We start from the raw sequence: 223726 nt of genomic DNA, 5'->3' as shown, positions 1-223726 counted from the left end.
TTCTTCTCCGCATCCACCAGATCAAGGTTGCCCTCGTCGTCCCCCCTTATGAACTCCAGCTTCAGGCCGAGCTTTTCAGCAAGCCTCTGCCATGGCAGCAGGTCAGAGTGGTGCTCATAGGGAGTCGTTACAATCCTGTCCCCCTTCCTGAAGACCCCCTCAAGTCCCAAAGCAGCTAAGTTTAAGCTTTCGCTCGTGTTCTTCGTGAATACTATCTCTTCAAATTTGGCACCGATAAAATCCGCTACGATTTTCCTTGATTCCTCATACTTCTGGGTCGCCATCTGGGAAAGCCTGTGAACTCCTCTGTGCACATTTGCCCTGTATTTCAGGTAGTACTCATCCATGGCTTCAATGACGGGCCTTGGCGTCAGAGAAGTTGCGGTGTTGTCAAAGTATATAACCTCTCCGGTAAGAGGAATGTCCCTCCTGAGATCATCCGGAATTTTCATTTTGAACCACCCATAGGAACTCATCCGGAAGCCTATAAAGGATTTGCTCCTCAGATGTGTCCATCGTTTGTTCTATTTATGGAACAAAGATTTTTAAAAGATGGAACAAAATTTGGAGCGGTGATGAATATGAGGTCGAAGGAAGTTGCCCTGACAGGACTCATGCTCTCGCTCTCGCTGCTGCTCCAGATAATGCCCCTCAAGGTCAAAACTCCATGGGGGATGGACATTGACCTTGTGGCCGTTCCGATCATTGTGGTGGCACTCCTTTTAGGATTCACAAGCTCCCTCATCGCCCTCGCCCTCCTCTTCATAGGTATATCCATGATATCCTCAACATCGTGGCTCGGGGCGAGCATGAAGGTACCGGCGACGCTTTCAGTGGTTATCGGCATTGAGCTCGCCAGAAGGATAACCCGCTTTACCCCTCACAGCTATTCGCCCGGCAATCTGGCATCTTTTCTGATCCTGGCGTACCTCATCGGAACAGCCATAAGAATCCCGCTCATGGTTGCACTCAACTACTACTATGCCCTGCCCCTGTACCTCAACATCCCGAGGGAGCAGGTGATCCCGGAGGTGGAGAGGTGGTTCCACATGCCGTTCTGGCTTGTCATAGGAATCCCGAATGCCGTCCAGAGTGCGGTTGACATCGTCGGCGGGCTCCTCGCCGTTATCCCGGTCCTCCGGAGGTTTCCTCAGGCTTTCGACTGATTTCGATTTTCTCCGGCTTCAAACCTCTTTTTTCAAGGTAGCTGTTCCATTTTTCAGCATAGCTCAGGAATGTTCTATCCCCCGTCGTCTTATAGAGCCACACCAAAAGCTTTATGTGAAGTCTGTGGTAGAAGACGCTTGAGGAGTTGTATATGCTCGCATACCTGCTCCAGCTCCCTGTATCGAAGTAGGGCAGGGCATTTTTAACGCTCTCCGCACCCTTCAGGAAAAGCTCTCTCGCTGTTCTATCACCCGTAACCTCCCAGTAGTAGTAGAGACCCTGAAGGGTGATTATATGGCCGTTTAAAACGAGCTCCTTCGGGTAGTAGTTGTATTCGAGATACCACGGACCGTATTTCGTTTCAACGACGAAGCCATTTCTGGACAGGGGCAGGCTGAAGGAGTTTAAGAACTCCCGGGCCAGCTTCAGATAGCTTTCATCACCCGTAAGGTTATAGGCCTTGGCATACAGCCCAGCCGCGAGCCCCTGAGCATAGCCGGACACCCACGGGATGCTGGCGTTCTGGAACTGGAAGTAGTTTTTAAGGAGGGCGTATGTTTTATTGCCGTATTCCCCGTACTGGACGTAGGCCTTCAGCTCATTGAGAATTTCGAGCATCTCCCTGTAGTTACCTCTTTCATAATATATCTGGGCCCAGTGGAGTGCTGCCACAAAATAGAGGCTGAAGCCCCTCGCCCGGTAATAGACGAATGGGAGCCCGCTGTGAATTGAGGCGTTCTCCACCCTGATGGTGCCGTAGTAGGGAGAACTGTTGTCAAAGACCAGCGTAAGGTCTTTCCTGCCGGGTTTTTTGTGGGTGGAGTAGTAGAAGTCGTTGGCCATGAGGTTCATGAGGAGTATGCGCATCTCCACCGGCGTGAGGTTCCTCTCCTTCGCCAGCCTGCCGAAGCTCCTGACCGCATAGCCGAGATCCCTGTAGGCCTGGAGATAGCTCATGTTTCCCGTGTTTGCCCAGAGGTCGAGGTAGTGCTGCCCGAGCTTTCTGTTTTCCGCCAGCTCATCCTCTAGTTTTCTGGAAAGTCCTCCCCCGAGAAGACGGGCCTGCTTCAGGAGAATGGCCCCGCTATCCTCAAAGATGTCCTCAGGGACTTCCTTCCCGACTCTGCCCGATTCCTTTTTCTCCAGTGTCAGAATAAACCTGCCCGGGACATGACTGGGTTCCAGCACGAGTACATACTTTCCGGGAGAATGGATGGTATATTCAACAGTGCCGCTGAAGGGGAACTCCGTGCCCTTCCAGTTCCTGGCTCTGCCCTCAAGTGTAAAGTTTATCTTTATTCCCCTCTCAAACTCTTCCGGCATGTGTCTGGATTTCAGCAGGAGATACGGCTTTCCAAAAGCCCCTATACTTACCCCCATGGCATCCAGATGGAAGGTGGCGATTTCAAAGGCGGCGTTTTTCTCCTCTATTATGAGGTAAACCTCAAGATCCTCCGGTTTTTCAGCAGCAGGCCCCGATGATGTGCTTTCATTGGATATTTTGGTTACACAACCGGCAGCGAGAATAACAAGGAGTACAAGAACCATGGCCTTTATTTGCCTTTCCATACCACTCCCCATAGAAAAAAAAAGGGGAAGGAGAATATAAGCTTTTCTAAAGATTGGTGAGGATTTCCTCCTCTTCCATGGTTCTCTCGCAGTAGTGGCAGCGCACCTTCAGGGGCTCCCTTGAAATGACGTAGAACTTCGGTGTCGTGTACTCATGGTTGCTCACACAGTTCGGATTTGCGCACTTGAGTATGCCGCTTATTTCCCCGGGAATCTCCACCTTGAACTTCTCCGCGACTTTATAGTCCCTGACTATGTTAACGGTGGCGCTCGGCGCTATCAGTGCGATTTTGTTCACCTCTTCCTCGCTCAAAAAGCGCCCCTCTATTTTTACTATGTCCTTCTTCCCGAGCTTCTTGCTGTGGACGTTCGCCGCCAGCAGGAGCGCCCCGCCGTTCAGCCTGTCGAGTTTGAGTATCCGTATTACCTTGAGGCCCTTCCCCGCGGGAATGTGGTCTATCACCGTCCCCTCCCTAATGGCCGTCACTTTTAGCTCCGCCATTCATAACACCCCCAGAACAGTCCTCTGCTCCGCAAAGCGCTGGCGGAAACGATTGGGGGCCTTATCCACCAGCTCGGACCCAATTGCATCTCCTGAAGTCCTTTGAGTGGAATGCGCCCTTAAATCGGCACTCATTCACAGCACCCCCAGAGTTAATCCGAGCAGGGCCATCCTGACGGGAACCCCCGAGAACACCTGCTTGAAGTAGATGGCGTGTTTTGAGGAGTCAACGCTCGGGTGTATCTCGTCCACCCTCGGGAGCGGGTGCATGACTTTTAGGGTCTCTTTTGCCTTCCTCAGGACTTCGCAGTCAATTACATAGCTTCCTTTGACCTTTAGGTACTCCTGCTCATCCGGGAAGCGCTCCTTCTGAATCCTCGTTGCGTAGAGGACATCGAGCTCGCCAATCACGCCCTCCAGATCGCCCGTCTCGTGGACCCCTATGCCCCTCTCCCTGAGCTCCTCCACGATGTGCCTGGGCATCCTCAAGAGCTCCGGCGAAATTAAGTACAGCTCCACGTCGTAGTGGGTTAAAGCCTCGCTCAGGCTGTGCACAGTTCTGCCGTACTTTAAGTCCCCGAGAAGGCCTATCCTCAGGCCATCAATCTTTCCAAAGGCGCTCTTTATGGTGTATAGGTCGAGCAGGGTCTGCGTTGGGTGCTGGTTGCTCCCGTCGCCGGCATTTATAACCGGGATATCCGCCACCTCGGCTGCTAACCTCGCGGCCCCCTCCTTCGGGTGCCTGATGACTATGACGTCGCTGTACTGTTCGACCGTTTTTATGGTGTCCCTGAGGCTCTCTCCCTTTCTGACGCTCGTGCTCGATGCCTCCGAAAAGCCTATCACACTCCCGCCGAGGCGGTGCATTGCACTCTCAAAACTCAGCCTCGTCCTCGTTGAGGGTTCGAAGAAGAGCGTCGCCAGTATTTTTCCCGTCGCATAATCAAGATGCCCCTTTTCCTTCAGTTCCCGCTCAAGCCGTTCCGCGGTCTTTAAAACAAATTCAATATCCTCCCTAGAAAAATCCCTAATGCTTATAACATCCCTGTTCTTCCAGTCCATAGAAGCCCTTCTCATGTAAAACTGTGCCGGTATTTAAACCTTTTTTGACATTTTTATGTCCAAAGACAAAGCTTATAACCGGGTTCTGGGATTTTATTACGGGATGGATTATGAAGAGCCCCTGCACGTTCTGGTCTGAGGAGATAATGCCCGCCCTCAGGGCAGGGATAGCCCGAATTCTCTATGCGGAGGGATTCACGCAGGCAAAAATAGCCGAAATTCTTGACATAACACAGGCCATGGTGAGCAAATATCTTTCGGAAAAATACAAAAAGCCTGATCCCGAAGTTCAGGAGCTGATTGACAGAATGGCCGGCGAGATAGCGAATCTGATACTCTATGGGGCGGAAAAGGGAGATGTAATAAAATTCGTCACCCAGAAGTTCATGGAGTTTTTTGACAGCGAGACCGGGTGTCGGGCGTATCTTAAATATGCAGGACTTAAAGATGACACTTTCTGCAGGGAACTCTTCATTACAGCACCCTCACGTAGCGGAGTCCTTGAGATGCTAAACCTTGCAGTTGGGGAGCTGCTTAATGACCCCAAATTTGCTGAGCTCCTTCCGGAAATAAGGAGCAACTTTGTCTATGCACTTCCAAACCCCGGGGATTACAGGGATGTTGCGGCCGTCCCGGGAAGGATAACCCTTGTGAAGGGTAAGCTCTTCGCCCTTCCACCGGAATTCGGGGCCAGCAGGCATACCGCTGCCATCCTGATCAAGCTCTCAAAAATATCACCGGGGACGAGGAGCGTTCTGAACATCCGATTTGACGGGAGGGTTCTGAATGCCCTGAAGAAAGCGGGCCTGAGAACCACGGAGATAAAAGAGGACGGAAGGGACGAGGAGCAGACGGTAGAAATGATAGCGGAGAAGTTCCGTGGGAATGAATGGGATGCCGTGATAGATAGAGGTGCGTTCGGAATAGAACCGGTCGTCTATATTTTCGGGAGAAACCCAATAGAGGTTCTTGAAAAGCTCAAACGTGTGGAGGAATTCATATAATCAAATCCGCCGGGGGTGTCCCTGTGAAAACGGCAAATGTTGAGCTTCACTTCGCAACAAAGGGGGAGATTGACCTTATTGATATCACCTCCGAGGTTGAGAGCTTTGTCAGGGAAAGTGGCATCAAGAACGGGCAGGTTCTAGTCTTCGTTCCCGGTGCCACAGGAGCGATAGTTGCAATAGAGCATGAGTCAGGCCTCCTTGAAGATTTTAGGAGACTTTTAAAAGAGCTTGTCCCCAAGGGCAGGGGATACCTTCACGACAGGATTGACAACAATGCGCACTCTCACCTGAGGGCGACGCTGCTCGGGCCGAGCCTCGTTCTGCCGGTTGTGGACGGAAGGCTTGTCAGAGGGACGTGGCAGCAGATTTTCTTCGTGGAGCTTGATGTCCGGCCGAGGCACAGGAGGGTTGTGGTGCAGGTTATCGGAGAATAAAGGGGTAATAACCCGCCCAAGTTCATTGGCTCCGCCTTCGGCGGCACTCCCCGGGCATTCTCTTTTAAACCCCATAAGGATATAAAGGTTTCCCAGTTTTGTCTGATTCCACCGCCCGCACACTGCTGGTGTGTCCGGCAATTGCAAATTCTGGGGCATTATTGAGCTTATCCCAACCCAAAAACTTTTAAGGCATTGCAGGTCTCATTTAAATGGGCACGGGCCGGTAGCTCAGCCTGGTATGAGCGCCGCCCTCGCAAGGCGGAGGCCGCGGGTTCAAATCCCGCCCGGTCCACCAGCTTCCGGAAAGTCTTTAATCCTCCATGCAGAATCTCTTCTGGTGGTGTTATGTTTGAAAAAGGCTACATTGATGAGAACTACGTGAGGGTTTCAAGGGATGAGCTTTTCTCTTTTGTCGTAAGGGTTCTCACAAAGCTTGAGGTGCCCGAGAAGGATGCGGAGATAGTGGCGCACAACCTGATCATGGCTGATTTGAGGGGGATTGAAAGCCACGGTGTTCAGAGGCTCAAGCGCTATGTTGATGGAATTCTCAGCGGCGGCATAAACCTGAAGCCCAACATCAGAATCGTAAGAGAAGGGCCGTCCTATGCCCTGATAGACGGTGATGAAGGCCTGGGTCAGGTCGTTGGATACAGAGCAATGAAACTGGCAATTAAAAAAGCCAGAGAGGGCGGAATAGGGGTTGTTGCAGTGAGAAACAGCAATCACTATGGCATAGCGGGTTATTATGCTTTAATGGCGGCTGAGGAGGGGATGATAGGAATAAGCATGACCAACTCTCGCCCGCTGGTTGCCCCGACAGGCGGGGTGGAGAGATTCCTAGGGACGAATCCAATTGCTCTAGCAGCTCCAGCCAGAGACAGGCCGTTTCTGCTCGATATGGCAACCAGCGTGGTTCCAATAGGCAAGCTTGAGGTTTACCGCAGGAAGGGAAAGCCGATTCCGGAGGGCTGGGCTATTGACAGCGCGGGCAATATAACCACCGACGTGGAAAAGGTCTTCAGCGGCGGGGCACTGCTTCCGTTAGGAGGCTTCGGGGAGCTCTTCGGCGGACACAAGGGATACGGGCTCAGCTTGATGGTGGATATTCTGGCCGGAATTCTGGGCGGCGGAACCTGGAGCAGGCATGTCAAAAACACGAGCGAAAAGCACAGCGAGGTTGGCCACTTCTTCATGGCGATTAATATCGAGGATTTCCTCCCTCCCGAGGAGTTCAGGGAGAAGATGAGCAGGATGATTGATGAGCTGAAAAGCTCAAGGAGGCATCCCGATTTTGAGAGGATATGGATTCATGGCGAAAAGGGCTTCCTCACGATGCAAACAAGACTGAAGATTGGCATCCCAATTTACAGGAAGGTTCTGGAGGAGCTTAACAGTATAGCGGAGAGCATTGGGGTGGAAAAACTCAAAGCAGGTGGCGAAGATGGGAGGGCTTAGGGAGGAGGCTCTGGCCTTCCACAAAAACAACTTTCCGGGAAATGGCAAAATCGAAGTAATCCCCAAGGTTTCTCTAAAAACAAGACACGACCTCAGCCTGGCATATACGCCCGGGGTTGCAGAGCCCTGCAGGGAGATAGCCAGAAATCCTGATGAAGCATATGAGTACACGAGCAAAGGCAACCTCGTGGCCGTTGTGAGCGATGGAAGCAGGGTTCTGGGCCTTGGAAACATCGGTGCTCTGGCAGGCCTGCCTGTTATGGAGGGTAAAGCTCTGCTCTTCAAGCACTTCGGCGGTGTTGATGCGTTTCCTATAATGGTCAGCGAGCAGAACCCGGACAGGTTCATTGAGGTTGTCAGGGCGATAGCACCGACCTTTGGGGGTATAAACCTTGAGGACATAGCATCACCCAAGTGCTTCTACATCCTCGACAGACTCAGGGAGGAGCTTGACATTCCTGTCTTCCATGACGACCAGCAGGGGACAGCGGCCGTTGTTCTGGCGGGGCTTTTAAATGCCCTGAAGGTTGTTGGAAAGGAGATTGATGAGATTGCAGTGGCCATGTTTGGTGCCGGGGCTGCGGGGTTTGCGGTTCTCAGGATTCTAACAAAAGCAGGGGTGAAGCCCGGGAACGTCAGGGTCGTTGAGCTCGTTGACGGCAGGCCGGCTGTTTTAACGGGGGACATGGATCTGGAAAAATTGTTCCCCTACAGGGGCTGGCTTTTGAGCAGGACGAATGCCGAGGGCATAAGCGGAGGGCCCGAGGAGGCGGTGAAAGATGCTGACGTTTTGATATCCTTCACGAAGCCTGGTCCGGGGGTTATAAAGCCCGGATGGATAGCAAAGATGAGCGATGATGCCATCGTCTTCCCTCTGGCAAATCCCGTTCCGGAGATACTGCCCGACGAAGCCAGAAAGGCGGGAGCTAAAATAGTCGCAACAGGAAGGAGCGATTATCCAAACCAGGTCAACAACGTTCTCGGCTTTCCGGGGATTTTCAGAGGTGCCCTCGATGTGAGGGCGAAGACTATAACGGACACAATGATAATTGAGGCGGCAAAGGCCATCGCGGATGCCGTTGAGGAGCCCGTGGATGAACGCATAATGCCATCACCGCTGAACCCTGAGGTGCCGCCAAAAGTGGCGAGGGCCGTTGGGGAGCAGGCGATGAGGGAGGGGGTCGCACGAAGGAAGGTCGACGGGGAATGGATCGAGGAGCACACAAGGAAGCTTAGGGAGTTCTACGAAAGCGTCATAGCCCCGATAAACGAGAGGAGGTGTTTCAGGTGAAGGTTGTGGATGCCGAGAGAGCTGTGTTTGCTGTTCCTGACGATGCTGTAATAGCGGTCTCCGGTTTCAACCTGCTGGTGGCCCCGGAATACCTGCTCCTTAAACTTTTCGAAAGATATAAAGAGACCGGCCATCCAAAAAGGATTTTTCTCGAAGTGAATCCAATTCCAACGGCTCCCGACAGGATTTTGGATAAGATAATGGAAGAGATATACAGGGATGAGGGGCAGGACTTCCTGAGCGGAATTCTGGTGACGTATCCCGGCTGGTCGCCCTACCTCCAGAGGCTGATTCAGGAAAACAGGATTGAGGGATACACGTGGTCAATCGGAACTGCTTCATGGTTTTTCAGGGAGGTTTCGAGGGGCCTGCCCGGTGTTCTCACAAAGGTGGGTATCGGGACTTTCCTCGACCCAAGGGAGGATGGCGGCTACCTGAATGACCTCGCAGCGGAAAGGAGGCGCTGCAGGATAGACGTGGTCGAGATAGACGGTGAGGAATACCTCTTCTACCGCGCTCCTAAGCCAAATGTTGCATTCATCCGGGGAACAACAGCGGATGAGATTGGAAACATCACGACCGAGCATGAGGGAGCCTTCACCGAGATACTCAACTTAGCTCAGGCGGCCAAAGCAGAGCCGGGCAAGGGGATTGTTATAGCCCAGGTGAAAAGGATTGCAAGGTTTCCATCATTTCATCCGCAGGACGTGAAGGTTCCCGGCACCCTCGTCGACTACGTCGTCGTTTCTCCTGAGGAATACCACAGACAGAGTGCAAACATAGAATATGACCCTGCGATTTCGGGTGAGGTAATTCCGCCCCTGTCGCTCCGGAGCTTTCCCCTGAGCACACAGAAGGTTATAGCAAGGAGAATCCTCCTCGAAATGATTGAGCTTGCCAAAAAGCTCGGCAGGCCGATCCTCGTAAATCTCGGCATAGGGATACCCGACAGGGTGGCAGGTGTGGCGATGGAGGAGGGCGTCTCAGGGTGGGTATTCACAACTGTTGAGTCCGGCCCCTTTGGAGGCATAGCACTCGGCGGCCCGGACTTCGGGGCATCCATAGGACCCTTCGCGATAATCTCCCAGCCGGACCAGTTCGCCAACTACGAGGGGGGCATTATTGACGCCGCATCGCTGGGCTTCATGCAGGTGGACGAAAAGGGAAACGTGAACCCATCGCTCCTTCCCGGCAGACTCCCTGGCCCCGGAGGCTTTCCGGTGATTTCCTACGGCTCGCCGAGGATGTTCTTTGCCGGACACTTCACGGCCGGAAAGAAGGAACTCCGCGTTAGAAACGGCCGCCTGGAGATAGTAAGGGACGGAGACATCAGGAAGTTCGTGAGGCGGGCCCACAAGGTGGTCTACAATGCATCCCTCGGGCTGGAAAAGGGTCAGGAAGTGATTTACATCACGGAGAGGGCAGTTTTCAGGCTCACCCGCAGAGGCCTCGTGCTCGAAGAATATGCTCCCGGAGTGGACGTCGAGAGGGATATAATCGCCAACATGGAGTTCGAGCCCATGATCAGCCCGAGACTGAGGGAAATGGATGAGAGGCTGTTCGGAGAGGCACCAATGGGATTGAAGGATGAGCTTTAACGGTAGAGCGAGTTTCCGTGTGCGTCGATGGCAACGAGAAGCGGAAAATCCTCGACCTCAAGAACCCAGACCGCCTCCGGAATGCCCAGTTCATCAAGCCAGAACACATTGACAAGCCTTTTTATGCTTCTGGCAGCTAAGGCCCCTGCTCCCCCCGTGAAGGCAAAATAAACCGCCCTGTGCTCCCTGAAGGGCTCCGGATTCATGCCCCCTTTTCCTATTATTCCTTTAACACCCATGGAAAGGATTTCATCGAGATAGCGGTTCATCCTTGCGCTCGTCGTTGGGCCTGCTGAGACGATTTCATACCCTTCCCCGGTTTTTCTTACGACAGGCCCGCAGTGGTATAACACCGCCCCATTGAGGTTAGCCGGAGGGCCGAGCTCAACCATTCTCCGGTGGGCCATGTCCCTCGCCGTGTATATTATGCCGGAAAGATTGATGATATCGCCCGCCTTCAGCTTAAGAACGCTTTTATCGTTCAGAGGAGTACTCAGCCTCACGTCATCACCCTGATATCCTGCGGCACTCCTCTTAAATTCCTTTTGGGTTTGACAAAAATCATCAAACCCAGCCCCTAAGTACAACCTGCACGTATAACCCTTCAGGTGATTTCATGGATGCAAGAATGAGAATTGTGGGTTCTGCTGTGCTGGTACTCCTGCTTGTATCTTCAGCGGCTGCATACGCCGGTATTTTTGGCGGGAGTGGAAAGGGAAGGCTTGAGTACAAGGTTTACGCCAGGGAGCAGATAATTTCAGGGGCATACAAGGTCTACGGAAATCCCAAGCTCGGCTTCTGGGTGGCAAAGGTTGTTCTCCACAACTCGGGAAACGGTGCAATAGAGAACATAAAGATAACGTACTCGATTGATAACTACGCTCCCGGAACTGAAAAAAGCTATCCTCTCCTTGTGCCAAATGGAACGATAGTCGACCTTTACTATCCGATCCTCTCAAGCGAGGTCACAAAGCTGACGGCAGCGACACCTTCAAATTTGAGGATAAAGATAACCTATGAGGTCGACGGGAAAACCCGGGAAGAAACCATAACAAAGTCCCTCAGCATTCTCGGTGTCAACGACTTCGTGTTTTCCTTCCTCAGGCCCGAAGAGAGCACAGGAAGCTTTTATGATACATTCAGCAATGCTCCCCTGCTGGCGGCGTGGGTTACGCCGAGTGACCCCGTTGTCAGGGAATTCGCCGATATGGGAAACAAGCTTGCCGGAGGTGCAGGGGCAAGTTTAAGCGACGATGAGGCGATTAAAAGCCTCAGCGGCATGTGGGCATTAGCGGTTATGAACGGGTTCTCGTACAAGACAGAAGGCGAAGGGTACTGGACAGGGAAGTTTGCCGAACATATAATGTTCCCAAGGGACGTTATACGGGATAAGAGCGGAACGTGCATCGACTTGGCAATATGGTTTGCCTCCCTCGCCATGTCCCAGGGGCTTAAGGCGTATATCGTTCTGATACCCGGACACGCTTTCCCTCTAATACAGCTGCCAAGCGGGACTGTGATTCCCGTCGAGGCTACAGCAATCAACTCCGGCGTATCCTTTCAGGAAGCCGTGAAAATTGGAGTTGAAAAGAGCTGGCAGAAGGCCATGAGCGGCCCTCATGTAATAGTGGATATCGCCGAAGAGCACTCGAAAGGTATAGTTCCTCCGGAGCTTCCCCAGCTGCCGGCGGATATCCTGGGCAAGTGGGGGATAACCCTGCAGCACACCGGCGGAGGAGGCAACACAGGGAATACAGGCGGAGGCATGCAGGCTCAGTGGAAGACCTACATCGGAGAATACTTCTCCTTTGACTACCCAGCCAGCTGGAATGCCCCCGAAGATTACGGTGGCTACACATATCTGGTTAGTCCGGATGGTGACTTTGAATTCATGGTGATTTACTCTGAAGGCGCCGGCGTTCAGGACATGATAGGAGCATTCGAACAAAGTCTGGGCGGAACTGGTGCAACGATAAAGGACAGGCAGGAGACCCAGGCGAGCATAGCCGGACAGACGGTATACACAGTTATTTACACCATCAACACCGGTTATGGGGATTATTCCGCGGTGGCCAGGTACTTCACGGCCAACAACGTGGGTTTTGCAGTCGTCTATGACTTCCCTGCAGGGAGAAAAGAGTACAACCAGCTTGGGGAGCAGATCGTTAGCACGTTCAAGCTGAGGTGATAAAAGTGGGAAAGATGAAGATGAAGGTTCTGGTTTTGATTTTCCTCCTCCTGCTTCCCCTTGCTCTGGCCCAGGAGGTTAAGATAGTCGAGTACAAGATTGATGGCACTATGAAGGCCGTGATCGATGAAAGCGGGAACGCCCACGTAACTGAGGTCTGGAAGTTTACACCAAACCTCTACCTCCAGATGAAGCAGGCATATCCAACAGCATACATGCTCAAGAGGGAATTTGAGAACAGGAGAAGCGATGCGGAGTACAGAAACATGAAAATCGAGTGGGATGATACGAACAACAGGATAAAAGCAACATATACTATACTTGGAGCCGCTGTGAATAGAGGTTCCTACTGGGAGCTGAGGCTCGGTGAGGGAGATTTAACCCTCTCCTCCCAGACCGGAAACACAGTCGTCCTCACCTCCGTTCAGCCCCTCTTTGGCGGACAGGGAAGGCTGGTTGAGACGATAACGGTTGTCCTTCCCGGGAATGCAGGAAACATAAGGTTTGAGGACAGCAGCCTGAGGTATGTTCTGCCCACCGGAAAAAGCGGCAGGAATTCATTTTTCCTTGTGCTGGTGGGGATTTCCCTGCTGGGGCTGGTATTTCTCAACATCCCTCTGAAGAGGGGAGGGGGATGATACGGGAGATAAAACAGGAACTCGTGGAGTACATCAGCAGGAGCACCGGCCTTGACAGGGAGACTGTTGTTAAAGTCCTCCGGGCTGAGGAAGCCTATCTGATGGCGGAAATTCAAAAGGCTCTCAAAAAAGAGAGGTGGTGAGAAAGATGAAGAGGGAAAGGGAGGCTGCCCTTGCCCTTATGGTTCTTATATTTTTCTCCATGTTCTCCTATCCTTCCATTGCAAAACAGGGAAAGATGGAAACCCCTCAGCGTTCGCCCCCTGCCCCAGCTCAAAACCCTGACAAACCTGATATAGCCGTTACCTCCCTCGCATACGCATACATAAACAGCACCCACATGGAGGTGCACGCACACCTGATAAACAGGGGCTCGGATACCGGAGCATTCAACGTTAGCTTTAGAGCTGTTAGACCTCCCAACCCGCCCGATGTTCGGGAAATTCCCTTCAGCTGGGTGAATCTCAGCAGCTATTTAGTGCAGGCTCATGAAGTGTACTCCGGGGCATATATCACAAACGGGAGTGCCATTCTGAAAGCCGATGATGGCTATATTGTCTACAGGCTGCCATTCACCCTGAACTACTTTGGCAGATATATAGAGAACATCTCAATAAACACAAACGGGGTTATAGAGCTTCTTGAACGGTGGGAGCTGCCGCAGGTTAGGGACTACTACGGTCTTCATGCCGATGGGGATTACCGGAACAGTGACATCATCTTTGCCCTCGATGATGACCTTGAGACCGAAGATGGCTATCTTGCGGTTGTCGGATTCCTAGACAGGGTTGTTATTGAGTGGTTCGGCTCCACATATGACGATTACGATTCTTCAGGGCATCCAGTTCACTTTCAGGTGGTCATATTTGCAAATGGAACAATCAGGTGGAGCTACCTAAAGCTCAACTACTCCGGTTACAGCTATGACCTTTTTGCGGGATATCATTCAAAGGCTGCCATGGGTGGGAAAGGAGTCCCCAAGGGAGAAATGAAGAGCTTTGAGGTTGAACTTCCTGAAATTTCTCCCACAGTCCTGAAGGCTCCCGTGGCGGGACTTTCAGGAGGCTCGGAAACGGATGTTTCCGTCACGCTGCCGATTGGTGATATGTATATCGAGGCCGTTGCGGATGAGGAGGAGAAGCTGAATGATGAATACAGATACAACAACATTGGGAGTATAGGCATATGGCCGGGTGATTACTGGATAGAGAACGTCACAGTTGACGGCGATGTGAAAACTGATAGTTACATAAAGGTAGATGTGACTTTGAGAACAACATCAGAGCATCCCGAAAATGTTGCTGTGGAGCTTCTGATGGACAATGAGACGGCTATACGCAGTTATGTGCCCGGATACAGCTTTGCAGATGGAACAACCAATGTGAGCATGTACTGGCACGTTCAGGGAGGGAGCTACAGACTCGGGATTAAAATAGAAAGCAGGGGAGATACAGACCCCTCGAACAACTATCATCCAATAGGAGCATACAACTTGCCAATGCCCAATTTCAGAATAGCAAACTATTCCGTGGAGATTCCCAACTGCACCGGAGATTATGCCGCAATAGCCCTCAACATCACCAATGATGGAGACGCCAACTGGAGCAATTTTAACGTAAGGGCCCTTCTCTTCTATGCCAACGACACACCATCTGAGGATGGAAGGACTGTTTGGGGCCTGAAAACAGGGGAAGTCAGGGAAGTCGTTCTCCAGCCGGAGATAAAGCCCGGAAATATAACAGGAATAGCCATATTCCTTGATCCTGAGAATGGGGTAAGGGAAAAGAACGAAGACGATAACACCGTAAATCTCTCATACCAAAGGGAGATATATCCCCCTGATTTCATTGTTGAAGCGATTTACGCACCTCTGAACGCTACCACAGGAAACACATACACCGTGAACGTTACCATAGACAACCTCGGGGGCTGCTATGCCGGAACGGTTCTCGTGAAGCTTTATGAAAATGGCTGGAGCAGGGATTCGGAGTACATTTCAGATAGCGGCAGAAGAAACGTGAGCCTTTCATGGCGTCCCTCCCGCATCGGCCGGGTCAACCTGACGGCAGTAGTTGACCCCTATGATGACATTCCGGAGTCTAATGAAAACAACAACGAGCTCACGGAGGAGGTTTTCGTCAATGGGCCTGATATTGTGATAACCAACGTAACGCTGATCAGCTTTGACGGAATGGCGGGGAGCAGGGCGGCATTCAACGTTACCGTAAAGAACCTCGGAGAGGATTTCTCTGGCTACTTCAAGATAGCGACGGAGGGAGGCCTAAGAGACGACTACACCTACATTTACGGTGGTCTGGCCAGGGGAGAAGAAAGGTGGGTGATTCTCAGCCCTATGATTAACGGTGGAAGGCACAACATCACCTTTGTGGCCGATAGCAGGAATTATATACCTGAGACCAATGAAAGCAACAACGCCTATAACTACCCGCTTGATGTGCCGCTGCCCAACTTCGTCATAGATTCCGTTGAGTTTCCGGATAACACTGTGGGCGATGTTCGGATAAACATCACCCTGAAGAACATAGGAGCCCCCTTCAACGCCACATCATATCCCCTCAGGATAACGGTGATTCCAGCGGGCTACTCCTACAGGTCTGTGGACATAGGTGGAATAATAGGAACCAATGACACAGCCACCGGGACTCTGGAGATGAGGTTGCAGGCACCCGGAACGGCTTTTGAGTTTGTGGTCAACAAATATCACTACATAAACGAAACCTCCTACTCGGATAACACGTTTCAGGCGAATTACACCACAGGATACCCCGACTTAACCGTGGAGATAAGCGTCCCCGAATTTTCAGCCGGCGAATACAGGTATATCAACTTCACTGTGAAGAACGCTGGAAACGCAACCCTGAGCGTGAGGAACTCCTACTACCTCACAGACCTGTGGCTCAGGATAACCGTTGAGGATGAGAGGGGTTCGGTATTCTACCAGAACTATGAGCTTGCCCCCCTGACCCTGAAACCCAATGAAAGCATCCTGAAAAGTATTCGCATCTACCTCAACGGAGGGCTCAACGTAATAAACGCCACCATAGACCCCTCAGGGAGGTGGGTTGAATCCAATGAGAGCAACAATCTCGCCCAGGTTATCGCGCACGTGCCAAAGCCAGACTTCACAATAACCAGCTATTCGGTTCCGGAGGAGATTCTCAACGGAACCGCCTACCTCTGGGCAAGTTACAGGATAAAAGCAAACGTGACTAACCTTGGAGGGAACTTCTCGAATTATCTAAGCACCTACCTCTATGACAACGGGAGCGGTGAGAGCTCAGCCTCCATCTACAGGCTCTCAGGCGGTGAAACCAAAGAAATTACGCTCTATTACCACCCGAAACCGGGAATACACAACCTGACTCTCGCCGCCGACCCCACCGACGTATGGATTGAAGGCAACGAGCTCAACAACAACGTCACCATCTCGAACCTGACCTTCGGTCTGCCGGAGCTTGTTCCTCTCGGCGTGACATGGGAGCCCTACAACTTCACCTCAGGGGAGAGGGTAACCTTCAAGGCCTACGTCAGGAACACAGGCCAGAGCTTCTACCGCTCCTTCACGGTCAGATTTGAGGTCTGGAACGGGAGTGCAATGATTGCCTCAGGCTCCGGCTATCCCTCCAGCTGGTACTTCAACGAAAACGAAACCAAGGAATTCAGATGGACATGGTACAACGCGAAACCGGGCAACCTGACGCTCAGGGTGTTTGTGGACTACTACAGCCGCGTTCCCGAACTCGATGAGAGGAACAACAACCTAACCGCAGACCTTGGCTCGATTGGAACCCCTGACTTCGATCTTAGCAATCTGAGCGTTGGACCCTTAGCCTACGGGAAGTGGGTTGATGTAAATGTCACCCTCAGAAACCTTGGTGAGGCTATATACCGCCCGTTCTCCCTTCTCTTCAACATCAGCGGGGAACTGGGGTACCTGACGGTTTACGGCATGGGTGCCAACGAGAGCAGGACGATAAGGTACAGGTGGTACGTGGACAGGGTGGGTGAGGCAAACATCACAGTGGTTGCAGACCCCGGCAATGAGATAAGCGAGTCAAGGGAGGACAACAACGCCGTTTCTGGAAGCTACTGGATTGAAACGCCGGAGCTTGCGATATCGGGCTGGAGATGGGTGGAGGAGGACATATCGAGGGGATACCTCACATTCCTCGTCAACGTCACGAACCTCGGCGGGGACACCTACAGGGGCTTCCATATAGGGCTCTACGTCGACGGTGAGCTGAAGGGGAGCGTCTGGGTAAGCTCTTTAATGAGCGGAGAAACCGTTGAAAAGACCCTGAGATGGCGCTTTAACATCGGTGGCACGCACAACATTTCCATAGCGGTCGACCCCTACAACGCCGTTCCCGAGAGCAACGAGGATAACAATGAGGTGAGCACGGAGGTTAGCATAGAGCTGCCCGACATAACTGTTGAGAGCCTCTCAATCCCCGAGCTTAATGCCAACGGCCACTTCACCATAAACGCCACAATAAGAAACGCAGGGGGAATCGGGATAGGGAGAGGCTTTTTCATTGCCCTCTTCCAGGATGACAGATACCTCGGCGGAAGGTGGGTCGATTCCCTTGGAGCCGGCGAGAGTATAACCGTGGGGATAAAGATAAGACCATATCCCGGCGATTCAACACTCAGGCTGATAGCGGACTACTACTCTTCAATAACCGAGCTCAGGGAGGACAACAACGAGCTCAGCAGAACCGTCCACGTAAGGGCACCCAATTTGGTGCTCGTTTCACTGAGCCCCGGCAGGTTTGAGTATCCCGGTGACACCGCAGAGGCTACGATAAGGGTGAGGAACGACGGAGACTTCGAGAGCGGCATTTTCTATGCGGCCCTGAAAGCGGGGGACAGGATACTGGGAGGTGTATATGTTGAGAGCATATCTCCCGGAGGGGAGGCCAACGTTAGCCTGAACTGGACGGTGAAGGGAGGAACCTACAACCTGACCGCCATCCTTGACCCATACAACTCACTGAGGGAGTGGAACGAGGGGGACAACTCGGTTAGCATTTTGATGCACGTTCCTGTCCCGGACCTAAGGGTTGAGAACCTTACCTATTCAGGCGAAGCAAAGGCCGGCGGGTTCCTCAGCTTCACGGTTACGATAGCGAATGCAGGCAACACAACGAGGGAGGGGTTCTACGTTGGAATATACGCCAACTCATCGCTGGTCGCCCTGAAGAGGGTCTCCGGAATCTCCGCAGGGGAGAGAGTAACCCTCAACTTCCCGAAGGCCTGGAAGGCCCGCTACGGAAGGTACACGCTGAAAGCTGCGGTGGATGTATCGGATGAAGTGGAGGAGAGGGAGGAAGGAAACAACGAGAGGGCTATAGACGTGTTCATAACAGACGATGAGCCGCCGGAGCTCGTTCAGGCATATCCGGAGAACGGGAGCTTCACGAGAGAGGCCATCATAGGAGCGTTCCTGAGGGATGCTGGAGCAGGCCTCGATGTCACAAGAAGCGAGCTCCGCCTCTACCGCTCGGGAGTTGAGGTTGACGGCTCCACGACCTTCTCTTCGGGATGGCTGGTCTTCCAGAACTCCTCACCGCTGGAGGATGGGAACTACACCGCACTGGTTATTGCCTACGACAGGGCCGGTAACGGAGCAAACTACTCATTCAGCTTCGTTCTCGACAGGAAGCCGCCGGAGATATCAACGAACATCATAAACGGAACAGCTTACAACGGGAGCATCACCCCTGAGATAAACGTCTTTGACGAGAACCTCGCCAGCTACAGGGTCACAATCAACGGGATTCCCTTCACGGGAGGGAGCATTACAGCCGACGGGAGCTACTACCTCGTCGTTACTGCCGGGGACAGAGCCGGGAACACCGCACGGTACGGAGTATGGTTCACCGTGAACGGGATACCCTCACCGCCTTCTGACCTTACGGCCGTTGTCAACGGCAGCTACGTTGAACTGAGCTGGCTTCCAAGCGGAAGTGAGGATATAGCGGGGTATTATGTCTATAAAGACGGGGTGAGGGTGAATGAGGTCCCCATTGCCTTGACCCGCTTCAGGGGTGCATACACCGGAAGCCTGAATTACAGCGTCACAGCCGTGGACTTCGCGGGACAGGAGAGCGAGCCTGCCACTCTATTCCCTGTAAGGGCAATCCTGAAACCCGGGAAGCTCGTTGAAGGTTATCCAGCCAACATCACGGTGGTTCTTGAGAACCTCGATGGAAATGCCGAAGCCAGTCTGACCCTAGAATTCGTAAATGCCCTCGGAAACACGCTGGCAAGCGAGAGGAGGGAGGTAACGCTCGGAAGGGGCAACACCACCCTGAACTTCATCCTCACAGTCCCGGAGGGAACGGAGGCTATAGCGGCCGGGATAGAGGTCAACGGCTCCTCAAGCCGCTCTTACCTGCCGGTGGAAGTTGAAAAAGGTAAGGAACCCGAAATAACAGTCGGAAAGCTCTACACGGGGCTCCCCGGACTTGTGGAGGTTAGCCTCAGGAATCTCGGTTCCGCACCGCTCGATACATCGAGGGGAATACTGACCCTCGGCAATATTACCGGCGAACCCCTCGGAGAGACACCGGTTCTTATGCCCGACGAGAGCACAACGCTGAGGTACCGCATAGTTCCCGCCAGCAGGGGAGAGTGGAACATTACTTACTCCCTCGAAGGGCTTTACTCCGAGAAAAGCGTTGAGGTGCGCGACCCGGTGGTTAATCCCGTCATGGTCTTCACGGAGAACTTCGTCAGGGGGAGCAGGGCCAGGGTAACCGTGACCTTCAGGAACACGGGCTCGGCACCCCTCAGGGTGGGGATGTTTGAAGTTCTCGGAATGAGAAGGAGTGCCAACCTCATCGTCGAGCCAAACCTCTCGGCGAGCGCTTCCTTTGAGTACACCGTCCCGCTCGACGCTCCGGATGAGCTCCACTTCAACGCCACGGTATTCACGGACGTTGGAATTTTCAGGAGGAGTGCTGCGGTCGAGACGAAGGAGCCTCCCTACAATGCAGGGGTGGAGGTAGAACCTGTGTTTGAGGCCGGAGAGGAAATAGTCATCAGGGGCGAAGCACACAACGCCAGCGGTTTGCTTCCCAACGTTCCGGTTAAGGTCTCGATAGCCAGGGGCGGCTTCGTGAGGCAGTATCTCGTGGTTACCAACGAGAGCGGGAGGTTCAGGCTAACCTTCGAGCCCCTTCACGGTGAATCGGGACACTTTATCGTGAGCGCCACACATCCAGACGTTGAAGCTCTTGAATCCGATGCATCGTTCGATATAGTTGGTATTGACGTCTCCCCGCAGGTCTACCGCGTAACGGTTCCGAGGGAGTTCAACGGAACAGTGAGGATAAGGCTCAGAAACTACTGGAAGGAGTCCAACGTCAGCGTCTCGGTGGATGCGCCATCTGAATACAAAGTTACAGTCCCAGAAAAGCTTCAGATTCAGCCGGGAACTACATGGCTCGAAATAGGCCTCTCAAGTGAGAACGCAAGAAATGGAACGATAACCGTAACCTTCAGGACGGTTCAGCTCGGAAGGGTCGTCGAGAGGAACCTCACCATTGAGGTTAAAGTCCTCCCGCCCGCGCCGGTTCTTTTAGTGGAGCCACGCTCCCTGGATATCGGAATTCTGGCCAATGAAAGCGGGAGCGGGAGCATTGAGATCAGGAACGCCGGCTTCGAGACCCTGAGGAATGTTAGCGTTGCCTCCTCGATACCCTGGGTCAGGGTTGTGAGTAACTTCACGGAGCTTGAACCCGGAGGAACGGCAGCGATAGCCCTCTACATCGTTCCACCGGCCAACATCACCGGAGTTTTCAACGGAAAGATAGAGATAAGCTCCTCAAACTACAGAACCGTCGAGGTGCCGCTCAGGGTAACCGTTACCCCCGAGGGCAGGGGAAGCCTCACTGTCATTGTGGCAGATACCAACGGCACGCGCTTATCCGGTGCAAAGGTCATCCTGACGAACGAATATGCACAGTTCGAAGGCGAAACAGCCAACAACGGAACCATAACATTCACCGACGTGCCCGTTGGAGACTACACCCTCTTCGTATCAGAGGAGAGCCACTACACCTTCAGCGAGAAGGTTACCATCGAGGCAGGGGTGGAGAGAAATGTCAGGGCAGTGCTCATGCCCTCAATACTTCAGGTCGAGTGGGAAGTGGTTCCGGTTACGATACAGGACGTCTACCTGATAAAACACGAGATTGGCTACACCACCTATGTCCCCGCACCGGAGATTGTAAGTCAGGGAGGGGACCTTGAAATCCAGATCAACTACGAAAGGCTGGCCGAGGTGGGCGTTGCTGAGGTTTCTGGCCAGCTGGTGGTTACCAACACCCACCGCTATGTCTCCGTCTACAACATCACGTTTGAGACCGGTGGAAGTCACTATATAGACGTCGATTTTGCCGTGGATAAGATAGATGAGCTTAAGCCCGGAGAAACCGTCATCATACCCTATGTGATCAGGATATACCACCACCGCTCCCCTCCAATCAACCCGTGCCTCCATGAGACCAAGGTGTTCCAGCTCAAGGCAGGGATAATCTGCGTCGAGGAGGCCGGCAAGATAACCCTCAGGGCACAGAAGGTGCACCAGATAGTCGTCAAACCGACGTGCGAGGGCTGTTTTAAGGCCGGCATGCTCCTCGCCGGAAAGCTTGGCTTCATAGTCCTCGGTCAGAAGGTTGGAGATGCTCTGGGGAACCTTGATCCTTCCAGTGTTTCACCTGCCCTCGCGGGCGAAGCCCTTGGGAACCTCGAAGGGCTGTACGATGCACTCGGACAGGCATGGATGAATCCGAGCGATGAAAACCTCAAGAACCTTGCAAAGACCTTCAACGGAGCCAAGAACAACCTCGCCTCCCTCTTCATCGGCAATCCCGTCGCTTACCATGCCATCAGCTCAACCCAGCTCTCGGTGATTACAGACCGGAATGGAAGGGTTATTGGCTTCGCCACCAACCTCAACGGCCAGCCAACCTACGCCCTCGCAATGGGAGTTGTCAAAATAAACAACGGCAACGTTCAGGTGGACTGGAAGAAAGCCACGAACATAGGGACGAACATAGCCACCGGCCTCATCTCAAACCTCGGAGGGGCATTCAAGAGCATTGCCGGGGGACTCAACATACTTCAGCTCCTGATTAAGGCTGCGGAAGACCTGCCCCCTTACATTGCCCAGGCAGCCCTGAACTGCGGGATCTGCCTGCTCCACAACGAATGCACACCTCCCCGGAGCTCTGGGAGTTTGAATCCCCTGAGCGTGGGTGTGGCGGCATTCGGCGGAGGAGATTATCAGTACCTCGGTGGCGGAGGAAGCGGAGGAGGAAGCGTGAGCGTGGGCAAGTTCACCTGCGAGGGTCTTCCGACGGTAAAGAAAGCATCCTCTGGAACGGTAAGCTCAACAAAGTCCTGTTCATCGTGTGGAGGCTTTAAGCTCAGTAACGTCGGAAGCGTAGCCGGCGGGAGGGTGTGCAGGAGGATTCCGCTTTCGCCGCTTGAAGACGGGACAGCAGACGAAACAACCAACACACTTCACATGTGCATTGACCTCATCATAACCATAGAGCAGAGGCTAACCTTCGAGAGGCAGGCATTCAGAGCATCGCTCAAGTTCACGAACACCAACGCCAACTACTCGCTGGAGGACGTGAACGTTAGCATAGATTTCTTTGACTCAAACCTCAGCGGGGCAAACGACAGGTTCTTCGTGAGGCTGGACGAGAAGAGCGGGCTGGTTAACGGAGAGCTTCCGCCAAACGGGGAGGCAAGGATGAGGTGGCTTATAATCCCGAAGGTAGGTGCGGCCGGGGAGTTCAGGACACGCTACTACGTCATGGCGAGGATAACCGCAAAGGTTGGCAACACGACGCTCATTTACGATACATGGCCGGTCAGGATAGACGTCGAACCTGTTCCGCAGCTTGAACTCGACTACGTAATCCCGAGAAAGGTCTATGGGGATGACCCATACACTCCTGAGATCGAGCCTCCGGTGCCTTTCATCTTCGGAGTGAGGGTTAAAAACACAGGCTATGGGGAAGCAAGGAACCTGAGGATAGCCTCGGCCCAGCCGAAGATAGAGCGCTCCAGCTACCCCGGGGTTTACATAAACTTCAGGATAATCGGAACCCTCGTGGACGGGAAGAGGGTTCCCAACAGCCTGACCGTTGACTTCGGCGACCTGAAGCCGGGGGAGTCCTCAACGGCGGCATGGCTGATGACTGCAGAGGTTACGGGGGACTTCGTCTACTACAACGCCACATTCAGACACAGCGACGAGCTCGGCGGGAATGAAACGTCGCTGATAAGGACCGTCAGGACGCACTTCCTCGTAAGGGCATTCAACAACACAGCTGAGAACGACGGCATGATGGACTTCCTCGTTGACGATGACGGCGACGGTGAGCCGGACAAGATTATCGACTCCACCGGCGGGGATTACCCTGTTCTGGTGGGTGATTTCAGGGAGGAGATGCACGGCAGCGTCCTGAGGATAATCCCCGTGATAAAAACGAGGGGATGGATTTACCTGAAGGTTCCACACAGCGGGAGCATTCTCATAAGAAGCGATGGAAAGATGCCGATTGCCCAGTGGTCTGAGGATGATGGAATACACCTCCTTGACCTCAACACCCCTGAGTTTTACGTGCTCGTAGTCAACAGACCCCCTGTCCCCCTCATCAGGCACAGAGAGCCCGTTCTGGTCAATGAAACCGTAACCTTCGATGCCTCCCTCAGCTATGATCCCGACGGGAGGATAGTGAGGTACCTGTGGAGGATAGGAAACAGAAGCTTCGATGGTGCGGAGGTGAACTACACATTCACCGTTCCGGGAACTTATGAGGTTTCCCTGACAGTCTGGGACGATGAGGGCATGAACTCTACCACGGGCGAAAATATTACAGTTCTCCTCGGTCCGAGATTTGAGGAAGAACTTAACGTATCGCCGGAGTGGGGAATAGTTCCATTCAACGTCACGCTTTCCCTCAACGTCACGAACACCGGAGACGCACCCGGCATTTACAACGCAACGCTGAAGGTTGATGGAGAAGAGAGGGAGTGGAGGGCAGAGAGGATAGAGCCGGGCTCATGGAAGCTATTCAACTTCACGGTTGAACTCAACGAGCCAGGTTCCCACAGGATAGGGGTCAGCCGGCTCAATGCTACCGTATGGGCGTATCTAAACGTCACAGGGAGCGAAAGTGAAAACCTGAGCTTTTCAAAGGACTTTGGCTTTTATAACTCCCTCCACTGGAGGCCCTTCAGGGAGGACTTCGAGAGCTGGAGCCTCGAAACCCTGAAGGGAATCGGGGTTGATACTTCGAGGTTCGACGAGGTTATCGAATTGAACATCGGCAACTGGAGCCTCCTCAACAGGACGGAGAACCTCTCAATAACCTCTGAAACCGGCTGGATAAACGCAACCTACGAGAGGAACGCCACGATTGTGGGAATCGTCGGCTGGAACTACACCACCCTGAAACTGACCCAGCGGGCTATCCTCTTCGGAAACGCCACCCACAGGATTGACCGGGAGACGCCGGTTATAGAGGTCGAGCCGGGGAGCGGGATTTACCCTGAGATACCTCTCTTCAACGTCACAGTAACCGATGAGAGCAACGTTACAGTGTGGGCAACGTCGGGGAACGAGAGCATGAACTTCACGATGATTTCGAGGAGCGGGAATGTGAGCATCTGGAGAGGGATGTTACCATTAAACATCGGGAACAACACACTAACGGTATTCGCTGAGGACGAGTTCGGAAATAGGGCTAACGTCACCCTCTGGGTCTACCTCAACCCGAAGGCACCGGTGATACTAATCGAGAGCCCAGCTGGGAAGGTGTATAACAGCGGCACGGTGTGGGTCAACTATACGGTTGTGGATAACGACACCCTCGGAATCAGGGCGCACCTCGATGGCTCGCTGATATCGACGTCGGAGAATTTCTCCCGTCAGGTGAAGCTAAGCTATGGCTGGCACAACTTCACGGTCAGGGCATGGGACGTCTCGTACAACGTGAGCAGGAGCGTGCTGTTCAGAATAAATGAACCCCCACAGGTTGGCTTCACATGGAACGCAAGCTATCTAACCGTGGATTTTGTCTCCAACGCCAGCGATCCCGATGGCATCTCAAGATACCTGTGGGACTTCGGTGACGGATGCACCTCAACAGAGGCAACTCCAACGCACATCTACTCCCAAGGAGGAATTTACAACGTGACGCTCACCGTATGGGATGGATACAATCTGAGCTCCAGCGTTAGCAGGGCTGTGGAGGTCTTTGCAAACGTTAGCCTGACGAGAAACGAGAGCTACATCTTCAGCAGATACTTCGGATTCTACAACACAACCTCCTGGGAGCCTTTCAGGAGGGAGTTTGGGGAGTGGGTGAACGGAACCCTCGCCGGAATCACCATAAGCACGGACGAATTTGAGAGCATCTCAAGCCTCACAACCGGAAACTGGAGCCTCACGGGATATTCAGAAAACCTGACGGCCGGAAGTGAAACAGGGTGGATAAACGCAACCTACATGAGGAGCGTAATCATAACCGGAACGATAGACCACAACATCACAACTCTGCTCCTCATCCAGAGGGTTAACCTCTTCGGGAACGCAAGCCACGTTCCTGACGACAGGCCGCCAGCCGTGGAGATAATCTATCCGGCTAACAGGACATACGACCACAACATCACGGAGATAACCGTGAGGGTTGAGGATGAATCCCCGATAGCGTGGGTCAAAGCCGCGCTGGATGGAAGAAGGTATAACCTAACGTTCGAGAACGGAACATGGATTGCGGAGATAAACGCCGGCGATGGAAGGCATGAGCTGAGGGTGAGTGCGAGCGACGTCTGGGGCAACGTAGGGAATGCCACGGTCATCTTTGCAGTAAATACGAGCGTGAGGATAATTGAAGGCAACAACACGACTGTAACAATAATTCCGGGCGAGGCTGAGAGTGAGGTCAAGATAGGAAACGGGACTGTAAGCCTGACAATACACCTGAAGGGTGCGGTTCAGACCTTCATGCTGCCTCCAGGCAGAAGCATAACAGTGGACGAGAGAGTCAGAAGCACACCATGGCTGCTCGTGAGGAGCGGTGCGGAGATTGGAGAAATTGATGAAGACAATGAAATGGCAACGAGGGGTGGAACTGTCTACAAGATAAAGACAATCACCCTCGACCTGAAGGTTTCCAGAGGAGGATATGCAGTTCTGACGGTGCCCCTGCACGGCATGAGACCCACGAAAATCACAGCGGAAAAGAACGGAACCCGGTATGCTTTAACAGCAGAGGTTAACGCCCGTGGATACTTCAGAATATCCGGGGATGTCCTCTACATAGTGGTATTCGATGACCCGCTTATCAGAATAAACCTTGAGCAGAGGGACATGCAGAGAACCGTGGAGCTCCGCAGAGGGATATGGATGAGGCTCGGGATTATGTGGGAGGCCCGCTATCTCAGGATGAGCAAAAAATTCGAGGAGATTATTTCCGGCATTCCGAACACCACCACGATTGATGATGCCATGGCACTCCACAGAAAGGCTGAGGAATACTTCAACACCGCCAGCAACTACAATCCCATCCTAAACCCGGCGATGTATGCGATATACATGAGGAGGGCATATTTAACCGAGCTGAAGGCCCTAAGACTGCTTAAAAACTCCGGCCTCCATGATTAGTTTTCCCCGGTTTTATATTTTATTTTTCCGGTTCTGGCAGGCGTGTCTAAGAGGGTTGTTTCGTTTGATGCTTTACTGAAGTTTTTGCACCCTCAGGGAAAACCGCCTGAAGGGCTAACCGCATAACCTAATCAATAATTTCAGACACGCCCCAGTTCCGGTTCGATTGCCACACCAAAGCGATTAATATAAAAACATCAAGCTACATAAGTAAAGAAGAGGGCTGCCGATGGAGGTCACATCCATAATAAGAACGCTGTCCAATGAAACCAATCTGCAGATTCTGTCAATACTCAGGTCAGGGACGTTTAATCCCCGGGAGCTTGCGAGGATTCTGCAGAAGGACGAAAGCGACATATCCCGAAGGCTGAAGCTCCTTGAGAGACTGGGGATTGTCGAGGGGAGATGGATACGGGCGGGAAATAAAAACATAAAGGTTTACAGCCTCAAGGTGGAGGAAGTGAGGATAAGCTTTGAACCGGGGGAGGTCGTTATCCAGACCTCAAGGAATGGGAGATACGAAATACCGATTCCCGAAAGCAAAATACCGAAGGTCGAGAACTTCTTCGGGAGAGAGGACGAAATCAAACTGCTTTCTTCTCCTGAAAAGCGTGTAATTGTAATCTACGGAATCGCCGGGATAGGAAAGACCGCCCTCGCCGCCAGGGTCTTCGGGGATGCATTCTGGTATCAGGTGAATGAAGCGGACAGCTTTGACTATTTCATCTGGCAGATAGGTCTTTTTCTGAACAGTGCTGGTTACTCCACCCTTTTGGAGTACCTGCGGGGAGGAGGAAGGGAGGAGAGGGATATACTGGAGCTTGTTCTCGACGGCATTGAGAGCACAGGTATGAAACTCGTTGTTGATGACCTTCATAAGTGCACTGATGAGAAGATTCTGAGACTTCTTGCATTTATTGCCGGAAGGATGGAACATGGACTTCTGGTAATACTCTCCAGGGAAAAACCCCGTCTTGGAATTGTGGATGCAACCTACATCCGCCTTAAGGGGCTTGATTTAAAGTCCGCCTATTCCCTGATAAAGTCCAGAGGTGTTAAAATTGACCTCACCGACTTTGTAGATATCTACCAGCTGACAATGGGGCACCCTCTCGCCCTGAACCTTTTTGCAGAGGCATACATTGAGAAAAACGAGATCAGGCCGGAAAAATTTTTTGACTTCCTTTTCTGGGAGGTTTATCAGGCCCTGAACAGGGATGAAAGGCTGATGCTCCAGCTCCTCGGACTCTTCGATGAACCTGTTGAATACGGAGCAATCAAACACGTCTATCCCAAGAAAAATGCGTTTGTAGTCCTTTATTCCCTCCTGAACAAGGGACTCGTCGAGAAGAGGGGAGAGCTATATTTCCTCCATGATCTCCTCAGGAACATTGTGAAGGAAACCCCGGAGGTGGATGAAAGGGAGTACTGCTCCAGATATATCGACTATCTGATAGAGAAGAGGAACATCAAAGATTTCCTCAGGGCGTTGAGATATGCGGTCAGACTCAAGGACAGGGATAAGTTCAGAGAGCTTATTGAACTGAGGTTGAGGAGGTTCAAAAGAATCATTCAGGATTTTCCCGATGCCTATATGAAGGTGCTGCTCCAGCTGGAGAATGACCCATATGCCAGGAAGGAGCTTGGTCACATCTATTTCCAGAGGGGCTTCTTTGAGAAGGCGCTCAGGCTGTGGCTTGAGGTGGAGGACAGGCTCGAGGGAATACACAGGGCGGATGTGATGAGTTCTCTGGCGGATGTTTATATGGAGCTTGAAAACTTTGAGGAGGCTGAAAAATACCTTAGGGAGCTTGAAAAAATTGCCGATGAGAGTGAGGATTTGGAAATCAAGCTCTGGTACCATGTGGAGCTCACAAAGTTCAAATATTACATGGATGACCCCAAGGGGGCACTTGAGAGTGCATTTAAAGAGCTTGAGATTATAAGGAGGATGGAGCCCTATCCGGAGCTTGAGAGTCTCGTCCTCCTTCACATCGGGGATATATACCTGGGCATGGAGAAGCCGGAGGAGAGTCTGAAATATTATCATCACGCGCTTGAGATTGCCAGAGCATACAGCCTGCCCTTCATGGAGCACCTGGCACACGGGGAGCTCTCAAAGGCTCACTTCACTGTAGGAGACTACAAACAAGCCGTGGAACATGCGGGAAAAGCCGTGGAATACTATCTCAGGGTCAGGAACTACCGCAGAGCTGTTGATGCACTCGCATACAGATGCCTGTCATACATAGGTCTGAATCTCCCGGACAGGGGTGAAAAGGATGCGGAGGAGATGATAAAAATCGCCCAGAGCACGGATTACCCCCTCGGCTGGGCGGGTTACATCTTTCTCGGCGTGGCTAAATCGCTGAAAGGTGAGGATGGAGCCGAGTACCTGAGAAGAGGTAAAGAAAAGCTGAAAAAGCATCCTTGGCTGTATGATGCGGTCTTAAAAGAGCTGGCCCGGGTTTATAAGGCAGCAGAAGCCGGTGATTTGTTTGCAGAATGACGTATCCTTTCTGAGGTCACTCCTGAATGAGACGAATATCCAGATAATCTCACTTCTCGGAGGCACATCCCTAAACACGAGGGAGATAGCAAGGCTGCTCCAGAAGGACGAAACCCTGATTTCCAGAGGCCTGAGATCCCTTGAGAAGGCGGGCATCGTGGAAGGGAAGTGGATGAGGGTCAGGGGAAAGAACATCAAGGTGTATTCCCTCAAATCCGACGAGCTCAAAATAAGCTTCAGCCCGGAGGGGATGGACGTAAAAATAGGGGAGAAGAGCTTTAAGTATTCCCCGCCCCTGCTGGAGAGCAGGGTTCCCAAAACCGGAACCGGGAGCTTTGTGGGAAGGGAAAGGGAAGTTGAGCTGCTCAAGGGCAATCATCCCGTTGCCGTGATATTCGGCATGGCGGGGATAGGGAAATCGAGTCTCGGTGCTAGGGTTTTCGGTGATGCATTCTGGCACTCCATGACCGAGGAAGACACCGTGGAGTATATAGCATGGCAGCTGGCACTTTATCTGAACCTCCGTGGATTCCGGGCGATGATAGAGTACATGAGAGCCGGTGGAAAGGAGCTCTCCACAATCAGGGGGCTTGCTCTTGAAGGAATAACCAGAACAGAGGCCACGGTAGTGTTTGATGACCTCCATAAATGCAGGGATGACGATGTTAGCTCCATGATAAGATTTCTGGCCTCCCGGCTTGAGAGGGGGAAGCTAATCCTGATTTCACGGGAAAAGCCGGCGATAAGCTACGATGAACGGGTTCTCCTGATACATCTGAGGGGTTTGAGCAGTGAAGAGTCATACAGACTTCTGAACCTCAAGATGCCCGGCATAACCCCCGGGGAATTCAGCAGGATTTATCACTTTACCCTCGGCCATCCCCTGATGCTGGTTCTGGTATCGGAAGCATCAAAACCCATGGATTCCCCGTTTCTATTCGAGTACCTTCTCAGGGAGGTTTATCAGGGCCTGAGCAATGAGGAGAGAACTGTACTTCAGCTCCTTTCACTCTTTGATGAACCTGTCGAGCTGTCCGCACTGAGGGAAATACACGCACGGAATATTTTTCTCACCCTTTATTCCCTTCTGAATAAGGGCCTCGTGGAAAGGACAGGGGAAAGATATCACGTGCATGATCTGCTCAGGGGATTTTTAATCGGCATCAGGGATATACCGGCCGGAGAGTATTACCTCGGATACATTAGATATCTCTTGGAAAAGAACACGGCAAAGGACTTCCTCAGGGCATTTAAGTATGCAATCCGACTGGGGGACAGAGAGCTCATAGGAGAAATGACCGAAATCAGGATAAGGAGGTTCTGGAGGATTGCCCTCGACTTTCCCCTTGCATATCAAAAACTGCTCGAAAAAATCAGGGAAGTTCCCTATGCGAGGGAGGAGATAGCGAGACTTTATTTCAACAGGGGGTTTTTTTGAGAAGGCCCTCATGCTGTGGCTTGAGGTCAGAGAGGAGATTGAAGATGACTTTCACAGGTTTGATGTCCTCATGATGCTCACCGATGTTTACTGCGAAATCGGGGAGATTGAGAAAGCAGAGGAATGCCTCTCGGAGCTGGAAGGGCTCTTTTTCCTCCACAGGGACGACCCCTACATGAGGCTCGGCTACTACATCGAGGTTACGAAGGTGCACACGTTTAAGAGGGAGCGCAAAGAGGCCATAGAAAACGCATTCAAGGAGCTCGAAGCCATCCGGGAGTATCCGCTCGTTCATCCGGAGCTTGAGTCCCTCATCCTATACCACATAGGTTACCTCTACGTCGAGATGGGGGAGCTTGAGAAGGGAGGCAGGTACTACAGGGAGGGGCTGAAGGTTGCGGAGGCATACAGCCTGCCCTATATGGAGAACCTCGGATACATCCAGATCGGCATCGTCAGCTACTTCCTCAGGGATTTCAGGACATCATCCGAAAGCTCTGGAAAAGCCGCTGAATACTTCCTAAGGACTAAAAACTACCGTAGAGCAATAGATGCTCTCTTCAGGAGGGCGGTGGCGATGATCGGGGAGGGAAGGTTTGACGGAGCCAGAGAGGCTTCCGAAAAAATACTTGAGCTCGCCGAGGGCACAAACTACGCCATAGGATGGATGGGTTACGTACTCCTCGGGATACTGGATGAGCTCGGGGGAAAGAGCGGGAAGGAATATATCAGGGCAGGGCTGGAAAAGATAGAAGAAAACGAGTATCTGCGCTTGGGGATGCTCGAAGAGCTCCGGGTGCTATTTGATGAGGAGACCCTGCAGAGATGGCTGGGATAAGTTCAGGATCACTGCCAGATTCTGGTGCTTCCATCACTCTCAATCTCCAAAAAGGCCCTTCTGTGAGCCCAGCACTGAACGATTAGTCCAACAGGCAGGGAGGCCGGATGCCTGTGGGCATACTCAACCTTGACGTCCAGGGCTGTGGTCTTCCCGCCCATCCCCATCGGGCCGATCCCGAGTGAGTTGACACTCTCAAGGAGCTCCTCCTCAAGCCGGGCGATTTCTCCGTTCTCATGTCTCACTCCGAGAGGCCTCAGGAGGGCTTTTTTGGCGAGGAGTAGAGCCATGTCGGCACTGCCCCCGATGCCTATGCCGAGGATCACCGGAGGGCAGGGCTTTCCCCCGCATTCCCTGATTCTCTCCATAACAAAGCGTTTTATCCCATCCCGGCCTTCTCCCGGGGATAGCATCGCCAGAGCCGAGCAGTTCTCGCTTCCGCCTCCCTTGGGCAGGAGGGCAATCCTGAGCGAATCCCCTTCAACGGGCTCCCAGTGTATTACCGGGACAAAACGACCGGTGTTATCTCCTGAATTCCTGTTTGTGAGCAGGTCAACGGCATTCGGCCTGAGCGGAATCTCCATGGTTGCCCTCCTAACGGCCTCGACAATCCAGCCCTCAACCTCGCCGAGAAAAGGGCTTTCAACACCGGCCTCGACGAAGAATGTGAGCGTTCCGGTATCCTGACAGATTGGAATCCCATCTTTTCTTCCAATCTCAACGGTTTTCAGAATATTACGCAGGTTGAAGCGGGCTATCCTGTCGCTTTCCTCAGAATACGCCCTTTTAAGGGCTTCAACAACATCCTCAGGGAGCTCTGTGACCGCCAGACGGATGGCCTCGACGATTGAATCCACGATATCCTCATACAATCAGCGTTCACCAGTTAAAATTCGATGTTTGGATTAAAAAGCTTGAGATCACCTGTCAAAAAGCGAGAAAAGTTTGTCACCATACTGACAAACATTCCGGGTAAACATTACCACCATACTGACAGACTTTATGAAAAAAGTTTCGAATTATGCTGCAAATCTTGAAAGGAGAAGGGCATCAGCCCTTCAGGATTTCGACTATCTGCTCGGCGACCTGAACGCCCGCCCTCATCTGGGCCTCGACGGTTGAAGCACCGATGTGTGGCGTTAGAACCACGTTGTCAAGCTCCGTCAGCGGGTGCCCTTTCGGCAGGGGCTCCTCCTCAAAGACGTCAAGCGCAGCCCCTGCAATCCAGCCCTCCCTGAGCGCCTTAACCAGAGCATCCGTATCAACTATTGGGCCGCGGGCGGCGTTTATGAGGATTGCAGTCGGCTTCATGAGCTTCAGCCTCTCCTCGTTGATTAGGTGGTACGTTGAATCCAGCAGGGGAACGTGGAGCGTGATGACGTCGCTCTCCTTCAGGAGCTCCTCAAGCTCGACGAACTTTCCTCCCACCTCTCTGGCCCTCTCCTCGTTTGGATACGGGTCGTAGAGGAGAAGGTTCATGCCCATGGCTTTCGCTATCTTCGCTATCTGGTAGCCAATCCTTCCAAAACCAACTATTCCCAGAGTTTTGCCCTCAAGCTCCATTCCGAGGCACTGCTTCTTGGCCCAGACGCCTTCCCTCATCCTTCTGTCGGCAAAGGCTATTTTCCTTGCGACGTTGAACATTAGAGCTAAAGCGAGCTCGGCGACGCTCCTGCTTGAGGCACCGGGAGAGTTGACGACTTCAATGCCCCTCTCCTTGGCCGCCTCAAGGTCTATGTTGTCGAGACCAACGCCGGCCCTTCCGATGACCCTGAGCTTCGGGGCGGCCTCGATAACCTTCCGGGTCACCTTGGGCTTGCTCCTGACTATCACAGCCTCAACATCCCCAACAAGCTCAACGAGCCTCTCCTCATCCGGATACTCCTCGTAAAGAACCTCAAAACCTGCATTTCTCAAAACCTCAAAAGCCTTCTCATGCAAAGGTGCAGCAACCAAAACCCTCATATCAACCCCTCCTTTTTATTGCCATCAGCATCACCTGATCAGAGGCATCCTCAGCCCTGTCGGCTATGTCCCCTATCTTCGTCAGAATCTGGTTCCATATAAGCTTTGCATACGTGCTTATCGTCTCGCTTTCAAAGGCCTTCCTCTTTGCATCATACTCAAGCTCATCGGCCCTCTCCTCGGCATCCTCCGTCTTTTTGGCATACTCCAATGCTTTATTCACATCGACGTTGAGGTTCTTCACGCCCGCCATCAGGGTTTCATAGGTTTCGAGCGCAGCATCCACGAGAGCTATAATCTCATCCTTTATCTCAAGCGGCACCTTCGGCTTTGCAAGGATCAATGTATGGGCCGCGCTTTCGGCAGCATCCGCAACCTGGTCAATTTCCTCCGACAGCCTGACGTAATCTCCCCTGCTCGCAGGCAGAAAAGCCCCCTCATAGAGCATGGTCTCTATTTCCCTCCTCAGAGAATCGGCCTCACTCTCAAGCCTGCCCACCTGAACCTCCAGCTCTCTGGCTTTCTCCAGGTCTTCATCGAGATAAGCCGCCATCATCTCCCTGAATTTTTCCAGTGTGGCTCCCACAACCTCCATGTGCCTGTTGAGAGCACCAAAGACACTGTTTTCCTTTCCACCGAATATGGGCATTTCAATCCCCCCGGGTGAGATATAATCACTCCGCTTTATTTATCTTCCGCTCCCTTGCCTTTATAAGAGCCCACAGGAGAGCGTTCATCGGGGCTTTCAGCCCTATACCCTCAGCGTACTCGACGATTTTTCCGTTTATGTAGTCTATCTCCGTCTTTTTGCCCCTTCTGATGTCCTGAAGCATGGAATTGTAGTTGTCCCTCGTCTTTTCAAGGGTGCTCCAGAGGAGCTCAAGCGGATGAACCTCGAACTCCACCCCGTACTGCTGTGCCGTTATGCAGCCCTCCCTCGCTATTTCCACAGCAATCCCCTGAAGATAGTCATCCTCAAGGATAAAGCCGTTTTTAACCTCCAGCAGGGTTCCTATGGGATTTATAACGGAATTGACGATCACCTTGGCCCATTTCCAGCCTATGATGTTGTCGGTAACGTACGTCTCGATGCCTGCTTCACCGAATGTATCCGCCACCCTTTCGACGAAGCCGTGGGTGCCCTTTGGGTAGAGGCCGATGGTTGTTATGCCCCTCCCCGTCCACCTGACAGTCCCCCAATCGACCATCATCGCACCGTTTGTTGTGATTCCTCCGAGGACGTTTTTCGTGTGCTTTAGGACGAGATCCTCATTCCCAAGGCCGTTCTGGATGCTCAGAACCCATGTCCTCCTCCCGATGCAGCGTGCGGCACAGTCAAGGGCGTGCGAGGTCGAGTATGACTTCGTCGCGAGGATTATCAGATCAGGCTCCTCATCGGGGGCGTAGGTTAAAGCCTCCGGATATACCGTGAAATCTTCAGTACCAACGATTCTGAGCCCTCTTTCATTTATTACCCTGACATGCTCCTCCCTCCCTATAAGAACCACCCTGTTGCCGGCCCTCGCCAGCAGGGCCCCGAAGAGGGAGCCTATTGATCCAGCCCCGAGCACGCAGATCCTCATGATATCACCTCAGGAGCTTCCTCAGCGGGAGTAGGGAGTATGCAAGCAGAACCATCGAAAACCCCCAGAAAATCCTCCAGCTCGTCAGGTTCGAGGCATAGAGCGTGTATGCTGCCGAGCAGTAAAAGAACACCAGGAGAGGAATGCCACCACTCGACACAACCCTATTTCTGAAGAGAAGCAGCAGAACGCCCACAGACCCCATAAGAAACACCGGCAGCTTCAGTTCAGCGGGCCATGCAAAGCTCCATGCCCTGACCATGACCGCAACCGTGGCAGTGCTCAGAATGGCATTCGCTGTTCTCTCGTTCAGGCTAACCTGCTGCTTTTCCCTCGGGAATCCTGCTATGAGAGCGAGGAATGAAAGGGCGAGCCCTGCAAGGAACAGCGGCGACGCCGCAATATCAGCCCTCTGGAACAGCGCCAGGGAAAATGCTGAGAATAGTGAAAGGCCTGAGAAAAACCTCGCCTTCCTCCTGAAAAACAGAATTGAGAGGAGGGGCAGTACGAGTAAAGGCACCTCTAAGAGCATGGCATTACCGCTCGCGTTCCTGCCCAGAACAATCGCCTCCCCGGTTAAGAGCACCATTATAACCCCCACCACCATGTAAAGCGAGATTACAAAAGCTGAAGAGTATAGAAGCAGTCCGCGTTTCATTCTCCCACCGCAAGCATTTTAATCCCCCGCCTTAAATCTTTTCCGATAAAGATGAAGCCCGTGGTGATCCTTGTAGAACCGGAGTATCAGATGAACATCGGATTCGTCGCAAGGGCCATGAAAAACTTTGGTGTGGGGGAGCTTATACTCGTCAACCCTCCGGAAATCAGGGGTGAGGCATATAAGTTTGCAATGCACGCCCGGGACGTCCTTGAGGCGGCGAAAATCGTAGAGAGCCTTGAAGATGCTCTGGCGGCGGTCGACCTGGCCGTCGGCACCACAGCCATCGCCGGAAAGAAGTACATTGCAGAGAGGGCCCCGATTACCCCGAGAGAACTGAAACAAAAGCTTGAGGAATATCCCGGAAAGGTGGGACTTTTCTTCGGGAGGGAGAGCAGGGGGCTTGAGAATGAGGAGCTTGAACTTATGGATCTGACCGTTAGGATTCCGGCCAGTGAGGCATATCCCACCATGAACCTGAGCCATGCGGTGGCCGTTGTGCTCTATGAGCTGTATGAGGAGAAAACCTCCGAAGTCAGACGCTCTCTGGAGCCTGCCACATGGAGGGAGAAGGATGCCGTGGTGGCGATCTGGGGGGAGCTCCTTGAGGTCCTCGAATATCCAAAAGACCCTGTGAGGAGGAGATATTTTAAAACCATATTCAGACGGCTCATTGGAAGGTCGTTTCTCTACGGAAGGGAGGCCCATTCCATCGCAGGCCCTCTCAGAAAAGCTGTAGAAGAGCTGAGAAGGTGTAAAAATGCTGAGCGTGGAGAGGTTTGATATTTCCGGCAGGGCGATGTGGATTGCGGTCATTTCCGGGGACAGAATCAACGGAATAACATTTTCCCTGGATGGCAGGGGTTATCTGGAGGAGAGGATAACCTCGCTGGCAGGTTTTCTGGCTAAAAGAGGTATTAAGGTAAATCTGGAGGTGGAAAAGTCCCCGTTTACAAAACTCGTACATGACGTCACGGTTGGAAAACGGGACAACGAGGAGGCCATGAAATACCTCAGCTTCAGGGGAGTAACGCCTTTCGAGCGGAAAGTTTATGAAATACTCACAAAAAATGTTAAAAGAGGAAGCGTGATAACTTACGGTGAATTGGCCGGACTTGCCGGAACCTCACCGAGAGCCATAGGCGGGGCCATGAAGCGGAACCCGTATCCCATAGTGGTTCCGTGTCACAGGGTGGTTTCATCCGAAGGCATGGGGTTTTACACGCCGAAAATGGAGTACAAAAAATTCCTGCTTGAGTTGGAGGGGGTGGAAAAATGGACAGGATAAAGGCATACATCATCGGGTTTTTGATCATTGTCCTCGGGATAGCCGCTGCCATAATTTACAGATGGGGCTTTGGAATGCTCGTAAGGGTTGTTCTGAGCCTTGGATTTCTCGGTGTAACACTGATGCTGCTGTTCTTTACGGGGCTCACGCTCTATGCCGAGAGCTGGAAGTATGGAATTATACTTGCCGTATTCACCCTTATAAGCGGCTACGGAACGTATTTGAGCATAACGTGGCAGAACCTTCACTGCATCCTTGCGATAATAATTTTCTTTGTGGCCATTCTTGCCTTCGGCATCTGGTACATAAGCGAGCCCGACCTGAGCATAACCGACCGCTTCCGCTCGGCGGAAAGCCTTGAGAAGGCAGGAAAATACAAAGCCGCAGCCAGAAAGTACGAGAAGGCCGGAAACTACCTCAAAGCCGCAGAGATGTATGAAAAGCTCGGCTGGATGGAGAGTGCAGCATGGGCCTACGAGAAGGCCGAGAAGTACGAAAAGGCAGCCGAGATCTACGAGGCTCTCTATGAGAAGGAGAAGGACACCTACTACCTCAAGGAGGCCCACGAGTACTGGAAGAAGGCCGGAAACATGGAGAGGGCCGCTAAAGCTTTAGAGCGCTACGCCGAGGAGGAGCCCTGGTTCTGGGAGGATGTTGCGAAGCTTTATGCGGAGTTGGGCAACGAAGAGAAGGCGAAGGAAGCCTGGGAAAAAGCCCTGGAGTACTATCAGAAGGAAGCTGAAGAGGAAGGGGTATTCTGGGAGGACGTCGGCAACATAGCGCGCAAACTCGGCAGGGAGGAGCTCGCGAGGGAAGCTTACGGAAAGTTCCTCGAGTACTGCCTGAAGGAAGCTGAAGAAGACCCCATGTGGTGGAAGCATGTTGCCGAGGCATACGCCTATCTGGGCGAGAAAGAGAAGGCCGAAGAGGCCAGAAAGAAGTACGAGGAGTACAGGGCAAAGATAATGAAGACGAATGAGGAGACCTCGAAGTTCCTGGAGAAAGAGAATCAGTAAACATCTCCCATCTCTTCTTCCTCTTTTAGTTCCTCCCTGAGCTCCCTTTCCTTCCTGCGGATATATGCATCCATGAACCTGGCATAGACACGCATAGCACCGTAAAAAACAATCATCCCGATAATGGCCGCCAGCAGGCCTTTATCGCTCACATTCCCCTGGGGAACGAACGGCATCCTGCCACCCCATAAAATTCCAAGCTGCCTGAGTATTTAAGCTTAATCTCAGGTTTAAGTTTAGGCTTAGCCCTAAGCCCAATACTGGCCGGAGTGTGCCTGCCCCTTTTGACCCATTATTGAGCCTATCCCGACAGAGCCTTCCCAACATTTTTAAAATCCTGTCCTGAACTCCCTTGTGGTGATAGAAATGATGGGAATGAATCCGAGGCAGATGAAGAAGCTCATGCGCCAGATGGGAATAAAGATGGAGGAGCTTGATGGGGTTGAGGAGGTCATAATCCGGCTGGAAGACAGAGAGATAGTGATCAGAGAGCCTGCCGTTACGGTTATAACCGCACACGGGGAGAGGAGCTACCAGATAGTCGGCGAGGAGGAGATAAGGGAAGTGCTGAGGATACCTGAAGAGGACATCCGGCTCGTCATGGAGCAGACGGGTGCCGATTATGAGACCGCGAAAAAAAGCCTGGAAGAAACAAAAGGAGACATAGCGGAGGCAATTATCAAGCTTGGAGGGGCTTGATCTCCACCTTTACCTCATTCCCCATGCTCCTTCTCAAACGCCTCTATTGCCTTCATGAGGGGTATGAGATGCATCAGCGACGGGCCGCCTCCCATTAGAACTGCGACGAGCCCCGCTTCAACAAGCTCTTCCTTCGTCGCACCAGCCGCGAGGGCTTTCTGGGTATGGAGGTATATGCACCACTCACAGCCGGCGGCTATTCCCAGGGCAACCGCTATGAGCTCCTTCTCCCTCGTCGTTAGAGCCTTGTTGTCAAGGGTTTCCCGGAGGAATCTTGAGAAGGCAGATATCTCCTTCGGGTGCTGTTTTCCGAGCCTTTCAAGGAGCTCCTCAATTTCCCTAATTTTAACCTCAACTTCGTCATACTCCAAGGGAACCACCGATAGAAAGTTGCTCTCCGGGTTTAAAGCTCTATCCTAAACATCCGGTTGTCAACCATAAGGATATTAAAGGCAAACATTAATGCCCTCACGATGAAGGCCATAGGGATAATAAGACACCCTCCAAAAAGAAAGCTCAGCAGGGGGGAATTTGAGGAGCTGCTGAAGAGTGCGGGATATGAGGTTCTTGCTATCATTGAACAGGCCAGGGAAGAGCACCCGAAGTTCAACATAGGCCCTGGAAAGCTGGATGAGATTAGAAGGCTCGTACTGGAACTTCATCCTGATAAGCTAATATTCGCAAACAAGCTCACACCATCACAGGCATATAACCTGACGAAGGAACTGGGGATAGATGTAATCGATAAATGGCAGCTTGTGCTTGAGATTTTCGAGCAGAGGGCACATTCAAAAGAGGCAAAGCTTCAGGTGGAGCTGGCAAACCTCCAGTATCAGCTCCCCCATGTCAAGGAGGCCATCAGAAGGATAAAGATGGGAGACAGGGCAGGCTTTAAGGGGATGGGGGAGTATCAGACCCAGCAGTACCTCAAACACATCCGCTACAGAATGGGCCGCATAAGACGGGAGCTTGAAAGAGTAAGGGAGGACAGGGAGGTCAAGAGGAAGAGAAGGGAGGAGGTCGGATTCATCCTCATTGCCCTGGCAGGATACACAAATGCCGGGAAATCCACCCTGCTGAACGCCCTTGCAGGAGAGGAGATAGAGGTCAGAGACCAGATGTTCACGACGCTGGCCACGACGACGAGGAGGTTTAAGCTCGGCGGGAAGAAGGTTCTTCTGACCGATACCGTCGGATTCATAGACAACCTGCCGCCTTTTATAGTTGAAGCCTTCCACTCAACGCTTGAGGAGATAGTCAAAGCCGATGTAATCCTCCTTGTTCTGGATGCCAGCGAGCCGTGGAGCGAACTCAGAAGGAAGTTTCTGGCGTCTCTGAGGGTCCTCAGGGAGTTAAAAACCCTGGACAAGCCCCTTATAGCCGTGCTGAATAAGATGGATCTCACGGAAAGGGAGGATATCGAGGACAAAAGGAGGAGGGTGGCTGCTTTAGCAGACGAAAGGGGAATAAACCTTTTTGATACAGTCTCTATATCGGCCAGGCTTTCCCTGCTGGACGAGCTCCACTCCGCCCTTGAGAGGGTAATTTTAACACTTCCAAAATACAGGCTCTTTGAGATAGTAATCCCTGAAAAGGAGAAGATTCCCCAGGTAATGGCCCTCCTGAACTCCATCGGCGAAATCCTGGAAGTGGAGTACGGTGAGAGGACGAGGATTGAGGCCTTTGTGCAGACCGGAATGATAAAGGAGCTGACGAGGCTGGGGGTTGAGGTAGAGAGGATTTCAGCTGAGAATAGTTTCAAAATGGAGTTTGAGTAATTGTTTTTTACTTGTTGTTTTTGGTTTGTTTTGTGCTGGATGTGTGCATTTGTGTTTTGTTTGTAATGCTTGACTGTGACGATGGAAAGTATTATATATTGGGTTGTATATAGTGTTTTTGATGGTTCCTGCTTGGGGGTGGTGCTTTGCACCTGATGAATCAAAGTCTCAAAACTTTGTAGTATGTACAAGGAGCGAATATGGTAGCCAATGCGGTTGGAAGTGGATAATCAAATTCAGTTGGGGGGAGAAGTCATGAGTCGGAAGAAGATTTTAGTGGTTTTGCTTTTAGTTGCTTTGGTTTTGTATTTTTCTTTCAGAGGTGTTCTGATAGAAATGAATCCGGAAAAAACTGGTTATTCCAACAGTTCAGCAGTCTCATCATATCTTCCCCGCCATGAATGTCCTTTCAAAGTGCAGGTTACAAAGGGCTCTATAACTGTGACCTTCGATATAAGCGGTGTGAATAAGACCTTAAACTACACATTTTACGGTCAAAAAGCCTCATCCCTATGTTTTCCCAACGGAGGGCTCCTTTATGCCATGTATCCTGGGGATCCGGGAACAGACACTTATGCAGTCTTCATAACAAAAGATCTAAAAGAGCTCTGGAAAACCAAGTTTAAAGGCCTCTTGTCCCCCCTGTTCTATTCCAATGGCACTCTGCTATTCCTCAAGCAGGGGAATGAGGAATTAAATGTGAAACCCTGTCTTTACTGGGTTGATTTGAAGACTGGTGCGCTCAGTAGGAAAATCTGCCTTCAGGAGAAGCATGGGGCAACTGTGGGGGCTGTTAAATTCCTTGGTGGTAAAATATACCTAGCAACTTCAACGGGGCACGTTTATCTTGTTGAAGGGTCTGAGGTGAGGAGGGCTTACTTTGACAGCATCTGGGGCATAACGGTTGGAGCTAAACTCAAGCTGGATGTGAGTGAAAGATATGTTGCTGTTGCATACTCATTCGCCAACGTGGAGGGAAAGGAGAAAAACGGCTTATGCGTCCTCACCAGCAGCTTAAAGAAAATAGCCTGCAAAAGCCTGAAGGAAGAACCGCAGGCAGTTAGAATTTACGGGAACACTGTTTACTTACAGGTTGGTGGGAAGGTAAAAGCATACAGGATTTTAGGACTCTGACATGGGGACAGGGTTTACGTGGCCGTGAGGGGGAGTGTGGTGCTTTTTGAAGGGGGTAAGCTCGTTAGGAGGGTTGGGGTGAGTTTGAATGGGAGGGTTTTAATGCAGGCTAACGAGAATTACCTTGCCCTCGCTTATGATTCTAAAGCCTGCGTCTTCACTTCAACACTGAAATCTCACGAGTGCTTTAACCCCCACGAGGAAATCCAAACCCTCAAACTCAAAAACAACCAACTATACCTCAAAACCAAAAACAAAACCATAAAACTCAAAATAACCACAAAGAAAACCTGGAACTTAAAGATAAAACACCCAAACACCATACTCAAAAATCTGTATCTAAATTAAAAAGCACTTAAATCATCCCCACCAAAGAAAACCCCTTGAATATCACGAGGGATATAATTATGGCCGTCGTCGGCGTCGCAACCCATCCGAAGATAACATCCTTAATCACGGATTTATTCACGTGTTCGCCTGCGGCTATACCAACACCTATGACACCTCCGACAATGGCCTGACTTGAGCTAACAGGCAGGCCCAAAACATTTGCAAGGCTGACGGCCATTGCGGAGCCGAACTGGGCGGCGAAGGCAGATGTCGGGCCGAGGGCTGTTATTTTCTTCCCCACGGTGTGCATGACCGCATAGCTGAATGTCAGAGCCCCCACCGAGAGCGCCGTTGCCACGAATATCCCGGCAATTTTTGGCCCCACAAAGCCCGCTCCCACTAAGGGGCCGGAGGCATTTGCGACCTCGTTTGTTCCAAAGTTGAACGCCATGTAAGCTCCTCCCAGGACAGCCAGCCATTTATACAGGAGCTCGATCATGCTGATACTCCTCATTCTCCCGATTATGTAGCCATAGAACCGGTAGAGAAGCATGGCCAGAATACCGGCTATTATTGGAGAGAGAACCCATGCCCCGGCTATTTTTCCCAGAGTCCTCCAGTTTACAGGGGCATGTATTGCCAGACCAACACCAACCACACCGCCTATAATCGCCTGCGTCGTTGAAACTGGGAGACCTTTCACCGTGGCTATCGTTACCCAGATTCCAGCGGCCAGGAGGGCTATTATCGCCATCTCCAGCGTTAGATAACCCTCAGGGACGATTCCCCTTCCCACGGTCTTCATGACCTTGTAGCCCCTGAGGTATGCCCCCATGAGGACGAATATGGCTATGGTGAGGGTGGCCTGGCGGAAGCTCAGCACCCCTGCACCAACTGCCGTTCCCATGGCGTTTGCCGAATCATTGGAACCTATGTTCCATGCAATGTAGAATGCTATTGCCACCGCTGTTACCGCAAGAACCTCCATGCCACCACCTCTATAGATTATATAGAGCTATATAGGCGAGGATTCATTTAAAAATTTTCGGGAAAAATTTTCGAGAAATGATGTCCGGGTTTAAGCATCGAAAACTAATTGAGTCCATTCCTACCCAAAGACACCTGCCGAGACTTCCTTCACCTTATACCGAAAGGCAAATAAATGCATTTGGGGAACAATAACTGAAAAAGTTTGGGAGGCAGGAAAATGATAGAGATTCGTTTTCACGGTAGAGGTGGACAGGGTGCGGTTACCGCCGCAAACATACTGGCTTCAGCAGCATTCCTCGAAGGAAAATATGTTCAGGCATTCCCGTTTTTCGGGGTTGAAAGAAGAGGTGCTCCAGTTACAGCATTTACAAGGATAGATGAAAAACCCATCAGGATAAAGACCCAGATTTACGAGCCGGATGTCGTCGTTGTCCTCGACCCATCCCTGCTGGACACAGTGGATGTCACCGCGGGACTCAAGGACGGCGGAACTGTCATCGTCAACACAGAAAAGAGCAAGGATGAAGTCCTCGAAAAGCTCAAGAAGAAACCGGCCAAGCTGGCGCTCGTCGATGCCACAACGATAGCCCTCGAAGTTCTCGGACTGCCGATCACAAACACAGCTATTCTCGGGGCAGTTGCCAAGGCCACGGGCGTTGTAACCCTTGAGCACGTCCAGAAGGCCATCCAGGGGGTCTTCTCCGGAGCTCTCGGTGAAAAGAACGCCAAGGCAGCAGCAGAAGCCTTTGAGAAGACAGAGACCTATGAGCTTTGATTCTCTTTCCTTTAACTTGCTTAAAAGCCGCTGAGGTGAGAAATTTGAACACACTATTTGGAGAAAGGAAAAGCGCCGCCAAGAAAATAGCCTTTAAATCCGTTGAGGAGTATCCTGAAGCCCCCATAAGCCTCGGGACGACGCTTATCAACTTCACCGGAGACTGGAGGACATTCATACCGGTCGTTGATGACGAAAAGTGCGTCAAGTGCTACATCTGCTGGAAGTTCTGCCCCGAGCCGGCGATATTCATCAGGGATGATGGCTACGTTGGCATAGACTATGACTACTGTAAGGGCTGCGGAATCTGTGCAAACGAGTGTCCAACGAAGGCAATAACCATGGAAAAGGAGGAGAAGTGAGATGGTGGGGTATAAGCCGATTAAAAAGGTTATAAGCGGTAATTATGCCGCTGCATACGCCGCAAGGGACGCCCGTGTTGAGGTTGTTGCCGCTTATCCAATCACGCCGCAGACGAGCATAATCGAGAAGATATCCGAGTTTCTGGCCAACGGAGAGGTTGAAAACCTCCAGTACGTCCCCGTCGAAAGCGAGCACTCCGCTATGGCCGCCTGTATAGGAGCGAGCGCGGCCGGAGCAAGGACTTTCACCGCCACCTCTGCTCAGGGATTAGCTTTGATGCACGAGATGCTCCACTGGGCGAGCGGTGCAAGGCTTCCTGTGGTCATGGTGGATGTCAACAGGGCTATGGCTCCCCCGTGGAGCGTATGGGACGACCAGACCGACAGCCTCGCCCAGAGGGACACCGGATGGATGCAGTTCTATGCCGAGAACAACCAGGAGGTCTACGACGGCGTCCTTATGGCGTTCAAGGTGGCGGAGACCGTCAATCTGCCGGCCATGATTATTGAGAGCGCCTTCATCCTGAGTCACACCTACGATGTCGTTGAGATGATTCCGCAGGAGCTCGTTGACGAGTTCCTCCCGCCGAGGAAGCCCCTCTACACGCTGACCGACTTCGACAACCCGATAGCGGTTGGCGCCCTCGGAACCCCCAACGACTACTACGAGTTCCGCTACAAGATACAGAAGGCCATGGAAGACGCCAAGAAGGTCATCCATGAGGTTGGCAGGGAGTTCGAGGAGCGCTTTGGAAGGGACTACAGCCGGATGATTGAGCTCTACCGCACGGAAGATGCTGACTTCGTCTTCATGGGGCTCGGTTCCCTGATGGGGACGGTAAAGCAGGCCGTCGATGTTCTGAGGAGCGAGGGTTACAGGGTCGGCGCTGCAAAGGTCAGGTGGTTCAGACCATTCCCGAAGGAAGAACTGTATGAGCTGGCAAAGCATGTGGAGGGCATAGCCGTCCTCGACAGAAACTACTCCTTCGGTCAGGAGGGCATACTCTTCAACGAGGCCAAAGGAGTTCTCTACAACACAGATGCCCATCCGGTTATGAAGAACTACATAGTCGGCCTTGGAGGAAGGGACTTCACGGTGAGCGACGTCAGGAAGATAGCGGAGGACATGAAGGCAATCATAGAGGCCGGGAAGCTGGACAGGGAAGTTGAGTGGTATCATTTGAAGAGGTGAGAGAAATGGAGAACATCAGGAGAAGGTTATCCCTGCCATTTGAGGAAAACTTTTATGCCGGCCACACCGCCTGCCAGGGCTGTGCTGCTGCACTTGGGCTCAGATATGTCCTGAAGGCATACGGCAAAAAAGCCATCTTTGCAATCCCAGCATGCTGTTCCACAATCATAGCAGGCCCATGGCCGTACTCAGCTTTCAACGCCCCTCTGTTCCATACGGCCTTTGAGACAACCGGTGCGGTTATAGGCGGCATCGAGGCCGCACTCAAGGCCAAGGGGTATAAGGTCAAGGGCGAGGATGGCATAATGGTCATCGGCTGGGCAGGTGACGGCGGCACAGCCGATATAGGCCTTCAGGCCTTAAGCGGATTCCTTGAGAGGGGACACGACGGCCTCTACATAATGTACGACAACGAGGCATACATGAACACCGGAATCCAGAGGTCAAGCTCAACACCCTACGGTGCCTGGACAACCAATACACCCGGAGGAAAGAAGCACTTCCTTGAGAGGAGGCACAAGAAGAAGGTCATCGACATCGTCATTGCCCACAAGATACCCTACGCAGCAACGGCAAGCGTGGCCTTCCCCGAGGACTTCATGAGAAAGCTTAAGAAGGCCCAGAGGATAGAAGGCCCGAGCTTCATACAGCTCTTCGCTCCATGCCCGACCGGCTGGCGCTCACCAACGGACAAGTCAATAGAGCTCGCAAGGCTTGCCGTCCAGACGGCTTACTTCCCGCTCTTTGAATACGAAAACGGTAAATACAAGATAAACATGCCGTCAACCAAGAAGGAGCCGAAGCCGCTCGAAGAGTTCCTCAAGCTGCAGGGAAGGTTTAAGTACATGACGAAGGAGGACATAGAGGTGCTTCAGGAGTGGGTGCTCAGGGAGTGGGAAGAGCTCAAAAAGAAGGCCGAGGTCTTCGGCTGATTTAATTTTACCTTGATTGAATCCATATGATGAGGTGGTAGAAATGGCCGAAAGCCCGTTCAAAATGGAGATTGAGAGAGTTGAGAAGGAATATAGTGAAAAAATGACCCCCGGAGCAGTGGTCTACATTCCGGGAAGCAGCGTTGTGAACAAGACGGGTTCATGGAGAGTCTTCATGCCGGAGTTCAGCAGGGATAAGTGCGTCAGGTGCTACCTGTGCTACATTTACTGCCCTGAGCCAGCCATCTATCTGGACGAGGAGAACTACCCGGTCTTTGATTACGACTACTGTAAGGGCTGCGGAATCTGCGCAAATGAGTGCCCGACAAAAGCCATAGTCATGGTTAGGGAAACTAAGTGAAAGTGAGGTGGTATGGATGCCGATAAGAAAGGTTATGAAAGGTAATGAAGCCGCTGCCTGGGCTGCCAAGCTCGCAAGGCCGAAGGTCGTTGCGGCATTTCCGATTACACCGTCAACACTCGTGCCCGAGAAGATCAGCGAATTTGTGGCAGATGGGGAAATGGACGCCGAGTTCATCAAGGTCGAGAGCGAGCACTCAGCCATCTCGGCATGTGTTGGTGCTTCAGCCGCGGGTGTCAGGGTCTTCACAGCGACAGCATCACAGGGTCTCGCCTTAATGCACGAAATCCTCTTCATAGCTGCCGGAATGAGACTCCCGATAGTCATGGCCATAGGAAACAGGTCTTTAAGTGCTCCGATCAACATCTGGAATGACTGGCAGGATACGATAAGCGAGAGGGACACAGGATGGCTCCAGTTCTATGCCGAAAACAACCAGGAAGCCCTTGACCTTGTTCTCGCCGCGTTCAAGGTGGCCGAGGACGAGAGGGTTCTCCTTCCGGCGATGGTTGGTTTCGACGCATTCATCCTCACGCACACAGTCGAGCCCGTCGAGATACCCGACCAGGAGGTTGTCGACGAGTTCCTCGGCGAATACGTTCCAAAGCACGCCTATCTCGATCCGGAGAGACCAATTACACAGGGTGCCCTCGGATTCCCGGCACACTACATGGAGGCCAGATACACGGTATGGGAGGCAATGGAGAACGCCAGGGAGGTCATAAAGGAGGTCTTCGCCGAGTTCGAGAAGAAATTCGGAAGGAAGTATCACATAATCGAGGAGTACAGAACCGATGATGCTGAGATAATCCTCGTCACAATGGGTTCTCTGGCCGGAACGGTCAAGGAGTTTGTCGACAAGAAGAGGGAGGAGGGCGTCAGAATCGGCGCCGCAAAGATAACCGTCTACAGGCCGTTCCCGATTGAGGAGATAAGGGCTTTAGCCAAGAAGACAAAGGTTCTCGCAATCCTTGAAAAGGACATAAGCTTTGGAAGCGGCGGTGCGGTTTATGCCGATGTCGGCAGGGCGCTCATCAACGAGAAGGATAGACCGGTAGTTCTCGACTTCATCATCGGCCTCGGCGGCAGGGACGTCACCTTCGAGAACCTTGAGGAAGTTGTCGACATCGCAGAGAAGGCCCTTGGTGAAGGGGTTGAGGAAGAGATTCACTGGATCGGCCTGAGGAAGGAGATTTTGTGAGGTGAGGAAGATGGCTGTAAGAAAACCCCCGATTACAACTCGCGAGTACTGGGCACCCGGTCACGCCGCATGTGCCGGATGCGGCCCCGCAATAGTCATGAAGCTCGCCACAAAGGCCTTCAGCGAGGCCATGGAGGAGAAGTACGGTAATCCAGATGCTTTTGCCATTGCCCACGCCACGGGATGTATGGAAGTTGTGAGCGCGGTCTTCCCCTACACCGCCTGGAAGGCCCCATGGATACACGTCGCATTTGAGAACGCAGCTGCTGCGGCCAGTGGTGTTGATGCCGCATGGAAGAAGCTCGGAAGGAAGGGCAAAATCCTGGCCATAGGCGGTGACGGAGGCACGGCAGATATAGGTATGCAGGCCCTGAGCGGGATGCTCGAAAGATGGCACAACGTGGTCTACCTGATGTACGACAACGAGGCATACATGAACACCGGAATCCAGAGGTCAAGCTCAACACCCTACGGTGCCTGGACAACCACCTCACCGCCGGGCAAGTACTCAATCGGTGAGGACAAACCCAAGAAGTGGGTCGCTCTTATAGCAGCAGCCCACTTGGTTCCGTACGTTGCCACCGCAAACATAGGGAACCCCTACGATTTCGTCAGGAAGATGAAGAAGGCCGCCAAAGTCGATGGCCCGGCGTTCGTACAGGTTCTTGCCCCGTGCGTGCCGGGATGGAGGACACCGCCCGAGAAGACCGTTGAAATTGCAAGACTCGCCATCGAGACCGGTGTCTGGCCGCTCTTCGAGATAGAGAACGGCGACTTCCACAACATCAAGATACAGAGCCCGGGAGGAGGCGCTAAGGTCAAGCGCGAGGGTGGAAAGGTCGTTGCAATTGAGTTCAAGAAGCCCATCGAGGAGTACCTCAAGCTCCAGGGAAGATTCAAGCACCTCTTCAAGAAGCCCGAGGCAATACAGGTCATGAAAGACCAGATTAAGGCCATGTGGAAGGTTCTCGGTGTCGAGGTTACGCTTCCATGAGCTTCTTCTTCTATTTTTGATTACTGCCGGCCGCGGCGGTTTCTGCAGAACACAGGGATTAAAAACACGCTGAGCAGCATCAGACTCCCAGTCCCGCATATCCTTTTGCCACTGGGGGCCTTAAGGGTTGGAGCTGTCGTTGTGTGCTCGATAGAAATTACCTCAAGCCGAACAGGTAAAGGATTGGAACTTAACATGGCATACAGTATAAGGCCATCCTTTAGGGCTTCTTCTCTGGTGGGAGCTAAGCCCGTTATCATTATGTCCTTTACGGACCGTCCTTTCGTTAAACCTTCCCCTATACTCTGACCTCCTCCCCTTTGCGGGGGTTCAGCTCAACCCCTCGCTATTGACGGGGAGGTTTGAGGGGTCTCCATCGGGAACCCTTTCAAGGGTTCCCTGAACCCCTCGGGGAGGGTCTTCCCCCCGTTACCCCTACCTGCCAGAGCAGGCAGGCTCGGGGTTATCGCTTCAAAGCCCCCTCCAAACTCCAACTGCCCGAAGGATGCCCGTCATCCCCGCTCTGGCGGGGACACGATGAAAGCCCTCCAAGAGGGCTATCCCTGAAAGGACTCTCTCCAAGTCCATTACCACTCCAAAACTTAAAAGGCTTTCGGTGATTTGAAAGGCAGACTCAAGAATACTGCATCCCCACCCTAAAGGGCGAGGCTTTCGGAAGGTAAGGGCCGAACAGCCCCAAAGCCCTTCTGATAAGATGTGAGGGGTTTTCGTTGGGTTCGTTGAATGAGACAACGGTTATTCCCTTCATCCTCAGCTCCTCCCCCAGCCTCCCTGTGATGCCTATCAGAACAGCCTTTTTGCTCTTTTCTGCGAGCTCTTTTATCCTGCTCTCATTTTCAGGGAAATATGGAACCGCGATAACATTAAAAGCCAGCCGGATTCTCTCAAGAAGGGATATCGAGCCAGGGGCCATTGCATTAAAGGTAGAGGAGGATATCATTCTGTACAGTTCCGGAGCCATTATAATGAGACAGTTCTCCGGAGGGTCAACAAAAATATCGACGGGATAGCCGGCTTTTCCTTTCACAGCATTGCCGAACCCCCATGCGGCATCATCCGATATCCTGAAGGGAATCCTCCACATCCATTTTCCATTTAAATTCTCAATCATCGGGTTTGAGACATTCACAACATCGGAGTTTGTGGCTATAACCCTGCCTTGAAATTCCACGTATACCCCGCCCCTCTTCGTGACCACCTCGTTAAGGAGCGCTGTTTTGTTATCCTCCATATCCTCTACTATAAGGGTTATTCTCCCGCCATGGATTTCCTCCCTGACCCTGCTTTGAGGTGATACTGCATGGATTCTATCGGCTAGAATAGCCATGGCGCTCCGAAGCTCCTCAACGGTGCTGTTTTCGGCCGCTTTAACCATGATAACAACAACATTTATTGTTTTTGAGGCAGCATTAAACTGGAGGACCATTGAAAATACCAGCAGCATGATGATTATTGTCAAGAGAATCCGCCTAACAATCATAAAATCACCCAGATTTGTCTTGTTTATTTTCAAATATATGCTTTTTGAGGATTGCGATGTGATTTAATACCCAGTTCTGTCCCATACTGTCACATTTCGGGACAAAGCTTATAAGCGCGTCCCTGTACTCTGAATTAGAATTACCTAAAAAAGAGGTGGTGTGCATGACGATTAAAACTCCTCCAACCCTTAACATATCAGGCCTCGGCGCTGATCCCCTAACCCAGAGAATAAACGAGAAGCAGGCCAAATGGAAGTATAAGATAGCCGTCCTGAGCGGAAAGGGCGGCGTCGGCAAATCCACTGTGGCCGTCAACATAGCCGCTGCCCTTGCGAGAAAAGGCTATTTTGTGGGTATCCTCGATGCCGATGTCCACGGCCCCAACATAGCCAAGATGCTCGGGGTCGAAAAGGCGGAGGTTCTTGCAGAGAAGCTTGAAGATGGCCGTTTTGAGATGATTCCGCCGGTGAATGACTTCATGGGGCAGACCACCCCCGTAAAGGTCATGAGCATGGGATTTCTCGTGGGAGAAGACCAGCCCATCATCTGGCGCGGGGCGCTCGTAACGAAGGCCATCAAGCAGCTCCTCGGCGATGTGAAGTGGGGCAGCCTTGACTTCATGATAGTCGATTTCCCTCCGGGGACGGGGGACGAAATCCTCACGGTTGTGCAGAGCCTGAAGCTCGATGCTGCCATAATAGTTACAACCCCTCAGGAGGTCGCTCTGCTCGACACTGGGAAGGCAGTGAACATGATGAAGCAGATGGAGATTCCCTACATAGCGGTCGTCGAGAACATGAGCTACCTCATCTGCCCCCACTGCGGCGGCAAGATAGACCTCTTCGGGGAAGGCGGCGGTGAAAAGCTCGCCCAGAAGGAGGGCGTCGACTTCCTCGGCAAGATACCGATTGACCTCAAGGCGAGGGAGGCGAGCGATTCCGGGATACCCATAGTCCTCTACGAGGACACACCGGCGGCAAAGGCCATCATGGGAATAGTTGACAAGCTCACCGCGAAGCTTGAGGATTGAAGAAGCCGGAAAATAAGGATTTCCCCCGCTTTTATTTTCATCCTCTGGAAACCCGGCTGCATTAAATTTTTAACTTCTCCTGACAATCCACCAGAGAGGGAGACAATGAGAAAGCTGTTGACCCTTATGCTGCTGCTCATGTTCTTTATTCCCCTTGTATCCGCTCAGGATATGAGCTACTACCCTGACAGGGATGCCTTTAATCACTTTCTTAACTCCGGCTCATCCTACACCGTCATTCCCGGAACCTCAAAGTTTTCGGTGAGCTGGGCACATTACATAGACAGCAAGCTCTCCAGGTTCAAAAAGAAGGGCACTGACGTCACAGTGCTCGTCGGCAATGTGCGCGAGAACCCCGAGATGAAAAAGCTCTGGCACCTGACCAACCTTTCCCCCGAGAAATCCCTGGAGCCGATGGTTATCGTGGCGGGGAGATACATCTTCATAACCGGAAGGGAGGACAACATATACCTGACTGAGAAGGCTTTCTCGGGTATGTACAGGTTTACTCCAAGAGAAAAATGGATTGAGATTCTTATCTTCCTCCTGATCGTGATTATCTTCGCCTATGCACTGGGGAGAAGCGGCTATTCCGGAATCTTCTACCTAATCTCAGCCTTCCTCTTTGCGGTGTGGATGGTCAACTCAAGGCCATTTCCCCTGAGCCCAGATGCCCTCCCCCTATTCGGGAGGAGTGTTGAATTTGCCTATTTTGGAGGCCTTTCCGCGCCCTCCGTGATGCTAGTCGGCTCATGGTTCAAACTGCTCTCCCCCACGGAGGAGGCATTTTCGATTCTCCAGGCCACGTGCATCCTCCTGATAATCTCCTTCCTCTACTATCTCGCTCCAAAGAGGCACCGTGAATACGGCTTCATACTCTCGGGGCTGGTCTTTGCATCCCCGACGTTCAGGTCATACCTGACCACAATAAACGCATATTCCCTCCCGATTCTTATCTTTATCCTGACCCTCGCGGTTGCCCTCAACTTCACCTTCGATCCTCAGAGGCTCACGGCTTTTTGCGAGACCCTGCTGCTCGCACTGCTCACCGTGGCACTGGTGTATTTTGTGCCGTGGTTTCTCTTCCTGCCGGCGGCCTTTATAATGGCGTTTCCCAAGAGGTACGTCAGGAACTACATCTACCTGCTGCTTTCGGGCATTGGAATCCTGGCAGTGTATTTCTACTCCCCCTTCTCCCTGAGCCTGCCGGTGCAGCTTCCCGCAGATGGAGTCTCAGCCCTCATGACGCTTTTTAAAGAAAGCGCAATCCAGCTGGTTCTGATAATATACCTCTCCATCGGCTTCATCAGGGGGGGAATAAGAAAAACAAAGGGGCAGATCCCGTTTCTGGTTATACTACTGGTCATATACCTGTACATCACCCTGTGGAATCCCCGGCTCCTCCCCTTTGACTACATCCTCATATCCGCGCTTCCGGTGCGGATGCTCTCAAGGCTCACCCCTCAAACCTGAAACTTAACAGCCCCGATAACGGCGGGTTTTATCAGCGGGCCTATCTCCTTGATGATGCCCGGCGCATGGGTTCCTTTTTTGAGGATCAGGAGGGTTTCCATAAGGCCGAGCTCCTCCAGTCTCTTAACGTCCCTTCCATGACCGGTCTTTATGAGCGCTTCTTCGATCCTCTCGCTCACAGTTCCTGCGATGAACAGCTTGTCGTGGCCGTCACTCAGCCATTTCTTGATAGTTCTCAGCTGCTTCTCTGAAAACTCTGCCTCAACACTCCTTGTCCCAAATTCAACCTTTTCAAGCCGGATTTCAACGGGAAGATAGTCCACCCATCCAAACTCCTTTATCATGCGTCTCACGGGCATTTCGCCGAATGTTCTCTTCAGGTAGTATAGGGGCAGGAGTGCATCCTTGGGAGACGGAGAAAAAATCCCTATATCCACATACGCACCGTATCCCACCTTCCCGAGGTCTGTAAAGCGACCTCTGTAGGTCTCCCCCTCACTGATACGGCTCAGTTTGTAGGGCACCTCTCCGAATTCCTCCCTGATGAGGTTGGCAGATATCTCCTCATCCTCTCCCCCAATGCTAACCTTAACCCACTGCTTCTTTGTAACGGAAAGCTTCCATTCAACTTCAAGCTCCCCGATTAGGGATTTCAGCTTTCTGCTGAGTTTTTCAAAACCGCTCCTGTCTCCATAAACCTTCTCCAGAATAACAATATCGCTCATTTTTCTCATCCCCGAAGTTCATAAACCAGCCATTCACTCTTTCTTCTTTGTTCTCCTCTTTCTCGGCTTCTTCCTGAGTCCGAGCTCCACCTCAAGCTCTTCTATGCGCTTCCTCAGCTCGGCAACGATTTCGGTGTTGTCGTACTGCATGAGCATCTGGCCGCATATGGGGCACTGAAACTCGTATTCCATGGCCTCATCAAAGGTTAGCTTTGGATGTCCCGGGGTGCCGCAGTGGTAGTAAATCTCACTCGTCTCCTCTTCGAGCATCTGCTTCAGCTTGTTGAGCTCTGCCATCTTCTTTGCCCTCAGTATCTCGGGCAGCCTTCTGGTCTCAAGATGCCAGTAATAGTAGTACCACCCGGTTTCCTTGTCCCTGGTTCTCCTGAACTCAGCAAGCTGGTTGTCGTAGAATATGTACAGAATCTTCCTCACGGTGTTGACCCTGATGCCCGTGAGTTCGGCCAGTTCCTCGTCAGTTGCCTCCCCTTTCTTCTCCAGAGCTTTGATTACCTCAACAGCTTCCTCGCCTGCAATGTCCATTGCGAGCTCAAGGAGTTCTTTGTTCTTCCTTCTGGCCATAATAACAAACCTCCAGAACCATTTCAGCCTGCTAATTTGAGTGCGCTGAAGTGCTTCAATAATACTCTATGTTCCTAAGGTTATATATAGGTTTTTGTCAAAATATGGGGGACAATGAACAGAAAAGTCCATCATACTAATCGGTGAAATACTCCTTCAGAAGCTCCTTCGCGGAGGGTTTGTAAAGCTCAATAACCTCTATGTCCTCAATAACATTCCCCTCCCTGACTTTGAGCTTCACCTTGCCCCCGTAGACCTGAAGGTCCAGAAGACCATAAACAGCGTCCTCAGCTTCCAGGGGGCTCTTGAACTTCATTATATACTCGCCGCTCTCATCTATGAGCTTGACCCAGTACTCATTCTTCCTCCTGAAGGGCCGGGTAATTTTTGGTTTGAATCTGTCGAGAGTGATTTCCAAGGAAGCCACCTCCAGTGATGACTAAAAGTTTTCAATCGTTCTAAACTTTTTAGATTACCATCTTTTAAGGATTTCTGAGGTGCTGAAGTTTAAGAACTTAACGATGCTCCCGCCATTAACACGATATGTGAAAAAATTTATATGGCTTTTATCGAGTAAAATAACGGTGGTAGAGTGAAGGCTATTGAAGTTAGGGAGCTCAGAAAAAGCTATCCCAAGAAGATTCCCCTTCCCTTCAGAAAAGTCCAGTGGGTTGAAGCTGTCAGGGGAATCAGCTTTGAAGTCAGGAGGGGTGAGCTATTTGGCCTTCTCGGACCCAACGGTGCCGGAAAGACCACCACAATAAAGATGCTCACAACTCTCCTGGAGCCAAGCGGAGGGACGGCAGCAGTTCTTGGTCATGACATTCGCAGAGATGCGAGGGAAATCAGAAAACGGATAAACCTCGTTGCCGAGGGAGAGAGGACGCTCTACTGGCGCCTGTCGGCGTATGAAAACCTGAAGTATTTTGCGAGGATTTACTACGTTCCCAAGAGCGAGGAAAAGGAGAGGATTGAAGGGCTTTTAAAGCTCGTGGGCCTCTGGGAAAGGAGGGATGACCTGATAATGAACTACTCCAGGGGAATGAAGCAGAGACTGGCCATAGCAAAAGCCCTGATAAACGACCCTGAAGTCCTCTTTCTTGATGAGCCCACACTGGGCCTCGATGTCCAGAGCGCTCTATTTGTGAGGGAGTTCATAAGAAAGCTCGTTGATGAGCAGAAGAAGACCGTTCTCCTGACAACACACTACCTGGGTGAAGCTGAGGAGCTCTGCGACAGGATTGCAATAATCGACCACGGCAGGATAATCGCCCTCGATACCCCCGAGGGACTAAAAAGGCTCGTAAAGGGTGAGGATGCGGTTGAGATAAAGGTGAGAGATTTTCCGGCCGAGAAGCTGGAGAAATTTCCATGGAAGCTCGCGGTGGTGAAGGAGAACACTGAGAGGGGAACGGTAACGCTCAGAGGGCAGGTTGACGAAGATGATCTGCCGAAGGTTGTTGAGCTACTGGTAAAGAGCGGTGCGAGGATTCTGAGCGTTGAACAGAAGGAGCCAACGCTTGAAGATGTTTTTATAAAGCTCACGGGCAGGGCACTGAGGGATTGAAATGGCCATTATTGCCGTAATCGAAAAGGAGTTCAGGATGTTCTTCCGCTATCCCCTCAGGGTTTTCAGCTCAATCCTGGTTGGTATTGTCTTCCTTCTTCAGTTCGTCTTCTTCGGGCAGGCCGTGCTCGGGGGGAGATACTCCCAGCTCCTTGCATCTTCAACGGGAATCGGGGATTATCCCACATATGCACTGGTGGGCTACGTCCTCTGGTGGCTGTCCGTTTCCCCCATGGAGGCATATGTCTGGGGAATCAGGAGGGAGCTTCAGAGGGGCACATTTGAGACCAACATAGCGGCTCCGGTGAGAATTACCGAACTTCTCCTCGGCATTGCCCTGAGCTGGCTCATCATGGATTCCCTGCTGATGACGGTGGTCTTTGCATTCGGTGTCCTAATTTTCCACATTTCCATAACACTGTCCATTCTGCTGAGGTCCCTGCCGGTACTGATGCTCTCCTTCCTCGCCTTCCTTGGCTTCGGCTTCATCTTCGCAGGGCTGGTGGTGATGCTCAAGCATATAGGGCCTTTTGCCCAGATTTTTGAATTTTCGATGCTCTTCTTTTCCGGAATTTTCTTTCCGCTTGGGGTAATGCCCGGGATAGTGGTGGAGTTCTCAAAGATCCTCCCCCTGACGCACTCCGTATCCGCCATAAGGGGAATCTTCATCGGGAAAAGCTATTCGGAAATTGCTCCCTCCATAACCTGGCTCATTCTTTTAGTCTTCGTTTACTGGCTGATTGGTTACGCCATCTTCCGCTGGGCAGAGAGGGTAACGCGGGTGATGGGATATGGTGGTTACTGAGGAGCTGAGAGCACTGTACGGGGTTGCCGTTAAAAGCTGGCGAATCTTCCTGAGCTACAGACTGTGGATGATAAGCGATATAATGCTCGGCTTCTTCTTTGTTGGGCAGGCCCTGCTCATAGGGATCGGTCTGACAGGGCAGAGAAACTCCCCCGCTCTGCAGAGGATAACAGGCTATTCTGACTACCTGACGTTTGCCGTCCTGGGCTTCATGGTTCTCGGCTTTGGTCTGACATTCCTGAGCGGCTTTGTGTGGAGTGTTGTAGATGAGCTCTATGCGGGAACCCTCGAATACTCATTTGCCTCGCCAATGAGGAGGATAACCTTCTTCCTGGGCAACGTTCTGGTTAGAATACTCCTTTCTTTCCTCTATATGGCGGTTTATGTGCCCCTCTTCATTCTCATTTTTGGAGTCCATATAAATCCCCTCGGTTTTCTCAGGGGGCTTCCCGTGCTCCTCATTGGAACCGTGGGGATGATAGGCCTTGGAATGACTGCGGCCGGAATTGTGCTCTATCTTAAGGACCCCGGACCGTTCATAAATATCCTTGAGATGCTCGTGTTTGCCCTGAGCGGGGCAATGTATCCCGTGAGCATTCTGCCAAAGCCCCTCCAGCTCCTGGCCAACGCAATGCCCTATGCTCCAACGAGCGAGGCTGTGAGAAAAGTCGTGGCCTTCGGATACTCAAATGCACTGGGAGAGATAGGCTATCTCATCCTCATATCGCTGGTCTATTCCATATCCGGCTATCTGGCATACAGATGGAGCGAGAGGCAGGCGAGAATCCTCGGCCTTAAGAGCTATTAGAACGGTAAACTGAGACCCAGCTCCCTGGCCTTTCGTTTTATCTCCTCAAGGGGGATTATGGCACTCCTCGCCCCGACCTTCTGGACGGTGAGATATGCAAGGAGCATCCCGAGCTTTGAGGCATCCCTCAAATTCCAGCCCCTGATAATCCCGTATATAAGCCCCGCATCAAAGGCATCTCCCGCCCCCGTGGAGTCCACAACCTCAGCGCTGAGCCCCCTGATCTCAAAGGATTCTCCGTTTTCGTCCCTAACCAGCGCCCCTCCCCCGTTCAGCGTTACAATAAGATTTCTCGCACCTGTGGCATTCAGGTCAAGGTCTCCGAATTTTCTCCTGTATTCATCCTCATTCATGAGGAGGTAGTCAATTTTGTCCTCTATCCCCCCGGGGAGCTCCGCCTCACCTATATCCAGAGAGACCGTGATGCCCTTTTTATGGGCGAAATTTATCACCGCCTCCAGTATGTCCGGAGGATTTGAGGAGAGATGGATATGTCCAGCTTTCTCCAGATATCCAAAATCGGGCTCTTTGAGTGCATTTGCCCCGGAAAATTTCACTATTCTCTTGTCGTCCCCCTTTATCATGACGAGAGCCATCCCCGAATGGGTGCCAACAACCTTTATTCCGCCGGTGTCAACGCCGATTTTTTTGAAGTATGCTATGTGGGCCTCACCAATCTCATCCTCCCCAACGGCGCCAAGAAAGCCCGTCCTCAGCCCCATGTGGGCCAGCCATGAAATGGTGTTGGCAGCGGCACCTCCCAGACCAAAAAAGGCATCTTTTGCCTGAATCTTCTCGTGAAACTCGGGAAATCTCTCCACAAGCATGATGATATCATAATTCAGGTTTCCTATTCCAATCACGTCCAGCTCACCCATCGCCATCCCTCCTTAGAATTCAGATATGGCCGGCATGACTTTAAATTTTTCTCTGCACTCAGGGGATGCTTCAGCACGATTTGAGAAGGGAAAAGCTTAAATATCCATTTCTACCCAGTTCTGTATAAGAGGTGACCAAAAATGATGCTTATACTGGAAGCTTATTTCAAGAACTATCCTGCCAGAAGGAAGGTGGCCGAGTTCCTATTTGAAAATGGATTGAGTGTCAGGAGGGGTAAAATATACCTGAGAAATGTTGAGGTTCCGATAAGCGAACTTTCCAGAATCATCGGGGTTAACAGGAAGATAATATACCACACCATCGATTACATTGAGAGAACCTATCCCCTCAAGCTCATATTTGAGAAGCTTAATCCCCTGCCGAGCCTTATAGAGGTTGCCCCGATAATGGGATGGGAGGTTCTGGAGCTTGAGCTCGAAAAGGAGCATTATACACGGGCGATTTCTGAGGTTTTAAGCCTGCTGGACAGCAACGGCGTTTCGGTTATGGAGATATTCAGCAGGAACCTGAGGCAGGAGGAGAGCAAGGCATACCTCGTCATAGACGGCACCCTCCCTGTGGAGGTATTCGTTAAAATAAAAGACCTGCCGGGCTTTAAAAAACTGATACTGCACACGCCCGAAAAGGATAAGGAGAGGTATGTATGCACATACTGCGAGGTTAAATACTGCCCAAAAAGAGTCCTCCTTGAGAAAATGGAAGCATGAGTTCAGCCGGTTACCCTGAAACCCCTCTCCCCTTTTGGCTCTTCCCATCTCACCTCGACCCTGGTGACCCTGGCCAGGAGGGGCCCCTGATACGCCCAGCCGATTAGAGCCTCCACCCTTTCTTTTTCTCCTTCAATGACTGCTTCCACCTTTCCGTTCGGCAGATTCCTCACCCATCCATTTACACCGAGCTTTCTGGCTTCACGCTGCATGCTCCATCTGAAGCCCACTCCCTGAACCCTCCCATGGATTATGAGGTGAGCTCTTACAATTTCCATGTTCCCTCCCATTATACTTTTGCAACACAAGGAATTTAAGCTTATCCTTGAGAGAGTCTACAGGTGAGGGGAATGGGAGAGATGATAGTGATATACACGACATTCCCTGACAGGGAAAGTGCTGAAAAGGCCGTGAAAAAACTCCTTGAGGAAAAACTGATTGCCTGTGCCAATCTGAGGGAGCACAGGGCCTTCTACTGGTGGGAGGGAAGGCTGGAGGAGGGCGAGGAAGTTGGAGCCCTTCTGAAGACCAAGGTCGAGCTCTGGAAAGCTGTGAGGGAGCGGCTGAAGGAGCTGCATCCCTACACGGTGCCGGCGATAATCAGGTTCGATGTTGATAACGTGAATTCCGAATACCTGAACTGGCTCTTAGAGGTTCTCAGATGAGGGAAATAAGGAAAGTGAAAAACCAGATCAGGGTCATCGGCTTTGATGACGGCACCTTCAGGTTCAAGGGCAGGGGGAGGACAATCCTGATAGGGGTTGTCATGAAGGGCTCACAGGAGGTTGTGGGTGTCCTCTCCCGCTGGATTACTGTTGACGGCATGGATGCAACCGATGCGATGATTGATTCAATAACTGAATCAAGGTTTGGAGACCTGAGGGTCATCATGCTGAAGGGCATAACCTATGCGGGATTCAATATAGTCGACGTGCAGAGGCTCAGCGAAGAAACGGGGCTGCCTGTTATAGTGGTCATCCGGAAAAAACCCGACCTGGAGGCTATGAAAAAAGCTTTAAAAAAGCATTTTTCTGACTGGCGTGAGAGGATTGAGCTGCTGAACAGGGCAGGGGAAATATTTGAGATGATTCCGGGGAAGCTCTACTATCAGGCGGTTAATATCCCCAAGGAGCAGGCGGCTGAGGTAATAAGGATCACCCGGAAATCCTCGCTGATTCCGGAGCCCCTGAGGCTGGCCCATATGATAGCATCGGCGGTTATGACAGGGGAGAGCAGGAGGGAATGAAAACTTTAGAGCCAAACCGACCGAAACTGAAAATAAAAACAGCCGAGTGAGCAGGAGACAAGGAGTTAGGAATCTTTTTAAGGCCAAGATTAAAATTAGAGATGGAAACAACCGATGATGGCAACAGGGTAGCTACCGAATCTTGATGTGGAAGCCGTTCCAGTCTGAGGTTGTCCTTTTTCTCACTGTTCACACGGCACCAAGAGAACCGGCAGCTTTGAATCCCTGATAACCCTCTCCGCAGTGCTTCCAAGCAGCAAATCAGCCAGAACATTTCTGCCCTTCTTTCCCATAACGATGAGGGTTGCGTTCCTGCTCAGACCAACCCCTATAATGGCTTTAGACGCTGATCCTGTCAGGATTTCCTTCTCCACATTAAACGAGAGCATTGAGGAATATCTATCGAGGGTATCTTTGGCCCTTTTTATGTTCTCCTCAAGCTCATCCACGCTCCCGTAGTCTATGGAATGAAGGAGAATCCCGGACACAGGAAGCTCCTCGAATTCTTTAACCGCCTTTATTATGTTATCCGAGCATTTTGAAAAGTCGAGAGCTATGAGGGGCCTCTCAAATATTCTGTCCGGAGGAACTGAAAACTGTATTTTCCTCTTGCCGTTCTCCTCCACAACATCACACTTCACCAGAAGGACGGGTTTTTTTGTCGTTCTCGCAAGATTTGATGCCGTGCTCCCCAGAAACATCTGCCTCCATATGTTCTCCCCCTTGGATGGTATGACTGTAAGGTCGATATCCTTCTCCCTGGCAAGCTCCTCAATCTCCATCGAGGGAATCCCAAGCTTAACAACGGGCTCAGTGTCTATGCCCTTCGCCCTGAGCTCCTCAGCAAGCTTTCTGACCTCCTCCTCATCTATCTTCGCCAGCTCAATGGCCTGAATATCCGTGGCCGTGATGTCAACCACGTGGAGGAGGTAAAGCTTTTTAGCACCCATCTCAAAGAGCTCCGGGATGCACTTCCTGAGGGTATAGAGAGACACCTCGGAAAAATCCGTCGGAAATAAAATCTTCTCAAACATCCAAGCTTCACCATTAGTGTATACGGTGCCGAAGTATTTAGATTTGTCTGTTTAACCACAGGATAACTGCAGTATCCGGCAGAGCCATTATCTGGCCTACCCCAACAGTACATAACCGTGGATACCGTTAAGACGGGCTGGATTTCAAACGTGCTTGTATTTCATGCGCTTCGTGAAGAGCTTCGGGCTCGAAACTGCGGGCAGCACCAGCTTCTTCTGGATTATGCTCCTGCCCTCAAGGAAGTCATCTATGGTCTTCTTGAGATCCTTAAAGTCCTTATCAAAGAACTTCAGGACTATGTCATACTCCCCGATATATTCATCGATTTCGAAGATTTTCTTGTTGTCTATGGCCTCATTTATGAATTCCTCTATCTCCTCCTTTGATGCATCTTCTTTAAACTTCAGGATTACATCCGCGGACGCCAGTCCAAACTCCTCAAATATAAAAAGCGCCATGATCTGCACATATCCCTTTTCCTGAAGGCTTATCCTGTGCCTTCTTGCGGTGGGAACGGAAACCCCGGTTATCCGGGCAAGCTCGGTATCGGGAAGTCTGCCGTTTTCCCTGAGCGCTAGAAAAATCTTAACATCCAGATCACTCAGCTCCCCCTTGCTCATTTCCTTCCAGAAGGCTATGTCCTCCTTGCTCCATTCCCACCTATTTTCCTTTTTGTTCACCACTGCGTATCACCCTGATAAAAAATGGCAGAAAAGCTGTCTTAAGTTTTTTGATTCTTGATAATTTTTGCCAGCTCTTTTGTTAGTTCATCCAGGAGTCTGATGAATTCTTCCTCATCATACATGAGAACGTCGATGTTCTCATCTATCAGTTCTTTGAGCCTGGATATCTCCTCACTGCTCCTGCCTTCATCCTCCATGATGTCGATTAAACGTGAAGCGGCATCAAGCAGTCTCAACGGCCCGTAAAGCTTCGGCTCATCAACACAGCCTCTGGCACTCGTTATCAGGAAGGCCAAAAGCTGGAAATGCTTATCCCTCAAAATGCTTCCCGTACTCCTCAACATGAACCACCTCCCGTAATGATCGCCGCTTCGGCGATTTAGGCCAGAATTCCGGGTAGCCAAAACTCAGCATCAGGACAGGCTCCACATGCTCAGGAATACCTAACAGTTCCTTAAGAGCCGTTTTATTGAAAGACACCACAGGACACGAGCCTATGCCGAGAGAGTAAGCGAGGAGCATCATATTCTGAGCCGCCATCGAAACATCCATCAATGCTGTACTCTCGCCCAACTTTCCACCCTTCTCAGCCCGCTTTTGATCAATGCACAGTATTATTAATGCCGGCGGATTACCGAACAATCCCGGGGAAACCAGCTTAATCCTCTCAATATTCTCTTTATCAGTGATCAGGATAAACTCCCAGGGCTGAATGTTACTACCGCTCGGCGCCCAGATTCCGGCCTCAAGAATCCTCCTCAAATAATCCAAAGGGACAGGCTCCGCCCGGAACCTCCTAACTGCCCTGCGACCCTTAATGGCGGTCATCAGATCCATAACGCAATCCTCCAGACGTTACTTGAGAAGCTTTTTCTGAATACCCCTGAGTCTGGGATGCACATACTCTCCGTTCTTTATGATATGCCTCCCATCTCCCTTCACAGTGGGAGCGAGACATATGCCATCCGTGTGGCTTTTTGCAGCTCCAAACTTCCCCTTAAAGCTCGCCGCCTGATTGCCCAGACCCCATTCAACGGCACCCCACACCCTCTCATCCTCCAGGATGTTGCCAGTGAGCTTTGCTCCCGGATTGCAGCCATAGGAGAGGTGGGCAATGTTAAACATGTTTGGATCATTGAAGCTTCTGAGCCATTTTTCGAAGACCTTTGCCTCCCATCCCCCTTCGATACCGGTTACCTTCCCTGCCTCAACTCTGAGGAAAATAGGCTCCTTGAGCAGTCCAATTGGCGGCCAGACAGAGCCGTCAAAGACTATTGTCCCGTTGATGGTTTCCTCGATCGGTGCCCAGTCAACCTGACCAAAGAGCATGTAATCTCCCGGCCCGCTTACATCCCCCTCCGTAAAGACAGGCCTTTCGGGATCGTTCTCAAACTCAATTTTCATCCCAGCCGGACTCGTAATCTCCATCTTCCTGGTGTTTTTCGTTATCTCCGCGAGGGTTCTCTGGAATTCGAGAAGCGCTGGAATATTGATCCTTCCAATGTTCCTCACCATCATTTCACCCGTCATCCCGACCAGACAGATATACCTGACCCTGCCCTCTGCCATCACGTTATCCCACGGTGTCGAGTAGAGGAGCCAGCTCCTGTTAAACTCAATCCACACATCAGCATTTTTTAAAGCCGCCTCCAGAGGTTTCAAAGGCAGATACGGGTCTGCAGCCTTTCCAACGTGAGGAGGCATTGAATACCACAGGACGAGGGGCTTCGCCCCGAGGAGCTTTGCCGCTTTAGCCGTCGCCTCAACGACCTGCCAGTCGCTTCCGGTATCGGCGGTTATAACAACACTCTCCCCCTGTTTCACCTTCATTACATCCCTGACCAGGGCATATGCCCCCTCCTGAACCTCTATGGAGAGCTCATTCATGGCACCCACCCCTCATTTCCACGACATCCTCCATGATTTTAACGGCACATGCAACGGGATCAAGAATGGGCACGCTGAAGAATTTCTGAAGCTCCTCAGCAAAGCCGGCCAGCCCCGTGCATCCCAGAACAATGACATCGGCACCATCATTTATGGCATTGCTGATTTCCTCCCTGAGAAGTGCCATCGTCCTCGCTCTGTTAGCATCGATTTCGGGAACTGAGAGGTCTATCCCCTTTATACTGACCACACGCTCCTCCATCCTGTACTTCAGCACGAGCTCCTCAAAAAGCGGCGGGGCAGTTTTTGATACGGTTACTATGCCGATTTTCCTCCCGATGACCGAGGCAAGAGCCAGAGAGGCCTGACATGGCCCAACTGCGGGCGTTTCAACGGCCGATCGGATCACATCCACAGCGGGATCAAGACAGCAGTTCACGATGATTCCATCATACTTTGAATGGAGCTCCAGCGCCTTTTTAACTATGAGCGGCAGAACCTCCGTCCCCGCAATTCGGTTTTCTATTGATTCCGGCCCCTCCTCAAGGCACACAACATCGATAGCAGTGTGCTCGGATGCAAAGCGTTCGTATATTTTTCTGTCGGATTCATTCCATCTATCAGTTCCCACAGGATTTATAACCAGTATCCTCACGGTTAGCACCCCGCATAAAGTAAAGAATCAGAGGCGTCTCCTCTCAATTGGTATGTATTCCCTCTCAAGTCCAAGATACTTCGGTCCGAAAATCTCAAGTCCCTTCGGGGTTCTCCAGAGTTCTGGCGCTGGAAATCCAACGATAACGTACTCCTTCCCCTCCTTTACGTTCGGGTTTGTAACCGGATATCCCTCGGGCGTTAGCACGGATATCAAATCAGGTATCGTGACATCTACCTCCCCATTCCTCCATGATATCAGGTTTTCATTCTTGTACCAGACCCGGTATGTTTCTTCCCTGAACTCATCATATCCCTCAAGCTCAAACTCCCCCACCGTGAAGCCGTTTTCCTCCCGCCAGCTGGCTTTCGTGACGATGCCCTTAAAGAGTAAAAACCCGTTTCCAGCTTCGAGCAGCGATTTTATAGGGTCTCTGCCTTCTTCCCTTGCGGTTCTCAACGCTCTTCCAAGCGAAAGAGCATGGGAGATGGCATCTCTAACAACTGAACCCCTGAGATTCCTGCCGGTCACCGGATGAGAGGTAACTCCAACATTCGTTTTAAGCGAGGCTGCAACAGCTCTGACAATTTTCTCCGCCTGGAAGTCATCTTTAACCCTTGCAACCACCATTTCGTCCCCGTGAGGGGTAACCACGGAGAAAGGTGCCATTTCAACACCCACGATGTAATAGGTGGTATGCTGAAGCTCCGGAACTGACCTTCCTGCAGGATCGCCATCCACTATGGGCTTTCCAAGCCTCGCTGCCGTTGCCAGGGCTGCCGCTGTATTCGCCCCTCCAAGCTCGGTTGAGATAACACCCGCAAATTCCTTTCCCATGAACTCCTCAAGAAGCCTGTAGGAGCGGGCTGCTTCACCTTCTTCATAGATGGATCTGACCTTTTCACCGGCCAGCGAGCCAACGAAGTACGGCATGGGGACAATTCCTTCATCCGGAATTTCTTCAAGCTTTGCTAGCTTGAATTCCCTTCCTGCCTTCAGCTCCTTAGCCACCATCTTCCAGCCCTCTTCAGGGCTTCCGCCGCCCCCGGTTCCGAGAACCGTGCATCCCTCCAGAATATCCCTCAAATCCTGTTCACCGAGCACTTTCACTTTTATTCCCATCTCCATTTTTTCACCTCCCAGAGAACAAACCTTTTTTCCCGTGTTTCAGAATTGGATATAAAGAGCGTGCAACACCATACGTGGTCAAAAGGGGCTCAAGGACCGGAATTTTGAATTTATCCCAGATTTCCCTTCCGAGCTTTTCCGCGATGTTTGCAAATCCGGTGCATCCCAAAACGAGGACATCAGCACCATCCTCGATTGCCTTGATGCATGCATTCCGGGTTTCCTCATACAGTGTCCTGTTGTTTTTGAGTACCTCCTCAACCGGGAGTTCTATCCTCCTGACAGAGACCAGTTTATCAAAAACGCCGTATTCCCTTGCCTGTATCCGTGTCCATGAGATTAAATTATCCCCCGGCCCGATCACGGAGAATTCGCCCAGCATTGAAGCTATGTGCATCGTTGTCTCCCCTGCTCCGAAAACAGGAACATCGAGATTCTCCCGGAGCTCAAACAGACATGGATCAGCAAAGCAGTTTATCACGACTGCAGAGGCATCTTTAAGCCTATCCACGAACTCCAGAACACCGGAGCATGCAAGCGTTTTCTGGGTGAAGTTCCCTATCGATGCCGGCCCCTTCTCAAGGGTCAGAACCTCAAAGGCATCACCGGGGTAGTGTGCCGAGAGATATTCCCTGACCTCCCTCTCAAAAATCCCGCCTTCGTCCTTTATCGGATCCAGAACAACTATCATTGCAGCTCACCCACAAAGTGACATCTGACAAAATGTCCCTTCTCGATTTCAATCATCCCGGGCTCCTCCTTCCTGCAGAGTTCCCTTGCATAGGGACATCTCGTGTGGAACCTGCAGCCGCTCGGGGGATTCAAGGGACTTGGAATCTCCCCAATAACCTTCTCCCTTCTGGCAGCCCTAGCTTTTGGATCAGGCACAGGAATGGAGCTCAGCAGCATTCTCGTGTAGGGATGGGCTGGATTGTCGAAAACCTGCTCTATCGTTCCTATCTCAACAAGCTTACCGAGGTACATGACACCAACCCTATCCGCCAGATACCTGACAACACCCAGATCATGAGAAATAAATAGATACGTCAGGTTTCTTTCCTTCTGGAGTCTCTCAAGGAGATTCAAAACCTGCGCCTGAACTGAAACATCTAAAGCGGATGTGGGCTCATCCAGAACGAGGAATTCGGGATTTAAAGCTAAAGCCCTCGCTATCGCAACCCTCTGACACTGCCCGCCGCTTATCTCATCGGGATACTTCTTTGCGTGCTCCTCGCTGAGCCCCACGGCTTCCAAAAGCCCGAGAACGGTATCTTCAACGTTTTCATGCCCGTATTCCCTCAGCGGCTCCGCAATGATATCGAAAATTGTTAGCCTTGGATTCAGGGAGGAGTACGGATCCTGATATATTATCTGCATTTTCGGCCTGAGCTCTTTAAGCTCCTGCTTTGATAATGCGGTTACCTCTATGTCATTGAAATAAACCCTACCTCCAGTGGGCTCGTAAAGCCTCAGGATCGTTCTGCCTGTTGTGGATTTTCCGCTTCCGCTCTCCCCCACAAGGCCGAAAGTTTCTCCATCCTTGATTTCAAATGAGACATCATCCACAGCCTTCAGCCAGACGGTCTTTTTCCTTATGAACCCATGTGTTATTGGAAAGTATTTCTTGAGATGCTCCACTCTAATCACCGCTCTCACCCCCATAGAGGTGGCAGGCCACGAAATGCCCCGGAGAGTATTCATGGAGCTCCGGTTTTATTTCCTCGCAGATGTCCTTTGCATAGATGCATCTCGGGTGGAATCTGCATCCGCCGGGTGGATTGAGCAAGCTTGGGACGCTGCCCTTCAGGGGCTTAAGAGGCTTCTTTATCCTTGGATCAGGCACCACAGAAAGCAAACCCTGGGTGTATGGATGGAGGGGATTTTCAAAAAGCTCCTCCGTGGGTGCAACCTCCACTATATTCCCGGCATACATCACACCCACTCTGTCGCACACCTCTGCCACAACCCCGAGATCATGGGTTATCAGCAGCACCGAGAAGTTATACCTGCTTCTCAGGTCAAGTATCAGCTCAAGAATTTGCTTCTGAATCGTTACATCAAGGGCAGTTGTGGGCTCGTCGGCTATGAGTAGGGAAGGGTTTGAGGAGAGTGCCATCGCTATCATAATCCTCTGCCTCATTCCCCCGCTAAGCTCGTGAGGATAGGAATTCAGGATTCTCTCGGGATCAGAAAGTCCGACAGCTTTCAGCAGTTTCTCGACATGTTTTTCCGCTTCTTCCCTGCTGAGCCCCTCGTGGAGCTCTATAATGTCAAGCATCTGATCCCTAACCTTAAACAGGGGATTCAGGGATGTCATTGGATCCTGAAAGATTATCGAAATCTCCTTCCCCCTTATTCTCCTCATCTCATCCTCCGGCTTTTCAAGCAGGTTCTCCCCTTTAAAGAGTATTCTGCCTGAAATCTCGGCATTTGGGGGCAGCAGCCTTAAAATGCTCAGCGCAGTTACGCTCTTCCCGCATCCGGTTTCCCCAACGAGACCGAAAATCTCCCCTTCCCTTATATCAAAACTAACGCCGTTTAGAACTTTTGCGACACCCCAGAGGGTTTTGAAGTTGATGTAAAGATTATCTATTTCGAGGAGCTTTTTCATGGCGATCTCCTCCTCAGTTTGAGAGTCCATATTTTGAGGTTGACGTAGAGGCAGAGGAATCTTCTCATAGCAATCTCCTCCTCAGTCTGGGGTCTATGACCTCCCTAACGGCATCCCCGAGCAGGTTGAAGGCCATGACTGTAATGAAGATTGCCAGACCCGGGAATACGGGATACCACCAGTAGTTGAGGAAGTAATCCTTTCCTTCGCTAACCATAAGCCCCCAATCTGGCGTCGGTGGCTGCACACCAAGGCCTAGAAAGCTCAATGCCGCTGCCTCCAGAATTGCTGAGCCCATATCCATTGTGGCCTGAACAATTAGGGGGGAGAGGGAGTTCGGAAGGACGTGCCTTATCATAATCTTCCAGTCCGATATTCCCATGGCCTTTGAGGCCTCAACATAGGGTCTCTCTTTCACGGAAATTGCCATCCCCCTTGCCAGCCGGGTGTACCAGGGCCACCAGCTTATCGCAAGGGCCAGTATGGCGTTGAGCATCCCCCTGCCGAGGGTTGTGGCAATGAGAAGGGCTAGGAGGAGGGGAGGGAACGCGAGGAAGATATCAGTTATCCTCATTATAATCAGGTCGACTTTGCCCCCGAAGTAGCCGGCAATCAATCCGAGGGGGACGCCTATAAGCAGGGCGAGGAGGACAACGGAGAATCCCACTATCAACGATGTCCTTGCCCCGTAAATCACCCTGCTCAGTATGTCCCTTCCAAGATGGTCTGTTCCAAAGGGATGCAGTCTGCTGGGCGGCTGCAGGCGTTCCTTCAAATTGGGCTCTCCGAGCGCCTGATCAGGATATGGAGCCAAAATCGGTGCGAAGATTGCTATGATGATTAGAGCCACTATTACTGAGAGTCCCACTATTGAGAGCTTGTTCCTGAGCAGGATTTTAATCGTTTCCTCCTTTCTCATTTTTCTCCCTCACAGACTTATTTTGGAATCAAAACGCCATGAAGGGCTTGCTTATAAGCGGAATTTCAACCGTTTCCCCTTTCTTCATTTTCTCAATTTCCATTTTTCTCCCTCACAGCTTTATTCTCGGATCAAGACGAACCTGAATCAGGTCGACAATCAGATTGATGAAGACGTATGCAGTTGCTGCAATTATGGTAACACCGAGAACCGCCGGATAATCCATGCTCATTATCGCATATGCCGCATACCTCCCAAGGCCTGGCCAGTTGAATATCAGCTCAACGAGAAATGCCCCGATCAGCGTGTATGCGAATGAAAGTCCTACCGTGATTAAAGCGGGCGCTATGGCATTCTTCAGGGCATATTTAAAGTATATCTTCTTCGGGGGCAATCCGTACGCCCATGCTGTTCTTATGTAATTCTCATTGAGCACCTCTATCATCATTGATCTAACCTGCCTCGTTATGAGCCCCACAGGATACATGGCGAGGGTTACCGCAGGGAGAATCAAATGCTTCAGCGCATCCACAAACACGGGAAAGTTGCCCGTTATCAGCGAATCAAGCAGGTAGAAGCCTGTTATGACATGGAGAGGATGCTCAAGCATCACCACGGTGCCCACCCTGCCGGCCAGGGGGAGGAGGCCGAGGTGTTTGAAGAAAATGAGCTGGAGAACTATTCCAAACCAGAAGGCCGGCAGGGAGACACCGCTTATCGCAAATATCCTGCTCAGATTATCCAGCCATGAATCCTTTTTAACAGCAGAATAAACTCCCAGGGGTATTCCCACGATTACAGCCAGGAATTCAGCCGCCAGTATGAGCTCAAAGGTTGCCGTGAAAGCTGATTTGAGGTCCTGGGCAACCGGATTGTGGGTTCTTATTGAAACCCCCAAATCCCCATGGATGAGCGACCAGAGATAGTATCCGAACTGCTTCAGAATGGGGTCATTCAGGTGAAGCTGTTCCCTGGCTTTTTCAATTGCCTCGGGGGTTGGATGAGCACCAACCCAGAGGGCAGCAGGGTTAGAGGGGATCACACGGGATATAAAAAACACAACCGTAACAACGCCCACAATAACAAAAACCGCCAGCACGAGTCTGTAAATGACATATTCCCTGAACTTCATGGCTGTCCCTCCATGCAAAATAAAAGAAGGAAATCAGGCCTTGTGGAGTTCATAGAAGAACACAACCTGCGGGTAGCCGGGGTTGTCCTTAAATCCCTTTATGCTCTTGTGGTAGACATAGACGTCATCCGGGTTGTAGAAGAATATCGCAGGAGCATCCTCAACGAGCATCTGCTCCGCCTTCTTGTAGAGCCCGGCAGCCTTCTCAGGATTGATACCCTCCAAGGTAACAGCCTCATCAATAGCTTTATCGAACTCGGGGTTGCAGTAGTAGCAGAGGTTGAAGTTTATCTCCTTCTCGCAGTGGAACATGTTGAAGAGAAAGTCATAGGGTGTCGGGTAGGTCGGCCACCAGTACATCATGAGTATATCCTGAGCCTTTTCGGGATCGCTCTTGGCCAGAGCCCACTGCTGCTCCCAGTTCATCGGCCTTATCTCAACATCCACGCCGAGCTTCTTCCACTCTGCTTTTATAATCTCCGCAACTTTAGCCTCGGCCTGATCTCCCTGGGTGTAGGTTAATACGAGCTTAAATCCGCCGTTCGGGTATCCAGCCTGGGCCAGCAGCTGCTTGGCTTTGTCAATGTCATAGTTATACGTCTTCATGTCCTCAAAGTAGCCCAGCATGCCCTTGGGTATGGGCCCCTTTGCAACCTCGCCGTATCCGTGGAGGACATAATCGACGATATCCCTGTATGGAACGGCATAGCTCAGAGCCTGTCTGACGAGTTTGTTATCCAGGGGCTTCTTTTTGGTGTTGAAAAACGCGTAGAGCTCCTGATATGAGGGGGTCTGGTCAACTTTAACATTCGGGTTGTCTTTCAGCTTTGGAAGGTCATCAAGCGGTAGATCCCTCGTAATCTGAATCTCGCCGCTTGTAACCATCTGCTCCCTGAGGGATGCATCGGGAACTATTTTTATAACAGCGAGGTCAAACTGATCCTTGCTCCATCCGCCCCAGTAATCTTTGAATTTCTTAAGGACGATTTCGGTCTTGGGATTGTATTTATCAATCATGTAGGGCCCGGTTCCTGCATCCTGCCCCTTGTTGAACCAGTTCGCTATCGCTTTATCATCCCCTATCTTCGAGAGATATCTGCTGTCCATTATGTATGCACCGTATGCTGAAGAGGCTATGAGCGGCAGGTTTGCCGGATATTTGAGATAGAACCTGACGGTGTAGTTATCCACAACCTCTATCTTCTTAACGGGATCCCAGATAAAAGCCGGCCCTAAGCCCATCCTCATCGTTCTCTCGACAGACCACTTTACATCCTCAGCCGTCATGGTATTTCCTGTGTGGAACTTAACCCCTTTTCTTAAATGGAATGTCCATACTGTTCCGTTCTGATTGCTCTCCCAGGAAGTGGCGAGCCATGGCTTCAAACCATCCGGCGTGTATTTCACAAGGCACTCATACACATTTGCAAGAACCACTATGGAGTTTGAAAACTCCGTGCTTGGGTCAAGTGTTATCATCTCGCTCCCGTAGCCGTAAATCACGACATTGGTTGTTTTTTCGGCTGTAGAAGAGGCTGCCGTAGACTGGGTCTGACTTTGTGCGGTTGTCGTTGAAGTGTTTTCACCGCTTATACATCCGCTGGCGACCACACCAAAGAGTGCAATGGCCAGTATAAACAAGGCAATTTCTTTTCTCACGGTACCACCCCAATTTTGCCAGATACCTTTTGGATTTTATCGTAATGTCTTTAGTAGTTTAATTATATTTAACTGTATCTGTTCAATATCATCAAACAAGTATGACCAATTTTGTCAGACATGTGATTATCAACCTTAACGACATTAAGGGTACAATATTGTCATCCATGAAGAACTCTATTCCTAGAACACCATAATCATGCGTGAAGGTACTACAATATACACCATCGTGGATACCATGAACGAAACTCCGGGTTCTCTTCAAAACCAGGATCGACTCAGAGGCCTCTGCAGATATGCAAAACATTCATAGAATCAAAATGAAAAGGATTATATTTCCTGCCCGGTATTCTTTCAGTGGTGATACTCATGGTGAAGAGGGTCCACATTTTTGACTGGCATAGGGAAAACGCCAAGAAGGTCGAGGAGTTCGCAGGATGGGAGATGTCAATCTGGTACTCAAGCATAAAGGAGGAACACCTTGCCGTTAGGAACGGCGTTGGAATCTTCGATGTCTCACACATGGGCGAAATCTTCTTCAGGGGTAAGGATGCCCTGAAGTTCCTCCAGTACGTCACAACCAATGATATAAGCAGGCCCCCTGCGATAAGCGGAACCTACACCCTCGTCCTCAACGAGCGCGGGGCGGTGAAGGACGAGACGCTCGTCTTCAACATGGGCAACGATGAGTACATGATGGTGTGCGACAGCGATGCCTTTGAAAAGCTCTACGCCTGGTTCACCTCAATCAAGGGGGCAATTGAGCAGTACACCGAGCTCGACCTTGAGATTGAGAATAAAACTTATGACTACGTCATGTTCTCGATACAGGGGCCGAAGGCAAGGGATCTGGCCAGAGACCTCTTCGGCATCGACATCAATGATTTATGGTGGTTCCAAGCAAAGGAGGTTGAGCTCGATGGAATAAAGATGCTGCTCTCAAGGAGCGGCTACACGGGAGAAAACGGGTGGGAGGTCTACTTCGAAGATGCCAACCCATACCACCCCGACCCGGAGAAGAGGGGCGAGCCGGAGAAAGCTCTGTACGTGTGGAACAAAATCCTTGAAGCCGGCGAAAAATATGGTATAAAACCTGCGGGGCTTGGCGCCCGTGACACGCTGAGGCTTGAAGCGGGCTACACGCTCTACGGCAACGAGACGAAGGAGCTCCAGCTCCTCAGCACCGACATAGACGAGGTAACCCCGCTACAGGCTAACCTCGACTTCGCGCTCTTCTGGGACAAGGAGTTCATCGGTAAGGAGGCACTCCTCAAGCAGAAGGAGAGAGGTCTCAGCAGGAAGATGGTTCACTTCAAGATGATTGACAGGGGAATCCCGAGGGAAGGTTACAAGGTCTACAGGGACGGCGAGCCAGTAGGCGAGGTAACGAGCGGAACATCCTCACCGCTCCTTGGCGTGGGTATTGGAATAGCCTTCGTCAGGCCGGAATTTGCCCAGCCGGGCGTTGAGCTCGAAGTGGAAATCAGGGGCAGAATGAAGAAGGCCGTGACAGTGGCCCCGCCGTTCTACGACCCCAAGAAGTACGGAGCATTTAGAGAGGAGTAGCCATTCTCCATTCCTATTCCTTATTCCTTCCTGTGAGAATCTTGCAGATAATGCCATGTCCTCCGACCTGCAGCCTCAGTTGAACCGCCGAAAGCATTCGGGCGGCTGGAAATATGGGATGGGATGAGGAGAAGCCAGGACGCTGAGAAGTGATGAACGCCGACCGTCAGTCCCTCATCCTTATTTCCTTTATCAGCTTCACTATGAAGGTCTTGCCGACCTTTTCCCTCGATACGAGCTGCTTCTTCTCAAGCTCCTGGATGATACGGCTTATCGTGGGCCTTGAATAGCCCGTAAGCTCCGGTAAATCCTCCTGCTTGACGATGCCTCCCTTTTCAAGCATTGCCTTCACAACGATCCTCTCCTTCTCGGTCAGCACCTCAATAGGAACCCTGTTCTCCCCCCATTTCTTCTTTGCCCAGTAAAGGACTATGGGGACGGTTACCGCGAGGGATATGAGGGCGCCTATCAGGTAGTACCACCACGGAGAGGTGCGCTCCTCCTTCTTCGGCAGGGTTATCTCAACATTTCTCCCGTACCAGAAGGTTTCGTATCCCATGCTCTTGAGCTGCTTTTCCACGTTTTCCGATAGTCCGGCGCCTATCATGACCACGAGCTTCGGTTTGAGCTTTTTGAGGGCAAGGGCGGTGTATTCCGAGACGGTATCATTTCTGGTCAGCAGGAGGGGGTAGCCGTAGTTCATTGCATACCTCGCAGCCGCCAGTGCGGAGCCGTAGTCATTGGCACTCGCCAGAATAACTGTTTCAGCGCCCTTGGGGAAGAAGGCCTCGGCCAATCTTGCGGCGGTCTCAGTTCTGACCTCCCCGCCAATCCTCTCGGTGATGAAGCCGATGCTCATGAGCTCGTCCTGAACGGTGTCGCTGACGGCCTTGGAGTTCCCTATTATGAGAACGTGATTCCACCCGAACTGGGCATATGACTGGAGCTGTGCCTGTGTTTTTATATCCAGCTCCTTCGGATTGACGGGCAGGATGGGAACACCGAGCTTTTTGGCATACGGCAGGGCAACGATATAATCAATCAGATCATCATTTCTCACGATTATAAGGTCATATTTTTTTTCATCACCCGCAGCCTGCACCGCGGGCACAAGCAGGGGGGTGAGCATGAGAATTACAAGCAGGATAATCAGGGGTGCTCTCTTCAATTCAACCACCAAAGAAGAAGTAAAATAAGGAACTTAAAAAGGTTTTTCACAGCTCAAGAGTTTCCCCGGGCCTGAGGATTACAACCTCAGCCCTGCTTCCAACGAGCTTTTTGAACTCCTCCGGATCCTTTGCGATTGGAGGCCATGTGTTGTAGTGCATCGGAACGACGTATTTCGGCTTCAGCAGTTCAACGGCCTTTGCAGCTTCTCTCGGCCCCATCGTGAAGTGTCCTCCTATCGGGAGGAGTGCAACATCAATCCCGTAAAGCTCGCCGAAGAGCTCCATGTCCTTGAATACATACGTGTCGCCGGCGTGATATACCGTCACGCCGTCAATCTCCACTATGTATCCGCATGCGTTGCCCACCATGAAGCCCTCCTCGCCGCCGCTTGAGTGCCATGCCGGAACCTGGACTATTTTAACGCCATCAACCTCTGTCGGGCCGTAGTTCATCCCAACCGTGGTGATGCCCCTCCTCTTTTCGACGAGGTAGTTTGCTATGTCGTACATAGCCACGATTTTTGCCCCTGTTTTCTGGGCGATTTCCACGGCATCGCCAACGTGGTCGCCGTGCATATGGGTAACGAGGATTAAATCCACCCTGTCAAAGTCCTCTGGCTTCGCTGCTGCGGCTGGATTTCCCGTCAGAAAGGGGTCAATGAGAATTCTTTTGCTCCCCTCAATTTCGAAAGCGGCATGTCCGAGAAACCTGATCTTCACCATCGCTATCACCTCGCTGGTTATAATAACCCGAACTAACTTAAACCTTTCGGGAAATGAAATTCTGTACAGTAATGCCATTTTCAGCCCATTAAAGCTTTACTTTTCCTCGTCCATGCTCATATTTGCCTCACTGCACTCCCTAGGAAAGCTTATATAGACTTTTACCGAGGTTCAGTACGGTGATTGTAAAAATGCTTGACTATTTCTTCACACCAAAAGCCATCGCAGTTATAGGGGCTTCAAATGACCCCCTCAAGCTCGGTTATGAGGTGTTCAAAAACCTCAAGGGTTACAGGGATGGGGAGGTCTACCCTGTAAACGTCAAGGATGAGGTCGTCCAGGGCGTCAAAGCATACAGGAACGTCAGGGAAATTCCGGATGATGTCGACCTCGCGGTTATCGTTGTTCCAAAGAGATTTGTGAAGCAGACGATAATAGACTGCGGTGAAAAGGGCGTCAGGGGAATAATCCTCATAACGGCCGGCTTTGGTGAGGTTGGTGAGGAAGGAAAGAAGGAGGAGAGGGAGCTCGTCGAGATAGCCCACAAATATGGCATGCGCATAGTCGGACCGAACTGCGTAGGCATAATGAACACGCACAACGGCATGAACGCCACATTCGTCATGAACGCCAAGAGGGGAGACATAGCTTTCATAAGCCAGAGCGGGGCCCTCGGGGCAGGAATCCTCTACAAGACCATCAAGGAAGGAATTGGCTTCTCAAAGTTCATAAGCATCGGCAATATGGCGGATCTGGATTTTGCCGACCTCATGGAGGCTCTGGCCGATGATGAGCAGAGCAGGGCTATAGCGCTTTACATAGAAGGCCTGAAGGACGGAAGGAGGTTCATGGAGGTCGCAAGGGAGGTCAGCAGAAGGAAGCCCGTGATAGTCCTCAAAGCCGGGAAGAGCGAGAGCGGGGCAAGGGCTGCCTCAAGCCATACAGGTTCCCTCGCAGGATCATACAGGATATACGAGGCGGCATTCAAGCAGAGCGGGGTTTTAATAGCGGAAACAATTGACGACATGCTCAGCATGGCAAGGGCATTCACCCAGCCGCTGCCGGAGGGCAGGAGGGTTGCGATAATGACAAACGCGGGCGGTCCGGGCGTTCTGACTGCGGATGCGATAGACGGGTATGGGTTAAAGCTGGCAGACCTTAAGGAGGAAACCATGCGGAAGCTCAGGGAGTTCCTGCCTCCAATGGCTGCCGTGAAAAACCCTGTCGACATGATTGCGAGTGCCAGGGGGGAGGACTACTACAGAACGGCGAAGCTCCTTCTTGAAGACCCCAACGTCGACATGCTCATAAGCATCTGTGTTGTGCCCACCTTCGCGGGTATGACGCAGACAGAGCATGCAGAGGGCGTCATAAAGGCAGTGAAGGAGGCAAACAACGGCAAGCCCGTTCTCGGCCTTTTCATGGCGGGCTATGTGAGTGAACCCGCCAAAGAGCTGCTTGAGAAGAACGGAATTCCAAGCTATGAGAGACCGGAGGACGTGGCTTCGGCCGCCTATGCCCTTGTGGAATTTGCTAAGAATGCCGGAGTTTTGAAGGAGGAATGAGGTGATTTTGGATGGCAAAGGTTACTGACATGGTTTTATGGGACAAGCCCGGGGAGAGGGTAATTCTCTTGGGCAATCAGGCCATAGCACGTGGAGCTTTGGAGGCCAACATAGCGGTTTTTGCGGCCTATCCCGGAACACCGAGCTCCGAGCTCACGGACACTATGGCAGCCGTCGCGAAAAAGGCGGGCGTTTACATGGAGTACTCAACCAACGAGAAGGTTGCTTTTGAAACAGCTCTCAGCGCCGCATGGAGCGGCCTCAGGGCAATGACGGCAATGAAGCATGTTGGCCTTAACGTCGCGGCCGACACATTCATGAGCGCCGTTGGAATGGGTGTTGAGGGCGGCTTTGTGATCATGGTAGCCGACGATCCGAGCCAGTGGAGCAGCCAGAACGAGCAGGATACGAGGGTTTATGGCAAATTCGCCCTTGTTCCAGTGTTAGAGCCGATTTCCCCGCACGAAGCAAAGGAAATGGTGAAGTATGCCTTTGAGCTGAGCGAAAAGTTCAAGCACTTCGTTATCCTGAGGACTACCACGAGGAGCTCCCACGCAAGGGGAGACGTCGTTCTCGGTGAGCTGCCGGAGGAGATAAAAGCCGGAAAGAGGAAGTTCGGAAACTTCAAAAAAGACCCCTCAAGATTCGTGGACATCCCGGCACACTCAAGAAAGTTCCACCCCCAGATTCTTGAGAAGATTGAGCGCATAAGGGAGGAGCTCGCGGAGTGTCCGTTCAACTGGATTGAGGGCAAGGAGGATGCAAAAGTCGGTATCATCGCCCCCGGTCTGAGCTATGCATACGTTAAGGAAGCCCTTGCCTGGCTCGGCGTTGAGGACGTGAAGGTTCTCAAGCTCGGCACCCCATTCCCCGTCCCGTTCAGGCTCGTTGAGCGCTTTGTGGAAGGCCTTGAGAGGGTTCTCATAGTGGAGGAGCTCGAACCCGTTGTTGAGGAGCAGATAAAGACATGGGCCTTTGACAGGAAGCTCAGCATCGAGATTAAGGGCAAGGAGATAGTCCCAAGGGTCTACGAGATGACCACGAGGAGGGCCGTCGAGGCAATAGCAAAGTTCCTCGGCCTTGAGACCCCGGTCAACTTCGGGGAGCTCGACGAGAAGTACAGGAAGGTTCAGGCAATGGTGCCGCCGAGGCCTCCTTCGCTGTGTCCTGCCTGTCCGCACAGGAATACTTTCTACGCCATAAAGAAGGCTGCAACGACCAGGGCCATATTTCCGAGCGACATAGGCTGCTACACCCTTGGGGTTCTGCCGCCGCTCAGGGCAGTCGACACCACCGTAGCCATGGGAGGCTCAATCGGCGTTGCCCACGGGCTCAGTATAGCCCTCAACGGCTCCGTTGCGGAGGACGAACACAGGGAGGGCAGGGAGAAGAAGGTCATAGTGGCCACCATCGGGGACTCAACGTTCTTCCACACCGGACTTCCGGCTTTAGCGAATACAATCTACAACCGCTCCAACGTCGTCATAGTCGTCGTCGACAACCTCGTTACGGCAATGACCGGCGACCAGCCGAACCCGGGAACAGGTGAGACTCCTCACGGACCCGGCAGGCAGATAAAGATCGAAGAAGTGGCTAAAGCCCTCGGTGCGGACTTCGTTGCCGTTGTTGACCCGTACGACATCAAGGCCACAGTTGAAACCATGAAGAGGGCCCTTGCCGTCGAGGGCGTCAGCGTCGTTGTTACCAGGCGCGTATGTGCCCTTCACAGGATAGGCGAGCTCAGGAGGGCCAGGATACAGTGGCCGCTCTACCAGGTCAACGAGGAGAAATGCACAGGCTGCAAGATATGCATAAACGCCTACGGCTGTCCGGCCATCTACTGGGATGCCGAGAGCGGCAAGGCCAAGGTCGACCCGCTCATGTGCTGGGGCTGCGGCGGATGTGCTCAGGTGTGTCCGTTCGATGCCTTTGAGAAGGTCAGGGAGGGAGAGATATGAAGGAGTACAACATCGTTATCACCGGAGTTGGCGGCCAGGGAATCCTCACTGCGGCAAATCTCCTAGGGTGGGCCGCCCTCCACACGGGATACAAGGTCAGGGTCGGCGAGGTTCACGGAATGAGCCAGCGCTTCGGCTCGGTCATAGCATACGTGCGCTTCGGCGAGGACGTCTACGGTGCGATGGTTCCGGAAGGGAAGGCCGACGTTATACTCTCCTTCGAGCCGGTCGAAGCTTTGAGGTACATAAACTACCTCAAGAAGGGCGGGCTGGTCTTCACGAACGCCAGACCCATCCCTCCGGTTCAGGTTTCAATGGGACTCGCCGCTTACCCGAGCCTTGAGGAGATAAAGAAGATAGTCGAGGAGGACTTCGAGGCCAAGTTCATGGCCTTTGACGCCGAGGAGCTCGCCATGAAGGCCGGCCACGTGATAACGACCAACGTCGTCCTAATTGGAGCTTTAACACAGACACCGGGCTTCCCCCTCTCGGCGGAGCATGTAAAGGAGGTCATCCGCGTTAGCGTTCCGCCCAAAGCCGTCGACGTCAATATGAAGGCCTTCGACCTCGGTGTTCAGGCTGCAAAGGAGATGCTGGGGCTCTAATTTTTCCCTTTTTATTCTCCACTTCAGCCCCTTGAATGGCATTTTTAATCTTTTCAAAATCCTTTATGTTACCACCGATAGGCATATATAAAACAAGATCAAGAACATTTTTGCAGCACTTGTCCCGGAGGTAACACACATGAAGATAACCGTTTATGATGGTGCCGATACCATAGGCGGAACAAAAATCCATATAGAAGAAAAGGAAAACGGGCTTTTCCTGGATTTTGGAATGAACTTTGCCAGGTACTCCCTCTATTACGAGGAGTTCATAAGCGAGAGAAGTGCGAGGGGAATTCACGACCTCTGGCACCTCGGTCTAATACCAAAGCTCAACATCTACAGAAAGGATTTGATTCCACGGGATCTGGATACCTCCTCTTACCCAAAGCTCCCGGTCAACGCTGTTCTGATAAGCCACGCCCACCTCGATCACGTCGGTAACGTCGCCCTCCTCGATGAGGCTGTTCCGGTAGCGGGTTCCCCCACGACGATTGCAATCATCAAGGCTTTAAATGATACCGCTGCCAGCGGCAGCCATTTTGGAATGGAAATCCCCTACTATAAGGTGAGGAAGAACAGAGATGAGGAAGGCCATATCCTGGAGGCGGACAGAAAATCCCACTACCCTTCGAGGAAGGTTATCCTCACAGGGAAAGCGGAGCAGCTCAATGAGTTCCTCTTCTGCTCCCCAAGATCTAAAAAGAAAATAATCCCCAATGAGGTTAAAGCCCTCGGAGAAGAGGAGCTGGGCTTTGAGGTCAAGGCTTTCCCAGTGGATCACTCAATTTACGGTGCAACGGCTTATGTGGTCGAAGGTGATGTTAGCCTCGCATACACGGGCGATTTCAGGCTCCACGGGAAGAACGGGAACAAAACGAGAAAGTTCATTAGAGAGGCGGGGAATGCAGGCGTTTTAATTACGGAAGGGACAAGAGTTGGTAGAGAAGAACACGAGAACGTCTCCGAGAGGGAGGTTTATGAGAACGCGCTTGAAATCGTTGAAGAAGCTAAGGGATTGGTTGTGGCGGACTTTTCGGCAAGGAACTTTGAGAGGCTTGAAACCTTTGAGAAAATTGCCCGGGAGGCGGGTAGGGAGCTCGTGATAACGGCAAAGGACGCTTACTTCCTGCATGCCCTGAAAATGGTCGATGGAGCCGACAGACTTGAAGGCCTTAGAATTTACGGGAACTTCAAAGCCAGCCAGCAGAGGTGGGAAACCCTCGTGGTCGGGGAGAACTATGGCGACAGGTATATATCACCTTTTGAGATCAGGGCAAATCAGGAGAACTACATTCTATGCTTCTCCTTTTATGATATGCCCCACCTGCTGGATGTAATGCCCCATGGCGGCGCTTATATTTACTCCTCAAGTGAGGCCTTTGGGGAGGAGCAGGAGTTCAGCTTTCTCCGCCTTTGGAACTGGCTCAGATACTCTGGCTTTGATGTGCATGGGTTTAAGGTGGATGAACACGGGAAGCCGGTTTTTGAGAGAGGACTTCATGCGTCGGGTCACGTTTCCAGGGAGGAGCTGGTGAGGGTTATTGATGAAATTGACCCGGATTACATCATTCCGGTGCACACGGAGAACCCGATGTGGTTTAAGGAGAAGTGGGGAGATAATGTGATTATCCTAAAGAATGGGGAAAGGTGGGAGGTTTGAGAAATCAGACCACGCCCACAAGCACACCGCCAAGAAAGCCCTCCGCATGCTCCGCCAGCTCTACGAGATAGGCTTCGCGAGCTTCAGCTGATCCTTTCATTTTCCGAAACCATTATAACTTACCCCCGGGTAAGTAACTTACGGTGGGGCAAGTTGCTGTTTGACCTCCAGCCGAAAACCAGACGGAAAGATTTGTATGACAGAGAAAGGGAACTTAAAGAATTTAACAACGCACTTAAACTCAACGAGAAGCTGATTCTTCTCCTCGGCATAAGACGCCTGGGCAAGAGCTCCCTCCTCAACGTTGCGCTTTCTGACTCCGGACTGCCTTATGCCAAGATAGACGTTCGCTCCCTGTACTTCACCCACGGTTCAATTCCCCAAGAGCTTCTGGCCAAGAAGATTTTAAGCTCGCTCCTCCAGTCGCTTCCGCCGAGTGGAAAGCTTAGGCTCGGACTTGCAAATGTGCTCACCTCGATCAGGGGCATCCATCTCTCGGGAGTTCAAGTGGAATTCGAGAAGAGGCCTGACCTCGCTGAAATTCTGGAAAAGATAAACTCATGGGCAGATAAAGAGGAAAGCAGGGTTCTTCTCGCCTTTGACGAAGCCCAATACTTCAGGCTTTCTGGCATTCAGTATGATGGATTAATCGCATATGCCGTGGACAACCTGCCGCACTTAACCTTCGTTTTAACTGGCTCAGAGGTTGGGATGCTTCACGATTTCCTCGGCTTTGATAACCCCAAAAAGCCGCTTTTCGGCAGGTACGCCAGGGAAATAACGTTGGAGAGATTCAGCCGGGAACAGAGTCTTGATTTCCTGGAACGTGGATTCAAGGAACTTGGGGTTGATATAGCCCTCCCGGAGCTTGAGCGGGCCGTTGACAGACTCGACGGAATCGTTGGCTGGCTGAGTATGTACGGCTATCTCAGGGGAATTCGAAAGCTCCCGGAAAAAGATGCCCTAAATGAATTGTTTCACAGGGCCCATGCCCTTGTACTGGATGAGCTTTCCTCCCTGCTCTCGCACAGCAGGCGATACGGGCTCATACTGAAGGCTGTCGCCATGGGCAACATGAGGTGGAGCAATATAAAGGAGTACCTGGAGTTCAAAGCCGGCAGGATAAACGACGCTAAGTTCTCCATTCTTCTGAAGAACTTGGTAAAGTATGGTTATCTCGATAAAAGCGCCGACGGATACTTCATCCCCGACCCCGTTATTGCGGAGGTCATCAAAAAGTCCCAACTTACCCCAGGGTAAGTAACTTACCCCTCCGTAAGCTACAGCCTCCACAACGTGGTGGGCTCCGCTGCATTTAGTATCCTCAAAAAGACAGAGGAATAAAAAGTGCGGAGCATAAGGCCCCTCAGACCTTAAAATTCTTCCTCTTCCTCGATGAGGCCGTACTTCTCCAGCTCACGGAGGAGCTTTCTGACGGCTTCCCATGCATCATGCTCGCTCTTCGCCCCGGAGCACACTATCTTCCCTGAGGAGAACAGCAGTATCACAGCCCTCGGCTCTTTAACGCGGTAGATGACGCCGGGGAACTGCTCGGGCTCGTACTCACAGTTTGGCAAACTGAGTGCAACGGCATCGAGGTTAAACTCCATGCCTATATCGCCGCTGAAGACCATGTTCTGGATGTCTATCTGCGGCGCCCTTCCGAACTTGGCGCCTATCTTCTTGAGCATCTGAATGAGCTTCTGAACCGCCCTTTCTATGTCCTCGACGCTTTTCGCTCCAGTAACGACGAGCTTGCCGGAGCTGAATATCAGAAGGGCAACCTTCGGCTCGTCAAAGCGGCATATTATCCCCGGGAACTCCTCCGGATTATACTTTGAGTTTGGGCATATCTCGATGACCTTCTCAAGGTTTAGCGATGTAAAAAGGTCAACAGAGGCGACGATATTTTCAATCCTGAGCTTTACCTTACTCATATCTACCATGTATTACACCCCCGGATGGTGGGTTTAAAAACCCTTTATAAACTATCATCTTGGGTTTTTAAAGTTTAGCTTTAGGTTTGGCTTTTGGGTTAGCTTCAGGGCTGTCGGTGCTATTAGGACAAGCCCAGGAATATCCCAGGAGACGGCAGAGACGTTCATGTTTCATGCAACACGCTTAAAAGGGGGTGAAAAGGAGTTAGGCTTGGTGAGATCATGTTAAACACGATGGTTTTAGTAAGGACGGACAACTTTCAGAAGGCGAGCATAGCTCTGGCCGACCTCGTGAGGTACGGACGGATGAACATCAGGGGAGACCCGCGGATAATTCCGCCAGCCCTGTCGGACTGGGCCTTTGAGAAGATAAGCGGCGAGAAGCCGAGAAAAAAATTCAGGGCCCATGTGGTGGCTCAGATAGACCTGCCCCCTTCAAAGGCCATAGGCAGGCTGATGGACATACACCCCCCCGCCCACATTCTCGTAATCCCTCCTGACACAGAGGTGCACAGGGAGCTCCTCCGACTGTGGGGAACGTTTGAGAAGCTCCGCGGTTTCCATCCCCCAAAGAGAACCAAGACCGAGGAGCTAAGGAATAAGAAAGAGAGTGAGGAGTTGGAGGGATTTTAGGGGAGAACCTGCAGCCCCTCTTTTCTTCCAGCGTTTTTGAGGTCACTGTCCAATGTTGCCAGAATTCCGACTTGCATGTGGCAGGAATTATGGCATCATTCGGGAGTAGGTTGTGCTTCCGCATCAGCTCATAGGACAGCTCAATAATCTCGTCATCGGTGGGCAGTAGATGGAACTGCTCAATAAAATCCTTTGGCTCATCGGAGAGTATCACTGCGCTTATTTCTCCCCGTTTTTTAATTGTAATCATAAAATAGGACAACATCTATAAAAGAGTCTCTTCCAAAATTAATTAAAATTGAGAAACTGAGAAACTCAAAAACCTATAAACCAACAGTTCACTTCTTCTTCCTCTTCTTGATTCTGATGTTTGCCACATCTCCAAGCGTTGGTTCATAGTCCCGGGGTATCGTGGCCTTCTCCCTTTGAACTTCCTCAACCTTCTCAATCAGCGTTATTTTGAAGTACTTCTCCAGCTTCTTGGCCTCCTTTATCGTCGGCTCGCGGTAGCCGTGGGCAATCGCCCTCAGGTCATTCATTGAAAGCCCCACCTCATGGGAAAGCTCCTCATAGCCTTTTCCGCTCCTCTGAATTGCCCGCATAACCCTCTCAGCATAATCCTCAACAATTTCCTCGCTGTATAACGGCCTCTCTCTTCTGGGCTTTGGCTGCGGCTTCGGTCTTGGTCTTGAATACACCCTCCTCCTCGGCTCCCTCCCTGTGGGCATGACGCTGAATGTTCCCGGTTTCTTCCTGCCGTACTTCCTGTAGCAGTTATCGCACACGAGCAGCTCAGCACCCTCAATCCTTATTGTATGACCGGGTCCACGTATTGTTGCACCGCAAATTTCACAGATTTTGGGCTTCGCTTTTCCCATAAAAACCACCTTCCCAAGCTTAGGTTTATGGTTAGCTTTTATAAATCCATCCCCGCAAAATTCAGAACGATGACAGGGGTAAGGATAGAGAAGCTTGGCGAACTCGACCAGGAAACCTTAGAAAGGCTCATAGAGATATACATGAGGGGCTACGAGGGCATGAGGGAGTACGGAGGCGAAGGTGAGAGATACGCGAAGCGTTACCTGAGATGGTGCTGGAACAAGGCAAAGGAGGGCTTTTTCGTTGCGAAGGTTGGTGATGAGATAGCGGGCTTTATAGTCTGCGACAGCGATTGGTACAGCAAGTACGAGGGGAGAACTGTGGGGGCGATTCACGAGTTCGTCGTTGATAAGAGGTATCAGGGACGTGGCGTAGGCCATAAGCTCATGGAGAAATGCCTTGAGTATCTGGGCAGGTACAGCGACAGAATAGAGCTCTGGGTCGGGGAGAAGAACGAAAAGGCAATGAAGTTTTATGAGGGATACGGCTTCAGAAAGGCCGGCCAGAGCGGGATATGGGTCAGGATGGTAAAAGACCTGCGTAAGGACGGCAGACCCGGAGAAAAAGGGAAGTAGTTGTTGGATGTCCTGTATAAAGCCACCCGAACCAGAAAAGGTGAGGAAATTGAAGGAAGAAAGTTTTATACGTGAAGGAAAGGGCAGGTTAAGGGTCGTTATAGAAAACGGGAGAAATAGGCTTGAAACCATCATTAACGGCTCCCTGAAGAGCGTCGGCGAGATGGCGGAGATGCTGGGTGTCGAGGTAGCGGAAGGAAAAAAATAGAGGTAGCCATCGAGGGGGTGAAGATCAACGCCGAGCACGGAAAGCTGGAGATGGAGTTCGAGAACTGGGACAGGCTGAGGATTGAGAGGGCTTAGAGCTAAATCAATCACTTCTCAATTATTACCGCGTTCCCAAGAAGCTTGAAGTGGTGATCCATCGTCAGAACAACCGCTCCATGTCGTTTTGCGGTTTCTGAGATTATACAATCCGCGAGGGATACGTTTTTATTTTTCTTCTTAACTTGACTATGAACCTTTCCTAAACTCAGGGCAATTTCGCGGTCTAGGACAACCACCAAGCTGTTTTCAGCTATGGCATCCATAACGGAGCTATCAATTTTGTTCCTCTCAAGCTCGGCCAGCACTAAAGTCGAAACTATAACAACATCAGAGTTTTCCAGTATTTCAAGAACAACCTTTCCAGCTTTACTACCCCGAATCAATTCCACTAAAGCAGATGTATCTGGAAGGACTATCATATCCTTACATCCACCCGATCGCTTTCTTGGAATCCCGGCAGATTTTCAGCTATTCCGAATAGTTTCGACCAGGCTTTACGCTTTTTCTCATCTTTGATGAGCTTTTTTAGCTCTTCTTCAGTCAGAGATACCTTAACCTCAACAATACCACCCATAACACCACCGGAGAAAGTACGAAAAAAGTAGATAAAGTTTGCGGGAGCTCACTTCACCGGCGGCCTGAACTTGTATGCGTAGAGGATTATGCCATCCTCGCCGAACTCCCTTATCTTTCTCGTTACCATCTCGACCTCCATGCCGAAGGTTATCTCCTCTGGGTCCACATCCGTCAGCTGGGTCAGGACAACCGGCCCCTCCTCCAGCTCGACGAGGGCGAGGGGGAAGGGCTTGTAGTACTCGAAGCCGCTCGGAGGGTTCCGCACTATCGTCCAGCTTAGAACCCTGCCCTTTCCGCTGAACTGGAAGTCCTCCACATTCCTGCTGCCACACACAGGACAGACTGACCTCCTTGGGAAGAAAACATGACCGTTCTCGCATTTACCGCCGATGAGGCGGTACTTCTCCTTAAAATGCCTCCAGTATCTGGCGACCTGCATTGGCTTCGCCATTTCAGACCCTCCTCAAAATCGTGATCGTTATGTTTGAACCTGTTCCACCTATATTCTGGGTCAGGGCAGTTTCCGCATCCGGCACCTGTATTCCATCAGGGGCCTCTCCTCTGAGCTGCAGGACCGCTTCGACCGTCTGATACATGCCCGTCGCTCCCACGGGATGCCCTCTGGATTTAAGCCCGCCCATGGTCTGAATCGGGTAGTCCGCGTCGATTGCAATCTGTCCCTCCTTCGCCAGCATGGCTCCCTTGCCTTTTTCAGCCACCCCTATTGCCTCAAGGCTCAGGGCCGCCATTACAGTGAAAGCGTCGTGGACTTCAAAGAGGTCAATGTCCTTAACGCCTATTCCCGCCATTTTATATGCCCTCTCCGAGGCCACCTTTGCGGCCTTCAGGGTGAGCAGGTCTTCCCTGTTTGCGAGGTTGATTGTATCTATCGCCCTTGAGAATCCCGCAACCTCAATCCACTTCTCCCTTGGAACCCCAAGCTCCTTTGCCTTCTCTTTCGTGGTGATTATCGCCGCTGCGGCCCCGTCGCAGACCGGAGAGGCATCGAAGAGCTTTATCGGATCAGCTATATAGGGACTCCTCATGACGGTATCGACAGTTATGGCCCTCTTGAACATTGCGTAGGGGTTCTTTGCTCCGTTTGCATGGGCGTTGACTGCAAATAACGCTAAATCCTCCTCTGTATAGCCGTATCGCTGCATGTAGTACCTCATAATCAGGGCATTCAAAGCCACAAAGCTCGCCCCGTGGAAGTGCTCGTATTCCGCATCCGCCGCATAGGCGAGATAGCGGGTTGCATCACTCGGCCATGCATCCGTCATCTTCTCGACGCCCACCACGGCGACGACGTCTTCAAGGCCGCTCATGACGGCTTTAGCGCCTTCCTGAAGGGCTGCACCCCCTGAGGCACATGCAGCCTCGATTTTAACGGCGGGAATGTTTCCTAAGCCCGCCCAGTCCGCTATCAGAGCCCCAAGGTTCTCCTGCTCTACAAACGAACCCGAGATCATATTACCAACGTAAAGGGAATCAACCCTATCCACTCCGGCATCATCCATTGCATTCAGGATGGCCTCCACAGCAAGCTCCCTGAGGGAAAGCCTCCAGTGCTCCCCCACCGGCGTCATTCCAACACCAATTATGACCGGCCTCTCCATCTCCATCACCTCAGATTATGTACTTCCTCCTCGCCTTTGCATAGAGCGCGTAGTCAATGTACTTCTTCCTGCTAACGTAGTCCATCGTCTTCGGCGCAAGATCCCTCTTCTCCTCGATTGCATCCTGAACAACGAGGCTGAAGGCATCGCTTCCCGCACCGCTTCCGAAGCTAACCCACAGAATCCTGTCGCCGGGTTTTGCAACATCGAGAACCGCACTGATTCCGACGAGAGTTGCGCCGCTGTATGTGTTTCCTATTATGCCGCTGAGCAGGCCCGGAAGGATTTTCTCCTTCGGAATTCCGAGGATTTTGCCTGCCGTGAGGGGGAACTTCACGTTGGGCTGGTGGAATACTGCATAGTCAAAGTCGCCCGGAGAATAGCCGAGCTCCTCCATCAGGCCCTTGGCGGCGCTTATTACCTGATGGAAGTAGGCCGGCTCGCCTGTAAAGCGGTTCCCGTGCCTCGGGTAGTGCTCGTGCTGCCTCCTCCAGAAGTCCGGCGTGTCGGTAACGTAGGAGTAGCTCCCTTCAAAATATGCGAGGGTCTCGCTGCTCTTCTCGCCAACGATGTATGCAGCCCCCCCAGCGGCGGCGGTGAATTCGAGGTGGTCACCCGGCCTCCCCTGGGATGTATCGGCACCTATCGCCATGGCATATTCGGCCATTCCAGAACCCACGAATCCTATAGCAGCCTGCAGGGCTTCGGTTCCCGCTTTGCATGCAAACTCGAAATCGGCTGCATCCAGATCAGGTGTTGCACCGATTGCCTCGGCTATGACAGTCGCAGAAGGCTTGACGGCATAGGGCTTTGACTCGGTTCCAAACCAGAGCGCCCTTATAAACCTGGGATCAATCCGCGCCCTTTTTAGGGCATTCCTCGCCGCCTCAATTCCAATCGTTATCGCATCCTCATCCAGGCCGGGAACTGATTTTTCCCTGATAGGGAAGCTCGAAACTCCCCATACCCTTCCTATCTCCTCGTTTTTAATCCTGTACATTGGGACGTAGGCACCGTATCCGACGATACCGACATCCTTAACCGGTTTCAGCAGTTTTCCCATGGCCATCACCTGCATAAGAGCTGAGCTTTAAACGTTCTTTTAGTGCTAAACCCGGCCATTATAAAAGTCTTTCGGTGAAAGTAAAAGGTTTTTTCGACGATTAACGATGAAGAGGTATATAAGGAACCTCCGCATAATCCATGTAAGGTGATGTTTTTGAGATACACGATAAACCACAGGCCGAGCTTTTCTCTGCTTGAGGTGGAGCTCTCCCAGGGGGAGGCCATTCAGGCGGAGGCCGGAGCCATGGTGCACATGAGCCCCACCATAAAGATGGAGACAAAAGCCAAGGGAGGCGTTTTTGGCGCTTTAAAGCGTTCAATGCTCGGGGGAGAGAGCTTTTTCATCAACACGTTCCGCGGGCCTGGGACTCTGGGGCTCGCACCGTCCTATCCCGGAGATATAGAGGGGCTGGAAATCGACGGAACCCTCTATGCCCAGAGCGGGGCTTTTCTGGCCAGCAGTGAGGGGATACGCATAGATACCAAGTGGGGCGGGGCAAAGACTTTCTTCGGAAGGGAAGGCCTTTTCCTCCTTAAGATGAGCGGAAGGGGCATGGTATTCCTCTCAAGCTTCGGGGCGATATACAGGAAGGAACTCCACAACGAGCATTTTGTTATAGATACCGGACACATGGTGGCCTTCACTGAGGGACTGGACTTCAAGGTAAGGCGTGTTGGAAGGCTTAAGAGCACGCTCTTCAGCGGGGAAGGATTGGTGGCGGAATTCCACGGCACAGGGACTCTCTACATACAGACGAGGAGCATGGACAGTTTTATAAGCTGGATAATCCCCCACCTGCCGAAGGGCAGGGACTGATTTTTATTTATTTAGCCTGATGGAAGCGCCGTACCTCTATAACCTTCTCCTTTTTGTTATTGTCCATCATGGCGTCCACAGCTTCATGAATATTGTCAAAAGCCAGATAGTACCTTTTTCCATCCGCATCCTCTATGAGCAGGCCGGAATTCGAGATGGCGTAGGATTCCACATACCCGTATGCACCCCTGTATTCTCCCAGCCTGTACCGGCCAAAGGCAAGCCCGTTGACCCTGACCTCAAGCACCTCATTGGGCTCTGCCCTTCTGAAGTCCTTAACAGTGATGCTGATGCTTTTCTTCTTTGTCTCAACGGAAAGAACCGTCCGATTCCCTTCATGCCTCACAATGACCCTCCGGAGAATATATTCGTCGAGGTAGTGCTTCATCTTCACAGCCACGAATAAGATGATAAGAAGAAAAGGCGTCAGCACCACCAGCAGCGGAATCACAGGGAAAACCTCCGGCGCTTAATTAAAAACCCTTAATTAAAAAAACTAATGATCAGGGCTTCCTGACCACGAACAGTGCATGATCCTTCTCGTAGGGCTCAAGGGAAAGCCGTTCGAGGACTTCGAAATACTCGCCGAGTTCCTTTTCAACCTCCCTGAAGACCTGCTCTGGCTCCTTCGTCACGTCAATGCTCCTGCTCTTCACGGAAATCGTCCCATAACCGCCGCTCCTGAGGTATGCCCTCGCATTGTCTATAAGGATTTTCGCCTGAGTGGGCTGTGCCACATCTTCGAATATGACATCGACCTTTGTGACCAGCGCCCTGTACTCCTCCGGTTTTGTTGCATCGCCGAGAATCGGGATTATGTTCCTCCTTTCCTCAACCAGCGGCACGAGTTCCCTCAAAACCCTCGGCGAGAACTCTATTCCGAATATTCTGCCCTCCCAACCCACTATATCGCTCACGTGACTTGCCGTTGTCCCGCTGGCGATTCCGAGGTATAAGACCGATGAGCCGGGCTTTATCGGGAAGTTCTTCAGTCCGTTCAGAATTGCAGCGGCAAGCTTCGACCTCCTCGGGTTCCAGATTCTGTACTCCTCGCCCTCGGACTTTATCAGCCTCTCGCCGTAGACCTTCTGTCCCGGGACGAGATTCCTCGTCGCTATCTTCTCGCTGCCGTCCTCATCTATGAACACATAAACGCCGGGGAACCTGTGCTTTCTAATCCTCATTTAAATCACCTCTACCTCTTCTTCCTCTTTCCCTTCTTTTCTCTTTCTCTCTTTCCTCCGCCCTTCCCCATTTTTCCTTTTTCCTTCTTTCCCTTGAACTTCTCCTTCCCTTTCTTGAACTTCCTGCCTTTCTTCTCCTTTTTCTCCTTTTTCTTCTCCGGCTTGGCCTTTCTCTTGGGCGGGTTCGGATACTTCTCCTTTATCTCCCTAATTCTCGCCTCAATCTCCTGCCTCAGCTCCTCGGCTATGTATTCTCCGGAGAAATAATCAACACGCGCAGCTATGGCAAGCTTTCCGGCTAAAGCCCTTGCTATCTTGCCCCTCTGCCACCACGGAGAGCGGTTTATTGCGGGATACTGGTAGATGACTCCATGCTTGGGGGGTTTAGCCCCGGAGCGGAGGTGCCTGAAGAGGGCCTTCTCTGCCCCGAGAACCTGTATCGTCGATGACGGCATCATGGCGAGTTCTTTAAGTCCGCCGGCGAGGCTTATCAGCCTTGCAGCCAGCTTCGCTCCGACCAGAGCTTTGAGATTCGGAGCGACATCATCCATGGCCTCTTCGAGGTAATCCTCAATCCTGTCCCTCAGCCTGTAGAGGTCATCTATCTCCGCGGCAAGCCTCTGGATGATTTCGATGTCCTTCCTGCCCATCACAGCCCCCATCGACCTGTCCTTTGCTGCAAGGATTTTCTCAATCTTCCCCTCGCTGAGTCCGAGCTCTTCGAGCTTCTCCCTCGTTATGTTCTCCCTGAGGCCTGCTTCCCTAACAAAGACCACGTACTGCTGATGTTTTGGAAGGATTTCGTCAATCTCCGGAAAGTGCAGTGAATACCACTCCCTCAGTCTGGAGACCATGAGGTTGGTGACCTTATCAATATCATCGAGGGCCTCTATCGCCTGAATGACCATTTTATCCCGTGCTCCGCTCTGCTCCTGAATCCTCGCCCTTGTCAGCTGGACTCCTGCCCTGAAGTACTCTTCAAACCATTCTACGCCAAGAAATTCCTCAGGTTTTTCCCGGAGAATCTCGCCGGCCAGATTGGGGAACTCAAAATCAGCCTTAAATCCGAGCTCATTGGCCCGCCTGCTCAGCTCAGGGTGCTCAAACACAACCTCATCATAACCTTTGCCCCTCAGCTCCTCAAGAAGATCCAGCATTTCCTCGGTCATCTCCCCCATGAGAATCCTGTCAAGGCTGTTCTCCTTCTCAAAAGCCCGGTGTGCAATTACACTGCCGTTCTCATCAAGGGCATAGATGCCGTGCACATTCTCAGCTATGAATGCTTTCATTCTCATCACCTTTCCTCTTTTCGCTTAAGAGATATAAAAGGGTATAGGCTTTTAAGGGTGATGTTCTGCGGTGATACTGTTAGGATAACTGCGGCGTGCTTGAAAAAAGTATCCTCCCCTGTCCAGCAGCATGTCCCGAATAACCTAAATTCGAGCGGGATAATCCTCAACCCTTAAATAAGTCTTTGAGAAATATTTTAGGGTGGTGTCCATGCTCACAAAACTCATTATTGAGAACTATAAGTCGATTGAAAATGCAGCGCTGGAGTTTTCAAAAATAAACTTAATTATCGGCCCAAATGGAAGTGGAAAGAGTTCGGTGCTTGAGGCATTTGGTATGCTAACTGGAAAGTGGCATCCATTCACTAAAGAAGACTTCAACAAAGTTGTTTATATGCACGAAACAGAAAGGAAAATTCGTTTTCTTGGGTTCTTCTCGAATACCCTTTTTAGTTTAGTCGAATTCAAAGCCCCGGAATTTGTATTATCAACACAGGGCAGCATTGAGGCCCCTCGGAGAGTGCTCCATGTTCTAACAGCAGCAAGGAAACTAAATAGAACTCTTCACGATGTCCTTATCCATCCCGAGAGAGTCATTTCGTCAAATGCTCACCAGCTTTTTTACTACGCCTGCTACCGCACCGAGTTTAAGGACAACATCGAGATGATAAGAGAATTCTACTCCCGCTATGCTCTCCACAACATTAGGTGGGTTCCAACCGAAAACCAGAACGAATACGAAATCATAGCAACTACCCCTGAGGGGGTTGATATAAACCTCGCCGATGCTGGTGCTGGTTTGGCTACCATTTTCCCAATAGTCGTTGCTCTCTCATTCTATCCGGAGGGGAGTACGGTCTTCATTGAGCATCCCGAGATGCACCTCCACCCCAAGCTTCAATATGAGCTTGCCGAGTTCTTCCTGATGATCTCGGAGAAGAGAAGCTATCAGCTGATAATCGAGACTCACTCAGAGCACCTCCTCTACGGCCTGCTGAACGCAGTTTCCCAAAAACGCCTGAAGCCAGAGGAACTCACGGTATATTCCGCGAGAAAGGAAACTGGAAAGTCGGTATTCGAAAAGATGACCGTTCACGAGGACGGCAGCCTTGAAGGAAACCTCTCCGACTTCCTTGAGGCAGACATAGACGCGTTCCTTGATTGGCTTAAGGCGTGATTGAAATGGCAATTGTTATCGTTGTCGATACCAACGTGCTTAGGTATGCTCTTGAGGCCGAGAAAGAACTCAAAGATGAGGAGGAAACCCGAAGGTCATACCGGCTTCTCCTCCAACTTCTCAAAAACCCAGAGGTCACCCTTGTGGCTAACCCTGAGACTAAAAGGGAGTATTACAGACACCTCGAGACTTTAAAAACCGAGATTCGCAGACGGAGAATAGTTCCCCAATCGTTCTCACTCCTACGCCTCATGCGTCCCAAGCTTAAAACAGTAGAGCTGAAAAACTATGAGTTCTCATTTGAAGGCAAAGAGGTGGGTAGGAAAGACATACACCTTCTGAACTCTGCCAAGAGTGGAGCGTTACTGTTCGGAGAGAAGAAGGCCATGGTTCTAACTTTCGCCGAGGATGTTTATAGAGCCATCCGCGCGAAAAACGGGAAAGGAATTGTGGTGAAGATTATAAATTTAAGAAGCGAAGAAGGCATAGGAGAGTTAAAAGTACTATGGCTTTCCAGTGAACTTTGATCAGTCCTCCCACGGCTCCCTGTACTTCAGAGCCCAGCCGAACTCCTCCTTGAGGATGTCGATGGCTGCACTCGGCGGGATTATCCCGCGCTCGGTTATGATGACGTCTATGTACTCCGGCGGCGTAACGTCGAAGGCCGGGTTCCAGACTTCGATGTTCTCGGGCCAGGTCTTGAGTTCCTCCTCCGGAATGACCTCGTGCGGATCGCGCATCTCTATCTCGACCAGCTGGCCGAGCATCGTCTCGGGATGGAACTTGTAGGTCTCGGCAGCGATCATAGTCCAAATCCTGTGCTCCTTGGCGGTGAGGGCTATTAAGGCAGTCCCAATCTTGTTTATGACCGCGCCGTTGACCGTTATGCTGTCGGCACCCATGACGACCTTGTCCGTCATCTTCATGTAGTGCCTGGCCGCTGAGTCAACGACGTAGATGACAGGGATGCCGTAGCTTGCCAGCTCCTTCGCGGTGAGCTTGCCCTGCCACTTCGGCCTCGTCTCGGTGACTATGACCTTTATGTCCCTGCCCCTCTCCCATGCGGTCTTCATGACGCTTATGGCAGCTTTGCTGTGGCAGTGGGTCATTATGACGTCCCCGTCCTCTATTCTCTTAGCCCCCATCTCGCCTATCCTCTCGATGGCCTTCTCTGAGTTGTGGATGAACTCCTTGGCGGCGTTTATGACTATGAACTTCAGCTGCTCCAGATCGGCACCGCCGGCGTAAGCCACCTTCCCGCGGTGCATGACGTAGCGGAGCGCGTTCGGAAGGGAAACAGCCGTGGGCCGTGTCTCATAGAGGAGCTTTGCAGCCTGCTTCATCTCCTTCCAGAAATCATCAACGTCCTTTGCCTTGCTCTTCTCGGCCTGTATCTGGAGGGCATGTGCGGCGAAACGTGCTATCTTGCCGGCACCTCTGATTTCCATGGAGCTTATCTTCCCGGCTATCTCATGAACCTCCCTAACCACGGGCATTCACATCACCTCCCTCTCAGTAACCCGGGATTAGGGTGTTGGGGTTTATATACTTCACTGAGCGGCTTGTTATATTTATGTGCATTGATGGATTTAAAAGAACTTTGATGTTCATAAAATTACTTCCAGAAAAGTCTTTACATAGATAAATGGCATTAACGACCATTGCAGAAAGGTTTATATTTAATCGCCGCAAACTCTCTATGTATATAATTGAGGACATGAACTAAAATGTTCATTTGGAGGGGTTGGGATGGAAGAAAAACTCATGAAAAAGCTGGAAGCAGGTGCCCTTAATTTCGAGGCTTACTTTTCGGAAAAGGCTCTCGGTATGAAAGCTTCGGAAATTAGGGAGCTGTTGAAGCTCGTTGAAAGTTCTGATGTCATTTCACTTGCCGGAGGTCTGCCCGCTCCCGAAACATTCCCCGTTGAGACCATCAGGGAAATTGCAAAGGAGGTTCTTGAGAAGCATTCCGACAAAGCACTCCAGTACGGCACAACCAAGGGTTACACTCCTCTCCGCCTGGCCCTGGCAGAGTGGATGAGGAAGCGCTATGACCTTCCGCTCTCAAAGGTTGAGATAATGACCACGGCGGGCTCACAGCAGGCTCTGGATCTCATAGGGAGGGTCTTCATAAACCCCGGAGACATAGTTATCGTAGAAGCCCCAACATATCTTGCCGCTTTAAACGCGTTCAGATATTACGAGCCGGAATTCGTATCGGTTCCGCTGGATGACAACGGTATGGTAACAGACATCCTCGAAGAAACCCTGAAAAAGCTGAAAGCTGAAGGAAAGAGGGTTAAATTCGTCTACACCGTCTCCACGTTCCAGAATCCCGCCGGCGTTACAATGACGGAGGAGAGAAGGAAGAAGCTCGTTGAGCTTGCCCATGAATATGATTTCATAATAATCGAGGACAACCCGTACAGCGAGCTCCGCTATTCAGGAAAGCCCGTAAAGCCGGTCAAACACTTTGACGATGAAGGGAGGGTGCTTTACCTCGGAACGTTCTCAAAGATACTCGCTCCGGGCTTCAGAATAGGATGGATTGCAGGAGAACCCCACTTCATAAGGAAGATAGAGATTGCCAAGCAGGCCATTGATCTCTGCACGAACACCTTCAGCCAGGTAATTGCGTGGAAATATGTGGCGGACGGGCACTTGGACAGGCAGATTCCGAAGATCATTGAATTCTACAGGCCGAGAAGGAATGCAATGCTTGAGGCCCTTGAGGAGTACATGCCCGAAGGGGTGAAATGGACAAAGCCCGAAGGTGGAATGTTCGTCTGGGCCACCCTGCCGGAGGGAATCGACACCAAGGCAATCTTCGAACGGGCGGTGGCAAAGGGAGTCGCATACGTTCCCGGTGAGGCCTTCTTCGCACACCGCGACGTCAAGAACACAATGCGCCTGAACTTCACGTATGTGCCTGAAGAGAAGATCAGGGAGGGTATCAAGAGGCTCGCAGAGGTTATAGAGGAGGAGATTAAAGCCTTAAAAGGCTGAATCCTCTTTTCGTTTTTCTTTCCGGTCTTTGCCGGATGCCTGGTTCAAGGGACTATGTACTGCGGACTTATGCTGCTGGGATAAGCTCAATACTGCTTCTAAGGCAGAAACTTTTACAACCGCCGGGCACCTAAGAGTACGGCAGACCGCCAAAATGATTTTATATTTCAACGCTCATCCCCCACAGGGGTGGTTTTTGTGAAGCCGCTGATAGGCATAATTGCACCGGTAGATTGGAGCAGGGACAGGCTGATTCTGGACAGGGTGTATGTGAAGAGAGTCAAGCATGCCGGGGGCATTCCGGTTGTTTTTGATTATGAGGAGGAGTTACTTGAGGATGTTCTGGATACCGCGGACGGCATTCTCCTCACAGGCGGCCCGGATATACACCCGAGATTTTATGGGGATGACCCATCAAACTATCTGAGGGATGCCGACATAAGGAGGGATTTCTTTGAGATAACGCTGACGAGGGCGGCTGTGGAGAGGGGAATCCCGGTGCTTGGAACAGGCCGGGGGGCGCAGGTAATAAACGTCGCCTTTGGAGGCACCCTCTATCAGGATGTGGCCGCTGAGATCCCGAGGGCTGTAAAGCACGACTGGGATATGTCACGGGTTCATCCCTCCCAGAAGGTTCATGATGTTCGGCTGAAGGTTGATTCAAAGCTCTACAGGATTCTCAGGGAGGAACTCGACATAACAGGAACGACCGAGGTATTCTTAGGGGTCAACAGCTTCCATCATCAGGCCATAAAGAGAATCGGGGAGGGGCTCAGACCCGTCGCCCACACCATTGATGGAATAGTGGAGGCTATAGAGGGTGAGGAGGGGTTCATCATAGGCGTTCAGTGGCGGCCGGAGTATCTCGATGAGATGCAGCCTCTGTTCAATGCCCTCGTCAGAGCTGCGGATAATTACAGAAAAGCGAAGAGGGAGCTGGAGATCAGGGAGCTGCGGGCGGCTACGGAGGAACAAGGTGAGAACCATCACACGTCGGATGAGAGTGGTAGCCCTCCCGGCACGAGCCAAACGTGATTCCCATTTCCTCAACCCTCTCCCTCGCTTCCCTGAGAATCCCAAGTCTGAAATCCCTGGGGAGGTAGTAATAACCCCCTATTCTCTCCCCTTTCTCATAGAGGGGCCCGAGCTTCTCCATCAGTCCGGGAAATTTTGCCCTCATCCTCCTCCATGAGTCCGGTCTGAGCTTCAGGGTCGAGACGGTGATGTGCCTCACAAAGCTCAACGCGTGGAGAGTCTCATCGAAGTCCTCCCACGTGTAAAAGGGGATTATGGGGTCTATGCGGGCATAGACCGGAATTCCTGATTTTCCGGCTTTTTTGAGGGCTTTAATTCTGGCGGCCGGTTCGGGAGCATTCGGTTCAAGCAGGGAAGCCTTCTCTTCGTCCACAGTTGTGACTGTTACTCCAACCGCACATTTAAGCTCCCTCAAAATGTCCAGATCGCGGGAGAATATGTCTGATTTTGTGAGTATCATGCATCTCACACCGTATTTTTTAAAAAGCTGGAGCACCCTCCTCGTTATCCCCAGCTCCCGCTCAACCGTCGGATAGGGGTCTGAGGAGTATGAGAGCGACACTATGAATCTTTTATCGAGCTTTCTCAGCTCTTTCTCAAGTCTGGGGAGAAGATTTTCCTTTATGCGGACTTTGAACGCCCGGGGAATGTAGCTCGTTATATAGCAGTATACGCATCCATGGTCGCAGCCTGTGTAGACGTTCAGGGTGTATTTAAACGGACATGTGCAGAGCCGGGATTTCCATGGGTCAAACGGCCGGATATACATAACTGAAGGTTGCAGAAAGACATTTAAAATTCTTTTCCAAATCTCGACGGTGATGCCATGGCGGATCCTGTAACAGGGAAGGTCGAATGGGTGAGGGATTATCAGTTCATCGGAAGAATAAGCGATGACAAGTGCTCCGTAATTCTCGGAGAAGGCGGGATAAGCCCCATGAAGCTTCTCCTTCTGAGCGTCGCCGGATGCACAGCCTACGACATTGTCATGATACTGAAAAAGATGAGGGAGCCCATAGAGGGTCTTGAGGTCGAGATAAGCGGCGAGAGAAGGGACGAGCATCCGAGAATTTACCGCAGGGTGCACCTCCACTATAAAATAAAGGGCAGCGTCGACCCGAAAAAAGCCGAGAGAGCCATCGAGCTCAGCCAGGATAGGTACTGCTCAGCATCAGCCCACATAAAGCTGAGCGGCGCCGAGGTAACATACACATACGAGATCATCAGGCCCGAGCTCTGAGAGAAAGGTTAATATGTGCCCCCGAGAAGAAACGTCCGGTGATACCATGAGAGGTGACCTCATACGGATCCTCAGCACCGTTGAGGAGAAGGCGAATGAGCTAAAAATGGAGGGATTTGAAGCCGACCTCGTTCTCTTCGGGAAGGAGGCCTACGAGTTCCTGAAAGCACAGGTGAATGAGGAGTTCGGAGGAAACGAGGGGGTTGCGGAGATTTCGGGCTTCAGAATCAGGGTCGTTGACGAGCTGGGAAAAGATGCGGTTGTTGTTGACTCAAAGAGCCTCGGCCTCGGCATGGGCGGTGCAAAGAGGTTCAGGGTCGTGGAGTGATCCTCAGCCTGTATCCATCAAGTATGAGGAGGCTCAGAGATATCGCCATTATGTCTGCTATGCTTCCCGGATTTCTGAGGTCTCCCTTTTCCCGCAGGAACGCATCGAATTCCTCAAGGCTCATCCCGCCCTTTAAGACGGCTTCGGCGTTTTTCCGCACGAGCTCCGCTTCGTCAGCCCCCACCTTTCTGACTATGAGGGTGTCGGGAATCTCGCTCAGTAACTCAATGAAGACATAGCAAACGCCCTCTTCGAGGCCCCTATCCTGCAGAACCTCCTTAAGCCTGATGAATGTTTTATAGCTCAGCTCATACCCGTTGAGCCACTCGCAGAATATAAGCTCCCTCCCACAGCTCATCTCAGCGAGCTTCTTCAGGTTTATCCTGTCCCTGAAAAGCTCCTCAAAAACGTTTTCAGAATAGACGTCATATCTGACGCCGCTTTTAACCCCCTTGGGGTTTGCGGTTCTTATAGCCCCGTAGAACTCCATCGTGTCCCTTACGGTGGATTCATCTATGAGCCTCCCGACGATTTCTCTCGCCTCGTATATATGCTTCGACATTGAAAGGGCCATGACGAGCGGGATTTCAAGGGTTATAACACCGAAGTTCGGATTGGAGTCCTGATAGGCTTTTGAGTTCTGAACCGCCCTCTTTATAAGCTCCCCAATGCCCGCCTCGCTGAGCCGGTATGTTCCGTTTTTTATCAGCCTCCCGATCTTGGTGGTCTCATGGAGGATGTCAATGAAGGCAGTGTTGCCAAAGAGAAAGTGGTAAAATGTCAGGTCATCGAAGTCCTTAAAGCGGCTCACATTCCCGGGCTTCGGTATTGCCGCTTCAAGCAGGGGGCCAAGGGTGAAGGCTTTAATGATTCTCCATCTCTCCATTTACACCACCAGGTAGAGGAGCAGGTAGATCATGTAGAGCACCAGCACTGCCTTTCTAACTGCATTTTTCGCCATCAGGTAGAGTCCGAAGGCTATAAGCGTGACTCCCCAGAAGGCGTCCTTTATATACGGCGCGTACTGCCTGAGCCAGCCGAGAAATGACGGTTGAAACTCCCTCAGGAGTAAAAGGAGGCCGAGGAAAACGAAGAGCCAGCCGAGGGTTTTCATCTCACTCACCCCCCAAGAGGAGGATTATTCCAACTACTAGGAACGCAACCGCGAGAAGCGTCCTGAAGTCCAAAGCAGGCAGTAAGAACGGTATGAACGACCTGGCCAGCAGTATAGCTCCAAGGCCTATCAGTATCAGGGCAATAGCCTTGGAGTTCTCGTTGCCCGAGAAGACCTCCCCCAGCCTTTCTCCGGTCTCGTTGACGAGTTCATCGACCCTCTCCGACAGGGGCTTCTCCTCTTCCTCCCCTTCCTCAGGAATCACCAGGGCCGCTATGAAGTAGAGGAGAGTCATGGCGACGGGGTTGAATACCAGGAGAACCGCGAATATGAGCCTTACAAGGGTGGGGTCAACGTTGAGGTGCTCGGCTATTCCACCGAGGACACCGAGGAGGATTCGGTCTTTCTTTGACCTCATCAGCTTCTTTGTCATTATAATCACCAGACAAGAAAAAGGAAGCGGACTTAAAAATCATTGCCCTATGGACACATCACCAACAACGTCGGAAATCCTGATAGTGATCGGTCTTCCCCCGCCGGAGTAGGCCTTCTCGACCTTTCCAAGGACGTCGTGGAGGGAAAGGCTGACGGTATAGTCAGGGGGCACGTGTATTCTAACGTCGCCCACGACGTCGTTTATGGTAACGTCTCCCCCGGCATGAATCACAACGTCGCCGACCACGTCATCAATCCGGTATTTCGCCGGGGCGGCCCCCTTAAGGTTCCCGACGGTGTTTTCTATCAGAACCTTCGTGGCATTTGCCCCTATAAAAACGTCCCCAACTGTGTTCTGAACCCAGACGTCGGCCAATTCCTTCCCCACCTCTATGACGACCTTCCCGTTCCGATATTCAGAGCAGAGGTTGTGAGTACTAATCCCAAACCCGCTTCTCTTCTCTTCAGCGGGACAGTAAACCGTCAGAACGCCGTTTTCAAGGCTGACGTTTACCGGGAGGTTGCTCTTAACGACAATTCCCTCAACTTCCGACGAAACCAGCTCAACGCTTCCTATTACGTTTCTAACCACTATGGAGTCGGCGTGGAAGCGACCGATTTCCTTAACCGGGCCGGCGTCCTCCCTGAATGGCCCCCATTCGATGTGAACGTAACCGTGAAATGCCAGAGCCACCGCGACTATGCCAATGATAAGAAGGACCAGAAAGATACCAGCCAAGATTCCCAAGAGGCCAGCCCTTCTCCTCATGAATATCACCGATGAAAATTTCATCATACACCGTATAAAGGTTACGCTCAGTGGAGGTTAAAAAAGAAAGGTGGCCAGATGGGAAGGCACGTAGAAGAGGAAATCATTTCAGGAGCTTCACAAACTCCCTCATCCATGCATACAGGTCGCCCGGATGCCTTGAGCTAACCCAGTTTCCATCGACCACAACTTCCGCATCCACATACTCGGCTCCCGCGTTGACCACGTCGTCCTTAATCGTGATGACGCTCGTGCCCCTCCTTCCCTTCAGCACGCCTGCTGAGATCAGTATCTGCGGGCCGTGGCATATGCTCGCAACGGGCTTTCCATCCAGAAACATTTTTCTGGCTATGTTGAGTGCATTCCCATTCAGCCTGACCCTCTCGGGAGCCTTCCCTCCCGGCAGGACAAGGGCATCGAACTCCTCCGGGTCGACCTCATCGAAGCTCAGGTCGACCTTAACCGTGTAGCCGTGCTTGCCCTGTATCCTACCCCTCTCAAAGCTGGCAACGTAGACCTCATGGCCTTCCTCCTTCAGCCTGTGGAGAGGATATATAAGCTCCAGATCCTCAAAGTCGTCCGCACTCAAGAACAGCACCTTCATGCAATCACCTCCATATCAACATGAAATTAGAGAAGGATGTTTATAAGCATTTTTGGACAAAAATGGAGAGTTAAAGTGGGAGCTCTGTTGTTTCTTTATGAACTTTTAGAACCACCATGGTATGGGTTGCAACAACACCCTCAATCTCGCCTATGGTATCGAGAAATTCATTGAGCTCCTCGCTATTTCTTGTTCTTATCTTAACGAGCATGTCATAATCTCCAGTGGTTTCGTATATCTCCACAATCTGGGGGTACTTCCTCAGCTCAGAGGCCACATGGGAGTATTTCCCCGCTTTCGATTTTATCAGGATAAATGCGAGAAGCGTGAAGCCGAGCGCATCTGGATCAAGGATAACGGTGAACTTCCTGATTATTCCATGCTCCTTGAGCTTTTTTATCCTCTCATAGACGGTTGATTCTGCAAGGCCAACTTCCTTTGATATTTCCCTGAGCGGAGTCCTGCTGTTCTTCTGAAGGATTGTGAGTATTTTCCTGTCAATATCATCCAAATTTGCCCGCATGATGCTCACCCATAAAAAATTTTCGAAATAGTATATAAATTTGCCGATAGGAGTTAGCATGTTATCAGGAACTGGTAGCTTATCCTCCTTTGCGGTATATAAAAATTCACCCCAACGGCATTGCCCCTTCGCGTTTTTGGCCCGGGGAATTTTCACTGCCCTTTCAACGCAATATCAAGCTAACAGCATAACCTCTTAAACCATACTTTTATAAAACCCCCATCATTCTTTATTTCAGGGTTCTCGGGAGGGGTTTCAATGCCGACCAACGTTACTGCGGAGTACCTCGCGGCAGAAGAGGAGTACAGAAATGCCAGAACCATTCCTGAAAAGATAAGGGCACTCGAAAAGATGTATGCCACAGTTCCGAAGCACAAAGGGACAGAAAAGCTGAGGCTCCAGATAAAGAGAAAGCTCTCGGAGCTCAGGAAGGAGCTTGAAAAGCAGCAGGCCCAGAAAAAAGGAGGAGGCTACTCGTTCAGCGTGAGGAAGGAAGGGGCCGCGCAGATTGTCTTAGTGGGGTTTCCAAATGTCGGCAAATCCTCCCTCCTGACAAAGCTAACCAATGCCGATGTGGATATAGCAAACTACCCATTCACAACTGTTGAGCCGATTCCGGGAATGATGCACCATAAAGACGTCCAGATCCAGCTTGTGGAGGTTCCGGGCCTTGTTGAGGGCGCTGCTTTGGGAAAGGGGATGGGAACACAGCTTCTGAGCGTTATACGAAATGCCGATGCAATAGCCATAGTCGTTGACCTCTCGGAGAATCCCCTCAGACAGATGGAAATTCTGCTCAAGGAGTTCGAGAGGGCAGGGATAAAGGTCAACAAGAGAAAGCCGAAGATAGAGATAAAGAGGATGCCCTCAGGAGGAATCATAATCAACGGCCAGGAGAACATAAAAGGCGAGCTGAGCGAGATTATGAGAATGCTAAGGGAGGAGAGAATACACTCGGCGGAGATAACGGTTAAAGAGCCGGTAACGCTTGAGGACTTTTCGGATGTCCTTGACGAGAGCCTCGTCTGGAAAAGGGCCATAATCATCGCCAACAAGGGCGACGCTCCGGGAAGCAGGGAGAATTACGAGAGGCTGGTTAAAGCCTATGGGGAGAAGTTCAGGATAATCCCTGTTTCAGTCAAAATCGGGGCAAACCTTGAGAGGGTAAAAGAGGCGCTCTATGAGCTGGCGGGGATAATAAGGGTTTTCACCAAGAGCCCCGGAGAGGAGCCGGCATATCCACCCATTCCAATGAAAGAGGGTTCAACTGTGCTGGATGTCGCGAAAAAAGTGCATAAAGAGTTTGCAAAGAATTTCAGGTATGCAAGGGTCTGGGGGAGGAGTGTAAAGTTCCCGGGCCAGCGCGTTGGGGCTGACCACGTTCTGGAGGATGGAGATATAGTTGAGATACACGCGAGGTGAGGGTTTCTTTTCTCCCCAGTTCCCAGAGAAAAGCCTACAAATAACGCTAAGAGTACCAACAAAAAAGCCCAAAGGAGAAGACCGAACAACAGGGCCCCCATGTAACACAGGGGGTCCGAACAGGGTTGTTCACCGATAGTCCTTGCCTCAAATAAAGCCCAAATTCTGAAAGTGAACATTTCCGGGGAGGCAACATGCCCAGAATCCGGGACAACAGGAAAGCGAAACCCCTAAATATCTCGCCGCTAACATAACTCAGGTGAGGTTATGGAGAGCGTAACACCGGAGGCGTTCCGTGACTTCCTCGGCCCGAAGCCGGAGAGGGAACTGGTTCTCCTCGCCGCCATAGAACTCTACCGAGAGGGCAAGCTGAGCCTCGGAAAGGCCGCCGAGTTCGCCGGCCTTAGCGTGAGGGAATTCCTCTATGAGCTGAGGAAACGGGACGTCCCGATAAACTACACTCGGGAAGAGGCTGAGGAAGACATCAGAACCGTTGAGGGTCTGGGATGATTGTGGTCTCAAACACGAGCCCTCTTATAGGATTATCGAACATTGGGAAGCTCGAAATCCTCCGCGAACTTTTTGGAGAGGTCTTCGTGCCACCCGCAGTTGTCAGAGAGTTCAGAGAAAACCTTCCGACGTGGATTGTGGTTAAGCGTCCCGGAGACAAGCCCCTTGTTACCGCCCTCTCAAAACTCCTCGGGGATGGTGAGTCCGAGGCGATGGCACTTGCCCTTGAACTCGGCGCTGATTTTCTGATACTCGACGACCTGAAGGCCAGGAAGATTGCGAAGGAGCTTGGCATTAAAGTGATTGGAACCGCAGGCCTTCTGCTTCTCGCAAAGAAAAGGGGCGTTGTTGAGGAAGTAAAACCGCTCCTCCGTGAACTTGTGGAGAAGGGCTTCAGGATAGCGGATAGCGTTATCGAGGTCATACTCAGGGCGGCTGGTGAGGACTAAGCCTCAAGCGAAACTCATAAATACTCCCACGCCGTACTAAACCGGGTGGTGTCCGTTGCAGGCCAACGTCAATCTCGACGCTCTTCTTGAGAAGATGAAGGCGGAGTTAGAGCGGGTAAAGAACCCCGTAAACGCGGAGAAAATTCTGAAGTGCGCGGAAGCCATTAAACCGCTGATTGAGGAGAGAGAGACTGTTTGAATATTATTTGGAAATATTGGAAAGAACGTAAAGCATGCAACAAAGGCTTTTTTGCCATTTTAAAAATGGGTATCGACGAGAAAGGTGGTGGATTGATAGATTTCATAGCATTTTTGGTGATTATGGGAAGTATTTTTGGAATGGGATTTTTATTATTACTGGAAACAGGGATTTTAGGGTATATCATCGGATTTGTATCGTGGGTTTTAGGATTTACTTTTCTTATGTATTTGATAGGAAATGAAAAATGCAAGAGTTACAAGAAGTATGGAGAAAAATACGTGCTAAGATACCTAGAATTAAGCAACAGTCAAAATTTCAGTAAAGTTATCGGGGAAGAACCTAAGAAATATCAACTGACTTTTGAAGAATGTGTTTCATTAATGAAATCTCTAGAAGCCTCAGATGGAAGCTTAACTCTCTTTCTCTTAAAGAGTGAGCTGGACAACTACATTACAAAAATCGCACAAGGGGATTTCTCTGAAGCAAGCGAACATATGAAAAAAGCCAATGACATCTTCAAAACGGTTAAAGTCCTCCGTCCAGAGCATTTTGGCCTTCCATATTCTCAAAAATTTGGAGAATTTGAGAGCGACTATATCCCAAAAGTTCTCAATTTCTCAGCAAAAGCCTGCGACGCCCTCTACCTCGGCGACGTGGAGAAGATGCGCGAGCTTTTGAACGAAGCCCGAGAAATGCTCGATGAGCGCGACAAATTTGTCATCGGCGATGTAAAGTTCTTCAAGTATCTCTTCGAGTTCCACTACTTCCTGTTAAAGACCGTCGTTGAAACCTACGAGGCTGAAGTTGGGGCAGTGGCAAAGCTCGCGGAGAAGCAGGCGAAACGGTTCGCAGAGACCAAACCCGTTGAGGTCCCAGCTCACGTTGAGAAAATCGCTGTCTCAACCGAGGAACCCGAGAAGGAACTTTACAGGGGAGAAGTCCGCTTCAAGATGGGCGCGATGAGTCAGGAGAGAGTGGGAACGTTAGTTATAACCAACAAGCACCTTAAACTCACCGGAAAGTACAGGCTGAGGGGTCACGTTGCCACTGTTGCGGTCAAGGCTGCCTTGAGGGCCGCTGGGGTTGGCGAGGTTTACGAGGAGTTCCCGCTGGGTGAAATAAGATTCCTTGAGCTGAAGAAGGCATTGCTCGGCGCCTACTACCTTGAGTTCAGAGCCGGAGACAAGAAGTTCACCCTCTACACTGATGCTGCCCAGCACATATACAACCTGCTCAGGCAGTACACGAACGCTTAGTCGGCCTTCAGGACGTTAACGATGGAGATACCTTCAAAATCCCTGTCTAGGGTTGCTATGTTCTCTATTCCATTTTCTATCATCGCTCCGAGGATTTTGGCATCGTGCATCAGAAGACCGTACTTTTCGGCCACGCTGAGAGAAACGAATATGTTCGGATCATCGATCACCTCAATTTCGTGTTTGCCAATGAAAGTTAAAACTGTCTCAATAGATGTCTTGAGGAGGTCTTTCCCTTCCGGAGTTTTCAGGAACTTCCTGAGCTCATAGAGGTTCGTGATGCCCCTACCCAGCCCTCTTGCGGAGAACTACATAGACACACTCGTCTATCACAGTCTCAGAGATTACAGGGTTAGCTGTCTTTGAAAACAGTTTACTGGCTTTCTCACTCATATTCGTCTCGAAAATCAGGTTTACCAAGACACTACTGTCTAAGAAGGTCGCGGTACTCTTCAAGGTACTCACGAAGCTCCCTCCAAGAAGCCTTTTCTTTCTTCGCTTTGTGGCCCCTGCGGGTGAGCATCTTTAACACCTGAGCCCTCGCGAATATCTCCGCTATCTCACCCATAGTAGCTTCATCCACTCCCTCTGGAACCCTAACCCTAACAACAACATCCATTCGTTATTCCTCAAAAGTAGTAGATGCCAAACATTGATAACGGTTTCGCTTACCTGCACCACAATCCCCGGCACTTCCTTCCGTCTTTGCCGGCAAGCTCTCCGAGCCCGAATTTTTCTCCCGTCAGACTGTCCATCACGTATTTCTCGCCCTCCTCCTCAAATATCCAGAAGACCTTGTAGGCTTGGGCGTCACGAACTACCTCTATCCTTGGAAGCCACCATGAAACAACCCTCGAATTCCCCCATATTATTGCACTTTCAAAGGCTTTCCTCCTGGCCTCCTCATAATCAGCGAGGGGCTTCATAACCTGCCTCTCATCGACGTCCCACTCATAGAGGTCTATAAACCCGTCACCCCTCTCCGCTCCGAGGCGATACAGATCAACGTAAGCGAAGTAGTCAAAAACCCTGTCGCTCCTTCCGAGGCGCCTGTAGAACAGCTTAAGATGGAATATGTGATAGGGATACAGAACGAACTTCCCGGGCACATCTGGTTTGAATATTGTCCTCATGACCTTAATCCTCACCGTTTTATTCACCTTATTCCACGTTGACTGCAGGAAATTATAAGGATTATGCATGAATTTTTATTCAGATTAGTGGGACATTTTGGTTCAGAAATGATATGTTTTCGCCAATAACTTTATATTGGTAAAGTAACATAATGTAAATTGCTGTACTCCAGTCTGCTTAAGTGTATGGAGGTGCAATGAAATGGGCCTTAGTGGTGCAGCTTGGGCAACCCTGCTTGTTCCAACATTTTTGGGGATACTGACAATGTTTCTCTATGGGTTCTGGGACAGAATAACGGGCAAGGAGTATTACGTCGATGACGAGATTTTAGCCTACGATGAAGACCTTATTGAAGCACTGAAGAAGGAGGGTAAGGTATGAACCCCGGGATACTCTTCGGATTTCTGGTCTACCTCGCCCTTCTGGCATACATCGGCTGGTGGGCCAACAGATACACCAAAACCGAAGACCAGTATTTCGTCGGAGGCAGGAGGGTTCACGTTTTGGCGGCAACCCTGAGTGACAAGGCCAGCGACTTCTCCGGCTGGCTCATGCTGGGCTACCCCGGCAGTGCTTTCAAAGCCGGGCTTGGAGCCTTCTGGGCCGCAATCGGCTGTCTCTTCGGAACCCTGGCGGATTATGTCCTCATAGGGCCGAGGCTCAGAATCTACGCGGGTAAGTTCAGGGCAATAACCGTTCCCGACTACCTCGAAGCAAGGCTCAAGGACGACACCAAGCTGATAAGAATTCTGAGCGCACTGATTATAATAATCTTCATGACCGCCTATGTTGCTGCCCAGTTCACAGCCGGAGGAAAGACCTTTGCAGAGGGCTTTGGAATCAGCGACAACGCTGGCATAATCCTGACCGTCATAATACTGACGGCCTATGTTATCACCGGTGGCTTCTTTGCCGTCGTCTGGACGGATGTCGTTCAGGCGGGTTTCATGCTCCTTACCCTCCTCATAGTTCCGTTCCTTGCCCTCTCAAGGATTGGCGGCCTTGAAAGAGCAACCCAGATCATAGGAAGTGCCGACCCTGCCAAACTGCATCCATTCGGCGGTGCAACAGGTCTGGCGGCGATAGTCTTCGCCATAGGCTACGCCTCATGGATCGTCGGCTACCTCGGCCAGCCCCACATAGTCACCCGTTACATGAGCGTTGAAGACCCGAGAAAGCTCAGGAGGCCGGGTATCTTCATCAGCGGCACATGGACTATACTCGTCCTCTGGGGAGCGTTCTTTGCGGGATTCCTCGGATTCGCAATGTATCACGCCGGAATACTCAAGGTCAGCGACCCGGAGAAGGTCATTCCTGCCATGGCCGTTGAGCTGATGCCCGGCTGGCTTGCGGGCTTCGTTATAGCGGGCATAATCTCTGCCGTCATGAGTACGGCGGATTCACAGCTGCTCGTTGCTTCATCGGCAATAGCCAGGGACTTCTACCATAAGGTTCTCGGCAAGGAGCTGGGCAAGAAGCAGATGGTGAACATCTCCAGAATAGTTGTTGCAGGTGTGGCTTTGGTCGGCCTCTGGTTTGCCATAAGCGGCCCGAAGGTCATCTACCAGATGGTCGCAACGGCCTGGGGAGGTTTAGCCGTTGGCTTCGGCCCGATACTCACGCTAAGCCTCTGGTGGAAGAAGGTCACGAAGGAGGGCGGAATAATCGGAATGGCCTACGGTCTCGTTTCGGAGGTTATCCTTGAGGCCAAGATCTACGGGTGGGCGTTCAACCCGAAGGCCCCGGGAATCTTCGGAACAATAGGCGGATGGTTCAACGGCGTCCCGGTGTTCTTCATAAACTTCTTTGTGACGCTGGTCGTCATAATAATCGTTAGTCTGCTGACCAAGCCCCCGGAGGAGGTTGTGAAGCTCCACGAGGAGATATTCAAAAAGGTTCCCCTGGGAGAAGGGGGGAGCAGGAGCCTCACGGAGACCAGGGCCAAGAGCCAGGTTGAGAACGTCGCCGACTTTGTAATCTCGGCAGGTCTGGCATGAGGCTTTTCTTTATTTTTTACCCCAGTTCCCGCCATGTCCTTAATTGTGCATTTTTAGGGAGCCCGCAGGCATATTTACCCGTTATTTTCGTCCCTCTGCACATTGAAAATTTCAACGCCAGACAGGTTCAGATTTTTGCTGATATCAGCCACCACGGTGTATCAAACTAAACGTTTGAAACCTGATTTGTTCAACCTAATGTTTATAAATCTCAAGCTCCAGTAATCTCCGTAAAATCTCCGGGGTGGTATAATGAGGCCGCTCGATCTCACAGAAAAGGATCCTTCTAAGAAGGTAACGATTTATTTTGAGGGCAAACCCTACGAGGCTTACGAGGGGGAGAAGATACCTGTGGCCCTCCTTGCCAATGGCATCTACTGGCTGACAACCAGCACGGAGGGGAGGAAGAGAGGCGCTTTCTACTTCGGCCCGCTCCCCATGGTCATAAACGGTGTTAAGAATATGGATGGGAGAAAAACCCCTGTCAGAGCTGGTATGAGAATTGAGAGGCAGAACTACGGTGAATTTCAGGAGGATGTCGTGGTGGACGGGGAAAAGCCCGTTCTGAGATATGTTGTTGATGTCGCAATCATAGGCGCCGGCCCTGCAGGAATGGGGGCAGCCCTTGAAGTGCAGGAGCACCTGACGGTCGCCCTCATTGAGGAGAGGGGCTGGCTGGGTGGAGACCTGTGGCTTAAAGGGGTCGAGCAGGAGGGATTTGAGGGGAATCCCCGGGAGGTCATCAGGTCATTGAGGGAGGGGTTCAATCAGAATGTGCGGGTTTTTCTGAAGACAGTCGCCCTCGGGGTTTTTGATGAAGGGGAGTACTTTCTGATTCCGGCCGTGAAGGGGAGCCAGCTGGTGGAGATTCTTGCCAAGCGCGTGGTTCTGGCAACAGGAGCCGTTGATAACATCCTTCTGTTTGAGAATAACGACATGCCGGGAGTATTCAGGAGATCATTTGCCCTTGAGGTCATGAACATCTGGGGTGTTGCCCCCGGCAGGAAGGTGGCTGTTGTGGGCAGCAAACCTGAGGAGATAACGGCAGAGCTGGAGCGCTGGGGCATAGATTACATCTCAGTCCCGAATCCGAAGCGGGTTGAGGGAAAGGAAGGCGTTGAGAGGCTTGTGGATATGAACGGCAACACCTACGAGGTCGATGCCGTGATAGTTGCTGATGGAAGGAGGCCGGATATAAACCCCATAACACAGGCGGGAGGAAAGCTGCGCTTCAGAAGGGGCTACTACATGCCGGTTCTCGATGCAGAGCACAGGATACGTGATGGAGTCTATGCCGCGGGAAGTGCAGTCAGCATAAAACCCCACTATGCCAATTATCTCGAAGGGAGGCTCGTTGGAGCACACATCCTGAAGGAGTTCGGTCTTGAGGCGGAGCCGTGCATATACAGGGAGAGGCTTGAGGAGTATGAACCCGAAGCGATGCCCCTCCACAGAATTGAATACGGCTCGATGAACCTTGAGGATGTGCAGATATGCGGCTGTGATGTTTCGCTGAAGAAGGTGCATGATGTTGTCGAGAGCGGTATAAGGGACCTCCAGATAATCAAACGCCTGACCCACCTCGCGATGGGCTTCTGCCAGGGGAGATTCTGCCTCTTCAACGGGGCCCTGCTGGTTTCACAGAAAACGGGGATTGACATGGCCAGAATAGATTTGCCGGTCGCACGGCCGCCTCTGAAAAACGTGCGCATGAAGGCGGTTGCAGGGAGGGATTGAGATGGCAGGGAGAAGTGAAGTCCTCATCATCGGCGGGGGGATAATCGGGGTCACCCTCGCCCACGAGCTGGCCAGAAGGGGTGAGGAGGTAACCCTTCTGGAAAAGCGCTTCATAGGCTCGGGGTCAACGTTCCGGTGCGGGACTGGAATACGACAGCAGTTCAACGATGAAGCCAATGTGCAGCTCATGAAGCGCTCTGTGGAGCTCTGGAAAAAGTACTCGGAAGAATACGGCTTCTCATTTCAGCAGACGGGCTATCTCTTCCTGCTCTATGATGACGATGAGGTGGAGGAGTTTAAGAAAAACATTGCAATCCAGAACAGATTCGGGGTTCCGACGAGGCTCATAACACCGGAGGAGGCCAGGGAGATAGTGCCCCTTCTGGACATAAGTGAGGTGGTCGCGGCATCATGGAACCCTACCGACGGCAAGGCCGATCCCTTCCATTCAACAGCAGCTTTTGCGGCCCATGCGAGGGAGATGGGGGCAGAGCTCTACGAGCGCACCGAGGTCAAGGACATCATCGTTGAAAACGGGGAGATTAAGGGGGTAAAAACCGGCAGAGGGATTTTTAAAGCTGGAATAGTTGTAAATGCGACAAACGCATGGGCAAAGCTCATAAACGCAATGGCAGGAGTTCCGGTCAGGATACCGATAGAGCCCTACAAGCATCAGGCCGTGATAACCCAGCCGATAAAACCCGGTTCAGTAAACCCGATGGTGATTTCCTTCAAATACGGCCATGCATACCTGACCCAGACCGCGCATGGAGGAATTGTGGGAGGCGTGGGATACGAGGAGGGCCCCACCTATGACCTCAGCCCGAGCTATGCTTTCATGAAGGAGGTGAGCTATTACTTCACGAAGATTATCCCCGCCCTCAGGGAGCTTCTGATACTGAGGACATGGGCGGGCTACTATGCAAAAACACCTGACAGCAATGCCGCAATAGGCCGCATAGAGGAGCTTGATGAGTTCTACATTGCGGCGGGCTTCAGCGGGCATGGATTCATGATGGCACCGGCGGTTGCCGAGATGGTGGCTGATCTTATCACCAGGGGAAAAACCAAACTGCCCGCCTGGTGGTTCGACCCATACCGCTTCGAGCGTGGGGAGCTGAGAACGACAGCAATTCAGATGGGGTGATGTTCTCACCCTCGGGTCAGGCTTAGATTTTTAAACCTCTCTCTCCCACTATATTCTGAGGGCCCGTGGCTTAGTCAGGATAGAGCGTCGCCCTCCGGAGGCGAAGGTCGCGGGTTCGAATCCCGCCGGGCCCGCCACAACGAAAGACAAGGGGGCTCCGCCCCCTTATCTCTCTGTACTCTCAAACCCCCGAAGTGGGGGCTACGCCCCACAACCCCGTTCTTCTTAAACCTTCGGGGGGCTAACGCCCCCACACCCCCAGAGTTCTTACCTGCGCGAAGTTTGATCAAGGTTGGTAGCTCCTTCTTGAAGCGCAAGGTCTTGAGAGGGTTCCTACATTAAAAACGTTTTAAGTGAGAGAACCTCTTTAAGAGATATTTTAAGGTGGTTTAACTCGAAAAAGACACCCGCCAAATACCGAAATAAGTCTGCAATCCGCATATGCAGGACTCCTTCCGCCCACAAACATATTAAACAAGCTTAAAAACACCTCATCAAACTACGGATGGTGATCAGAATGGCAATCTATTTCATAGGTCTGGGGCTTTATGATGAAGGGGATATCACGCTCAAGGGGCTTGAAACTGCGAGAAAATGCGACCTCATATTCGCCGAGTTCTACACCTCCCTGCTTGCGGGGACGGATATAAAAAGGATTGAAAATCTCATCGGAAAACCAATAAGGCGGCTGAGCAGGGAAGAAGTGGAGCTGCATTTCGAGGAAATCGTCCTCAGCGAGGCCAGGGATAAAGAGGTGGCATTTCTAACGGCCGGCGATCCAATGGTGGCGACCACTCACTCAGATCTGAGAATCCGTGCAAAGGAGATGGGCATCGAAAGCTATGTAATCCATGCCCCTTCTATATACTCAGCCATAGCCATAACCGGCCTGCACATCTACAAGTTCGGCAAGAGCACAACGGTTGCGTATCCGGAGAAGAACTGGTTTCCGACCAGCCACTACGATGTGATCAGGGAGAACAGGGAGCGCGGGCTGCACACGATGCTCTTCCTCGACATAAAGGCCGAGCAGAACCGCTATATGACGGCCAATGAGGCGATGGAGATACTCCTGCAGGTCGAGGAGATGAAAAAGCAGAGCGTCTTCACACCAGATACGCTGGTCGTGGTTCTGGCAAGGGCCGGATCACTGAATCCGACGCTCAGAGCTGGCTACGTTAAAGATCTTATCAGCGAGGACTTCGGAAGGCAGCCCCACGTCATGGTGGTTCCGGGGAGGCTGCATATTGTGGAGGCGGAGTATCTCGTGGCCTTTGCGGATGCGCCGAAGGAGATTCTCAGGGAGGTTTAGCGGGGCGTGTCTAAGATTGTTGATGTTTGTTATGATTAATGAAGAAAATGCACTCTAACGATGCAAAAACTTCAAGCATGTTACATTTTTCTTTTGAGAGCCTCGGGGCGGGGATGTGGTATTCTTGACAGCCATTAAACCACCGAAAACCCTTTTAAGTCTTGCCAGCGTAATAAAACCTCGGAGAGGCCACCGTAAGACAACCCGATTAGATGAAGGGTTCCACGTTACCACTCCAATGTGGAGTGGTTGACGCCGTTAGGCGTCCTTTCAAAAACCGCCGTTGGGCGGTCAAAACTCTAAGGGTGGCCTCTGAACAATAACCCCGCGTAGGGGTAATTGGCCTTAGACCGGGCCTGCGGGCTGAGCTGAAACCGGTAACGGGAGTAGGTTATGAACCCGCAAATCTCCCCCGCAAAGGGGAGGAGGTCAGAGGACAAAACCCGAAGGCACTTGGGCCACAGGCATCTTCATCTGAAGAACAACGGGCATGAAGTCCTCAGATGTCCCCTTTAAAATCGCAATGTTTTCAATGAACTCATCCTCCTTTAGAATCCCCCGCGTGAGGATAACGTAATCGCTGAGGCTCACAAACCAGGAATGGAGGTCATCAGGAACAACATCCCTGTTGACTATGAACGTGCTCCAGAAGCTGTAGCCCCCATCGACCATTTTTTCATCATCAATCAGCTGCGCTCTCAGGAAGCTCTTGACAAAAGACTCCCCGAAGTGCTCGTAGAGCATGTCCAGAGTTGCAAATACATGAACAATCTTCCGTGCGCTCAGGTTATAGTCCCGCAGTATCTGCTGTTTGATTTCAAAGTACTTCGGGATAAATACACTCTCATCGACCTTCTCCATGTTATATACAAAGCCGTTCTTCCTCTTTTCTCCAAACGCATTTATCACAGCCAGATTTCCTCTCTCCCCCTCCTTCATGACATCAAGTCCCGCTGTCCTCATTCTTGCACAGAACTTTCTGAGAGGCAGGGCAACGTTCGTCATGATGACAAAAGCTCCGTTTTCAATTTCCTCCTTGAGAAGTCTGACCCCCAGCCTCCATCCAAGGGAGTGCTGATCATAGGATATCAAAAGAATCCCTGCAGGAATCATCTCACCGAGATAGCCTTTTATGACCTTTATTTCAGCCACCATAACCACCGTTTTTTTTTTCGAACCGGTATTTATAAGTTGTGGTTGGCAAAGAGATACTGTTAGGAAAATCAGCCAGCCTTGATTGCTGTTATAATTTTCTGTTATGATACATACTCACAGGATAATTATGAGAAAGATTAAATTATGCCCGAAACAATCCTCCCATCGAACACCGGCCCGTCCCTGCAGACGAGGTACCTCCCGAGAGCACAGCTTCCACAGACCCCTATACCACAGCGCATATACCTTTCGGCTGAAATCTGGACATTCCTGTACTCCATAACCCCTAGCACAGCTTTCAGCATTGCCTCAGGGCCGCAGGCATAAACCTGATCAAACTCTTCCCTCATCTCCTTCAGCACATCCGTCGGAAAGCCTTTCTTCCCCGAAGAACCGTCGTCCGTGGTGATTATCACCTCATCGACGTATCTCCCAACATCAAGCAGCGCCAGCTCCTCCTCCGTGCGTGCCCCGTATATGAGCGTGATTTTCCTGAATTTATCCCTCCACAGCTTCGCCAGTGCATAGAGCGGCGGAATACCTATTCCCCCTGCAACCAGCGCTATCCTTTCTCCCCTCGGCCTGAAGCCGTTCCCGTAGGGCCCCCTGATCCAGAGATAATCCCCCTCTTCAAGCTCAAAGAGCCTTGAGGTGAACGGCCCGACCCGCTTTACCGCAATCATTCCCCCGTCGGCCAGGCTGAAGGGCTTCTCTCCAACCCCGGGCAGCCACACCATTATGAACTGGCCGGGCACAAACTCCAGAGCATCATCAAAATGAAATGCCTTCACGTCCTTTGCAGCATCCCTAACATCCACGATTCTAACCCTTCTGAGCATTTATCCGAACCCCCTCCGGCTTTCCTACGATTTCATCCTCCTCCATAACAACCTTTCCCCTCAGCAGGGTCATCCTGACCTTTCCCTTAAGTTTTCTTCCCTCCCACGGGCTCCATTTGGCCCGGGTATAGAACTCCTCAGGTTTAACCACCCATTCCTCCTTCAGATTCACGACGATAAGGTCAGCATCCTTTCCGATGCCAAATCCCTTATTCCTAACCCCAAAAATTTCTGCAGGATTCAGCGATGTCTTCTCGACTATTTCCCACAGACCTATCAGCCCCCTGTTGTGTGCATCCAGCAGCAATGCCAGCTCAGTCTCCAGTCCGGGGATTCCCGCAGCACCGTTTTCCTTATCCTCCAATGTGTGGGGAGCATGGTCGCTCGCTATTACAGGAATTCTATCCAGATTTCTCCACAGAAAATCAACATCCTCCCTGCTCCTCAGAGGAGGATAAACCCCGAGGAACCTGTTTCTCCTGTAATCTTTCTCCGTGAGAAAGAGGTGATGGGGCGTTACCTCGAAACTAACCCACGGCGGCGCCGTATCAAGTATGCTCCGAAGCCCACCCGCCGTTGAGACATGACAGATGTGCAGGGGTTTTTTGAGGCTTTTTGCAGCGTGAAGTGCCCTCTTTATTGCCATCTCCTCAACAATAGCAGGCCTCTCCGGAAATTCCTGAATCAGTTTATAATCCTCAGCATGGACGCTCAACCTTCCATTTGCACATGAATAATCCTCCTCGAAGTTTCTGGAGTATATCCCACCGGTGGAAGCCCCCATAAAGCTCTTGTAAAAGTCAGCCTCCACCTCCCGCGCCTCCCGGCAGTTCCCCGCAATCAAAAATCCCAGCGCATAATCGGCATACGATTTTCTCCTGAAGAGTTCCGCCCTCCTTCTGAAGGTTTCTCCGTCCATCACCGGGGGATCCGTGTTCGGCATGTCAAAAACTGCTGTTACTCCCCCGTGCAGCGCTGCTTTCGTTCCGCTCTCAACCGTTTCCTTCCCTTTCTGGTTGAAGTCCCTGAGATGCACATGCACATCAACCATTCCCGGGAGAAGGATTTCATGGTGTTTAAGTTTTATTATGTCCTCCCCCCGGAGTGGAGCTTTTGAGAACCTCTCTATTTTCCCATCGGATATTCCGATATAACCGGTTACTACCTTACCATTCAGTATAAACCTGCCCTGTATAACGAGATCTTCCATAAGTGCCCGCATGAACCTTCAAAAAAGCCGGTTTTAAGGTTTTTGATTGAAGGGAACCACGATTCGGAAAGTTAATCCGGGCGGAGATGATTTTTTCGGATTTCTACGTTATTTACAGGCGTTTTAATTTGATTCAGAAATTAAATCACCCTGATTTTGCCATATGATGACTAATCTCCGTCGCATCAGTCCCTCTGGCATCCCTCTACATCCCCAACGGCTGTTTAAGTAAATATACTGGCGTTTTTTTCGGTTACTTTTACAACAACGTAACTCTTAAAAGGCCTTAGGATGTATAATTCTATGCCATTATACCCTATGGGATACAGTATTGTATGAAAACCTGAAGGAGGCTAGAGGATGAGAAAGGTCGGAATTTTGGCCTTGTTGTTTGTTTTTGTTATGTTGCTGTCGCCACTTGCGGCGGCCGAGCAGGGTCCAGCGGCGGATGTTGTCTACATCAGCACCAGAACCAATCAGGAGTCAGCAATTACCGATGTTGCAAAGGGAAATCTTGACATCTTCCTCCATGCCGTTGGTGGAGCCACATTCAAGGATCTCCCGGCTGATGTTAAGAAGAACCTCAAGCTTATCAAGACTGCAAGCGGCTACTGGGAGATTACAATAAACATCTACCACGACCCCGGAAACCCCTACCTCGTTACGGTCGGAAATGAGAAGTACTTCAACCCATTCGCCATCAAGGAGATAAGGTTTGCCCTTAACTGGCTCATAAGCAGGCAGTACATCGTTCAGAACATCCTCCAGGGTTCAGGCGCCCCAATGTTCGGCTCAATAAGACCGAGCACAGGTGCAGACCAGTACTTCGAGCCCGTTTATAAGGCCCTCGGGCTTACGGGCGCTGCGGACATCCAGAAAGCCCAGAAGATGATAGACGACGCCATGAAGAAGGCCGCTGAGGCACTCGCCAAGGATGGCTACACCCTTGAGAAGAAGAAGGCCGAGGATGGTAACACATACTGGTACTTCAACGGCAAGCCCATCACCGTCAAGTTCATCATAAGAATTGAGGATGAGAGGAAGGAAGAAGGTCTCTACATAGCGCACCTGCTTGAAAAGTATGCCGGCTTCAAGGTTGACAGGATGCTTCTCGACAGGAGGAAGGCCGGCGGTCTCGTCTGGGGTACGGATCCCAAGAACTATGAGTGGAACCTTTACACGGGCGGTTGGGTTAGCACCGCGAACGTTAAGTGGCCTGACGATTATGTTGCCTTCTTCAACGCTGCCTGGTACTACGGATGGATTCCGTTCAACGGAAACACGAACACCTACCCGCAGGGCACCAAGATAACCACCGTCAAGGACTTTGTCGACTACATCGGCGGTCCGGAGGCCGCTATAGAGAAGCTCAACCTCCAGTACTACAACACACCTGACAAGCTCAAGGAAATCTACGACTGGACAATCGAGGAGGTCACAAAGCTCGTCGTCCTGAACAAGGTAACGGTCAACAACAAGACCTACGAGCTCAAGGAAGGCGACCTCGCCCACTACTGGGACCTCCAGAAGATAAGCATGGGCCTCGCAATCATGGACTCAGTCAGAGTCTTCATAGCCGAGCAGTGGGAGTACTTCCCGGTCAACAAGGAGAGGGTTAAGGCCATAGCGAGGGATGTCTCAAGCGGTCTCTGGAGCAGATGGGCCCTTATAACCGCCGAGACCCCTGACAAGAAGCTCAACGTCGCCGAATACTCCTCAGCGGGCTCACTCTTCATGAGTGCGTTCAACCCGATTGGCGGTCTCGACGACGTCTACTCAAACGCCATCTGGAATGTTGTTCATGATCCAGGAATGTACACAGACCTCTCAACCGGTACCTACATCCCGGTCAGGTGTGACTACAAGGTTGAGAGGGGCAACTTCACAGTTCCAAACGACGCCGTTGTCTACAACCAGACAAAGGGATGGGTTGCCGCCCACGCCGGCGAGCACGCAAAGGCCAAGATCACCTACACGTGCAAGTGGAGCAACTGGCATGACGGCACACCGATGAGCATGACCGACCTCAAGTACGACATAGCCTTCAGCTACATGTGGGCATACAGGGACGGACCCAACGACCCGTACTACGACGACAAGGTTGCAGGCGCCATAGGCGAGACCCTCAAGCTCGTCAAGGGATTCGTCTTCGTTGATGAGGACACCTACGTCGTCTATACCGACAACACCCACCCGATCGCAGACGACGTTACAGCGGCCAACAACGTCTGGTTCCCGTCACTGCCGTGGCAGCTTGAGTATGCCATGGGTGAGCTCGTTGCCCACGGGAAGGAGTACGGTGTTTCACAGCAGTATTCATTCAGCCAGTCAAGCGAGAACATCGCCCAGCTTGATCTCCTCGTCAAGGACCACGTTGCAGACCTGAAGAAGGTCATTGAGAAGCTCGAGGCTGAGAAGGCCGTTCCAGCCGCCATCAAGAATGACGTCAAAGACCCGACGGCAGGCTATGCAGCACTTATCAAGTGGATTGACACCCACGGAAACGCTGTCGTGAGCAACGGACCGTTCTACATCGACAAGTACGACCCGGACAAGATGTTCATCACACTCAGAGCATTCAGAGACCCGACCTATCCGTTCAGCCTTGACTACTGGAAGAACAAGCTCCTCCTCGCCAAGCTCCAGCTCGCGGGCATTGAGGTTCCGACAACAGTCACTGCAGGAAACGACCTGAAGGTTACTGTTAAGGCAGATATGGTTGTGCAGTACCCGGTTGAGGGAACCCAGCCGGCCAACAAGGGATTCGTCACAGTCGAGCTCAGAAACGAGGCAGGCGACCTGCTCTACAGCGGTGAGGCCAAGCTCACAAAAGACGGTGTCTTCGAGCTCACGATTCCGGGTTCAGAGACCGAGAAGCTCGAAGGCGGAAAGTACGTCATCTATGTCAAGGGCGGCCTCATGAAGGACGTGATTTCATTCACGCAGAAGAAGACAATCATCGTCATCAAGCCGACCCCGACCCAGACCCAGACGACCACCTCAAGCAGCAGCCCGTCAGAAACGACCACAACCAGCTCCCCGAGCTCATCACCATCAAGCACGACCACAACGAGCGGTGGAGGCGTCTGCGGTCCGGCAGCACTCGTCGGCCTCGCCCTGATACCGCTCCTCCTCAGAAGGAGGAAGTGAAGCTTTCGTTTTCCCTCTTTTTTTCCATTCTAAGCTTTTCTGAATGGCTTTTGAGATTTTCATTGCTCAGCTCTGTTTCTGCAGGATGCCCCCAAGGCGCCGTCAAGCTCATCCTTAAAGCACCAGCCTCAGAAACAGAAAAATATATAAAAGTTTTACATGATTGAAAATGTTGATGGCTTAAAAAATCCTCAGATGAACATGTCTATACACGGGAGGTGTGAGGTTTGGGATACGGACGCTACATAGCATTCAGAATTGTGAATGCACTGCTGGTGCTTATGCTGGTAACCCTGCTGGTTTCAGTTTTATTTACGAAAGTGGCAGAGCAGGACATCAAATCGAGTATCAACGAGGAAATAGGCCTGTATTTGAGGGGCAATCCCCAGCTCGCTCAGGCCTTAAGTAAAGACCCCCAGAAATACCAGCAGTGGTATGAGCGTGAGTACAACAGAAGGCTTAAGATGTATGGTCTGGACAAGCCCTTCTGGGTTCGTGTTCTGGAGAGAACCAAAGATACCCTGACATTGAATTTCGGACAGACGAGGAATCCTGTGTTCGGTGAAACGAATATCGCCAAAATCATCATGGCGGCTGTCCCGAGGACGATTCTGCTCTTCACAACAGCCCAGATAATAGTCATCTTCCTCGGAATTCTGCTCGGTGTTAAAGCTGCTCAGATTGCAGGGAGCGCATTCGACAGGGCAATATCGATAGTCGCCATGGTCACGAGCAGCATTCCGATGTGGTGGTTCGGAATGCTCGCAATCCTGATATTCTCATTCAAGCTCGGCTGGTTCCCGGGTTCCGGCATGACCTCAATTCCGCCGAAGACGGGAATTGCATACTATTTTGACATCCTCTACCATATGGTACTCCCCGTCGGCACGATAGCCTTCGTCCTCTTCGGAGGATGGGCATGGACAACGAGAAACATCATGATAGGAACCATGCAGGAGGACTTCATTATGGCCGCAAGGGCCAAAGGTGTCCCGGAGAGGAAGGTCATCTACGGTCACGCCCTTCGCGCGGCAGCACCGCCCATCATCACAATGACAATATTCGCCCTCCTCGGTTCAATCGGAGGGGCAATCATTACGGAGAGCGTTTTCAACTGGCCCGGTATGGGCAGGCTCTACTGGACGGCACTCCAGCAGAACGACGTCAGACTTGTCATGGGAATCACCTTCGTGACAACACTGCTCTACCTCTTCGCAATGATACTTGCAGACCTGCTCTACGGATATCTCGACCCGAGGGTTAAGGTTGGTGCATCCCAGAAGACATGAGGTGATTAAAGATGAGATGGGTAGACCTTAAAGCGAGCATTATTGATTTCTGGTCAGAGTTCAGGAGGCAGAAGGGAGGATTGCTTGGAATATTCCTCCTCTTCCTGCTGATCTTCACCGCCCTCGCCGCTCCATACATAACATCACCGGATGTTCCAAAGAAGTGGCACACCTACTGGGAGGGCAACCCCACAACGGTTCCCCCGACATGGTACAACTACTTCACAAGCCAGAAGCTCGCCCCCCATGAGGTCTGGGGAGTTAACGATGTAAAGTTCGAGGCCAGAGGTCAGGATCTCGGTTCGGGGATGAAGTACTATGCCTTCACATTCACATACGACAACAGGTATGATGTACCGCCAAAGGACATCATCATCAATAACATAAATGTTAACCTCACAAATCTCGAAAATCCCGCACATATTGTGATTAAGGTCGTCAGACCGGACGGAAAAACTGTGCAGCTCCTCGACACCGACTTCACAAGCGGCGAAACATTCCAGCTCGCCAAAATGGGAAGCGTGAGGCAGGCCGTTTTCATGTGGGCCTCCCAGTATGAGGATCAGCAGGTTGTTGCCTCAAACCGTGAAACGATAATAAGCACCATGGACGTTATAAAAACCCTCTTCGCAAAGGCCCAGAAGGGCATACTCGTAAATCCACAGGCACTCAAGGGGCAGTACAAGTTTGAGGTTCAGATCTTTACATTTAACCCCGGAGATAAGGTCGACTTCAGCAACATGCACATCATATTCACCGGGAGAACCTACGGACTTATGGGAACCGACTACATGGGAAGAGACCTCTGGGCAGGCCTTGTGTGGGGAACGAGGGTTTCCCTTGTCATAGGTGTTTCAGTGGCAGTCCTCAGCGTTTTGATAGGAATCGCATTCGGAGTTACGAGCGCCTATCTGGGAGGATGGAAGGATGAATTCATGCAGAGGGTCAACGAGTTCGTTGCTTCAATCCCGACGCTGCCGATACTTATCCTCCTCGCAGCGGCATTCAAGGGACACGTTACGCTAATAACAATAGTCTTCCTGCTGGTGATGTTCGGCTGGACTGGCATAGCGAAGGTTGCGAGAAGTATGGCCCTTCAGATCAAGGAGGAAACCTACGTTGAGGCGGCCAGAGCCCTCGGTGCCGGGACAGGCAGAATAATCTTCAAGCACATAATGCCCCAGATCATGCCGTATGCATTTGCATCAATGGCCCTCAGCGTTCCGGGTGCGGTTCTCACGGAGGCCTCACTGAGCTTCCTCGGTCTCGGCGACCCGACAAAGGTTACATGGGGACAGATATTGTATGACGCCCAGACGAACAGCGCAACGCTGAACGGATACTGGTGGTGGGTAATTCCACCGGGGGTAGCAATATCCATAGTCGCACTGACGTTCGTGCTTATTGGTATTGCAATGGATAGGGTGCTCAACCCGAGACTCAGGAGGTTGTGAAAATGGCCAAGAGCGTCCTTGAGGTTAACAATCTTAAGATGTACTACTTCACGAACAAGGGTGTCGTCAAAGCTGTCGATGACCTCAGCTTCACCCTTAAGAAGGGGGAGGTTATGGGGCTTGCCGGAGAGAGCGGATGCGGCAAGTCCTCCCTCGGCTTTACTTTAATGGGAATGCCAACTCCGCCGGGAAAAATCGTCAGCGGCAGCGTTAAAATAGATGGAAGGGAAATAGTCGGGCTCCCTGAGGATGTGCTCAGAAAGGAGGTCAGATGGCAGAAGATTTCCATGATATTCCAGGGTGCAATGAACGCCCTAAACCCCGTCTATACCGTGGGCTATCAGATGATTGAGCCTCTGATATACCACAAGGGTATGGAAAAGGAGGAAGCACTTGACAGGGCACAAAAATACCTCGAACTCGTCGGCCTTTCACCCGACATCGTCTACCGCTATCCCCACGAACTTTCAGGAGGTATGAAGCAGCGTGTCATCATTGCAACAGCCCTCCTCCTTGAGCCAGAGGTCGTCATTGCAGACGAGCCGACTACAGCCCTCGACGTCGTCGTTCAGGCACAGATTATAAACCTGATGAAGAAGCTCAAGAAGGAGCTCGGTCTCTCAATGATATTCATCACCCACGACCTCAGCATCCTCGCCGAGATCAGCGATAAGGTAGCAATCATGTATGCGGGCAAAATCATAGAGATAGGCGACAGCGAGAAGATATACTATGAGCCCGCCCACCCGTACACACAGAAGCTCCTCGCATCGATTCCGAGACTGCACGAGGACGTTGATAGACTGGAGTTCATCCCGGGACAGCCGCCCAACCTCATCACACCGCCTAAGGGCTGCAGATTCCACCCGAGATGCCCCTATGCAATGCAGGTATGTAAGGAACAGGAACCCGAGCTGAGAGAGGTTGATAGAGACCACTATGCCGCATGCTGGCTGTTGTGAGGGATGAAAAATGGCGGAACCAATATTAAAAGTTGAGAACCTTAAGAAGTACTTCCCGATCAAGAGGGGACTTATAGGTGCTCTGAAGGGCGAGCCGCACAGGTTTGTCAGAGCTGTCGATGACATAAGCTTTGAGGTCGGAAAGCAGGAGGTCTTTGCCCTCGTGGGGGAGAGCGGCTGCGGTAAGACCACCACAGGCAAGCTCGTCGTCAAGCTGCTCGAACCGACTGCGGGCAGGATATACCTTGAAGGGCAGGACGTTACGGAGCTCAAGACGGCGGAGGAGGTCAAAGCATACAGGAGGAAGGTTCAGATAATCTTCCAGGATCCGTTCTCCTCCATCAATCCGAGGTTCAGAATCTTCGATGTCCTCGAAGAACCTCTCCTCATCCATGGAATAGGCGAAACGAAGGCGGAGAGGGAGGAGCTTATATTCAAGGCACTCGAAATGGTTAAAATCACCCCTCCTGAGGACTACGTCGGCAGATTCCCGCACATGATTTCAGGAGGTCAGAGACAGAGGGTTGCCATAGCTAGGGCGCTCATCCTCAATCCAACGTTTATCGTTGCAGATGAGCCGGTTTCGATGCTCGATGTTTCAATCAGGGCCGAGGTTCTTGAGCTGATGAAGGAGCTCAAGGAGAAGATGGGGGTTACCTACCTCTACATCACCCACGACCTCTCAACCGCAAGGTACTTCTCGGACTACATTGCGGTCATGTACCTCGGAAGGATAGTGGAGATGGGGCCTGCGAAGAAGGTCATTGACAACCCCCTCCACCCCTATACAAGGGCCCTGCTCTCAGCGGTTCCGGAACCCAAGCCGGAGAGAAGGAACGTCATAAAGGAGCTCCCGATCAGGGGTGAGGTTCCGAGTGCGGTCGACATACCCCCCGGCTGCAGATTTCACCCGAGATGCATCTATGCTCAGATGGGACTGTGCGACAGCAAGCATCCGGAGCTCGTTGAATATGAACACGAACACTTTGCCGAATGCCACTTAATCGGTAAAATCTGACCTTTTCCTATTTTATTTCCGGGTGAAAAACATGGTAACATTCAGGGAAGCCTTAAGGCAGCCTTTTATCAAAGCGGGGCTTTTAATGCTCGTTGTGGCCCTCCTGCTGTCCCTGGCAGCGATGATGTCATATCCGGGCAGCTACAGGATGAAAGGTGTGCTGGGTCCCGGGAGCTACGTCCTGAATACAACCTTTGACGAGGGGTATTATGTTGAAAACCGCACCCTCATCATGCACTCCGAGAATGCCAGTGTGATTGTGTATCACGGCGGAAACCTGACGAGTCACTCCTTCTCCAATGACACTTTCACCCTCAGGCTTTATTCCACACCCCATATAATCGTGGAATCCGGAAAAGTTAATTATACCTACAGCATGAGTGGAGTTAGATACCCCTACTCGATGCTCTCGGTTCCCGCATTCATCCTGATGATTGTGGGCAGCGCATTTGCAATGATGGGGTATATCAAATTCCTGGGGGAAATAAAGGGTAAAGGGCAATAGGGGTGGGTTATATGAGGGAACTTGACTACGATTCCGTGATCGAAAAACTGGTCTCATTCATAGCCCGGAAGGTCGAGGAGGCAAATGCCGGAGGCGTTATCGTGGGCATAAGCGGGGGAATAGACAGCGCAACCACAGCCTATCTCGCCGTTAAAGCCCTCGGCAGGGAGAGGGTGCTGGGGCTGATAATGCCCTACTACGAAACTCAGGATGTTGAGGATGCGAAGCTGGTGTGCAGTGAGCTTGGCATTGAACACAGGATTATAAGCATCAGGCCGATAGTGGACTCCTTTGAGAGGGCCCTCTCCATGGAGCTTGATGAGAGGAGCAGGGGCAACATAATGGCACGCACAAGAATGATACTCCTCTATGCCCATGCGAACGCCAGAAACCTTCTCGTCCTCGGGACAAGCAACAGAAGTGAGGTCCTCACGGGGTATTTCACAAAGTGGGGTGACGGTGCCAGCGATTACGCCCCCCTGATAAACCTCTACAAAACGGAGGTATGGGAGATAGCGAAAAGGCTCGGGGTTCCTGAAAGAATAATAAGGAAAAAACCAAGCGCCGGACTGTGGGAGGGTCAGACCGACGAGGATGAGCTCGGGATAAGCTACCGCCTCTTAGATGAAATCCTCCATCTGCTCGTCGACCTGAAGATGCCGGAAGGAAAGATTGCAGAACATCTCGGAATTCCCGTTGAGAAGGTGCAGCACGTCAGGAATCTCATTGAAAGAAGCATGCACAAAAGGAGACTCCCCGTGGGGCCTGAGGTGGGACTTTGAAAAAGGGATACATCCTGGTCTTCCTCGCCGCCTCAATGTGGGGTAGTCTGGGGATTTTTGCCAAGTTGCTGTACGGCTTCAACCTCAGCTCCTTCACCATAGTGTTCTACCGTGTGTTCCTCGCCCTTCTGCTCCTCCTTCCATACAATCTCTTCAGGGGAGGCTTCACAATAGGCCGGAGAAGGCTTAAGTTCTATGCCCTCTATGGCTTTTTCAGCATATTCCTCTTCTACACCCTCTATTTCTACACCGTCAAAATATCCTCCGTTTCCCTCGCTGTGCTCCTGCTATACACCGCCCCGATATATTCAACACTGATGGGATACTACCTCTTCAAAGAGCCGATAACTGAAAAGAAGGCACTTGCACTTGGAATGGTTATAACGGGAGTCCTCCTTGTCGTCGACCTGAGCGGGAGCAGGGTAACCCCCCTTGCCGTGGCCCTCGGTCTGCTGACAGGAGTAACCTACGCCCTCTATGGAATACTGGCCAAATTTGCCGTAAGAACTGAAAGGCCCGAGGAGGCATTATTCTACACCCTGGCATTTGGGATGCTCTTTCTCGTTCCATTCACGAATTTTAAAGTCCCTCTTGAATCGGTTCCCTACCTCTTCGCCCTGGCATTCTTCCCCACGTTCCTCGGCTATATATTTTACAACCACGCACTCAGGGAAGTCGAGGTCAGCAGGGCATCAATAGTAGCCACGGTGGAGCCCGTTGTTGCCCTAATCCTCGCCTTCCTGATATTTCGAGAAACCCTGACGCCCAGACAGCTCATCGGGGCAGCGCTGATAATTGGAGGCTCGGTTATAATCCATGCAGCGGAATCCAGAGAAATCGAAATAATGGAAGAGCTCCATTAGGGAACTAAACGTAGAAGTATCTCTCAAGCTCCCACTCCGTGACTTCCTTTGTGTCCGCCGGGATGCCCTTTGCTCTCACGTATTCCAGATATTCATTCCATTCTCCTTCCTTGTATGAGATGAAGTTTTTATACGCATCTCCAAGGGCATCTCTAACGACCCTGTCCTTCCTGAGTTCATCCAGAGCCTCCTCCAGACTGCCGGGCAGGGTGGCTATCCCGAGCTCATCCCTCGCTTTATCACTCATTTCATAGACATTCTCCTCAACGTATGCTGATGGTTCAATCCCCTTTTCTATTCCATCAAGCCCTGCCTTCAGTATCGCTGCAAACGCCAGATAGGGATTTGCACTTGGATCGGGGCAGCGGTATTCAATCCTCGCCCCCTTCCCCCAGAACGCGGGAACCCTTATGAGGGCACTCCTGTTCCTGTAGCCCCATGAGATGTAGACTGGTGCCTCATACCCCGGAACAAGTCGCTTATAGCTGTTGACCGTCGGATTTGTCAGCGCTGTTAAAGCCCTCGCATGCTTCAGTATTCCCCCTATGAAGTGGAGGGCTGTATCGCTTATCCCCTCCTCTCCCATGAACAGGTTTTCATCTCCCTTCCACAGGCTTATGTGCAGGTGCATGCCGTTCCCCGGCATTCCGTAGATCGGCTTCGGCATGAATGTTGCATAGAGGCCGTGCATTTCACCAACCGCCTTCACAACATACTTAAAGCTGATGATGTTGTCCGCTGTTCTGAGGGCATCATCAAAGCGGAAATCAATCTCATGCTGGGCCCTTCCAACCTCATGGTGGAGAACCTCAGGGGTAAGGCCAAAGTAGGGCATGTACAGGGCTATCTCCCTCTTGATGTCCCGTGCCTTATCGAGGTTTATTATGTCAAAATAACCCCCTGCATCCGGGAGGTTGAGCTCCCAGGTGCCGTTTTTCCTGAAGAAGTAGAACTCCGGTTCGGGCCCGATATATGCCCTCATGCCCTTTCCTGCAAGCTCTTTGAGGGTGTTCCTCAGCACACCCCTTGAATCGGCCCAGTATGGCTTTTCATCCCTGTATATATAACCATAGACCCTCGCAATGCCCTCCCACGGCACCTCACTGAAGGTTGTGGGGTCTGCTTTAAAAACAAGGTCGCTGTCCTCTATTCCCTGGAACCCCGGTATCGATGAGCCATCAAAGGATATCCCATCCTCAACCGCCTCCTCGTATCTCGATATCGGTATCTCCATGCCCTTGGGAACACCGTTGATATCAACAAACACCAGCTGAAGGAAGCGAATTTTCTTTTCAACAGGAGCTTCATGTGTCAGGGCTTCGCTCATTTTACTCCACCTTCCTTGATTGTTTGTTCATGATAACACAGCTAATACTGAACGAATGTTTGAATATAAAGTTTTCGATTAATCATTTAGCATAATGACAAGGCATGGATTTGAACACCATAAAAATGTTGATTTTGTTTGTAATCCATGGCAATTTTTACATATAAATGCAAAGAACAGCTCCGAAAATGTTTTAGTGCAGGTGAGTATATGATATCATGCCAAATCCAGACGAGATTATACACAGGGAGATAAGCAGGATAAACAGCCACCTGCCAAAGGCGAGAAAAACTCTGGCCCGGCTCATGGAGGAGGATGAGCCGAAAATTCAGCTCAGAGACGGCAGCCACCATTATTTCAGAAAAAGCGAACTTGAGCTGATTTCCACGTTGATTGAAAGGGAGGAAGCCGAAAGCCTCCGCCTCCCGATAATACTGGAGATTACGAGAACATGGCACGGTTATTTTAAAGTCAGGGGAAGGGTTGAGGTTAAGGTTATAGAAAAAATCCTTGACCGGTACGACTTGCTTGAGGAGAAAACCGAGGTTATACTTCCAAGATACCTCCTCCCGAAGATCAGAAAAACCCTGCCCACAACCACAACATACGCATTTGTTATGGAGTGAGCGAGATGGATGATGAAAGGATCCTGATGAGATACTATGCATTCACTATTCCGCATATAACAGTCATAGCGGGAGCTCTCCTGGGGGTACTCCTCATAGCAGGGATTGACATAAAGAAGGCCCTCGGAATATTTTCAGCTGTCTATGGAATGCTGCTCATAATCATAGGTTTGATGGCCAGACCGCACTTCTCAAAGCTGACTCTCTACAGAATCAGCATCATGTTCTTTTCGGGCATTCTGATAGCAGGAATTATCCTCTTCTTCCTTGGATAAACACGAACTTTATATTATTAAAAGTCAAAAGTATCCCAGGGGATGGTGATGAAGGGAAGCACCGTGATGGTTATTATGTTCATGCTAACCATGATCCTGTTCATGCCTCCGGCTCTCGCCCAGAACACCTCACTGAGCATCAAGGGCAGCATCACCGTGATTTCCGGGGACTACTCCTCAGGATCAATAATCATTACAAATTCCGGAAACCTGGCGTATGACCTCGTAACATTTCAGGACTTCAGGGTTGTGGATGAGAGGGGAAATGAAGTGTCCGGATTCAGCTTCACAATGGACAGAACAAACTTTATTGGATGGAAAATAGGCAGGAGCTACGTCATAAACTACAACATCAGCGCGGGAAAAGACGTCCCAGAAGGCAGCTACTCCCTGCTGCTGAGGTTCAGGGCGCTCTCATCGGGAGGGGGAAGGCTGTATATTCTGAGAGCAAGGATTCCCGTGAGGGTTATTAAAAACCCCCTTCAGTTCGGGAAGCTCTCCATGTACGTTAAGGGCAGGGAGGAGTACACCCATCCCTTTACCGGGGATACGCTCGTTGTCTATTCCCATGTGCAGAACCTCGCCCATTTCAATGTCAAGGTTACCGCCGGGGCATATCTGGAGAAAGATGGGAAGCACTATTTGGGCCAGACCAGAGAGGTAATCCTGAACCCGGGAGATAACACAATCAGATTCGAGATAAGCATACCCACCGACTTTCCTGAAGGCACATACGCCCTTGTATATACGATTAAATATCCCGGAGGGGAGAAGAAATTTACCCAGGTCATCAAAGTCGGAATTGGGGTTAATATAATAAACCTGTCAACCAAGTCTTCCGAGGTCTTTCTCAGTGAAAACAACGTCGCATACCTGACCCTGATAGCTGACAGGGACATCCCCCTGAGGATTGAAATCAAGGCCACCGCTGGGGAGAAGGAGATTTACAGGATGAACAGGGCATTTCAGGTAAAGAAGGGAACCCGGGTAATAACGCTGGAGCTGCCCACAAATGTATCAGGGAACATCAGGGCAAACATAAGTGTTTATTACGGAAAGCTTCTGCTCAAAAATTTCCACACGGACTATCGTGTTGTGGCGTATCCTGTTCTCTCAAAAATCACGTACAGAAAAACAGGTTCGGATAGCGTGGAAATCACCCTGAACATCATAAATGACAACGCTGAAGCCGTTCCCGGAAATCTGTACTATGAGATATACACCGAAGGGAAGGCCCTGTATAAAAAATCGCTGAAGATAACGATACCTCAGGGAGCCCTCACAATGAAGCTCAACTTCAAGGTTCCGGTCGGGAAGAAGGTGTACTACAGATTTTCACTGAGCGCCCTCGGCAAACAAACAGTGAAAGAAGGCAGCCTGATGCTGAAGCCTCCCTCCTCCACCCGCACATCCACTTCAACGACCGTAACAAAAACAAAAACCCCCTCAACAACCCAGATAACCACAACATCGAGCCCCGAAGGGGGAAGCAGGGGTCTTTATGCGGTGATAATCCTTGTAGTCTTCGCAATAATAGCGGTGGGATATTATGAGAACGTGAGATCAAGGCCCGCGAGGAGAACAAGGCCTAAGCCGAAAAGAAAATCCCCCCTCGGAAGGTTCAAACGGCCGAAAATGCCAAAATTCAGGGAGAATAAGGAGCTCCCAAAGAAGTGAGAAATCTTTTTATTCCCCTTTTCTCAAACCCACTCTGGTGAGGGGGCTGGAGCTGTCCGCAAGGAGGAAGTTCCGCCCACCGCACCGGGGCCGCGGTGCCGCAAGGCACCTCCCGAGAGGGAGGGCAACGGCGCAGAAACGACACGGCCCGGCAGGGATGGGGATGAAAGCGGCGAAGGCCTTCGGCGACGAAGGCCGAGCTAACCCGCAGACGACCTGCCGGGAAGCGGTGAAACGGCCGTCCCGCGGGGTGCAAGGCCAAAGGAGGGGCGATGAATTCCCGGTGGGAGTCCCGTGGTAGGCCGCTCAGTCGAATGCTCCTGAATACAGAAGGCGGGCTATAGCCCCCTCACCTCTTTTTCAGTATGTCTGCCAGCGATGCTGAGAGTATCAGGAGACCACCGACCGCAGTTCTCAGGGAAGGAATCTCCCCAAAAATCAAAAACGCATAGACAACAGCACTCAGGGGATCAAGATAGCTGAGCAGGGCGGCTTCGTTGACCTCCACCTCCCTCAGGCCTTTCATGTACAGCAACAGGGCAAGGACTGTATGAACCACGACCAGAACGCCTACAGCCGGCCAGCTGATTCCCCCTGATGAGACTCCCGCCACAGATACAAAGGGTGCGAGGATCGCTGCGGCCACAGCAAGCTGGGAAAACGTTAGAACTTCAGAGTCCATGCCGCTCAGGAACCTTCCGAGGTTGGGGATTAGGGCATAGAAAAAGGCCGCAAGGAGCGCCAGAATCAGCCCTTTGTTTGCCGTGCTCACGCCTTCACCGCTCATTATCGTGATAACCCCCATAAATGCGAGCGCTATTAGAAATACCCGTGTCCCTGTGATTTTCTCACCGAGGAACCTTGCGGAGATTATGACGGCAATGATGGGGGCGGTGTAATAAACAAGGACTGCCTCCGCTATCGTCGTGTAGAGGAATGCTGTGAAGAGAAAAACCCAGTTCAAAGCCAGTGCAGCACCGAGCAGCAGAATCCACATCCAGTTCCCTCTCAGTTCGCCATGAACCCTCTTCAGCCACATTGGCTCCCTGAAGCTATAAATTCCCAGAAACAGGAGGGCACCAAGGGAAACCCTGAAAAATGCCACCCCAAGACCCGTTAGGTGAGTAAACCTGCTGAATATTCCCACACTTCCCCAGATCAGCATTGATACTGTGATTTTAACTCTTCCGGATATCATTCCTCATGCTCCTCGCGCCATATTTTATATGCCTCTTCAACCTCTCTCTTTCTGAATTTAGGAACAGCATCCCTGAGAGGATTGAATTTTTCGAGATCCCTCTCCGAGGTCCCGATATACGTCGTTACAAAGCCTGCCTTTGAGTGGAGGCTTGAAGGAACTCTCAGGATTCTCTTCACATCAACCGTAACCCTCCCGTCAAAATACGCCTTTGAGAACGTTGATGAGAGCGCAAAAAGCTTCAGCAGTGTTCTGTATCCTATGCCGCGGGGGAATGAGGTTAAAAGTGCCTTCCTGACAAAACCATCATAGATTTGCTCTCTGTTTCCGAGTATCTTCCTTACTTGGGCTTTATTCAGACCTATATTAAGGAGGTGATTTTCGCTGATCCTTCTCACGAAATAGCCGAAGCGGAGACGGAAGACCCTGAAGTAGCCCGATGAGAGCATAATCTTCCTGCCCTGAATGTCTTCAAACGTTATCTCCTCAGCAGACGAGATATACGCCAGAATCTTCTCCCTGGCCTTTCCATCAAGCCGGAGGGCCCATTCATCAAGAACCCTTATGTGATATCCCCTACCGGAATAAACTGCATGAACATTCTGGAATCCAAAATCCTCCTTCAGAACAATCAGCGTGTCCCTTGCGAGCTCCTTCGCATCCTCAAGGCAGATGGGGCACACCTGTCCGCTTGGATGAAGGCTCTGGCATCTTCTCAGGGGCAAGTCCTTGGCATCTATATCAAACACGAGCTCGGCACCCAGCCAGCCGGCCATTTCCCTCGGCTCCTCATAGAGAGCCACACTCGAAAACATGGCATATGGAGCGGTCGCTTTTACGTAGTCCTCCAGATCCCTGACATCCTGAAAGACGTTCTTCCTATCGCTCGGCCCATCCCCTGTGTGGTCAAACCCAAATTCCCTGTTTTCGATTGTTTCAACCAGAAAATCCGGCATTTGTTTGGGGCTCCATTCCCTCCTGTAGTAGAGGAGCCTCTCCTTCTTCGTAACCTCCCTGAAGAGCTCACTCATTTTTCTCACCCGACCGCTTGCCCTCAAAATACAGCTTCCTGAGATAGTATGTCAGGGGATTCTTTATGTTCCTGCAGTCCCTGTCAGGTCTGCACAGCTGGGGAGCGCTTGTCCTTATTTTATCGCAGTTCGGGGGGAAGTACCAGGGGGTATTCCCGCTGTCTTCAATATTCGGCCTCTCCGTGAATCCAAAGCCGAGGTGATACCAGATGTTCTTGACCTCATTTGGCTGATCCTCAAAGAGAGGGGGCACACAGCGGTTTCCGGCTTCAATTATAACAGGCAGAATCTCCTTCTCTATCACGCTCAGGTCTTTAATGCAGTCCTTCACCCTGATGTCCTTCCTCGGAGGGTTGGGACATATCCTGGCATAGCTCAGGAAGGAGGTCAGAAGCACGGTAATGGCATAGTTCCTCAGGCCGGACGGAACTCCCCTCATGGCGGCTTTTATGCAGGGAGGGAAAAGATCAAAACGCAGGGGCTGTGCCTTTGCACTCCCAAATCTTTCAAGCCTCTCCTTGAAGTAGTCTCTGGCAAACTCCCCCAGCCTTTCATACAGCTGGAGGTAGTACTGGGGCAGCTCGTCCCGGATTTCATACAGGATGCCCACAGCCCTCTCGATGTTCTTTTCAAACGATTTTTTCCATAGCCTCAGCATCTGCCCCTCCGTGAGGTAGCCGTAGCCGTTTTTTATGTATATGTCCTTCAGACTGCCCTCCCACAGGCGGAGGATATCCCCGATGTGCATCCTGTACTTCAGCCGGAGCTTTTCCCTTTCTTCGGGGGATATTTCGCTGTGAAGCCTTTTTTCCACGATGACCCTGTCCCTCTCAGGAATTTCCTCATCATTGACCTTCATAAGGGGGAGACCGAGTTCATCGCTACCGGCACCGTATTTTGATATCCTTTCGGAGTATATCCTTGCGTTGGCCTCCCTGACAACCTCCATCTCAAGGCCGTAGGGGGAGAAGGCAAGCGCACCGAGGAGGGCGTAAAAGCCCATGAGATCCTCCAGATCACCCAGCCCCAGAAACTCAGAAGGCAACTCCCCATTTTTGAGCCAGGTAACCCTTTCCATGACCTCATCTATCCCAACATAACCCGGAATTCTCATCAGCAGCTCGTTTATGCCCCCTATCTCCTTAACAAGCTCCTTTGCCGCCGGTCCAAATGGGTCTAACATAGCTTCACCTTATCAGATATCCACCAATGGAAATAAAACTCTTGTGATTTTCAGGTGCAGGATTTTTGGATATGTTGTTATCCATCCAAAAGACTTATATCGTAGGAAAACCAAAACAGTATAGGTAACCGGAGAGTTAAACTCAAACGTGTCAAGATACTCAGGTGATTTCCATGGATGGTGAATATAAGGTTGAGAGGGTTAAAAGTGGCATTCCTGGCTTGGATGAGCTTGTTGACGGTGGCTTTCCCAAGAACACCACGATCCTTGTAACAGGTTCCACCGGTACAGGTAAGACAACATTTGGTGCCCAGTTTATCTACAAGGGTGCCGCTGAATACGGGGAACCCGGTGTATTTGTCACCCTTGAAGAAAGGGCCCAGGATCTCAGACGGGAAACCAAAACATTTGGTTGGGATTTCAAGAAATATGAAGAAGAGGGTTTAATTGCTATAATCGACGGGGTGAGCTCAACCGTTGGTTTGCCCTCCGAGGAGAAGTTCGTTCTTGAGGACAGGCTGAATGTGGAGAACTTTTTGAGATACATCTACCGTGTTGTCAAGGCCATAAATGCCAAAAGGCTCGTTATAGACTCTGTTCCGTCCATAGCCTTCAGGCTCAAAGAGGAGGCCCAGATCAGGGAGGTTCTTCTCAAACTGAACACGATACTCCTCGAAATGGGCGTGACCTCGATTCTGACGACTGAAGCTCCAGACCCGAAGGCAGGGAAGATAAGCAGATACGGCATTGAGGAGTACATCTCAAGGGGACTCATTCTGCTGGATTTCAGGGAGAGGGATGTTGAGCTCAAGCGCTACCTCCTGATAAGGAAGATGCGTGAAACGAAGCATTCCATGCGTAAGTATCCCTTTGAGATAACGAACAAGGGGATTGTTGTCTACCCGAGCGGCGAGATGTACTAAAGTTTCTTTTTAAAATTCACCCTCAGTTAGCGAAAGGTTTTTAAGTTTCCTGTGTTACTAATAATCATGGTGAAGATGGGACTTCTTGATATTGTCCTCACAATAGGCATTATTGTAGTGCTGCTTGGCATGAGCCTTTACTCCCCCCATGCGCATCAGAAAAGCACCACGCTTGCAAACTTCACGGGGCTCTGCATATACTCCTCCCCGGGATTCTCGATACTGACCGACGGAGAAAAGAAGATTGCGGTTCTCAAAACCCTAAACGTGAGCACCATCTACAGGGTCTCAGGCGTGATGCTTAACAGCACCTATGGCAGCAGGCTGAAGCCTGTAAATATCTCCAGAGCAACCCCTGCTGTACTGGAGCTGAAAAGCGTTAAAGGGGCGTTCTGGAAGGATGAAGGCTGCTATTTGCTGACCCCGGCGAGGGTAAAGCTCGGATGGTGCCCCAGTGCAGCCAAGGGCACAGTTCTTGAGGTGAAGGGCATACATTACGGTTCCCTGTTTTACCCAGTGAACTTCTCCTCCAGAGGCTACATGAGAAGACCCGAGAACGGAATGCCCTTCAAAGCGGAGGGAATCGTCATCTACACACACCCCGACACGGTTATATGGAACGGCACCCATGAAATTCGCCTCTACCTCCCCTACGGCATCCGGCTGAAAGCCGGCGACAGGGTGAGGGTTCTGGGCATTGTGAGGTTTTACTCCATGCTAACACTCATCATCGAGTCTCCGGGGGATGTTGAGATTACAGGGAAAGCCCGGAAAGTTCCTGTTGGGGAGGCTTCCGTGGGGGAGATAGCCGAAGGCAGATGTATGGTTCTCAGCGCAGGAAAAGGTCTCTCCATGAACTGCACATCCCTCAAACTGTACGGATTCAAAGCAAAGATAGGGGACACGGTGAAATTCGAGGCAATCCGGAGGAAAAACTCCCTCTACTGCCTGAAATGTACAGTGATAGCATCCAGAAAGACTCTAAAAAACAGCATCTGCACACCCACTCCCGGCAAATTCGGAAAGATAGATGGCAGCGTTGGATGGGTTAAGACGTACAAAAACGGCTTCGGTCTGGCAAACATAACGGAGGGTTCGTGCTGGGTTCTCCTGAAGCTCCCAAAATCCCTGGGGATCTCCCTTCGGGAAAACCAGAGCATTACAGCGTTCGGAACATTCACGACCTACCGCGGTATGCCTGCATTCTCCGTCAAGTCGGGGGAGGATGTATGTACGGGGAGATGCTCTTAGGAATACTGTTTGGCACGGCCACAGGAATAACCCCTGCCCTGCATGTAAATACGCTGGCATCGCTCCTCGATGGCCTGAATCTCTTCGGGGGTTTCTCCTTCGTGCTCCTCGTGTATGCGATGGGGCTAACACACACCTTCCTGGACTCGATACCCTCAGCGCTTTTCGGGGTTCCCGATGAAGGCACGGCATTGAGTATCCTGCCAGCCCACAGGCTGGTACTTAAGGGAAGGGCTCTGGAGGTCGTCAGTATTTCGCTCTGGGCAAGCTTTCTGGCCGTTCTCTTTGCATTTCCCCTGCTTTTAGTATATCCCTCGCTGGCGGAAAGATACAGCCCCGACGCAGGGAGGATTTTTGTCATCCTTCTTGCAGCATTTCTAATTCTGAGTGAAAAGGGCATGAAAAAGGCCTACGCTCTTCTGATATTCCTCCTATCAGGCTATCTCGGGATCATCGCAGGGAGATTCCCGATGAAAGAGCCGTATTTTCATCTCTTTGTCGGGCTCTTCGCGGTTCCAACTCTGGTTGTATCCCTAAGGTCAGATATCAGGAAGCTCAGCTTTGATCAGGATGCAGGGATAAAGATGAAACGCCCGAAATTTCTGCTGTTCTCCCTTCTGGGCTCCCTCCTCGGAATGGCGGCATCCCTCCTCCCGACATTCACCTCTTCACAGGCAGCCATTATCGGCAGCTTTATCTCGAAGGACGAACGCTCTTTTCTGACCGTGGTGTTTTCCGTCAACACCTCCAACTTCCTCTTCTCCCTCGTCAATTTCTATCTTACGGGCAGAACGAGAAACGGTGTAATGGCACTCCTGAGAAAGAGGGATGTTTATCTGACCCACCCCCAGCTGCATTTTCTCCTCCTGACCAGCCTTGCAGTCTCCATGATAGTGATGCTCTACGGTGTGAGGCTTGCCGGACTTATCGGAAAACTGCTCCAGAAAGCGGATTACAGGAAGCTGAACATCGGAATACTGGTCTTCATATTCCTCGCATCGTATTACTTTGACGGCCTTTCGGGAATCCTGTTCCTTACGGCAGCCAGCATGGTGGGATATCTGGCAATCAGGCTCGGGGTTAAGAGAACGAACTGCATGGGAGTTCTGATGCTCAGGATAATTATGGGATAGTGGAGAACTGAAACAGAAATGGAAATAAAAACAAACTCCGAACACCAGCTAGGACTTTTCCCTGAGAATCTTCTGGAACTGGGAGTAGTCCGTAACAACCTTGACATCCTCAAGGGTCTCAAAATAAACCTTCTTTATTTTAACCTTCCTTACAGAGGTGTACTTCATCTCGGGCGGGTCGTAGGACTCGGGCTCCACAACCTCATCCTCAATCACATAGGTCTTCAGTTCGGGCTGTCCTATATACTTCCAGACCTCGTAGAAAACCTCCGGAGAGAGATGCATCTCCCCCTCAATCTCCGTGTAGTCTGCACCAATATCTTCCAGAAACTCTTTTATAACGTCCAAGTTCATAGAACTCACCCTTAAATATTAGGATGCCAAGAGTTAAATACCTATCGCCCAAATCTGAGAAGGGTGAGAGGATGGCAAGGGTTTATGTTGATGCTCAAGCTGTGAGAGCAATTGAAAAAGGGGCCATGATAATCTTCAAAAAAGGCGTGATAAGGACCGAAGGCGAGATCAGGCCGGGCGATATAGTTGAGGTGTATTCGAGGGGAAAGAAATTCCTCGGGAAGGGTTTTGCCAACCCAAACTCAAACATAATGGTGCGCCTGCTCACGAAGGACAGGGATACCGAGATAACAAAGGAACTCTTCAGGGAGAGAATAAAGAAAGCAAATGAGTACAGGAAAAAGTTCCTGGGGTATAGAAAGGCCTACAGGATGGTCTACGGTGAAGCGGACTACCTTCCCGGGCTTATAGTTGACCGCTTTAATGAAATAGCATCCCTTCAAATCTCAAGTGCGGGAATGGAAAGGTTCAAACTCACCGTTGCGGAGGCAATAATGGAAGCCGAGCCTGAAATCGAGACGGTCTTCGAGAAGAACACCGGTCGCTCAAGGAGAAGGGAAGGTCTGCCCGAAATCGAGCGCGTCCTCCTCGGCAAGGAGAAATACAGAACCATAATCGAGGAAGGGAAGGCAAGGTTCATCGTTGACATGCGCGGGCAGAAAACAGGCTTTTTCCTCGATCAGAGGGAGAACCGCATCGCCTTGGAAAAGTACATAAAACCCGGATACAGGGTTCTGGATGTGTTCACCTACACAGGGGGCTTTGCAATCCATGCCGCCGTGGCCGGAGCTGAGAGGGTCATAGCGGTTGATAAATCCCCCCAGGCCATAAAAATGGCGGAGGAGAATGCAAGGCTGAACGGCGTTGAGGACAGAATGGAGTTCATAGTTGGTTCGGCCTTTCCGGTCATGGAGGAAATGACAAAAAACGGCGAGAAGTTTGACGTCGTTGTCATTGACCCGCCGGCCTTTGTCCAGCACGAGAAGGACTTAAAGCGTGGCCTGAGGGCATACTTCAACGTCAATCAGGCGGGCATGAAGCTCGTCAGGGAGGGCGGCCTTCTTGTTACATGCTCCTGCTCCCAGCATGTTGATATGCAGACCTTCAAGGACATGGTTATTGCAGCTGCGGCCAAGGCGAAGAAGTTCCTCAGGCTGGTGGAGCCCTACCGCGTTCAGGCCCCTGATCATCCCATACTCATGGCATCCAAGGACACCGAATATCTCAAATGCCTGTTTCTCCATGTTGAGGACATGAAATAGCCGCTCTGCCCGTGGGCGTCTCCTCATCTTTCGGCTTTCAACTTTCAGAGGAGGTGCATTCTCTTCATCGCGGCCCAATCAAAAATCGTCCCCAGAATATAAGAACCTTTCATTCACGCTGGGTGTGTCTATGACTGTTGGTGTTTGTGGAGGAGGAAGATGCACTCTAACGATGCAAAAAACGTTCAAGCACTCACGGAAGCAACCCAGCTTTAACTTTTAGGCACGCCCCATTCACGCTAGGTTTATAGTCAATGAGCTCCGTATTTCAATTATGCCCCTGAGAGTTCTAACCTTTGAACATCCTGACCCCCGCTTTAACCTTGCATTTGAGGAAGCCCTCGCAAGGGCGAGGAGCGGAAACCTGATTCCCGACACGTTGAGGATATGGATTAACGCTAAAGCCCTTGTTCCGGGTTATTTTAGAGACCCGGGGGAGGACATTAATTTAATCGAAGCCAGAAGGGAGGGGTTCCCCATAATAAGGCGTTTTACGGGTGGAGGGACGGTCTATCATGACAGGGGCTGCATAAACTATTCAATAGCCCTGAAGAGAGAGGTAAAATTTCCAATCTCCTACCTCTACGGCACCCTGTTAAGGGGAACCCTCACTGCTCTGGAAGGGCTGGGGATAGAAGCGGAGCTCAGAAACACGAGCGATATTGTTTTTAAAGGGAGGAAAATCTCGGGAACCGCGGGGAGCATAAAGTGGGGCGTCCTCTTCCTTCACGGCTCAATTCTGGTAAATGCCAACTTAAAGAAGCTTAAATCCCTCCTCAAAACACCGCGGAATATCAAGCCCTCAATAGACCCCGTTAAGTACAGGGTGGCGAATCTCTCCGAATTTATAGAGGTCACCCCGGAGGATGTCATCGAATCCCTAATCCGAGGCTACTCGAAAGTTCTTCCCTCGGGGTATTATTTCGATGAACCGACGGAGAAAGAGATGGAGCTCGCCAGACTGCTCTATCGCGAGAAATACTCAAGAAAAGAGTGGAACCTTGAGAAACCGCCAAAAATCAGGAGAAGAGAGCTCGAGGAGAAAATAAAGGACATTCTGGGCTAATCTCATGGCTCCGGATTAATCCTCAAAGAATCCCCTTTCGGCTGCAATCTTCAGCGTTTTCCTGTAGTCTATAACCCTCGGCCCGTTCCTCGTAACCTTTGCCTTTATCTCGCCTCTCACCTCGGTCTCCCTCTCACCATCCAGCGCAAAGAGGGAGGGGGATGTTTTCACCTCGACCTCCTCTCCGAGCTCCAGCTCTCTAAAGCCCTTTATCCCGACCTTCTTGAAAACACCCGGAGCTATCGGCGCTTTTATAACCCTCCCCTCTCCAAGCTCCAGATAGAGCCCTATGTCGTCATCTTCCGTTATCTCCCTGAGAACTCCCGCTATGGCGCTCAACCCGATGTTGGAGGGGGAGCACCTGCTCACGATGAGCTCCCTCAAATACTCCGGCTTCCAGACCGCCTTTGATCCCACGAACGAGTGAAGGGTCGCGGCCGCATCTATGAGGGCTATATCCTTCAAAACCCCGTCTTCAAAGAGCTCAACCCTCTTGGTTCTATGAGTACCCTCGTGCACCTTTACAACCCCCATGGCTATGGCAGCAACCGCCTCCCCCGCTATGGTGGCCTCTATCATGTAGGGAAAGACGTTGTTCGTCCCCGTCGATATGGGCATTATGGGGGTATCACCGCATGCCTTGGCGACTATCCTGTTGGTTCCATCCCCTCCTATGACCACTATAACGCTCACCCTATCCTTCATCGCCCTTGTGGCGTTGTAGGTGTCCCTCCAGTCCCCGAATATCCTCATGGGGAGCATCTCAACCTCCATGCTGAGGTGTTCTCCGATTGCGTTGACGGCACCAGGGACTATGCCAAATGTTTCCGGCATCGCCATTATGTGCTCAACTCCGAGATCCTGCAGCACCAGAAGAAGCCTCTCGACTATGCTAACCTTCTCCATGTTATCAAAAACGCTCGCATGGGCAACCAGCCGTCTTATGTCCCTGCCGGACTCAGGGTTCGCTATTATGCCAACCGCAGCTTTCATGTCCCGCCTCTCCTGACGTAGAGGGTTATGAATGCCACAGCCATAAGCATCTCGTTCGTTTTATCGCCGAACTCTTTGAGGGCTATTCCGGGCCCCTTTAGCCCGCCTTCAACAACCGTGACGGCCTTTTCACACGGTATTGGAACCGCTTTTTTAACCTCATCTGCACTCACGCCTTCGGGATAGGGCACTCCAATGAGGATTTCCGCCCTCACATCCCTCTCAAAATCGAGATCAAAGAGCTCCAGGAGCCCAACCGTGCAGACCCGGGTTATCGCATCCTTAACCGCCTTGACGGCGGCTTTTGTGGGGTCCTGCCCGTGCTGGTCAACTCCCATCCCAATCTCTATGACATAACGCTTCCATTCACTCATCTCCAAACACTTCCCCGGGATTTTCTATGTGGTGTTTTAAGCGTTGCAGGAATTTTGCCGCTGGAGCACCGTCAATGGCCCTGTGGTCAAAGGTGAGGGAAAGCGTCATGACGTGAGCCACCTCAATCCTCCCATCCCTCACCACAGGCTTCTCCACAATCCTGTTCACCCCAAGTATCGCAACCTGAGGAGGATTTATTATGGGCGTGAATGAATCAACGCCGAACATTCCGAGGTTAGTCACCGTAAAAGTACCGCCCACAAAGTCCTTCTCCTTCAACCTACCCTTTTTAGCCCTATCCACAATGTCCATGTAATCCTCAAGAAGCTCATGAAGGCTCTTTTTATCAACATTCCTGATTACGGGAGTTATCAAACCCACCGGACTGTCAACGGCCACGTTTATATTCACATCCTCATAGATAACTATCCTCCCCTCCTCCATCGCCGCATTGACTTCAATGAAGTCTCTAATGGCTTTTGCAATGCACTTCAGCATTAAAACCGTGAAAGAAGGCTTCACCCCAAGCCTTTCCGCCAGCCTCTCCCTCATTCTCATCAAATTATCCATCCCAACCTCCATGTTCAAAGTTACATGAACAGCCTCCCTGTAACTCCTCGAAAGCCTCTCCGCAATGACCCTCCTGATACCAAAAACCCTCCTCTCCTCCCTAACCCTAGGGTAGAAATGCTCCCTAATGTATGCCTCCAAATCCCCAAGCGTAACCTCACCACCAGGCCCTGAACCCTTAACCTCCGACAGGTCAACATCATACTGCTCCGCAATCAACCTGACCTCCTCGCCACTCATAAAAATCACTCTTCTGCTTCTATTATCGCAATTGTTTCTCCAACAGGGACCTCGTCCCCAACCTCATGGAGAATCTCCACAAGGGTGCCCGATGCAGGAGCCTCAACTTCCCCCGTTATCTTCTCGGACTCCACAATGGCAATAACCTCCCCCTTCTCCACTCTATCGCCTGCTTTCTTCTTCCACTCCAGTATGGTTCCCTTTTTCATCGTCATTCCAAACTTCGGCATAATCACATTTACTTTCCCCATGAGATTACCCCCATCTAAATCAACAGTCCGTGCATTAATAACTGACATATTCTATATAACATTTGCGAAATACGTATATAGTAGTTTTGCAAAACAACATCACGATTAAGCCCTTTTTTTGATATAGTCATAGTTGCTTTAATCAAAACTAATGGAGGAAAGACCATGCCTGTAGAGGAGATTCCAAAGGAGAAGCTTTTGTGGATGTACGAAACCATGGTGAGGATTAGAGTGCACGAGGATAGGGTTGCGGAGCTCTTTGCCCAGGGGAAAATACCCGGATTTGTCCACCTCTATGTGGGGGAGGAAGCTGTCGCAGTGGGTGTCATGGCCAATCTGAGGAAAGAGGACTACATAACCAGCACCCACAGGGGACATGGACACTACATTGCCAAGGGAGGGGATATAAAGGCATCAATGGCCGAGCTCTTTGGAAAGAAGACCGGAAGCGGGAAGGGAAAGGGCGGCTCAATGCACATAGCTGATCTTGACGTTGGTGAGCTTGGAGCCAATGGTATAGTAGGAGGAGGAATTCCCCACGCTGTCGGAGCTGCATTGGGGATAAAGCTCAACGGTCTCGACAGCGTTGCCGTTGCCTTTTTCGGTGACGGTGCTTCAAACCAGCAGAACTTCCATGAGGGAATAAACCTCGCCTCAATATGGAAGCTCCCGGTGGTGTTCGTATGTGAGAACAACCAGTACCAGATATCACTATCCTATGACAAACAGCAGGCGATTAAGAGCGTTGCGGAGAGAGGGAAAGCCTACGGAATCCCGGGAGTCAGCGTGGATGGACAGGATGTTCTGGCGGTTTATGAGGTCGCAAAGGAAGCCATTGAAAGGGCGAGGAGGGGTGAAGGCCCCACGCTCATAGAGGCCAAGACATACAGATTTAGAGGACATTTCGAAGGGGATCCGCAGGTCTACAGGTCGAAGGAAGAGGTGGAATGGTGGAAGAAGAACAAGGACCCCATAAAGCTCTTTGAGGACAAGCTCCTAGAAAAGGGAGTTGCAACAAGGGAGGAGCTCGATGGGATCTGGGAGAAGGTAAAGAAGGAGATTGAGGAAGCCGTTAAGTTCGCCGAGGAAAGTCCGTGGCCCTCAAAGGAGGAGGTTGTGGAGGACGTCTTCTCAACGCCAACCAAGGGGGTGCTCGTATGGCAGTGGTGAGGGAAATAACATTCGCACAGGCACTCAATGAAGCCCTCGACTACGAAATGTCAAAGGATCCAAAAGTGGTTGTCATGGGTGAAGATGTGGGGGTTTACGGCGGCATCTATGGCGTAACCGCAGGGCTCTATGAGAAGTATGGACCTGAAAGGGTTAGGGACACCCCGATAGCAGAGAGCGGCTTCATAGGAACCGCCGTCGGTGCGGCTGCAACGGGTCTCCTGAGGCCCGTGGTGGAGCTCATGTTCATAGACTTTCTCGGGGTGGCATTTGACCAGCTCTACAACCAGGCCGCAAAGATGAGGTACATGTTTGGAGGGAAGGCCAAAATCTCCATGGTTCTCAGGACAACATGTGGAGCCGGCTTCTCGGCGGCAGCACAGCACTCGCAGTCCCTCCATGCACTGTTCTCACATGTGCCCGGTCTGAAAGTGGTGATGCCATCGACGCCCTATGATGCAAAGGGACTGCTGATTTCCTCGATAGAGGACGACGACCCGGTGATATTCATAGAGCACAAAGGACTCTACGCAATTAAGGGCGAGGTTCCGGAGGAGCCATATTCAATTCCACTCGGGGAGGCGGATGTCAAGAGGGAAGGGAAGGATGTTACCATCGTTGCAACCGCCGCAATGGTTCACAAATCCCTGGAGGTCGCGGAGAAGCTCGAAAAGGAAGGGATAAGCATCGAAGTGGTTGACCCGAGGACAATCGTCCCCCTCGACGTGGATACCATTCTGGGTTCCATAAAGAAGACCGGAAAGCTCGTTGTCGTTGATGAGGGGTATCCGAGGGCAAGCTTTGCATCGGATATTGCCGCTTTAGCCGCGAGCAAAGCCTTTGACAGCCTAAAAGCCCCCGTGAAGATAGTAACCCCACCTGCAACCCCAGTCCCGTTCAGCCCCGCCCTTGAGAGTGAGTGGATACCGAGCGCCGAGAAGATTGAAAAAGCGGTAAGAGAAATCCTCTGACCTCCTCTAAATTTTTAGAAAGAAGGGAAGTGAGGATTGTGGAAAAGCCCATATTTACGGATGTGCTTCAGGTTGCGGTCGTTGTGAAAAACCTCGATGAGACCGTTAAGAAGTATGCGGATGAATACGGGATAGGTCCGTGGGCGATATATGAGTTCAATCCCGAGACAGTGAAGGACATGATCATAAGGGACAGGAGAGAGGATTACGCCATGCGCATCGCCCTGTGCAACATCGGAAAGGTCCAGTGGGAGCTGATAGAGCCAAAGGACGACAAGAGCATCTATGCGGAGTTTCTACGGGAGCATGGTGAGGGACTTCATCACGTGGCCTTTGCGGTTGAGGATTACGATGAAGCCATGAAATTCTTCCGTTCCAAGGGTCATAAAATCCTGCAGGGCGGCACATGGTGTGATTTCATCTACACATACCTGACAACGGAGGATGATCTGAAGATTATTGCCGAGATTTACAAGCCTCCCGAGAACTTCAAATGGCCCGAGCCCGATGCCGTGTATCCGCCCGATGCCAAAATACCGTGGATAGGATGAGCAGGCTTCAATCTTTATTTTTAATTTTTTCAAGGACACTGGAAGGTGGTAAAAACGCCCGAGAAAGAGGAAAAGGGGCAGAAATGGGGGTATCACTGGCCCGTGATGCTGGCGGTTATCATAGCCTCCATTTTGAACTGGTGGATCGGACATTTGATATTCACGAGAGTTTCCATCTGCGGAGCGGAGTGGCTCGATATCGTCGGGACGTACCTATGGGCTCTCTGGTGGGTCTTTGCATTCGTGGTATGGGGATACTGGCCCTTCAACAAGATAGAGAGCTGGTGGAGCCGCGGGATCACAATGCTCAGCGTTTCGTGGATACTGGGTGTAATATGCTGGTATGCTGCAAGCAAGCTGGTTAACCTTCAGACCTACGGATTTCCAATACTGGCAGGCTTGTTCTTCTGGATAGTGGTGACAGACTTCTCCTTCCACCTGTGGGGAGAGACACCGGCTCCCAAAAAGGCTGTGCTGGATCTGCTGCTCTGGTACTCCCTGGTCATAACAACAATGATAGTACTTCCAAAACCCGGGCTTATGCCCGCCTGGTGGTTTGTTCCCACACAGTGGCTCCTGGGCTCCGGAATTATAGCCTACTGGAGCAAGGACATGAAGGGTTACGAGAGGGGCATAACCTTCTGGGTCATAAACATGGCGGTGGTGTTCCTGGCAATAGGAATTGCATCATTACTCGGTCAGTTCAACTTCTCGCTGGATGCACCTTATGCTTCCCTCACAAGCGGCTATTCCCTCTACTTCCTGATATGGTTTGGAGCGGGGTGCAGCTTCAACTGGAGCGTCTTCGTCATATTTGAGGGATGGCCCTGGAAAAGGATAAAGCCCCCGACACTCGGCGCCATCATAGGCTTCATTGGGGTTATCATAATTCAGATAATCGCAGTTCTGGTGAGCATTGCAATAACTAAGCACATATGGCCCCCAACAAGTCCCCAAGACACATACTACCTACTCCAGGCGTTCGTTCTGGCTTATGCAGGAGTACATTGGGGATTTGCGATACCCCTGTGCTTCCCATCCAAGAGAACGGGATTCCCGCCCTCGTGGTCGTGGGAAGACTGAATGATGTGCATCAAAGAGTTGGAGGTGTATGTATGGGTGAGCTCAAGGCCGCTTTCATGTTTTTGGCTCCCGGGGCAGAGCCCGAAAAGCACAGAGCCGTGGTTAAGACCCCGGTTGTCGAGCTCCACGTGGTTGGAGTGAAGGATTACGAGGAAGCCTGCAGAGTTGCAAAAAAGCTTGTCGAGGAAGGAATTGCAGCGATGGAGCTGTGCGGCGGTTTTGGCAACCTCGGCGTGGCAAAGGTTGTCGAAGCTGTTGAAGGAAGAATCCCGGTCGGTGTTGTCAGGTTTGACATACACCCCGGGCTGGAGAACAAAAGCGGAGATAACATATTCGGGTGATAAAGATGGAGGAGTGGACGTTTTACATAACAGGAAAGTCTCTCTCGGGGACCAAACTGCTCGCGAAGGTAAGGGATTTCGAGGTTCTCGTCGACGAGCCAGAGGAGATAGGAGGAACCAACGAGGCCCCAAACCCCGTGGAGTACCTTCTCGTGGCTCTGGCCGGCTGTCTGAACGTTACCATCAGGGGAATCGCGGAGGAGAAAGGGATACCGGTTGAGTCGCTTGAACTGGCCCTCACCGGAAAGCTGAACCCTGCGAAGTTCCAGGGTCTCTCGGAGGAGGGACGCGCAGGCTTCACGGAGGTGACGGTCTCTGTTTACCTGAAGACCGATGCCTCCAGGGAGAAAATTGAGGAGCTCCTGAAGGAAGTGGAGGAGCGCTGTCCTGTTACTGACAATTTGAAAAATTCAACGCCGGTAAAAATCGAAATTAAGCCCGGATGACTTTTTGTTTTTTGCATCTTAATAACAGGCGGAGGGTGAAGAATGGGAGTTGAGGAAATACCAAAGGAAACCCTGCTGGAGATATACAAGACCATGCACAAGATTAGGACGTACGAGGAGACGCTGGCGAAGTGGTACTACGAGGGAAAGAGCCCGCGCTTTGACATTTCGGCCGGTCCAATTCCCGGAGAGCTGCACCTGTCCTCAGGTCAGGAGTCAGCCGCCGTTGGTGTGTGCATACACCTCAAGGACGAAGATGCGGTTATAGGAACCCACAGGGCCCACCACTTCGCGATAGCGAAAGGTGTGGATTTGAAGAAGATGACGGCCGAGATTTTTGGAAAAGCCACAGGTCTTTCCGGGGGCAAGGGCGGCCACATGCACCTCTTCGATGCCTCCAAAAACTTCAGCTGCAGCGGAATCGTCGGTGCAAGCTTCCCGCAGGCCGTTGGGGTTGGCATAGCTGCAAAGCTGAAGGGCGAGGACTACGTGGCGGTCGCAGTCGGTGGCGACGGGGCGGCCAACCAAGGGACTTTCCACGAGGCGCTCAACCTTGCAGCCGTCTGGAAGCTGCCGGTGATATTCCTGATAGAGGACAACGGCTGGGCGATCTCTGTTCCGAAGGACAAGTCAACGGCTGTAGCCAAGAACAGCGAGAGGGCCAAGGCCTATGGAATTCCCGGTGTCAGCGTTGACGGTGCAGATGTTATAGCGGTCTATGAGGTCGCAAAGGAGGCCGTTGAAAGGGCCAGGCGCGGAGAGGGGCCGAGCCTCATAGAGGTCAGAACGTACAGGCTCAGGGGACACTTCGAAGGCGACCCGCAGCTCTACAGACCGAAGGAGGACTTCGAGCTGGCGAAGGAGAAAGACCCGCTGGTCAACTTCAGAAAGCTGCTGCTCGAGAAGGGCATCGCCACGGAAGAAGAGCTGGCGAGAATCGAGGAAGAGAACGAGAGGGAAGTTCAGGAGGCCATAGACTTCGCCCTCAACAGCCCGTATCCCGAGCCGGAAGAAGCTCTGAAGGGCGTTTTTGCGGGGGGTGAGTGAGATGGCGAGGAAGCTTCCCATGTACAAGGCGATAGCCGAGGCGATAGCGCAGGAGATGGAGCGCGATGAGAACGTCTTCGTCATGGGTGAAGACATCGGTGCTTACGGTGGAATCTTCGGCGCCACGAACGGGCTCCTTGAGAAGTTCGGCCCCGAGAGGGTCAGGGACACGCCCATAAGCGAGTCGGCCTTCATAGGCGCCGCCCTCGGGGCAGCGTCGAAGGGCATGAGGCCGATAGTCGAGCTGATGTTCGTGGACTTCTTCGGCGTGGCGATGGATCAGATATACAACCACATCGCCAAGGCGCACTACATGTCAGGCGGGCAGGTCAGGATGCCCATAGTCATAACCACGGCCATCGGTGGAGGCTACAGCGACGCAGCCCAGCACTCCCAATGCTTATACGGTCTGTTCGCCCACGTTCCGGGGCTCAAAATAGTGATCCCCTCCAACTCCTACGATGCAAAAGGGCTTATGATCTCCGCGATCAGGGACGACAACCCGGTCATGTACTTCTTCCACAAAGGGCTTATGGGACTTGGATGGATGCCCTCCCCTGAGGAAGCAGCGGTTGAGGTGCCCGAGGAGCCCTACACAGTCCCCATCGGCGAGGCCAAAGTCGTGAGGGAGGGCGACGACGTGACCATAGCGACTGTATCGCGCATGGTCTATGAAGCCCTGTGGGCGGCGGAAGAGCTTGAAAAGGACGGGATAAGCGCCGAGGTCATTGATCTGAGAACCCTCGTTCCCCTCGATAAGGAGACCCTCATAAACTCCGTCAGGAAGACCGGAAGACTTCTCGTCGTGGATGAGGACTACATGAGCTACGGGATGAGCGGTGAGATAATAGCCACCGTCGTCGAGAGGATAGGCAACGAGCTCAAAGCCCTGCCGAGGAGGATAGCCTACCCGGACGTCCCGGTTCCGTACAGCAGGGTGCTGGAGAGGTTCGTCCTTCCGGACAAGGAGAAGATAGTGAAGACAGTGAAGGACATGGTCGGGTGAGCGGCAGAATGAAGGTAGAGGTCAAGGTACCCCGGACGACGAAGGAGGAAAAGACCGGCGTCCTGCTGAGCTGGTACAAAAACGACGGCGACCCCGTCGAGGAGGGCGAGGAAATAGCGGAGGTCATGATAGAGAAGGTTACAGTGCACGTTAAGGCCCCGGCGAGCGGGAGGCTTAAGATTCTGGTTAAGGAAAACGAGGAGGTGGAGCAGGGCCAGGTGATAGGCCTCATCGTGGCCTGACCTTTTATTTTTCCAGTATCAAACTGTGCCTCCACCTCGTCCCGACCTTAAAGCGAACGTCCCTCACGGAGTAGCCCAGTTCTTTTCCTTTTTTCGTTATAGCCTCTATCAGCGGTTCCTTGTCGGGGAGAAAGAGGGTCACTTTTCCGCCGGGCTTCAGATACTCCAGAGCCTCCTTTATGAGCCTCAAAGAGAAGGCCTCTCCGTGTTCGCCCCCTCCAACGCCTTCCATCTCAGTCAGAACTCCCCTCGTCGGCCTCCCGTAATATGGCGGGGCGGAAAAGATTACGTCGAACCTCTCCCCCTCTGGGATAACGCCATGGATTATTCCTCCATTGCTCTTTATCAGCTTAACCTTCGCCCTGTTTCTCTCTATGTTACCCTTTGCGTACTCGAAGAACTCCTCATCGAGCTCCGTCGCTATAACGTCGCAGTTGAAAAGCTTCTCCGCCATAAGGGCCATCATGGCGGTGTGCCCGGTTCCTATTTCGAGAACCCTCCCTCCGCTCCTTAGAAACGTCTTCAGGAATAGGTAGCGCGAGACAGGAGTTGTCACGAGCCCTCGCGGGTGATACTCTATATCAAGGCCAAAGATGGCCTTCGCTATGGCTTTGTTGTATAGTATTCTGGCTTTTCTGTTTGAGAAGTCAAGCCTTCCGCGTTCATCGAGGTAGTCTTTCAGCTCCGGAAAGAGCTCAACCGCTTCCCTCACAGGCAGTCCGAGCTTTCCGTCCTTCCAGGCGGGCATGGGATAAGGTAAGGAGGAGGAGCTTAAAAGCTCAACCCTCCGGGTCCACCAACCTCCCCATGAAGATTACCATCCCGCTCTCCCTGTTGATTATCATAAATATGAAGGGGTGGTCTGCTTTGAAAACCTTGTATTTCTGTTCTTCTCCGGGAGGAGCAGCCGCTGTTAACGTTATGGCCGTCGCTGCCGCGGCCTCGGTACCATTCTCGGCGACGCTTATGAATGATTTGTGGACTACCTCACTTATCGCAAGGGGCTTTCCAGATATTCCCGAAAAATCCGCCCTGTTAAATGCCTCCCGTATGCCCATCTCCATCAGGGGCTCCTTGAGAGAGTAGCTCGCTTCAAATTTGAACTTCGGAACTGTCACATCAACTTTCTGAGGTGCTATCGAGTTTATAATCTCCTCAAGGAACTGAGGAGTGAGCTTTTCTTCAACATCACCCAGCCCATTCGCTTTCTTTGGAAGGATTATGAGCATGCTGAACCTGTGATTTATATCACTTTCATAGGGCATCTCAAGAACCTGAAGGTCATCGGTCTCATAGTAACCAAACCGACCCCTCCTGTGCATCATCGGAACGAGCACGGTTTTGCCGGAGGGCAGTTTAAAGGTGCCGTTGTGTGTATCATTTGGGTTGAACCTGAGCGACCAGTTGGCCTTAAAATAGACGGCATTCGTTATAACCAATCTTGTAAGCCGGGAAAGACCGCTGACGAGATTCCTTATCCTTCCATTCGTGCACTCCTCCACCCATCGGTTTATCTCTTTTTCCGCTTCCCTCGGATTTTGCTTGAAGTCTACCTCCTCCACATACCCAAGGTAGTACCTTTCAATGACATCCAGATAGCTTTTTTTAACCGGAAAATCCCTCTGAACCCAGAGGGCATTCGCTATTTTGAGGTTAAGGCCCGTCGGATTTTCAGCATCAAGGAGGACGGTTCTGAAGGCCTCTCTGCGGAGGGAAGCATTGGCCGGGAGGTGAAGTGTGCCCTCCATCTCTTCAGCGGTTTTACCTGCCGCACCCTCATATACCATGGCAAGGGCTGTGAATATGCTGAAGGGCGAGAAAAATATGTTTCCAGGCCCGAGTCTCCTGTAGAGCTGGAACGCAAAGAGATTGCTGGCATCAGCAATCCCCTGCACTTCAGGAGTCCTCATAGGGCTCAGGACATCATTCGAGGTGTTGGGAGCGCTGTGTGGTTCCATATCCGACTGCGGAGCCGTTACACACCCACTGGCCAGAACAATAACAGAGAGAATGATAACGATAGCTTTAGCCCTCACGCCCATTCATCCCACCGTGGATTATTATCCACATGGGTATAAATATCCTTCCATAACTTCAAAGAAGTTTGAAGTAAAACCCCGGCCACAAAAGAGGAATCAGAGAAGAGCCAGGGCCGCCATGACCTTGGCGTCCTCAACGATGTTTTCTATCTTTGCATATTCGTTGGGCTGATGGGCAAGCTCATCTATGGTCGCCCACACCACGGCGGGTATTCCAAGTGCCCTGAAGTAAGCCGCGAATGTCCCGCCGCCTATTCCGCCGACCTTGGCTTCCTTTCCGCGGAGCTCTTTAATGGCCTTCCTGAGGAGTTTGACTATCTCAGAGTCCTTTGGAGTGGGTTCCGGAGCGTCCAAACGCTGGATTACCTCAATCTCAATTTTTGCTCCCGGGTATCTGCCCTCAATCTCCTTTGCAAGCTCCTCCGCATCCTTCAAAACATCATCAATGCTGTAATCCGGCAGGATTCTGCAGTCGAAGACGACCTCGTGTTCGCCCGGAGCTATATTCGGCGAATCAGCGGGGTTCTTCACCATCGTTGGCTCGAAAGTGCTCACAGGAGGGTCGAAGAGTTCATCCTCCGCATTGTACTTCTCGTGAAGAAGCCTGTCGAGGTGATAAGCGTAATCCAGAGCTACACGGTGCGCATTGAGCCCCTTATCCGGCATGCTCGCATGAACCTGCCTGCCCCTAACCTTCACCTTCATCCAGAGGATGCTCTTCTCTGCAACTTCGATGAAGGTTCCGTCCTCATTACCCCCGTCAGGCACGAGGACGAGGTCGTCCTTTTTAAAGAGTTCGGGATGCTCTTTCATCAGCCACTCAATACCGTACTTGCTTCCCGTCTCCTCATCACTCACAAAGGCCAGGATTATCGTGCGCTTGGGCCTTATGCCGAGATTCATCAACGCTTTAACCGCGTAAAGCGAAGAGACAATACTCTGTCCATTATCCTCGCTCCCCCTGCCGTAAACCTTGCCGTCCTTGACGACCGGCTTGAAGGGTTCCGTAACCGTCCATCCTTCGCCGGGCGGAACGACATCCAAGTGCGTGAGAATCCACATGCGCGGGCTTTCCTCACCCTGCTCGCCGTAATAATAAGCGAGAATATTCGGTCTAACACCATTCTTGGCCCTCTCATCCGGGGCATCATACCGTTCAATCCTGTCAAACGGCCACTCCCTTATAATTTCCAAGAGTTTCATTGCCTTGTCATACTCCCCCTCATAGCCGTAATCCGGGCTTATCGCCGGGATTCTAATAAGCTCCACAAGAGTACCAACCATCTCATCCCTAAGCTTTTCAATTTCCCTAAGGATTTCATTCATGATTATCACCACTCTAATTTACACAATGTGCTTTAAACGGTTTTGCCGATTTGCTGTACAGGGCGTGATGAAAAATCATCAGCACACAGTCCGGACATGATTAGGAAGGCCAAATATCTTATATACCCTCCCATCCTAGTTTTACTGTCTGAAAAAGAAAACGGGGGTGTACTTGTGATAGAGATAACCTTTCTGGGCAGCGGCGGCGGCAGGTTCATTACGATAACGCAGTTCCGCTCCACAGGAGGCTTTTTCATCAAAGCAAGCAGGAACCTCTACGTTGACCCGGGGCCGGGTGCCCTGGTGCGGTCATGGCGCTACAAGCTCGATCCGAGGAAGCTCGACGTCATATTCGTCTCCCACAGACATGTTGACCACTGCAGCGATGCAGAGATAATGATAGAGGCCATGACCGGCGGAGCACTGAAGAAGAGGGGTGTCCTGATAGCCTCAAAGAGCGTCGTTTACGGTGATGACAGCTACAATCCGGCCGTTTCAAAATATCATCTCGACTCGCTTGAAGAGGTCCACACACCCGAACCGGGGAACCGGCTCTCCATCGGTGAGGAAGAACTCACGATAACGCCCTCGATGCATTCAGATCCCACAACCATAGGATTTCGAATGGGGACGAGGTTCGGGGACATATCATACATACCGGATACGCAGTACTTCGATGAGCTGAAGAGATGGCACGAGGGCTCAAGGCTCATGATTATAGCAATAACCAGGCCGAGGGACATGAGGATACCGTATCATCTGTGCACCGAGGATGTCGTTTATATGCTGAAGACCATGAGGCAGAGGCCGGAGGTCATTGTAATGAACCACATAGGCATGAAGATGCACTTTGCAAATCCCTACAAGGAGGCAAGGTTCATAGAAAACGTAACGGGCGTTAAAACATTCGTCGCAAAGGAAGGATTCAAGGTCATGATGGATAAAAAGGATATAACGGTGAAAACCCTCAGACCCGCGAAGTTTGTTTGAGCCTCTCAACGGCTCTGCTGACAATTCCATAGGCAAGCTTGAAAAGCTGCTCTTTTCTTTTTTCCGTAACCCCTTCCACCACGACCCTTATCTTCGGTTCGGTTCCGCTCGGCCTCACCAGAACCCATGAGCCATCGCTGAGGTTGAATCTGAAGCCGGAGATTGTAAGAACCTCCTTTATCTCATCCCTGAGAGCCTTCTGGAGCTCATGCTGGGCCATGTCGAGCACAGCCTTTTTGTATTCCTCAGGACACTTCACGTTCTTTTTGATGAGGTAGTACGTGGGAATTTCCCTGACAAGTTCTGACAGGGGTTTTCCGCTCTCATCTATGAGCTTTATCAGCAGACCCATCGTGACGAAGCTGTCTATCCAGAGGCCAAATTTTGGATGGATGAGCTTCCACGGCTCTGCGGCAAAGATTGCGTTGTACTTCTTTATGCCGTCATGGGGCTGGCCCAGGGGCACGCGGTAGACCTTACCCCCACCGTCCTCAACAACCTTATCAATCCTGGAACCGGTGTTTATTGAGGTAACGACAGTTCCTCCGCCGTGCTCCTCCACATAGAGCTTTGCAAAGAGAGCTATAAGGGTGTCCTCATCAACATAGCTGCCCCTCTCATCGAAGACGGCTATTCTGTCGGCATCTCCGTCCTGGGCAATCGCCAGGTCTGCACCCAGCTCCCTCACAAGCCCTCCAAGATAGGCTATGTTGTCATACCTCGGCTCAGGCTTTCTCCCGGGGAAATGTCCATCAGGATGGGCGTTGATGGTTATCACCTTTGCCCCCATCTCCCTCAGAAGGTAGGGTGCAACCACCGAACCGGCTCCGTTTGCCTCATCCAGAAGAACCTTCAGGCCTGTCTCATGACCCACAAAATCGAGAACTGCCCCTATGTAGTCATCTATGATGTCCATTCTCCTGACCTTCTTTATCTCATCCCATGCGGCTCTTCTGTACTCCCCGGAGAAAATTATCCTCTCAAGCTCCTCCTCCTGCTCAAGATAGAACTCTATTCCCTCCCCGTTGAAGACCTTGATGCCGTTGTCGGTGGGGGGATTGTGGGATGCGGTAATCATAACCCCGGCATCGCCGAGCTGCTTCGTGCTCCATGCCAGGGCAGGTGTGGGAATCAGTCCAAGGCTTATCACCTCGATTCCCGTGCTCAGCAGGCCGGAGATCAGAGCCCCCTCAAGCATTACGCTTGAAGTCCTTGCATCCCTTGCAACGGTCACCTTTCCCTCCCGGATATACGTCCCGAGGGATTTTCCAACCTTTAAAGCCAGATCCGGCGTAACCCTATCGTTTATGGCGCCTCTAATTCCAGCTGTCCCAAAAAGCTTCATTCAAATCACCTCACGAGATGAAAGGCCGGCGTCATTGTCATCGCTCACCCTTTCTTCAATGGGGGTTTAAATTTTTCCGTTGTGTAGATGGCAAGACCCCTGTAGTTCTCAAGCTTCAGCCCCCTGGGCATTTCATCGAGGGAGAACGGGAGGATGTAAGCGGGAACCCCGAGCTTCTCCGCAAGCTTCAAAATCGGCCTTACAATTTCCGGGGTCGGTCTCACCGAATACAGGGCCTCAACACCCTCATAAAGCATCAGGTCAGGATTAAAAACGTCATCCACGTAAGCTTCGAGACCGAGCTCCCGGGCTTTTTCAACGGCACCTTTATTCCAGTCCACCACAAAAACATCCAGACCGAGCTCTTTCAGCTTCAGGGCCACCTTGAAGTTAAATCCAACGCCTATCTCAGCAACCCTTCCGCTTATCCTCCCCCCAATGTAGAGGGCAAAGTCTTCAATGGACATGGTGGGGGGTATGCAGAAGGATTTAAAAGGGTTGCCCGGTTGAAATTGAGAATGAAAAAACAAAAAATAAAATTAGAACTCAGAAGACGGCCTTTTCGGTTTTCTTGTCAAAGACATGAGCCTTCTTCATATCGAAGACCACATCGACCTCCTGCCCCTCCTTAACCTTCGATTCCGAGTGGAAGGATCCGAGGAACGTTATGTCTCCGACACGGAGGTGGACTATCTTTTCGCTTCCGAGGTTTTCGACGATTTCAACCCTGGCTCTGGCCATATTCTCCCCGGGAACCTTAACCTGAGCAAACATAGCATCATAAATATCCTCAGGCCTGATGCCGAAGAGTGCCTCCTTCCCGATCAGGTTGGCCTCCCTGAGCACCTCGGCCTGATCCTCCATGAATTTAAGCCTGAACTCTCCAAAGTCCGCCCACACCCCTGCCCCGTCCTCCACGATGCTCGCATCAATGAAGTTCATTGGGGGCGAGCCGATGAAACCACCCACAAAAATGTTAGCCGGCCTATCATAAACCTCGTCAGGAGTTCCCACCTGCTGGAGGAGGCCCTGATTGATCACGGCAACCCTGTCGCCCATTGTCATTGCTTCAACTTGGTCGTGCGTTACGTAAATCGTCGTAACTCCCAACTGCCTCTGAAGCTTCTTAAGCTCAGCGCGCATTCTAACCCTCAGCTTCGCGTCGAGGTTTGACAGGGGCTCGTCCATGAGGAACACTTGGGGCTTCCTGACTATTGCTCTGCCCAAAGCAACACGCTGCCTCTGCCCACCGCTCAATTCTCTAGGCTTCCTCTTCAGCAAATCAGTCAAACCCAACAATTCGGCAACTTCCTTAACCCTCTCATCAACCTCCTGCTTGGGAACCTTTCTCAGTTTTAACGGGAATGCAATGTTATCATACACAGTCATGTGCGGGTACAGAGCATAACTCTGGAAAACCATGGCAATATCCCTGTCCTTCGGCGGGACAAAAACTCCAGCCTCAGGATCAGCCACAAGCCTATCCCCAATAAAAATCCTACCCTCCGAAGGCTCCTCCAACCCCGAAATCATCCTCAAAGTCGTAGTCTTACCACAACCAGACGGACCAAGAAGAACCATGAACTCGCCATCTTTTATTTCAAGATTCATGTCTTTAACAGCAGTAAAGTCCCCGAACCTCTTCCAGACACCCTCAAGCCTAACACCAGCCATACTATCACCCCCGTAAAAATTTGAAAGAATCACCTCCTCCTTCTGAGGAGGAGGGGTATCAGTGCGAGGCCGACGAGAGCCGCCGGACCGCAGATTCCTCCACCGCCAGCGCTTGTTGTTGATGGCGATGAGGTGCTGCTTGAGGAAGTCGTTGTGGATGAACTGCTGGAGGTGCTTGTGGTGGTTGTGCTCGTCTGGGTCGGAGTCGGCTTTGCACCCGCTATTATGGGTATCATTCTGACTGTGGCGAGCTTTTTGGCCTTCGCATCATAGCTCTTCAGCTGCTCCTCCTGAGTGGGTTTAAATCCAGCAGGAACAAGCAGGTCATACACTCTTGGAGCAACACCCTCTATAACTGCATCTGCAGGCGCACCACCACCCTTCCACTGCTCGGCCTTAACAGCAACAGTCCTCCACTTATCCGGCCCGTAACCGTCCTGACTGCCGACAAGAACCGCCCCATAGAGACCATAGTTCTTGTCTATTGTGAGGTACTTCTTCGGGAGCTCCACTATGATGGCGTTTCTCGTTGGATCCGCAGATATCTTCATCTCGCCCTGAATCGGCTTCTGACCCGGAATCACAATTATATTCCCGTAGTCCCAGCCTGCAATCCTCAATGCTATATCCCACGGATGCTTCGGGTCAAGCTGGACGTTTGAGCCGGGGCCGTCCGGGAACATCTTAATCGCACTTGTATTGCCTCCCTTCTTGAAGTCGAGGTAGACCTCTATGATCTGCAGGCTGAAGCCGTAAGGAGCATTCCATGGGTTACCACCAAGCTTCTTGAAGTAGAACTCGAAGCGCCAGTATTTGTCCTCCTCGGTCATCTTGAACTTGAGCAGGTCGAAGTCGCCTTTGCTGAAGACCTTGTCGGTCGGGTACGTGTAAGTCCCGGGCCCGTAATCATCCCCCTCCGGGTCCTTTATGACTATCCCCGTCTTCATGAGGGGTATCATTCTGACTGTGGCGAGCTTTTTGGCCTTCGCATCATAGCTCTTCAGCTGCTCCTCCTGAGTGGGTTTAAATCCAGCAGGAACAAGCAGGTCATACACTCTTGGAGCAACACCCTCTATAACTGCATCTGCAGGCGCACCACCACCCTTCCACTGCTCGGCCTTAACAGCAACAGTCCTCCACTTATCCGGCCCGTAACCGTCCTGACTGCCGACAAGAACCGCCCCATAGAGACCGTAGTCCTCGTTGATCTGGATGTACTTCTTGGGTATCTTGACTATTATTGCATTCCTCGTTGGATCCGCAGATATCTTCATCTCGCCCTGAATCGGCTTCTGACCCGGAATCACAATTATATTCCCGTAGTCCCAGCCTGCAATCCTCAATGCTATATCCCACGGATGCTTCGGATCAAGCTGCACATTGCTGCCCGGCCCATCGGGGAACATTTTGATTGCAGAGGTGTTTCCGCCCTTCTTGAAGTCGAGGTAGACCTCTATGATCTGCAGGCTGAAGCCGTTCGGCCCGTTCCACGGATTATCGCCGAGCTTCTTGAAATAGAACTCCATCACGTAATAGTTAGTTTGCTCAAGCATCCTGAAGCGGAGGAGATCAAAGTCGCCTTTGCTGAAGACCTTGTCGGTCGGGTACGTGTAAGTCCCGGGCCCGTAATCATCCCCCTCCGGGTCCTTTATATCTGCAATTACAACACCTTTAACCTCCATGGGTAATTTGACCTCTATGGGAGTGGTTATGATATCAAGCTTCCCATTCTTTAAAGTTGATACTGCGAAATATATATCTGAGGGAGTTTCAATGAATTTAAACGGCACTGTAACTTCAATACCGCCTGAAGTTCTTTTTGAAGTCCCGTTTCCTATGAGTTTATAACCATCATAGCCTGTGGCATTGTAAATCATGACCTTTCCATCTTTGTAGACAACATGTGTTGTTATCATGAGCCCTACACTATCTCTGCTGTACGGATAATGAGAGTATGCAAACTCAGTGGGCTTTTTCTGAAGCAGGGTAAATGTATTCCCAACGAAGCGTTTTGGATTCCAGATGCTAATTTCAAGCTGGGTAAGATTGCCTTTCATCGTAAAGTGGAGACCCTGTTCGTCAAAATAAAGTCCAATACTCTTAGCTTGGGTTGAAAGGCTTGACCACTCCTTCTTTTCCCCCTCTTTAAGGCCGGTCAGGTCCCTGATGACGTACGGCTCTCCATCGGGGAAGTAATTGCCATAAAGATAGCTTGGGGGGTTTAATCCCGCAAGCTTATACATCTCATACAAATAATCCTTAAAGAGCCTCCCAAATCCCTGGTCAAAACCACTGTCCTGATCCTTGCCGTACCACCAGAACCAGTCGCTCCCCTCCGCACGGAGGAGATATTCATACGCTTCTTCCCATTTCTCTGGACTCATTTTTTCTCTGTGTTCAAAAAGATCCTTTCTTGCCACATAAAGCCAGTACCACGCCAGATTTTCCTGTCTTTCCCCTATCCATGTGGAAAGGGTCCCATCTATCCAGCTTGATTCAGGCCAAAGATGCTCTTCGGTTTTTCCTGCAAGGCCATAGAGTTCTCTCAGGCTCGTAGCTTTGAGGAGTGCAGGGAGATTATCCTTAAGATCAAGATATTTCATCTCCTTTGGTGTCAGAACATTCGCCTTGTCACCGTAGAGCTTTATATACTCGCTGGGAGTTACAGTTCGTATGAGTCCTTCCCTCTGGAGTTCCTCAAGTTTCTTGTAAAGCATGTTCAGAAAAGCACTCCCTGTATATGGATAGTTCTCCCAAGGATTTTCACCGTCAAGAGCCACTACATATACGAGGGAACCATCCCGGTTCTCCTTCTGCACTTTAAGCAAATCCCCTATAAAGTCCTCAACCGCCTGTTTCTGGTTCATTCCAGCATAATTGAAGCCCACTTTATCACTCAGCACATGATCACGTGGAAATATGTATATCTTCTTTCCATTGAATTCAGCAACCCATGGTTTATAATAGTTTGAGATACTGCTGGGAATTCCCATCTTCTGAAGAACGAGCTGGTCAGAGATGACCCACTCCCACCCATTCTCAGCGAGGATCTTTAGGGTTTCATCATTGAGAGCACATTCTGCAGCCCATCCTCCCTTCGGAGTAACGGTTCCGTTACCGAGATATTTCTTGTACAATTCGTTTGCCTTCTGAACTTGTTCCTTGAAATCATCTTCCCATCCAAGATCATTGAGTATTGGTCCTATCGGATGAGCATATGGGACTACTGTAACCTCAACATTGCCGTTCCCCAGGAGGTAGTTAACCTTCTCATACTCTTCAAAAACATGAGAGAGTAGCCATTTCTGAGCATCCAGAACGGTCTTAACATCCTTCCTTGTGTATCCCCCCGAATCCACCTTTTCATATAGGGCATTGAGTTCTGGATGCTCAACTATGTATTCATGATTCAACCATGCCAGATTAAACAGAACCGCTAGGTCTATGTAATCCTGTTCAGTAAATTCGCTGGTTATTTCTTCTTTCTGCTCTTCAAGGGGCAAGTTCCCATACTTGGCGAACAGAGCATTCCTCTTATCGGTTAGTTCCTTGTACCTGACCCATGTCCTCCTCATTGGGTTCCCGCTCTTATCCATAACAGGTTCCCCGTTCCAAGGTATGGTATTATCAAAAAAGCCTCCGGGAGCTTGAAGCATGAGCCACTTTTCATCCATTGTCAGAGTCTTTCCCTCTGCTATCTTCTCTGTGATCTCCTCTCTTAAATCCATCTTGCCTTCTGTATACATAACTATCTGCTGAATTAAAGATCCGGAGAGATCAATAGTGGCGTGTACATCTGGATACTTACTGAGTATAGCTGGCATCATCCAGTAATCCCTGGCTGCATGCAACCTGACCCACGGAAGAACGAACTGATCGTTTATAGGATCATAGTAGAACGGCTGGTGCATGTGCCACACTATTATGACGTTCAGGGGTTTTGCATCATCTGCTTTTGCGTATCCATACATTCCAACAAAACTTCCAAACATCAAAAAAGCAAGAAATACCGCAGCCGCTTTCATCTTCTTCATCTTCACCACCCCAAATTCATTCCTTCAAACCACCAAGGGTTAGTCCGCTCCTTATGTAGTTCTGGGAGAGCAGGAACATTATGAAGACCGGCAGGGCGAATATCAGCGCTGCAGCCGCAAACTGGTTCCATGAGATTGATCTTAGATTTGAAAGCATCGTATATAACCATACAGTCAGTGGATAGTTATTCTCACTCAGAAGGAGGTTTGCCAAGATAAGCTCCGTCCACCCACCTATAAATGCGAATACCGCCACGGTAGCTATTCCTGGCAGGGCCATCGGTATGAGCACGTGCCGTATGATCTGGAGGTAGCTGGCACCGTCGACCAACGCCGCTTCGTCGAAGTCCGTTGATATTGAATCCAGATAGCCCTTGAGGAGCCACGTGTTGAATGGCACGCTTCCTGCCGAGTATATGACCGGGAGAACATAGATGTTGTTGGTCAGGTGAAGTTTGACGAGCATTCCGTAGAGCGCCACCAGTCCGGCTATTCCGAGACCTCCCGAGACCTGTGTGAACATAAGGTAGAAGTAGAGCGTGTGCTCCCTTCCGAAGAACTTAAGTCTTGAGAAGGAATAGGCCGAGGGTATCACAAGGAGCAGGGTCAGCAGCACCGTGAGAGAGGCTATTATAAGGCTCCTCTTCATGTAGCCCCAGACATTACCACCTACTTTCGATAGCACGATGTATTCAAAGTTCTTAGACTCCAAAATGTCATTCCTAGCATCTATCATTCCTCCCTGAGGCAGGTATATTGTTGCACTTCTGGCCACATATGTGTTGTTGCCGGTCTTCTCGAACTTGGAAAGGTCAACGGGGAGATTTTTTGTATCGCTGACGGTTAGTATAATCTCCTCGCCCGAAACATTTATATTTCTGACACCGAGCACGGCGCTTATTCTGCCCGCTTTAACCAGAAGATATTTACCTCCCACAATTACCGTTGACCCATCCTCTTTCATCCTCTTGGTGCCGCCTTCTATTTTCTTTGTTTTTATATTTGATAGAGACAGCCTCGCTGACGAGCGCTTGCCTTCTATTTTTCCGTTCTTAACTTCCATCCTGAATCTGTTGAGGGGATCCGTAATGACTGCATCTTCAGTCTTCAGGGTGAAACCTCTCGTCTTTAATACTCCTTCTTCATGCCCGAAAAAGATTTCCCTGTAGTTCTCCAGAGTTATGTTCCGCGGGATCAACTCAAGCTGAGTCGTTGCGAGTGCTCCAGAGGGCTTGAGAGATATCGTAAAAATATAGTAAACCGGGAATAATATAATACCCATAACAACCAGTGCCAAGAGTGTCATTGCCACCGTTTTTCCAAGCTCACTCCTTCTCATGCTCCCGCCCCCTTCTGAAGCTTCGTAATTTTCATGCTAACCAGCATGTAAATAGCCAGCACTATCGTGGCTATCAAAAGAACCGCAGCGGCCTTACCATACTGCGGTATTGCTGCTCCGAAAGCCTTCATATATCCATACAGGAGGAGGAATTTGTCCTGAAATAGAGCCCCATTGTATATGAACGGCACGAGGAAGTACTGGAAGCTCGCTGCAGAGGTCAGTATCGTGGCAAACGCTATAGGCTTGCTGACTATCGGAATGACGACCCTCGTGAGCCTCTGCCAGTAGCTGGCCCCGTCTATGATCGCCGCCTCTATCAGCGTATCCGGAACGGACTGCAATGCCGAGGTTATAACGGTCATCATGAATGGATATGCCAGCCAGACCTCTATAATGTTCAGTGCCACAAATCCCCAAGTGGCACTGGCGGTCCAGTCAGGAGGATTCGCGATGCCGATATCCCTGAGTATTATGTTTATGGGTCCCACCACGGGATCAAGCATGAAACGCCACACCATGACAGAGAACAGCAGGGGTAGAGCCCACGGAATTATCAGAAGAGCTCTATAGATAAACTTCCCTTTAACATACTTGTTGTTATATAAAATACTGAGAAACAGGCCAACAGTAACTTTGAGGGTAACACTTGTAGCAACAAAAATCCATGTCCACAGAAAAGCAGTTCTAAAACCCGCATCACCCAGAGCCCACTTAAAGTTCTCCAGACCCACAAATTCCAATTTTGGAGCATTTGGAGCCTGTATGGGAAAGTTTCCGAGCTGTGCGTTTGTGAAAGATATATATATCGAGTACAGTATCGGGTAGATGTTGAAAAACATGAACGCTATCAGTCCGGGTAGTATCAACGCAAGGGCAGTCCCAGTTCTTTTGCGCATATCCACACCCCCTAATAAGTTAAAACTATTAAAAGAAAGAGAAAAATTCTCAACTCTTGAGATTCTGGAGTATCTCGCTCTGGGCATCCTTAAGAGCCTGATCAATGGTCTTCTTGCCCGCTATGATGTCGGTGATTGCTGTCCCAACCGGACCCCAGACGCTCCCCATGGCCGGACTCTTTGGCATCAGGTACATATGCTGAACAGCCTGACCAAATCCATTCAAGACGGGATCCGCCTTTATTTCGGGGTCATTCATGACCTCTTTGAGAACCGGAATGTAGCCGTTCTCAAGGGCGAGGGTCTTGACGGCATCAGGATTTGTTGTGAGCCACTTGACGAACTCCCAGGCAGCTTCTTTATGCTTTATGCCCTTGACGAAGTAAATGAGCTTGACACCACCGTAGGGGTGCGGGTAGTATGTCTTCCCATTCACGGTTATGGGCGGCAGGGGGACAACACCGAAGTTTATGCCCTTGCTCTTAACGCTGGGTATGCTCCATGGACCGTTTACCATCATGGGGGCCTTGCCGTCAAGGAAGAGACCAACCTGAGCGTTGTAGTCCTGGGTGTGAGCCACATACGGGAACACTTCCTTGAAGAAGAATTCAAAGCCCTCCTTGGTTTCGGGCAGGTCAAGACCGGGCTTCTTGGTTTTGTCATCGAAGTAGTATCCTCCAAAGGCATGAACCCATCCTGAGAGGAAGTAGGGATCCATCGGTGTTGCAAGACCGTACGTGCCCTTGTCCGGGTTGTAGTACTTCTCCATAATCTTCTTCATGTCCTCAAATGTCTTCGGCGGCTCCGTAACCATCTTCTTGTTGTATATGAGTGCAACAGTCTCGGCCGCAAAGGGCATTGCGTAGTAGTGTCCATCATATTCAATAGCCTTCTGGGCCACGGGACTGAACTTATCAAGGATGTCCTTCGTTACATACTCGTCAATTGGCTCAAGCATTCCCGCCTCTGCAAACTTTCCAATCCAGTCGTGAGCCCAGATGAAGAGGTCAGGTCCCTGACCGGCGGGTATTGCCGCCTTAAGGGATGTCTCAAGGTCAGCCTTCTTCTCAAACTTGATCTGGATGTTCGGATGCTCAATCTCAAACTCAGAAGCCAGATCCTGGAAGACCTTAAGTTCATCCGGTCCCATAGCATGCCAGATTACAACCGTTTCAACTTTCTGCTGGGTAGTTGTTGTGGTTGTGGTAGTGCTTGTGGTTGAGCTTGAAGTCGAGCTGGTCGCTGGTGCACTGCTCGATGTGGTGGTTGTTCCTCCTCCACCGATACAGCCGCTGGCCACCACTCCAAAAACCAAAACTCCAACTAAAAACAGGACAAATATTCCCTTCCTCATAGCCTATCACCTGTCATGATTTCGGTGTATTAGTATCATTCTCAGTGATATATATACCTTGCGCTTCCATGTGCAGGTATATATCACATGTCCAAAGATGGGCCTCAACAAAACCTTCTGGCTATACAGAATGACCATGGATCAAGGAGATTATTGTTTATATGACCAATTATGACTTCATAATCCGAAGTTGAGTTAAGTTTCCGCGTGACTTCTGAATAATTAATGCACACCAAAATCCTCTCATCACCATAAACCCGCTCATAGACCAGCAGCCCATCCCTGAAGACCAGCGGCAAGAATACCCCCATCTGGAGGGCTTTGCTTTCACGCCGTAGCCTTACCAGCGCTTTTGTTGTCTCAAGTATTTCCCTATCCCATTCCTCGGAATTCCATTTCATCGGGCCCCTTGAACGCTCCATGGGAGAACCGTCTATGTTTTCGAGCCCTACCTCATCGCCGTAGTATATTGACGGAATCCCCCTGTACGTCATCAAAAACGCAAGGGCGCACAGATACTTCCTTCTATCTCCCACCAGTCCAAGGAAACGCTCCACATCGTGATTGTCCAGAAAGTTGTACATGAGGAACTCCGCGGGCCCGTAGCGCGCGCTCAGGAGCTCAATCCAGTTTAGGAACTCCCCCGCATCCATCTCCCCGTAAACGAAGAACCGCAGGAGGGCCTCGTAAAGGGGATAGTTCATCGTGCCGTGGAACTTATCAAAAATCCACAGCCGGGCATCGTCCATGACTTCACCTATAAGGTATGCATCCTCCGGCAGTTTTCTCCTCACCTCACGCCAGAGCTCCGGCGGAACGCCGTGGGCCACATCGAGCCTCCAGCCGTCCGCTCCCCTTTCAAGCCAGTGCTCCATCACGTCAGCGATAAAATGCCTGACCTCGGGGTTTTCATGGTTCAGACGGGGCATAAGCCAGACAGAGAAGAAGCTCTCATAGCCCCAGCCGATCTTCCTGAGCCTTTTGCTCTTCTCCCTCCATGGGGCCGTAGAGCCCAGGACATCCAGAAACTCCTCCGTGACCGGGGGAAAACGGGTGATGCGGTAGAAGTCCCTGTACCTGCTCCTCTCCCCGTTTTTTACGACGTCCTGAAAATAGGGGTGAAAAAAGCTCGTGTGATGGAAAACACCATCGAGAATCAGCCTGATGTCTCTTTCCTTCAGCTCCTTAAGGAGCCTCTCGAACGCTTCATCACCCTCCTTCACGCGGTAGTAGTCGGTAACATCATAGCCGTGATAGGTGGTGGACTCAAAGATGGGGGTCAGATACAGGGCGTTTATTCCCAGATTCCCGAGATGTCCGAGCTTTTCAATAATCCCCAGGAGGCTCCCGGCAAAGCGGTCAGGCATGATCTGGTAGAACACCCTGTCAGGCACCCATTCCGGGAAGGGATATTCCCCCGGTGATGCCCTGAAATCACCGTACTCCACAACACCGCCATCAGTATGAATCTCAAAGTGGTACTCCATCTCTCCCTTCAGGGGCAGATGTGCCTCAAAATAATCAAACAGCTCATCCCAGGCCTTCCTCCGCATTTCAATTCTGTCCCCGGAGACTAAATAAACCTTCTCGACCCTCCCTTTCACCGCCCTAAAGCGCACATAGGTTCTGTCCCCGAAGGAGTAGAGGTACGTCAGGGAAGGGTGGTGGTAGAACTCCTCCCCAGAGAATATCCTCGCAACGCTCACCTCATCCTCCATCTTGTATGAGAGCCTCCGGTAAAGCGCCCTTTCAGGATTTTCGGGGTCAGAAAGTTTCGTGCTCTCTATTGAGAAGGCATAGTACCAAACTCCCTCGGGCAACTCAAGGGTTATGCTCCATCTGTCCCCCCTCTCCTTCATCCTGAGACTGCCCTCGTTGAAGGCGTTGAAATTTCCGAGGAGATACGCATAGCTCCCCTCCTTCGGAATCGAGAACTCAACGGAGGCCACCTTTCCCATAATGTCATCATCCCTGAATGCGAAAGTTTTATACATGTTGACCACCACCCTATTTCAGTATCACCGCCGATGTTTAAACTGACGCAAGTGAATATTAAAATCTTTGGAGGCATGGATATGAACGAGGAAGAGATTGTTGAAAAACTTCAGAAGCTCGGACTGACGAAGTATGAGAGTCTGGCATACATAACCCTCCTGAAGCTCGGCCCCTGTAAGGCAACTGACGTGACAAAGGAAAGCGGCATCCCGCACACGAGGGTCTACGACGTCCTGAGCTCCCTTCACAGGAAGGGTTTCGTTGACGTGATGCACGGCACTCCAAGGCTCTACAAGCCGGTCAATCCCGAGGTCGTGCTTGAAAAGCTCAAAGAGGACTTCATAAGGGACATAGACGGCCTGAAAAAAGCCTTTCTCGAACTGTACCGCTCCGTTCATGGGGAAGACCTCCCCGAAATCTGGACGATACACGGCTTTGAGAACACCCTTGAAAGGGCCGAGTATATCATAAGGACAGCGAAGTACGAGGTGCTTATAAACACGCCATTTGAGTTCCTCCGGCTCCTCAGGGAGGAGATAAGGAAGAGAAGGGACATCGTTTTCGTGATAATAAGCAACTTCGACGAAGTCCCGGAGTGGCTCAGAAGGGATAACGTGCTGCTTGCCAGAAGCGGAGGGGCGCCGTGGCTCATGGCGAGCTGGATAATAGGGGACATCGACTATGCCCTCTTCTTCGGCGCATTGCCCAGGGACAGGAGAAGGGAGAAGTTCTACTCATTCTGGGCCAAGAGTCCGAAGATAATCCAGAACTACATGCACTGGTTCTACACGATATATCTGGACAACAGCGAGGTCGTTAAGCCGATAGAGTATGGAAATATCGGAAAGCCGCTGAGTCTGGTCAACATCAGAACACTTATAACCGTTCTCAAGCACACCTCCCTTCCGAAGAAGGCCGAAATTGCGGGCAGACTCGTTGAGAGTAAAGAGCCCATAAACCTCGAAGGCCAGGTTGTCGAATATGAATACACTCCCCTGACCGCAAGCATAACAGTTCGGGACATGGCAGGGAAGGAATGGAAGATCGGCGGTCTCGGAAGCTACTTTGAGGACATAGAAGGGGAAAAGTTCATACTGCTTGAGTAGGTGGTCGGAATGAAGGTGCTTTTACTTGCATTTGAATATCTGCCCGTGAAGGTGGGCGGACTGGCGGAGGCTGTTACGAGCATAGCGGAAGGGCTGGCAAAGCTGGGACATGAAGTCCTCGTCTTCACACCCTCCCACGGTCGTATTGGAGGGAAGGAGGCAGCGGCTTTCAGGATTGCAGCATTTGGGGGAGAGTTCGAGGTCAAGGCATACGAAAGGAACCAGAACGGTGTCAGGGTGTTTGCCCTGAGTGATGTCCTCCTCGATAATCCCGATGTCTATGGTCCCGGATGGGAAGGACTGCTTCAAAAGACCGTTCATTTTGGAAAGGCAAGTGCAGGCCTGCTCAATGAACTCCTGAAAAGTGAGGAAAAGCCGGAAGCAGTGCATGCCCATGACTGGCACACGGTCTTTGCAGCGGCCCTCATCAAGAAGTACTTCCACATCCCCCTTACTGCAACAATCCACAGACTCAACAAAGCCAAGATACCCGGCCATTTCTTCCATGACGCCCAGGTTGGGGAGCTGGCGCCTTATCCAGATATTGACCCCGAGCACACGCTGGCATACATAGCAGATGCGGTGACAACCGTCAGCAGGAGCTACATGTGGGAGGAGTGGGGCTTCTTCGGCATGTTCGAGGGCAAGGTAACTCACGTGTTCAACGGAATAGACTGCTCCTTCTGGAACGAGGCATTCCTAAGCGGGGACAGGAAAGAACGCAGGAAAAAAATCCTTGAAAAGTTCGGCATGAGTGATGGCAAGACATTCATGTTCATAGGGCGCTTTGACAAGGCACAGAAGGGAGTTGATACCCTCTTCCATGCAATAGAGCTGCTCTCCAAAGACCCGGCGTTCAGCGAGATGCGCTTTATCGTGATAGGCAAGGGAGACCCCGGACTTGAGAGGTGGGCGCATGCAATGGAAAACCGCTTCCCGAACTTCAAGGCGGTGACAAGGCTCCTCAAAAGGGAGGAGGCCAGGGAGCTCTACGGCTCGGTGGATTTCGTCGTGGTTCCTTCCTACTTTGAGCCATTCGGGCTCGTCCAGCTTGAGGCTATGTGCCTCGGTGCCGTGCCAATAGGTTCGGCCGTCGGGGGTATAAAGGACACCATAATAGACATAGACGCTGATCCTGAGAATGCCAGCGGGATGCTCGTTCCTCCGAGGGACTCATTCGCCCTTGCGAGGGCCATGATACGGGCAAAGGAGCTTGATGAGGAGACCCTTAACAGGCTAAGGGAAAACGGGAAAGTGAGGGTCAGGTCATTCACATGGGAGGCGGCATGCAGGAGGTATCTGGAGGTCTACAGGGACAGCGTGGATAAAGCCATATCCTTCGTTCGTTAGCGCCACCCGAACTCCTTCAGAAACTTTATTTTCAATCTTTTTATTGTCCCCGAAACGCCGAGGGTTCTGAAGATGGCCTTTGAGCCGTTTATCCCTGTTACGAGGGCCAGGGCGAAGCGCAGCTCCTCGACATGCTTTCTATCAACTCTGATGATTCCTGTCTGGCTCTTCTCGTCGAACTTGATTAGCCAGGGTTTGGTTTTGGCCGAGCCGAGAACACCGAGCGCTGAGAGGCTCGCATCCCATACCGCCCTCCTTATCTCGTCCCTCTTAAACGGCCTCTCCCCGATCACCTGAAAGGCTATGTAGCGGTGCTTATCGCGAAGGGTTGGGGGTAAATACTTCGGCTTCTCCCTCATAGGCATCTGCTCAACTTTGCCCGCCAACCTTTTTAAGTGCTACCCCGAACAATCCCCCATGAGTGCGAGGGAAACACCTTACTTTTCATACGCCGTCCGCGGGTTGCCGAAGGGCTGCCAGCTCTGCGTTAGGGGGGAAAAGTTAGTCCTCTTCACGACCGGAGCCTGCCCGAGGGACTGCTTCTACTGCCCGCTGAGTCCGTGGAGGAGAGGAGACGTCATCTACGCCAACGAGAGGCCAGTCAAAGGCTTGGACGATGTCATTGAGGAAGCCTTGTTGATGGAGGCCAGAGGGGCCGGCGTTACCGGTGGAGACCCGCTGGCGAGGCTTAACAGGACGGTCGGGTACATCAGGCTCCTTAAGGAGCGCTTTGGCGAGGACTTCCATGTTCACCTCTACACCACGGGCGCCCTGGCAACCGGGAAGAACCTCGAAAAGCTATACGATGCCGGTCTGGATGAGATACGGTTCCACCCGGACCTATTCAATCCGAACTCAAGGCTCTTCAAGGTGGAGATTGAGAACATTCGCAACGCCTTCGACTTCGACTGGGATGTCGGCGGTGAGATTCCTTCGATTCCGGGTCAGTTCGAGAGGATGAGGTGGTACGCGGAGTTTTTAGACAAGCTCGGAGCGAAGTTCCTCAACGTGAACGAGCTTGAGTTCAGCGAGACGAACCTCAGGGCGATCCTCGACAGGGGGTACAGGCCGATAAGCGATGAGAGCGCGGCAATAAAGGGCTCCCTTGAGCTGGGCTTAAGGCTCCTAGAGTGGGGAGAGGAGAACACATCGCTGAGCTACCACCTCTGCACCGCGAAGCTGAAAGATTCCGTCCAGCTCAGGAACAGGCTGAGGAGGATGGCGGGGAACGTCGCTAGGCCCTACATGGAGATAACCGAGGAGGGGACGCTTCGGTTTGGCATAGCGGAATACGGTGATTTGGACGAGCTCTACAAACTCCTCGTGGAGGAGGCGGAAGTCCCGGAGGAGTGGCTCTACCTCAACCGTGAGAAAGGAAGGATAGAGATGCCTGAAGAGGTTGCCTTGGAACTGGCCGAAGCAATAGAGGGTGACGTTCGCTTCTTCATCGTCGAGGAGTATCCAACGTGGGATCGGATAGAGGTGGAGAGGGTTCCGCTGCCCTAATCCCTGAGGGCAAGTCTCAGGAGCGGGTCGGTCAGCCTGTACTCCCCGTTTTCTTCTTCGATCCAGCCCATCTTCTTCAGGTTCTTCAGAAGTTCGTGAAGTCTCGGCTCGGGGGTTCTCATTTTCTTGAGTTCTAAGTAGTCCCGTATGAGGCTCCACCTGTTGTAACCCAGTGCTATCGCCCTTAAAATTCCAATGTACCGCCTGCTCCGTCTTTCAAGCTCTGAGAGCTCGCCAAGGAGGAGACCTTTGGCGATGTTGAGGGTTGACTCCATAGCCCTCTGAAAGTCATGGGTTTCGAGGTATCTCGCCCCAAAGAGAACGAGCCAGCCGGGTATGCCGTCGAGTATGGAGACGGCCTTCTCAATGTCTTCTTCCAGTACTACAACCCCTACCTCTTTAAATCCTGCCCGCAGGAATGCTTTTGATGTCTCACTATCAAAGGGCTTTACGTATATCTCTCCCCCGACCCTTCCGTAGAGGGGGCTCTCATAGTCGTCTATGCCGAGAAAGTCATGCAGAAGTCCAACCTCCGAGCCCGTCAGTATGATCCGTAGATTGGGCAGGCTGTCGTATGCGTGGGCAAACAGCGCCAGGAGCTCCTTTCCACCCCGAGAGCCGTAGAACCTGAGGTACTGGGCCTCGTCGAAGGCTATAATGAACTTCCCGGTTTTTTCTCCGAGTTCATTCAGCTCCCTGAATATCTCCCGGAGGGAGGCATCCCGGGGCTCAATCTGAAGGAACCTCAGGTTCAGTTTTACCCTGAACTTCGAGGCTATTCTCTGGAAGATGCTTCCCTTCGACTGGAGCTCCCGGATGAGGTCGTCCCTGGTTATGTGCCCGCTCTCGGCGTAGAGCTCCCTGCAGTCTATTAGAATTCCAGGGTTCTCGTTGAGATAAGCCTGGAGGATGGAACTCTTCCCCACGCGTCTTATCCCGAGGAGAAGCGTCAGCGGATATCTCTCGATGCTCTTCTCCAGTTCTCTGAACTCCTTTTCCCTGTCAAATATCTCCTCTCTTCTGCCCTTTGGCTTCAGGTCGAACAGCACTTACGCCACCATAAGTAACTTACGGAGGCATAAGTTATAAGGGTTTCGAAAGGGTTGTTTATCATACGGGGAATATTAACTCTCATGCAAAGGAACTTCGTTCGCGGTTTCCTCCTGCCCCTGCTGGCTCTCCTCGCCTTCTGATGGGCATGTGGTTCTACGTTCCTCAAACCAGAGAAAACCTTAACGCCGTGAACCTTTTCGCGGTTCTCATTCTTCTGATCTCTTTTTCTCATCGCGGCTCTGTACTTCACTGGGAATGCCCTTGAGCGCTACGGCTACTCCCGCGAGGACATCAAAAGGCTATCAGAAATCATCGAGAAGACCCATGGCAGGCTCTATCTTTCCAGGGAGATCTTCGACATAATCGGAAAAACATTTGTCTTCTGGGGCCTCTTCGCTAGTATCTTGCTGATGACAGGTAATCCGTTGAGGGGGATTCTCAACGGAATAGCTCTCTTTGCCGATATCTTTGCCTTTTTCGTGCTCGGGGTTTCGATAGTCATCTGGATAATAATCTTCCCGCTTTCCCTCTACAGAACCCTCACTGGCAAAGAACCACACAGAGCGCTTTTGATTGACATCGCCATAAAGTACAGCATTATCTTTACGATGGTTCTCATAGCTGTCAGGCTCATCGCGCTCCACTCCGGCTATCCGGCTGGAGATGATCCCATCGGGGAGCTCATGGCCCTTGGCAGAAGTACTAACTTGGTGAGCTCACTCCTCGAACTTTCTGGTTAAACTTCCTCTTTGGTCTTGCTGGCCTCTACGGGCCAAAGAAAAGCAGAAAGTTGACTGCTTTAATCTTAACGCTCATCGTTGTTGCCCAGCTGTGGGTGGCGTGGGAGATGCTCTTTGGGTGAGGCAAAGGTTAAGTAGTGGGAGGCCAAGTTTTCAACATGGCAGGCAAGGAGCCCACTTCAAGGAGGGAGATGAAAGGCAACCTTGATGTTCTGATGATTGCATTTGGGAGTATGAGCGAGGAAGAAGTTGAGAGATTCAGAGAAATGCTGAAAGAAGTTGAGGAGTGGATGAACAGGTGGATCCCAATGGCAATTGATAAAGACTGAAAGAAGTGGCTAAAGATAAAACTCGTGGAAAAGTGAGAGGGACTAAACCCTCTCAATCCCTATCTTCGCCTGCACCTCTGGCCACTCGACGGTAAATCCTTTCGCCTCGCCGAAGATTACCTCGGTTGCCCTCGTCTCTCTCATTATGTAGTCGAGATTCTCGCTGAGCAGTTCCCGGTTCTCGTCGGTGGTCTCTATGGTAACAACGATTCTGTCGTTGACGTCCAAGTCGAGCCTCTTGCGCATCTCCTGTATCCTGCGGACAAACTCCCTCGCGAGTCCTTCTGCCAAAAGCTCCCTCGTGAGTGTCTTGTCCACGAAGACCCTTCCGCCCTCGAAGTCTTCGCTGACGAAGAAGTCTGGCAATTTCTCTTCCACGCTGAGGTGCTCCCTCGTGAGGTGGAAGGTATTTCCTTCGAGCTCGACGTCCATCTCGCCCCTCTCGTAGAGCTCCTTTCCATTCTCGTTTATCCACGCTATCACGAGCTTCGCGTCGCCCTTGAACTCGGGACCAACCTTGGCGAAGTTGGGCTTGATGACGAGCTCGCGCTCGACCTTTCCTACAACAACTTCCTTGGCGTTGAGCTGGTCGCGGAGTATTCTGTTGAGCCTCTCGACGGCTTTTGCAACGGTCTCATCCTCCGTCTCGACGATTATCCTCCTGACCGGGTAGCGGAGCTTTATCTTGGCCCTCTGTCTCGCTGAAGAGCCGGCCTCGACTATCCTCCTGACGTACTCCATCTCGTGCTCAAGCTCCTCGTCCCTTGCCCCCTCATCAGCCTTGGGCCAGTCGAGCATGTGGACGCTCTCCACACCGACGAAGGGTCTGAGCATGTTCTGGTATATCTCCTCGGCTATGTATGGCGTGAAGGGAGCCATGAGCCTCAGCAGGACGTCGAAGACCTTCCAGACGGTGTAGTAGGCGGCGAGCTTGTCCGGGTCGTCGCCCTCGACCCACATGCGCTTCCTGATGAGCCTCACGTACCACCTGCTGAGGTCCTCAACGACGAAGTGGTATATCGTCCTGGTGGCCCTTGTGAGCCTGAAGGTCTCAATTCCCTCGGTGACGTCGCCTATGAGCCCGTTGACCCTGCTGAGTATCCACTTATCTTCCTCGCGGAATGGAAGCTCCTCCTGCTTGAGCTTCGTCGGGTCAAAGCTGTCGAGGCTCATGTAGGTCGCTGACAGCACATACACGTTCCAGAGTATGTTGAGCATCCTCTTGACCTGTGCTAATCCTTTCCAGCTGAAGCGCAGGTTCTCCCACGGGTTCGTCGCCCAGAGCATGTAGAACCTGAAGGGATCCCTTCCCTCCCTCTGGACGACCTCCTCTGGCCGTATGATGTTGCCGAGGCTCTTGCTCATCTTGTCGCCCTTCTCATCGAGGACGTAGCCGTGCATCGCCACGTGCCTGTATGGGACTGTGTCAAAGGCTATAACGCTGGCGGCCTGCTGGGAGTAGAACCACTTGGTGACCTGGTCCTCACCCTCGACTATGAAGTCGGCCGGCCAGAGCTTCTCGAAAAGCTCCTTGTTGCGCGGATAATCCAGCGAAGCCCAGCTGGCTATTCCGCTGTCGAACCACACATCAACGACGTCCTTGACGCGGCGCATCTCCTTGCCGTTGACCTTTATGATGAATGCATCGACGTAGGGCCTGTGCAAATCTTCAGGGCCGAGCTTCTCCTCTATAAGCTTGAGCTTCTCCTCATAGCTCTCGGGAAGCTCTATCCTCTCGCCGTTCACCTCTATTGCGACGCTGAGCTCCACCAGCTCCTTGAAGGAGCCAACGACGTGTATATCGCCGTCCTCGCTCTGCCATATCGGTAGCGGTATTCCCCAGTAGCGCTGCCTGCTTATGACCCAATCGCCCGAGTTCATGACACCGTTGTCGTAGCGCACCTTCACCCAGTCCGGATACCAGGTGACCTTCTCGTCGTTCTCTTTGATTATCCTGTCCTTCACCCTGCTGACCTTGAGGAACCACTGGTCTGTGGCGCGGAATATGAGCGGGGTCTTGCAGCGCCAGCAGTGCGGGTACTTGTGCTCTATCGTTCCGGCCTTCACGAGGTAGCCCTTCTCGCGAAGGTGCTCTATGATCTCCGGGTCTGCATCTTTAACGTAGGTTCCCTTCCACCTTCCCTCGGTGTAGCGTCCCTCGTCGTCAACCGGGCTGTAAACCGGCAGGCCGTATTCCCTGCCTATCTCGAAGTCCTCCTCACCGTGGCCGGGGGCAGTATGGACGAGGCCGGTGCCTTCTCCGAGGGTCACGTGCTCGCCGAGGATAACCCTGTGAGCCCACTCGTACCCCTCGCGGAACTCCTTCTGTGCAGGGTACTCATCCATCAGCACATGAACGTAGCGGAGTCCCTCAAGCTCCTCACCCCTGAACTCCTCGACTATCTCTCCCTTAACGCCGACCTCGCTCAGAACCCTCTCAACGAGGGCCTTCGCTATTATCCAGTACTCTTCCCCGCCATCGGTCTCGACCCTGACCTTGGCGTAGTCGTAGTCCGCGTGGACGGTGACGGCAAGGTTCGCCGGGAGAGTCCAGGGCGTGGTCGTCCAGATGAGGAGGTACTCGTTCTCCCTGCCCTCGACCGGGAACTTGACGTATATGCTGGGGTCCTCCCTTATCTTGTACTCTCCCCTTACTTCGTGTTCGGCCAAAGCCGTCTCACAGCGCGGGCACCAGTGGAGAACCCTCTTGTCCTTCTCAAGCAATCCTTTCTCCCACGCGCGTTTGAGCGTGAACCAGCCTGATTCAATGTACTCGTTCTTTATGGTCATGTAGGGGTTGTCCCAGTCCATCCAGACGCCGAGCATCTTGAACTGTTCGGTCATTACCTTGAGGTTGTTGAGGGCGAACTCCTTGCACTTCCGTATGAACTCGTCAACTCCTATCTCGGTCTCTATGTCCTTCTTTATCCTGAGCCCGAGCGCCTGCTCGACCTTTACCTCTATCGGGAGGCCGTGCATGTCGAAGCCCGGCTGCCTCCTCACGTTGTAGCCCTGCATCATCCTGAACCTTATCACCATGTCCTTGATTATCTTGTTCCAGGCCGTTCCGAGGTGTATAGCACCGCTGACGTAGGGCGGCCCATCGAGGAAGTAGTACTTCGGCCCCTTTGCCCTGCTTTCCTTCACCTTCTCATAGACCCCGTTTTCTTTCCAAAAGCGCTCGACCTTTTCCTCAAGCTTCCCTGGGTTATACTCCCTAAACTCCGGTTCCTTTATCATGTTAAAACCCTCCAGCAACATTTAAACGGTGAAATGGCTAGATCAGAAGAAGAGCCTAAGGGTTTATTCAAAGCGAAGGATAAAACACTCCCCCCTCATCGGCATCGGCCAAAGTTGGGGAATTTTGCTTATAAAGCTTTCCCATATGCCCGGCGTGTCCAAAGTTGGTGTTGTTTTGTTTGAGGCTTTACTGAAATTTTTGCACCCTCGGAGAAAAACCACCTGAATGGCCAACCGCACAACTTAACAACAATTTTAGATACACCCCCTATGCCCGGCGTGTTTAAGATTGTTGATGGTTGCATGGTTGGGGAGTAAACTTCAGAAGATACCTTGAACAAGCAAAAAACCTCAAATGGTGCCGTTAGGATGGGATTCATGATGCCCCAGCAGACCCGGGCATCCTAAAGCCCCCCATAACCACAGCGGGCCAAAAGTTTATTAGGCGGCATACTGGAGGAAAAGCCAGATGCAATGCAGGGGGATTTTCATGAATCCGGAGAGAATAATTGCCAAGTTGCTGGCGTTAGGAGCAGACTTAAGCACCAGAAGTGCTGTCAGAGCGGCGCTGTCACTGATCAGCGAGGATGAGGAGGAACTGACCGACCAGATTTATGTTGAGCTGAAAAACAAGGCATACAAGGATGATTTTGCCAGGATACCACCCGAAAAGCGGGCGGTCTTCATCCCTCAGTGTCTCAGAAATATGAAATCCTGTCCCGCACAATTCGGCAGATACGGGTTTGAGTGCGTGAAATGCGGCCTCTGTCCGATAGGGGAGATAATAGAATACGGGGAGAGGCTTGGATACAAACAGTTTTATATCGTCCCGGGAGGTAGTCTGGTAAAAAAGATTCTTAAGGAAAAGGTACCCCGGGGCGAAATTAAAGCCGCGGTGGGCATAGCCTGCTGGTCTGAGCTTGCTGAGGCTGCGGAGAAGCTTTCAATGCTGAAGATACCCCTGCAGGCTGTTCCCCTTCTGAGGGCGGGCTGCATAAACACGCTGGTCAACATGGACAGGGCAAAGGAAGTTATGAGAATTGGGGTTGACGGTTTTCAGGAGATTAGAGCCCGTTCTGCCGCTGCAGGAACTCACGGAAGCCCTTCGGCCTTCTGATCATTTCTCCTTATTTCGTTCCATATTCCGGCCATTATCAGAGCCGCTCCAAGATAGCCCCTGACGCTGAGGACTTCCCCTATCGTCACGAACGCCGCTATATGCCCGAATATCGGCTCGGCGGAGTATATCAGCGCCGCCTTGTGGGCCCTCGTGTTCCGCTGGTGCTTTACCTGAAGGGTGAATGCTATAACCGTCGCGAAGACCGAGGTATAAAGCACCCCCGCCCACGGCAACGGTTCTCTGGGAAAAGCGAAAGGCTCGAAGAGGAGCGCGAAAACCAGCGAAAAGACGAAGTTCCAGGTTATCTGCCAGAAAGCTAAACTGAGGTAGTCCTTCTCGCCAAAGCGCTGGACGAGGACTATCTGGAAGGCGAAGCTGAGGGCGCAGAGAACCGTCAGTAAATCGCCGTAGTTGAAGTTCAGGCTCGCTCCTGAGATTAAGTAGAGACCGGTTAGGGCTATTGCAAGCGAGAGAGCATCCCTGAGCTTGAGCCGGTCCCTAAGCAGGAAGTACGCTATGAAGGGCGTGAAGACGACGTAGAGCGAAGTGATGAAGGCCGAGTTTGAGGCGGTGGTGTATTTGAGACCCACTATCTGGAAGCCGTGGCCGAAGAAAAGTGTCAGCCCGAGGATGAAGCCCTCCCTGAAAGTCTCCCATCTCAAAACCTTCGAGCGGAAGAGGAGGAGCATCAGAAGCGATGCTATACCGAAGCGGTAGGCCAAAAAGAGTATCGGCGGCAGATAATCGAGGCTAACCTTCATCGCCGGAAATGTAAAGCCCCATATCGCGGTGATGCCGAGGAGTATGAGCTCGGAGCGGTTCATCACGTCACCTAATTCCCCACCGTTTATAAGACCTTCCCTTCGCATAAACATATATCTGTGCGTTTTCACAGTGGTTTCATAAGGGTTATATACCGGAAGTTCCAAGCATGTTACTAGGTGTTCCGGATGGGTGACGAGATCGAGAGGATATGGATTCTGATAACCCCCGACAAGTGCAGCGGCTGCAGGCTGTGCGAGGTGGCCTGCTCACTGGAGCACGAGGGCATAATTTGGCCAGAAGCATCACGCATAAGGATATACGAGCTCCTTCCGGGAGTCAACGTCCCCCACACCTGCGTCCAGTGCCCCGATTATCCCTGTGTCAGCGCGTGCAACTTTGATGCCCTGAGCGTGGACGAGGCAACGGGTGCCGTTCTCGTCAAGGAAGAAAACTGCACAGGGTGCGGCGCGTGCTACCTTGCCTGTCCCGGCAACGTCCCGAGGATTCCGGTGGGCAAGGGAAGCGTGGTAATCTGCGACCTCTGCGGGGGCAATCCGAGATGCGTCGAGGTCTGCCACGAGGCCGGGCATGATGCACTGACCCTCGTTAAGGGCAACTACCGCTCCGTCTACAGAACCTTCGCCAAAGACCCGGTTGAGAAGAGCACCGAGCTGGCGAGGAAGATGTACGGGGAGGAGTTTCTGGGGTGATGGGGATGAACGGCTACGCTGGAAAGCTTCTGGATGTTGATCTGAGCACAGGAAACGTGAAAACCGTCGAGCTGGACGAGGAGATGCTCCGCTTCTACGGCGGCAGGGGGCTCGGCACGTACCTCCTGTGGAGGGAGCTTGGAGAGAGGTGGGAAAAGGTAGACCCCCTCGGTGAGGAGAACCTCCTGCTGATCCTCACCGGCCCGCTGACGGGCTACTACCCGGGAATAAAAACGTCTGTGGTAGCCAAATCACCGGAGAGCAACGGGATCGTTGGCAGTGTCCTGAGCAGCGAGGTGGGGATAGAGCTCAAAGCGAGCGGCTACGACGGGATAATAATCCGCGGGAGGGCGAAGGAGCCCGTCTACCTCTTCATCAATGACGACGAGGTTGAGATACGCGACGCCTCAAAGTACTGGGAAATGGGCGGCGTCAAGCTCCACAAGACCCTCCTCAAGGAAGTCCACGACGAGCTCAGGAAGAAGGCCAAGCTGAAGGGCGTTCCGAAGGAACCCGCCATGATGTACATCGGCAGGGGTGGCGAGAACAGGATCCGCTTCGCCGCCATAATGAGCAAGCTTATGCACGCTGCCGGCTACGGCGGCTTCGGTGCGGTGATGGGGAGCAAGAACCTCAAGGCGGTTCTGGTTAAGGGCAATAAAGCTCTGCCGGAAGTCAATAACAAGGAGAAGTTTAAGTCCATGCTCCGTGAGTTCCAGAGGGAGCTCTTAACTCTCACCACCTTCCGTCAGTGGGGAACGGGAGCGGGAGGCTACAGCGTCGGCAAAGACCGCTCAAGCCAGCCGGTCAGGAACTGGCAGGAGGAGTACCACGACGACGAGAGGATAAGTGTCGTCAACTTTGAGCTCAAGGCCTGGGTCAAGAAGTACTGGGCCGACTACGGTTGCCCTGTCAACTGCATGAAGATATCCTACCTCCGCTACGGCGAGTACAGGGGCTCGATAACGGACGCTCCCGACTACGAGCTGATGGCCTACATGGGCACGAACCTGGGCATCTTCGAGCCCGAGAAGGTCGTCTACCTCTCCTACCTCGTCGATGAGCTTGGTCTCGACGGCATAAACGCGGGCAACGTCCTCGGCTTTACAGCGGAGCTTTACCAGAGGGGGATCCTGACGGAGGAGGACATAGGCTTCAAGCTTGAGTGGGGCGATGAGAAGGCCTTCGCGAGGTTACTTGAGCTGATAGTCGAAAGAAAGGGTATTGGGGAGGTTCTTGCGGAGGGAACCTACAGGGCCGCTCTCAGGATTTCCGAGATGAAAGGTGTAGATGCCCTCAAGTACGCCGTCCACGTCAAGGGCATCGGCGTCGGTGCCCATGGAATAAGGAGCGACCTCGACTACACGAGGGACATAAGCTACGCCGTCTCAGTCCAGGGGGGCGACCACACGGCGACCGCTGGTTTGCCGGCGAGGAGCTACGAGGGCGAGCTGGTGAATGCCTTCTACGACTCGGCCGTTATCTGCATGTTCACGACGAGGCCGGGCTTCGAGAGGATCATAGAGTTCGGAAACGCGGTTACGGGCTTTGATTTAACCCCTGAGAAGTGGTTCAACGAGACCGGCCTGAGGATAATCCACCTCCAGAGGATTCTGCTCCTCCTCGGTGGGCCGGATGTTTACTGGGGGCCAGAAGACGACGACAACCCGCCGAGGTTCTACGAGCCCCTCCCGACCGGACCGGTCAAGGGCAAAGCGCCGAGCAGGGAGGAGATAAGTGAGAAGGTTCGCCAGTACTACGAGCAGGTGGGCTACGACGAGCACGGGATTCCGAAGGAGGAAGTTCTGGAAGAGCTCGGTCTCGGCGAGGCCAAGCGCGAGGTGAGGCGCATAAGGGAGCGTCTGGGTTTAACCTTTAGTTGAAAAAAGGCTTTTATTTGAACCCTCTCACTTTCTCCCGGTGAAAAACATGTGGAGAGAAAAGCTTGCGGAGGGCTACATTGAGAACGGGGAAATTGCAGTGGAGCTAACCGTTGGAGGGGAATGCGGGGAGTATCTTCCAAGTCTTGCCCTGTATGACAAGGAAAAAGATATGTGGTACTATTTCGACAACGATATTCCCTTAGGGATGACCCAGGACGAGGCCATAAAGAACGCCATTGAATTTTTTGAAAAGGTTATTCTGGGACTTGAGAAGCCCGTTCTTAAAGTCTCACCGGTAAAGGGGGCTCCAGACGAAGTTTATGAAAAACTTGAAAGATTCCTGAGGGAGCTGAGGGATGGGGATGAGGGTTAAGCTCGTGCTCTACGGGGCCCTTGCAATGAAGTTTGCCCCCGAATTTGAGGTTGATGCTGAAGAGGGCATCACGGTTGGAGAGCTGCTGAAAACGCTCGGCATAAGCACAGAGGAATCCCACATACTCATAAACGAGAGAAAGGTTGGCGAAGAGCAGCCCCTGAAAAACGGCGATACTGTGAAAATCCTGCCCGTAATCTACGGCGGATAATCACTCTCCGGGGATGCGCACGCACCCCATGTTCATGGTGAGGTATCTCTCAACCTCGCCGCTTTCAATGTTTTTCAGAATTTCATCCTCTATCTCGCGGATTTCGTCCTCAGTGAGCTCTTTCCTACCCGGAAGCCGCCGGATTCTGCCGTCCCTCCTGTCAAGGATTATTATCTCGTCCTCCCTGATCAGGAGGGGAAGATAGTTTATCCTGAAACCATAAAGCTCCTCAGCATACGCCATCTTTGCCCTGAGCATGGAGATGTGCATGGATAATTTTTCCATTTAATCACCATAAAAGCTTAAATATTTTCGTTCTTAAATTTTAAGGAGCGTGAGTGTATACGGAGGGAAATACATGTACAATGCACTGTCCCCTGTAACCAGGATTTCTACAGGCGTGAAAGGGCTTGATGAGCTCATAGAGGGAGGGCTCATCCCGGGCAGAGTCTATCTCGTCACCGGACCTCCCGGGAGTGGTAAAACCACCCTAGCATTCCACTTTCTTCTTGAAGGGGCCAGGAGGGGCGAGAAATGCCTGTATGTTTCTCTGGTTCAGAAACCGGAGGACGTCGTTCACGACATGGCGAGATATGACCCCTCAATACTCGCATACACCAAAAAATGGAAGCTCATCCTTTATGACCTCGGACCGATTCTCTGGAGGGAGACGGCCAAGGTTCCCACATGGAGGAGTGTCCTTTCAAGAATAAAGGAGCTTGCGGAGGACGAGAAAATAGACAGGCTTGTAATTGATCCCCTCACTGCCATCGAATTCCCCGGGGAAAATCCCGCCGAAAAAAGAACTGAACTGGCCAGATTCATCAGGGGGATAGAGAATCTCGGCATAACGGCACTTCTCGTGGACGAGATGACCGAAATGGACAGGTACAGCGAGGAGCACTATCTCGTGAGCGGCGTCATAATGATACACTACTTCATGTACAACAACAGGATGATAAGGGCAATCCAGATTCTGAAGATGAGGGGAACAAAACATGACCCCAACATCAAGAAGCTGGAGTTCTCGGATAACGGCCTCGTGGTCTTCAACAAGTATCCCCTTGAGGAAGAGGTGTGAAGGTTGAAGGGACGTAGAGAGCTCCTGAAAAAATCCTACAACCTCGGATACTTCGTCGGGTTTTACGGGCACAGCGAGTGGCTTTCATGGATTGCAAAGGAGAAAGAGGAGATATACTCCGAAGCAAAGGCCGCAGGCATCTACGAGGCGGTGAGAAAGGCATACTCTGCGGGAAAAAGTGAGGGCATCAGAAAGAGGGAGAGCCTCATAAGGAAAGGCCTCTCGGAGGAGCCGGAGGAGAGGGTGCTGGAGCGGCTTGCCTCGTTTCTGGAGGAGGAGCTGGAGTGGATCGAAAGGGAAGGACATTTGTCACTCCTCAGACCCGTTAAGGATGCATCCCCGAAAAGGCTCCTGAGGAAGCACGGGATGCTTGAAAAGCCGAAGTTCTTCAATCTGCCCCGGTTCCTCAGGGGTTGACTCATGGCTGAAAGCCGGAACCAAAATCCTTTAATTTGCCCCAGCTTCTTAAGGGATAGGTGATGACATGCTGCAGAAGCTCGCATACCACTTCCACGCCTACCAGCCGGGTGATGTAATCTACATTAAAGACGGCAGAGGAGAAAAGCCCGTCGAATATGAAGAGCGCAGAAGTCCCGTTTCAATCAAAATCCGTGAAGAAGAGGTAAAGGGTGAAAACTGGACGCAGGCAATGCTCTATTCCTACGAACATATAGCCGACACACTCTCGCGCATGAAGGGAATAAGCATAGATATCGAACCCTTCACATTCCTCATGCTCCTCCGCTATCATAGAAAGGCCTTTGAGGATGCCGTTGAGCTTTTAAAAAGCTTCGACGCCGTCCCCACAACGCCGTTCCACCCGATAGTGCCGCATCTGGACGAGTTTGAGCAGAGAATACTGGCGAAGGTTTCCTTCGACTTCTACGCCCCCCTAACTGGAGACAAACCCGTGATCGGCTACTGGCTCCCCGAGGCCGTGATAACGAGAGAGAGCGCTGAAATCATCGAGTCCTCAACGGACAAAAAACTGGTCTTCCTCCTCGACGAGAGGCAGCTTCTCTACGACTTTCCCCAGGCAAAGTACTCCTGCAACCGCTATTCAAACTCCTTCGTCTTTGGAAGAGAGTGGTCGCTCAGCGACGCCTTCGCCTTCAACACCCTCGACGTTCCCGGGCTGATTCGGGCAACCGCCGGAATGGCTGACAGGGACAAAGAGGAGGCGGGAGTTCCGTACCTCGTCCTCATGGCCAGCGACCTTGAGAGCCTCCTCGGAAACCCTGCACAGCTCGACCGCTTTACCGCATGGATGGGGGGACTGGAGAGACTGGGGGTGGAGAGGGTATCGGCTCCGGAATTTGTCAGGAGAAAGCTTTCAGGGGAATACAGGAGGCTTGAAGGAGAGTGCTCCTTTAGGATGGGCGTTAAGGACTACTCCAGCTGGAGCGATTACTTCGACATGAGCATTGACGGAAAAACCGGTGACATGAGGTGGCTCGGTCTCAGACGTGAAGACGGCAGGATAATCCACCGCTGGTATAAGGGCAGAAAGCTCTCACAGCTGTGGAAGCTGGCATTTACGAGGCTCTTTGAGGAGCTGAACAGGGCCGTGAGGCTGGGAGTTCTGAAGGGGCTGAACGAACTGAACGCCAATGCCGAAGAGTTCCTCGTCCGCTACGCGAGGGTTTTCTTCAGGAACTACTACGACTACTTTGACATGGAAACCTCTCACGATTACGTGCTTGAGCCGGCCAACGGTGACAGGAACGCTTTAAAGCTCGGCAGGATTTACTACCTGATGCTCCTCGCCAACCACTCCTGCCCGCGCTTCTGGGAGAACCTAGACACGCGCGTCGCCTTCGGCAACGTCTCTGTCATGGCAAAGGCACTCATTGAGCTGATGGAGTACTTCGATGGAAACGAGCTCCAGGGTCTCTTCATCGAGGCCTACCTCAGGCTGCTCAACTTTGATAGGCTATACCACCTCTGGCGCCTTGATAAACTACCCTCCATTGAAGGCTGGGAGACAAGCGAGGAGGCATGGCTCGATGCGCTAAAGCCCGAAGTTCCCAACAGCGGCTACAACGTCGTGACGAGAGCCGCTTTGTACGTTGGAAAGCGCGACCTGAAGGGCGAGCTCAGGAGTCTAATCGGGCAATACAACCTCGACTGGGCCGTAGCGGACACTGGCCACATACCGGGCGAGGTTCACGGGGACTGGGAAAACAGGGAGTGGTGCGAGCACAGGGATTGAGGGGCAGCACTTCTCCCGACATTTGGTTATTTAATTTTGTTAGCCCAAACCTTCAAAACCCGATCCCATACAAGAATAACCCGGAATGGGGGTATGGTGTTGGAGAAGAAGCACCGGGAAGAGCACATCTTCATACTCAGCCCCATCTTCACGAAGCTCGGGGGGAAGGAGTACTTAAGGATAAGGCGCATTCTCGACGAGATTGGAAAAAAGCTGGGGAAGGAGAGAACGTTCCTCCTACTCCTTCAGGTTCCACTTCTCTCTGCTCAGGAAGAGGTAGGCCTCGTCTTCCAGCTCCTTCGGGACGTAGTTTAGAAGGACATCCGCCTCTTTAACAGCTTCCCTTATTCCCTTTCCCAGCGCCACCTGGTTCTTTTCAAGGAGTTCGGTGATGACCTCTATGACGTTCTCCTTAACCCTCTTCTCCGCGAAGAGCCTCTTTCCCCTCAGCCACACCCGTTCGTTCTTCCTGTAGAAGTCCCGACCTCTCTCCGTGAAGAACTCCGGGCCGGGCTTTATTCTCACCCTCTCCCTCTCCCGCCTGTCAAGTTCGAGCATTATGAAAGCCTTTTTGGCTTTTCCAACGTTCCACCCCAGAACGTTAAATCCCTCCCTGGAGAGGGCTTTCTCAAAGCCCCCCGCACTTCTCTCCAGCTGGGGGAGGAGGACGTCCTCAACAGCCTCTCCCGCATCAAAGACCAGCGTCACGAGGTGTGTTCCTTTCCTCCTCAGTTCGGAGAGGTAGCTTCCTCTTTTCTGACCTTTTGGGAAAAAGAACTCCTCCCGCGGGCTCTCCATGAACTGGCCTGCCTTGAAGTAGAAACGGCCGTATTTCTCCCACCCCAGATTGGCGGCGACGTTCCTCCTTGGGTCGACGGGGTCGATAACTATCAGGGGTTTATCAGCTTCCGCCTCTCTTTTCACGGTTTTCATGGCCACCTCATGCTCCCGCTTGAGCCAGTTGGCAGGGTCTATAATCTTCTGCCTCAGCATGAAGTCGGCTTTTTCAAGGACGTCCAGGAAGGAGCCGTACTTGATGACCAGAATCTCGGCGAGATAACCCGAAAAGCCCCTGATGTATATCTCGCTCCCGTAGGCGTTTATGCCCTTCAAAAAGCGCTTGAGGAGCCGAACCTCGTCGTTCCTCCCGTTGAGGTTCTCAAGAACCCAGCGGTTGTGGAGTATTGAACGGTCAACGGCCGTTCTCACGTCCCTCCAGCTCCCAACGTCATAGCAGGGCACCAGATCAACGCTAACTCCCCTGTATCTCGCTCGAACGTACGGGTGCTCAGCGTAGGCTATTTCGTAGGTGTCGAGCTTCTCCGCTATGACCTTCCCCAATTCTAGGCCTTTTTCCCTGAGCTCCTCTATGGGAGTGTCGAGAGGAAATGCCAGGAAAAGGTCAACGTCGTGGTCTCCAGCCAAGTAGGTGTCCTTTGCGAGCGAGCCGACGAAGTATGGCCTGACATCGAGGTCTAGGCTTTCGATGGTTTCCTCTGCGAGGGTCTTCAGGTCATTCATCAGCTTTTCAATGAAGGCCCTCTCCTCCTCGGTTGGGCGCACCCGTGTGAGGACTCCCTGAATGATTTCTCCGTGGTCCATCAGCTCACCTGTTGACAGTGTGCTGTCAGGGGTATATAAAGGGCTTGATATCTCGCTATCAACCTCTTAACTCGAACCTCGCCACCGTTTCATAGATTGGCCCCTTCGGCGTGAGTGTGCTCTTCTTCAGCTCTATTGCCTCAACATCGAACTCCCCGAAGTCCTCGTCGGCAAGGTCTTTGAGCGCCATGGCAAGCTCGACCTTATCGCGCACGAACTTCACCCTGCCGATGGTTATGTGCGCCACGAAGTCCTTATCCTTTTTGAAGCCCAGCCTTCTCATTTCCCGCTCGACGTCCTTTGCTATCGCCTTTATTCCTTCATCGTTCTCTATCCCAGCCCAGATGACCCTAACGTAGTTCGGGTTCGGGAAGACGCCTATCCCCTTCACGCGAACGCGGTGCTTTTTGTGCTTCCTCGCTATCTCCGCCAAGGCCTTCTTGACATCTTCAGCTAAAGCTTCGTCAATCTCGCCGAGGAACTTTAAAGTCACGTGGAAGTTCTCCCTTTCAACGAACTTTATCCTGGCAGCTTTGTTCCCTATCCTCTCCTGAGCCCTCAGCAGGTTGTCCCTAACGGCATCATTTATCTCAATGGCTATGAAGGCCCTCATACCACCACCGAGAAAAGTTGGGGGAAGGGGTTAAAGATATTTTGGAAAGACAAAAACTAAAAAGTGGTTTAGCTGGAGTTAGCTTCCACGTACAGACCAATGGGAACGTTCACGTCCTCGTAAGTTGTACCATACCAATGGTGTATCGGAATTCTGACCTTATAGTTGCTTTCCATCGCATAGAATGTTACCTGATCCTCTGGTCCTCTGTTCTTAAGATGTCCAAGCATTACATAGCTCGAGTAATCTCCAGTGCTGAAACCAACGGTAATTGTGTCAAACCAGCGGGGAAGTGCATGCTCCGTAACTCCCTGCAGAACAGCTCCAATGGGAATCCCCACGCCGAAGCTGTGACCGTCAGTTCCAGCATAGATGTGTCCATAGAAGTCAGATATATAGACTGGATTGCCAATGTTTTTCGTAATTCCTTCAGATTTCTTCATCCACTCGCTTGGGAAGTTGTAGGGTGGCCTCCCCAGTGTTGAGCCACTTTCGATGTCTTTAACGTTTCCATGAGTTTCTGTGATCGTGAAGCTGTCTATTTTTGCGAAATACCGTTCATTCCCTGTTTCGAAGCACCCAAGACCGGTGTAGCAGGAGTATTCCTTCTGATATATATAGTGGACCGTTCCTTTAATCCATACATAGCCCCAAGAATATGTTTTGGGTACTGTAATATCATCACCTCCCGCATAATAGTTGGTTATTGACCTTCCGAGGACTTTTACGGTTATCGAGTCCGGATCAAAGCTAATTTTCTTGGAAATCTGATCCCCAAATGCAACGGTGACGTCCGGCCCCCAGTACTTTTGAGTTTCTGCAGCTATATCGACACTGCCAAAGATGTCGCTCCAGACGTTGTTGTGAATTATTAAAACCGGTATTTCCACGTTACTGTATGAGTTATCTTCGCCAGGGACAGTTCTCCATTCATACCAGTGCCCGCTGACGAGAGGTGCCACTTTTCCCTGTTTTCCGGTACCTATTTTACTTCCTTCTATCCTCCTGATGTCAGTGACCCTTGCCTCTTTAAGATTCATCTTTATTTCCATGTTCCTTGGAAGTATCGTTCTCTCCAAGGTACTTTCAAAACTGCCGGGGGGTAAGGTGTAAACCTTACCATTCCTTTCAACCCACACATCAATTCCAATGAAAGCCGTTTTTGAGTGGATTTTCCTTGCTATGTCTTTTGCTTTGTCCAGCTCTGCAGCGGATATCCTTATGGTATCACCTGAAAACAGGAATTTTTTCTCAATAGTTCCTCTCTGCAGGATTTTTATGCTGCCCTTTTCGTTAAATGTCCAGACTGTGTAATAAATTTTCCCATAGTCCGTTAGAGGTTTCCCATTTGAATCAACGAGGGTTAATTTGACACCACCAATGGGAACTGCTTGAATGTATCCCACAGCCCCGGCAACCAGTAGCACAAGCAGTAGTGCGGGTAACCTCCTCATGTCTACACCCCACGAAACATTTGCAATAATGTATGCAACATAATTTATAAATCCTTCCATTCACTCAGAGTAATAACTCTTCCTTTTTTTTTTTCAGGGTATAAATTTATTCAGACTTGCGTTTTGCTCTTAGAACTATTCAAAAGAAGCCCGGATAAAAGAGTTGCATGATAGTGCAATTAGAAGAGGGAAAATAAAATGCTCACTCCCTCGCAACCACAGGGAACTCCTCCCACGGGAAGACTATCCACTTGTCCGTGCGGAAAACGTAGAAGTCCGGCATGACCTTCGTCCACGGTTTAACCGCAAGGCATGCTATCTTTATCTCGGATGCCCCAAGTCTCTTCACCTCATCGATGACGACCTCAAGGGTTTTTCCTGTATCGCTCACATCGTCGACTATCACCACCCTCTTTCCATCAAGCGAGCCGTGAATCGGGATGGTTATCTTCGGCTTCTCCATCCTCTCCTCTATGTCCTTGTAGAATTTGACGTCGATTATCTTGAGCTCAATGTCGCCGAGGATATGGCTGAGCCTCACGGCCGGAATCAGGCCTCCGCGGGCTATACCAACTATAACATCCGGATTATAACCCCTGAGTGCATCGGCGAGCGCAAACATGGCCCTGTCAGTCTGCCACCACGTGAGATAAACCTTGTCCATCTCCTCACCCCCTTTGTATGCTCTTAGGTTAAAAAGAAGAGCTTAAAAACTCAACGTTTTCAAATTCCCATTTAGGATAACCGCAGTATTCCGGCAATTGTGGAGCTCTGAGCCATTAGCAGCATCTCGAATTTCCGCCAAAATTTGAAGGAAAGGAATCAGCTTATGACGCACTTGCTCCAGCCGCATTCAGGGCATGTTGCACAGCCGCTCTCCATCCTGAGCTCGACGAGCTTTCCGTCCTTTTCGTAGCACACCGGGCAGTAGACAACGCCTAAGAGTTCTCTTATTTCTTCCGGTTTCAGCTTTTCTGCCTGCACTGGTGAGGCTGATTTTGAGGGAGGGGATAGAGAGAAGCTCAGCCGGGGAGTTTTTCCATTGGTGCCGGCTAAAATCGCATCAACGTTGATGAACTTACTCAGCCATGGCTCCCTTCCGGCAGTCTCCTTCAGGATTTTCCTGGCGTATTCGCTCGGCTTGGCCTTGACTCGCTGCTTCTTCTCGCCCTCGACGCTGTAGACCTGCACCGAGAGCGAGCCGTCTCTGTAAACCGTAACTCCCTTGCAGCCGAGCTTGTAGGCGAGGAGATATGCAGCTTTAACGTCCTCCACCGTTGCGTCGTTCGGCATGTTTATGGTCTTGCTCGCGCTGTCGGTGAGCCAGAGCTGGATGTTAGCCTGGGCTAAGATGTGGTCAAGCCAGTGGATGTCCATCGAGGTGACGAAAATTCTCTGCATATCCTCCGGAATCTCCTCAAGCCCCTGAACCGAGCCGTAGTTGTCGCTTATCTTCCTGAGTATCTCGTCATTCCACAGGCCGCGCTTCTTCAGCTCGGACTCGAAGACCGGGTCGACGTAATAAAATTCGCCAACTGTCACGCTTTTCTTGTAGACGAGGGCAAATATGGGCTCTATGCCGCTGGATGTGTCGGCTATCATGGAAACCGAACCCGTCGGCGGGCAGGTGGTCACCATGCCGTTTCTAACCCCATACTTCTTTATCTCCTCCGCCAGCTTGTCCCATGGCAGGTTCCATATCTCGCGGTGGTAAAAGCCCTCAACCGGCAGTTCCCCGTCCTTGTACCTGCTCTTCTCGTAGAGCGGGAAGGGCCCGCGCTTTTTGGCGGCTTCGACCGAGTATTTATACGCGTAGAAGGTGAGGTATTCCGTGGCTTTGCGCATGAAGTCGTAGCCCTCCCTGCTGTTGTAGGCTATGCCGAGCTTGAAGAGCGCATCAGCTAATCCCATCATTCCAACACCTATCCTTCTCGTCAGCTTGGTGTTGCGGTCTATCTCAGGCAGCGGGAACTTGTTGACATCGATTGCATTGTCGAGGTACTTGGCAACTTTCTGGATCACGTAAGCGTACTCGTCCCAGTCGAAGTGCGCCCCGTCATCGTCGTACTTGACGAACTTTGCGAGGTTTATGCTGGCTAAGTTGCACGATTCGTAGTCGTAGAGCGGCTCTTCGCCGCAGTTATGGCTCAGGAAGCCGTTGCTTATGTAGCTGTGCTTCTCCGGGACTGTGAAGTCGTAGACGATTTCCTCCCCAAGGATTTCAACGCTCTCGACCCTTACAATAGGTTCGTCCCTCTTGGTCTTCTTGAGGCTGAGCTTTGTCATTTTGTATCCTTCAAAGCCAATCTTCTCAGCGAAGAGCTTCCTGCTGTAGTTGGCTATGACGAGCTCGTGGTAACCTTCGGCCTCATAGGTTCTCTCCTCACCGTCCTTGGTAGTGTACCTGAACTCACTTGAGTAGGGCCTCTCGTATATCTTGGACAGAATTCCAAAGAGCAGGAGCAGGTCCTGGACGTCCCGCAGAAGTTCTCTGTCACGGGAGGTGAGCCTTATTGCCTTATCGTTGTCCACATAACCATCGGCGCTGAAGAGACCCCTGAGGAATGCGGCTATCTCTTTGGGCTTTAACCTGTACACGAGCTCTGGAACGCGTTTCTCGTTGGTTTTGGCTATGCCCTCGATCCACTTATAGGCTTTTCCTCTAACGCCCAACTTGACCTGGTTGCCGTAGCGGTGGGGTTCCGCTTTGGTTCCAAAGTGTTTGGCCAGCACCTCTCTAATCTTCCAGGCGATTTCTTCCTCCTTCTCGGCGTTGAAGTAGAACCAGGCCCTCCTGTCGTTTGTGTTGAGATAGCCGTCCCCAATGAACCAGCCGATGACGAAAGCCAAATCCTCACCTATGCTCTCGCTTCCGAAGTCTTCTTCGATCTCAAATCTGGGGAGGAGTATTTTGTCACCCGGCTTGAGTTCCTGCACCTCCTTCCAGCCCTCAGGGGTCATTACTCTGTGGTCAAGCGTTGCCGTTATCTCATAACCCTCTTTCGTTCTGACCCTTGCGACGGTCTTCCTTCCGACCTTCCAGACGTAGGCTGGAACCGCTATTGGATCCGCTATAGCCAGCTCTTTACCGTGGGCCGTTCTGTACTCGACCTTTTCCTCCCCGGGGAGGAGAACTTCGACGGAGTATGCGTAGGGTTCTCCACCCTCGGTTATCCCCTCAACTGCAACCGCTTCCTTCTTTCCGCGCTCCTTTGCGAGGCTGAAGAGTTCTTCCGCCTTTATGTAGCCTTCCGGCATTAGAATTCTCGTGCTCCCAACGACACACGGGTTAGTGGCCCTTATCGGCCCGCCCTTTGCTTCAGCTAGGACGTTCCTTCTGTTGATGACGTCAAAGAAGACCACACCGGGATCTGCCTTTGCCCAGGCCATGTAGGCTAACTCCTCGAAGAGGCTCTTGGGGTCTATCTCCTTGACCTTCTCGCCGGTGCGCGGATTGACGAGCGGGTAGCGCTTGCCCTCCTTGAGTGCCTCCCAGAAGTCCTCCCAGATGCCGACGCTGATGTTGAAGTTGCTCAGAACATTGGTTCCGACGTTCTTCTCCTTGGCGTGGATGAACTTCTCGATGTCCGGGTGCCATACCTCAAGGATGCCCATGTTTGCGCCCCTTCTAACGCCGCCCTGCTTGATGACGTCGCTGACTGCATCTATGAGGTGCATGAACGAGACAGGACCTGAGGCAGCGCCAGCCGTAGATCCGACAAAATCCCCCTCTGGGCGGAGCTTTGAGAAATTAACTCCAGTTCCGCCGCCCGCCTTTTGTATCATCGCCACATCATGCGCCGCCTTCATTATGCTCTCCATGTCGTCCTCTATCGGCACGACGAAGCACGCCGAGAGCATCCCGAGGGGCCTGCCGGAGTTGATCAGCGCCGGCGTGTTGGGCATGAATATCTGGCTCGTCATCAACCTGAAGTACTCCTCGACTTCGCCCTCGTAGTCATCAAAGGCGCCGTTTTCGAGCATCTTTATTACATCGTCGATCGGCACCTTCATCTGGCCCTTTTCAGCCAGCTCGCGGTAGAGGTTAAGCAGGCGCTCAAAGTGGTATCTGTTGAGCTTGAACCTTCCAATGGAGAGCTTTCCGTCGTACCCGTCGAGGGCCCTCAGGTACTCCTCCACCCTGCTCAAGTCCTGCTCATGACCGCCATTTTTATCAAAGACCCTTTCATCGTAGAGCAGATCGGGGATTACGGCCAGAACAGAAACCCTTTCAAATAGCCTCTTTGGGCTCTCTATTATCCTGCCCTCCTCATCTTTGATGAGATATCTTGACGCTAAAACGCGGAGGGCGTTTATTGAGAAGCGTTTATCTATTTCATCCAGTCTGTCCTTGTTGAGTATTTTCTTCTTCTCCTCGCGAATCTCCGCTTTTTTCTTCCTGTAAATTATGTATGCCTTTGCAACGTCGAAGAGGCCCACCCTCATCAGCTCAAGCTCGACTATATCCTGAATGTTTTCTATGTGGGGAACCTGTCCATCGTACAGCTCGTTGATTCTTCTCACAACCCTTCTGACAACCCTGTTGAGAAGCCTCTCATCCCTTACTCCAACTTCAAGCATTGCCCTTTGGATAGCCCATTTTATACGCTCTTTATCAAAAGGTACAATTCTCCCATCCCTTTTCATCACTTTTTCAACAGCCATATAAACACCCCTGCCATATCATTGGACACAGTTGCATATCATGGTAAGAACATCAGTAAAGGGGAGTGAGGATTCCGGGTAAATATACCTTACCCATGAAGAAGTTGCCAGAGTGACAAATAGCGGAGTTCAACTCCGTCGCATTAATAAGGGAAAGAAAACCGGACATGTCGGATATTTTATCCATTATTCAAGGCTCTCATACATTATTTTGAGCCTGTATGCATGTTTGAGCTCCTCACCGGCCATCATCTGAAAAATCTGGCCGAGGGAGCCCTCCAGGATCGCTCCAAGCTTCTTATAAAGCTCATACGAGTGTTTTTCACGTATGAGAGCCTCAAGAATCAAGTCTTCGAGATTCTCAGGTTCGCTCCGTTCATCGGTGAAGAATGGCTCAAGGCTCAGGACATCGAGGTAGTCAATCACCGCCGTTCCTTCAAGGACACCCTCCTCCAAGAAGCCCTCAATGGTTTTTCTGTGTCTCAGCTCCTCAGCCGCCAGCCAGCGAAAATGGTCTATGAGCTGGGGGATTTCATAGACCGCAAATGTTTCCCCAAGTTTGTAGAGATTGTAAAGCTCATTCTCCTGCCAGACAATTCTTTCAATGAGTTCCCCCAGGTGCATGCAAATCTACTCCTTTCTTATAAGACTCTCTATAATCCCGTGCAGGTTTTCCTCAACTTTGGCACGCCGGTAAAAGCGGTACTGACTTATGAGAAACGCATAGTGCCTCCGCTCGTCCTCCGCAAGGGATGTGAAGATGTCCCTGTACCTTTCACCGGAAAGGCTCCCTGCCATAGAGGCATACATCTTTTCAGCGAGCTTTTCGGAGCGTATCGCAACCTCCAGAACCTCAAGATAGTCTCCGACTGTCTTTATTTCATGTTTGACCTCGTCCGCCCATGTTGGTGAGGCCACTTCAGGAATCTGCCTGTCCGGAAACAGTTCACTGAAAATCCTGAGAATTTTCTCCCTGTGTCCCTTCTCGCTTTTGATGAACTGCCTGAACCTCATTTTTGCGTGAGGCTCCTCGATTTTTTCCGCGAGCATTGTGTAAAGCCCGATGGCATCCTCCTCACCCTTCAGCGCATAGCCCAGCATTTCCTCAAAGGGGAGCCCTGCGAGCTCCTTCAGAATCATGCTAACCATCTCCTCAGCCTCCCCCTCAATCTCAATTCTCTCCATGAGAATCCCCTCTTTATATTTGTGGGCTGGAGGTTAAATATTTAATCATTTAATCGAAGGTCTTCAGATAATCAATCAGCCCTTTAATGCTGGGCAGTATTAGATCAGGCTTTATCTCGCTTTTTTCAACATCCCTGAGGCTGTTAACTCCAGTCAGAACCATTACAGCCTTGGCACCGATTCGCTTTGCGAATGCAATATCGGTATCGAGCCTGTCCCCAACGACCCATGCCTCCCCAGCTTTCAGCTTTTCCCTGACTATCTCCCACACGGGTTCATGGGGCTTTCCTATTATCAGGGGCTCCCTATCGGTTGAGGCCCTCAGAGCAGCCAGAATCGAACCCGCCCCCGGCACTATCCCCTCCTCCGAGGGATAGGTTGTATCCGGATTCGTGCCTATAAACACAGCACCGTTCCTGATGGCCAGTGCTGCGTATTTCAGCTTTTCATAGGTTAGCCCTGTGTCCAGCCCTGTAACAACGTATTCCACCTCCCTCCAGTCACCCTTTCTGGCATCGTCAACGCTCACAGTGCCCCAGTTCAGATGTTGCATCTCCTCGTGGAGTCCCCTGCCCCCAATTACGAATATTTTTCCGGGATTGAAGTGCCGTTCCATGTAGAGCCTCGTGGCAAGGCCCGAAGTGATGATGCTCTCCTCGGGGACGTCAATTCCCATTGACAGGAGCTTTTCCCGGTACATTAATGCGGTTCTCGTTGAATTGTTGGTGAGAAAGAGAAAAGGAATTTTTCTTTCCTTCAAAAATTCAATAACCTGCTTTGCACCCTCTATCGGAGTGTTCCCCCTGTAGAGCACGCCGTCCATGTCAAATATTATTCCCGTCATATCCCGCTCACTGAGGCGAGCATCTTCTTTATGTTCTTAAGTGTTGCTATCAGGTTATCGAGATCCTGCTCGATTCCAAGTTTCTTTGCGTTGAGTCTTATCGTCACGGTAGTATCTACCGGCACCTCAACCTCCTGATTTATGGGCACCTCGATGACCCTGTTGAAGGGCACCTTAATCTTCATGTTCAGCGGAACGGTCACATCGAGGTTCAGGGGGACCGTCACGGGGAATGTTTTATTCACATGAACGACCACCGTTGTGTTTACCGGGATATCAACGTAGGTGTCGATCGGGAAGCTTATCTCAGTCTCGGTGCCGTTAATGACGGCGGTTGTGGTTACGTTCTGCACTATGTGCACCTTCGCCACCGTGGTGACGGGAACGGTCACGTAATCATCGATGGGGACGTTAAGATGCAGGTTTTTGTCTATTGGAACCCTCAGGCTCTCATTTATCGGCACCTCAAAGACCGTTGAAATCGGAACCCTCGCCTTCAGGTTGATGGGCACTTTAATTCTGTCCTTAACCGGAACCGTTACCACAATATCCTGTGTTCTGGCCTCCTCAAGGGCAGATATGGCGTCGTCTATGTGCGATGAGAATGCCGTTGCTCCCTTGTAGAGGACGTAGATTTCACCCAGGTTGAACAGGAGGAGGAAGATAAGAATCGTGGCAAATATTCCCGTGAGGATTTTTCCCATTCCACCACCCCCGGCAGTTTATATTTTATCCCTAACGCGTCACCACTATATTAAGTTTTAGGCTCTGCACAGTGCCGTTTATCGCTTTGAGGATGAGTTCTCTGGCCGATGTTTCCGCATAGTTCCCGTCTGGCGGAGCCCTCGGGAGTTCCGGCGGTTCGTCCTTGAAGAGGAGGAACCAGACCTGCCACCTGCCGGGTTTATTTATGCTGAATGTGTAATTTTTCTCGAACTGCGGCGTCCAGTTGCCCTCTATCCTGACCGGAACGCTCGGTAAGGTAACGTTGAACCAGCCGGGCATGGGGTACATCCCGTATATGTGGGTTGTGTTTGTTTTGAAGTCATACGTGAGGTTCACCAGCCATATCTGGACGTAGTATGTTACGTTGCGGTGCTCGTGGTTGACGATGCCTATGATGACCGTCCCGTTTTCGCCTGTGGTGAGGTTTGTTGGATAGTCTGCAGCTTTGCCGGTTGGCCCGAGGATGTAGAATTCCGTGAATGCCTCGCCGGGCTTCGGATGGGTTATCACGTATGCGAGGGTTCCTATGGAGGTTATTATCGCTATTATCAGGATTACCGTCAGGGCCTTATCAAGTCCGCTCGACTGCTCCCACTCAAGCTCCTCCTTGAGCCTTTCGAGGCTCATCCATGGAATCCACGGGTCAAAGGCCATTGCACGGCGGTAGACTGCCACAGCCGAAAATACAAAGTTGAAGATGGTGAGGCTAACCAGAATCGGGATGAGCCTTATTCCCCACGGGGTGTAGTTGAGGCCAAGGCCTATGAGGGGGACTATGGCTATGCTGAGACCGAAGCTCAAAGCCAGCCTCTCCAGGTTGTCGAGCTCCTTCCTGTTGGGAAAGAGGGCTGTTATGAAGACATAGCCGGGAAAGAAGAGGACAAAAGCCAGACCGAGGGCTTTTCTGATTAAACTGTCCGGAGCATAAAAGATGAGCAGGTCGAGGATGATTGAGAGCAGCACAACCGTTATTAAATCCCAGTAATTCTTCAGCCTCATTCAACCACCACAGATAAAAACGGGAGGAGGTTTAAAATGGTTTCCACGGAATCACCGTTTGATCCTTCCAAGCACCTTCACCTCGGTGCTCTTTACACCCCTCTTCTCCGCCAGCAGGATGAAGATCAGCGTCAGACCAACTATAACAAGTGGCTGTGCTCCCCTGCCGGTTAGCCTGTTTTTTGCTGCATACAGGAAGGCTGCCAGCAGAACCCACCAGCCCGCGATATAAAAGGACGCCCTACCAAAATTGCGGTGTGCTGTGTACAATGTCACCGCCGCTATGACGGGCAGGAATGTGTAAATCGTGACGGCCGATACCGTGAGTGCTCCGAGGAGAACGAACTCCTCCCTTGAGGGAATTCTGAGATCAAATCCCCTGAGGATTTCATCCAGCACGAGCACCGCTGAAAATGCCACGGAAACAGCACTTATCCCGTTCAGAGTGTATATTGATCCGGGATTGAAGGAGAACGCCAGCACCAGAGCATATATGTAGAAAGCGATCAGGGCGAGGTCTCTGCTCTTAACGGCCAGGAGGTATATCAGGGGCACAATGAGGGGGAGGTAGTTTCCTGTGAGCACAGCGGTCAGGATTGAGGCTATTATCCCTATCACAGCTTCCCCACCACCTTTGGAATCAAATCCTTTGGCCCGACTTCAATTATCTTCGCCTTTCCCATGAGCTTCTTCATGAGTCTCTTCCTCTCCATGTGGCGTCTGTAGAGGAGTTCAAGCCTTTCCCCATTCAGGTCGCTTTTGCTCACGAAAAATACCGGGTTTGGATACAGAACCACCACGGTTGAGCCTCTCTTCTCAAGGATGTTAACCGCCTTCAGTATCTCCCTCGGGTGAAGGCCTATGTCATCCACGATGACAACGTAGGAGTTGGGCTCAACTTTAAGTGCTGCCCTTACCGGGCCGGAGGTATAAACCCTTCTCCTGAGGGAGAGTATCTTTCTGCTCAGACTGGACTCCCTTTCAAGGGAGGCCGCCTTTATTGGGGGGATTCCCCTCTGAGGCGCCAGTTTTAGCTCTCCTATGAATGATTTTCCGCTCCTTGGATTGGGAACGAGCTTCACTATTTTGTCCTCATCATAGGCTACCCCGTTTACCATGTAGCCGAATCTTCTGAAGTACTCGACGAGCTGGGCCGTGATCAGGACGAGGTAGTCGACCTTCAGGTTCCTCAGCTCGCGCCTGAATTTTCTGTCGACGTTTATAAGCAGGTATATCTCGCTGAGGGTTTCCCTGTAAAATTCCTTGACCATGAGCTCTCCCAGACGGGAGGTTGATTTCCAGTCGATTTTCCTCACGTCGTCTCCGGGACGGAAATCCCTCAGCTCCTTGAAGTCAAGGGTTTCAAGGCCTATACCCAGGGCTTTCTCAACCTCCGCTATGGCCTCAACCTGCCTCTTTATCTTCAGCGCCTCCCGGATGCTCCTCGCCGATGGCAGGACAAGGAGTTTCTCCTCTTTAAGGGAGAGCTCCTCATAGAAAAACCCGGGTTCGTCTTCAAAGATGACCTTCGCCCTCAGCGGTATGTATCCCTTCCTCTGGGGAACTATCGTCTGCTGCAGGGCTCTGGTTTCACCGGGTTTAAGCTTAACCTCAACGTCCCTTGCAAAGACGAATTCAGACTCCTCCGTTATCCTGAGTCTGCAGGGGATTTTCGAGAGGTTTCTTACCCTTATACCGGCCTTCAGGGGCTCAAGCTCCGTCCCCCTCTCAGGTATTCTTCTCTCAACCTCTATTTTTGGATTGAAGCTTAACCTCGCCATGCTATAGTAACCCACTATTCCTGCTGCGATGAGGGCGGGAGTGATGTTTCCTGTGAGGTAGGCCCCGGCGGAGAGCACGGCCGCCAGGGAGAGGAGCAGGTCGGTTCTCTTCATTCAGTGGGCACCTCTACCCTCTCTAAGACATCCATCACGATTTCCTTTCCGGTTATGTTGTCTATCTCGTATTCCGGCTTCACTATAATCCTGTGGGCCAAGACAGGCAGGGCGAGCTTTTTAACATCATCGGGTATGACGTAGCCCCTGCCCTTGAGGTATGCATGCACCCTCGCGGCATAGAGGAGGTGCTCCCCCGCTCTGGGGGATGCCCCGAGTATCACCCTGTCATCCAGTCTGGTCTCCTTCACTATCGAGTATATGTAGTCTATTATCGCATCGCTGACGTGGACCTTTCTGAATTCCCTCCTCGCACTGAGTATCTCCGAGGAGGGGACAACCTGTCTGGCCATGCTGAATTTGCCCGTTGATTTTCTTCTGAGCATGAGCTTTTCATGTTCATCGTCCAGATAGGTCAGGTCTATCTTCATCATGAATCTGTCAACCTGTGCTGCCGGGAGTTCATAAACCCCCTCCAGCTCAACCGGGTTTCTCGTTGCCATAACTATGAACGGCTCCGGGAGTCTGAGCGTTATCCCCTCTATCGTAACCTGCCTTTCCTCCATGGCCTCAAGCAGTGCGGACTGGGTTTTCGGCGATGCCCTGTTTATCTCATCGACGAGAACGACATTGGCGAATATGGGCCCCTTCCTTATCTTGAACTCCCCTGTCTTCATGTCGTAGAATGTGTGTCCGAGTATGTCTGCCGGAAGAATGTCCGGGGTCATCTGAATCCTGACGAACTTCAGGCCGAGGGTGTTTGCGAAGTTTTTGCTCAGGGTCGTCTTGGCTATCCCTGGGATTCCTTCAAGCAGGATGTGCCCCTCAGCTATAAGGGAAATCGTCATGAGCTCGATAACTTCGTCCATGCCGACAACGGCTTTCCCAACCTCTTTCTTTATCTTTTCGAGTATCATGCTAACCACCCATGCGTTCTAATAATTTCTATGTGCCCTTCGGCTATAAGGGAAATCATCATGAGCTTAACCATCTCATCCATACCCACCACAGCTTCCACCTTTATCTTTTCAAGCAACATATCAACCACCCATGCGCTCTATCATTGCGAGAACTTCCCTTTCGTCCCAGCCGTTCCTCTTTGAAATCTGAACGGCAAGGGTTATTAAATCTTCTTTTTTCTCCCCAAAAAACCTGTCAAGAAGGAGTGATACAGGTTTGAGCAGATACCCCAAGGCTCCCAGCTCAAGGAGGAGTATTATGATGCCCGTGATCACGAGTATCTTCCTCGCCCTGTCGACAGGCAGGATTCTGGTTATCGTGACGGTTCCGGCGCTGTAGAGGTTGAAGTCCCTGTGATGGGCCTCGTCCATGTATGCCGTGCCTGCACCGATGTAGCTGACTAAATTCTCCAGAAACTGTTGGTTTTCGGTGAAGAGCTGGTTTGTAAGGATGTCAGGATCAGAGAGCACTATAACCTTTCCGTCCCCGTATGGAACCTCCGCGAGTATAGGGAACTCCCTCATGTGGAAGTTGACCATGGCAACTTTGCTCGCATAAACCTCGCCCTTCCTAGAGACTGTAATTGCAGAAGGCTCGTTCATTATTATCCTGCTAACGTTCCTTCCAAGAACAGGGTCGCTTATCCTGACAGCCACTATGAGCCTGTCGTCCTTTTCGTAGAAAAAGTCCCTCAGGGGGTATTTTGAGATTCTCACCGGCAGGTTCAGGGCCTTGAGTATATCATCCCCGTACCCGAAGTCATCGGCTATGAGGAGTGTGTTCCCCCTCTTTACGAAATCCCTGATCTGGGCGAGCTCGGCAGATGTGTATGAGATATCCGGTGCAATTATGACAAGAACCCCGTTTCTATCCTTCAGGTTTTCCATGTCGAAGGACTGAAAGAGGGGCATCAGGTTAATACCCTTCGAGTGAAGGAGCATGGCGAATCTCGCTGTTCCGTCCCAGCCGGTGTTAAACATGCTGTAGGGGGTTGAGCTCTTGAACAGCGGCACGGTTAGGGGCATCGTTATGAGGGTCATCATGAGCACTATCACAACCGCATATACCACAAATTTTCTCATTCATACCCCTCCAGCACCCTTCTTACCCTCTCCCTGAATTCCCTCTCCTCGGCTTCCGTGAGGGGCATGTTCCCATAGACCAGCTTCTCGTGGAGCTCAGTTATCCTCTCCATGTCCCCGTAGATTTTGCTGTCCCTGAAGAGCATGAGGGCCTCCCTCGGGGTCAGGTTCTCGCTTATGCCCAGCATTTTCCTCAGGAAGGCATAGAGCTCCGTAACGCTGTCCGGGAGCCTGACTGCCGGTTTTTTCTCTTCAGGAGGCATGAGGGTTTCTTCCCCCTCCGCAGTGATTTCCCCTTCCCCTCTCCTTCGGGTGTATGTAAAAGCCGAGGCCAGAAGCGCCAGAATCAGCAGCATCGCCACGTATCTCAGCATCCTGCTCGGGGGTTTAATCACACTGAGGATTATGGTGTTTGATACTGCTCCGGCATGGATGCTGTCCCCTGAAAATTTTACATATACCTTCAGCTTTCCTGTCTCATTCGGCTTTATGAAGAAGGAGAAACCCCCGTCCACAGATGTTATGCTGATGTAGGGCATGTCGTTTACATACACCGTCAGAGGAGCGGACAGGGGGGGCGTGATGTTGCCCGTGAACTCTATTCTCCTTCCGGTGTAGCCCTCCGAGGGGCCGCTGAGCGCTATTGAGGTTGGATATTTCCTGAAAATTATGGTTATGTTTTTTGACACGGCTGAGTGAATCTCATCGCCGCGGAAGCTAACCGTGAGCCGCATGGTTTCGGGTACGTCCGAGGTGTAATTGGTGCAGAACTTTCCTTCCTCATCCGTTAGCAGGGTTGTGTTCCCGATTGAAATCTCCCTCTGTCCGAGTGCGTTTCCGTAATAGTCCACAAGCTGTCCCGAGACGTTCAGCGTGGACCCCATAAGCCCGCTGAAGGTGCTGTCCATGAGGAGTATTGAGGGTATCCTCACAACGGTGATTTCAACCGTGTTTGATCTGTTATCCCCCTGAACGGCATATATGCTGTAGTTGCCGAGCTCCCTGAAGGAGTACCTCAGTGAGAACATGCCGTTTTTGGGGGAGGTAAACAGGATTGTTGAGCTGTTCCCTCCTGCAATAACCACCTCAATGCTCCCGTTCACAGGGGTTGAGCCGTATATCGTGATGTTGGCATAGAGGAAGGGTTTTTTGTTTGAAACAGAGATTTCAAATTTTTTCGGGGATATTTCAGCGGAGCGGAGCATTTCGAGTATCTTCCCCAGATACTCCCTTATCCCGGCAGTCTGGGCTGTGAAGTTCAGGACTTTTGTCCCGTTCATGAGCCGTATGGAGTCAATAATCTCAAGATCCCGATTCATGCTCTCAAGGGTTCTCACTATTCCCGCCGCAAGCGCGGCATTCGGCTCCCTGTGAAACTGGAGCACGAGCCCTGTTAGCTCCTGCAGGTTCCGGGAGAAGTCGTAGAAAGGGGGGATTACCTCCATAACCTTGGCATTGACCCCCCGGTTTTTGTAATAAAGCGCTTCAAGCTGTATCTCCTTGAGCTCGCTCGTGGTGTTATTTGCGAGCTGAATGCTGTAGGGATTGTTCTGAAGGGAGTACCTGAGCGTATATTCAAACCTGACCAGGGTTTTTGAGAAGTACTCATACAGAAAAACATCTCTATTAACCGGTTTCTCAACGGCTTTTGCCGACACCATACCGCAGATTATTAGAGCCACCATTATTAAACCGAGAACCCTTTTCATGCTCATGCCCATCACTTCCATAAAGAATATAAAAGCTTTTAAGGTTATCCGATGGCCGGGGCATGCTGACCGGAGGCCGATCATCACCTCCATAAAGAATATAAAAGCCTTTAAGGTTATCCAATTTGGGTGCTAAAATGAGCAGGACTGTGGGAGCAGCTTTAATCGGCATAGGCATCATACTCTGGTATCACGGCGGGACTTCATCGAACGCTACGTTCATCAATCTCGGCATCGGTTCTATTATCCTGGGGCTGGTGGTTGCGGCTTTTCCTGCCAGGGGCTACGTCAGCAGGGAGGCCCTTGAGCTTAGCTGCAGGGATATGGCGGAGTTTTTTGAAAAGATTGTCGATGACCTTGAGCTTGAGGGAAATCCCGTCTACATACCCCCCTACGAGAATCTCCCTCAGGGAGGGGTTTTTATTCCGAAGATGAAGAACTTCAGGCTGAGTCTCGGGAGGCTCGATGAGGGGGATGTCTTTGTTACCGGAAGCGAGAGGGAAACGGGAATTCTGATAAGCCCTCCCCCGGGCTACGAGCTTCTCAGGTACTTTGAGGAGAACTACGGGGAGCTTAGCGGCACGGACGTCGGATATGCATCCTCCGTGATTTCAGGCGGGCTGGGTGCGTTTGGCATCGGGAGCGCGGAGGTTTTTGAAGAGGAGGGCTCCATTGAGGTGTATATAAAGCCACTCCTCCCGGGAATCAGAAGGGTCTGGGGTGATCCGGTCTCTTCCGCCGTCCTCCTCGGCATCGCCATGGCGAAGGGAGGGCTGATATCCGTGGAGGATGTTCGGGAGGCCAACGGTTACCTCAGGCTGAAGGTCAGGATGCTCGGGAGTGTGGAAGAATGGCTATGAGGGAGAACATGCTGATTTTCTTAGCCATCTGGATCATTCTTGCGGCGCTTTTGAGCTCCTCACTGAGCATCTTCCTGACGGTTTCGCTCATAGGAATCCTCATAGTTCTGGAGATAGGGGATTTCTATCTTTCAAAAGAAACAAAGGAGATGCTGAAGATGTCCTCCTACTTCCTCCTGCTGATATTCGCCTTTATAGTAGCCCAGAAGGTGTATGAGGTTATAAAAGGGTGATCAGCTCCCTAACCGTTCTCTCGACGGCTTGATAGCTGTTCATCCCCGGCTCCCACCCCTTGCTTTTAGCCTTCTCTATGCTTAAGCGCATGAACTTCACGTCGCCCTTCCATCCCCTTCCGCCGTCGACGCCACCCGTAAAGCGGAACCTCGGACTTAAGCCCATCCCCCTGCTGACGGCCTCTGCTATCTCCCTGACGGTAATCCAGTCTTCACTGCCAAGATTGTAGACATCGAAGATCTTTCCCTCCTCCTTAAAGCGCTCGAAGAGGTATAGCATGGCATCAACCGTATCGCTCACGTGGAGGTAGCTCTTCCTCTGCGTTCCGTCGCCCAGAATTTCAAGCTCTTCAGGGTTTCTGCGGAGCTTGTTTATGAAGTCGTAGATCACCCCGTGGTTTGAGCGCTCCCCTATTATGTTTGCGAGACGAAAGACGAGCGATTTTATGCCGAACGTGTGTGCGTAGCCGCTGATTAAAGCTTCAGCTGCCAGTTTCACCCCACCGTAGACGCTTATGGGCTCAAGGGGGCGTAGTCCTCGGGCGTCGGAATTATTTTGGCCTCACCATAAACCGTGGAGGAAGACGTGAAGATGAGGTATCCAGCATTTTTCCTCCTCATGGCCTCCAGGATGTTGTATGTGAGCAGGACGTTGGTTTCATAGAGGAGCTCGGGGCTCTGGGCGCCGATTCTCACCTCGGGGTTGGCGGCAAGGTGGAAGACCGCATCAACACCCTTAACAGCTTCGCTGCAAACGTCTATATTTCTCAAGTCGCCTTCTATGAACTCAAAGCGCCCGTTATCCAGCCACCTTTTAATGTTCTCCAGGCTCCCGGCGCTCAGATCATCGACAACTCTAACTTCATGGCCCATCTCCATTAGCGCATCAACCAGGTGTGAACCGATAAATCCAGCACCGCCCGTTACGAGGATTTTCATTTTTACCACCAGACTTTTTAGAGTGGTCATGTTCTTAAGCTTTGGGGAAAATTTTTTAGTATCTCCCTGCAAAGGTTAAACCATGAGGGTCTACTCAATTGGAGAGCATGAAAAGGGGAGGATAAAGCGGCTGATAAAAGAGTTTTTGATGGGCAGGGAGGAGGTTCTTTTCGCCTATCTCCACGGCTCGTTTTTGAGCGGTCCCTTCAGGGACATAGACATAGCCGTATACACCGACGGTGAGCGTGATGTTTTTTATGAACTTGAGCTTGAGGAGCGTCTGGGTTTTCCGGTGGATGTTCGGGTTCTAAATAATGCTCCCATTTCCTTCATATTTAAGGTGCCCAAGGGGGAGCTGCTCTTCAGCAGGGATGAAGAGAAGAGGTGCGACTTTGAATCAAGGACTATGGGCGATTATCATGACTTCCAATACTACCTTAACGCTTACCGGAGGGAGATTCCTGGAGTATGATGGCGGCAAAGTCAGGGATATTGAGGAAGTCATTGAAAGCATCAAAAACGCGCTCAAGGTTTAAATACGTTTGAGTGCCCATATATTCCGGTGGTAGCGATGAAGGTACTCATAATGGCCGGCGGCTATGCCACCCGTTTGTGGCCCATAACAAAGGATAATCCCAAGGCGCTGCTGCCTGTTGGGGACAGGGTTATTCTCGATTACATCCTTGAGAAGACAGGAGAACTTGATTCCGATGTTTATATCTCCACAAACAGGTTTTTTGAGCACCATTTCAGGCCTTACGCTGAGGAGCACGGCGTGGGGCTGATAGTCGAGGACACGCTCCATGAGGAGGAGAAGCTGGGAACGATAGGGGCAATGAAAAGGGCCATTGAAGAGCTCGGCCTGGATGATTATCTGATCATTGCGGGCGACAATCTGTTCTCCTTCAGCCTGAGCGAGTTCTTAAAGCACTACTCGGGCAAACCGCTCATAGCAGTCTATGATGTCGGTGACTTTGAGCTTGCAAAGCGCTACGGTGTCGTCGTGCTTGAGGAAAACAGGGTGGTAGACTTCCGGGAAAAGCCCGCCGAACCCAAGTCCACGCTCATAAGCACGGGTGTCTATGCCTTCCCCAGGGAGGTAATGGCGAGGATTGACGAATACCTTGAGAACGGCAACAGGGATTCCCCGGGCTACTTCATCCAGTGGCTGCTCTCGGAGGGCGTTGAGATGCACGCATACAGGTTTGATGAGTACTGGTATGACATCGGAAGTGCGGACAGCTACCTTGAAGCATTGAGAACCCTGCTAAAGGAGAGCCACATAGAGGAGATTCAAATCAGCCCCTACTCAAAAATAATCCCCCCTGTGGTGATAAAGCGCGGTGCAAGGATTTTGGGAAGGTCAATGATAGGGCCCTACGCATACATAGGGGAGAACTGCATAATCGAGAGCTCGGACGTGAGCGATTCAATAATCTTCAGGAACACCGTCATAAGGAACTCGACGATATGGCGCTCCATAATCGACGAGAAGTGCGAGATAAGGAACCTTGAGCTCAAGAAGAGCCTCGTTGGGGGGCACGCGAAGATACAGAGGGGCGACTGAACCAGGCGGAAGTAGAAGAAATGCCGGCTTTTGCCTGAAGACTATGCCCGCAGGAACGCACAGCTGGAATCAGCACAACATTTTTATCCTCGCCGGTGTTTATTCTATTTTGAATTGAAAATTGAAAACAGATAGAGGGATGCCGATGACCGGTGAGAAGCTCGAAAGGGCAATCAGGGCTGGAGAAAAGATTCTGGAGCCAAAATACGCCCTTCCCCTAATAACTTTCATCGCCGCGTTTTTCAGGCTGATACCCCTGAGGTACCATTACCTGTTTGGTTATGACCCGTATTTCCATCTGGCTTACGTGGAGGAGAGTCTGAAGGCGGGCAGGTGGATGGATTTTCTGACAATTGCCGGCGGCCCGTGGGGATTTTTGATCAAAAACTTCCACCCCCTGGGGTTGTGGATGACGCCGGCATATGTGTATAAAGTCCTCTCCGTGTTCGGGGTTTCCATCTACGATGCCTTCAGGATTACCCCTGTAATCTTCGGCGTTCTGACCGTGCTTTTCTTCTACCTCAGCATGCTCAACCTCTACGGGAAAAGGGAGGCCTTCTTTTCAGCCCTTTTTCTCTCCGTCATGTTCGGCCACATCTTCAGATCATCTGCGAACTATTACAGGGGAGACAACTACATGCTCTTCTGGTATTCCGTCGCATTGTACGGAATCTCGCTGGCCCTAACAAAAACCCGGAGGGCATGGCGCTACAGGAGGTTTGCCTTCTACCTGATTCCGGCCTTTGCAAGTGGCTTGGCATCAATATTCTGGCAGGCATACTATCCGATTTTTGTTTTCCTCATAGGAAATGCCGTTTTTCTGGCCTTCGGTGCATTCATTCTCAGAAAGGATAGATATCTTGCCGATGCCGCAGCCCTAACCCTTTCAACGGCCTTCGGCGCCCTCATAGCCAACTGGCTCGGCGGGCGTTTCGGCTACGGCATGCTCGGAGGGGACAGATGGCTGGCCAGGAAAACCGCTGAAAAGCTTGGAATTGAACTCGGAAGGATAAAAGATGCCTACCTTCTCGTTCATCTCAGATACCTCGTCCCCCTGACCCTCCTCGGAATCGCCGTGCTGTTCCTGATTTCAAGACCCGTGAAGGAGAGAAGGAAAAGGCTGCCCTTAGCAGTGCTGATTGCTTTCTCTGGAGCACTCGTGCTCTTCATGCGTTTTACGGTGCTTAAAGACCTTTCCTCAGGATTCGGGATTTTCGGACAGCACCCGATCCTCGAAACAGTGCACCCCTCCTTCGGAGACCTCTGGATGGCGTTCAGCGTCCTGATATTCCTGTGTCCGTTCTTTGCCCTCCGTTTTATTCCGGGGAACGTCAGACTCTCCGATTTCCTCCTCCTTGGCTTCGTCGCCCCGGGCTTCTACATGCTGTACACATGGACCCGCTTCCTGTTCATAGGCTCCCTGGCCGTGGCAGCCGCAGCAGGGCTGGGGCTTATTTCCCTGCACGATCTCCTCCATGCCAGACTGGAATCCAGACTGAGCACCAGAAAGCTCTCAGCCGTTTTATTAGCCCTTCTCATCCTGGTGCCTGCGGTAAGTGCGGGCTTCGGATTCAGGGAGATTTATGACGAGAGGCCGGTAATAAACGACCACTGGGTTCAGGCTCTAACCTGGCTGGGGGAGAACTCCAATAAAAACGACATCATCCTGACATGGTGGGATCACGGGCACTGGGTGACGTACTACGCAAGGAGAAGTCCGATAGTCCAGGGCGGACCCAGCAGATGGCTGGCCCTCTACTACCTCGGGAAAATTAATAAAAACCAACTTATGGCCAGGGGAATCGACTACGTCATCGTCAGCTACGACACCGTCCTGAAGTTCGGCTCGGTTCTTGAGACAGCGAATGTCTCGGGAGCCGGCTATGCCCTCGTGATTCTCCCCCTGGTGTCCAGATTCGGAACGCTGCTCTTTGAGAGGGGTGGATACCGGATAATTGCCCAGCCGGGGGAGAGATGGAAGGTCATCGTGAATATAAACGGGAACTCTTTCTCGCCGAGGGAGGCGTTCCTTGAATACAGGAACAGTCTGGCAGGACTCCCGCTCCAGAGCGAGAAAATCGGAAATGCCTATGTCTACATGAACCTCAACTACGGCTATGCTGTCCTGATGAGCGAAAAGACATTCAACACGACGCTCGCCAGGCTGATGTTCACGAACGAGTACCCCGGTTACTACAGACTGGTCTACTCTGATGGGGGCTATATCAAGATTTTCCGGTTCGAGCACCCCAACGTCGTCGTGACCTCTGATAACGGCTCGGTGGTTCTCAGGTTCACAAACGCCACCGGAACAGGGCTTGAAATCTTTGGCTATCTAGACAACGGGACGCTCGTATTCAGAAAATGGTATCCTGTAAGGGGGAAGGAGGAATTCATCCTGCCGAACGATATGAACGGAAGCGTCGTCGTGAGGTATACATACGTTCGGAAGAGGACAGTCCTTGATAGGGGGGTCTTCAGGATAGACGAGTTTGTTACAGACACATCCCGCTGACTTCCCACACTTCTGCGAAATCTTTATATACCCAGAAGGTTGCTTAATTAAATGTAATTAAATATCATTAAGGCTGGAGGTGTTTGCCATGGCTGAGGAAAAGAAGTACACGACCGTTTCCATACCAAAGCCCCTCTATGACAAGATTAAGGCCAGAATAGAGGGCACCGGGTTCACTTCGGTCTCGGACTACGTCACCTACGTCCTCCGCGAGGTTCTGGCGAGCCTCGAAGAGGAGGAGAAGGAGGAAGTCTTCACCGAGGAGGAGGAAGAGAAGGTCAAGGAGCGCCTCAGGGCACTCGGCTACCTCGACTGAGGCCTTTCCTTTTTGAGGTGATACCATGGTCTCAAAGCCCCACGGAGGCAGGCTCGTCAGGAGGCTCGTGGCAGAGAGAACCCGCGAGAGGATTCTGGGCGAGCAGAAAGAATACCCCCGCGTCCAGATCGAGCACGGCCGGGCGATAGACCTTGAGAACATCGCGCACGGCGTTTATTCACCCCTCAAGGGCTTCCTCACGAGCGACGACTTCGAGAGCGTCCTCGACCACATGCGCCTGAGCGACGACACGCCCTGGACGATCCCGATAGTGCTCGATATCAAAGAGAAAACCTTCGACGAGGGCGACGCGGTACTGCTCTACTACGACGACCTGCCGGTAGCGAGGATGCACGTCGAGGAGATTTACACCTACGAGAGGAAGGAATTCGCGGTCAAGGTCTTCAAGACCGACGACCCGGCCCACCCTGGTGTCGCCAGGGTCATGGACATGGAGGACTACCTCGTCGGCGGCGAGATAGAGCTCCTCAATGAGCTCCCGAACCCCTTCGCTAGGTACACGCTCAGGCCGGTCGAGACGAGGGTTCTCTTCAAGGAGCGCGGCTGGAAGACCATCGTTGCGTTCCAGACCAGGAACGTGCCCCACCTCGGCCACGAGTATGTCCAGAAGGCTGCCCTCACCTTCGTCGACGGTCTCTTCATCAACCCCGTCCTCGGAAGGAAGAAGAGGGGCGACTACCGCGATGAGGTCATAATCAGGGCCTACGAGACGCTCTTCGAGCACTACTATCCCAGGGATGCGGCAACACTGGCGACAGTCCGCTACGAGATGCGCTATGCAGGCCCGAGGGAAGCAGTACACCACGCTATAATGAGGAAGAACTTCGGTGCGACGCACTTCATAGTGGGAAGGGACCACGCTGGAGTCGGCGACTACTACGGGCCCTATGAGGCGTGGGATCTCTTCGGCAACTTCCCTGACCTGGGAATAACCCCGATGTTTATCCGTGAGTCCTTCTACTGCAGGAAGTGCGGCGGCATGGTCAACGCAAAGATATGCCCCCACAGCAAAGAGTTCCACGTCCACATAAGCGGCACCAAGCTCAGGAAGATGATAATGACTGGCGAAAAGCCGCCGGAGTACATGATGAGGCCAGAGGTCTTCGAGGTCGTGAGGAGCTTCGAGAATCCCTTCGTGGAGTGATTTCATTATTTTTTGCGGGGTGAGTTAGGTGCATCTAATAGTCCACCACTGGGACACGGACGGGGTGACATCTTCAGCGTTGCTGGTTAGGGCGCTTGATCTGGGGGAGTTCACCAACATGACCGCGCCGATAGGTGAGTTCCGCTTCGATGAGAGAATATGGGAGACCGTTGAGAAGGCCGAGAGGCTCTACGTGCTGGATTTCAACGTTCCAGGCGAGGTCGAGAAGGTTAAGGTTCCGACGCTGTTCATCGACCACCACACCCAGCCGAGGATCGGGAATCCGCTCGTCGAGCAGATAAACCCCTCCCTAGAAGGGGAGTACTACCCCTCCTGCTCACTCGTCGTCTCGGAGCACTTTGGGATATGGAACGCCTGGAGCGCCCTCGGTGTCGTTGGGGATATAGGGGAGAAGGCCTTTGAGCTGGATAGGGTCAGAAAGCTCCTTGATAGGGAGGGAATCTCGCAGGGGGAGGCGCGGAGTCTCGTTGAGCTCATCGACTCCAACTACATCGCCATGGAGAGGGAAGCTGTGGAGAAAGCAGTTGAGGTTCTCTTAAGCAGAGACCTCAAGGAGCTCCTCGAATACGAGCCGTGGGTGAAGAAGGCGAAAGCCATAAGGGAGGGCATAGAGGGGGCAGTTTCAAACGCCGAGGAGCGGAACGGCTTCGCCATCGTTCACTTTGAGAGCCCCTTCAATGTAATCTCCAAGGTCGCGAGGAAGCTCGTCTGGGAGCTCGGTTACAGGGGCGCGGTGGTCATCAACGGGAACTTCCACGGGAAGGGCCAGGTATACTTCAGGATCTCCGCGAAGGAAGCGGAGAGGATAAAGGTGGCCGAGATAATAGAACGCCTTAAATCCCTCGGAGCCAACGCCGGCGGTAAGAGGGAAGTCCTCGGCTGCGTCTGCGAGAGGGATAAAATCTGGGATGTAATGGCGATCATTGAGGAATATCTGAGGTGAGGAGAATGGAGTTTGAAAAAAAGGTTAGGGAAGGGATGGAAGGGACGAAGAAAGTCCTCGTCATAGGCCTCGACTCCGCCCCGCCGGAGCTGCTGTTCAACCGCTTCATCGACGACATGCCCAACTTGAAAAAGCTCCTCGAAAAATCCGTCTACGGCCCGATGCAGACCGGCATTCCGGCGATAACCATCCCCATGTGGATGGTGATGGTCACCGGCAAGACGCCGGGCGAGCTCGGCCTCTACGGCTTCAGGCACAGGACCGGCTATTCCTACACCGACTACTGGATAGCCCACAGCAAAAAGGTGAGAGAAAAGACGCTCTGGGACTACCTCGGCGAGCGCGGAAAGAAGTCGATAATAGTGGGCGTTCCTCCGACCTACCCGCCGAAGCCGATCAACGGCCACCTCGTGAGCTGCTTCATAACGCCAGATGCAAGCGTGGACTACACCTATCCAAAAGAGCTGAAGGGCGAGATCGAGAGGCTCGTTGGGGAGTACATCTTCGACGTCCCCTTCAGGAAGGAGGCAAAGGACGAGGTAAAGGAAGGCCTCTGGGAGATGACGGAGAAGAGGTTCGAGGTAATACGCTACCTCATCCAGGAGAAGGAGTGGGACTACTTCCACTTCGTTGAGATTGGCCTTGACAGGCTCCACCACGCCTTCTGGCGCTACTTCGACCCGAACCACCATCTCTACCCCGGTAAGGGGAACAGGTACGAGAACGTCATTCCAGACTACTACAGGCTCCTCGACAGGGAGATAGGAGAGACCCTCAAGCTAATAGACCTCGACGAGACGGCTGTCTTCATCGTCTCCGACCACGGGATAAAGGCCATGCACGGCAACTTCGCGGTCAACCAGTGGCTGGCCGAGGAGGGCCTGCTGAAGGTGAAGAACCCCTCCGCTCTGCACGACGGGAAGGTCAAGCGCTTCGAGAGCCTCGACGTGGACTGGAAGGAAACCACCGCCTGGGGCTGGGGCGGCTACTACTCGCGCGTTTTCCTCAACGTCCTTGGAAGGGAGAAAGCCGGAAAGATACCGCTCTCCAGGTTCGAGAAGGTAAGGGACGAGGTTGCCGAGCAGATACGCTCCATACGCGGTCCGAACGGCGAGAGGTGGGACACGAAGGTGTTCTACCCCGAGGACATCTATCCGATAGCGAAGGGAAGCAAGCCGGACATAATGGTCTACTTCGACAACCTCAACTGGCGCGCGGCAGGAACCGTCGGCCACCCGAGCAACTATCTCCCAGAGAACGACACCGGGCCGGACGATGCGAACCACTCCGAGTTCGGAGTGTTCTCGATGTACCTGCCCGGCTTTGACGAGAGCAGGGCAACGCAGCTCACCATCTATGACTTCGCTCCAACCATGCTCAGGCTCTTCGGGATAGAGGAGCCGCTGGCGGAAATGCATGGGAAGAGCATCCTTTAACCATTTACATTTTGACTGGTGAGAGTGATGGAGATTCAGTTCATTCCACACGCACTGGAGAGACTCAGAGAGAGGGACATACCCGAAGAGCTCGTAGAGGAGGCCATTTCGAATCCAGAAGCCGTTTCGGAAGGATACTCTGGAAGGAAAGTTGCCCAGAAACGCTTGAACGGCAAGCTGATAAGGGTCATCTGCGAGGAAACGTCTGATGGGGTGATTGTGGTCATCACGGCATACATAACCTCCAAAGTCAAAAAATATGGAGGGGGTGAGAAACGATGAGAATATCATACGATCCAAAACACGATGTCATGTACATAAAGTTCTCGGACGCAAAGATCGTTGAGACGGTGGAAGTTGAGGAGGGGGTGCTGATAGACTACGGCGAGAACGGGGAGATAGTGGGCATAGAGATAATCAACGCCTCCCTGAGAACTCACTCGCACCCGTTGAACGAGATAACCGTAAGGATTGAAGAGGCCACGGCCCATTGATCCTGTTATCGCTGGATGGAGGAGGTAAAATGGACGAACTGAAGAATCTTGAAAAAGGATTCACCATCTGGCTCACGGGGCCGAGTGGTGCTGGAAAGACGACTCTGGCTGTAAAGCTCGCGAGGAAGCTCAGGGAGATGGGCTACCGCGTTGAGATACTCGACGGGGACACGATAAGGAAGACGCTGTACCCGGAGCTGGGCTTTTCAAAGGAAGCGAGGGAGATGCACAACCGCGTTGTCATCCACATGGCCAAGCTCCTCAGCAGGAACGGGGTGATAGCTATAGTCTCGCTGATTTCGCCCTATCGAGCGGTTAGGGAGTACGCAAGGAAGGAGATTGGGGACTTCATCGAGGTCTACGTCTACGCCCCGCTTGAGGTGAGGATCCAGCGCGACCCCAAGGGGCTTTACGCCAAAGCCCTTAGGGGCGAGATAAAGGGCCTGACAGGTTATGATGGCGTCTACGAGGAGCCCGAAAACCCCGAGGTGAGGGTGGACAGCTCAAAGATGACGCCGGAGGAAGAGGTCGAGACGGTAATAGAGAAGGCCAGGGAGCTCGGCTACCTGCCCTGAACCGGAGGGAGGGCCTTGGACATCACCTTTGCTGTGCTAGGCTTCCTCGTCGGCTTTCTCGTTGGCCTCACGGGGGTCGGGGGCGGGGCTTTGATGACCCCTTCCCTAATCTTTCTCGGCGTTGAACCCCTAACTGCGGTCGGGACCGACCTGCTATATGCAACAGTCACAAGGGTCTTTGGGGCCTTCTTCCACGGGAGGAAGGGTCACGTCCGCACCGATATAACCGTGAGGCTCTTCGCAGGCAGCCTGCCCGCGATAGTTTTGGGTGCGGCTCTACTGCGGGTAATTCCGAAGGAGGCAATTAACCGCCATCTCACGCTGATCCTTGGCTCGATACTCATCACAACGTCGCTTCTGAGCCTGTTTAAGGGAGAGCTCAACCTTCCCGTGAGGCGTAGATGGGCCTACGTTTATCTGCTCGGCTTCATAGTTGGCCTGACCGTTCAGTTCACCTCGGTCGGGGCAGGGGTTATAGTTAGCTTCGCCCTGATGAATGTGGCAAGGGTCAATCCGAGGGAGGTTGTTGGTGTTACGATAACCTACGGCCTTGCCCTCTCGGCCATGGGCTTTCTGAACTATGCATTTTTAGGCAGCGTGGAGTATCGCCTGGCAATTGCACTGATTGCCGGTACACTGCCGGGTGTGTACCTTGGAACGCATGTGAATTCGAGGGCTGGAAAAGAGAGGCTCAAGAGGGTTATCAACGTTATCATTCTGTTGGTAGGAATTTTGATACTCGTTCAACGGGTGGCCAATTAAAGGCACGATAGGTTTTTATTTTCAAGCATAGTATCAACAACGGTGAATCACATGAAGGCCCTCATTCTATCGGGAGGTCACGGGACGAGATTGAGACCTTTAACGTACTCGCAGCAGAAGCAGCTGATTCCGGCTGCGAACAAGCCTGTTCTGTTCTACGCCATCGAGGACGTTATCGAGGCCGGCATTCATGAGATAGGAATTATAGTGGGCCCCAACGCGGAGCAGGTGAAGAAGACGGTTCTTAGCAGGGAATGGGACGCGGAGATTGAGTTCATCCACCAGGGCGAGCCGAAGGGGCTGGCGCATGCCATCCTCGTGGCGAGGGATTATCTCGGCGATGACGACTTTGTGATGTACCTCGGTGACAATATCCTCAGGGAGGGGATTGTGAGGCACTTAGAGCACTTCACGAGGGGGAAATTTGATGCAAGCATTTTGCTCTGTGAGGTCCCAAATCCCCAGCAGTTCGGTGTGGCCGAGCTCAGCGAGGATGGGAGGACGATTAAACGCTTAATTGAGAAGCCCAAGGTGCCGCCGAGCAATCTGGCTCTGGTGGGGATTTACTTCTTCAGGCCAATAGTCCATGAGGCCGTTGCGAGCATAAAGCCATCGTGGAGGAACGAGCTTGAGATTACCGACGCTATCCAGTGGCTCATCGACCACGGCTACCGCGTTGGATGGACGAAGGTCGAGCACTGGTGGAAGGACACAGGGAAGCCCGAGGACATTCTGGACGCCAACAGGCTCATTCTGGACGATATTGAGACCGACATCCGGATACACACCAACGCCCGCATCCACGGGAGGGTCGTCATCGGCGAGGGAACTGTGATAGACGAGGATACCGTCATCAAAGGCCCGGTGGTCATCGGGAAGAACGTCAGGATAACGAACTCCTACATAGGCCCCTACACGAGCATCGGCGACAACGTCATCATTGAGAACACCGAAATAGAGGACTCCATAGTACTGGAGGGGAGCGAAATAAGGAACGCCGGCAGGATAGTGGAGAGCCTGATAGGGAGGGGGGTTAAGATAATGAACTCCGACAACCATCCCCTCGGAAGGAAGCTCGTTGTGGGGGATAATTCCCAGTTACTCCTCTGAGGTGATAGAATGAGGCTTCTGGTGACGGGAGGAGCGGGGTTCATAGGGAGCAACTTCATCCGCTATATCCTAGAAAAGCATCCCGATTGGGAGGTCATAAACTTAGACAAGCTCGGCTATGGGTCAAACCTGGCGAATCTGAAGGATATTGAGGATGACGAGAGGTATACGTTCGTTAAGGGGAATATAAATGATTTTGAGCTTGTTTCAAAGCTTATTAAAGAAGTCGATGCAGTGATTAATTTTGCAGCAGAGAGCCATGTGGACAGGAGCATCTCGAATCCTTATGCGTTCATAGAGAGCAACGTTCTTGGTGTGTATACGGTACTTGAAGCGATAAGAAAAGTTAATCCTGAGGTGCGCCTGCTTCACGTCAGCACGGATGAGGTCCATGGAGATATAAAAGAGGGTTCCTTTACCGAGGAGGACAGATTGATGCCTTCCTCTCCCTATTCGGCGAGCAAGGCCGCTGGAGATATGCTGGTTTTGGGGCATGCGAGGACCTACAATTTAAACGCTTCAATAACGAGGTGCACCAACAACTATGGGCCCTACCAGTTCCCCGAGAAGCTCATCCCAAAAACAATAATCAGGGCAAATATGGGGCTTAAGATTCCCATATACGGCACGGGCCAGAACGTCAGGGACTGGCTCTACGTTGAAGACCACGTGAGGGCAATTGAAGCCGTTCTGGAGAAGGGCGAGAGGAGGGAGGTGTACAACATCTCGGCTGGGGAGGAGAAGACAAACCTCGAAGTCGTGAAAACCATCTTAAGGCTCATGGGCAAGGATGGGGATTTAATGGAGTTCGTTGAGGACAGGCCCGGCCATGATGTTCGCTATTCTCTGGATTCTTGGAAGATAACCCGAGATCTTAAGTGGAGGCCAAAATACAGTTTTGAGGAGGGTATCAAAAAGACCGTGGAGTGGTATCTAAACAACGAGTGGTGGTGGAGGCCTTTGGTTAACGAAAAAGTTCTCCATCCGACACCGTGGAAGCTGAGGTGGTAAAAGGCTTTATTATTTTGCCTTTTTGCATAATGCTTAAATAATCTTAAAAAACTAAATAGAAGTGGTGTCCAGAGATGTGTGAAAAAATAGACTTGGGGAGGGAATTCTCTCCTGTTTTGAGTTCTAGGGAGCTGGTGAGAGAATTGGAGAAAAGAGTTGGTGGCAAGAGGGTTATTCTAGATTTTAAAAACGTGGAATTTATCTCTCATTCATTTGCTCATGAGCTCTTGATGTATAAGCTCAGAAATCAGAACATAGAACTCGTGAATATAAATCCTTCAGTGGCTAAAATGCTGGAAGTGGTGGAGCAACACTTAAAGAGAGGACAAACGCATCCAAGAGTTAAAGTGATCAGGAAAAGCATCCTCTCCATAATCACCTAGTGTGGGGATTCATGAAGGCAGTAAGAGTGATGGATCCACGTGGTGAAAGCCTACTCAATCAGTTGGTTTCTCTTTATTTTACATTTAGGGAAGTCCATGAGAGAGTTCTTTTTGATCTTGGGGGCGTGACCTGGGTATTTCCTCTCTTAATTCTTCCAATAGCGAGTTATATTCATGATACGCAGAGTGAGTTTATTCCTCCCTTAAGAGAGGAGGTTGCTTCATATCTGAAACATGTTCTTTTTCCTGAAGGGGTCGATTCGATAGAGAAAATAAAACGTGAAAGGAGCTACATCCCGATTACCCTTTTAAAAGGTGAAGATTCTGCAGAGCGGGAAAGATTACAGAGGGAATTTTTAGAAATGATATACAAGGTCTTGAATCCTACGGTGGGGGTTAAAAACGCCATTTATTATCCCATTCAAGAGCTGGTGGAGAACATATTCCAGCACAGTGAAAGGGATGAAGGCTACGTCTTTGCTCAGTATTACCCAACAAAGGGATTTTTAGATCTGTGCATTGTAGATAGGGGGATTGGGTTGGCCAACTCATATAAAAGAGGAAAAGGGCTGGACATAAGTGATGCTGAGGCAATAGAAATGGCCCTTGAAGGGTATTCCGTGAAGCCGGAGGATTCTAGGGGCTATGGAATAAGGACCTCCAAAAGAGTTGTGTGTGAAGGACTTAATGGGGAGTTCGTTCTAATTTCTGGGAGCGCTGCATTGTACTCTTCAAAACACGAAAATGTAATATATGACCTTCCCGATTTCCACTGGAGAGGTGTGATAGTTGCATATCGTATCCCAGAGCCAAAACATTCAGTGGATATCTATCCATTTCTGGAGGGATAGCAATGCCTTTCGAGTTCAAACGTTTGGAAATTCCGGATGTGATTTTGATAAAGCCCAAAGTATTTGAGGACGAGCGGGGCTTTTTCATGGAAACCTACAAGAAGTCGGATTTTGAAAAGGCCGGAATAAAGGGGGAGTTCGTCCAGGATAACCACTCTAGATCAAAGTACGGCGTTCTCAGGGGGCTGCACTTCCAGAGGGAGCCTTATGCTCAGGCAAAGATTGTTCGTTGCGTAAGGGGAGTCATCTATGATGTGGCCGTGGACTTGAGGAAAAACTCCCCAACTTTTGGGAAATATGTTGGTGTTATTCTTTCAGAGTACAACAAACACCAGCTCTACATCCCGCGGGGCTTTGCCCACGGGTTTTTGGTTTTAAGCGACGTTGCAGAGGTGATTTACAAGGTGGACAACGTCTATGCTCCTGATTATGAAGGTGGATTAATCTGGAATGATCCAGACGTGGGAATTAAGTGGCCCGTTGACGAGCCGGTAGTTTCTGGGAAGGACATGAAGTGGCCGACGCTGAGGGAGTTGATTGAGAAAGGGTGGACATTTTGAGGCTACAGGAAGAAAACAACGTTGTGGTCAGGAACTCACATAATCTTTATTATTTTCTGAACGACAGTTATGATATACGAGGTGAGAGGATGGGTACAAACATTAAGCTCAACATTCCGGAGGATGTTTTAAAGACCGTTGGGATAGAGAGAGTTATGAAGATGATTGAGAGGGAGGTTATGATTGAGTACAGTGTTAAGAAGCTCCATGGAAAGTTTAAGGGGAAGAATTTGCGCAAATTACTGGAAGAGGTAGAGATGAATGGGCGATTTGAGGGCGTTTGTTGATATAAATGTTATCCTTGATCATTTGGAAGGAAAGGTTAATTTTTCCATAATCTTTTTATCTTCTCCACTCAAGAAAATATGGAGGTGAGGATTCCACATGGCAGAGATAAAGATTCGAGTTCCTAATAATGTTCCCCCTTCTGTGCTTAAGAAGAGGATAGAGGAGGTTATAAGAGAGGAGGAATTAAAATGGGCTCTTTTTGAGAAGGCTAAGGAAGAAATAGCATTAACTCGTGAAGATTTAGAGGAACTGGAGAGGGTAAGGGAAGAGGCATGGAAAGAGATAAAGAAAAAATACGGGTTGTGATAGATACCAATATTCTGATTTCAGCCTTGATCAAAGATGATTCAACAACCTCCAAGATAATTAAATCTGGAATTTTTGAGATATACTATCCTGAAGATGGCATGTTTGAACTTAAGAAGTACAGGGATTATATAATAACGAAGCGAAAAAAAGCTTTACAGAAAAAAAGTTTTGAGTATGCTCTGAGTTTTCTGCTGGAATCTATAATTGTTGTTCCATCCTTTCTATATGAGGATAATATAAGGAAAGCATATGAAATTATGAAAGATATTGATGAAAAAGATACTCCTTTCTCAGCTCTTGCATTAAAGCTTCAATGTCCAGTATGGTCAAATGATAGCGACTTTGAGAAGCAGAATCTTGTTGAGGTTTACAAAACATCTTACATATTGAGAAAGTTTTTTGGTGGTTCAAAATGGGGGTTGCAATAATTGGAGCCAATGGTCAGCTGGGAACTGACTTGGTGAGGGTCTTCGGGGAAGACCCGTCTTTTGAGGTCGTTCCCTTAACTCATAGAGATTTAGATGTGACCATACCCGAGACCCTGAATGTTCTGAAGGAGCTCAAGCCCGAGGTAATCATCAACACTGCCGCATATGTGAGGGTTGATGATGCTGAACTTTACCCGGAGAAGGCTTTCGCGGTCAATGCCATCGGCGCGCTGAACGTTGCCAGGGTTGCCAGTGAAATTGATGCCATCAACGTCTACATCAGCACGGATTACGTCTTCGACGGCGAGAAAGGTGAGCCTTACACAGAGGACGACGTTCCGAATCCAATAAACGTCTACGGGGCGAGCAAACTGGCTGGGGAGATTTTCACGCGGAATTATTCCCGGAAGTACTACATCATCCGGGTCGCGAGCCTCTACGGGAAGGCCGGGGCGAGCGGGAAGGGAGGGAACTTCATTGAATGGGTGATTGAGAAGGCCAGAGGGGGGGAAGAGTTGAGGATTGTCGGCGACCAGTTCATGAGTCCCACGTATACGAGGGATGTTGCCGAAACTTTGAGGGAGTTTTTGAAGTTGAGGTCGGAGTTTGGGGTTTATCACATGGTGAACGAGGGGTATTGTTCTTGGTACGAGTTCACCAAAGCCATTTTTGATATCCTTGGCTGGGACGTTGAAGTGAAGCCTATAAATTCAAGTGAGCTGAAAAGATTAGCGAGGAGGCCGGGGTTTTCGGCGCTGAAGAATGTGAAGCTGGAAGGGATTGGTTTGAGAATGCCGGGATGGGAGGATGCCCTGAAGAGGTACCTCAGAGTAAAGCATGACTGAAGAATGGCCCGTAAAAAGAAAAAGGTGCTCAATAACAGAGATGTCTGAAATCTAAACAGGTGTTGACCATGAAGAAAACTAAAAGAAGCAGGAAAGAGGAGATAATAAAGCTTTTAAAAGAAGGGAAATCCGTAAGTGAGATAGCCGCGGAACTTAAAGTCAGTAAAAGCTATGTTTCTAGGGTTAAGGGAGAGCTCATGGCTGTCACTATAAGGAATAAGGGGGAATTGGAAGCCAAAGCTTTTGAACTCTTTGAAAAGGGGATGTCCCCGGTAAAAGTCGTGATGACACTTAGAGTCCCAGCAGAAACTGTTAAGGAGATATACAGAGAATATTTGGCTCTAAAAGATCTCCCACCATTAACTGCATGGGATCTTGAAGAAGAGTTTATGAACCTTGAAGATACTATGGAAAACCTTAAGGAAAAAATAGAGCAAAAAGAGCAGCTGATCAGGAGTGCTCTCTCAACAAGTCTGGAAAAGACCATTCGTTCAATGCATAAAGAGGTAAAAGAACTGTTTGATACGTGGTCTTCTCAGATGGAAAAGGAGTACAATGCATTGCTCGGACTGAGCATAGAGATATACTGTTTAGTAGGGTTATTGTTATTAGACCGACTCGCAGAATACGCAATGACAACCCCTAAAAAATCGCTTATAATGGCAACTGAAGAGTACAACGCCACAATGAGATGGATTGAGCTGGCCTCCAAGATAAATGAGGCTTACAAGGATATACAGCACCCTGCAAAGGAGGTTTTAGAGCTCATTCGTAAAAAGGCAGAAACTTTCGGTGATATCCTCAAGAATAGTGGATATATAGATGTTGCGGAGGTCTTTTACAACATGGCAAAGGCACTCTCGGGGTGAACTCAGAGTTCACCGTAATTTAGTCAACAGTTCACAAGCAAACTCGAAACATAGGAATGTTGTTTGCTGGTGTTTCCTCTGTGTTTACCAACATTGATCAAGTTAATTAACCAGTTAACTCAACCTATGCCACGAGTATCACACCCCATTCCAAAAATGCATGCATCTGACGGTTTTTCAGAAATTAGTTTACTAAACTGTGAAATACCAACGCTTCCCCTTTGAGTTCCCTTAATACAGCGTCATCTTCTCGCGTCATCTTTTCACGCGAACAACTGCACATGGACAGCAGGTTTTGAGAACCTGTGGAAAAAGAACGGGTTCGTAGCTCTACTGAGACCCAGGAACATTTCAGAGGTGGCATTCACTCCCCATTGCGAGCATCTCTGGGATCCCAAGAGTCTTAGGGGTGTGCTCCAGCAAGAGCCTGAAAGGGGGTATGCTTATACTGGGGATAAGGATTTGATAATAACAGTGGATGCGAAGCACGTTAAAAGTAAGCTGAGATTAATTGTGGTGACGGTATTCCCGGAGCCCCCATGAGGAGAATGAAGGTGAGAGAATAGGAGGGAGAAGGTTGAGTTTATGCCTGCGGATTATGATCCTGAAGCCGATTCACTCTTTGTGAGAGTGTCTGAGAGTGAGTTATGATTAGGGATTATGTTATTCCGGACTTTGGCCGGATTTCAGATGGGGATAGGCTGGACGTCATTGGCTTTGAAATACTTGAGGCTTCCAAAAAGTTTGGGTTTGAGAAACATTTGCTCAGAAGCATTAGAAGACTCCACGCCGAGATTAAGATCAGTGAAGATAGGGTTGAAATGATGATTTCGATAGTTGTGGTCCAGAGAAAAAAGGAACGCGAGCGCTCAAAGGTACTGGAAATGGCAAACGTTGTCCTTCCTGCAGTCGTCACTTCAATCAGTGTCTAAGGGGATTAAGAAATAAGGAATATCAGGAGCTGTTTAAGATTTCGAGGCACACAGCAACACGGGATTTAAGTGAGTTGGTTAAATTGGGAATTTTCGAGCGTATTGAAAAAGGCAGGTATAAACTAAAGACTCAAATATGAGTCAACCATGAGTCAAATGAGTCAAAAAGGTGAAACTGCGCTCCGCAAGATCTGTCCAAAAAACCAAAAGTTTTATATATAATACTTTCTAATTTCTGGACATGGATACCCTCTCGAAAATGGAAGTTAGAGCACTTTTGAAACTTAAGGGAGGGGAAACTATAACAGGGTTAGCCAGTAAATTGGGCTTATCCATTTATCGAGCATCCGTTCTTGTTTCATCCCTCAAAAGAAAGGGTCTGGTAAAGACGGAAAAAAGGGGAAAATACAGGATAGTGTCGTTAAGTGAGGCAAAGCCCGCAGAGCTTTTTAAAAGGTTGGTCCCCAAGTTTGGTCACATGCCCCTTAATAGGATTTTAAGCGGGAAAAGTCTGCCGCTTCTGGCTGTTCTTAGGGATACTCCCCTAAGTGCCCACGAGCTCTGCATAAAGGGGAATCTTCCAAGGAGTACCCTCTACTATGTACTTAACAGGCTCTCCAATTATGGCATTATTGGAGAGAGAGATGGGAGGTATTTTCTTGTTGAGAGATACAGGTTGTTTCACGAGTTTGCCCGGGAATTCTATGAGTTGCAGAATTCTATCAAAGCAAGGGAATTCTCGGGCGATGCTGTGGTGGTATGGAGCGGAGTTGGGGAATTTATCCTGTCTACGAGGAAGTACAGAGGGAAAGATGTTAGAAACTTTCACCTAACCGGGCTTGAGCGGTTTGGGGATTTTGGGATGGAGCTCGTCGGAACAGGACGGTATCACTATTATTATTCTGAGAGGGCAGGGGAGCTTTCTCTGGAAGAGATTATCCTGCATGCACTGCTAATTGATTTCAGCCCAAGAACGATCTTGTATTCAATCGTCCTGCTGCTGGCCCATAGGGACAGGATAGACCAGAAGAAGCTTTTTGAGCTCGGCATTAAATACGACGTGGATGTGGATGGGCTACTTGAGTACATTAAGGGCAAAGGAGTTAAAAGGTATCCTTATCCCTCTATGAAAGAAGTGAAGGAGATATTCAAAATGTACTTCGGTGAAGGAGATGGGTGCTGTAACCAGAGGAAAGATAATATCTGAGTTTCACCTGCTGGAGGAAAAGGCTGAGCTGCTTAACATCGAGCCCCTGGAAGTCTACTTGATTGGTGGTGGAAATCTGGCACTTAGGGGACTTAAAACTGCAACAAAAGATGTTGATATTGTAGTATTAAACAAAAAGCATTCTTCCCTTTTAGAGACCCTTCTTGAAGCCCCAGTACCGGGATTTCCACTCTACCTGAAGCAGTATAAATCCCAATGGGACTACGATCTGGGGATGAGCGTTAGATATACTCATCCCGTATCTGGGTTCAACCTTGATGTTTTTGTGAAAAGGGTTCTCAACAAGCTGTACCTGTCCGGGGACATGGTTTCGAGGGCGGAGGTTCCCGAAGAGTTTAAATCCCATGAGCTCTTTAAAGTCCGTCTTCTTTCAAAAGAAGATATCTTCTTGTTTAAAAGTGTAACTTCAGTGGAAAGAATGAGGGACATTGGGGATCTGATTGCACTTGTTGAGACCGGGCTGGACTATGGGGTGATCATTCAGGAGCTTGAGAACCAGCTTTTAAGGGATGAGTCACTCAGGAGCTTGGTTTCACTAATAATGCACCGTGTTGATCTTTTAATGGAACAAACTGGAACTGTAAAGGGGCTTGTTCACATTATGGAATATCTGAAAGAGATAAGCGGGTGAAACCCATGAGCGAGGCGGGCGGCAGAAGATTGCAAAGGGGACGGAGTTTTCTTATAAAGGCTTAATTTTTCAGAGTTATATCTCTATTTCATCAAGGATTCCACCGATATCTTTGACCGTCTGGCCGAGGAACTCTGCAAATCCTTTATCCACTTTAGTGTTCAGCAGATAAATCTCGTATTCATCCATAACATTAAAGCCTGCATTAAACAGTCTCCTGTTCCTCATAAGATTCTCCCTGTACTTCTCATAATTCATGGCCGAAGTGACCTTCCTGATAATCTCGTCTTTGTAGTCGGCTATTCTTAAGCCGTGCTGGTATAACAGGTACAGGTCGTAGAAATCCCTTAGTTTTTGAACTCTCCGGGTTAGAGCTGCTCTGACCTTTTCGGCCAGAATCTCCCTCATAGCATAAGCGAGGACTTCAATCTCAGAGTAGTCATCGAGGAAATCGTAGAAATACAGCCTGTCGTCCCCGGACAATGAAACCCCGCTTAGGAGGGTTCTTGCCGTAGGTCTTTTTGGTTCAAAGATAATGTCTTCAACTAGATTAACCTGAACTTTTATCATGCCTCCCTCTTTACCAGTGGGATACAGTTTATAGGTCACCATCCTTGAACCGCTTCCAAACTCTATGTACCGCCTGTTCTGCAGTTCGGCATTGAACTCAAGACCTATTTGGCTGGTAATAGCTTCAATTAGGTCGCCAACTTTTGTGCCTCCCCAACTAGAGCTTTTCTTCTGCTTCTCTTTGAGAGCCCTTCCCACTTTTCCTGATTCATAAATGTGAAGTCGAGGTCAACGCTGAAGCGGTAGTAGCCGAAATAGCATTTAACCAGGCAGGTTCCGCCCTTGAAAATGTAGTTCTGGGCGAAATATTTGCTGGAATACATTCTTTTCAGGATTGTGTGCAGGATTACATCCCTCTCAATCAAATCGGGCTTTCTAATTTTGCTCTTCTCGGCTATTAACTGGATGAACTCAGAGTAGTCCCTCATTCTCAAGCACCCCTT

General features: G+C 51.3%; 230 protein-coding genes, 2 tRNA genes, 1 other RNA gene and 2 pseudogenes (2 of these 235 cut by a window edge). 130 read left to right on the top strand and 105 right to left on the bottom strand.

Features of this window, described 5'->3' with window-relative positions; translation table 11 throughout:
* On the bottom strand, positions 1 to 452 hold the beginning of the coding sequence (locus ACYQ27_RS02365; protein ID WP_460040927.1) for an aminotransferase class V-fold PLP-dependent enzyme. Its footprint begins 745 nt before the window's first position; the window shows 452 of its 1197 coding nt (coding positions 1–452); its start codon is at positions 450 to 452; its stop codon lies beyond the left edge, outside the window.
* Positions 453 to 575: 123 nt separating this feature from the next.
* On the opposite strand from ACYQ27_RS02365, the gene ACYQ27_RS02360 reads away from it, so the two are divergent.
* Positions 576 to 1166: a hypothetical protein gene (locus tag ACYQ27_RS02360; RefSeq protein WP_456394273.1), complete on the top strand. Its 591-nt coding sequence runs from the start codon at positions 576 to 578 to the stop codon at positions 1164 to 1166.
* On the opposite strand, the gene ACYQ27_RS02355 is transcribed toward ACYQ27_RS02360, so the two are convergent.
* The 3 genes from ACYQ27_RS02355 to pyrB form a co-directional block, all read right to left on the bottom strand.
* A complete protein-coding gene (locus tag ACYQ27_RS02355; protein ID WP_460040926.1) occupies positions 1126 to 2748 on the bottom strand; it encodes a D-glucuronyl C5-epimerase family protein in 1623 nt (540 codons plus the stop codon). The two genes, ACYQ27_RS02360 and ACYQ27_RS02355, sit on opposite strands and share 41 nt — an antisense overlap.
* Before the next feature lie 34 nt (positions 2749 to 2782).
* Positions 2783 to 3238 (bottom strand): aspartate carbamoyltransferase regulatory subunit, encoded by a 456-nt coding sequence (gene pyrI / locus ACYQ27_RS02350; protein WP_456394260.1) that lies wholly within the window; start codon positions 3236 to 3238, stop codon positions 2783 to 2785.
* Positions 3239 to 3373: 135 nt separating this feature from the next.
* Positions 3374 to 4300 carry an aspartate carbamoyltransferase gene (gene pyrB, locus ACYQ27_RS02345; protein WP_456394274.1) on the bottom strand — a complete coding sequence of 309 codons (927 nt, stop codon included), beginning with the start codon at positions 4298 to 4300 and terminating at the stop codon, positions 3374 to 3376.
* A gap of 110 nt (positions 4301 to 4410) precedes the next feature.
* On the opposite strand from pyrB, the gene ACYQ27_RS02340 reads away from it, so the two are divergent.
* From ACYQ27_RS02340 to ACYQ27_RS02315, 6 genes are all read left to right on the top strand, one after another.
* Positions 4411 to 5304 carry a thiamine-phosphate synthase family protein gene (locus tag ACYQ27_RS02340; RefSeq protein ID WP_456453401.1) on the top strand — a complete coding sequence of 298 codons (894 nt, stop codon included), beginning with the start codon at positions 4411 to 4413 and terminating at the stop codon, positions 5302 to 5304.
* A 23-nt stretch (positions 5305 to 5327) separates the two neighbouring features.
* A complete protein-coding gene (locus tag ACYQ27_RS02335; protein WP_456453402.1) occupies positions 5328 to 5741 on the top strand; it encodes a secondary thiamine-phosphate synthase enzyme YjbQ in 414 nt (137 codons plus the stop codon).
* A gap of 220 nt (positions 5742 to 5961) precedes the next feature.
* Positions 5962 to 6039 (top strand) — tRNA-Ala (locus ACYQ27_RS02330).
* A 50-nt stretch (positions 6040 to 6089) separates the two neighbouring features.
* Positions 6090 to 7199 carry an Ldh family oxidoreductase gene (locus tag ACYQ27_RS02325; protein WP_456453403.1) on the top strand — a complete coding sequence of 370 codons (1110 nt, stop codon included), beginning with the start codon at positions 6090 to 6092 and terminating at the stop codon, positions 7197 to 7199.
* Positions 7186 to 8490: an NAD(P)-dependent malic enzyme gene (locus tag ACYQ27_RS02320; RefSeq protein WP_456453404.1), complete on the top strand. Its 1305-nt coding sequence runs from the start codon at positions 7186 to 7188 to the stop codon at positions 8488 to 8490. The genes ACYQ27_RS02325 and ACYQ27_RS02320 overlap by 14 nt, the downstream gene beginning before the upstream one ends.
* Positions 8487 to 10088 carry an acyl CoA:acetate/3-ketoacid CoA transferase gene (locus tag ACYQ27_RS02315; RefSeq protein ID WP_460040925.1) on the top strand — a complete coding sequence of 534 codons (1602 nt, stop codon included), beginning with the start codon at positions 8487 to 8489 and terminating at the stop codon, positions 10086 to 10088. The genes ACYQ27_RS02320 and ACYQ27_RS02315 overlap by 4 nt, the downstream gene beginning before the upstream one ends.
* On the opposite strand, the gene ACYQ27_RS02310 is transcribed toward ACYQ27_RS02315, so the two are convergent.
* The gene (locus ACYQ27_RS02310; RefSeq protein ID WP_456453406.1) at positions 10085 to 10591 is read right to left on the bottom strand and encodes a FumA C-terminus/TtdB family hydratase beta subunit; all 507 of its coding nucleotides are present in this window, start codon (positions 10589 to 10591) and stop codon (positions 10085 to 10087) included. The two genes, ACYQ27_RS02315 and ACYQ27_RS02310, sit on opposite strands and share 4 nt — an antisense overlap.
* A gap of 113 nt (positions 10592 to 10704) precedes the next feature.
* On the opposite strand from ACYQ27_RS02310, the gene ACYQ27_RS02305 reads away from it, so the two are divergent.
* The 7 genes from ACYQ27_RS02305 to ACYQ27_RS02275 all read left to right on the top strand — a co-directional run bounded on the left by ACYQ27_RS02305 (position 10705) and on the right by ACYQ27_RS02275 (position 31416).
* Positions 10705 to 12276, top strand: coding sequence for a cysteine protease (locus tag ACYQ27_RS02305; RefSeq protein ID WP_456453407.1), 1572 nt, complete (start codon positions 10705 to 10707; stop codon positions 12274 to 12276).
* Between the two features lie 14 nt (positions 12277 to 12290).
* Positions 12291 to 12914: a hypothetical protein gene (locus ACYQ27_RS02300; RefSeq protein WP_460041767.1), complete on the top strand. Its 624-nt coding sequence runs from the start codon at positions 12291 to 12293 to the stop codon at positions 12912 to 12914.
* Positions 12911 to 13057 carry a hypothetical protein gene (locus tag ACYQ27_RS02295; protein WP_456394270.1) on the top strand — a complete coding sequence of 49 codons (147 nt, stop codon included), beginning with the start codon at positions 12911 to 12913 and terminating at the stop codon, positions 13055 to 13057. The genes ACYQ27_RS02300 and ACYQ27_RS02295 overlap by 4 nt, the downstream gene beginning before the upstream one ends.
* 5 nt (positions 13058 to 13062) lie before the next feature.
* The gene (locus ACYQ27_RS02290) at positions 13063 to 26631 is read left to right on the top strand and encodes a CARDB domain-containing protein (protein WP_460041766.1); all 13569 of its coding nucleotides are present in this window, start codon (positions 13063 to 13065) and stop codon (positions 26629 to 26631) included.
* 229 nt (positions 26632 to 26860) lie between these two features.
* Positions 26861 to 29140: a tetratricopeptide repeat protein gene (locus ACYQ27_RS02285; RefSeq protein ID WP_456453408.1), complete on the top strand. Its 2280-nt coding sequence runs from the start codon at positions 26861 to 26863 to the stop codon at positions 29138 to 29140.
* A complete protein-coding gene (locus tag ACYQ27_RS02280; RefSeq protein ID WP_460040924.1) occupies positions 29130 to 30578 on the top strand; it encodes an ArsR family transcriptional regulator in 1449 nt (482 codons plus the stop codon). Before ACYQ27_RS02285 ends, ACYQ27_RS02280 begins: the two co-directional genes overlap by 11 nt.
* Before the next feature lie 10 nt (positions 30579 to 30588).
* The gene (locus ACYQ27_RS02275) at positions 30589 to 31416 is read left to right on the top strand and encodes a tetratricopeptide repeat protein (protein WP_460040923.1); all 828 of its coding nucleotides are present in this window, start codon (positions 30589 to 30591) and stop codon (positions 31414 to 31416) included.
* Between the two features lie 8 nt (positions 31417 to 31424).
* Here ACYQ27_RS02275 and ACYQ27_RS02270 read toward each other — a convergent pair whose 3' ends face one another.
* The 5 genes from ACYQ27_RS02270 to ACYQ27_RS02250 form a co-directional block, all read right to left on the bottom strand.
* Positions 31425 to 32288: a fumarate hydratase gene (locus tag ACYQ27_RS02270; RefSeq protein WP_456453410.1), complete on the bottom strand. Its 864-nt coding sequence runs from the start codon at positions 32286 to 32288 to the stop codon at positions 31425 to 31427.
* 178 nt (positions 32289 to 32466) lie between these two features.
* Positions 32467 to 33381: a hydroxyacid dehydrogenase gene (locus tag ACYQ27_RS02265; protein ID WP_456453411.1), complete on the bottom strand. Its 915-nt coding sequence runs from the start codon at positions 33379 to 33381 to the stop codon at positions 32467 to 32469.
* Position 33382: 1 nt separating this feature from the next.
* Entirely contained in the window at positions 33383 to 34030 is a 648-nt protein-coding gene (locus ACYQ27_RS02260) for a TIGR00153 family protein (protein WP_456453412.1), read from the bottom strand.
* Positions 34031 to 34055: 25 nt separating this feature from the next.
* Complete coding sequence (locus ACYQ27_RS02255; RefSeq protein ID WP_456453413.1) at positions 34056 to 34964, bottom strand: 2-dehydropantoate 2-reductase; 909 nt, start codon at positions 34962 to 34964, stop codon at positions 34056 to 34058.
* Between the two features lie 4 nt (positions 34965 to 34968).
* A complete protein-coding gene (locus ACYQ27_RS02250) occupies positions 34969 to 35622 on the bottom strand; it encodes a hypothetical protein (protein WP_456396622.1) in 654 nt (217 codons plus the stop codon).
* A 51-nt stretch (positions 35623 to 35673) separates the two neighbouring features.
* On the opposite strand from ACYQ27_RS02250, the gene ACYQ27_RS02245 reads away from it, so the two are divergent.
* From ACYQ27_RS02245 to ACYQ27_RS02235, 3 genes are read left to right on the top strand one after another with little or no spacing between them, the layout of a single operon-like run.
* A complete protein-coding gene (locus tag ACYQ27_RS02245) occupies positions 35674 to 36405 on the top strand; it encodes an RNA methyltransferase (RefSeq protein ID WP_456453414.1) in 732 nt (243 codons plus the stop codon).
* Positions 36383 to 36910: a methylated-DNA--protein-cysteine methyltransferase gene (gene otg, locus ACYQ27_RS02240; RefSeq protein ID WP_456453415.1), complete on the top strand. Its 528-nt coding sequence runs from the start codon at positions 36383 to 36385 to the stop codon at positions 36908 to 36910. Before ACYQ27_RS02245 ends, otg begins: the two co-directional genes overlap by 23 nt.
* The gene (locus tag ACYQ27_RS02235) at positions 36898 to 37926 is read left to right on the top strand and encodes a GlcNAc transferase (RefSeq protein ID WP_456453416.1); all 1029 of its coding nucleotides are present in this window, start codon (positions 36898 to 36900) and stop codon (positions 37924 to 37926) included. Before otg ends, ACYQ27_RS02235 begins: the two co-directional genes overlap by 13 nt.
* Here the strand turns inward: ACYQ27_RS02235 and ACYQ27_RS02230 are convergent.
* Positions 37920 to 38102, bottom strand: coding sequence for a hypothetical protein (locus ACYQ27_RS02230; protein ID WP_456396610.1), 183 nt, complete (start codon positions 38100 to 38102; stop codon positions 37920 to 37922). The genes ACYQ27_RS02235 and ACYQ27_RS02230 overlap by 7 nt on opposite strands.
* Positions 38103 to 38292: 190 nt before the next feature.
* Between ACYQ27_RS02230 and ACYQ27_RS02225 the strand changes: the two genes are divergently transcribed.
* The gene (locus tag ACYQ27_RS02225; protein WP_456396640.1) at positions 38293 to 38625 is read left to right on the top strand and encodes a nascent polypeptide-associated complex protein; all 333 of its coding nucleotides are present in this window, start codon (positions 38293 to 38295) and stop codon (positions 38623 to 38625) included.
* A 14-nt stretch (positions 38626 to 38639) separates the two neighbouring features.
* On the opposite strand, the gene ACYQ27_RS02220 is transcribed toward ACYQ27_RS02225, so the two are convergent.
* The gene (locus ACYQ27_RS02220) at positions 38640 to 39005 is read right to left on the bottom strand and encodes a carboxymuconolactone decarboxylase family protein (RefSeq protein ID WP_456453417.1); all 366 of its coding nucleotides are present in this window, start codon (positions 39003 to 39005) and stop codon (positions 38640 to 38642) included.
* A gap of 93 nt (positions 39006 to 39098) precedes the next feature.
* On the opposite strand from ACYQ27_RS02220, the gene hflX reads away from it, so the two are divergent.
* Positions 39099 to 40403: a GTPase HflX gene (hflX, locus tag ACYQ27_RS02215; protein ID WP_456453418.1), complete on the top strand. Its 1305-nt coding sequence runs from the start codon at positions 39099 to 39101 to the stop codon at positions 40401 to 40403.
* A gap of 255 nt (positions 40404 to 40658) precedes the next feature.
* Entirely contained in the window at positions 40659 to 41537 is an 879-nt protein-coding gene (locus ACYQ27_RS02210) for a hypothetical protein (protein ID WP_460040922.1), read from the top strand.
* A 355-nt stretch (positions 41538 to 41892) separates the two neighbouring features.
* On the opposite strand, the gene ACYQ27_RS02205 is transcribed toward ACYQ27_RS02210, so the two are convergent.
* Positions 41893 to 42855 carry an inorganic phosphate transporter gene (locus ACYQ27_RS02205; RefSeq protein WP_456453872.1) on the bottom strand — a complete coding sequence of 321 codons (963 nt, stop codon included), beginning with the start codon at positions 42853 to 42855 and terminating at the stop codon, positions 41893 to 41895.
* Positions 42856 to 43074: 219 nt separating this feature from the next.
* Here ACYQ27_RS02205 and ACYQ27_RS02200 point away from each other — a divergent pair, with 219 nt between their 5' ends.
* Genes ACYQ27_RS02200 through porB form a run of 7 tightly spaced genes read left to right on the top strand, consistent with a single transcriptional unit; the run spans position 43075 to position 48674 of the window.
* Positions 43075 to 43632, top strand: coding sequence for a pyruvate/ketoisovalerate ferredoxin oxidoreductase subunit gamma (locus ACYQ27_RS02200; RefSeq protein ID WP_456396821.1), 558 nt, complete (start codon positions 43075 to 43077; stop codon positions 43630 to 43632).
* Between the two features lie 44 nt (positions 43633 to 43676).
* Positions 43677 to 43994: a 3-methyl-2-oxobutanoate dehydrogenase subunit delta gene (locus tag ACYQ27_RS02195; protein ID WP_456453873.1), complete on the top strand. Its 318-nt coding sequence runs from the start codon at positions 43677 to 43679 to the stop codon at positions 43992 to 43994.
* A 4-nt stretch (positions 43995 to 43998) separates the two neighbouring features.
* The gene (gene porA / locus ACYQ27_RS02190; RefSeq protein ID WP_460041765.1) at positions 43999 to 45186 is read left to right on the top strand and encodes a pyruvate ferredoxin oxidoreductase; all 1188 of its coding nucleotides are present in this window, start codon (positions 43999 to 44001) and stop codon (positions 45184 to 45186) included.
* 5 nt (positions 45187 to 45191) lie between these two features.
* On the top strand, positions 45192 to 46118 hold the full coding sequence (locus ACYQ27_RS02185) for a 3-methyl-2-oxobutanoate dehydrogenase subunit beta (protein ID WP_456453874.1): 927 nt from the start codon (positions 45192 to 45194) through the stop codon (positions 46116 to 46118).
* A gap of 43 nt (positions 46119 to 46161) precedes the next feature.
* The gene (porD, locus tag ACYQ27_RS02180) at positions 46162 to 46479 is read left to right on the top strand and encodes a pyruvate synthase subunit PorD (protein WP_456453875.1); all 318 of its coding nucleotides are present in this window, start codon (positions 46162 to 46164) and stop codon (positions 46477 to 46479) included.
* A 16-nt stretch (positions 46480 to 46495) separates the two neighbouring features.
* A complete protein-coding gene (gene porA / locus ACYQ27_RS02175) occupies positions 46496 to 47680 on the top strand; it encodes a pyruvate synthase subunit PorA (RefSeq protein WP_456453876.1) in 1185 nt (394 codons plus the stop codon).
* Positions 47681 to 47690: 10 nt separating this feature from the next.
* Positions 47691 to 48674 carry a pyruvate synthase subunit PorB gene (gene porB / locus ACYQ27_RS02170; protein ID WP_456453877.1) on the top strand — a complete coding sequence of 328 codons (984 nt, stop codon included), beginning with the start codon at positions 47691 to 47693 and terminating at the stop codon, positions 48672 to 48674.
* Between the two features lie 471 nt (positions 48675 to 49145).
* On the opposite strand, the gene ACYQ27_RS02165 is transcribed toward porB, so the two are convergent.
* Together ACYQ27_RS02165 and ACYQ27_RS02160 are read right to left on the bottom strand one after the other, a co-directional pair.
* Positions 49146 to 49268 carry a hypothetical protein gene (locus tag ACYQ27_RS02165; RefSeq protein WP_460040921.1) on the bottom strand — a complete coding sequence of 41 codons (123 nt, stop codon included), beginning with the start codon at positions 49266 to 49268 and terminating at the stop codon, positions 49146 to 49148.
* A gap of 40 nt (positions 49269 to 49308) precedes the next feature.
* Positions 49309 to 50175 (bottom strand): preprotein translocase subunit SecD family protein, encoded by an 867-nt coding sequence (locus tag ACYQ27_RS02160; RefSeq protein WP_460040920.1) that lies wholly within the window; start codon positions 50173 to 50175, stop codon positions 49309 to 49311.
* 164 nt (positions 50176 to 50339) lie between these two features.
* On the opposite strand from ACYQ27_RS02160, the gene ACYQ27_RS02155 reads away from it, so the two are divergent.
* Together ACYQ27_RS02155 and ACYQ27_RS02150 are read left to right on the top strand one after the other, a co-directional pair.
* A complete protein-coding gene (locus ACYQ27_RS02155; RefSeq protein WP_456396829.1) occupies positions 50340 to 51206 on the top strand; it encodes an Mrp/NBP35 family ATP-binding protein in 867 nt (288 codons plus the stop codon).
* Positions 51207 to 51311: 105 nt separating this feature from the next.
* Positions 51312 to 52679, top strand: a complete 1368-nt coding sequence (locus ACYQ27_RS02150) for a hypothetical protein (protein WP_456396830.1) — start codon at positions 51312 to 51314, stop codon at positions 52677 to 52679.
* On the opposite strand, the gene ACYQ27_RS02145 is transcribed toward ACYQ27_RS02150, so the two are convergent.
* The 3 genes from ACYQ27_RS02145 to ACYQ27_RS02135 form a co-directional block, all read right to left on the bottom strand.
* Positions 52670 to 53404 (bottom strand): DUF2110 family protein, encoded by a 735-nt coding sequence (locus tag ACYQ27_RS02145; protein WP_456396831.1) that lies wholly within the window; start codon positions 53402 to 53404, stop codon positions 52670 to 52672. The two genes, ACYQ27_RS02150 and ACYQ27_RS02145, sit on opposite strands and share 10 nt — an antisense overlap.
* A gap of 33 nt (positions 53405 to 53437) precedes the next feature.
* Complete coding sequence (gene tfe / locus ACYQ27_RS02140) at positions 53438 to 53986, bottom strand: transcription factor E (protein WP_456396832.1); 549 nt, start codon at positions 53984 to 53986, stop codon at positions 53438 to 53440.
* Between the two features lie 136 nt (positions 53987 to 54122).
* Positions 54123 to 54404, bottom strand: a complete 282-nt coding sequence (locus tag ACYQ27_RS02135; protein ID WP_456396833.1) for a hypothetical protein — start codon at positions 54402 to 54404, stop codon at positions 54123 to 54125.
* Positions 54405 to 54578: 174 nt separating this feature from the next.
* Here ACYQ27_RS02135 and ACYQ27_RS02130 point away from each other — a divergent pair, with 174 nt between their 5' ends.
* The 3 genes from ACYQ27_RS02130 to ACYQ27_RS02120 are packed head-to-tail and all read left to right on the top strand — an operon-like array spanning position 54579 to position 57166.
* Entirely contained in the window at positions 54579 to 55553 is a 975-nt protein-coding gene (locus ACYQ27_RS02130) for an ABC transporter ATP-binding protein (RefSeq protein ID WP_456453740.1), read from the top strand.
* Between the two features lies 1 nt (position 55554).
* Positions 55555 to 56358: an ABC transporter permease gene (locus ACYQ27_RS02125; protein WP_456453741.1), complete on the top strand. Its 804-nt coding sequence runs from the start codon at positions 55555 to 55557 to the stop codon at positions 56356 to 56358.
* Positions 56345 to 57166: an ABC transporter permease gene (locus ACYQ27_RS02120; protein ID WP_456453742.1), complete on the top strand. Its 822-nt coding sequence runs from the start codon at positions 56345 to 56347 to the stop codon at positions 57164 to 57166. The genes ACYQ27_RS02125 and ACYQ27_RS02120 overlap by 14 nt, the downstream gene beginning before the upstream one ends.
* Here the strand turns inward: ACYQ27_RS02120 and ACYQ27_RS02115 are convergent.
* Complete coding sequence (locus ACYQ27_RS02115; protein ID WP_456453757.1) at positions 57163 to 58044, bottom strand: ADP-dependent ribose-1-phosphate kinase; 882 nt, start codon at positions 58042 to 58044, stop codon at positions 57163 to 57165. The genes ACYQ27_RS02120 and ACYQ27_RS02115 overlap by 4 nt on opposite strands.
* Positions 58045 to 58185: 141 nt before the next feature.
* On the opposite strand from ACYQ27_RS02115, the gene ACYQ27_RS02110 reads away from it, so the two are divergent.
* Positions 58186 to 58773: a regulator of amino acid metabolism, contains ACT domain protein gene (locus ACYQ27_RS02110; protein ID WP_456396837.1), complete on the top strand. Its 588-nt coding sequence runs from the start codon at positions 58186 to 58188 to the stop codon at positions 58771 to 58773.
* 2 nt (positions 58774 to 58775) lie between these two features.
* On the opposite strand, the gene ACYQ27_RS02105 is transcribed toward ACYQ27_RS02110, so the two are convergent.
* On the bottom strand, positions 58776 to 59051 hold the full coding sequence (locus ACYQ27_RS02105; RefSeq protein ID WP_456396838.1) for an acylphosphatase: 276 nt from the start codon (positions 59049 to 59051) through the stop codon (positions 58776 to 58778).
* Between the two features lie 81 nt (positions 59052 to 59132).
* On the opposite strand from ACYQ27_RS02105, the gene cutA reads away from it, so the two are divergent.
* The gene (cutA, locus tag ACYQ27_RS02100) at positions 59133 to 59438 is read left to right on the top strand and encodes a divalent-cation tolerance protein CutA (RefSeq protein WP_456396863.1); all 306 of its coding nucleotides are present in this window, start codon (positions 59133 to 59135) and stop codon (positions 59436 to 59438) included.
* Positions 59435 to 60019: an endonuclease dU gene (locus ACYQ27_RS02095; protein ID WP_456396839.1), complete on the top strand. Its 585-nt coding sequence runs from the start codon at positions 59435 to 59437 to the stop codon at positions 60017 to 60019. Before cutA ends, ACYQ27_RS02095 begins: the two co-directional genes overlap by 4 nt.
* A gap of 182 nt (positions 60020 to 60201) precedes the next feature.
* On the opposite strand, the gene ACYQ27_RS02090 is transcribed toward ACYQ27_RS02095, so the two are convergent.
* The 13 genes from ACYQ27_RS02090 to ACYQ27_RS02030 all read right to left on the bottom strand — a co-directional run bounded on the left by ACYQ27_RS02090 (position 60202) and on the right by ACYQ27_RS02030 (position 71728).
* Positions 60202 to 61053, bottom strand: coding sequence for a universal stress protein (locus ACYQ27_RS02090; protein WP_460040919.1), 852 nt, complete (start codon positions 61051 to 61053; stop codon positions 60202 to 60204).
* Between the two features lie 144 nt (positions 61054 to 61197).
* A complete protein-coding gene (locus ACYQ27_RS02085; RefSeq protein WP_460040918.1) occupies positions 61198 to 61737 on the bottom strand; it encodes an Lrp/AsnC family transcriptional regulator in 540 nt (179 codons plus the stop codon).
* Between the two features lie 38 nt (positions 61738 to 61775).
* Positions 61776 to 62078 carry a DUF6092 family protein gene (locus tag ACYQ27_RS02080; RefSeq protein ID WP_456453745.1) on the bottom strand — a complete coding sequence of 101 codons (303 nt, stop codon included), beginning with the start codon at positions 62076 to 62078 and terminating at the stop codon, positions 61776 to 61778.
* A complete protein-coding gene (locus ACYQ27_RS02075; protein WP_456453746.1) occupies positions 62047 to 62574 on the bottom strand; it encodes a nitroreductase family protein in 528 nt (175 codons plus the stop codon). The genes ACYQ27_RS02080 and ACYQ27_RS02075 overlap by 32 nt, the downstream gene beginning before the upstream one ends.
* Positions 62575 to 62592: 18 nt before the next feature.
* Complete coding sequence (locus ACYQ27_RS02070) at positions 62593 to 63624, bottom strand: aminopeptidase (RefSeq protein WP_460040917.1); 1032 nt, start codon at positions 63622 to 63624, stop codon at positions 62593 to 62595.
* The gene (locus tag ACYQ27_RS02065; protein WP_460040916.1) at positions 63617 to 64279 is read right to left on the bottom strand and encodes an aspartate/glutamate racemase family protein; all 663 of its coding nucleotides are present in this window, start codon (positions 64277 to 64279) and stop codon (positions 63617 to 63619) included. Before ACYQ27_RS02065 ends, ACYQ27_RS02070 begins: the two co-directional genes overlap by 8 nt.
* Positions 64280 to 64306: 27 nt before the next feature.
* Positions 64307 to 65407 carry an S-methyl thiohydantoin desulfurase family protein gene (locus ACYQ27_RS02060; RefSeq protein WP_460040915.1) on the bottom strand — a complete coding sequence of 367 codons (1101 nt, stop codon included), beginning with the start codon at positions 65405 to 65407 and terminating at the stop codon, positions 64307 to 64309.
* A gap of 4 nt (positions 65408 to 65411) precedes the next feature.
* Entirely contained in the window at positions 65412 to 66098 is a 687-nt protein-coding gene (locus ACYQ27_RS02055; protein ID WP_456396849.1) for an aspartate/glutamate racemase family protein, read from the bottom strand.
* Entirely contained in the window at positions 66095 to 67069 is a 975-nt protein-coding gene (locus ACYQ27_RS02050; RefSeq protein ID WP_460040914.1) for an ABC transporter ATP-binding protein, read from the bottom strand. Before ACYQ27_RS02050 ends, ACYQ27_RS02055 begins: the two co-directional genes overlap by 4 nt.
* Complete coding sequence (locus tag ACYQ27_RS02045) at positions 67047 to 68018, bottom strand: ABC transporter ATP-binding protein (RefSeq protein ID WP_456453751.1); 972 nt, start codon at positions 68016 to 68018, stop codon at positions 67047 to 67049. Before ACYQ27_RS02045 ends, ACYQ27_RS02050 begins: the two co-directional genes overlap by 23 nt.
* A gap of 64 nt (positions 68019 to 68082) precedes the next feature.
* Complete coding sequence (nikC, locus tag ACYQ27_RS02040) at positions 68083 to 68937, bottom strand: nickel transporter permease (protein WP_456396852.1); 855 nt, start codon at positions 68935 to 68937, stop codon at positions 68083 to 68085.
* Between the two features lie 112 nt (positions 68938 to 69049).
* Entirely contained in the window at positions 69050 to 70069 is a 1020-nt protein-coding gene (locus tag ACYQ27_RS02035; protein ID WP_460040913.1) for an ABC transporter permease, read from the bottom strand.
* Between the two features lie 33 nt (positions 70070 to 70102).
* The gene (locus ACYQ27_RS02030; RefSeq protein WP_456453752.1) at positions 70103 to 71728 is read right to left on the bottom strand and encodes an ABC transporter substrate-binding protein; all 1626 of its coding nucleotides are present in this window, start codon (positions 71726 to 71728) and stop codon (positions 70103 to 70105) included.
* 369 nt (positions 71729 to 72097) lie between these two features.
* Between ACYQ27_RS02030 and gcvT the strand changes: the two genes are divergently transcribed.
* Positions 72098 to 73294, top strand: coding sequence for a glycine cleavage system aminomethyltransferase GcvT (gene gcvT / locus ACYQ27_RS02025; RefSeq protein ID WP_460041764.1), 1197 nt, complete (start codon positions 72098 to 72100; stop codon positions 73292 to 73294).
* A gap of 166 nt (positions 73295 to 73460) precedes the next feature.
* On the opposite strand, the gene ACYQ27_RS02020 is transcribed toward gcvT, so the two are convergent.
* Positions 73461 to 74423, bottom strand: a complete 963-nt coding sequence (locus tag ACYQ27_RS02020) for a cell wall-binding repeat-containing protein (protein ID WP_456396865.1) — start codon at positions 74421 to 74423, stop codon at positions 73461 to 73463.
* An 85-nt stretch (positions 74424 to 74508) separates the two neighbouring features.
* Positions 74509 to 75186 carry a metal-dependent hydrolase gene (locus tag ACYQ27_RS02015; RefSeq protein ID WP_456453754.1) on the bottom strand — a complete coding sequence of 226 codons (678 nt, stop codon included), beginning with the start codon at positions 75184 to 75186 and terminating at the stop codon, positions 74509 to 74511.
* A gap of 191 nt (positions 75187 to 75377) precedes the next feature.
* Here ACYQ27_RS02015 and ACYQ27_RS02010 point away from each other — a divergent pair, with 191 nt between their 5' ends.
* The 5 genes from ACYQ27_RS02010 (at position 75378) to ACYQ27_RS01990 (ending at position 82237) form a co-directional block, all read left to right on the top strand.
* Positions 75378 to 76751 (top strand): acetate--CoA ligase family protein, encoded by a 1374-nt coding sequence (locus ACYQ27_RS02010; protein ID WP_456453758.1) that lies wholly within the window; start codon positions 75378 to 75380, stop codon positions 76749 to 76751.
* Positions 76752 to 76762: 11 nt separating this feature from the next.
* Positions 76763 to 78709 carry an indolepyruvate ferredoxin oxidoreductase subunit alpha gene (iorA, locus tag ACYQ27_RS02005; RefSeq protein WP_460040912.1) on the top strand — a complete coding sequence of 649 codons (1947 nt, stop codon included), beginning with the start codon at positions 76763 to 76765 and terminating at the stop codon, positions 78707 to 78709.
* Positions 78706 to 79314: an indolepyruvate oxidoreductase subunit beta gene (locus ACYQ27_RS02000; RefSeq protein ID WP_456453756.1), complete on the top strand. Its 609-nt coding sequence runs from the start codon at positions 78706 to 78708 to the stop codon at positions 79312 to 79314. The genes iorA and ACYQ27_RS02000 overlap by 4 nt, the downstream gene beginning before the upstream one ends.
* A 139-nt stretch (positions 79315 to 79453) precedes the next feature.
* A complete protein-coding gene (locus ACYQ27_RS01995; protein WP_460040911.1) occupies positions 79454 to 80977 on the top strand; it encodes an MBL fold metallo-hydrolase in 1524 nt (507 codons plus the stop codon).
* 153 nt (positions 80978 to 81130) lie between these two features.
* Positions 81131 to 82237: an AAA family ATPase gene (locus ACYQ27_RS01990; protein ID WP_456454158.1), complete on the top strand. Its 1107-nt coding sequence runs from the start codon at positions 81131 to 81133 to the stop codon at positions 82235 to 82237.
* Between the two features lie 113 nt (positions 82238 to 82350).
* Here ACYQ27_RS01990 and ACYQ27_RS01985 read toward each other — a convergent pair whose 3' ends face one another.
* Positions 82351 to 82923, bottom strand: a complete 573-nt coding sequence (locus ACYQ27_RS01985; RefSeq protein WP_456394814.1) for a TATA-box-binding protein — start codon at positions 82921 to 82923, stop codon at positions 82351 to 82353.
* A gap of 213 nt (positions 82924 to 83136) precedes the next feature.
* Here ACYQ27_RS01985 and ACYQ27_RS01980 point away from each other — a divergent pair, with 213 nt between their 5' ends.
* Positions 83137 to 83547 (top strand): DUF356 domain-containing protein, encoded by a 411-nt coding sequence (locus ACYQ27_RS01980; protein WP_456454160.1) that lies wholly within the window; start codon positions 83137 to 83139, stop codon positions 83545 to 83547.
* 338 nt (positions 83548 to 83885) lie between these two features.
* On the opposite strand, the gene ACYQ27_RS01975 is transcribed toward ACYQ27_RS01980, so the two are convergent.
* Positions 83886 to 84425 (bottom strand): multiprotein bridging factor aMBF1, encoded by a 540-nt coding sequence (locus ACYQ27_RS01975; RefSeq protein ID WP_456454162.1) that lies wholly within the window; start codon positions 84423 to 84425, stop codon positions 83886 to 83888.
* Between the two features lie 69 nt (positions 84426 to 84494).
* Between ACYQ27_RS01975 and ACYQ27_RS01970 the strand changes: the two genes are divergently transcribed.
* Positions 84495 to 85001: a GNAT family N-acetyltransferase gene (locus ACYQ27_RS01970; RefSeq protein ID WP_460040910.1), complete on the top strand. Its 507-nt coding sequence runs from the start codon at positions 84495 to 84497 to the stop codon at positions 84999 to 85001.
* Positions 85002 to 85050: 49 nt separating this feature from the next.
* The gene (locus ACYQ27_RS01965; protein WP_456454166.1) at positions 85051 to 85209 is read left to right on the top strand and encodes a hypothetical protein; all 159 of its coding nucleotides are present in this window, start codon (positions 85051 to 85053) and stop codon (positions 85207 to 85209) included.
* 106 nt (positions 85210 to 85315) lie between these two features.
* On the opposite strand, the gene ACYQ27_RS01960 is transcribed toward ACYQ27_RS01965, so the two are convergent.
* From ACYQ27_RS01960 to ACYQ27_RS01940, 5 genes are read right to left on the bottom strand one after another with little or no spacing between them, the layout of a single operon-like run.
* Complete coding sequence (locus tag ACYQ27_RS01960; protein ID WP_456454170.1) at positions 85316 to 85687, bottom strand: PIN domain-containing protein; 372 nt, start codon at positions 85685 to 85687, stop codon at positions 85316 to 85318.
* A complete protein-coding gene (locus tag ACYQ27_RS01955; RefSeq protein ID WP_456454174.1) occupies positions 85684 to 85842 on the bottom strand; it encodes a hypothetical protein in 159 nt (52 codons plus the stop codon). The genes ACYQ27_RS01960 and ACYQ27_RS01955 overlap by 4 nt, the downstream gene beginning before the upstream one ends.
* 48 nt (positions 85843 to 85890) lie before the next feature.
* Complete coding sequence (locus tag ACYQ27_RS01950; protein ID WP_456394806.1) at positions 85891 to 86295, bottom strand: Zn-ribbon domain-containing OB-fold protein; 405 nt, start codon at positions 86293 to 86295, stop codon at positions 85891 to 85893.
* Between the two features lies 1 nt (position 86296).
* Entirely contained in the window at positions 86297 to 87463 is a 1167-nt protein-coding gene (locus tag ACYQ27_RS01945; RefSeq protein WP_460041763.1) for a thiolase domain-containing protein, read from the bottom strand.
* Between the two features lie 10 nt (positions 87464 to 87473).
* The gene (locus ACYQ27_RS01940) at positions 87474 to 88526 is read right to left on the bottom strand and encodes a hydroxymethylglutaryl-CoA synthase (RefSeq protein ID WP_460041762.1); all 1053 of its coding nucleotides are present in this window, start codon (positions 88524 to 88526) and stop codon (positions 87474 to 87476) included.
* Positions 88527 to 88682: 156 nt separating this feature from the next.
* Between ACYQ27_RS01940 and ACYQ27_RS01935 the strand changes: the two genes are divergently transcribed.
* Complete coding sequence (locus ACYQ27_RS01935; RefSeq protein WP_460040909.1) at positions 88683 to 89345, top strand: TIGR00266 family protein; 663 nt, start codon at positions 88683 to 88685, stop codon at positions 89343 to 89345.
* A 7-nt stretch (positions 89346 to 89352) separates the two neighbouring features.
* On the opposite strand, the gene ACYQ27_RS01930 is transcribed toward ACYQ27_RS01935, so the two are convergent.
* Genes ACYQ27_RS01930 through ACYQ27_RS01920 form a run of 3 tightly spaced genes read right to left on the bottom strand, consistent with a single transcriptional unit; the run spans position 89353 to position 91818 of the window.
* On the bottom strand, positions 89353 to 89796 hold the full coding sequence (locus ACYQ27_RS01930) for a hypothetical protein (RefSeq protein ID WP_460040908.1): 444 nt from the start codon (positions 89794 to 89796) through the stop codon (positions 89353 to 89355).
* 52 nt (positions 89797 to 89848) lie between these two features.
* On the bottom strand, positions 89849 to 90529 hold the full coding sequence (locus tag ACYQ27_RS01925; RefSeq protein WP_460040907.1) for a fibrillarin-like rRNA/tRNA 2'-O-methyltransferase: 681 nt from the start codon (positions 90527 to 90529) through the stop codon (positions 89849 to 89851).
* 11 nt (positions 90530 to 90540) lie between these two features.
* Positions 90541 to 91818: a C/D box methylation guide ribonucleoprotein complex aNOP56 subunit gene (locus tag ACYQ27_RS01920; protein ID WP_456394818.1), complete on the bottom strand. Its 1278-nt coding sequence runs from the start codon at positions 91816 to 91818 to the stop codon at positions 90541 to 90543.
* Between the two features lie 211 nt (positions 91819 to 92029).
* Here ACYQ27_RS01920 and ACYQ27_RS01915 point away from each other — a divergent pair, with 211 nt between their 5' ends.
* Both ACYQ27_RS01915 and ACYQ27_RS01910 read left to right on the top strand, forming a co-directional pair.
* Positions 92030 to 92995, top strand: a complete 966-nt coding sequence (locus tag ACYQ27_RS01915) for an AAA family ATPase (RefSeq protein WP_460041761.1) — start codon at positions 92030 to 92032, stop codon at positions 92993 to 92995.
* A 5-nt stretch (positions 92996 to 93000) separates the two neighbouring features.
* On the top strand, positions 93001 to 93522 hold the full coding sequence (locus tag ACYQ27_RS01910) for a hypothetical protein (RefSeq protein ID WP_456452870.1): 522 nt from the start codon (positions 93001 to 93003) through the stop codon (positions 93520 to 93522).
* Here ACYQ27_RS01910 and ACYQ27_RS01905 read toward each other — a convergent pair whose 3' ends face one another.
* Positions 93523 to 94491 carry a ribose 1,5-bisphosphate isomerase gene (locus tag ACYQ27_RS01905; RefSeq protein ID WP_460040906.1) on the bottom strand — a complete coding sequence of 323 codons (969 nt, stop codon included), beginning with the start codon at positions 94489 to 94491 and terminating at the stop codon, positions 93523 to 93525.
* A gap of 253 nt (positions 94492 to 94744) precedes the next feature.
* Here ACYQ27_RS01905 and ACYQ27_RS01900 point away from each other — a divergent pair, with 253 nt between their 5' ends.
* Positions 94745 to 96001 (top strand): aminotransferase-like domain-containing protein, encoded by a 1257-nt coding sequence (locus tag ACYQ27_RS01900; RefSeq protein WP_456394800.1) that lies wholly within the window; start codon positions 94745 to 94747, stop codon positions 95999 to 96001.
* Between the two features lie 198 nt (positions 96002 to 96199).
* A complete protein-coding gene (locus ACYQ27_RS01895; protein WP_456452866.1) occupies positions 96200 to 97036 on the top strand; it encodes a gamma-glutamyl-gamma-aminobutyrate hydrolase family protein in 837 nt (278 codons plus the stop codon).
* Here the strand turns inward: ACYQ27_RS01895 and ACYQ27_RS01890 are convergent.
* Entirely contained in the window at positions 96963 to 97805 is an 843-nt protein-coding gene (locus ACYQ27_RS01890) for an SPL family radical SAM protein (protein ID WP_456452864.1), read from the bottom strand. The genes ACYQ27_RS01895 and ACYQ27_RS01890 overlap by 74 nt on opposite strands.
* A gap of 57 nt (positions 97806 to 97862) precedes the next feature.
* On the opposite strand from ACYQ27_RS01890, the gene ACYQ27_RS01885 reads away from it, so the two are divergent.
* Positions 97863 to 98276: an OsmC family protein gene (locus ACYQ27_RS01885; protein ID WP_456452862.1), complete on the top strand. Its 414-nt coding sequence runs from the start codon at positions 97863 to 97865 to the stop codon at positions 98274 to 98276.
* A 46-nt stretch (positions 98277 to 98322) separates the two neighbouring features.
* On the top strand, positions 98323 to 98604 hold the full coding sequence (locus ACYQ27_RS01880) for a family 4A encapsulin nanocompartment shell protein (protein ID WP_456396103.1): 282 nt from the start codon (positions 98323 to 98325) through the stop codon (positions 98602 to 98604).
* Here the strand turns inward: ACYQ27_RS01880 and ACYQ27_RS01875 are convergent.
* The 6 genes from ACYQ27_RS01875 to ACYQ27_RS01850 all read right to left on the bottom strand — a co-directional run bounded on the left by ACYQ27_RS01875 (position 98588) and on the right by ACYQ27_RS01850 (position 102049).
* Positions 98588 to 99490, bottom strand: coding sequence for a triphosphoribosyl-dephospho-CoA synthase (locus ACYQ27_RS01875; RefSeq protein ID WP_460040905.1), 903 nt, complete (start codon positions 99488 to 99490; stop codon positions 98588 to 98590). The genes ACYQ27_RS01880 and ACYQ27_RS01875 overlap by 17 nt on opposite strands.
* Positions 99491 to 99718 (bottom strand): hypothetical protein, encoded by a 228-nt coding sequence (locus tag ACYQ27_RS01870; protein WP_460040904.1) that lies wholly within the window; start codon positions 99716 to 99718, stop codon positions 99491 to 99493.
* 1 nt (position 99719) lies between these two features.
* The gene (locus tag ACYQ27_RS01865) at positions 99720 to 100151 is read right to left on the bottom strand and encodes a PspC domain-containing protein (protein ID WP_460041760.1); all 432 of its coding nucleotides are present in this window, start codon (positions 100149 to 100151) and stop codon (positions 99720 to 99722) included.
* A 39-nt stretch (positions 100152 to 100190) separates the two neighbouring features.
* On the bottom strand, positions 100191 to 100931 hold the full coding sequence (locus tag ACYQ27_RS01860) for a hypothetical protein (RefSeq protein ID WP_460040903.1): 741 nt from the start codon (positions 100929 to 100931) through the stop codon (positions 100191 to 100193).
* Positions 100932 to 101025: 94 nt separating this feature from the next.
* Positions 101026 to 101526 carry a deglycase PfpI gene (pfpI, locus tag ACYQ27_RS01855; protein ID WP_456454009.1) on the bottom strand — a complete coding sequence of 167 codons (501 nt, stop codon included), beginning with the start codon at positions 101524 to 101526 and terminating at the stop codon, positions 101026 to 101028.
* 70 nt (positions 101527 to 101596) lie between these two features.
* The gene (locus tag ACYQ27_RS01850; protein ID WP_456396117.1) at positions 101597 to 102049 is read right to left on the bottom strand and encodes an Lrp/AsnC family transcriptional regulator; all 453 of its coding nucleotides are present in this window, start codon (positions 102047 to 102049) and stop codon (positions 101597 to 101599) included.
* Between the two features lie 258 nt (positions 102050 to 102307).
* Here ACYQ27_RS01850 and ACYQ27_RS01845 point away from each other — a divergent pair, with 258 nt between their 5' ends.
* From ACYQ27_RS01845 to ACYQ27_RS01825, 5 genes are all read left to right on the top strand, one after another.
* Positions 102308 to 103471: an OBG GTPase family GTP-binding protein gene (locus tag ACYQ27_RS01845; protein WP_456454010.1), complete on the top strand. Its 1164-nt coding sequence runs from the start codon at positions 102308 to 102310 to the stop codon at positions 103469 to 103471.
* A gap of 267 nt (positions 103472 to 103738) precedes the next feature.
* Positions 103739 to 103981, top strand: coding sequence for a UPF0175 family protein (locus ACYQ27_RS01840; protein WP_456454011.1), 243 nt, complete (start codon positions 103739 to 103741; stop codon positions 103979 to 103981).
* The gene (locus tag ACYQ27_RS01835) at positions 103978 to 104430 is read left to right on the top strand and encodes a PIN domain-containing protein (protein WP_460040902.1); all 453 of its coding nucleotides are present in this window, start codon (positions 103978 to 103980) and stop codon (positions 104428 to 104430) included. Before ACYQ27_RS01840 ends, ACYQ27_RS01835 begins: the two co-directional genes overlap by 4 nt.
* Before the next feature lie 55 nt (positions 104431 to 104485).
* Positions 104486 to 104629 carry a hypothetical protein gene (locus tag ACYQ27_RS01830; RefSeq protein ID WP_460040901.1) on the top strand — a complete coding sequence of 48 codons (144 nt, stop codon included), beginning with the start codon at positions 104486 to 104488 and terminating at the stop codon, positions 104627 to 104629.
* A gap of 65 nt (positions 104630 to 104694) precedes the next feature.
* Positions 104695 to 105888: a hypothetical protein gene (locus tag ACYQ27_RS01825; protein ID WP_460040900.1), complete on the top strand. Its 1194-nt coding sequence runs from the start codon at positions 104695 to 104697 to the stop codon at positions 105886 to 105888.
* Here ACYQ27_RS01825 and ACYQ27_RS01820 read toward each other — a convergent pair.
* Genes ACYQ27_RS01820 through ACYQ27_RS01805 form a run of 4 tightly spaced genes read right to left on the bottom strand, consistent with a single transcriptional unit; the run spans position 105885 to position 107021 of the window.
* Positions 105885 to 106169 carry a type II toxin-antitoxin system VapC family toxin gene (locus ACYQ27_RS01820; RefSeq protein ID WP_456452700.1) on the bottom strand — a complete coding sequence of 95 codons (285 nt, stop codon included), beginning with the start codon at positions 106167 to 106169 and terminating at the stop codon, positions 105885 to 105887. The genes ACYQ27_RS01825 and ACYQ27_RS01820 overlap by 4 nt on opposite strands.
* Positions 106170 to 106173: 4 nt before the next feature.
* Entirely contained in the window at positions 106174 to 106281 is a 108-nt protein-coding gene (locus ACYQ27_RS01815) for a hypothetical protein (RefSeq protein ID WP_456452692.1), read from the bottom strand.
* Between the two features lie 31 nt (positions 106282 to 106312).
* Positions 106313 to 106507: a hypothetical protein gene (locus ACYQ27_RS01810; RefSeq protein ID WP_456452690.1), complete on the bottom strand. Its 195-nt coding sequence runs from the start codon at positions 106505 to 106507 to the stop codon at positions 106313 to 106315.
* A gap of 49 nt (positions 106508 to 106556) precedes the next feature.
* Entirely contained in the window at positions 106557 to 107021 is a 465-nt protein-coding gene (locus tag ACYQ27_RS01805) for a hypothetical protein (RefSeq protein ID WP_456452698.1), read from the bottom strand.
* A 202-nt stretch (positions 107022 to 107223) separates the two neighbouring features.
* Between ACYQ27_RS01805 and ACYQ27_RS01800 the strand changes: the two genes are divergently transcribed.
* From ACYQ27_RS01800 to dph5, 6 genes are all read left to right on the top strand, one after another.
* Positions 107224 to 107403: a hypothetical protein gene (locus ACYQ27_RS01800; RefSeq protein WP_456396239.1), complete on the top strand. Its 180-nt coding sequence runs from the start codon at positions 107224 to 107226 to the stop codon at positions 107401 to 107403.
* The gene (locus ACYQ27_RS01795; protein WP_456396238.1) at positions 107400 to 109019 is read left to right on the top strand and encodes a sodium/proline symporter; all 1620 of its coding nucleotides are present in this window, start codon (positions 107400 to 107402) and stop codon (positions 109017 to 109019) included. The genes ACYQ27_RS01800 and ACYQ27_RS01795 overlap by 4 nt, the downstream gene beginning before the upstream one ends.
* A 252-nt stretch (positions 109020 to 109271) precedes the next feature.
* Entirely contained in the window at positions 109272 to 110756 is a 1485-nt protein-coding gene (locus tag ACYQ27_RS01790) for an FAD-dependent oxidoreductase (protein WP_460040899.1), read from the top strand.
* A 1-nt stretch (position 110757) separates the two neighbouring features.
* Entirely contained in the window at positions 110758 to 111903 is a 1146-nt protein-coding gene (locus ACYQ27_RS01785) for an NAD(P)/FAD-dependent oxidoreductase (protein WP_456452684.1), read from the top strand.
* Positions 111904 to 111962: 59 nt separating this feature from the next.
* Positions 111963 to 112040, top strand: a tRNA-Arg gene (locus ACYQ27_RS01780).
* A gap of 380 nt (positions 112041 to 112420) precedes the next feature.
* Positions 112421 to 113215: a diphthine synthase gene (gene dph5 / locus ACYQ27_RS01775; protein ID WP_456396255.1), complete on the top strand. Its 795-nt coding sequence runs from the start codon at positions 112421 to 112423 to the stop codon at positions 113213 to 113215.
* A gap of 429 nt (positions 113216 to 113644) precedes the next feature.
* Here the strand turns inward: dph5 and ACYQ27_RS01770 are convergent, their stop codons facing one another.
* The 3 genes from ACYQ27_RS01770 to ACYQ27_RS01760 form a co-directional block, all read right to left on the bottom strand.
* A complete protein-coding gene (locus ACYQ27_RS01770; protein ID WP_460040898.1) occupies positions 113645 to 114370 on the bottom strand; it encodes a hypothetical protein in 726 nt (241 codons plus the stop codon).
* Between the two features lie 137 nt (positions 114371 to 114507).
* On the bottom strand, positions 114508 to 115209 hold the full coding sequence (locus ACYQ27_RS01765; protein WP_460040897.1) for a dihydroorotate dehydrogenase electron transfer subunit: 702 nt from the start codon (positions 115207 to 115209) through the stop codon (positions 114508 to 114510).
* Complete coding sequence (locus ACYQ27_RS01760; RefSeq protein ID WP_460041759.1) at positions 115193 to 116419, bottom strand: dihydroorotase; 1227 nt, start codon at positions 116417 to 116419, stop codon at positions 115193 to 115195. Before ACYQ27_RS01760 ends, ACYQ27_RS01765 begins: the two co-directional genes overlap by 17 nt.
* A gap of 360 nt (positions 116420 to 116779) precedes the next feature.
* Here ACYQ27_RS01760 and ACYQ27_RS01755 point away from each other — a divergent pair, with 360 nt between their 5' ends.
* The 8 genes from ACYQ27_RS01755 (at position 116780) to ACYQ27_RS01720 (ending at position 126442) form a co-directional block, all read left to right on the top strand.
* Positions 116780 to 119569 carry an ABC transporter substrate-binding protein gene (locus tag ACYQ27_RS01755; RefSeq protein ID WP_460040896.1) on the top strand — a complete coding sequence of 930 codons (2790 nt, stop codon included), beginning with the start codon at positions 116780 to 116782 and terminating at the stop codon, positions 119567 to 119569.
* A 227-nt stretch (positions 119570 to 119796) separates the two neighbouring features.
* The gene (locus ACYQ27_RS01750) at positions 119797 to 120858 is read left to right on the top strand and encodes an ABC transporter permease (RefSeq protein ID WP_460040895.1); all 1062 of its coding nucleotides are present in this window, start codon (positions 119797 to 119799) and stop codon (positions 120856 to 120858) included.
* An 11-nt stretch (positions 120859 to 120869) separates the two neighbouring features.
* Positions 120870 to 122312: an ABC transporter permease gene (locus ACYQ27_RS01745; RefSeq protein WP_460040894.1), complete on the top strand. Its 1443-nt coding sequence runs from the start codon at positions 120870 to 120872 to the stop codon at positions 122310 to 122312.
* Positions 122313 to 122314: 2 nt separating this feature from the next.
* A complete protein-coding gene (locus ACYQ27_RS01740; protein WP_460040893.1) occupies positions 122315 to 123274 on the top strand; it encodes an ABC transporter ATP-binding protein in 960 nt (319 codons plus the stop codon).
* A gap of 10 nt (positions 123275 to 123284) precedes the next feature.
* On the top strand, positions 123285 to 124292 hold the full coding sequence (locus tag ACYQ27_RS01735) for an ABC transporter ATP-binding protein (RefSeq protein ID WP_460040892.1): 1008 nt from the start codon (positions 123285 to 123287) through the stop codon (positions 124290 to 124292).
* Positions 124293 to 124323: 31 nt separating this feature from the next.
* Complete coding sequence (locus tag ACYQ27_RS01730) at positions 124324 to 124797, top strand: hypothetical protein (protein ID WP_456453910.1); 474 nt, start codon at positions 124324 to 124326, stop codon at positions 124795 to 124797.
* 11 nt (positions 124798 to 124808) lie between these two features.
* The gene (locus ACYQ27_RS01725) at positions 124809 to 125579 is read left to right on the top strand and encodes an NAD+ synthase (RefSeq protein WP_460040891.1); all 771 of its coding nucleotides are present in this window, start codon (positions 124809 to 124811) and stop codon (positions 125577 to 125579) included.
* Positions 125576 to 126442 (top strand): EamA family transporter, encoded by an 867-nt coding sequence (locus ACYQ27_RS01720; RefSeq protein ID WP_456453912.1) that lies wholly within the window; start codon positions 125576 to 125578, stop codon positions 126440 to 126442. The genes ACYQ27_RS01725 and ACYQ27_RS01720 overlap by 4 nt, the downstream gene beginning before the upstream one ends.
* Before the next feature lie 4 nt (positions 126443 to 126446).
* Here ACYQ27_RS01720 and glnA read toward each other — a convergent pair whose 3' ends face one another.
* The gene (glnA, locus tag ACYQ27_RS01715) at positions 126447 to 127769 is read right to left on the bottom strand and encodes a type I glutamate--ammonia ligase (RefSeq protein WP_460040890.1); all 1323 of its coding nucleotides are present in this window, start codon (positions 127767 to 127769) and stop codon (positions 126447 to 126449) included.
* 218 nt (positions 127770 to 127987) lie between these two features.
* Here glnA and ACYQ27_RS01710 point away from each other — a divergent pair, with 218 nt between their 5' ends.
* The 4 genes from ACYQ27_RS01710 (at position 127988) to rnpB (ending at position 130700) form a co-directional block, all read left to right on the top strand.
* A complete protein-coding gene (locus ACYQ27_RS01710) occupies positions 127988 to 128395 on the top strand; it encodes a DUF61 family protein (protein ID WP_456395888.1) in 408 nt (135 codons plus the stop codon).
* A gap of 5 nt (positions 128396 to 128400) precedes the next feature.
* Positions 128401 to 128670 carry a hypothetical protein gene (locus tag ACYQ27_RS01705; protein ID WP_460040889.1) on the top strand — a complete coding sequence of 90 codons (270 nt, stop codon included), beginning with the start codon at positions 128401 to 128403 and terminating at the stop codon, positions 128668 to 128670.
* A 48-nt stretch (positions 128671 to 128718) separates the two neighbouring features.
* The gene (locus ACYQ27_RS01700) at positions 128719 to 130347 is read left to right on the top strand and encodes a COG1361 family protein (protein ID WP_460040888.1); all 1629 of its coding nucleotides are present in this window, start codon (positions 128719 to 128721) and stop codon (positions 130345 to 130347) included.
* A gap of 37 nt (positions 130348 to 130384) precedes the next feature.
* Positions 130385 to 130700: RNase P RNA component (gene rnpB, locus ACYQ27_RS01695), an RNA gene on the top strand.
* On the opposite strand, the gene ACYQ27_RS01690 is transcribed toward rnpB, so the two are convergent.
* Genes ACYQ27_RS01690 through priL form a run of 3 tightly spaced genes read right to left on the bottom strand, consistent with a single transcriptional unit; the run spans position 130697 to position 133759 of the window.
* Positions 130697 to 131545, bottom strand: coding sequence for a DMT family transporter (locus tag ACYQ27_RS01690; protein WP_460040887.1), 849 nt, complete (start codon positions 131543 to 131545; stop codon positions 130697 to 130699). The genes rnpB and ACYQ27_RS01690 overlap by 4 nt on opposite strands.
* Positions 131542 to 132576: a DNA primase catalytic subunit PriS gene (priS, locus tag ACYQ27_RS01685; protein WP_456453919.1), complete on the bottom strand. Its 1035-nt coding sequence runs from the start codon at positions 132574 to 132576 to the stop codon at positions 131542 to 131544. The genes ACYQ27_RS01690 and priS overlap by 4 nt, the downstream gene beginning before the upstream one ends.
* Complete coding sequence (gene priL / locus ACYQ27_RS01680; protein WP_456395878.1) at positions 132569 to 133759, bottom strand: DNA primase large subunit PriL; 1191 nt, start codon at positions 133757 to 133759, stop codon at positions 132569 to 132571. Before priL ends, priS begins: the two co-directional genes overlap by 8 nt.
* Before the next feature lie 173 nt (positions 133760 to 133932).
* Here priL and ACYQ27_RS01675 point away from each other — a divergent pair, with 173 nt between their 5' ends.
* The 3 genes from ACYQ27_RS01675 to ACYQ27_RS01665 all read left to right on the top strand — a co-directional run bounded on the left by ACYQ27_RS01675 (position 133933) and on the right by ACYQ27_RS01665 (position 137066).
* Positions 133933 to 134682 carry an ATPase domain-containing protein gene (locus ACYQ27_RS01675; RefSeq protein WP_456453920.1) on the top strand — a complete coding sequence of 250 codons (750 nt, stop codon included), beginning with the start codon at positions 133933 to 133935 and terminating at the stop codon, positions 134680 to 134682.
* A 66-nt stretch (positions 134683 to 134748) separates the two neighbouring features.
* Positions 134749 to 135933: a hypothetical protein gene (locus tag ACYQ27_RS01670; RefSeq protein ID WP_460040886.1), complete on the top strand. Its 1185-nt coding sequence runs from the start codon at positions 134749 to 134751 to the stop codon at positions 135931 to 135933.
* Entirely contained in the window at positions 135912 to 137066 is a 1155-nt protein-coding gene (locus ACYQ27_RS01665) for a tripartite tricarboxylate transporter permease (protein WP_456453922.1), read from the top strand. The genes ACYQ27_RS01670 and ACYQ27_RS01665 overlap by 22 nt, the downstream gene beginning before the upstream one ends.
* 48 nt (positions 137067 to 137114) lie before the next feature.
* Here ACYQ27_RS01665 and ACYQ27_RS01660 read toward each other — a convergent pair whose 3' ends face one another.
* The gene (locus ACYQ27_RS01660) at positions 137115 to 137420 is read right to left on the bottom strand and encodes a DUF5748 family protein (protein ID WP_456395870.1); all 306 of its coding nucleotides are present in this window, start codon (positions 137418 to 137420) and stop codon (positions 137115 to 137117) included.
* A gap of 71 nt (positions 137421 to 137491) precedes the next feature.
* Here ACYQ27_RS01660 and ACYQ27_RS01655 point away from each other — a divergent pair, with 71 nt between their 5' ends.
* The gene (locus ACYQ27_RS01655) at positions 137492 to 138682 is read left to right on the top strand and encodes a class I SAM-dependent rRNA methyltransferase (protein WP_456453923.1); all 1191 of its coding nucleotides are present in this window, start codon (positions 137492 to 137494) and stop codon (positions 138680 to 138682) included.
* A 274-nt stretch (positions 138683 to 138956) separates the two neighbouring features.
* Positions 138957 to 139748, top strand: coding sequence for a lipoate--protein ligase family protein (locus ACYQ27_RS01650; RefSeq protein ID WP_460040885.1), 792 nt, complete (start codon positions 138957 to 138959; stop codon positions 139746 to 139748).
* Positions 139749 to 139763: 15 nt separating this feature from the next.
* On the opposite strand, the gene ACYQ27_RS01645 is transcribed toward ACYQ27_RS01650, so the two are convergent.
* The 4 genes from ACYQ27_RS01645 to ACYQ27_RS01630 are packed head-to-tail and all read right to left on the bottom strand — an operon-like array spanning position 139764 to position 142177.
* Entirely contained in the window at positions 139764 to 140741 is a 978-nt protein-coding gene (locus tag ACYQ27_RS01645) for an ATP-NAD kinase family protein (RefSeq protein ID WP_456453925.1), read from the bottom strand.
* Positions 140738 to 141115, bottom strand: coding sequence for a Lin0512 family protein (locus ACYQ27_RS01640; protein ID WP_460040884.1), 378 nt, complete (start codon positions 141113 to 141115; stop codon positions 140738 to 140740). The genes ACYQ27_RS01645 and ACYQ27_RS01640 overlap by 4 nt, the downstream gene beginning before the upstream one ends.
* The gene (locus ACYQ27_RS01635) at positions 141108 to 141926 is read right to left on the bottom strand and encodes a dihydrolipoamide acetyltransferase family protein (RefSeq protein WP_460040883.1); all 819 of its coding nucleotides are present in this window, start codon (positions 141924 to 141926) and stop codon (positions 141108 to 141110) included. Before ACYQ27_RS01635 ends, ACYQ27_RS01640 begins: the two co-directional genes overlap by 8 nt.
* A gap of 5 nt (positions 141927 to 141931) precedes the next feature.
* Positions 141932 to 142177 (bottom strand): biotin/lipoyl-containing protein, encoded by a 246-nt coding sequence (locus tag ACYQ27_RS01630; RefSeq protein ID WP_460040882.1) that lies wholly within the window; start codon positions 142175 to 142177, stop codon positions 141932 to 141934.
* 165 nt (positions 142178 to 142342) lie between these two features.
* On the opposite strand from ACYQ27_RS01630, the gene ACYQ27_RS01625 reads away from it, so the two are divergent.
* From ACYQ27_RS01625 to ACYQ27_RS01585, 9 genes are read left to right on the top strand one after another with little or no spacing between them, the layout of a single operon-like run.
* Positions 142343 to 143347, top strand: coding sequence for a thiamine pyrophosphate-dependent dehydrogenase E1 component subunit alpha (locus ACYQ27_RS01625; RefSeq protein ID WP_460040881.1), 1005 nt, complete (start codon positions 142343 to 142345; stop codon positions 143345 to 143347).
* Positions 143335 to 144318, top strand: a complete 984-nt coding sequence (locus ACYQ27_RS01620) for an alpha-ketoacid dehydrogenase subunit beta (RefSeq protein ID WP_460040880.1) — start codon at positions 143335 to 143337, stop codon at positions 144316 to 144318. Before ACYQ27_RS01625 ends, ACYQ27_RS01620 begins: the two co-directional genes overlap by 13 nt.
* A 29-nt stretch (positions 144319 to 144347) precedes the next feature.
* Positions 144348 to 144869, top strand: a complete 522-nt coding sequence (locus ACYQ27_RS01615) for a VOC family protein (protein WP_456394863.1) — start codon at positions 144348 to 144350, stop codon at positions 144867 to 144869.
* A 45-nt stretch (positions 144870 to 144914) separates the two neighbouring features.
* The gene (locus tag ACYQ27_RS01610) at positions 144915 to 145952 is read left to right on the top strand and encodes a hypothetical protein (RefSeq protein ID WP_456453018.1); all 1038 of its coding nucleotides are present in this window, start codon (positions 144915 to 144917) and stop codon (positions 145950 to 145952) included.
* A gap of 32 nt (positions 145953 to 145984) precedes the next feature.
* Positions 145985 to 146293: a DUF6506 family protein gene (locus tag ACYQ27_RS01605; RefSeq protein WP_460040879.1), complete on the top strand. Its 309-nt coding sequence runs from the start codon at positions 145985 to 145987 to the stop codon at positions 146291 to 146293.
* Positions 146294 to 146298: 5 nt separating this feature from the next.
* Positions 146299 to 146739, top strand: a complete 441-nt coding sequence (locus ACYQ27_RS01600; protein WP_460040878.1) for an OsmC family protein — start codon at positions 146299 to 146301, stop codon at positions 146737 to 146739.
* Between the two features lie 42 nt (positions 146740 to 146781).
* Positions 146782 to 147786: a thiamine pyrophosphate-dependent dehydrogenase E1 component subunit alpha gene (locus tag ACYQ27_RS01595; RefSeq protein ID WP_456394859.1), complete on the top strand. Its 1005-nt coding sequence runs from the start codon at positions 146782 to 146784 to the stop codon at positions 147784 to 147786.
* Between the two features lies 1 nt (position 147787).
* Positions 147788 to 148792 carry an alpha-ketoacid dehydrogenase subunit beta gene (locus ACYQ27_RS01590; RefSeq protein ID WP_456453024.1) on the top strand — a complete coding sequence of 335 codons (1005 nt, stop codon included), beginning with the start codon at positions 147788 to 147790 and terminating at the stop codon, positions 148790 to 148792.
* An 8-nt stretch (positions 148793 to 148800) separates the two neighbouring features.
* Positions 148801 to 149034, top strand: a complete 234-nt coding sequence (locus tag ACYQ27_RS01585; protein ID WP_460040877.1) for a lipoyl domain-containing protein — start codon at positions 148801 to 148803, stop codon at positions 149032 to 149034.
* Positions 149035 to 149038: 4 nt separating this feature from the next.
* Here ACYQ27_RS01585 and ACYQ27_RS01580 read toward each other — a convergent pair whose 3' ends face one another.
* The 3 genes from ACYQ27_RS01580 to ACYQ27_RS01570 all read right to left on the bottom strand — a co-directional run bounded on the left by ACYQ27_RS01580 (position 149039) and on the right by ACYQ27_RS01570 (position 152399).
* Positions 149039 to 149782, bottom strand: a complete 744-nt coding sequence (locus ACYQ27_RS01580) for an RlmF-related methyltransferase (RefSeq protein ID WP_456453028.1) — start codon at positions 149780 to 149782, stop codon at positions 149039 to 149041.
* Between the two features lie 31 nt (positions 149783 to 149813).
* Positions 149814 to 151076, bottom strand: coding sequence for a serpin family protein (locus ACYQ27_RS01575; RefSeq protein ID WP_456453030.1), 1263 nt, complete (start codon positions 151074 to 151076; stop codon positions 149814 to 149816).
* 93 nt (positions 151077 to 151169) lie between these two features.
* Entirely contained in the window at positions 151170 to 152399 is a 1230-nt protein-coding gene (locus tag ACYQ27_RS01570) for a M20 family metallo-hydrolase (RefSeq protein WP_456453032.1), read from the bottom strand.
* A gap of 174 nt (positions 152400 to 152573) precedes the next feature.
* On the opposite strand from ACYQ27_RS01570, the gene ACYQ27_RS01565 reads away from it, so the two are divergent.
* A complete protein-coding gene (locus ACYQ27_RS01565; protein WP_456394850.1) occupies positions 152574 to 153389 on the top strand; it encodes an MBL fold metallo-hydrolase in 816 nt (271 codons plus the stop codon).
* Here ACYQ27_RS01565 and glmM read toward each other — a convergent pair.
* From glmM to ACYQ27_RS01525, 8 genes are all read right to left on the bottom strand, one after another.
* The gene (glmM, locus tag ACYQ27_RS01560) at positions 153367 to 154734 is read right to left on the bottom strand and encodes a phosphoglucosamine mutase (RefSeq protein WP_456453034.1); all 1368 of its coding nucleotides are present in this window, start codon (positions 154732 to 154734) and stop codon (positions 153367 to 153369) included. The two genes, ACYQ27_RS01565 and glmM, sit on opposite strands and share 23 nt — an antisense overlap.
* A 44-nt stretch (positions 154735 to 154778) precedes the next feature.
* On the bottom strand, positions 154779 to 155201 hold the full coding sequence (locus tag ACYQ27_RS01555) for a UPF0146 family protein (RefSeq protein WP_456453036.1): 423 nt from the start codon (positions 155199 to 155201) through the stop codon (positions 154779 to 154781).
* A gap of 79 nt (positions 155202 to 155280) precedes the next feature.
* Complete coding sequence (locus tag ACYQ27_RS01550) at positions 155281 to 156408, bottom strand: ABC transporter ATP-binding protein (protein ID WP_460040876.1); 1128 nt, start codon at positions 156406 to 156408, stop codon at positions 155281 to 155283.
* Between the two features lie 29 nt (positions 156409 to 156437).
* The gene (locus ACYQ27_RS01545; protein WP_460041758.1) at positions 156438 to 160400 is read right to left on the bottom strand and encodes a glucodextranase DOMON-like domain-containing protein; all 3963 of its coding nucleotides are present in this window, start codon (positions 160398 to 160400) and stop codon (positions 156438 to 156440) included.
* Positions 160401 to 160458: 58 nt separating this feature from the next.
* Positions 160459 to 161781, bottom strand: coding sequence for an ABC transporter permease subunit (locus ACYQ27_RS01540; protein ID WP_456452882.1), 1323 nt, complete (start codon positions 161779 to 161781; stop codon positions 160459 to 160461).
* Positions 161778 to 162680 (bottom strand): carbohydrate ABC transporter permease, encoded by a 903-nt coding sequence (locus ACYQ27_RS01535; RefSeq protein WP_456396809.1) that lies wholly within the window; start codon positions 162678 to 162680, stop codon positions 161778 to 161780. The genes ACYQ27_RS01540 and ACYQ27_RS01535 overlap by 4 nt, the downstream gene beginning before the upstream one ends.
* Positions 162681 to 162729: 49 nt before the next feature.
* Positions 162730 to 164034 carry an extracellular solute-binding protein gene (locus tag ACYQ27_RS01530; RefSeq protein ID WP_456452884.1) on the bottom strand — a complete coding sequence of 435 codons (1305 nt, stop codon included), beginning with the start codon at positions 164032 to 164034 and terminating at the stop codon, positions 162730 to 162732.
* A gap of 104 nt (positions 164035 to 164138) precedes the next feature.
* Entirely contained in the window at positions 164139 to 166028 is a 1890-nt protein-coding gene (locus ACYQ27_RS01525; protein ID WP_460040875.1) for an alpha amylase N-terminal ig-like domain-containing protein, read from the bottom strand.
* 81 nt (positions 166029 to 166109) lie between these two features.
* On the opposite strand from ACYQ27_RS01525, the gene trmBL1 reads away from it, so the two are divergent.
* Positions 166110 to 167135: an HTH-type sugar sensing transcriptional regulator TrmBL1 gene (gene trmBL1 / locus ACYQ27_RS01520; RefSeq protein ID WP_456452888.1), complete on the top strand. Its 1026-nt coding sequence runs from the start codon at positions 166110 to 166112 to the stop codon at positions 167133 to 167135.
* 9 nt (positions 167136 to 167144) lie between these two features.
* Positions 167145 to 168485, top strand: a complete 1341-nt coding sequence (locus tag ACYQ27_RS01515; protein ID WP_460040874.1) for a glycogen/starch synthase — start codon at positions 167145 to 167147, stop codon at positions 168483 to 168485.
* Here the strand turns inward: ACYQ27_RS01515 and ACYQ27_RS01510 are convergent.
* Positions 168482 to 168844 (bottom strand): ribonuclease P protein component 2, encoded by a 363-nt coding sequence (locus ACYQ27_RS01510; protein WP_456452894.1) that lies wholly within the window; start codon positions 168842 to 168844, stop codon positions 168482 to 168484. The two genes, ACYQ27_RS01515 and ACYQ27_RS01510, sit on opposite strands and share 4 nt — an antisense overlap.
* Positions 168845 to 168902: 58 nt before the next feature.
* Between ACYQ27_RS01510 and ACYQ27_RS01505 the strand changes: the two genes are divergently transcribed.
* Positions 168903 to 169991, top strand: coding sequence for a radical SAM protein (locus ACYQ27_RS01505; RefSeq protein WP_460040873.1), 1089 nt, complete (start codon positions 168903 to 168905; stop codon positions 169989 to 169991).
* Here ACYQ27_RS01505 and ACYQ27_RS01500 read toward each other — a convergent pair.
* Positions 169988 to 171040, bottom strand: a complete 1053-nt coding sequence (locus ACYQ27_RS01500) for an AAA family ATPase (protein WP_460040872.1) — start codon at positions 171038 to 171040, stop codon at positions 169988 to 169990. The genes ACYQ27_RS01505 and ACYQ27_RS01500 overlap by 4 nt on opposite strands.
* A gap of 429 nt (positions 171041 to 171469) precedes the next feature.
* On the opposite strand from ACYQ27_RS01500, the gene ACYQ27_RS01495 reads away from it, so the two are divergent.
* Positions 171470 to 171784, top strand: coding sequence for a hypothetical protein (locus ACYQ27_RS01495; RefSeq protein WP_460040871.1), 315 nt, complete (start codon positions 171470 to 171472; stop codon positions 171782 to 171784).
* 158 nt (positions 171785 to 171942) lie between these two features.
* A complete protein-coding gene (locus tag ACYQ27_RS01490) occupies positions 171943 to 172113 on the top strand; it encodes an antitoxin VapB family protein (RefSeq protein ID WP_460040870.1) in 171 nt (56 codons plus the stop codon).
* Positions 172114 to 172155: 42 nt separating this feature from the next.
* Here ACYQ27_RS01490 and ileS read toward each other — a convergent pair whose 3' ends face one another.
* The gene (gene ileS, locus ACYQ27_RS01485) at positions 172156 to 175353 is read right to left on the bottom strand and encodes an isoleucine--tRNA ligase (protein WP_460040869.1); all 3198 of its coding nucleotides are present in this window, start codon (positions 175351 to 175353) and stop codon (positions 172156 to 172158) included.
* Positions 175354 to 175843: 490 nt separating this feature from the next.
* Between ileS and ACYQ27_RS01480 the strand changes: the two genes are divergently transcribed.
* Positions 175844 to 176470 (top strand): DUF116 domain-containing protein, encoded by a 627-nt coding sequence (locus ACYQ27_RS01480; protein WP_456451939.1) that lies wholly within the window; start codon positions 175844 to 175846, stop codon positions 176468 to 176470.
* Here the strand turns inward: ACYQ27_RS01480 and ACYQ27_RS01475 are convergent.
* Positions 176446 to 177297 (bottom strand): DMT family transporter, encoded by an 852-nt coding sequence (locus ACYQ27_RS01475; RefSeq protein WP_456451940.1) that lies wholly within the window; start codon positions 177295 to 177297, stop codon positions 176446 to 176448. The two genes, ACYQ27_RS01480 and ACYQ27_RS01475, sit on opposite strands and share 25 nt — an antisense overlap.
* 126 nt (positions 177298 to 177423) lie before the next feature.
* Between ACYQ27_RS01475 and ACYQ27_RS01470 the strand changes: the two genes are divergently transcribed.
* The 4 genes from ACYQ27_RS01470 to ACYQ27_RS01455 are packed head-to-tail and all read left to right on the top strand — an operon-like array spanning position 177424 to position 180415.
* Positions 177424 to 177948, top strand: a complete 525-nt coding sequence (locus ACYQ27_RS01470) for an aliphatic sulfonate oxidoreductase polyferredoxin-like subunit (protein WP_456452401.1) — start codon at positions 177424 to 177426, stop codon at positions 177946 to 177948.
* Positions 177949 to 177953: 5 nt separating this feature from the next.
* Complete coding sequence (locus ACYQ27_RS01465; protein WP_456452403.1) at positions 177954 to 179831, top strand: aliphatic sulfonate oxidoreductase WOR-like subunit; 1878 nt, start codon at positions 177954 to 177956, stop codon at positions 179829 to 179831.
* 46 nt (positions 179832 to 179877) lie between these two features.
* Complete coding sequence (locus ACYQ27_RS01460) at positions 179878 to 180204, top strand: hypothetical protein (protein ID WP_456452445.1); 327 nt, start codon at positions 179878 to 179880, stop codon at positions 180202 to 180204.
* A complete protein-coding gene (locus ACYQ27_RS01455; RefSeq protein ID WP_456452405.1) occupies positions 180188 to 180415 on the top strand; it encodes a MoaD/ThiS family protein in 228 nt (75 codons plus the stop codon). The genes ACYQ27_RS01460 and ACYQ27_RS01455 overlap by 17 nt, the downstream gene beginning before the upstream one ends.
* Here the strand turns inward: ACYQ27_RS01455 and ACYQ27_RS01450 are convergent, their stop codons facing one another.
* Positions 180416 to 180700 (bottom strand): hypothetical protein, encoded by a 285-nt coding sequence (locus ACYQ27_RS01450; protein WP_460040868.1) that lies wholly within the window; start codon positions 180698 to 180700, stop codon positions 180416 to 180418.
* 73 nt (positions 180701 to 180773) lie between these two features.
* Here ACYQ27_RS01450 and ACYQ27_RS01445 point away from each other — a divergent pair, with 73 nt between their 5' ends.
* The 4 genes from ACYQ27_RS01445 (at position 180774) to ACYQ27_RS01430 (ending at position 184023) form a co-directional block, all read left to right on the top strand.
* Entirely contained in the window at positions 180774 to 181496 is a 723-nt protein-coding gene (locus ACYQ27_RS01445; protein ID WP_460041757.1) for an RAD55 family ATPase, read from the top strand.
* A 3-nt stretch (positions 181497 to 181499) separates the two neighbouring features.
* On the top strand, positions 181500 to 181913 hold the full coding sequence (locus tag ACYQ27_RS01440; RefSeq protein WP_460040867.1) for a hypothetical protein: 414 nt from the start codon (positions 181500 to 181502) through the stop codon (positions 181911 to 181913).
* Positions 181914 to 181980: 67 nt separating this feature from the next.
* Positions 181981 to 183708, top strand: coding sequence for a glycoside hydrolase (locus ACYQ27_RS01435; RefSeq protein ID WP_456452411.1), 1728 nt, complete (start codon positions 181981 to 181983; stop codon positions 183706 to 183708).
* A 99-nt stretch (positions 183709 to 183807) separates the two neighbouring features.
* Complete coding sequence (locus ACYQ27_RS01430) at positions 183808 to 184023, top strand: hypothetical protein (RefSeq protein ID WP_456452413.1); 216 nt, start codon at positions 183808 to 183810, stop codon at positions 184021 to 184023.
* On the opposite strand, the gene cca is transcribed toward ACYQ27_RS01430, so the two are convergent.
* From cca to ACYQ27_RS01350, 16 genes are all read right to left on the bottom strand, one after another.
* Positions 183946 to 185310 carry a CCA tRNA nucleotidyltransferase gene (gene cca, locus ACYQ27_RS01425; RefSeq protein WP_460040866.1) on the bottom strand — a complete coding sequence of 455 codons (1365 nt, stop codon included), beginning with the start codon at positions 185308 to 185310 and terminating at the stop codon, positions 183946 to 183948. The genes ACYQ27_RS01430 and cca overlap by 78 nt on opposite strands.
* 58 nt (positions 185311 to 185368) lie before the next feature.
* Positions 185369 to 185923 (bottom strand): RNA 2',3'-cyclic phosphodiesterase, encoded by a 555-nt coding sequence (gene thpR / locus ACYQ27_RS01420; protein ID WP_456452417.1) that lies wholly within the window; start codon positions 185921 to 185923, stop codon positions 185369 to 185371.
* Between the two features lie 68 nt (positions 185924 to 185991).
* A complete protein-coding gene (locus ACYQ27_RS01415; RefSeq protein ID WP_456452419.1) occupies positions 185992 to 187437 on the bottom strand; it encodes a hypothetical protein in 1446 nt (481 codons plus the stop codon).
* Positions 187438 to 187579: 142 nt separating this feature from the next.
* Positions 187580 to 188041 carry a phosphoribosyltransferase gene (locus tag ACYQ27_RS01410; protein WP_456452421.1) on the bottom strand — a complete coding sequence of 154 codons (462 nt, stop codon included), beginning with the start codon at positions 188039 to 188041 and terminating at the stop codon, positions 187580 to 187582.
* A 158-nt stretch (positions 188042 to 188199) separates the two neighbouring features.
* Entirely contained in the window at positions 188200 to 192042 is a 3843-nt protein-coding gene (locus tag ACYQ27_RS01405) for an adenosylcobalamin-dependent ribonucleoside-diphosphate reductase (protein ID WP_460040865.1), read from the bottom strand.
* A gap of 186 nt (positions 192043 to 192228) precedes the next feature.
* Complete coding sequence (locus ACYQ27_RS01400) at positions 192229 to 192666, bottom strand: ferritin family protein (protein ID WP_460040864.1); 438 nt, start codon at positions 192664 to 192666, stop codon at positions 192229 to 192231.
* Positions 192667 to 192672: 6 nt separating this feature from the next.
* Positions 192673 to 193227, bottom strand: a complete 555-nt coding sequence (locus tag ACYQ27_RS01395; RefSeq protein WP_460040863.1) for a ferritin family protein — start codon at positions 193225 to 193227, stop codon at positions 192673 to 192675.
* A gap of 49 nt (positions 193228 to 193276) precedes the next feature.
* Positions 193277 to 194071, bottom strand: coding sequence for a 2-phosphoglycolate phosphatase (locus ACYQ27_RS01390; protein ID WP_460040862.1), 795 nt, complete (start codon positions 194069 to 194071; stop codon positions 193277 to 193279).
* Positions 194068 to 194775, bottom strand: coding sequence for a hypothetical protein (locus tag ACYQ27_RS01385; RefSeq protein WP_456395650.1), 708 nt, complete (start codon positions 194773 to 194775; stop codon positions 194068 to 194070). Before ACYQ27_RS01385 ends, ACYQ27_RS01390 begins: the two co-directional genes overlap by 4 nt.
* Before the next feature lie 31 nt (positions 194776 to 194806).
* Positions 194807 to 195796, bottom strand: a complete 990-nt coding sequence (locus tag ACYQ27_RS01380) for a DUF1616 domain-containing protein (protein WP_460040861.1) — start codon at positions 195794 to 195796, stop codon at positions 194807 to 194809.
* 51 nt (positions 195797 to 195847) lie between these two features.
* On the bottom strand, positions 195848 to 196414 hold the full coding sequence (locus ACYQ27_RS01375) for a hypothetical protein (RefSeq protein WP_456452433.1): 567 nt from the start codon (positions 196412 to 196414) through the stop codon (positions 195848 to 195850).
* Positions 196411 to 197691: a DUF58 domain-containing protein gene (locus ACYQ27_RS01370; protein ID WP_460040860.1), complete on the bottom strand. Its 1281-nt coding sequence runs from the start codon at positions 197689 to 197691 to the stop codon at positions 196411 to 196413. The genes ACYQ27_RS01375 and ACYQ27_RS01370 overlap by 4 nt, the downstream gene beginning before the upstream one ends.
* Positions 197688 to 198608: an AAA family ATPase gene (locus ACYQ27_RS01365; protein WP_456395670.1), complete on the bottom strand. Its 921-nt coding sequence runs from the start codon at positions 198606 to 198608 to the stop codon at positions 197688 to 197690. Before ACYQ27_RS01365 ends, ACYQ27_RS01370 begins: the two co-directional genes overlap by 4 nt.
* Positions 198605 to 198730, bottom strand: coding sequence for a hypothetical protein (locus ACYQ27_RS01360; RefSeq protein ID WP_456395672.1), 126 nt, complete (start codon positions 198728 to 198730; stop codon positions 198605 to 198607). Before ACYQ27_RS01360 ends, ACYQ27_RS01365 begins: the two co-directional genes overlap by 4 nt.
* A 1-nt stretch (position 198731) precedes the next feature.
* A complete protein-coding gene (locus ACYQ27_RS01355; RefSeq protein ID WP_460040859.1) occupies positions 198732 to 199733 on the bottom strand; it encodes a DUF4350 domain-containing protein in 1002 nt (333 codons plus the stop codon).
* Complete coding sequence (locus ACYQ27_RS01350) at positions 199730 to 201448, bottom strand: Ig-like domain repeat protein (protein WP_456452439.1); 1719 nt, start codon at positions 201446 to 201448, stop codon at positions 199730 to 199732. Before ACYQ27_RS01350 ends, ACYQ27_RS01355 begins: the two co-directional genes overlap by 4 nt.
* A gap of 131 nt (positions 201449 to 201579) precedes the next feature.
* Here ACYQ27_RS01350 and ACYQ27_RS01345 point away from each other — a divergent pair, with 131 nt between their 5' ends.
* Complete coding sequence (locus tag ACYQ27_RS01345) at positions 201580 to 202302, top strand: DUF7982 domain-containing protein (RefSeq protein ID WP_460040858.1); 723 nt, start codon at positions 201580 to 201582, stop codon at positions 202300 to 202302.
* Entirely contained in the window at positions 202293 to 202535 is a 243-nt protein-coding gene (locus ACYQ27_RS01340) for a DUF8044 family membrane protein (protein ID WP_456452441.1), read from the top strand. Before ACYQ27_RS01345 ends, ACYQ27_RS01340 begins: the two co-directional genes overlap by 10 nt.
* Here the strand turns inward: ACYQ27_RS01340 and ACYQ27_RS01335 are convergent.
* A pseudogene (locus ACYQ27_RS01335) lies at positions 202522 to 203474 on the bottom strand (NAD-dependent epimerase/dehydratase family protein). The gene ACYQ27_RS01340 and the pseudogene ACYQ27_RS01335 sit on opposite strands and share 14 nt — an antisense overlap.
* Positions 203475 to 203556: 82 nt before the next feature.
* Between ACYQ27_RS01335 and ACYQ27_RS01330 the strand changes: the two are divergent.
* From ACYQ27_RS01330 to ACYQ27_RS01210, 25 genes and pseudogenes are all read left to right on the top strand, one after another.
* Entirely contained in the window at positions 203557 to 203946 is a 390-nt protein-coding gene (locus tag ACYQ27_RS01330) for a nucleotidyltransferase domain-containing protein (protein ID WP_460040857.1), read from the top strand.
* 99 nt (positions 203947 to 204045) lie between these two features.
* A complete protein-coding gene (locus tag ACYQ27_RS01325; protein WP_456454068.1) occupies positions 204046 to 205041 on the top strand; it encodes a sugar phosphate nucleotidyltransferase in 996 nt (331 codons plus the stop codon).
* A gap of 145 nt (positions 205042 to 205186) precedes the next feature.
* Positions 205187 to 207556, top strand: coding sequence for an oligosaccharyl transferase, STT3 subunit (locus ACYQ27_RS01320; RefSeq protein WP_460040856.1), 2370 nt, complete (start codon positions 205187 to 205189; stop codon positions 207554 to 207556).
* An 88-nt stretch (positions 207557 to 207644) separates the two neighbouring features.
* Positions 207645 to 207872, top strand: a complete 228-nt coding sequence (locus tag ACYQ27_RS01315) for a ribbon-helix-helix domain-containing protein (RefSeq protein ID WP_014788819.1) — start codon at positions 207645 to 207647, stop codon at positions 207870 to 207872.
* A 25-nt stretch (positions 207873 to 207897) separates the two neighbouring features.
* A complete protein-coding gene (gene sat, locus ACYQ27_RS01310; protein WP_460040855.1) occupies positions 207898 to 209037 on the top strand; it encodes a sulfate adenylyltransferase in 1140 nt (379 codons plus the stop codon).
* Between the two features lie 28 nt (positions 209038 to 209065).
* Entirely contained in the window at positions 209066 to 210001 is a 936-nt protein-coding gene (locus ACYQ27_RS01305; RefSeq protein ID WP_460040854.1) for a DHH family phosphoesterase, read from the top strand.
* A 5-nt stretch (positions 210002 to 210006) separates the two neighbouring features.
* Entirely contained in the window at positions 210007 to 211437 is a 1431-nt protein-coding gene (locus tag ACYQ27_RS01300; RefSeq protein WP_460040853.1) for an alkaline phosphatase family protein, read from the top strand.
* A gap of 27 nt (positions 211438 to 211464) precedes the next feature.
* Entirely contained in the window at positions 211465 to 211719 is a 255-nt protein-coding gene (locus ACYQ27_RS01295) for a DUF4258 domain-containing protein (RefSeq protein WP_456453642.1), read from the top strand.
* Positions 211716 to 211931 (top strand): DUF2283 domain-containing protein, encoded by a 216-nt coding sequence (locus ACYQ27_RS01290; RefSeq protein WP_456453643.1) that lies wholly within the window; start codon positions 211716 to 211718, stop codon positions 211929 to 211931. Before ACYQ27_RS01295 ends, ACYQ27_RS01290 begins: the two co-directional genes overlap by 4 nt.
* A 29-nt stretch (positions 211932 to 211960) precedes the next feature.
* On the top strand, positions 211961 to 212506 hold the full coding sequence (cysC, locus tag ACYQ27_RS01285; RefSeq protein WP_456453644.1) for an adenylyl-sulfate kinase: 546 nt from the start codon (positions 211961 to 211963) through the stop codon (positions 212504 to 212506).
* A 15-nt stretch (positions 212507 to 212521) separates the two neighbouring features.
* On the top strand, positions 212522 to 213268 hold the full coding sequence (locus tag ACYQ27_RS01280) for a sulfite exporter TauE/SafE family protein (RefSeq protein WP_456453645.1): 747 nt from the start codon (positions 212522 to 212524) through the stop codon (positions 213266 to 213268).
* 51 nt (positions 213269 to 213319) lie between these two features.
* Entirely contained in the window at positions 213320 to 214378 is a 1059-nt protein-coding gene (locus ACYQ27_RS01275; RefSeq protein ID WP_460041756.1) for a glucose-1-phosphate thymidylyltransferase, read from the top strand.
* 9 nt (positions 214379 to 214387) lie between these two features.
* Complete coding sequence (rfbB, locus tag ACYQ27_RS01270) at positions 214388 to 215389, top strand: dTDP-glucose 4,6-dehydratase (RefSeq protein ID WP_460040852.1); 1002 nt, start codon at positions 214388 to 214390, stop codon at positions 215387 to 215389.
* Between the two features lie 74 nt (positions 215390 to 215463).
* Complete coding sequence (locus tag ACYQ27_RS01265; RefSeq protein WP_460040851.1) at positions 215464 to 215772, top strand: STAS domain-containing protein; 309 nt, start codon at positions 215464 to 215466, stop codon at positions 215770 to 215772.
* Between the two features lie 11 nt (positions 215773 to 215783).
* Positions 215784 to 216623: a hypothetical protein gene (locus tag ACYQ27_RS01260; RefSeq protein WP_460040850.1), complete on the top strand. Its 840-nt coding sequence runs from the start codon at positions 215784 to 215786 to the stop codon at positions 216621 to 216623.
* A gap of 2 nt (positions 216624 to 216625) precedes the next feature.
* Complete coding sequence (gene rfbC / locus ACYQ27_RS01255) at positions 216626 to 217183, top strand: dTDP-4-dehydrorhamnose 3,5-epimerase (RefSeq protein ID WP_460040849.1); 558 nt, start codon at positions 216626 to 216628, stop codon at positions 217181 to 217183.
* Positions 217180 to 217470 carry a hypothetical protein gene (locus ACYQ27_RS01250; RefSeq protein WP_460040848.1) on the top strand — a complete coding sequence of 97 codons (291 nt, stop codon included), beginning with the start codon at positions 217180 to 217182 and terminating at the stop codon, positions 217468 to 217470. Before rfbC ends, ACYQ27_RS01250 begins: the two co-directional genes overlap by 4 nt.
* Before the next feature lie 97 nt (positions 217471 to 217567).
* Positions 217568 to 217777, top strand: coding sequence for a hypothetical protein (locus ACYQ27_RS01245; RefSeq protein ID WP_456395610.1), 210 nt, complete (start codon positions 217568 to 217570; stop codon positions 217775 to 217777).
* Complete coding sequence (locus tag ACYQ27_RS01240) at positions 217744 to 218208, top strand: PIN domain-containing protein (RefSeq protein ID WP_460040847.1); 465 nt, start codon at positions 217744 to 217746, stop codon at positions 218206 to 218208. The genes ACYQ27_RS01245 and ACYQ27_RS01240 overlap by 34 nt, the downstream gene beginning before the upstream one ends.
* Positions 218193 to 219053: a dTDP-4-dehydrorhamnose reductase gene (gene rfbD, locus ACYQ27_RS01235; RefSeq protein ID WP_460040846.1), complete on the top strand. Its 861-nt coding sequence runs from the start codon at positions 218193 to 218195 to the stop codon at positions 219051 to 219053. The genes ACYQ27_RS01240 and rfbD overlap by 16 nt, the downstream gene beginning before the upstream one ends.
* Positions 219054 to 219121: 68 nt before the next feature.
* Complete coding sequence (locus ACYQ27_RS01230; protein ID WP_460040845.1) at positions 219122 to 219922, top strand: helix-turn-helix domain-containing protein; 801 nt, start codon at positions 219122 to 219124, stop codon at positions 219920 to 219922.
* A gap of 647 nt (positions 219923 to 220569) precedes the next feature.
* Positions 220570 to 220854: a DUF2283 domain-containing protein gene (locus ACYQ27_RS01225; RefSeq protein WP_460040844.1), complete on the top strand. Its 285-nt coding sequence runs from the start codon at positions 220570 to 220572 to the stop codon at positions 220852 to 220854.
* A 26-nt stretch (positions 220855 to 220880) separates the two neighbouring features.
* Positions 220881 to 220994, top strand: a pseudogene (locus ACYQ27_RS01220) (DeoR family transcriptional regulator); the annotation flags it as partial.
* 101 nt (positions 220995 to 221095) lie between these two features.
* Complete coding sequence (locus tag ACYQ27_RS01215; RefSeq protein WP_460040843.1) at positions 221096 to 222061, top strand: hypothetical protein; 966 nt, start codon at positions 221096 to 221098, stop codon at positions 222059 to 222061.
* Positions 222027 to 222713 (top strand): hypothetical protein, encoded by a 687-nt coding sequence (locus ACYQ27_RS01210; RefSeq protein ID WP_460040842.1) that lies wholly within the window; start codon positions 222027 to 222029, stop codon positions 222711 to 222713. The genes ACYQ27_RS01215 and ACYQ27_RS01210 overlap by 35 nt, the downstream gene beginning before the upstream one ends.
* Positions 222714 to 222788: 75 nt before the next feature.
* On the opposite strand, the gene ACYQ27_RS01205 is transcribed toward ACYQ27_RS01210, so the two are convergent.
* The 3 genes in view from ACYQ27_RS01205 to ACYQ27_RS01195 are tightly spaced (each overlapping or abutting the next) and all read right to left on the bottom strand, a layout consistent with a single transcriptional unit that may run on beyond the window.
* Complete coding sequence (locus tag ACYQ27_RS01205; RefSeq protein WP_460040841.1) at positions 222789 to 223481, bottom strand: nucleotidyl transferase AbiEii/AbiGii toxin family protein; 693 nt, start codon at positions 223479 to 223481, stop codon at positions 222789 to 222791.
* Positions 223412 to 223711, bottom strand: coding sequence for a nucleotidyl transferase AbiEii/AbiGii toxin family protein (locus tag ACYQ27_RS01200; RefSeq protein ID WP_460040840.1), 300 nt, complete (start codon positions 223709 to 223711; stop codon positions 223412 to 223414). The genes ACYQ27_RS01205 and ACYQ27_RS01200 overlap by 70 nt, the downstream gene beginning before the upstream one ends.
* On the bottom strand, positions 223695 to 223726 hold the 3' portion of the coding sequence (locus ACYQ27_RS01195) for a type IV toxin-antitoxin system AbiEi family antitoxin domain-containing protein (protein WP_460040839.1). It continues 598 nt past the right edge of the window; the window shows 32 of its 630 coding nt (coding positions 599–630); the start codon falls outside the window, past its right edge; its stop codon occupies positions 223695 to 223697. Before ACYQ27_RS01195 ends, ACYQ27_RS01200 begins: the two co-directional genes overlap by 17 nt.

Source organism: Thermococcus atlanticus, from assembly GCF_054657855.1.
Note: the sequence above shows the minus strand (reverse complement) of the source record. Positions and strands in the feature narration are given on the sequence as shown.

What these genes read in the sequence shown, in the direction of transcription:
- ACYQ27_RS02360 (WP_456394273.1), top strand. Translation starts at nt 576, where the DNA reads ATGAATATGAGGTCGAAGGAAGTTGCCCTGACAGGACTCATGCTCTCG.
- ACYQ27_RS02355 (WP_460040926.1), bottom strand. Translation starts at nt 2,748, where the DNA reads ATGGGGAGTGGTATGGAAAGGCAAATAAAGGCCATGGTTCTTGTACTC.
- pyrI (WP_456394260.1), bottom strand. Translation starts at nt 3,238, where the DNA reads ATGGCGGAGCTAAAAGTGACGGCCATTAGGGAGGGGACGGTGATAGAC.
- pyrB (WP_456394274.1), bottom strand. Translation starts at nt 4,300, where the DNA reads ATGGACTGGAAGAACAGGGATGTTATAAGCATTAGGGATTTTTCTAGG.
- ACYQ27_RS02340 (WP_456453401.1), top strand. Translation starts at nt 4,411, where the DNA reads ATGAAGAGCCCCTGCACGTTCTGGTCTGAGGAGATAATGCCCGCCCTC.
- ACYQ27_RS02325 (WP_456453403.1), top strand. Translation starts at nt 6,090, where the DNA reads ATGTTTGAAAAAGGCTACATTGATGAGAACTACGTGAGGGTTTCAAGG.
- ACYQ27_RS02320 (WP_456453404.1), top strand. Translation starts at nt 7,186, where the DNA reads ATGGGAGGGCTTAGGGAGGAGGCTCTGGCCTTCCACAAAAACAACTTT.
- ACYQ27_RS02305 (WP_456453407.1), top strand. Translation starts at nt 10,705, where the DNA reads ATGGATGCAAGAATGAGAATTGTGGGTTCTGCTGTGCTGGTACTCCTG.
- ACYQ27_RS02300 (WP_460041767.1), top strand. Translation starts at nt 12,291, where the DNA reads ATGAAGATGAAGGTTCTGGTTTTGATTTTCCTCCTCCTGCTTCCCCTT.
- ACYQ27_RS02295 (WP_456394270.1), top strand. Translation starts at nt 12,911, where the DNA reads ATGATACGGGAGATAAAACAGGAACTCGTGGAGTACATCAGCAGGAGC.
- ACYQ27_RS02290 (WP_460041766.1), top strand. Translation starts at nt 13,063, where the DNA reads ATGAAGAGGGAAAGGGAGGCTGCCCTTGCCCTTATGGTTCTTATATTT.
- ACYQ27_RS02285 (WP_456453408.1), top strand. Translation starts at nt 26,861, where the DNA reads ATGGAGGTCACATCCATAATAAGAACGCTGTCCAATGAAACCAATCTG.
- ACYQ27_RS02275 (WP_460040923.1), top strand. Translation starts at nt 30,589, where the DNA reads ATGCTGTGGCTTGAGGTCAGAGAGGAGATTGAAGATGACTTTCACAGG.
- ACYQ27_RS02265 (WP_456453411.1), bottom strand. Translation starts at nt 33,381, where the DNA reads ATGAGGGTTTTGGTTGCTGCACCTTTGCATGAGAAGGCTTTTGAGGTT.
- ACYQ27_RS02260 (WP_456453412.1), bottom strand. Translation starts at nt 34,030, where the DNA reads ATGCCCATATTCGGTGGAAAGGAAAACAGTGTCTTTGGTGCTCTCAAC.
- ACYQ27_RS02255 (WP_456453413.1), bottom strand. Translation starts at nt 34,964, where the DNA reads ATGAGGATCTGCGTGCTCGGGGCTGGATCAATAGGCTCCCTCTTCGGG.
- ACYQ27_RS02250 (WP_456396622.1), bottom strand. Translation starts at nt 35,622, where the DNA reads ATGAAACGCGGACTGCTTCTATACTCTTCAGCTTTTGTAATCTCGCTT.
- ACYQ27_RS02245 (WP_456453414.1), top strand. Translation starts at nt 35,674, where the DNA reads ATGAAGCCCGTGGTGATCCTTGTAGAACCGGAGTATCAGATGAACATC.
- otg (WP_456453415.1), top strand. Translation starts at nt 36,383, where the DNA reads ATGCTGAGCGTGGAGAGGTTTGATATTTCCGGCAGGGCGATGTGGATT.
- ACYQ27_RS02235 (WP_456453416.1), top strand. Translation starts at nt 36,898, where the DNA reads ATGGACAGGATAAAGGCATACATCATCGGGTTTTTGATCATTGTCCTC.
- ACYQ27_RS02230 (WP_456396610.1), bottom strand. Translation starts at nt 38,102, where the DNA reads ATGCCGTTCGTTCCCCAGGGGAATGTGAGCGATAAAGGCCTGCTGGCG.
- ACYQ27_RS02225 (WP_456396640.1), top strand. Translation starts at nt 38,293, where the DNA reads ATGATGGGAATGAATCCGAGGCAGATGAAGAAGCTCATGCGCCAGATG.
- hflX (WP_456453418.1), top strand. Translation starts at nt 39,099, where the DNA reads ATGAAGGCCATAGGGATAATAAGACACCCTCCAAAAAGAAAGCTCAGC.
- ACYQ27_RS02210 (WP_460040922.1), top strand. Translation starts at nt 40,659, where the DNA reads ATGAGTCGGAAGAAGATTTTAGTGGTTTTGCTTTTAGTTGCTTTGGTT.
- ACYQ27_RS02205 (WP_456453872.1), bottom strand. Translation starts at nt 42,855, where the DNA reads ATGGAGGTTCTTGCGGTAACAGCGGTGGCAATAGCATTCTACATTGCA.
- ACYQ27_RS02200 (WP_456396821.1), top strand. Translation starts at nt 43,075, where the DNA reads ATGATAGAGATTCGTTTTCACGGTAGAGGTGGACAGGGTGCGGTTACC.
- ACYQ27_RS02185 (WP_456453874.1), top strand. Translation starts at nt 45,192, where the DNA reads ATGGAGAACATCAGGAGAAGGTTATCCCTGCCATTTGAGGAAAACTTT.
- porD (WP_456453875.1), top strand. Translation starts at nt 46,162, where the DNA reads ATGGCCGAAAGCCCGTTCAAAATGGAGATTGAGAGAGTTGAGAAGGAA.
- porA (WP_456453876.1), top strand. Translation starts at nt 46,496, where the DNA reads ATGCCGATAAGAAAGGTTATGAAAGGTAATGAAGCCGCTGCCTGGGCT.
- porB (WP_456453877.1), top strand. Translation starts at nt 47,691, where the DNA reads ATGGCTGTAAGAAAACCCCCGATTACAACTCGCGAGTACTGGGCACCC.
- ACYQ27_RS02160 (WP_460040920.1), bottom strand. Translation starts at nt 50,175, where the DNA reads ATGATTGTTAGGCGGATTCTCTTGACAATAATCATCATGCTGCTGGTA.
- ACYQ27_RS02155 (WP_456396829.1), top strand. Translation starts at nt 50,340, where the DNA reads ATGACGATTAAAACTCCTCCAACCCTTAACATATCAGGCCTCGGCGCT.
- ACYQ27_RS02150 (WP_456396830.1), top strand. Translation starts at nt 51,312, where the DNA reads ATGAGAAAGCTGTTGACCCTTATGCTGCTGCTCATGTTCTTTATTCCC.
- ACYQ27_RS02145 (WP_456396831.1), bottom strand. Translation starts at nt 53,404, where the DNA reads ATGAGCGATATTGTTATTCTGGAGAAGGTTTATGGAGACAGGAGCGGT.
- tfe (WP_456396832.1), bottom strand. Translation starts at nt 53,986, where the DNA reads ATGGCCAGAAGGAAGAACAAAGAACTCCTTGAGCTCGCAATGGACATT.
- ACYQ27_RS02125 (WP_456453741.1), top strand. Translation starts at nt 55,555, where the DNA reads ATGGCCATTATTGCCGTAATCGAAAAGGAGTTCAGGATGTTCTTCCGC.
- ACYQ27_RS02120 (WP_456453742.1), top strand. Translation starts at nt 56,345, where the DNA reads ATGGTGGTTACTGAGGAGCTGAGAGCACTGTACGGGGTTGCCGTTAAA.
- ACYQ27_RS02115 (WP_456453757.1), bottom strand. Translation starts at nt 58,044, where the DNA reads ATGGGTGAGCTGGACGTGATTGGAATAGGAAACCTGAATTATGATATC.
- ACYQ27_RS02110 (WP_456396837.1), top strand. Translation starts at nt 58,186, where the DNA reads ATGATGCTTATACTGGAAGCTTATTTCAAGAACTATCCTGCCAGAAGG.
- ACYQ27_RS02105 (WP_456396838.1), bottom strand. Translation starts at nt 59,051, where the DNA reads ATGGAAATTGTAAGAGCTCACCTCATAATCCATGGGAGGGTTCAGGGA.
- cutA (WP_456396863.1), top strand. Translation starts at nt 59,133, where the DNA reads ATGATAGTGATATACACGACATTCCCTGACAGGGAAAGTGCTGAAAAG.
- ACYQ27_RS02095 (WP_456396839.1), top strand. Translation starts at nt 59,435, where the DNA reads ATGAGGGAAATAAGGAAAGTGAAAAACCAGATCAGGGTCATCGGCTTT.
- ACYQ27_RS02090 (WP_460040919.1), bottom strand. Translation starts at nt 61,053, where the DNA reads ATGTTTGAGAAGATTTTATTTCCGACGGATTTTTCCGAGGTGTCTCTC.
- ACYQ27_RS02075 (WP_456453746.1), bottom strand. Translation starts at nt 62,574, where the DNA reads ATGGATCTGATGACCGCCATTAAGGGTCGCAGGGCAGTTAGGAGGTTC.
- ACYQ27_RS02070 (WP_460040917.1), bottom strand. Translation starts at nt 63,624, where the DNA reads ATGAATGAGCTCTCCATAGAGGTTCAGGAGGGGGCATATGCCCTGGTC.
- ACYQ27_RS02060 (WP_460040915.1), bottom strand. Translation starts at nt 65,407, where the DNA reads ATGGAGATGGGAATAAAAGTGAAAGTGCTCGGTGAACAGGATTTGAGG.
- ACYQ27_RS02055 (WP_456396849.1), bottom strand. Translation starts at nt 66,098, where the DNA reads ATGATAGTTGTTCTGGATCCGATAAAGGACGAAGGCGGGATTTTTGAG.
- ACYQ27_RS02050 (WP_460040914.1), bottom strand. Translation starts at nt 67,069, where the DNA reads ATGGGGGTGAGAGCGGTGATTAGAGTGGAGCATCTCAAGAAATACTTT.
- ACYQ27_RS02045 (WP_456453751.1), bottom strand. Translation starts at nt 68,018, where the DNA reads ATGAAAAAGCTCCTCGAAATAGATAATCTTTACATCAACTTCAAAACC.
- nikC (WP_456396852.1), bottom strand. Translation starts at nt 68,937, where the DNA reads ATGAGAAAGGAGGAAACGATTAAAATCCTGCTCAGGAACAAGCTCTCA.
- ACYQ27_RS02035 (WP_460040913.1), bottom strand. Translation starts at nt 70,069, where the DNA reads ATGAAGTTCAGGGAATATGTCATTTACAGACTCGTGCTGGCGGTTTTT.
- gcvT (WP_460041764.1), top strand. Translation starts at nt 72,098, where the DNA reads ATGGTGAAGAGGGTCCACATTTTTGACTGGCATAGGGAAAACGCCAAG.
- ACYQ27_RS02020 (WP_456396865.1), bottom strand. Translation starts at nt 74,423, where the DNA reads ATGCTCACCCCCCTGCTTGTGCCCGCGGTGCAGGCTGCGGGTGATGAA.
- ACYQ27_RS02015 (WP_456453754.1), bottom strand. Translation starts at nt 75,186, where the DNA reads ATGGTGAAGATCAGGTTTCTCGGACATGCCGCTTTCGAAATTGAGGGG.
- ACYQ27_RS02010 (WP_456453758.1), top strand. Translation starts at nt 75,378, where the DNA reads ATGCTTGACTATTTCTTCACACCAAAAGCCATCGCAGTTATAGGGGCT.
- iorA (WP_460040912.1), top strand. Translation starts at nt 76,763, where the DNA reads ATGGCAAAGGTTACTGACATGGTTTTATGGGACAAGCCCGGGGAGAGG.
- ACYQ27_RS02000 (WP_456453756.1), top strand. Translation starts at nt 78,706, where the DNA reads ATGAAGGAGTACAACATCGTTATCACCGGAGTTGGCGGCCAGGGAATC.
- ACYQ27_RS01995 (WP_460040911.1), top strand. Translation starts at nt 79,454, where the DNA reads ATGAAGATAACCGTTTATGATGGTGCCGATACCATAGGCGGAACAAAA.
- ACYQ27_RS01985 (WP_456394814.1), bottom strand. Translation starts at nt 82,923, where the DNA reads ATGGTAGATATGAGTAAGGTAAAGCTCAGGATTGAAAATATCGTCGCC.
- ACYQ27_RS01980 (WP_456454160.1), top strand. Translation starts at nt 83,137, where the DNA reads ATGTTAAACACGATGGTTTTAGTAAGGACGGACAACTTTCAGAAGGCG.
- ACYQ27_RS01975 (WP_456454162.1), bottom strand. Translation starts at nt 84,425, where the DNA reads ATGGGAAAAGCGAAGCCCAAAATCTGTGAAATTTGCGGTGCAACAATA.
- ACYQ27_RS01970 (WP_460040910.1), top strand. Translation starts at nt 84,495, where the DNA reads ATGACAGGGGTAAGGATAGAGAAGCTTGGCGAACTCGACCAGGAAACC.
- ACYQ27_RS01960 (WP_456454170.1), bottom strand. Translation starts at nt 85,687, where the DNA reads ATGATAGTCCTTCCAGATACATCTGCTTTAGTGGAATTGATTCGGGGT.
- ACYQ27_RS01955 (WP_456454174.1), bottom strand. Translation starts at nt 85,842, where the DNA reads ATGGGTGGTATTGTTGAGGTTAAGGTATCTCTGACTGAAGAAGAGCTA.
- ACYQ27_RS01950 (WP_456394806.1), bottom strand. Translation starts at nt 86,295, where the DNA reads ATGGCGAAGCCAATGCAGGTCGCCAGATACTGGAGGCATTTTAAGGAG.
- ACYQ27_RS01945 (WP_460041763.1), bottom strand. Translation starts at nt 87,463, where the DNA reads ATGGAGAGGCCGGTCATAATTGGTGTTGGAATGACGCCGGTGGGGGAG.
- ACYQ27_RS01940 (WP_460041762.1), bottom strand. Translation starts at nt 88,526, where the DNA reads ATGGGAAAACTGCTGAAACCGGTTAAGGATGTCGGTATCGTCGGATAC.
- ACYQ27_RS01925 (WP_460040907.1), bottom strand. Translation starts at nt 90,529, where the DNA reads ATGAGGATTAGAAAGCACAGGTTCCCCGGCGTTTATGTGTTCATAGAT.
- ACYQ27_RS01920 (WP_456394818.1), bottom strand. Translation starts at nt 91,818, where the DNA reads ATGAAAGCATTCATAGCTGAGAATGTGCACGGCATCTATGCCCTTGAT.
- ACYQ27_RS01915 (WP_460041761.1), top strand. Translation starts at nt 92,030, where the DNA reads ATGCTCACAAAACTCATTATTGAGAACTATAAGTCGATTGAAAATGCA.
- ACYQ27_RS01910 (WP_456452870.1), top strand. Translation starts at nt 93,001, where the DNA reads ATGGCAATTGTTATCGTTGTCGATACCAACGTGCTTAGGTATGCTCTT.
- ACYQ27_RS01905 (WP_460040906.1), bottom strand. Translation starts at nt 94,491, where the DNA reads ATGCCCGTGGTTAGGGAGGTTCATGAGATAGCCGGGAAGATAAGCTCC.
- ACYQ27_RS01900 (WP_456394800.1), top strand. Translation starts at nt 94,745, where the DNA reads ATGGAAGAAAAACTCATGAAAAAGCTGGAAGCAGGTGCCCTTAATTTC.
- ACYQ27_RS01890 (WP_456452864.1), bottom strand. Translation starts at nt 97,805, where the DNA reads ATGTATATCCGGCCGTTTGACCCATGGAAATCCCGGCTCTGCACATGT.
- ACYQ27_RS01885 (WP_456452862.1), top strand. Translation starts at nt 97,863, where the DNA reads ATGGCGGATCCTGTAACAGGGAAGGTCGAATGGGTGAGGGATTATCAG.
- ACYQ27_RS01880 (WP_456396103.1), top strand. Translation starts at nt 98,323, where the DNA reads ATGAGAGGTGACCTCATACGGATCCTCAGCACCGTTGAGGAGAAGGCG.
- ACYQ27_RS01875 (WP_460040905.1), bottom strand. Translation starts at nt 99,490, where the DNA reads ATGGAGAGATGGAGAATCATTAAAGCCTTCACCCTTGGCCCCCTGCTT.
- ACYQ27_RS01870 (WP_460040904.1), bottom strand. Translation starts at nt 99,718, where the DNA reads ATGAAAACCCTCGGCTGGCTCTTCGTTTTCCTCGGCCTCCTTTTACTC.
- ACYQ27_RS01865 (WP_460041760.1), bottom strand. Translation starts at nt 100,151, where the DNA reads ATGACAAAGAAGCTGATGAGGTCAAAGAAAGACCGAATCCTCCTCGGT.
- pfpI (WP_456454009.1), bottom strand. Translation starts at nt 101,526, where the DNA reads ATGAAGGTGCTGTTCTTGAGTGCGGACGACTTTGAGGATCTGGAGCTT.
- ACYQ27_RS01850 (WP_456396117.1), bottom strand. Translation starts at nt 102,049, where the DNA reads ATGCGGGCAAATTTGGATGATATTGACAGGAAAATACTCACAATCCTT.
- ACYQ27_RS01845 (WP_456454010.1), top strand. Translation starts at nt 102,308, where the DNA reads ATGCCGACCAACGTTACTGCGGAGTACCTCGCGGCAGAAGAGGAGTAC.
- ACYQ27_RS01840 (WP_456454011.1), top strand. Translation starts at nt 103,739, where the DNA reads ATGGAGAGCGTAACACCGGAGGCGTTCCGTGACTTCCTCGGCCCGAAG.
- ACYQ27_RS01835 (WP_460040902.1), top strand. Translation starts at nt 103,978, where the DNA reads ATGATTGTGGTCTCAAACACGAGCCCTCTTATAGGATTATCGAACATT.
- ACYQ27_RS01825 (WP_460040900.1), top strand. Translation starts at nt 104,695, where the DNA reads ATGGGTATCGACGAGAAAGGTGGTGGATTGATAGATTTCATAGCATTT.
- ACYQ27_RS01815 (WP_456452692.1), bottom strand. Translation starts at nt 106,281, where the DNA reads ATGAGTGAGAAAGCCAGTAAACTGTTTTCAAAGACAGCTAACCCTGTA.
- ACYQ27_RS01810 (WP_456452690.1), bottom strand. Translation starts at nt 106,507, where the DNA reads ATGGATGTTGTTGTTAGGGTTAGGGTTCCAGAGGGAGTGGATGAAGCT.
- ACYQ27_RS01805 (WP_456452698.1), bottom strand. Translation starts at nt 107,021, where the DNA reads ATGAGGACAATATTCAAACCAGATGTGCCCGGGAAGTTCGTTCTGTAT.
- ACYQ27_RS01800 (WP_456396239.1), top strand. Translation starts at nt 107,224, where the DNA reads ATGGGCCTTAGTGGTGCAGCTTGGGCAACCCTGCTTGTTCCAACATTT.
- ACYQ27_RS01795 (WP_456396238.1), top strand. Translation starts at nt 107,400, where the DNA reads ATGAACCCCGGGATACTCTTCGGATTTCTGGTCTACCTCGCCCTTCTG.
- ACYQ27_RS01790 (WP_460040899.1), top strand. Translation starts at nt 109,272, where the DNA reads ATGAGGCCGCTCGATCTCACAGAAAAGGATCCTTCTAAGAAGGTAACG.
- ACYQ27_RS01785 (WP_456452684.1), top strand. Translation starts at nt 110,758, where the DNA reads ATGGCAGGGAGAAGTGAAGTCCTCATCATCGGCGGGGGGATAATCGGG.
- dph5 (WP_456396255.1), top strand. Translation starts at nt 112,421, where the DNA reads ATGGCAATCTATTTCATAGGTCTGGGGCTTTATGATGAAGGGGATATC.
- ACYQ27_RS01770 (WP_460040898.1), bottom strand. Translation starts at nt 114,370, where the DNA reads ATGGTGGCTGAAATAAAGGTCATAAAAGGCTATCTCGGTGAGATGATT.
- ACYQ27_RS01765 (WP_460040897.1), bottom strand. Translation starts at nt 115,209, where the DNA reads ATGCTCAGAAGGGTTAGAATCGTGGATGTTAGGGATGCTGCAAAGGAC.
- ACYQ27_RS01760 (WP_460041759.1), bottom strand. Translation starts at nt 116,419, where the DNA reads ATGGAAGATCTCGTTATACAGGGCAGGTTTATACTGAATGGTAAGGTA.
- ACYQ27_RS01755 (WP_460040896.1), top strand. Translation starts at nt 116,780, where the DNA reads ATGAGAAAGGTCGGAATTTTGGCCTTGTTGTTTGTTTTTGTTATGTTG.
- ACYQ27_RS01745 (WP_460040894.1), top strand. Translation starts at nt 120,870, where the DNA reads ATGAGATGGGTAGACCTTAAAGCGAGCATTATTGATTTCTGGTCAGAG.
- ACYQ27_RS01740 (WP_460040893.1), top strand. Translation starts at nt 122,315, where the DNA reads ATGGCCAAGAGCGTCCTTGAGGTTAACAATCTTAAGATGTACTACTTC.
- ACYQ27_RS01735 (WP_460040892.1), top strand. Translation starts at nt 123,285, where the DNA reads ATGGCGGAACCAATATTAAAAGTTGAGAACCTTAAGAAGTACTTCCCG.
- ACYQ27_RS01730 (WP_456453910.1), top strand. Translation starts at nt 124,324, where the DNA reads ATGGTAACATTCAGGGAAGCCTTAAGGCAGCCTTTTATCAAAGCGGGG.
- ACYQ27_RS01725 (WP_460040891.1), top strand. Translation starts at nt 124,809, where the DNA reads ATGAGGGAACTTGACTACGATTCCGTGATCGAAAAACTGGTCTCATTC.
- glnA (WP_460040890.1), bottom strand. Translation starts at nt 127,769, where the DNA reads ATGAGCGAAGCCCTGACACATGAAGCTCCTGTTGAAAAGAAAATTCGC.
- ACYQ27_RS01710 (WP_456395888.1), top strand. Translation starts at nt 127,988, where the DNA reads ATGCCAAATCCAGACGAGATTATACACAGGGAGATAAGCAGGATAAAC.
- ACYQ27_RS01705 (WP_460040889.1), top strand. Translation starts at nt 128,401, where the DNA reads ATGGATGATGAAAGGATCCTGATGAGATACTATGCATTCACTATTCCG.
- ACYQ27_RS01700 (WP_460040888.1), top strand. Translation starts at nt 128,719, where the DNA reads ATGAAGGGAAGCACCGTGATGGTTATTATGTTCATGCTAACCATGATC.
- ACYQ27_RS01690 (WP_460040887.1), bottom strand. Translation starts at nt 131,545, where the DNA reads ATGATATCCGGAAGAGTTAAAATCACAGTATCAATGCTGATCTGGGGA.
- priS (WP_456453919.1), bottom strand. Translation starts at nt 132,576, where the DNA reads ATGAGTGAGCTCTTCAGGGAGGTTACGAAGAAGGAGAGGCTCCTCTAC.
- priL (WP_456395878.1), bottom strand. Translation starts at nt 133,759, where the DNA reads ATGTTAGACCCATTTGGACCGGCGGCAAAGGAGCTTGTTAAGGAGATA.
- ACYQ27_RS01675 (WP_456453920.1), top strand. Translation starts at nt 133,933, where the DNA reads ATGGATGGTGAATATAAGGTTGAGAGGGTTAAAAGTGGCATTCCTGGC.
- ACYQ27_RS01670 (WP_460040886.1), top strand. Translation starts at nt 134,749, where the DNA reads ATGGTGAAGATGGGACTTCTTGATATTGTCCTCACAATAGGCATTATT.
- ACYQ27_RS01665 (WP_456453922.1), top strand. Translation starts at nt 135,912, where the DNA reads ATGTACGGGGAGATGCTCTTAGGAATACTGTTTGGCACGGCCACAGGA.
- ACYQ27_RS01660 (WP_456395870.1), bottom strand. Translation starts at nt 137,420, where the DNA reads ATGAACTTGGACGTTATAAAAGAGTTTCTGGAAGATATTGGTGCAGAC.
- ACYQ27_RS01655 (WP_456453923.1), top strand. Translation starts at nt 137,492, where the DNA reads ATGGCAAGGGTTTATGTTGATGCTCAAGCTGTGAGAGCAATTGAAAAA.
- ACYQ27_RS01650 (WP_460040885.1), top strand. Translation starts at nt 138,957, where the DNA reads ATGCCCCTGAGAGTTCTAACCTTTGAACATCCTGACCCCCGCTTTAAC.
- ACYQ27_RS01645 (WP_456453925.1), bottom strand. Translation starts at nt 140,741, where the DNA reads ATGAAAGCTGCGGTTGGCATAATAGCGAACCCTGAGTCCGGCAGGGAC.
- ACYQ27_RS01640 (WP_460040884.1), bottom strand. Translation starts at nt 141,115, where the DNA reads ATGAGTGAATGGAAGCGTTATGTCATAGAGATTGGGATGGGAGTTGAC.
- ACYQ27_RS01635 (WP_460040883.1), bottom strand. Translation starts at nt 141,926, where the DNA reads ATGAGTGGCGAGGAGGTCAGGTTGATTGCGGAGCAGTATGATGTTGAC.
- ACYQ27_RS01630 (WP_460040882.1), bottom strand. Translation starts at nt 142,177, where the DNA reads ATGGGGAAAGTAAATGTGATTATGCCGAAGTTTGGAATGACGATGAAA.
- ACYQ27_RS01625 (WP_460040881.1), top strand. Translation starts at nt 142,343, where the DNA reads ATGCCTGTAGAGGAGATTCCAAAGGAGAAGCTTTTGTGGATGTACGAA.
- ACYQ27_RS01620 (WP_460040880.1), top strand. Translation starts at nt 143,335, where the DNA reads ATGGCAGTGGTGAGGGAAATAACATTCGCACAGGCACTCAATGAAGCC.
- ACYQ27_RS01605 (WP_460040879.1), top strand. Translation starts at nt 145,985, where the DNA reads ATGGGTGAGCTCAAGGCCGCTTTCATGTTTTTGGCTCCCGGGGCAGAG.
- ACYQ27_RS01600 (WP_460040878.1), top strand. Translation starts at nt 146,299, where the DNA reads ATGGAGGAGTGGACGTTTTACATAACAGGAAAGTCTCTCTCGGGGACC.
- ACYQ27_RS01595 (WP_456394859.1), top strand. Translation starts at nt 146,782, where the DNA reads ATGGGAGTTGAGGAAATACCAAAGGAAACCCTGCTGGAGATATACAAG.
- ACYQ27_RS01590 (WP_456453024.1), top strand. Translation starts at nt 147,788, where the DNA reads ATGGCGAGGAAGCTTCCCATGTACAAGGCGATAGCCGAGGCGATAGCG.
- ACYQ27_RS01585 (WP_460040877.1), top strand. Translation starts at nt 148,801, where the DNA reads ATGAAGGTAGAGGTCAAGGTACCCCGGACGACGAAGGAGGAAAAGACC.
- ACYQ27_RS01580 (WP_456453028.1), bottom strand. Translation starts at nt 149,782, where the DNA reads ATGCCCGCCTGGAAGGACGGAAAGCTCGGACTGCCTGTGAGGGAAGCG.
- ACYQ27_RS01575 (WP_456453030.1), bottom strand. Translation starts at nt 151,076, where the DNA reads ATGGGCGTGAGGGCTAAAGCTATCGTTATCATTCTCTCTGTTATTGTT.
- ACYQ27_RS01570 (WP_456453032.1), bottom strand. Translation starts at nt 152,399, where the DNA reads ATGAATGAAATCCTTAGGGAAATTGAAAAGCTTAGGGATGAGATGGTT.
- glmM (WP_456453034.1), bottom strand. Translation starts at nt 154,734, where the DNA reads ATGAAGCTTTTTGGGACAGCTGGAATTAGAGGCGCCATAAACGATAGG.
- ACYQ27_RS01555 (WP_456453036.1), bottom strand. Translation starts at nt 155,201, where the DNA reads ATGTCCATTGAAGACTTTGCCCTCTACATTGGGGGGAGGATAAGCGGA.
- ACYQ27_RS01550 (WP_460040876.1), bottom strand. Translation starts at nt 156,408, where the DNA reads ATGGCTGGTGTTAGGCTTGAGGGTGTCTGGAAGAGGTTCGGGGACTTT.
- ACYQ27_RS01545 (WP_460041758.1), bottom strand. Translation starts at nt 160,400, where the DNA reads ATGTTTGGAAGTTTTGTTGGAATGTATGGATACGCAAAAGCAGATGAT.
- ACYQ27_RS01540 (WP_456452882.1), bottom strand. Translation starts at nt 161,781, where the DNA reads ATGAGAAGGAGTGAGCTTGGAAAAACGGTGGCAATGACACTCTTGGCA.
- ACYQ27_RS01535 (WP_456396809.1), bottom strand. Translation starts at nt 162,680, where the DNA reads ATGCGCAAAAGAACTGGGACTGCCCTTGCGTTGATACTACCCGGACTG.
- ACYQ27_RS01530 (WP_456452884.1), bottom strand. Translation starts at nt 164,034, where the DNA reads ATGAGGAAGGGAATATTTGTCCTGTTTTTAGTTGGAGTTTTGGTTTTT.
- ACYQ27_RS01525 (WP_460040875.1), bottom strand. Translation starts at nt 166,028, where the DNA reads ATGTATAAAACTTTCGCATTCAGGGATGATGACATTATGGGAAAGGTG.
- trmBL1 (WP_456452888.1), top strand. Translation starts at nt 166,110, where the DNA reads ATGAACGAGGAAGAGATTGTTGAAAAACTTCAGAAGCTCGGACTGACG.
- ACYQ27_RS01515 (WP_460040874.1), top strand. Translation starts at nt 167,145, where the DNA reads ATGAAGGTGCTTTTACTTGCATTTGAATATCTGCCCGTGAAGGTGGGC.
- ACYQ27_RS01510 (WP_456452894.1), bottom strand. Translation starts at nt 168,844, where the DNA reads ATGAGGGAGAAGCCGAAGTATTTACCCCCAACCCTTCGCGATAAGCAC.
- ACYQ27_RS01505 (WP_460040873.1), top strand. Translation starts at nt 168,903, where the DNA reads ATGAGTGCGAGGGAAACACCTTACTTTTCATACGCCGTCCGCGGGTTG.
- ACYQ27_RS01490 (WP_460040870.1), top strand. Translation starts at nt 171,943, where the DNA reads ATGGCAGGCAAGGAGCCCACTTCAAGGAGGGAGATGAAAGGCAACCTT.
- ileS (WP_460040869.1), bottom strand. Translation starts at nt 175,353, where the DNA reads ATGATAAAGGAACCGGAGTTTAGGGAGTATAACCCAGGGAAGCTTGAG.
- ACYQ27_RS01480 (WP_456451939.1), top strand. Translation starts at nt 175,844, where the DNA reads ATGAATCCGGAGAGAATAATTGCCAAGTTGCTGGCGTTAGGAGCAGAC.
- ACYQ27_RS01475 (WP_456451940.1), bottom strand. Translation starts at nt 177,297, where the DNA reads ATGAACCGCTCCGAGCTCATACTCCTCGGCATCACCGCGATATGGGGC.
- ACYQ27_RS01470 (WP_456452401.1), top strand. Translation starts at nt 177,424, where the DNA reads ATGGGTGACGAGATCGAGAGGATATGGATTCTGATAACCCCCGACAAG.
- ACYQ27_RS01465 (WP_456452403.1), top strand. Translation starts at nt 177,954, where the DNA reads ATGAACGGCTACGCTGGAAAGCTTCTGGATGTTGATCTGAGCACAGGA.
- ACYQ27_RS01460 (WP_456452445.1), top strand. Translation starts at nt 179,878, where the DNA reads ATGTGGAGAGAAAAGCTTGCGGAGGGCTACATTGAGAACGGGGAAATT.
- ACYQ27_RS01455 (WP_456452405.1), top strand. Translation starts at nt 180,188, where the DNA reads ATGGGGATGAGGGTTAAGCTCGTGCTCTACGGGGCCCTTGCAATGAAG.
- ACYQ27_RS01450 (WP_460040868.1), bottom strand. Translation starts at nt 180,700, where the DNA reads ATGGAAAAATTATCCATGCACATCTCCATGCTCAGGGCAAAGATGGCG.
- ACYQ27_RS01445 (WP_460041757.1), top strand. Translation starts at nt 180,774, where the DNA reads ATGTACAATGCACTGTCCCCTGTAACCAGGATTTCTACAGGCGTGAAA.
- ACYQ27_RS01435 (WP_456452411.1), top strand. Translation starts at nt 181,981, where the DNA reads ATGCTGCAGAAGCTCGCATACCACTTCCACGCCTACCAGCCGGGTGAT.
- cca (WP_460040866.1), bottom strand. Translation starts at nt 185,310, where the DNA reads ATGGACCACGGAGAAATCATTCAGGGAGTCCTCACACGGGTGCGCCCA.
- thpR (WP_456452417.1), bottom strand. Translation starts at nt 185,923, where the DNA reads ATGAGGGCCTTCATAGCCATTGAGATAAATGATGCCGTTAGGGACAAC.
- ACYQ27_RS01415 (WP_456452419.1), bottom strand. Translation starts at nt 187,437, where the DNA reads ATGGAAGGATTTATAAATTATGTTGCATACATTATTGCAAATGTTTCG.
- ACYQ27_RS01410 (WP_456452421.1), bottom strand. Translation starts at nt 188,041, where the DNA reads ATGGACAAGGTTTATCTCACGTGGTGGCAGACTGACAGGGCCATGTTT.
- ACYQ27_RS01405 (WP_460040865.1), bottom strand. Translation starts at nt 192,042, where the DNA reads ATGGCTGTTGAAAAAGTGATGAAAAGGGATGGGAGAATTGTACCTTTT.
- ACYQ27_RS01400 (WP_460040864.1), bottom strand. Translation starts at nt 192,666, where the DNA reads ATGCACCTGGGGGAACTCATTGAAAGAATTGTCTGGCAGGAGAATGAG.
- ACYQ27_RS01395 (WP_460040863.1), bottom strand. Translation starts at nt 193,227, where the DNA reads ATGGAGAGAATTGAGATTGAGGGGGAGGCTGAGGAGATGGTTAGCATG.
- ACYQ27_RS01390 (WP_460040862.1), bottom strand. Translation starts at nt 194,071, where the DNA reads ATGACGGGAATAATATTTGACATGGACGGCGTGCTCTACAGGGGGAAC.
- ACYQ27_RS01385 (WP_456395650.1), bottom strand. Translation starts at nt 194,775, where the DNA reads ATGGGAAAAATCCTCACGGGAATATTTGCCACGATTCTTATCTTCCTC.
- ACYQ27_RS01380 (WP_460040861.1), bottom strand. Translation starts at nt 195,796, where the DNA reads ATGAGGCTGAAGAATTACTGGGATTTAATAACGGTTGTGCTGCTCTCA.
- ACYQ27_RS01370 (WP_460040860.1), bottom strand. Translation starts at nt 197,691, where the DNA reads ATGAAGAGAACCGACCTGCTCCTCTCCCTGGCGGCCGTGCTCTCCGCC.
- ACYQ27_RS01365 (WP_456395670.1), bottom strand. Translation starts at nt 198,608, where the DNA reads ATGATACTCGAAAAGATAAAGAAAGAGGTTGGGAAAGCCGTTGTCGGC.
- ACYQ27_RS01360 (WP_456395672.1), bottom strand. Translation starts at nt 198,730, where the DNA reads ATGTTGCTTGAAAAGATAAAGGTGGAAGCTGTGGTGGGTATGGATGAG.
- ACYQ27_RS01355 (WP_460040859.1), bottom strand. Translation starts at nt 199,733, where the DNA reads ATGAGAAAATTTGTGGTATATGCGGTTGTGATAGTGCTCATGATGACC.
- ACYQ27_RS01350 (WP_456452439.1), bottom strand. Translation starts at nt 201,448, where the DNA reads ATGAGCATGAAAAGGGTTCTCGGTTTAATAATGGTGGCTCTAATAATC.
- ACYQ27_RS01345 (WP_460040858.1), top strand. Translation starts at nt 201,580, where the DNA reads ATGAGCAGGACTGTGGGAGCAGCTTTAATCGGCATAGGCATCATACTC.
- ACYQ27_RS01340 (WP_456452441.1), top strand. Translation starts at nt 202,293, where the DNA reads ATGGCTATGAGGGAGAACATGCTGATTTTCTTAGCCATCTGGATCATT.
- ACYQ27_RS01330 (WP_460040857.1), top strand. Translation starts at nt 203,557, where the DNA reads ATGAGGGTCTACTCAATTGGAGAGCATGAAAAGGGGAGGATAAAGCGG.
- ACYQ27_RS01325 (WP_456454068.1), top strand. Translation starts at nt 204,046, where the DNA reads ATGAAGGTACTCATAATGGCCGGCGGCTATGCCACCCGTTTGTGGCCC.
- ACYQ27_RS01320 (WP_460040856.1), top strand. Translation starts at nt 205,187, where the DNA reads ATGACCGGTGAGAAGCTCGAAAGGGCAATCAGGGCTGGAGAAAAGATT.
- ACYQ27_RS01315 (WP_014788819.1), top strand. Translation starts at nt 207,645, where the DNA reads ATGGCTGAGGAAAAGAAGTACACGACCGTTTCCATACCAAAGCCCCTC.
- sat (WP_460040855.1), top strand. Translation starts at nt 207,898, where the DNA reads ATGGTCTCAAAGCCCCACGGAGGCAGGCTCGTCAGGAGGCTCGTGGCA.
- ACYQ27_RS01300 (WP_460040853.1), top strand. Translation starts at nt 210,007, where the DNA reads ATGGAGTTTGAAAAAAAGGTTAGGGAAGGGATGGAAGGGACGAAGAAA.
- ACYQ27_RS01295 (WP_456453642.1), top strand. Translation starts at nt 211,465, where the DNA reads ATGGAGATTCAGTTCATTCCACACGCACTGGAGAGACTCAGAGAGAGG.
- ACYQ27_RS01290 (WP_456453643.1), top strand. Translation starts at nt 211,716, where the DNA reads ATGAGAATATCATACGATCCAAAACACGATGTCATGTACATAAAGTTC.
- cysC (WP_456453644.1), top strand. Translation starts at nt 211,961, where the DNA reads ATGGACGAACTGAAGAATCTTGAAAAAGGATTCACCATCTGGCTCACG.
- ACYQ27_RS01275 (WP_460041756.1), top strand. Translation starts at nt 213,320, where the DNA reads ATGAAGGCCCTCATTCTATCGGGAGGTCACGGGACGAGATTGAGACCT.
- rfbB (WP_460040852.1), top strand. Translation starts at nt 214,388, where the DNA reads ATGAGGCTTCTGGTGACGGGAGGAGCGGGGTTCATAGGGAGCAACTTC.
- ACYQ27_RS01265 (WP_460040851.1), top strand. Translation starts at nt 215,464, where the DNA reads ATGTGTGAAAAAATAGACTTGGGGAGGGAATTCTCTCCTGTTTTGAGT.
- ACYQ27_RS01260 (WP_460040850.1), top strand. Translation starts at nt 215,784, where the DNA reads ATGAAGGCAGTAAGAGTGATGGATCCACGTGGTGAAAGCCTACTCAAT.
- rfbC (WP_460040849.1), top strand. Translation starts at nt 216,626, where the DNA reads ATGCCTTTCGAGTTCAAACGTTTGGAAATTCCGGATGTGATTTTGATA.
- ACYQ27_RS01245 (WP_456395610.1), top strand. Translation starts at nt 217,568, where the DNA reads ATGGCAGAGATAAAGATTCGAGTTCCTAATAATGTTCCCCCTTCTGTG.
- ACYQ27_RS01240 (WP_460040847.1), top strand. Translation starts at nt 217,744, where the DNA reads ATGGAAAGAGATAAAGAAAAAATACGGGTTGTGATAGATACCAATATT.
- rfbD (WP_460040846.1), top strand. Translation starts at nt 218,193, where the DNA reads ATGGGGGTTGCAATAATTGGAGCCAATGGTCAGCTGGGAACTGACTTG.
- ACYQ27_RS01230 (WP_460040845.1), top strand. Translation starts at nt 219,122, where the DNA reads ATGAAGAAAACTAAAAGAAGCAGGAAAGAGGAGATAATAAAGCTTTTA.
- ACYQ27_RS01225 (WP_460040844.1), top strand. Translation starts at nt 220,570, where the DNA reads ATGATTAGGGATTATGTTATTCCGGACTTTGGCCGGATTTCAGATGGG.
- ACYQ27_RS01215 (WP_460040843.1), top strand. Translation starts at nt 221,096, where the DNA reads ATGGATACCCTCTCGAAAATGGAAGTTAGAGCACTTTTGAAACTTAAG.
- ACYQ27_RS01210 (WP_460040842.1), top strand. Translation starts at nt 222,027, where the DNA reads ATGGGTGCTGTAACCAGAGGAAAGATAATATCTGAGTTTCACCTGCTG.
- ACYQ27_RS01200 (WP_460040840.1), bottom strand. Translation starts at nt 223,711, where the DNA reads ATGAGGGACTACTCTGAGTTCATCCAGTTAATAGCCGAGAAGAGCAAA.